Source organism: Streptomyces sp. DT224 (assembly GCF_049844595.1).
Taxonomy (GTDB): domain Bacteria; phylum Actinomycetota; class Actinomycetes; order Streptomycetales; family Streptomycetaceae; genus Streptomyces.
In genome coordinates this window covers 219,616-442,306 of record NZ_JBNCLI010000006.1, presented here as the reverse complement: position 1 = coordinate 442,306, position 222,691 = coordinate 219,616, and the positions used below count along the sequence as shown (strand labels likewise).

General features: G+C 72.1%; 202 protein-coding genes, 3 tRNA genes and 3 pseudogenes (2 of these 208 running past the window's edge). 112 read left to right on the top strand and 96 right to left on the bottom strand.

Annotated features, from left to right (window positions below):
- Both ACLQ2N_RS17850 and ACLQ2N_RS17845 read left to right on the top strand, forming a co-directional pair.
- A protein-coding gene (locus ACLQ2N_RS17850) for an ATP-binding cassette domain-containing protein (RefSeq protein ID WP_425814055.1) crosses the window boundary here: on the top strand, window positions 1-602 show its 3' portion. 379 nt of this gene lie to the left of the window's left edge; 602 of the gene's 981 nt are visible here — the last part of the coding sequence; its start codon lies beyond the left edge, outside the window; the stop codon is at window positions 600-602.
- A complete protein-coding gene (locus ACLQ2N_RS17845; RefSeq protein ID WP_425814053.1) occupies window positions 599-1,375 on the top strand; it encodes an ABC transporter permease in 777 nt (258 codons plus the stop codon). Before ACLQ2N_RS17850 ends, ACLQ2N_RS17845 begins: the two co-directional genes overlap by 4 nt.
- Before the next feature lie 32 nt (window positions 1,376-1,407).
- On the opposite strand, the gene ACLQ2N_RS17840 is transcribed toward ACLQ2N_RS17845, so the two are convergent.
- Genes ACLQ2N_RS17840 through ACLQ2N_RS17830 form a run of 3 tightly spaced genes read right to left on the bottom strand, consistent with a single transcriptional unit; the run spans window position 1,408 to window position 2,934 of the window.
- Window positions 1,408-1,890 (bottom strand): hypothetical protein, encoded by a 483-nt coding sequence (locus tag ACLQ2N_RS17840; protein ID WP_425814051.1) that lies wholly within the window; start codon window positions 1,888-1,890, stop codon window positions 1,408-1,410.
- Window positions 1,887-2,399, bottom strand: coding sequence for an RNA polymerase sigma factor (locus tag ACLQ2N_RS17835; RefSeq protein WP_425814049.1), 513 nt, complete (start codon window positions 2,397-2,399; stop codon window positions 1,887-1,889). The genes ACLQ2N_RS17840 and ACLQ2N_RS17835 overlap by 4 nt, the downstream gene beginning before the upstream one ends.
- A complete protein-coding gene (locus tag ACLQ2N_RS17830) occupies window positions 2,389-2,934 on the bottom strand; it encodes a DUF3995 domain-containing protein (protein ID WP_425814047.1) in 546 nt (181 codons plus the stop codon). The genes ACLQ2N_RS17835 and ACLQ2N_RS17830 overlap by 11 nt, the downstream gene beginning before the upstream one ends.
- A gap of 188 nt (window positions 2,935-3,122) precedes the next feature.
- Here ACLQ2N_RS17830 and ACLQ2N_RS17825 point away from each other — a divergent pair, with 188 nt between their 5' ends.
- The 4 genes from ACLQ2N_RS17825 (at window position 3,123) to ACLQ2N_RS17810 (ending at window position 6,918) form a co-directional block, all read left to right on the top strand.
- Window positions 3,123-4,406, top strand: coding sequence for an MFS transporter (locus tag ACLQ2N_RS17825; RefSeq protein WP_425814045.1), 1,284 nt, complete (start codon window positions 3,123-3,125; stop codon window positions 4,404-4,406).
- Between the two features lie 71 nt (window positions 4,407-4,477).
- Complete coding sequence (locus ACLQ2N_RS17820; RefSeq protein WP_425814043.1) at window positions 4,478-5,305, top strand: hypothetical protein; 828 nt, start codon at window positions 4,478-4,480, stop codon at window positions 5,303-5,305.
- 119 nt (window positions 5,306-5,424) lie between these two features.
- Complete coding sequence (locus tag ACLQ2N_RS17815; protein ID WP_425814041.1) at window positions 5,425-6,255, top strand: TIGR03619 family F420-dependent LLM class oxidoreductase; 831 nt, start codon at window positions 5,425-5,427, stop codon at window positions 6,253-6,255.
- A 66-nt stretch (window positions 6,256-6,321) separates the two neighbouring features.
- Window positions 6,322-6,918, top strand: coding sequence for a hypothetical protein (locus ACLQ2N_RS17810; protein WP_425814039.1), 597 nt, complete (start codon window positions 6,322-6,324; stop codon window positions 6,916-6,918).
- A gap of 11 nt (window positions 6,919-6,929) precedes the next feature.
- Here ACLQ2N_RS17810 and ACLQ2N_RS17805 read toward each other — a convergent pair whose 3' ends face one another.
- Both ACLQ2N_RS17805 and ACLQ2N_RS17800 read right to left on the bottom strand, forming a co-directional pair.
- Window positions 6,930-8,408 (bottom strand): hypothetical protein, encoded by a 1,479-nt coding sequence (locus ACLQ2N_RS17805; RefSeq protein ID WP_425814037.1) that lies wholly within the window; start codon window positions 8,406-8,408, stop codon window positions 6,930-6,932.
- 33 nt (window positions 8,409-8,441) lie between these two features.
- Window positions 8,442-9,167, bottom strand: coding sequence for a class I SAM-dependent methyltransferase (locus tag ACLQ2N_RS17800; protein ID WP_425814035.1), 726 nt, complete (start codon window positions 9,165-9,167; stop codon window positions 8,442-8,444).
- Between the two features lie 165 nt (window positions 9,168-9,332).
- Here ACLQ2N_RS17800 and ACLQ2N_RS17795 point away from each other — a divergent pair, with 165 nt between their 5' ends.
- The 3 genes from ACLQ2N_RS17795 to ACLQ2N_RS17785 all read left to right on the top strand — a co-directional run bounded on the left by ACLQ2N_RS17795 (window position 9,333) and on the right by ACLQ2N_RS17785 (window position 11,186).
- Window positions 9,333-9,788: a hypothetical protein gene (locus ACLQ2N_RS17795; protein ID WP_425814033.1), complete on the top strand. Its 456-nt coding sequence runs from the start codon at window positions 9,333-9,335 to the stop codon at window positions 9,786-9,788.
- 44 nt (window positions 9,789-9,832) lie between these two features.
- Window positions 9,833-10,456 carry an RraA family protein gene (locus ACLQ2N_RS17790; RefSeq protein ID WP_425814221.1) on the top strand — a complete coding sequence of 208 codons (624 nt, stop codon included), beginning with the start codon at window positions 9,833-9,835 and terminating at the stop codon, window positions 10,454-10,456.
- 103 nt (window positions 10,457-10,559) lie between these two features.
- Window positions 10,560-11,186: a DUF4333 domain-containing protein gene (locus ACLQ2N_RS17785; protein WP_425814219.1), complete on the top strand. Its 627-nt coding sequence runs from the start codon at window positions 10,560-10,562 to the stop codon at window positions 11,184-11,186.
- 15 nt (window positions 11,187-11,201) lie between these two features.
- On the opposite strand, the gene ACLQ2N_RS17780 is transcribed toward ACLQ2N_RS17785, so the two are convergent.
- From ACLQ2N_RS17780 to ACLQ2N_RS17765, 4 genes are all read right to left on the bottom strand, one after another.
- Window positions 11,202-11,366, bottom strand: a complete 165-nt coding sequence (locus tag ACLQ2N_RS17780; RefSeq protein WP_425814031.1) for a type II toxin-antitoxin system RelE family toxin — start codon at window positions 11,364-11,366, stop codon at window positions 11,202-11,204.
- A gap of 82 nt (window positions 11,367-11,448) precedes the next feature.
- Window positions 11,449-11,703: a type II toxin-antitoxin system Phd/YefM family antitoxin gene (locus ACLQ2N_RS17775; RefSeq protein ID WP_425814029.1), complete on the bottom strand. Its 255-nt coding sequence runs from the start codon at window positions 11,701-11,703 to the stop codon at window positions 11,449-11,451.
- Window positions 11,704-11,784: 81 nt separating this feature from the next.
- On the bottom strand, window positions 11,785-12,030 hold the full coding sequence (locus ACLQ2N_RS17770; RefSeq protein WP_425814027.1) for a DUF397 domain-containing protein: 246 nt from the start codon (window positions 12,028-12,030) through the stop codon (window positions 11,785-11,787).
- Window positions 12,027-12,893, bottom strand: a complete 867-nt coding sequence (locus ACLQ2N_RS17765; protein WP_425814025.1) for a helix-turn-helix domain-containing protein — start codon at window positions 12,891-12,893, stop codon at window positions 12,027-12,029. The genes ACLQ2N_RS17770 and ACLQ2N_RS17765 overlap by 4 nt, the downstream gene beginning before the upstream one ends.
- Window positions 12,894-13,026: 133 nt before the next feature.
- Here ACLQ2N_RS17765 and ACLQ2N_RS17760 point away from each other — a divergent pair, with 133 nt between their 5' ends.
- Window positions 13,027-13,446 carry an ATP-binding protein gene (locus ACLQ2N_RS17760; protein ID WP_425814023.1) on the top strand — a complete coding sequence of 140 codons (420 nt, stop codon included), beginning with the start codon at window positions 13,027-13,029 and terminating at the stop codon, window positions 13,444-13,446.
- Window positions 13,447-13,470: 24 nt separating this feature from the next.
- Here the strand turns inward: ACLQ2N_RS17760 and ACLQ2N_RS17755 are convergent, their stop codons facing one another.
- Both ACLQ2N_RS17755 and helR read right to left on the bottom strand, forming a co-directional pair.
- Window positions 13,471-14,895, bottom strand: a complete 1,425-nt coding sequence (locus ACLQ2N_RS17755; protein WP_425814021.1) for an ATP-binding protein — start codon at window positions 14,893-14,895, stop codon at window positions 13,471-13,473.
- 127 nt (window positions 14,896-15,022) lie between these two features.
- Window positions 15,023-17,221 carry an RNA polymerase recycling motor ATPase HelR gene (gene helR / locus ACLQ2N_RS17750; RefSeq protein WP_425814019.1) on the bottom strand — a complete coding sequence of 733 codons (2,199 nt, stop codon included), beginning with the start codon at window positions 17,219-17,221 and terminating at the stop codon, window positions 15,023-15,025.
- A gap of 249 nt (window positions 17,222-17,470) precedes the next feature.
- On the opposite strand from helR, the gene ACLQ2N_RS17745 reads away from it, so the two are divergent.
- The 4 genes from ACLQ2N_RS17745 (at window position 17,471) to ACLQ2N_RS17730 (ending at window position 24,112) form a co-directional block, all read left to right on the top strand.
- Window positions 17,471-18,904 (top strand): serine/threonine-protein kinase, encoded by a 1,434-nt coding sequence (locus tag ACLQ2N_RS17745; protein ID WP_425814017.1) that lies wholly within the window; start codon window positions 17,471-17,473, stop codon window positions 18,902-18,904.
- Window positions 18,905-18,940: 36 nt separating this feature from the next.
- Window positions 18,941-21,523, top strand: coding sequence for a bifunctional FO biosynthesis protein CofGH (locus ACLQ2N_RS17740; protein WP_425814015.1), 2,583 nt, complete (start codon window positions 18,941-18,943; stop codon window positions 21,521-21,523).
- Window positions 21,524-21,528: 5 nt separating this feature from the next.
- Window positions 21,529-22,803, top strand: coding sequence for a S8 family serine peptidase (locus ACLQ2N_RS17735; protein ID WP_425814013.1), 1,275 nt, complete (start codon window positions 21,529-21,531; stop codon window positions 22,801-22,803).
- Window positions 22,804-22,999: 196 nt separating this feature from the next.
- On the top strand, window positions 23,000-24,112 hold the full coding sequence (locus ACLQ2N_RS17730; protein WP_425814011.1) for an ADP-ribosylglycohydrolase family protein: 1,113 nt from the start codon (window positions 23,000-23,002) through the stop codon (window positions 24,110-24,112).
- Here the strand turns inward: ACLQ2N_RS17730 and ACLQ2N_RS17725 are convergent.
- The 4 genes from ACLQ2N_RS17725 to ACLQ2N_RS17710 all read right to left on the bottom strand — a co-directional run bounded on the left by ACLQ2N_RS17725 (window position 24,100) and on the right by ACLQ2N_RS17710 (window position 28,350).
- Window positions 24,100-25,695: a sodium:solute symporter family protein gene (locus ACLQ2N_RS17725; RefSeq protein WP_425814009.1), complete on the bottom strand. Its 1,596-nt coding sequence runs from the start codon at window positions 25,693-25,695 to the stop codon at window positions 24,100-24,102. The two genes, ACLQ2N_RS17730 and ACLQ2N_RS17725, sit on opposite strands and share 13 nt — an antisense overlap.
- Before the next feature lie 444 nt (window positions 25,696-26,139).
- On the bottom strand, window positions 26,140-26,340 hold the full coding sequence (locus ACLQ2N_RS17720; protein WP_425814007.1) for a DUF397 domain-containing protein: 201 nt from the start codon (window positions 26,338-26,340) through the stop codon (window positions 26,140-26,142).
- Between the two features lie 208 nt (window positions 26,341-26,548).
- The gene (locus ACLQ2N_RS17715; RefSeq protein WP_425814005.1) at window positions 26,549-27,406 is read right to left on the bottom strand and encodes a helix-turn-helix domain-containing protein; all 858 of its coding nucleotides are present in this window, start codon (window positions 27,404-27,406) and stop codon (window positions 26,549-26,551) included.
- A gap of 221 nt (window positions 27,407-27,627) precedes the next feature.
- Window positions 27,628-28,350, bottom strand: a complete 723-nt coding sequence (locus ACLQ2N_RS17710; protein ID WP_425814004.1) for a GOLPH3/VPS74 family protein — start codon at window positions 28,348-28,350, stop codon at window positions 27,628-27,630.
- A gap of 193 nt (window positions 28,351-28,543) precedes the next feature.
- On the opposite strand from ACLQ2N_RS17710, the gene ACLQ2N_RS17705 reads away from it, so the two are divergent.
- From ACLQ2N_RS17705 to ACLQ2N_RS17695, 3 genes are all read left to right on the top strand, one after another.
- Window positions 28,544-31,006 carry a serine hydrolase gene (locus tag ACLQ2N_RS17705; protein ID WP_425814003.1) on the top strand — a complete coding sequence of 821 codons (2,463 nt, stop codon included), beginning with the start codon at window positions 28,544-28,546 and terminating at the stop codon, window positions 31,004-31,006.
- A 196-nt stretch (window positions 31,007-31,202) separates the two neighbouring features.
- Window positions 31,203-33,029 (top strand): MFS transporter, encoded by a 1,827-nt coding sequence (locus ACLQ2N_RS17700; protein ID WP_425814002.1) that lies wholly within the window; start codon window positions 31,203-31,205, stop codon window positions 33,027-33,029.
- Window positions 33,026-33,625, top strand: coding sequence for an ATP-binding protein (locus ACLQ2N_RS17695; RefSeq protein WP_425814000.1), 600 nt, complete (start codon window positions 33,026-33,028; stop codon window positions 33,623-33,625). The genes ACLQ2N_RS17700 and ACLQ2N_RS17695 overlap by 4 nt, the downstream gene beginning before the upstream one ends.
- Here the strand turns inward: ACLQ2N_RS17695 and ACLQ2N_RS17690 are convergent.
- The 3 genes from ACLQ2N_RS17690 to ACLQ2N_RS17680 are packed head-to-tail and all read right to left on the bottom strand — an operon-like array spanning window position 33,603 to window position 37,122.
- Entirely contained in the window at window positions 33,603-34,088 is a 486-nt protein-coding gene (locus tag ACLQ2N_RS17690) for a flavoprotein (protein ID WP_425813998.1), read from the bottom strand. The two genes, ACLQ2N_RS17695 and ACLQ2N_RS17690, sit on opposite strands and share 23 nt — an antisense overlap.
- Window positions 34,081-34,953: a GNAT family N-acetyltransferase gene (locus tag ACLQ2N_RS17685; RefSeq protein ID WP_425813996.1), complete on the bottom strand. Its 873-nt coding sequence runs from the start codon at window positions 34,951-34,953 to the stop codon at window positions 34,081-34,083. Before ACLQ2N_RS17685 ends, ACLQ2N_RS17690 begins: the two co-directional genes overlap by 8 nt.
- A gap of 60 nt (window positions 34,954-35,013) precedes the next feature.
- Complete coding sequence (locus ACLQ2N_RS17680; protein ID WP_425813994.1) at window positions 35,014-37,122, bottom strand: restriction endonuclease; 2,109 nt, start codon at window positions 37,120-37,122, stop codon at window positions 35,014-35,016.
- Window positions 37,123-37,279: 157 nt separating this feature from the next.
- On the opposite strand from ACLQ2N_RS17680, the gene ACLQ2N_RS17675 reads away from it, so the two are divergent.
- Together ACLQ2N_RS17675 and ACLQ2N_RS17670 are read left to right on the top strand one after the other, a co-directional pair.
- On the top strand, window positions 37,280-37,729 hold the full coding sequence (locus tag ACLQ2N_RS17675) for a hypothetical protein (protein WP_425814217.1): 450 nt from the start codon (window positions 37,280-37,282) through the stop codon (window positions 37,727-37,729).
- 146 nt (window positions 37,730-37,875) lie between these two features.
- Window positions 37,876-39,624 carry a hypothetical protein gene (locus ACLQ2N_RS17670; protein WP_425813992.1) on the top strand — a complete coding sequence of 583 codons (1,749 nt, stop codon included), beginning with the start codon at window positions 37,876-37,878 and terminating at the stop codon, window positions 39,622-39,624.
- On the opposite strand, the pseudogene ACLQ2N_RS17665 reads toward ACLQ2N_RS17670, so the two are convergent.
- From ACLQ2N_RS17665 to ACLQ2N_RS17645, 5 genes and pseudogenes are all read right to left on the bottom strand, one after another.
- Window positions 39,613-39,860: pseudogene (locus ACLQ2N_RS17665) on the bottom strand (glycogen debranching N-terminal domain-containing protein); the annotation flags it as partial. The gene ACLQ2N_RS17670 and the pseudogene ACLQ2N_RS17665 overlap by 12 nt on opposite strands.
- Before the next feature lie 81 nt (window positions 39,861-39,941).
- The gene (locus tag ACLQ2N_RS17660) at window positions 39,942-40,703 is read right to left on the bottom strand and encodes a hypothetical protein (RefSeq protein WP_425813990.1); all 762 of its coding nucleotides are present in this window, start codon (window positions 40,701-40,703) and stop codon (window positions 39,942-39,944) included.
- Window positions 40,700-41,032 (bottom strand): hypothetical protein, encoded by a 333-nt coding sequence (locus ACLQ2N_RS17655; RefSeq protein ID WP_425813988.1) that lies wholly within the window; start codon window positions 41,030-41,032, stop codon window positions 40,700-40,702. The genes ACLQ2N_RS17660 and ACLQ2N_RS17655 overlap by 4 nt, the downstream gene beginning before the upstream one ends.
- Before the next feature lie 101 nt (window positions 41,033-41,133).
- Window positions 41,134-41,206: transfer RNA gene (locus ACLQ2N_RS17650), tRNA-Arg, on the bottom strand.
- Window positions 41,207-41,341: 135 nt separating this feature from the next.
- Window positions 41,342-42,622 carry a M6 family metalloprotease domain-containing protein gene (locus ACLQ2N_RS17645; protein ID WP_425813986.1) on the bottom strand — a complete coding sequence of 427 codons (1,281 nt, stop codon included), beginning with the start codon at window positions 42,620-42,622 and terminating at the stop codon, window positions 41,342-41,344.
- Window positions 42,623-42,893: 271 nt separating this feature from the next.
- Between ACLQ2N_RS17645 and ACLQ2N_RS17640 the strand changes: the two genes are divergently transcribed.
- Window positions 42,894-43,541, top strand: a complete 648-nt coding sequence (locus ACLQ2N_RS17640; protein WP_425813984.1) for a TetR/AcrR family transcriptional regulator — start codon at window positions 42,894-42,896, stop codon at window positions 43,539-43,541.
- A 162-nt stretch (window positions 43,542-43,703) separates the two neighbouring features.
- Window positions 43,704-45,236 (top strand): MFS transporter, encoded by a 1,533-nt coding sequence (locus ACLQ2N_RS17635; RefSeq protein ID WP_425813982.1) that lies wholly within the window; start codon window positions 43,704-43,706, stop codon window positions 45,234-45,236.
- A gap of 79 nt (window positions 45,237-45,315) precedes the next feature.
- Here ACLQ2N_RS17635 and ACLQ2N_RS17630 read toward each other — a convergent pair whose 3' ends face one another.
- Window positions 45,316-45,828 carry a MarR family winged helix-turn-helix transcriptional regulator gene (locus tag ACLQ2N_RS17630; protein ID WP_425813980.1) on the bottom strand — a complete coding sequence of 171 codons (513 nt, stop codon included), beginning with the start codon at window positions 45,826-45,828 and terminating at the stop codon, window positions 45,316-45,318.
- Between the two features lie 135 nt (window positions 45,829-45,963).
- Here ACLQ2N_RS17630 and ACLQ2N_RS17625 point away from each other — a divergent pair, with 135 nt between their 5' ends.
- Window positions 45,964-46,746: a dioxygenase gene (locus tag ACLQ2N_RS17625; RefSeq protein ID WP_425813978.1), complete on the top strand. Its 783-nt coding sequence runs from the start codon at window positions 45,964-45,966 to the stop codon at window positions 46,744-46,746.
- A gap of 49 nt (window positions 46,747-46,795) precedes the next feature.
- On the opposite strand, the gene ACLQ2N_RS17620 is transcribed toward ACLQ2N_RS17625, so the two are convergent.
- Window positions 46,796-47,842: a questin oxidase family protein gene (locus ACLQ2N_RS17620; protein WP_425813976.1), complete on the bottom strand. Its 1,047-nt coding sequence runs from the start codon at window positions 47,840-47,842 to the stop codon at window positions 46,796-46,798.
- Window positions 47,843-48,218: 376 nt separating this feature from the next.
- On the opposite strand from ACLQ2N_RS17620, the gene ACLQ2N_RS17615 reads away from it, so the two are divergent.
- Complete coding sequence (locus ACLQ2N_RS17615; protein WP_425813974.1) at window positions 48,219-49,217, top strand: sigma-70 family RNA polymerase sigma factor; 999 nt, start codon at window positions 48,219-48,221, stop codon at window positions 49,215-49,217.
- Between the two features lie 87 nt (window positions 49,218-49,304).
- Here the strand turns inward: ACLQ2N_RS17615 and ACLQ2N_RS17610 are convergent, their stop codons facing one another.
- Window positions 49,305-50,297 carry a helix-turn-helix transcriptional regulator gene (locus ACLQ2N_RS17610; protein WP_425813972.1) on the bottom strand — a complete coding sequence of 331 codons (993 nt, stop codon included), beginning with the start codon at window positions 50,295-50,297 and terminating at the stop codon, window positions 49,305-49,307.
- A gap of 62 nt (window positions 50,298-50,359) precedes the next feature.
- On the opposite strand from ACLQ2N_RS17610, the gene ACLQ2N_RS17605 reads away from it, so the two are divergent.
- Window positions 50,360-51,880 carry an MFS transporter gene (locus ACLQ2N_RS17605; RefSeq protein ID WP_425813970.1) on the top strand — a complete coding sequence of 507 codons (1,521 nt, stop codon included), beginning with the start codon at window positions 50,360-50,362 and terminating at the stop codon, window positions 51,878-51,880.
- Window positions 51,881-51,958: 78 nt separating this feature from the next.
- Here ACLQ2N_RS17605 and ACLQ2N_RS17600 read toward each other — a convergent pair whose 3' ends face one another.
- Window positions 51,959-52,714, bottom strand: coding sequence for a DUF6227 family protein (locus tag ACLQ2N_RS17600; RefSeq protein WP_425813968.1), 756 nt, complete (start codon window positions 52,712-52,714; stop codon window positions 51,959-51,961).
- A gap of 210 nt (window positions 52,715-52,924) precedes the next feature.
- Entirely contained in the window at window positions 52,925-53,971 is a 1,047-nt protein-coding gene (locus ACLQ2N_RS17595) for a P1 family peptidase (RefSeq protein ID WP_425813966.1), read from the bottom strand.
- Window positions 53,972-54,175: 204 nt separating this feature from the next.
- Here ACLQ2N_RS17595 and ACLQ2N_RS17590 point away from each other — a divergent pair, with 204 nt between their 5' ends.
- Genes ACLQ2N_RS17590 through ACLQ2N_RS17565 form a run of 6 tightly spaced genes read left to right on the top strand, consistent with a single transcriptional unit; the run spans window position 54,176 to window position 59,748 of the window.
- On the top strand, window positions 54,176-55,327 hold the full coding sequence (locus tag ACLQ2N_RS17590; protein ID WP_425813964.1) for an MFS transporter: 1,152 nt from the start codon (window positions 54,176-54,178) through the stop codon (window positions 55,325-55,327).
- The gene (locus ACLQ2N_RS17585; RefSeq protein WP_425813960.1) at window positions 55,324-57,648 is read left to right on the top strand and encodes a molybdopterin oxidoreductase family protein; all 2,325 of its coding nucleotides are present in this window, start codon (window positions 55,324-55,326) and stop codon (window positions 57,646-57,648) included. The genes ACLQ2N_RS17590 and ACLQ2N_RS17585 overlap by 4 nt, the downstream gene beginning before the upstream one ends.
- Before the next feature lie 7 nt (window positions 57,649-57,655).
- Complete coding sequence (locus tag ACLQ2N_RS17580) at window positions 57,656-58,258, top strand: 4Fe-4S dicluster domain-containing protein (RefSeq protein ID WP_018104243.1); 603 nt, start codon at window positions 57,656-57,658, stop codon at window positions 58,256-58,258.
- A complete protein-coding gene (locus tag ACLQ2N_RS17575) occupies window positions 58,255-59,064 on the top strand; it encodes a ubiquinol-cytochrome c reductase iron-sulfur subunit (RefSeq protein ID WP_425813958.1) in 810 nt (269 codons plus the stop codon). The genes ACLQ2N_RS17580 and ACLQ2N_RS17575 overlap by 4 nt, the downstream gene beginning before the upstream one ends.
- A complete protein-coding gene (locus ACLQ2N_RS17570; RefSeq protein ID WP_425813956.1) occupies window positions 59,061-59,501 on the top strand; it encodes a hypothetical protein in 441 nt (146 codons plus the stop codon). Before ACLQ2N_RS17575 ends, ACLQ2N_RS17570 begins: the two co-directional genes overlap by 4 nt.
- Window positions 59,502-59,538: 37 nt before the next feature.
- A complete protein-coding gene (locus ACLQ2N_RS17565) occupies window positions 59,539-59,748 on the top strand; it encodes a hypothetical protein (protein ID WP_425813954.1) in 210 nt (69 codons plus the stop codon).
- 55 nt (window positions 59,749-59,803) lie between these two features.
- On the opposite strand, the gene ACLQ2N_RS17560 is transcribed toward ACLQ2N_RS17565, so the two are convergent.
- From ACLQ2N_RS17560 to ACLQ2N_RS17540, 5 genes are all read right to left on the bottom strand, one after another.
- Window positions 59,804-60,382 carry a hypothetical protein gene (locus tag ACLQ2N_RS17560; RefSeq protein WP_425813952.1) on the bottom strand — a complete coding sequence of 193 codons (579 nt, stop codon included), beginning with the start codon at window positions 60,380-60,382 and terminating at the stop codon, window positions 59,804-59,806.
- Window positions 60,383-60,566: 184 nt separating this feature from the next.
- A complete protein-coding gene (locus ACLQ2N_RS17555; protein ID WP_425813950.1) occupies window positions 60,567-61,400 on the bottom strand; it encodes an S-methyl-5'-thioadenosine phosphorylase in 834 nt (277 codons plus the stop codon).
- Between the two features lie 109 nt (window positions 61,401-61,509).
- The gene (locus ACLQ2N_RS17550) at window positions 61,510-61,854 is read right to left on the bottom strand and encodes an FmdB family zinc ribbon protein (protein WP_425813948.1); all 345 of its coding nucleotides are present in this window, start codon (window positions 61,852-61,854) and stop codon (window positions 61,510-61,512) included.
- Between the two features lie 67 nt (window positions 61,855-61,921).
- Window positions 61,922-63,205 (bottom strand): MFS transporter, encoded by a 1,284-nt coding sequence (locus tag ACLQ2N_RS17545; protein WP_425813946.1) that lies wholly within the window; start codon window positions 63,203-63,205, stop codon window positions 61,922-61,924.
- Window positions 63,206-63,524: 319 nt separating this feature from the next.
- Window positions 63,525-65,033 carry a potassium/proton antiporter gene (locus ACLQ2N_RS17540; protein ID WP_425814215.1) on the bottom strand — a complete coding sequence of 503 codons (1,509 nt, stop codon included), beginning with the start codon at window positions 65,031-65,033 and terminating at the stop codon, window positions 63,525-63,527.
- Window positions 65,034-65,276: 243 nt separating this feature from the next.
- Between ACLQ2N_RS17540 and ACLQ2N_RS17535 the strand changes: the two genes are divergently transcribed.
- Window positions 65,277-68,030, top strand: a complete 2,754-nt coding sequence (locus ACLQ2N_RS17535) for a penicillin acylase family protein (RefSeq protein WP_425813944.1) — start codon at window positions 65,277-65,279, stop codon at window positions 68,028-68,030.
- A 32-nt stretch (window positions 68,031-68,062) separates the two neighbouring features.
- Here the strand turns inward: ACLQ2N_RS17535 and ACLQ2N_RS17530 are convergent, their stop codons facing one another.
- Window positions 68,063-68,647: a 5-formyltetrahydrofolate cyclo-ligase gene (locus ACLQ2N_RS17530; RefSeq protein ID WP_425813942.1), complete on the bottom strand. Its 585-nt coding sequence runs from the start codon at window positions 68,645-68,647 to the stop codon at window positions 68,063-68,065.
- Window positions 68,648-68,753: 106 nt separating this feature from the next.
- Between ACLQ2N_RS17530 and galU the strand changes: the two genes are divergently transcribed.
- The 8 genes from galU to ACLQ2N_RS17490 all read left to right on the top strand — a co-directional run bounded on the left by galU (window position 68,754) and on the right by ACLQ2N_RS17490 (window position 76,190).
- Window positions 68,754-69,656, top strand: a complete 903-nt coding sequence (gene galU, locus ACLQ2N_RS17525; protein WP_425813940.1) for a UTP--glucose-1-phosphate uridylyltransferase GalU — start codon at window positions 68,754-68,756, stop codon at window positions 69,654-69,656.
- A gap of 4 nt (window positions 69,657-69,660) precedes the next feature.
- Window positions 69,661-70,971 (top strand): gephyrin-like molybdotransferase Glp, encoded by a 1,311-nt coding sequence (glp, locus tag ACLQ2N_RS17520; protein WP_425813938.1) that lies wholly within the window; start codon window positions 69,661-69,663, stop codon window positions 70,969-70,971.
- A gap of 120 nt (window positions 70,972-71,091) precedes the next feature.
- Window positions 71,092-71,592, top strand: a complete 501-nt coding sequence (gene moaC / locus ACLQ2N_RS17515) for a cyclic pyranopterin monophosphate synthase MoaC (RefSeq protein WP_425813936.1) — start codon at window positions 71,092-71,094, stop codon at window positions 71,590-71,592.
- A complete protein-coding gene (locus ACLQ2N_RS17510; protein ID WP_425813934.1) occupies window positions 71,589-72,104 on the top strand; it encodes a MogA/MoaB family molybdenum cofactor biosynthesis protein in 516 nt (171 codons plus the stop codon). Before moaC ends, ACLQ2N_RS17510 begins: the two co-directional genes overlap by 4 nt.
- A gap of 17 nt (window positions 72,105-72,121) precedes the next feature.
- Window positions 72,122-72,745, top strand: a complete 624-nt coding sequence (locus ACLQ2N_RS17505; protein ID WP_425813932.1) for a GNAT family N-acetyltransferase — start codon at window positions 72,122-72,124, stop codon at window positions 72,743-72,745.
- A gap of 136 nt (window positions 72,746-72,881) precedes the next feature.
- Entirely contained in the window at window positions 72,882-73,997 is a 1,116-nt protein-coding gene (glpR, locus tag ACLQ2N_RS17500; protein ID WP_425813930.1) for a gephyrin-like molybdotransferase receptor GlpR, read from the top strand.
- Window positions 73,998-74,094: 97 nt separating this feature from the next.
- Window positions 74,095-74,168 (top strand) — tRNA-Ala (locus tag ACLQ2N_RS17495).
- 177 nt (window positions 74,169-74,345) lie between these two features.
- Entirely contained in the window at window positions 74,346-76,190 is a 1,845-nt protein-coding gene (locus tag ACLQ2N_RS17490) for a hypothetical protein (protein ID WP_425813928.1), read from the top strand.
- Between the two features lie 63 nt (window positions 76,191-76,253).
- On the opposite strand, the gene ACLQ2N_RS17485 is transcribed toward ACLQ2N_RS17490, so the two are convergent.
- A complete protein-coding gene (locus tag ACLQ2N_RS17485) occupies window positions 76,254-78,533 on the bottom strand; it encodes a hypothetical protein (protein WP_425813926.1) in 2,280 nt (759 codons plus the stop codon).
- A gap of 356 nt (window positions 78,534-78,889) precedes the next feature.
- Between ACLQ2N_RS17485 and ACLQ2N_RS17480 the strand changes: the two genes are divergently transcribed.
- Window positions 78,890-81,271 carry a hypothetical protein gene (locus ACLQ2N_RS17480; RefSeq protein ID WP_425813924.1) on the top strand — a complete coding sequence of 794 codons (2,382 nt, stop codon included), beginning with the start codon at window positions 78,890-78,892 and terminating at the stop codon, window positions 81,269-81,271.
- Window positions 81,272-81,343: 72 nt separating this feature from the next.
- Here the strand turns inward: ACLQ2N_RS17480 and ACLQ2N_RS17475 are convergent, their stop codons facing one another.
- From ACLQ2N_RS17475 to ACLQ2N_RS17405, 15 genes are all read right to left on the bottom strand, one after another.
- Window positions 81,344-84,580 carry a BTAD domain-containing putative transcriptional regulator gene (locus ACLQ2N_RS17475; protein WP_425813922.1) on the bottom strand — a complete coding sequence of 1,079 codons (3,237 nt, stop codon included), beginning with the start codon at window positions 84,578-84,580 and terminating at the stop codon, window positions 81,344-81,346.
- A complete protein-coding gene (locus ACLQ2N_RS17470; RefSeq protein ID WP_425813920.1) occupies window positions 84,580-85,029 on the bottom strand; it encodes a TadE/TadG family type IV pilus assembly protein in 450 nt (149 codons plus the stop codon). Before ACLQ2N_RS17470 ends, ACLQ2N_RS17475 begins: the two co-directional genes overlap by 1 nt.
- A complete protein-coding gene (locus tag ACLQ2N_RS17465; protein WP_425813918.1) occupies window positions 85,029-85,481 on the bottom strand; it encodes a TadE/TadG family type IV pilus assembly protein in 453 nt (150 codons plus the stop codon). The genes ACLQ2N_RS17470 and ACLQ2N_RS17465 overlap by 1 nt, the downstream gene beginning before the upstream one ends.
- Window positions 85,478-85,948, bottom strand: coding sequence for a TadE family protein (locus ACLQ2N_RS17460; RefSeq protein ID WP_425813916.1), 471 nt, complete (start codon window positions 85,946-85,948; stop codon window positions 85,478-85,480). The genes ACLQ2N_RS17465 and ACLQ2N_RS17460 overlap by 4 nt, the downstream gene beginning before the upstream one ends.
- Window positions 85,945-86,160, bottom strand: a complete 216-nt coding sequence (locus tag ACLQ2N_RS17455; protein ID WP_425813914.1) for a hypothetical protein — start codon at window positions 86,158-86,160, stop codon at window positions 85,945-85,947. Before ACLQ2N_RS17455 ends, ACLQ2N_RS17460 begins: the two co-directional genes overlap by 4 nt.
- Before the next feature lie 43 nt (window positions 86,161-86,203).
- Window positions 86,204-87,094 (bottom strand): type II secretion system F family protein, encoded by an 891-nt coding sequence (locus tag ACLQ2N_RS17450; RefSeq protein ID WP_425813912.1) that lies wholly within the window; start codon window positions 87,092-87,094, stop codon window positions 86,204-86,206.
- Entirely contained in the window at window positions 87,091-87,993 is a 903-nt protein-coding gene (locus ACLQ2N_RS17445; protein WP_425813910.1) for a type II secretion system F family protein, read from the bottom strand. Before ACLQ2N_RS17445 ends, ACLQ2N_RS17450 begins: the two co-directional genes overlap by 4 nt.
- Complete coding sequence (locus tag ACLQ2N_RS17440) at window positions 87,990-89,510, bottom strand: CpaF family protein (protein WP_425813908.1); 1,521 nt, start codon at window positions 89,508-89,510, stop codon at window positions 87,990-87,992. The genes ACLQ2N_RS17445 and ACLQ2N_RS17440 overlap by 4 nt, the downstream gene beginning before the upstream one ends.
- Window positions 89,500-90,312: a hypothetical protein gene (locus ACLQ2N_RS17435; protein ID WP_425813906.1), complete on the bottom strand. Its 813-nt coding sequence runs from the start codon at window positions 90,310-90,312 to the stop codon at window positions 89,500-89,502. The genes ACLQ2N_RS17440 and ACLQ2N_RS17435 overlap by 11 nt, the downstream gene beginning before the upstream one ends.
- Window positions 90,312-91,013, bottom strand: coding sequence for an SAF domain-containing protein (locus ACLQ2N_RS17430; RefSeq protein WP_425813904.1), 702 nt, complete (start codon window positions 91,011-91,013; stop codon window positions 90,312-90,314). Before ACLQ2N_RS17430 ends, ACLQ2N_RS17435 begins: the two co-directional genes overlap by 1 nt.
- 39 nt (window positions 91,014-91,052) lie before the next feature.
- Window positions 91,053-92,012: an ATP/GTP-binding protein gene (locus ACLQ2N_RS17425; RefSeq protein ID WP_425813902.1), complete on the bottom strand. Its 960-nt coding sequence runs from the start codon at window positions 92,010-92,012 to the stop codon at window positions 91,053-91,055.
- Window positions 92,006-92,632: a hypothetical protein gene (locus ACLQ2N_RS17420; protein WP_425813900.1), complete on the bottom strand. Its 627-nt coding sequence runs from the start codon at window positions 92,630-92,632 to the stop codon at window positions 92,006-92,008. Before ACLQ2N_RS17420 ends, ACLQ2N_RS17425 begins: the two co-directional genes overlap by 7 nt.
- Before the next feature lie 179 nt (window positions 92,633-92,811).
- Window positions 92,812-93,651, bottom strand: coding sequence for a hypothetical protein (locus ACLQ2N_RS17415; RefSeq protein ID WP_425813898.1), 840 nt, complete (start codon window positions 93,649-93,651; stop codon window positions 92,812-92,814).
- A 33-nt stretch (window positions 93,652-93,684) separates the two neighbouring features.
- Window positions 93,685-94,326 (bottom strand): hypothetical protein, encoded by a 642-nt coding sequence (locus tag ACLQ2N_RS17410; protein ID WP_425813896.1) that lies wholly within the window; start codon window positions 94,324-94,326, stop codon window positions 93,685-93,687.
- A 1-nt stretch (window position 94,327) separates the two neighbouring features.
- Entirely contained in the window at window positions 94,328-95,350 is a 1,023-nt protein-coding gene (locus ACLQ2N_RS17405) for a peptidoglycan DD-metalloendopeptidase family protein (protein ID WP_425813894.1), read from the bottom strand.
- Window positions 95,351-95,602: 252 nt separating this feature from the next.
- Between ACLQ2N_RS17405 and ACLQ2N_RS17400 the strand changes: the two genes are divergently transcribed.
- The 7 genes from ACLQ2N_RS17400 to ACLQ2N_RS17370 are packed head-to-tail and all read left to right on the top strand — an operon-like array spanning window position 95,603 to window position 103,168.
- Window positions 95,603-95,911, top strand: a complete 309-nt coding sequence (locus tag ACLQ2N_RS17400; RefSeq protein WP_425813892.1) for a hypothetical protein — start codon at window positions 95,603-95,605, stop codon at window positions 95,909-95,911.
- 51 nt (window positions 95,912-95,962) lie between these two features.
- Entirely contained in the window at window positions 95,963-96,769 is an 807-nt protein-coding gene (locus ACLQ2N_RS17395; protein ID WP_425813890.1) for a hypothetical protein, read from the top strand.
- A gap of 27 nt (window positions 96,770-96,796) precedes the next feature.
- The gene (locus ACLQ2N_RS17390; RefSeq protein ID WP_425813888.1) at window positions 96,797-97,999 is read left to right on the top strand and encodes a hypothetical protein; all 1,203 of its coding nucleotides are present in this window, start codon (window positions 96,797-96,799) and stop codon (window positions 97,997-97,999) included.
- Window positions 97,986-99,485, top strand: a complete 1,500-nt coding sequence (locus ACLQ2N_RS17385; RefSeq protein WP_425813886.1) for an SCO6880 family protein — start codon at window positions 97,986-97,988, stop codon at window positions 99,483-99,485. The genes ACLQ2N_RS17390 and ACLQ2N_RS17385 overlap by 14 nt, the downstream gene beginning before the upstream one ends.
- A gap of 40 nt (window positions 99,486-99,525) precedes the next feature.
- Entirely contained in the window at window positions 99,526-100,989 is a 1,464-nt protein-coding gene (locus ACLQ2N_RS17380; protein WP_425813884.1) for an ATP/GTP-binding protein, read from the top strand.
- Window positions 100,986-102,731 carry a type IV secretory system conjugative DNA transfer family protein gene (locus tag ACLQ2N_RS17375; RefSeq protein ID WP_425813882.1) on the top strand — a complete coding sequence of 582 codons (1,746 nt, stop codon included), beginning with the start codon at window positions 100,986-100,988 and terminating at the stop codon, window positions 102,729-102,731. Before ACLQ2N_RS17380 ends, ACLQ2N_RS17375 begins: the two co-directional genes overlap by 4 nt.
- Entirely contained in the window at window positions 102,728-103,168 is a 441-nt protein-coding gene (locus ACLQ2N_RS17370; protein WP_425813880.1) for a DUF4913 domain-containing protein, read from the top strand. The genes ACLQ2N_RS17375 and ACLQ2N_RS17370 overlap by 4 nt, the downstream gene beginning before the upstream one ends.
- Here the strand turns inward: ACLQ2N_RS17370 and ACLQ2N_RS17365 are convergent.
- Window positions 103,165-103,812: a LuxR C-terminal-related transcriptional regulator gene (locus ACLQ2N_RS17365; RefSeq protein WP_425813878.1), complete on the bottom strand. Its 648-nt coding sequence runs from the start codon at window positions 103,810-103,812 to the stop codon at window positions 103,165-103,167. The two genes, ACLQ2N_RS17370 and ACLQ2N_RS17365, sit on opposite strands and share 4 nt — an antisense overlap.
- Entirely contained in the window at window positions 103,797-105,044 is a 1,248-nt protein-coding gene (locus ACLQ2N_RS17360; RefSeq protein ID WP_425813876.1) for a sensor histidine kinase, read from the bottom strand. Before ACLQ2N_RS17360 ends, ACLQ2N_RS17365 begins: the two co-directional genes overlap by 16 nt.
- 155 nt (window positions 105,045-105,199) lie before the next feature.
- Here ACLQ2N_RS17360 and ACLQ2N_RS17355 point away from each other — a divergent pair, with 155 nt between their 5' ends.
- On the top strand, window positions 105,200-105,619 hold the full coding sequence (locus tag ACLQ2N_RS17355; protein ID WP_425813874.1) for a hypothetical protein: 420 nt from the start codon (window positions 105,200-105,202) through the stop codon (window positions 105,617-105,619).
- A 239-nt stretch (window positions 105,620-105,858) separates the two neighbouring features.
- Here the strand turns inward: ACLQ2N_RS17355 and ACLQ2N_RS17350 are convergent, their stop codons facing one another.
- Entirely contained in the window at window positions 105,859-106,683 is an 825-nt protein-coding gene (locus tag ACLQ2N_RS17350) for an SDR family oxidoreductase (RefSeq protein ID WP_425813872.1), read from the bottom strand.
- 114 nt (window positions 106,684-106,797) lie between these two features.
- On the opposite strand from ACLQ2N_RS17350, the gene ACLQ2N_RS17345 reads away from it, so the two are divergent.
- Window positions 106,798-107,403: a TetR/AcrR family transcriptional regulator gene (locus tag ACLQ2N_RS17345; protein WP_425813870.1), complete on the top strand. Its 606-nt coding sequence runs from the start codon at window positions 106,798-106,800 to the stop codon at window positions 107,401-107,403.
- A gap of 71 nt (window positions 107,404-107,474) precedes the next feature.
- Window positions 107,475-107,822, top strand: a complete 348-nt coding sequence (locus tag ACLQ2N_RS17340; protein ID WP_425814213.1) for an XRE family transcriptional regulator — start codon at window positions 107,475-107,477, stop codon at window positions 107,820-107,822.
- Between the two features lie 12 nt (window positions 107,823-107,834).
- On the opposite strand, the gene ACLQ2N_RS17335 is transcribed toward ACLQ2N_RS17340, so the two are convergent.
- On the bottom strand, window positions 107,835-108,329 hold the full coding sequence (locus ACLQ2N_RS17335) for a GNAT family N-acetyltransferase (protein ID WP_425813868.1): 495 nt from the start codon (window positions 108,327-108,329) through the stop codon (window positions 107,835-107,837).
- 49 nt (window positions 108,330-108,378) lie between these two features.
- On the opposite strand from ACLQ2N_RS17335, the gene ACLQ2N_RS17330 reads away from it, so the two are divergent.
- Window positions 108,379-109,194 carry an exodeoxyribonuclease III gene (locus ACLQ2N_RS17330; protein WP_425813866.1) on the top strand — a complete coding sequence of 272 codons (816 nt, stop codon included), beginning with the start codon at window positions 108,379-108,381 and terminating at the stop codon, window positions 109,192-109,194.
- Between the two features lie 43 nt (window positions 109,195-109,237).
- Here the strand turns inward: ACLQ2N_RS17330 and ACLQ2N_RS17325 are convergent, their stop codons facing one another.
- A complete protein-coding gene (locus tag ACLQ2N_RS17325) occupies window positions 109,238-109,879 on the bottom strand; it encodes a MerR family transcriptional regulator (RefSeq protein ID WP_425814211.1) in 642 nt (213 codons plus the stop codon).
- 204 nt (window positions 109,880-110,083) lie between these two features.
- Between ACLQ2N_RS17325 and ACLQ2N_RS17320 the strand changes: the two genes are divergently transcribed.
- From ACLQ2N_RS17320 to ACLQ2N_RS17300, 5 genes are all read left to right on the top strand, one after another.
- Window positions 110,084-111,610: a flavin-containing monooxygenase gene (locus tag ACLQ2N_RS17320; RefSeq protein ID WP_425813864.1), complete on the top strand. Its 1,527-nt coding sequence runs from the start codon at window positions 110,084-110,086 to the stop codon at window positions 111,608-111,610.
- A complete protein-coding gene (locus ACLQ2N_RS17315) occupies window positions 111,607-112,587 on the top strand; it encodes an alpha/beta fold hydrolase (protein ID WP_425813862.1) in 981 nt (326 codons plus the stop codon). Before ACLQ2N_RS17320 ends, ACLQ2N_RS17315 begins: the two co-directional genes overlap by 4 nt.
- On the top strand, window positions 112,584-113,477 hold the full coding sequence (locus ACLQ2N_RS17310) for an SDR family oxidoreductase (RefSeq protein ID WP_425813860.1): 894 nt from the start codon (window positions 112,584-112,586) through the stop codon (window positions 113,475-113,477). Before ACLQ2N_RS17315 ends, ACLQ2N_RS17310 begins: the two co-directional genes overlap by 4 nt.
- Before the next feature lie 87 nt (window positions 113,478-113,564).
- Window positions 113,565-113,750, top strand: coding sequence for a hypothetical protein (locus ACLQ2N_RS17305; RefSeq protein ID WP_425813858.1), 186 nt, complete (start codon window positions 113,565-113,567; stop codon window positions 113,748-113,750).
- 239 nt (window positions 113,751-113,989) lie between these two features.
- Entirely contained in the window at window positions 113,990-115,597 is a 1,608-nt protein-coding gene (locus ACLQ2N_RS17300; protein ID WP_425813856.1) for a DUF4157 domain-containing protein, read from the top strand.
- Window positions 115,598-115,734: 137 nt separating this feature from the next.
- On the opposite strand, the gene ACLQ2N_RS17295 is transcribed toward ACLQ2N_RS17300, so the two are convergent.
- Window positions 115,735-116,124, bottom strand: coding sequence for an SH3 domain-containing protein (locus ACLQ2N_RS17295; RefSeq protein ID WP_425813854.1), 390 nt, complete (start codon window positions 116,122-116,124; stop codon window positions 115,735-115,737).
- A 336-nt stretch (window positions 116,125-116,460) separates the two neighbouring features.
- Here ACLQ2N_RS17295 and ACLQ2N_RS17290 point away from each other — a divergent pair, with 336 nt between their 5' ends.
- Window positions 116,461-116,886: a hypothetical protein gene (locus tag ACLQ2N_RS17290; RefSeq protein ID WP_425813852.1), complete on the top strand. Its 426-nt coding sequence runs from the start codon at window positions 116,461-116,463 to the stop codon at window positions 116,884-116,886.
- Window positions 116,887-117,394: 508 nt separating this feature from the next.
- On the opposite strand, the gene ACLQ2N_RS17285 is transcribed toward ACLQ2N_RS17290, so the two are convergent.
- The 3 genes from ACLQ2N_RS17285 to ACLQ2N_RS17275 are packed head-to-tail and all read right to left on the bottom strand — an operon-like array spanning window position 117,395 to window position 118,727.
- Window positions 117,395-117,619 carry an RICIN domain-containing protein gene (locus ACLQ2N_RS17285; RefSeq protein ID WP_425813850.1) on the bottom strand — a complete coding sequence of 75 codons (225 nt, stop codon included), beginning with the start codon at window positions 117,617-117,619 and terminating at the stop codon, window positions 117,395-117,397.
- A gap of 9 nt (window positions 117,620-117,628) precedes the next feature.
- The gene (locus ACLQ2N_RS17280; protein ID WP_425813848.1) at window positions 117,629-117,901 is read right to left on the bottom strand and encodes a DUF397 domain-containing protein; all 273 of its coding nucleotides are present in this window, start codon (window positions 117,899-117,901) and stop codon (window positions 117,629-117,631) included.
- On the bottom strand, window positions 117,858-118,727 hold the full coding sequence (locus tag ACLQ2N_RS17275) for a helix-turn-helix domain-containing protein (RefSeq protein WP_425813846.1): 870 nt from the start codon (window positions 118,725-118,727) through the stop codon (window positions 117,858-117,860). Before ACLQ2N_RS17275 ends, ACLQ2N_RS17280 begins: the two co-directional genes overlap by 44 nt.
- 117 nt (window positions 118,728-118,844) lie before the next feature.
- On the opposite strand from ACLQ2N_RS17275, the gene ACLQ2N_RS17270 reads away from it, so the two are divergent.
- The 5 genes and pseudogenes from ACLQ2N_RS17270 to ACLQ2N_RS17250 all read left to right on the top strand — a co-directional run.
- Window positions 118,845-119,051: a hypothetical protein gene (locus ACLQ2N_RS17270; RefSeq protein WP_425813844.1), complete on the top strand. Its 207-nt coding sequence runs from the start codon at window positions 118,845-118,847 to the stop codon at window positions 119,049-119,051.
- Entirely contained in the window at window positions 119,048-119,491 is a 444-nt protein-coding gene (locus ACLQ2N_RS17265; protein WP_425813842.1) for an ATP-binding protein, read from the top strand. Before ACLQ2N_RS17270 ends, ACLQ2N_RS17265 begins: the two co-directional genes overlap by 4 nt.
- A gap of 424 nt (window positions 119,492-119,915) precedes the next feature.
- On the top strand, window positions 119,916-120,311 hold the full coding sequence (locus ACLQ2N_RS17260; protein ID WP_425813840.1) for a hypothetical protein: 396 nt from the start codon (window positions 119,916-119,918) through the stop codon (window positions 120,309-120,311).
- On the top strand, window positions 120,227-121,111 hold the full coding sequence (locus ACLQ2N_RS17255) for a protein kinase domain-containing protein (RefSeq protein WP_425813838.1): 885 nt from the start codon (window positions 120,227-120,229) through the stop codon (window positions 121,109-121,111). Before ACLQ2N_RS17260 ends, ACLQ2N_RS17255 begins: the two co-directional genes overlap by 85 nt.
- Window positions 121,051-121,455 (top strand): annotated as a pseudogene (locus ACLQ2N_RS17250) (GNAT family N-acetyltransferase); the annotation flags it as partial. The gene ACLQ2N_RS17255 and the pseudogene ACLQ2N_RS17250, both read left to right, overlap by 61 nt.
- 180 nt (window positions 121,456-121,635) lie before the next feature.
- Here the strand turns inward: ACLQ2N_RS17250 and ACLQ2N_RS17245 are convergent.
- From ACLQ2N_RS17245 to ACLQ2N_RS17235, 3 genes are all read right to left on the bottom strand, one after another.
- Window positions 121,636-122,406 carry a polysaccharide deacetylase family protein gene (locus tag ACLQ2N_RS17245; protein WP_425813836.1) on the bottom strand — a complete coding sequence of 257 codons (771 nt, stop codon included), beginning with the start codon at window positions 122,404-122,406 and terminating at the stop codon, window positions 121,636-121,638.
- Between the two features lie 176 nt (window positions 122,407-122,582).
- Complete coding sequence (locus ACLQ2N_RS17240; protein WP_425813834.1) at window positions 122,583-123,188, bottom strand: dihydrofolate reductase family protein; 606 nt, start codon at window positions 123,186-123,188, stop codon at window positions 122,583-122,585.
- A 45-nt stretch (window positions 123,189-123,233) separates the two neighbouring features.
- Window positions 123,234-123,806, bottom strand: coding sequence for a dihydrofolate reductase family protein (locus ACLQ2N_RS17235; RefSeq protein WP_425813832.1), 573 nt, complete (start codon window positions 123,804-123,806; stop codon window positions 123,234-123,236).
- A gap of 113 nt (window positions 123,807-123,919) precedes the next feature.
- On the opposite strand from ACLQ2N_RS17235, the gene ACLQ2N_RS17230 reads away from it, so the two are divergent.
- Entirely contained in the window at window positions 123,920-124,504 is a 585-nt protein-coding gene (locus ACLQ2N_RS17230; RefSeq protein WP_425813830.1) for a DinB family protein, read from the top strand.
- Between the two features lie 185 nt (window positions 124,505-124,689).
- Complete coding sequence (locus ACLQ2N_RS17225; RefSeq protein WP_425813828.1) at window positions 124,690-125,319, top strand: LysE family transporter; 630 nt, start codon at window positions 124,690-124,692, stop codon at window positions 125,317-125,319.
- Window positions 125,320-125,366: 47 nt separating this feature from the next.
- On the opposite strand, the pseudogene ACLQ2N_RS17220 reads toward ACLQ2N_RS17225, so the two are convergent.
- Window positions 125,367-125,568, bottom strand: a pseudogene (locus ACLQ2N_RS17220) (RNA polymerase subunit sigma-24); the annotation flags it as partial.
- Between the two features lie 66 nt (window positions 125,569-125,634).
- On the opposite strand from ACLQ2N_RS17220, the gene ACLQ2N_RS17215 reads away from it, so the two are divergent.
- Complete coding sequence (locus tag ACLQ2N_RS17215; protein ID WP_425813826.1) at window positions 125,635-127,338, top strand: sel1 repeat family protein; 1,704 nt, start codon at window positions 125,635-125,637, stop codon at window positions 127,336-127,338.
- Between the two features lie 9 nt (window positions 127,339-127,347).
- Here ACLQ2N_RS17215 and ACLQ2N_RS17210 read toward each other — a convergent pair whose 3' ends face one another.
- Window positions 127,348-130,632: a S41 family peptidase gene (locus ACLQ2N_RS17210; protein WP_425813824.1), complete on the bottom strand. Its 3,285-nt coding sequence runs from the start codon at window positions 130,630-130,632 to the stop codon at window positions 127,348-127,350.
- 162 nt (window positions 130,633-130,794) lie between these two features.
- Here ACLQ2N_RS17210 and ACLQ2N_RS17205 point away from each other — a divergent pair, with 162 nt between their 5' ends.
- Together ACLQ2N_RS17205 and ACLQ2N_RS17200 are read left to right on the top strand one after the other, a co-directional pair.
- A complete protein-coding gene (locus ACLQ2N_RS17205) occupies window positions 130,795-131,370 on the top strand; it encodes a TetR/AcrR family transcriptional regulator (protein WP_425813822.1) in 576 nt (191 codons plus the stop codon).
- A gap of 284 nt (window positions 131,371-131,654) precedes the next feature.
- Window positions 131,655-133,883 carry an MMPL family transporter gene (locus ACLQ2N_RS17200; protein WP_425813820.1) on the top strand — a complete coding sequence of 743 codons (2,229 nt, stop codon included), beginning with the start codon at window positions 131,655-131,657 and terminating at the stop codon, window positions 133,881-133,883.
- 175 nt (window positions 133,884-134,058) lie between these two features.
- Here ACLQ2N_RS17200 and ACLQ2N_RS17195 read toward each other — a convergent pair whose 3' ends face one another.
- Window positions 134,059-134,442 carry an SsgA family sporulation/cell division regulator gene (locus ACLQ2N_RS17195; protein ID WP_425813818.1) on the bottom strand — a complete coding sequence of 128 codons (384 nt, stop codon included), beginning with the start codon at window positions 134,440-134,442 and terminating at the stop codon, window positions 134,059-134,061.
- A 198-nt stretch (window positions 134,443-134,640) separates the two neighbouring features.
- Here ACLQ2N_RS17195 and ACLQ2N_RS17190 point away from each other — a divergent pair, with 198 nt between their 5' ends.
- The 7 genes from ACLQ2N_RS17190 to ACLQ2N_RS17160 all read left to right on the top strand — a co-directional run bounded on the left by ACLQ2N_RS17190 (window position 134,641) and on the right by ACLQ2N_RS17160 (window position 140,875).
- Window positions 134,641-135,687 (top strand): energy-coupling factor ABC transporter permease, encoded by a 1,047-nt coding sequence (locus ACLQ2N_RS17190; protein WP_425813816.1) that lies wholly within the window; start codon window positions 134,641-134,643, stop codon window positions 135,685-135,687.
- Between the two features lies 1 nt (window position 135,688).
- Window positions 135,689-136,450, top strand: coding sequence for a cobalt ECF transporter T component CbiQ (gene cbiQ / locus ACLQ2N_RS17185; RefSeq protein WP_425813814.1), 762 nt, complete (start codon window positions 135,689-135,691; stop codon window positions 136,448-136,450).
- The gene (locus tag ACLQ2N_RS17180) at window positions 136,447-137,220 is read left to right on the top strand and encodes an energy-coupling factor ABC transporter ATP-binding protein (RefSeq protein ID WP_425813812.1); all 774 of its coding nucleotides are present in this window, start codon (window positions 136,447-136,449) and stop codon (window positions 137,218-137,220) included. Before cbiQ ends, ACLQ2N_RS17180 begins: the two co-directional genes overlap by 4 nt.
- 66 nt (window positions 137,221-137,286) lie before the next feature.
- Window positions 137,287-138,447, top strand: coding sequence for a serine hydrolase domain-containing protein (locus ACLQ2N_RS17175; protein WP_425814209.1), 1,161 nt, complete (start codon window positions 137,287-137,289; stop codon window positions 138,445-138,447).
- A gap of 75 nt (window positions 138,448-138,522) precedes the next feature.
- Window positions 138,523-139,305: an SDR family NAD(P)-dependent oxidoreductase gene (locus ACLQ2N_RS17170; RefSeq protein WP_425813810.1), complete on the top strand. Its 783-nt coding sequence runs from the start codon at window positions 138,523-138,525 to the stop codon at window positions 139,303-139,305.
- Window positions 139,306-139,391: 86 nt separating this feature from the next.
- Window positions 139,392-139,955, top strand: a complete 564-nt coding sequence (locus tag ACLQ2N_RS17165; RefSeq protein ID WP_425813808.1) for an RNA polymerase sigma factor — start codon at window positions 139,392-139,394, stop codon at window positions 139,953-139,955.
- Window positions 139,952-140,875, top strand: coding sequence for a CU044_5270 family protein (locus tag ACLQ2N_RS17160; protein ID WP_425813806.1), 924 nt, complete (start codon window positions 139,952-139,954; stop codon window positions 140,873-140,875). Before ACLQ2N_RS17165 ends, ACLQ2N_RS17160 begins: the two co-directional genes overlap by 4 nt.
- A gap of 54 nt (window positions 140,876-140,929) precedes the next feature.
- Here the strand turns inward: ACLQ2N_RS17160 and ACLQ2N_RS17155 are convergent, their stop codons facing one another.
- Window positions 140,930-141,673 (bottom strand): SDR family oxidoreductase, encoded by a 744-nt coding sequence (locus ACLQ2N_RS17155; RefSeq protein WP_425813804.1) that lies wholly within the window; start codon window positions 141,671-141,673, stop codon window positions 140,930-140,932.
- A 104-nt stretch (window positions 141,674-141,777) separates the two neighbouring features.
- Between ACLQ2N_RS17155 and ACLQ2N_RS17150 the strand changes: the two genes are divergently transcribed.
- Both ACLQ2N_RS17150 and ACLQ2N_RS17145 read left to right on the top strand, forming a co-directional pair.
- Window positions 141,778-142,626: a LysR family transcriptional regulator gene (locus ACLQ2N_RS17150; RefSeq protein ID WP_425813802.1), complete on the top strand. Its 849-nt coding sequence runs from the start codon at window positions 141,778-141,780 to the stop codon at window positions 142,624-142,626.
- 84 nt (window positions 142,627-142,710) lie between these two features.
- Window positions 142,711-143,121, top strand: a complete 411-nt coding sequence (locus ACLQ2N_RS17145; RefSeq protein WP_425813800.1) for a VOC family protein — start codon at window positions 142,711-142,713, stop codon at window positions 143,119-143,121.
- A 61-nt stretch (window positions 143,122-143,182) separates the two neighbouring features.
- On the opposite strand, the gene ACLQ2N_RS17140 is transcribed toward ACLQ2N_RS17145, so the two are convergent.
- From ACLQ2N_RS17140 to ACLQ2N_RS17125, 4 genes are all read right to left on the bottom strand, one after another.
- Window positions 143,183-143,992 carry a class I SAM-dependent methyltransferase gene (locus tag ACLQ2N_RS17140; RefSeq protein WP_425813798.1) on the bottom strand — a complete coding sequence of 270 codons (810 nt, stop codon included), beginning with the start codon at window positions 143,990-143,992 and terminating at the stop codon, window positions 143,183-143,185.
- Window positions 143,993-144,326: 334 nt separating this feature from the next.
- Window positions 144,327-145,037 carry a class I SAM-dependent methyltransferase gene (locus tag ACLQ2N_RS17135; protein WP_425813796.1) on the bottom strand — a complete coding sequence of 237 codons (711 nt, stop codon included), beginning with the start codon at window positions 145,035-145,037 and terminating at the stop codon, window positions 144,327-144,329.
- Between the two features lie 26 nt (window positions 145,038-145,063).
- Window positions 145,064-146,416, bottom strand: coding sequence for an asparagine synthase-related protein (locus ACLQ2N_RS17130; RefSeq protein ID WP_425813794.1), 1,353 nt, complete (start codon window positions 146,414-146,416; stop codon window positions 145,064-145,066).
- Window positions 146,417-147,001: 585 nt separating this feature from the next.
- On the bottom strand, window positions 147,002-147,229 hold the full coding sequence (locus tag ACLQ2N_RS17125) for a hypothetical protein (RefSeq protein ID WP_425813792.1): 228 nt from the start codon (window positions 147,227-147,229) through the stop codon (window positions 147,002-147,004).
- A 150-nt stretch (window positions 147,230-147,379) separates the two neighbouring features.
- Here ACLQ2N_RS17125 and ACLQ2N_RS17120 point away from each other — a divergent pair, with 150 nt between their 5' ends.
- The 5 genes from ACLQ2N_RS17120 (at window position 147,380) to ACLQ2N_RS17100 (ending at window position 154,363) form a co-directional block, all read left to right on the top strand.
- Entirely contained in the window at window positions 147,380-148,720 is a 1,341-nt protein-coding gene (locus ACLQ2N_RS17120; protein WP_425813790.1) for a tetratricopeptide repeat protein, read from the top strand.
- A gap of 249 nt (window positions 148,721-148,969) precedes the next feature.
- Entirely contained in the window at window positions 148,970-150,208 is a 1,239-nt protein-coding gene (locus tag ACLQ2N_RS17115; RefSeq protein ID WP_425813788.1) for a sensor histidine kinase, read from the top strand.
- Complete coding sequence (locus tag ACLQ2N_RS17110; protein WP_425813786.1) at window positions 150,205-150,879, top strand: response regulator; 675 nt, start codon at window positions 150,205-150,207, stop codon at window positions 150,877-150,879. Before ACLQ2N_RS17115 ends, ACLQ2N_RS17110 begins: the two co-directional genes overlap by 4 nt.
- A gap of 140 nt (window positions 150,880-151,019) precedes the next feature.
- Window positions 151,020-151,865 (top strand): ABC transporter ATP-binding protein, encoded by an 846-nt coding sequence (locus ACLQ2N_RS17105; RefSeq protein ID WP_425813784.1) that lies wholly within the window; start codon window positions 151,020-151,022, stop codon window positions 151,863-151,865.
- A complete protein-coding gene (locus ACLQ2N_RS17100; RefSeq protein ID WP_425813782.1) occupies window positions 151,862-154,363 on the top strand; it encodes an ABC transporter permease in 2,502 nt (833 codons plus the stop codon). The genes ACLQ2N_RS17105 and ACLQ2N_RS17100 overlap by 4 nt, the downstream gene beginning before the upstream one ends.
- Window positions 154,364-154,532: 169 nt before the next feature.
- Here the strand turns inward: ACLQ2N_RS17100 and ACLQ2N_RS17095 are convergent, their stop codons facing one another.
- From ACLQ2N_RS17095 to ACLQ2N_RS17085, 3 genes are all read right to left on the bottom strand, one after another.
- Window positions 154,533-156,290, bottom strand: a complete 1,758-nt coding sequence (locus ACLQ2N_RS17095) for a discoidin domain-containing protein (RefSeq protein WP_425813780.1) — start codon at window positions 156,288-156,290, stop codon at window positions 154,533-154,535.
- 150 nt (window positions 156,291-156,440) lie between these two features.
- Complete coding sequence (locus ACLQ2N_RS17090) at window positions 156,441-157,541, bottom strand: DUF1996 domain-containing protein (protein WP_425813778.1); 1,101 nt, start codon at window positions 157,539-157,541, stop codon at window positions 156,441-156,443.
- A 153-nt stretch (window positions 157,542-157,694) separates the two neighbouring features.
- The gene (locus tag ACLQ2N_RS17085) at window positions 157,695-158,585 is read right to left on the bottom strand and encodes a LysR family transcriptional regulator (protein WP_425813776.1); all 891 of its coding nucleotides are present in this window, start codon (window positions 158,583-158,585) and stop codon (window positions 157,695-157,697) included.
- A 91-nt stretch (window positions 158,586-158,676) separates the two neighbouring features.
- On the opposite strand from ACLQ2N_RS17085, the gene ACLQ2N_RS17080 reads away from it, so the two are divergent.
- The gene (locus tag ACLQ2N_RS17080; RefSeq protein ID WP_425813774.1) at window positions 158,677-159,600 is read left to right on the top strand and encodes an EamA family transporter; all 924 of its coding nucleotides are present in this window, start codon (window positions 158,677-158,679) and stop codon (window positions 159,598-159,600) included.
- On the top strand, window positions 159,597-160,232 hold the full coding sequence (locus ACLQ2N_RS17075) for an NAD(P)-dependent oxidoreductase (protein ID WP_425813772.1): 636 nt from the start codon (window positions 159,597-159,599) through the stop codon (window positions 160,230-160,232). Before ACLQ2N_RS17080 ends, ACLQ2N_RS17075 begins: the two co-directional genes overlap by 4 nt.
- A gap of 7 nt (window positions 160,233-160,239) precedes the next feature.
- Here ACLQ2N_RS17075 and ACLQ2N_RS17070 read toward each other — a convergent pair whose 3' ends face one another.
- Both ACLQ2N_RS17070 and ACLQ2N_RS17065 read right to left on the bottom strand, forming a co-directional pair.
- Window positions 160,240-161,898 carry a penicillin-binding transpeptidase domain-containing protein gene (locus ACLQ2N_RS17070; RefSeq protein WP_425813770.1) on the bottom strand — a complete coding sequence of 553 codons (1,659 nt, stop codon included), beginning with the start codon at window positions 161,896-161,898 and terminating at the stop codon, window positions 160,240-160,242.
- A 147-nt stretch (window positions 161,899-162,045) separates the two neighbouring features.
- Window positions 162,046-163,824 (bottom strand): dolichyl-phosphate-mannose--protein mannosyltransferase, encoded by a 1,779-nt coding sequence (locus tag ACLQ2N_RS17065; protein ID WP_425813768.1) that lies wholly within the window; start codon window positions 163,822-163,824, stop codon window positions 162,046-162,048.
- A gap of 52 nt (window positions 163,825-163,876) precedes the next feature.
- Between ACLQ2N_RS17065 and rsmI the strand changes: the two genes are divergently transcribed.
- The 5 genes from rsmI to ACLQ2N_RS17040 all read left to right on the top strand — a co-directional run bounded on the left by rsmI (window position 163,877) and on the right by ACLQ2N_RS17040 (window position 168,075).
- Window positions 163,877-164,773, top strand: a complete 897-nt coding sequence (gene rsmI, locus ACLQ2N_RS17060; RefSeq protein ID WP_425813766.1) for a 16S rRNA (cytidine(1402)-2'-O)-methyltransferase — start codon at window positions 163,877-163,879, stop codon at window positions 164,771-164,773.
- A gap of 159 nt (window positions 164,774-164,932) precedes the next feature.
- Window positions 164,933-165,322, top strand: a complete 390-nt coding sequence (locus ACLQ2N_RS17055; RefSeq protein WP_425813764.1) for a hypothetical protein — start codon at window positions 164,933-164,935, stop codon at window positions 165,320-165,322.
- A 34-nt stretch (window positions 165,323-165,356) separates the two neighbouring features.
- Window positions 165,357-166,223 carry a TatD family hydrolase gene (locus ACLQ2N_RS17050; protein ID WP_425813762.1) on the top strand — a complete coding sequence of 289 codons (867 nt, stop codon included), beginning with the start codon at window positions 165,357-165,359 and terminating at the stop codon, window positions 166,221-166,223.
- Window positions 166,224-166,282: 59 nt separating this feature from the next.
- On the top strand, window positions 166,283-167,185 hold the full coding sequence (gene rsmA, locus ACLQ2N_RS17045; RefSeq protein ID WP_425813760.1) for a 16S rRNA (adenine(1518)-N(6)/adenine(1519)-N(6))-dimethyltransferase RsmA: 903 nt from the start codon (window positions 166,283-166,285) through the stop codon (window positions 167,183-167,185).
- A complete protein-coding gene (locus ACLQ2N_RS17040) occupies window positions 167,182-168,075 on the top strand; it encodes a 4-(cytidine 5'-diphospho)-2-C-methyl-D-erythritol kinase (protein ID WP_425813758.1) in 894 nt (297 codons plus the stop codon). The genes rsmA and ACLQ2N_RS17040 overlap by 4 nt, the downstream gene beginning before the upstream one ends.
- A 4-nt stretch (window positions 168,076-168,079) precedes the next feature.
- Here the strand turns inward: ACLQ2N_RS17040 and ACLQ2N_RS17035 are convergent, their stop codons facing one another.
- Complete coding sequence (locus ACLQ2N_RS17035; RefSeq protein WP_425813756.1) at window positions 168,080-168,715, bottom strand: lipoprotein; 636 nt, start codon at window positions 168,713-168,715, stop codon at window positions 168,080-168,082.
- Window positions 168,716-168,833: 118 nt separating this feature from the next.
- On the opposite strand from ACLQ2N_RS17035, the gene ACLQ2N_RS17030 reads away from it, so the two are divergent.
- The 5 genes from ACLQ2N_RS17030 (at window position 168,834) to ACLQ2N_RS17010 (ending at window position 177,239) form a co-directional block, all read left to right on the top strand.
- Window positions 168,834-170,648: an ABC-F family ATP-binding cassette domain-containing protein gene (locus ACLQ2N_RS17030; protein WP_425813754.1), complete on the top strand. Its 1,815-nt coding sequence runs from the start codon at window positions 168,834-168,836 to the stop codon at window positions 170,646-170,648.
- A 90-nt stretch (window positions 170,649-170,738) separates the two neighbouring features.
- Window positions 170,739-172,448 (top strand): PQQ-binding-like beta-propeller repeat protein, encoded by a 1,710-nt coding sequence (locus ACLQ2N_RS17025; RefSeq protein WP_425813752.1) that lies wholly within the window; start codon window positions 170,739-170,741, stop codon window positions 172,446-172,448.
- A gap of 242 nt (window positions 172,449-172,690) precedes the next feature.
- The gene (locus tag ACLQ2N_RS17020; RefSeq protein ID WP_425813750.1) at window positions 172,691-174,559 is read left to right on the top strand and encodes a PQQ-binding-like beta-propeller repeat protein; all 1,869 of its coding nucleotides are present in this window, start codon (window positions 172,691-172,693) and stop codon (window positions 174,557-174,559) included.
- Window positions 174,560-174,618: 59 nt separating this feature from the next.
- Entirely contained in the window at window positions 174,619-176,427 is a 1,809-nt protein-coding gene (locus ACLQ2N_RS17015; protein ID WP_425813748.1) for a PQQ-binding-like beta-propeller repeat protein, read from the top strand.
- A gap of 119 nt (window positions 176,428-176,546) precedes the next feature.
- Window positions 176,547-177,239, top strand: a complete 693-nt coding sequence (locus ACLQ2N_RS17010; RefSeq protein WP_425813746.1) for a helix-turn-helix transcriptional regulator — start codon at window positions 176,547-176,549, stop codon at window positions 177,237-177,239.
- Between the two features lie 93 nt (window positions 177,240-177,332).
- On the opposite strand, the gene ACLQ2N_RS17005 is transcribed toward ACLQ2N_RS17010, so the two are convergent.
- Both ACLQ2N_RS17005 and ACLQ2N_RS17000 read right to left on the bottom strand, forming a co-directional pair.
- The gene (locus tag ACLQ2N_RS17005) at window positions 177,333-177,623 is read right to left on the bottom strand and encodes a hypothetical protein (protein WP_425813744.1); all 291 of its coding nucleotides are present in this window, start codon (window positions 177,621-177,623) and stop codon (window positions 177,333-177,335) included.
- A 15-nt stretch (window positions 177,624-177,638) separates the two neighbouring features.
- The gene (locus ACLQ2N_RS17000; protein ID WP_425813742.1) at window positions 177,639-179,309 is read right to left on the bottom strand and encodes a sodium:solute symporter family protein; all 1,671 of its coding nucleotides are present in this window, start codon (window positions 179,307-179,309) and stop codon (window positions 177,639-177,641) included.
- 235 nt (window positions 179,310-179,544) lie between these two features.
- Here ACLQ2N_RS17000 and galT point away from each other — a divergent pair, with 235 nt between their 5' ends.
- The 3 genes from galT to galK are packed head-to-tail and all read left to right on the top strand — an operon-like array spanning window position 179,545 to window position 182,731.
- Complete coding sequence (gene galT / locus ACLQ2N_RS16995; protein ID WP_425813740.1) at window positions 179,545-180,588, top strand: galactose-1-phosphate uridylyltransferase; 1,044 nt, start codon at window positions 179,545-179,547, stop codon at window positions 180,586-180,588.
- Entirely contained in the window at window positions 180,585-181,565 is a 981-nt protein-coding gene (gene galE, locus ACLQ2N_RS16990; protein WP_425813738.1) for a UDP-glucose 4-epimerase GalE, read from the top strand. The genes galT and galE overlap by 4 nt, the downstream gene beginning before the upstream one ends.
- Entirely contained in the window at window positions 181,562-182,731 is a 1,170-nt protein-coding gene (galK, locus tag ACLQ2N_RS16985; RefSeq protein WP_425813736.1) for a galactokinase, read from the top strand. The genes galE and galK overlap by 4 nt, the downstream gene beginning before the upstream one ends.
- Before the next feature lie 6 nt (window positions 182,732-182,737).
- On the opposite strand, the gene ACLQ2N_RS16980 is transcribed toward galK, so the two are convergent.
- Entirely contained in the window at window positions 182,738-183,181 is a 444-nt protein-coding gene (locus ACLQ2N_RS16980; RefSeq protein ID WP_425813734.1) for a GNAT family N-acetyltransferase, read from the bottom strand.
- 195 nt (window positions 183,182-183,376) lie between these two features.
- Here ACLQ2N_RS16980 and ACLQ2N_RS16975 point away from each other — a divergent pair, with 195 nt between their 5' ends.
- Complete coding sequence (locus tag ACLQ2N_RS16975; RefSeq protein ID WP_425813732.1) at window positions 183,377-184,192, top strand: LuxR C-terminal-related transcriptional regulator; 816 nt, start codon at window positions 183,377-183,379, stop codon at window positions 184,190-184,192.
- Here the strand turns inward: ACLQ2N_RS16975 and ACLQ2N_RS16970 are convergent.
- Window positions 184,151-184,648, bottom strand: a complete 498-nt coding sequence (locus ACLQ2N_RS16970) for a MarR family winged helix-turn-helix transcriptional regulator (protein ID WP_425813730.1) — start codon at window positions 184,646-184,648, stop codon at window positions 184,151-184,153. The two genes, ACLQ2N_RS16975 and ACLQ2N_RS16970, sit on opposite strands and share 42 nt — an antisense overlap.
- 88 nt (window positions 184,649-184,736) lie before the next feature.
- On the opposite strand from ACLQ2N_RS16970, the gene ACLQ2N_RS16965 reads away from it, so the two are divergent.
- Together ACLQ2N_RS16965 and ACLQ2N_RS16960 are read left to right on the top strand one after the other, a co-directional pair.
- The gene (locus ACLQ2N_RS16965) at window positions 184,737-185,537 is read left to right on the top strand and encodes a trans-aconitate 2-methyltransferase (RefSeq protein WP_425813728.1); all 801 of its coding nucleotides are present in this window, start codon (window positions 184,737-184,739) and stop codon (window positions 185,535-185,537) included.
- Entirely contained in the window at window positions 185,534-185,899 is a 366-nt protein-coding gene (locus tag ACLQ2N_RS16960; protein WP_425813726.1) for a VOC family protein, read from the top strand. Before ACLQ2N_RS16965 ends, ACLQ2N_RS16960 begins: the two co-directional genes overlap by 4 nt.
- 67 nt (window positions 185,900-185,966) lie before the next feature.
- Here the strand turns inward: ACLQ2N_RS16960 and ACLQ2N_RS16955 are convergent, their stop codons facing one another.
- From ACLQ2N_RS16955 to ACLQ2N_RS16940, 4 genes are all read right to left on the bottom strand, one after another.
- A complete protein-coding gene (locus tag ACLQ2N_RS16955; protein ID WP_425814207.1) occupies window positions 185,967-187,727 on the bottom strand; it encodes an FG-GAP repeat domain-containing protein in 1,761 nt (586 codons plus the stop codon).
- 163 nt (window positions 187,728-187,890) lie between these two features.
- The gene (locus ACLQ2N_RS16950; RefSeq protein ID WP_425813724.1) at window positions 187,891-189,633 is read right to left on the bottom strand and encodes an FG-GAP repeat domain-containing protein; all 1,743 of its coding nucleotides are present in this window, start codon (window positions 189,631-189,633) and stop codon (window positions 187,891-187,893) included.
- A gap of 198 nt (window positions 189,634-189,831) precedes the next feature.
- Entirely contained in the window at window positions 189,832-190,518 is a 687-nt protein-coding gene (locus tag ACLQ2N_RS16945; protein ID WP_425813722.1) for a TetR/AcrR family transcriptional regulator, read from the bottom strand.
- Window positions 190,515-191,498, bottom strand: a complete 984-nt coding sequence (locus ACLQ2N_RS16940) for an acyl-CoA desaturase (RefSeq protein WP_425813720.1) — start codon at window positions 191,496-191,498, stop codon at window positions 190,515-190,517. The genes ACLQ2N_RS16945 and ACLQ2N_RS16940 overlap by 4 nt, the downstream gene beginning before the upstream one ends.
- Window positions 191,499-191,833: 335 nt before the next feature.
- Here ACLQ2N_RS16940 and ppc point away from each other — a divergent pair, with 335 nt between their 5' ends.
- On the top strand, window positions 191,834-194,563 hold the full coding sequence (gene ppc / locus ACLQ2N_RS16935) for a phosphoenolpyruvate carboxylase (RefSeq protein WP_425813718.1): 2,730 nt from the start codon (window positions 191,834-191,836) through the stop codon (window positions 194,561-194,563).
- 97 nt (window positions 194,564-194,660) lie between these two features.
- On the opposite strand, the gene pth is transcribed toward ppc, so the two are convergent.
- The 6 genes from pth to ACLQ2N_RS16905 all read right to left on the bottom strand — a co-directional run bounded on the left by pth (window position 194,661) and on the right by ACLQ2N_RS16905 (window position 199,758).
- Window positions 194,661-195,254 carry an aminoacyl-tRNA hydrolase gene (gene pth / locus ACLQ2N_RS16930; protein ID WP_425813716.1) on the bottom strand — a complete coding sequence of 198 codons (594 nt, stop codon included), beginning with the start codon at window positions 195,252-195,254 and terminating at the stop codon, window positions 194,661-194,663.
- A gap of 111 nt (window positions 195,255-195,365) precedes the next feature.
- Entirely contained in the window at window positions 195,366-195,953 is a 588-nt protein-coding gene (locus ACLQ2N_RS16925; RefSeq protein WP_425813714.1) for a 50S ribosomal protein L25/general stress protein Ctc, read from the bottom strand.
- Window positions 195,954-196,154: 201 nt separating this feature from the next.
- Complete coding sequence (locus ACLQ2N_RS16920) at window positions 196,155-197,129, bottom strand: ribose-phosphate diphosphokinase (RefSeq protein ID WP_018104112.1); 975 nt, start codon at window positions 197,127-197,129, stop codon at window positions 196,155-196,157.
- Window positions 197,130-197,249: 120 nt separating this feature from the next.
- On the bottom strand, window positions 197,250-198,698 hold the full coding sequence (gene glmU, locus ACLQ2N_RS16915; RefSeq protein ID WP_425813712.1) for a bifunctional UDP-N-acetylglucosamine diphosphorylase/glucosamine-1-phosphate N-acetyltransferase GlmU: 1,449 nt from the start codon (window positions 198,696-198,698) through the stop codon (window positions 197,250-197,252).
- Window positions 198,699-198,805: 107 nt separating this feature from the next.
- A tRNA-Gln gene (locus tag ACLQ2N_RS16910) sits at window positions 198,806-198,878 on the bottom strand.
- A 7-nt stretch (window positions 198,879-198,885) separates the two neighbouring features.
- Entirely contained in the window at window positions 198,886-199,758 is an 873-nt protein-coding gene (locus ACLQ2N_RS16905) for a hypothetical protein (protein ID WP_425813710.1), read from the bottom strand.
- A 155-nt stretch (window positions 199,759-199,913) separates the two neighbouring features.
- Between ACLQ2N_RS16905 and ACLQ2N_RS16900 the strand changes: the two genes are divergently transcribed.
- Window positions 199,914-201,230, top strand: coding sequence for a sensor histidine kinase (locus ACLQ2N_RS16900; protein ID WP_425813708.1), 1,317 nt, complete (start codon window positions 199,914-199,916; stop codon window positions 201,228-201,230).
- A 115-nt stretch (window positions 201,231-201,345) separates the two neighbouring features.
- Here ACLQ2N_RS16900 and ACLQ2N_RS16895 read toward each other — a convergent pair whose 3' ends face one another.
- Entirely contained in the window at window positions 201,346-201,870 is a 525-nt protein-coding gene (locus tag ACLQ2N_RS16895; protein WP_425813706.1) for an SUKH-3 domain-containing protein, read from the bottom strand.
- Window positions 201,871-201,878: 8 nt separating this feature from the next.
- Entirely contained in the window at window positions 201,879-202,412 is a 534-nt protein-coding gene (locus ACLQ2N_RS16890) for a YwqJ-related putative deaminase (RefSeq protein ID WP_425813704.1), read from the bottom strand.
- 304 nt (window positions 202,413-202,716) lie between these two features.
- Between ACLQ2N_RS16890 and ACLQ2N_RS16885 the strand changes: the two genes are divergently transcribed.
- The 3 genes from ACLQ2N_RS16885 to ACLQ2N_RS16875 all read left to right on the top strand — a co-directional run bounded on the left by ACLQ2N_RS16885 (window position 202,717) and on the right by ACLQ2N_RS16875 (window position 207,276).
- On the top strand, window positions 202,717-203,694 hold the full coding sequence (locus ACLQ2N_RS16885; RefSeq protein ID WP_425813702.1) for an SMI1/KNR4 family protein: 978 nt from the start codon (window positions 202,717-202,719) through the stop codon (window positions 203,692-203,694).
- Between the two features lie 5 nt (window positions 203,695-203,699).
- Window positions 203,700-206,123, top strand: a complete 2,424-nt coding sequence (locus ACLQ2N_RS16880) for an SUKH-4 family immunity protein (protein ID WP_425813700.1) — start codon at window positions 203,700-203,702, stop codon at window positions 206,121-206,123.
- Window positions 206,124-206,319: 196 nt separating this feature from the next.
- Window positions 206,320-207,276 carry a cellulose-binding protein gene (locus ACLQ2N_RS16875; protein ID WP_425813698.1) on the top strand — a complete coding sequence of 319 codons (957 nt, stop codon included), beginning with the start codon at window positions 206,320-206,322 and terminating at the stop codon, window positions 207,274-207,276.
- Window positions 207,277-207,283: 7 nt separating this feature from the next.
- Here ACLQ2N_RS16875 and ACLQ2N_RS16870 read toward each other — a convergent pair whose 3' ends face one another.
- Complete coding sequence (locus ACLQ2N_RS16870; RefSeq protein ID WP_425813696.1) at window positions 207,284-207,739, bottom strand: MarR family winged helix-turn-helix transcriptional regulator; 456 nt, start codon at window positions 207,737-207,739, stop codon at window positions 207,284-207,286.
- Between the two features lie 151 nt (window positions 207,740-207,890).
- Between ACLQ2N_RS16870 and ACLQ2N_RS16865 the strand changes: the two genes are divergently transcribed.
- On the top strand, window positions 207,891-209,348 hold the full coding sequence (locus ACLQ2N_RS16865) for an MFS transporter (protein WP_425813694.1): 1,458 nt from the start codon (window positions 207,891-207,893) through the stop codon (window positions 209,346-209,348).
- Window positions 209,349-209,444: 96 nt separating this feature from the next.
- Here ACLQ2N_RS16865 and ACLQ2N_RS16860 read toward each other — a convergent pair whose 3' ends face one another.
- On the bottom strand, window positions 209,445-210,137 hold the full coding sequence (locus tag ACLQ2N_RS16860) for an NAD(P)-dependent oxidoreductase (protein ID WP_425813692.1): 693 nt from the start codon (window positions 210,135-210,137) through the stop codon (window positions 209,445-209,447).
- Window positions 210,138-210,213: 76 nt separating this feature from the next.
- Between ACLQ2N_RS16860 and ACLQ2N_RS16855 the strand changes: the two genes are divergently transcribed.
- The 4 genes from ACLQ2N_RS16855 (at window position 210,214) to mfd (ending at window position 218,294) form a co-directional block, all read left to right on the top strand.
- Window positions 210,214-210,804, top strand: a complete 591-nt coding sequence (locus ACLQ2N_RS16855; RefSeq protein ID WP_425813690.1) for a TetR family transcriptional regulator — start codon at window positions 210,214-210,216, stop codon at window positions 210,802-210,804.
- A gap of 359 nt (window positions 210,805-211,163) precedes the next feature.
- Entirely contained in the window at window positions 211,164-211,952 is a 789-nt protein-coding gene (locus ACLQ2N_RS16850) for an ABC transporter ATP-binding protein (protein WP_143620803.1), read from the top strand.
- Window positions 211,949-214,528 carry an ABC transporter permease gene (locus ACLQ2N_RS16845; protein WP_425813688.1) on the top strand — a complete coding sequence of 860 codons (2,580 nt, stop codon included), beginning with the start codon at window positions 211,949-211,951 and terminating at the stop codon, window positions 214,526-214,528. The genes ACLQ2N_RS16850 and ACLQ2N_RS16845 overlap by 4 nt, the downstream gene beginning before the upstream one ends.
- A gap of 235 nt (window positions 214,529-214,763) precedes the next feature.
- Window positions 214,764-218,294, top strand: coding sequence for a transcription-repair coupling factor (mfd, locus tag ACLQ2N_RS16840; RefSeq protein WP_425813686.1), 3,531 nt, complete (start codon window positions 214,764-214,766; stop codon window positions 218,292-218,294).
- A 76-nt stretch (window positions 218,295-218,370) separates the two neighbouring features.
- On the opposite strand, the gene ACLQ2N_RS16835 is transcribed toward mfd, so the two are convergent.
- Entirely contained in the window at window positions 218,371-219,552 is a 1,182-nt protein-coding gene (locus ACLQ2N_RS16835) for a GDSL-type esterase/lipase family protein (RefSeq protein ID WP_425813684.1), read from the bottom strand.
- Between the two features lie 179 nt (window positions 219,553-219,731).
- On the opposite strand from ACLQ2N_RS16835, the gene ACLQ2N_RS16830 reads away from it, so the two are divergent.
- Window positions 219,732-220,337 (top strand): ArsR/SmtB family transcription factor, encoded by a 606-nt coding sequence (locus ACLQ2N_RS16830; protein ID WP_425813682.1) that lies wholly within the window; start codon window positions 219,732-219,734, stop codon window positions 220,335-220,337.
- Window positions 220,334-221,641: an MFS transporter gene (locus ACLQ2N_RS16825; RefSeq protein WP_425813680.1), complete on the top strand. Its 1,308-nt coding sequence runs from the start codon at window positions 220,334-220,336 to the stop codon at window positions 221,639-221,641. Before ACLQ2N_RS16830 ends, ACLQ2N_RS16825 begins: the two co-directional genes overlap by 4 nt.
- Before the next feature lie 13 nt (window positions 221,642-221,654).
- On the opposite strand, the gene ACLQ2N_RS16820 is transcribed toward ACLQ2N_RS16825, so the two are convergent.
- Window positions 221,655-222,059 (bottom strand): ATP-binding protein, encoded by a 405-nt coding sequence (locus ACLQ2N_RS16820; protein WP_425813678.1) that lies wholly within the window; start codon window positions 222,057-222,059, stop codon window positions 221,655-221,657.
- A gap of 158 nt (window positions 222,060-222,217) precedes the next feature.
- Between ACLQ2N_RS16820 and ACLQ2N_RS16815 the strand changes: the two genes are divergently transcribed.
- Window positions 222,218-222,691, top strand: partial view of a GntR family transcriptional regulator gene (locus tag ACLQ2N_RS16815; RefSeq protein ID WP_425813677.1) — the 5' portion only. Its footprint extends 69 nt past the window's final position; the window shows 474 of its 543 coding nt (coding positions 1-474); it begins with the start codon at window positions 222,218-222,220; the stop codon falls past the right edge of the window.

Here is a 222,691-nt window from a genome sequence, read left to right as displayed (position 1 = left end):
ACCTCACGGACGCGGCGAAGAAGCCCGCGTCCACCTACTCCGGCGGCATGAAGCGCCGCCTCGACATCGCGATGACCCTCGTCGGGGACCCGCGCGTCATCTTCCTGGACGAGCCGACCACCGGACTCGACCCGCGCAGCCGGCACGGCATGTGGCAGATGATCCGCGGCCTGGTCGGCAACGGTGTGACCGTCTTCCTCACCACCCAGTACCTGGAGGAGGCCGACGAACTCGCCGACCGCATCGCCGTCCTGCACAACGGGAAGCTGGTGGCCGAGGGCAGCGCCGAGGAGCTGAAGCGCATCGTCCCCGGCGGACACGTCCGGCTGCGCTTCACCGACCCGGCGGCCTACCGCGAGGCGGCCGCCGCGCTCGGCGGCGACACCACCCGCGACGACGAGGCGCTGGCCCTCCAGCTCCCCAGCGACGGCACCCAGCGCGACCTGCGCGCCGTCCTCGACCGGCTGGACGCCGCGGGCGTCGAGGCCGACGAACTCACCGTGCACACCCCCGACCTGGACGACGTCTTCTTCGCCCTGACCGAAACCGAAGCCGGCGCCGACGCCGTCATCCCCGCCCCGACCAAGGAGACCGTCCGATGAGCACCCTCTCCCTCGCCGCGCGCGACTCGGCCACGATGCTCCGCCGCAACCTCCTGCACGCCCGGCGCTACCCCTCGCTCACCCTCAACCTGCTGCTCACCCCGGTGATGCTGCTCCTGCTGTTCGTCTACATCTTCGGCGACACCATGAGCGGCGGCGCGGGCCGCGACGCGTACATCGCGTACATCGTGCCCGGCATCCTGCTCATGACGATCGGCTCGACCACCGTCGGCACGGCCGTGTCGGTCTCCATGGACATGAGCGAGGGCATCATCGCCCGCTTCCGCACCATGGCCATCCACCGGGGCTCGATCCTCTTCGGCCATGTGGTGGGCAGCCTCCTGCGGACGCTGATGAGCGTGGTCTTCGTCGGTGCGGTCGGGGTGGCCATGGGCTTCCGCTCCACCGACGCCACCGTCCTGGAATGGCTCGGAGCTCTCGGACTGCTCGCCCTCTTCACCCTGGCCTTCACCTGGATCGCTGTGGGGATGGGCCTGGGCAGCCCCAACGCGGAGGCCGCCAGCAACAACGCGACACCGCTGATCCTGCTGCCCCTGATCTCCAGCGCGTTCGTCCCGCTGGACTCGATGCCCGGCTGGTTCCAGCCGATCGCCGAGTACCAGCCCTTCACCCCGGCCATCGAGACCCTGCGCGGACTGCTGCTCGGTACGGAGATCGGCAACAGCGGGTGGATCGCGGTGGGCTGGTGCGTGGGCCTCGCGGTCCTCGGCTACTACTGGTCCCGGTCCCAGTTCGACCGGGAACCCAAGTAGGGACCCGCTCCCCCCCGGCCGGCCAGGGTCTTTCACCCCGGCCGGCCGAGGCGTGCGTCCAGGCGGTCCAGCACCTTGCGGCCCGCCCGGCCCACGCCGACCGGCACCAGGGCCGCCCGTCCCGGCACCCGCACCCCGCCCGTGAAGGCGACCAGGGTGTGCCCGGGGCGGGCGGCCGACGGCGTGGCCGCGATGCCGATGAGCACGAAGCGGCTCTGGAGCCACAGCCAGCCGGGCCGCCGCACCCCGTGGAAGCGGGCGTGCATCCCGAACCGGCTGCGGGCCACCGCCTCCACGCGGTCCCCGTCGGCGCGGGTCAGCCGCAGCCGCCGCATGTCGGGGACCAGGAGCGCCAGTTCGCCGTCGATGTCGGCGAGCAGGGGCTCCACCTCGGCGCAGGGCGCGGCGATCTCGCGGGTGGTGACGCGGGCGCCGGGCACCCCGGCCGCGAGCACGCGGAGGCGGCGGACCGGGTCCAGGGGGGCGGCGGCGGGCCACCGCGGGGTGTCGGTCATGACGTCCATGCCTTCCGGAAGGAGTCCCGGGCGCGGGACAGACGGGACTTGACGGTGCCCACGCGGAGTCCGAGCAGGGCGGCGGCGGCCCGCTCGTCCAGCCCTTCGACGTCACGCAGCACGAGCACGGCGCGGTGCTCGGGGCTCAGCCGGGCCAGCACGTCCCCGATGTCGGCGGCGAGCTCGGGATCGCCGCGCTGGGGCAGTGCCGTGAGGTCGGCGGGCACGGAGCGGGAGCCGCGCCGGGCGACCCGGACGGCCTCCCGGCAGGCGATGGCCCGCACCCACCCGTACAGCGCGGCCGGCTCCTTCAGCGAGCGCAGGCTCCGGAAGACGGCGACCAGGGTCTCCTGGACGGCGTCCGGCCCGTCGGCGAGCGCGATCGGGGCGCAGATGCGACCGGCGTACGGGGTGAGGACGTCCAGCAGCTCGTGCATGGCGAGCGTGTCGCCGCGCTGCGCGGCCGCCACCAGGCGTATCGCGCGGTCGCGGCCGGCGTCATCGGGCACGGGCTGCGGCTTCCTTCCCGGCCGCCGTGCGGGGTGCGGCGGCGGATTCCTTCCTGGCCGCCACCCCCTGAAGCGCGGCGGCGGCTTCCTTCCCGGCCGCCACCCGGAACGCGGCGGCGGCGAGCAGCAGGCAGAGCGGTGTGTACAGGACCCGGTTGAGCAGCTGGAAGGTGTCCCCGGCCGCCGCGTCGAGCCCGGTGTCCAACCCCACCGCCCAGCCGAGCCCGGCGAGCCCGCGCAGTGCGGTGCCGCAGGCGACGGCGAGCGTACCGGCCTGGAGGAGCCGCCCGAGCCGGTGGGTGCGCCCCAGCCGCGCGCGGGCGGTGACCAGGGCCGCGCCGCCGAACAGGACGGCGGCGAGCGGCAGTACGACGGGCGGGGTGAACGGGGCGTCGATGCCCAGCACGGCGTACGAGAGTGCCTGCGCGTCCCCGGCGGGCCAGGTGCTCCCGGTGGACCAGAGCACGTGCAGCAGTCCGTCGGCGGTGAGGACGCCGGCGACGGCGAGGGCGGCGGTGCGGGGGGAGATGGCCATGCTGACTCCTCGGTGAGAGGGGGCGGACGCCCGGATCACCCCACAGAGGAGCCGGGAGGCGGATTCGTTCCCCGGTCGCGCCGATCCATCTATCTCGTAATCAAGCATCTTGACATCAAGAGACTAACGGGGCAGGCTTCCGCGGGTCCGATGATCTCTTGACGTCAAGATATGTGGGGTGGGTGGCGGTGGCGCGCACAAGCGAGGGAAGCCGACAGGCGGGTCTGCTGGCCCAGTTGCGCAACCCGCCTGGCGGCAGGGACGCCCGGATCATGCTGCGCGCCCTGGCCGTCGACCGCACCGGCACCGGCCTGTGGGCGGCCTCCTCGGTCCTCTACCTCACCTTCGTCACCCACCTCAGCGCCCAGCAGATCGGCGTCCTGCTCGGCACGGCGGGCGTCGCCGGCATCGCGGGCTCACCCCTCGCCGGACGCCTCGCGGGCCGCTTCCCGGTGCGCCCGCTGCTCATCGGCTGCCATCTGCTGCGCCTCGTCACGCTCACGCTGGTGCTGCTCTGTACGCGCTTCGAGGCGCTGCTCGTCGTGGTCGCGGTGACCTACCTGGGTGACAGGGCGGCCAAGACCCTGGAGATGCTGTTCGCCACCCGCGCCGCGGGCGAACGGCGCGCCGCCTACCAGGCGTTGTCGCGCAGTGCCGCCAACGCGGGCTACGGGCTGGGCGCGGGCCTCGCCGCGATCGGCCTGGCGGCCGGAACGACGGACGCGTACCGCGCGCTGATCCTCGGCAACGCGCTCTCCTTCCTCGTCGCCGCCGCGCTGGTGTGGCGTACGGGGGAGCCGGGCGGGGCGGTGCAGGAGGCGCGATCCGAGGCGCGCCGCCCGCGCGCCAAGGGCCCCTGGCGGGACGCCGGTTACCTCCGCTTCGTGCTCCTCGACATCCCGATGAACCTGGACGACTCGGTGCTGGGCGTCGGCCTCCCCCTCTGGCTCGTCACCCGCACCTCCGCCCCGCACGCCCTCGTCCCGGCCTTCCTGGTCATCAACACCGCGCTGGTCGTCCTGCTCCAACTCGCCGTCTCCCGCAGGGCGGAGGGCCCGCGCAAGGCAGTGCGGGCGGTGGCGCTGTACGGGATCCTGCTCTTCGTCACCTGCGCCCTGCTGGCCGCGTCCACCGGGTGCGGCACCTGGACGGCGGCCGGGGTCCTGCTCGCGGCGGCGGTCCTGGTCACGATGGCGGAGCTGATGCGCTCGGTCAGCTCCTGGGAACTGGCCGTCCTGCTCGCCCCGCCGGACGAGCGGGCCGCCTACCTGGGGGTGGCCGGCATGTCCCAGTCGATCCAGAAGTCGGCGGGCCCGCCGCTGCTCACGGGAGTGGTGATGGCCGCGGGCCCGGCCGGCTGGCTGGCCCTGGGCGCGGCGGTGGCGGGGGCGGCGGCGTGGCAACGGCGGGGCTGTGAGAAGCGGTTGCGGGCGATGGGCGCCCTTGATCCGGTGGCCGAGCGCGTCGGCTGAGGTTCCCGGCTCTACGCTGTGCCGACGCGCCCGCCCCGGCAGCCGGGGGGTGCCGCGATGAGGAGGGGATCATGCGAAGACACGTGCTGTGGAGCACGGTGGCCGCGGTTGCGGCGATGACCGTGCTCGGCACGACGTCGGCCAACGCCGAGGGGCGGGGCGACACCCAGATCACCAAGGCCGTGACCAACAACGGCAAGAACGTGATCGTGGGCATCAGCAAGACGGTGACGTTCCCGGTCAAGGTGACGGTCAAGGACAACTCGGGGATCAGCGGGCTGTCCCGGCTCGATACGATCTCCTATTCCACCGGGGGCGGTGCGTCCGAGACAATCGGCAAGACGTGCAAGAAGCTGAGCGCCACCGTCTCGGAGTGCACGGCGACGGTCCGCCTCGTGCCGGCGTACTTCCCCGGCTACAGCGATTGGAACGCCAACGACGATGTCGGCCGTTGGTGCGCATACGGCGACGTGCAGGCAAACGACGGCGACTACTGGATCTTCGACTGCGTCGCCCCGTTCAACGTCAAGCGCGCCACGACCCTGACCACGGCCGCGACGGGCCCGGGTCCGCTCACGGGCGGCAAGCAGGTCAAGGTCACCGGCACGCTGAGCCGGGCGGACTGGGAGGCGTTGAAGTACCGGGGGTACGCCGGTCAGAGCGTCCAGCTCCAGTTCCGGAAGGCGGGCGCGAGCGCGTACAGGACCGTGAAGACGGTGAGGACGAACAGCTCGGGACGCCTCTCCGCGACCGTCACCGCGAGCGGTTCGGGCAGTTGGCGCTGGTTCTACCCGGGCACGTCCACCACCGCGCAGATCGCCTCGGCCGGTGACACCGTGACGCTGGGGCCGGCGACTATGCGCGGCCCGTACGTCATGCGCGCGGCCACTCGAGGCTGACGCGCCTCCAGGGCGGCCGGGTGACCACGTACCCGGCCGCCCCGCCCGTACGGTCTCGGCATCGCGCCCCGGACCGCATACGTTGGGCCTCCACGGGACAACGACGGAGGTGCCTTCGTATGCGGATCGCCACCACGATCTTCCTCACCGACGAGACGATCGCCCCGGTGCGGCTGGCGCACCAGCTCGAACAGCGCGGGTTCGCCGGGCTCTACCTGCCCGAACACACCCACATCCCGGTGAGCCGCGACACCCCCTACCCGGCGGGCGGCGAGCTGCCCCGCGAGTACGGCCGCACCCTCGACCCCTTCGTCGCGCTCGCCCAGGCCGCGGCGGTCACCGAGCGGCTGACCCTGGGCACGGGCATCACCCTGATCGCCCAGCACGACCCCATCGACCTCGCCAAGCAGGCCGCCACCCTCGACCACCTCTCCGCCGGCCGCTTCACCCTGGGCATCGGCTACGGCTGGAACGTCGAGGAGGCCGCCGACCACGGTGTCGAGTGGTCCACCCGCCGCCGGCTGGGCCGCGAGCGGCTCGAGCTGATGCGGGCGCTGTGGGCGCAGGAGCCCACGGCGTACGAGGGCGAGTTCGGCTCCGTCCGCGCCAGCCACGCGTACCCGAAGCCCTGCCGGCCGCAGGGCCCGCGCACCCTGATCGGCGGCGCGGCCGGTCCCAAGTTGTTCGACCAGATCGCGGAGTCGGCCGACGGCTGGCTGCCCATCGGCGGCCGGGGCCTCACGGAGTCCGTGCCCCGCCTCCGTACCGCCTGGGAGGCGGCCGGCCGCGACCCGAAGGACCTCCACGTCGTCCCGTACGCGGTCGTCCCGTCCCCGGGCAAGCTGGCCCGCTTCGCGGACCTGGGCATCGAGGAGGTCGTCGTCCAGCTGCCGCCGGCCCCGGAACCGGAGGTGCTGCGGACGCTGGACGCGTACGCGGCGTACCTGTAGGGCCCGGCTGTCCGACCCCGCTGCTACGTTGGCGCCCGCTCTTCCTTCGACCCCGGAGAGGGACCCGTGGACGCCACGTACGACGAACGGCTCGCCGCATTCTCCCGCGAGCGGCTGGACGGCCGCCCGGTCCCCGACGACCTGCGCGTGCTGCTGGTCGCGCAGTGGGAGGGCCGCACCGACCTCACCCACCTCCTGGGGCTCGAGTTCTTCGGGCCCGGCGAGCTCCACCCGTTCCTCGACACCGGCTACCTCAGCGAGAAGGAGCTGGCCGACCCGGAGATGCAGGCCATCAACGCCGGGGTCGCGCGGATGGCGGAGTACGTGAAGCTGGTGGCCCGGGGCGGCAAGGGCTGGGTCGGCTACTGGGTCCACCCGGACGAGCCGGCCCCGCGCCCGATCGAGCTGGACACCGAGTTCACCCTCTGGCCCATGTCCGGCTCCACCCTGTCCGAGGGCGCCGCCTGCGAACGGGCCCATCTCCTGGACGAGCCCGACGAGCGCGCCGCGTTCCGGCAGCTGGCGGAGGAACTGGCCGCGCTGGGGCTGCCGTTGGGCGCGGCGGAGTACGACGCCCTGGACGCCAGCGACTACGCGGTGGACCCCGAGCGGCTGTTGGAGAACGTGGTCGCGGCGGAGCGCGCCGCGCGCGGGCTGGGGTGAGGAGGCGGCGGTTACGCCAACAGCGCGTTCATCGTGGCGAGCGGCAGAGCCGGGTTCGCGGCGGCCCGGGGCGCGAGTTCGGCGTCGTCGAGCAGCGCGGTGAGCCGGGCCTGGGGGAGCCGGGGGTGGCGGGCCGCGTCCGCGCGGACCAGCGGGTCCGGGTCGCGGGTGAGCCGGTCCGCTGCCTCCGGGACGAGCCGGGGGTCGAGCAGGGCGAGGCGGCGGACGGCCGGCTCCTCGGCGTCGGCGAAGCGGGCGAGCCCCGCCCGGGGGAAGCCGGGACGGCGCGTGAGGTACCACCGGTGGGGGCCGGTGTACTCCAGGAAGGTGCGGAGCAGCAGCGCGGCCGGGACGTCCGGATGGTTCCGGCACAGCAGCACGCGTACCCCGAGGTCCGGATCGTCCGCGAGCTTCGCCATCAGGTCGGCCGGGAGCCCCGGTTCCCGGGCCGCCCGCCGCCGCAGGCAGGGGTGCCCGGACCGTGCGTCCCGGCGTAGCCGTGCGGGGTCCGGGTCCGCGTGCGCGAACGGAGGGTGCCGGTCGTCCTCGTCCTCGGGCACCTCGTAGTCGATCGCGGCGCGTTCCGCCTCGGTCAGCGCCGGGTGGACGGAGAGGGCCAGGCGTACGCCCGGATCGGGGTCCACCGCGAGCGCGCGCCGCAGCGCGGGGGCGAGGTCGGTCCGCTCAGCGACCCGTATCCGCACCCTTGGGTCGGCGTGCCCGGCGAGGAGGGCGACGGTCTCGGCCGGTGTGCTGGTGTTGCCCGCCACCGACCACGCGTCGTCCGTGTCCAGGGCGGCGGCCGCGACGTCCGGGGCCAGGGCGCCGTACATCAGCAGCCTCCAGCGCGCGTGGCAGGGGCCGTCGGGCAGGTCCTCCCGCACCGCGTCCGGGTCCCGGAGCCGCTCGTGCATCCGGTGGCTGCGGGCTGCCGCCTCCCTGACGCCCGGGTCCGGGTCGGCCAGCAGCGCGGCCCGCGCCCAGGGCGCCAGCACATCCCAGTGCACGCCGCCCCACTTCTTCCGGACCTTGGCCACGGGATGGGTCGCCGTGCCGCGCCGGAAGCCTGGGGACATCTGCCGCAGCAGCCCGATCCCGATCAGGTCGTCTTCGTACGTCTCGATGATGCGCACGATGGTCCGGTCCGGCAACGGCCTGACCGGGGCACCGTCCTTGTCCCGCAGGGTCTCGTCAGCGAGATGCGCCCGGACGAACCAGTCGGGGTCGTCCACCAGCCGGGCCCGCTGCTCGGGTTCGGCGTACGGGCTGCGGGCGAGGAAGCTCCGCGTGTACGCGTCCGGGTGCGCGACCACCGCGTCCACCACGGCGTCGGGCAGCACGCGGTCACGGCACAGCACCATGCGTACGGCGGCCGACTCGCCCGCGAGCAGCCGCAGCAGGACGTCGTCGGGGGCGGCTGGATTGAGCGCGAGGCCCGCGAGGCGTCGTTCGGCGGGGGTGGCGGACCGTTCAATGTCGTCGGGAGTCACTGCGGGATGATGCCACGGCCCCGGGAGGGCTGATCAGTGCCGGCGCGCGACGAAGACGTACTCCCGGCCCGGGCGGTCGGGCGCCTCGCGGACCTCCTCCAGGACGTACCCCTGCGCGTCCAGGTCCGCCTCGATCTCCTCCCGTTCCCGGAAGCGCAGCGTCGAGTCGGAGGTCAGCACCTGGCCGTCGGCCGCCAGCCGGTAGGTCCAGCGGAAGCTGACCAGGGGTCCGGTCACCTCGGTGACCTGCACCCACGTCTCCACCGCGCCGATCCCGTCGACTTCCGTCACGCTGTGGGACTGCTCCCGCGTCCACTCCTCCCAGGCCCGCCGGGCCGGCACCCGCGTCTCGAACGCCAGCCGCCCGCGGGGGCGCAGCGCCTCATGTGCTCCCCGCAGAGTGGCCTGCCAGTCCCCGGGGTCCGCGATGGCCTGGGCCACGTTCGCGGTCATCGTCACCAGGTCCACGCGTAGCGGCGGGAGGGCTGTGGCGTCGCCGCAGATCCACCGCACGCGCTCGCTGCCCGGCTTGGCCCGGGCCACGTCGATCGACGCCTGAGCGGGATCGACACCGACGACCTCCTTCCCGCGATCCGCCAGGAGCAGGGCGAAGACCCCGGTCCCGCAGCCGATGTCGAGTACCCGGCGGGCGCCGAACTCCTCCGTCATCCGCACATACGCGTCGAGGTCGCTGCGGTCCGGGTCGAGCGGGTCGTAGAGCGTGGCGAGGAGCGGGTGGGCGAAGCAGTCGTCAGCCATGCCGGCGAACGTTAGGCGGGGCGCGCCCGGAGGGCGAGCGGGTTTCGGCGGCCGACCACCGAATGTCCGGTGATCACAATATGATCACTGCGCCTTCGCAACTTCCCCACATCTCGTTCGGGGTAATACGGTCACCCCACTCGACGAGATGTATGGGGGGACTTCATGCCCAAGGGGCTGAGCCGGCGCAAGCAGATATGGATCGGCGGGATAGCCCTGATCGCCCTGGGGGCGGTCGGCTGTTCGGAGTCCGGGAAGGGGGACGCGGCGGCGAGCGCCAAGCCCGTGCCTGCGGTCACCGTGACCGCTACGGCCACCGCCACCGAGACCGCGACCCCCGCCCCGGCGCCCACGGTGACCAAGACGAAGACGGTGAAGGTGCCCGGGCCGACGGTCACCGTCACCAAGGCGGCGTCCTCCGGCTCCGGGGGAAGCGGCGGGACGTCCGGCGGCGGGTCCAAGGCCACCAGCACCTGTTCGATCCGCTCCAACGCGGGGAACTGCTACAGCGCGGGCCAGTTCTGCCGCAACAGCGACCACGGCGCCGTGACGACGAACGCGTCCGGTGCACGCATCAGGTGCAGCCAGAGCGGAAGCTCCTGGCGGTGGACGTACGCGTGAGGGCACGGGGGAACCATCCGTTGACCGTCGGGCGTTGGGCACGCATGGACAACGTCAACGGTTTCGGGGACATCTCGCCGACCACGCTTGCCGATGTGGTCGGGCGCGCGCAGGTCATGGACGCGAGCATTAGGCCGCTGTGGGCGCCCGTGCCGCGCGTCGCCGGCCCCGCGTTCACCGTGCGGTGCCCCGCCGGGGACAACCTCATGCTCCACGCCGCCATCCACCGCGCCGCGCCCGGTTCCGTCATCGTCATCGAGGCGGGCGACGCGGATTTCGCGCTGGCCGGGGGGAACGTGTGCGCCGTGGCGCAGCGGCGGGGGATCGCCGCGTTCGTCACCAACGGGGTCGTACGGGATCTGGCGGAGGTACGGGACATGGGCTTCCCGGTCTTCGCGACCGGGGTCGTCCCCTTCCCCGGTACGAAGAAGGCCGTCACGCCCCTCAATGAGTCCGTGCGATGCGGTGGGGTGGTCGTGGGCGCCGGTGACGTCGTCGTCGCCGACGAGGAGGGCATCGTCGTCGCGCCCGCCGTGAGCGCGGGCGAGGTGCTCGCCGCCGCCCGGGCCAAGGCCGCCAAGGAGGCTGCGGAGACCCTGGACGACTGGGAGGCCGCCCACCGCGCCCGTATCGACAAGATTCTCGCGGACCAGGGGTACGCGGGCTGATCCGGTCGGGTGTTCGGACCCCGGTGGTAGCTTGGCAGGCCAGTCGTTGGCGTGTGCATCGAGGCTAGGGGGACCCATGAGGCAGAAGTCCGTGCGGAGTCGGATGGTGGCCGCGGCGGCGGCCGGGACGCTGGCGCTGTTCTTCGTCTCGGGCTGTTCGTTCAGCTTCGGCGGCGACAAGGTCGTCAAGAAGGACGAGGTCGCCAAGCAGGCGTCCGCCGGGCTGAAGAAGGAGGTCGGCCGCGCCCCCGAGGACGTGACCTGCGAGGACGACCTCAAGGCCAAGGTCGGGGAGTCCGTGCGCTGCACGCTGACCGATGGTGGCAAGAAGCTCGGCATGACCGTCACCGTGAAGTCGGTCGACGGTGAAAAAGTGAACATGGACTACAAGGTGGACGACAGCGCGGGGGCCGGCTCCGGCGCCTCCGCCGACCCCCAGCCCAGCGACTCGGCCCAGCCGTCCGACGCGGCGGGCACCGACACCGGCGCGTCCGGGTCCGTCCCCAGGGCCGAGGTCGCCCGCCAGGGCAAGGCCGCCCTCGCCGCCCAGGTGGGCAAGCAGCCCGACGCCTTCTCCTGCCCCGAGGACCTGCCCGCCAAGGTCGGCGCCACGGTCCGCTGCCAACTGGCCGGCGGCGGCAAGCAGTACGGAGTGACGGTCACCGCGAAGTCGGTGGTCGGCGGCAAGGTGAGCATGGACTTCAAGGTGGACGAGACGCCGGGCGGCTAGAGGGGGCGTCTCTGGTCAGCCCACGCGGCCTACGTGGATCACGATGATGGTCACGTGGGCGTCCTCGATTTCGTAGAGCACCCGGTAGCGGCCGACGTGCATGCGGCGCAATGTCGGGGAGCCGTAGGGTGTCGCCCCCTCGGGAAGCGGGTTTTCGGCAAGCAGGCCGACGGCATCCATGAGCTGACGCAAGCCGTCGGGGTCGTCCTTGAGGAACCGGGCAACCTGGTCGATGGCGTGCTCGTCCCAGGTGATCAGTGGGTCAACGCTGCTCCAGGCCCAGCCGCGCGCGTACCTCGTCGTGAGGCACGGTCTCGACGGCTCCGGTGGCGCGGCGGGCTTGGTACCGGGCGAGAGCCAAGGCGTCTTCCAGTTCGGCGAGCTCCTGCGGGTTGATCAGTATGGCCGCCGGCTGGCCGTGGTCGGTGATGGTGACGCGCTCTCGGGCGTTCGAGGCTCGGCGGACGAGCGAACCGAAGCGGGCGCGGGCCTCAGTGATCGGCAAGATGTCACTCATGTAATCAAGCGTGCACTTTGTGCGCCTCTCGGCCAGTCTGGCGGACGGCGAGCGCCCGGGTGGGGCTCGCCGTCCGGCTGGTCAGCCCTGGCGCGCGTACGTGACGAACGCGGACCAGGCCGTCGGTGCCACGTCAAAGTGGGGGCCCGGGACGTTCTTCGAGTCGCGGACGTGGATCGCGGATGCGCAGGTCGCGACCTCGATGCAGTTGCCGCCCTCGCCGCCGCTGTAGCTGGACTTGCGCCAGTCGTAGGCGACCTCGATGCACGCGCCGCCCTCGCCGCCGCTGTAGCTGCTCTTGAACCAGTGCAGTTGCTCAGTGCTCATCGGTCTCTCCACATTTTTTCGATCAAGGTCAGGGACTCCCTCGGGGTGAGTGCCTGCGCCCGCATGATCCCATGGCGTTCGCTGACCACGCGGACTTCGTCAGGGTCGGTGATGAGGTGTGCGTGCCCCTGCACTTCGGTGTACGCGACTTGGTTGCGGCCCTTGGGCGTCAGCAGGGTGAACGCACCGTCCAGGTTCGGATGTTCCTCGGTGGCTGTGGGCAGCACCTGAAGTTCAACGTTGCGCATGCGGCCGATGTGCAGGAGCTTCTTCAGCTGGTCGGTGTGCACGGCGGGGCCACCGATCGGCCGCTGTAGCACGACCTCTTCGAGCACGAAGCTGAACGTTGGCAGTGGCCACTGCTCGAAGATGTGCTGGCGCGCCATGCGGTCGGTAACGCGCTTCTCGATCGTCTCCTCGTCCAGCAGCGGTCGCCGCCGAGCGAACAGCGCTCGCGCGTACCCCTCGGTCTGGAGCAGCCCGGGAACTGCCTGGTTGCTGTAGTCGTGGAGGGCAACAGCCTCCGCTTCCATGCGTGCATAGTCCCGGAACCATCCCGGGTGGCGTGTCCGAGACCGCGCCAGTGCCTCCCGTACCTCCTCCGCCGCTACCGACAGGAAACCTCCCGTCTCCAGGGCCCGGTCCGCCAGGGCCAGGAAGTCCACCTGGGGGGTCCGCACGCCCCGTTCGATCGCGGAGACCAGGTCCTCGCCGCAATGCACCAGCGAAGCCAGCTCTCTCTGGTTCATCCCCGCGCGTTCGCGCAAGAACTTCAGCTGGCGGCCCAGCGCCCTGAACAGGTGCGCGGTGCCGTCCGATTCGGCCGGGCGCTCCGGCCGTTCCTCACGTTGCGTGTTCGTCATCTGCCCCGTACCGCCTCTGTCCGTCCGGTCACGGCCGACGCCCCGTACAGCCGGTCGGGCAGGCCCGTACAGCTTTGTGGAGTCGTGTGGTCACTGCTGGTCAGCGTACGAGCAGGCGGACACGCTGGGTCACATGAACGCCGAAATCACTCTTGTGGGTACCGAGTTCGTCCAGCGCTTCAGCGCCACCCGGCGGGGCGCCCGCCTCGCCCGACGCCTCGCCGTGCAGCAACTCGACGCCTGGGGCGTGCCGTACGGGTGCGAGCTGTCCGACGACGTGGCGGTGGTCGTGGCCGAACTCGCCGCCAACGCGGTGCTGCACGGCCACGTCACCGGCCGGGACTTCGAGCTACGCGTAACCCCCGAGGCGGGCGGGTTCCGTATCGAGGTATCGGACGCACGGGGCGAGCGGCGTCCGGAGCTGTGCGCGGGCGGCCCCGGGGCCGAGGGCGGGCACGGGCTGCGCCTGGTCGCGGCGCTGGCGGCGGAGTGGGGCGTGGCTGAGCGGGTCGTCGGCAAGACGGTGTGGGCGCGGGTGACCCCGGGGAGGTGAGGCATGGCGCCGCCCGTCGCAGGTTCAGGCCCAGGCATCGCGGAGGTCCTCGGGCGTGAGAGTGGGGACGTCGGCTGTGCAGCCGCTGCGGGTGACGGCGAGCAGGGGGGTGGTGTCGTCGGCGCCGGGAAGCTGGGAGCGGTGGGTGACGAGGCGGGCGAGGTCGCGGTGGTCGAAAGGCTTCTTCTCCAGCCATTTGACCGAACCCACGAGGGTGATCTTCTTGGCGATGGGAGCACGGTCGGCGCCGACGATGTCGATCTCCGGGTCGTTGGTACGGGTCCAGTAGCCACCGATCGCATCGGTGCCCGCGGGCAACTGCCCGTCGTCGGAGCCGAGTCGCCACAGGGCTTCGCGGATCACGGGCTCGATGGCCCTGCCCCGCCAGGACGTCCAATGGGCGCGGATGGTGTCGAGGACGCGGTCGCCCCGGCCGCGTTCGATCGCGGGGATGCCCGGGCCGAGGAAGGAGAGCCAGAAGCGCAGGTACGGGTCGTCGATGCGATAGCGGGTCTCCCGGCTGGGTCTGGTGGAGAGCGGGAGCTCTGCGGCAACCATGCCGCGGGAGGAGAGGAGCTCCAGCGAGCGGGACACCGAGCCGGGGTTGAGGCCCCCGGCGGCTCTGCCGATCAGGGTGAAGGTGCGCTCGCCGTGACCGATGGCACCAAGGACGGTGCGAGCCTGCGCCTCGACGGGAAACTCCGCAGCCAAAGACCGCTCGCCGCTGACCAGCAGGGCAGACGTCGGTCTGCGGAGGGCCAGTTCGAGGTACTCCCACAGGCCGGCACCGGCCGGCCACTCCTCCAGGATGAGCGGGAGGCCACCGGACACCAGATAGGCGTCGAAGGCTTCGGCGGGCGGCAGACCGAGCATCGAGGCGACCTCGGCGGGATTCAACGGCGGCACGACCATTTCGGTCCCCCGTTGGTAGAAGGGCCGCCCGTAGGTGTTGAGCTGTTCCATCATCGCGATGTCGGAGCCGATGAGGACGAGCAGAACGGGCAGTTTCGACAGCGTCCGGTCGAATGCCTTCTGGAGCGCTCCCTCGAAGCTCGGGTCCTCGCGCACGAGGTAGGGCATTTCGTCGAGGACCACCACGCTCGGCGAGTCGGTGGGCAGCGCGGAGGCGAGCATGGTCAGTGCGGCGTCCCAGCTCAGGGGGGCGGCGAAATCGTTGAACCGGGCCACGTCAGGAAGCGGGGAAGAGGCCACCTCGGCGGCGAAACCTGCCAGGTCCTCCTCGCGGGAGCCACCGACGGCGGTAAAGAACACATGCGGCAGGCCCACCTGCTCCAGGAACTCCTCCACCAAGCGCGACTTTCCCACCCGGCGGCGCCCGCGAATCAGAACAGCCCGTCCCGGACGCCCGCTACGCCCGCCGTCCGTGACAGGGCGCAGCAGGTCTTCCAGAAGACTGAGTTCGGTGCGGCGTCCGATGAATCCGTTCACGGCAGTCCACCTCCATGACATGCGCCAGGATACTTGCATTCAGGATACTCTCATGAATGAAAGCAACAGGCCGCTACGGAGAGTGATCCAACCTGCGGCGAACGCGCCGAGGCGCCTGAGCGCCCCCTCACGCCCCCGCCAGCACCACCAGCTCCCGCGTCGCCCGGGTCATCGCCACGTACCGGTCCACCGCCCCGCCGACCCCCTCCCCGAAGCGCTCCGGCTCGACCAACACCACCAGGTCGAACTCCAGGCCCTTCGACAGCGTCGGCGTCAGCGCGCGGACGCGCGGCGACGGCGGGCGGAAGGCCGCCGGGGCGCCGATCACGCAGGCCGTGCCCTCCGGGTGGGTCGTCAGCCAGGTGTCGAGGACGGCGGGCAGGTCCGCCGCCGGGCCGTGGGCGACGGGGATGCCGCTGCTGCGGATGGACACCGGGACGTTGGCGTTCGGCAGGGCGGCCCGGATCACCGGTTCCGCGGCCGCCATGATCTCCTCCGGCGTGCGGTAGTTGACGGTCAGCGCGGACAGCGTGATCCGGTCGAAGCCCACCCGCTCCAGCCGTTCCCGCCACGACTCCGTGAAGCCGCGCCGGGCCTGCGCGCGGTCCCCGACGATCGTGAAGCTGCGCGAGGGGCACCGCTGGAGCAGCATCTGCCACTCCGCGTCGGTCAGCTCCTGCGCCTCGTCCACCACCACATGCGCGAACGGGCCCGCCAGCGCGTCCCGTTCGGCCGTGGACAGCGCGTCCGGGTCGAGCAGCGTGTCCTGGAGGTCCCGGCCGCGCAGCATCCCCACCGCGCCCTGGCTCTCGTCGATCTCCGCGTTCTCCAGGAGGCTGTCGATCGCCTCGGCCCGGCGCGCCCGCTCGGCGGCGGCCGTCGCCTCGTTGCGGCGTCGGCGGCGGGCCGCGTCGGGGTCGCCGAGCCGCTGCCGGGCCGCGTCCAGGACCGGCAGGTCGGCGACCGTCCACGCCTGGGGTTCGGAGCGCTGGAGCCGGGCCACCTCCTCGCGGGTGAGCCGGGGCGCGCAGGTGCGCAGGTAGGCCGGGACGGACCAGAGGTCGCCGACCAGGTCCGCCGCCTCCAGCAGGGGCCACGCCCGGTCGAAGGCCGTCATCAGCTCGCGGTCGCGCAGCAGCGCCTGGCGGACCAGGTGGTCCGGGACCTCCTCGTCCTGCCGGTCCGCGTGCTTGTCGGCCAGGATCGTCAGGACCTCCTCCAGGACCGCGTCGCGAGCCTCGTTGTGCGGGACGCCCGGCGCCGACTCGAACGCCACGGCCCACTCGGCGGCGGTCAGCCGGACGTCCGCCCAGGGGGTCGTCACGGTCAGGCCCTCGGACGGCGGCTCCTCGTAGAACGCGACCGCCGCCTCGACCGCCCGCACCAGTTCCGCCGACGCCTTCAGCCGGGCCACCTCCGGATCGGCCTCGGGCAGGGCCGCCGCGCCCTCCGGGACGAGGTCGCGCAGGGTGCACGTCCGCACCCCGTCCTCACCGAGGCTCGGCAGCACGTCGGCGACGTACCCCAGATACGGCTGGTGCGGGCCGACGAAGAGGACGCCGCCGCGCCGGTGCCCGAGGCGCGGGTCGGCGTGCAGGAGGTACGCGGCGCGGTGCAGGGCGACGACCGTCTTGCCGGTGCCCGGGCCGCCGTCCACGACCAGCGCCCCGCGCGAACCGGCCCGGATGATCGCGTCCTGGTCCGCCTGGATGGTGGAGAGCACGTCCCGCATCCGGGACGACCGGTTGGTGCCCAGGCTCGCGATGAACGCCGACTGGTCGTCCAGCGCGGCGTGCCCGGCGAAGGCGTCCGGGGTGAACACCTCGTCCCAGTAGTCGCTGACCCGGCCGCCGGACCACCGGTAGCGGCGGCGGCTCGCCAGGCCCATCGGGTTGCCGTGCGTGGCCCCGAAGAACGGCTCGGCGGCCGGGGAGCGCCAGTCGGTCAGCAGGCGTCGGCCCTCGCTGTCCGTGAGGCCGAGCCGCCCCACGTACACCGGCGCGGAGCCGTCCGCCCCGGCCATGTGGCCGAGGCACAGGTCCAGGCCGAAGCGGCGCAGGGTGCGCAGCCGGGCGGTCAGCCGGTGGATCTCCGCGTCCCGGTCCATCCCTTGCCGGCCGAGGCCGCCCGGGGCGCGGCGGGCGGTGTCGAGGGCGGCGGTCAGTTCGGCGACGGTCTCCTCCAGGCAGCGGGCGATCGCCGCGAAGTGCCGCTCGTCCCCGGCGATCAGGGCGGGGTCGGCCTTGGCTTCGGCACGGTCGCCGGTCAGCGCGAAGGCGCTGTTGGTGAGGGTGGGGGAGGGGGTGACAGGACTCGAATCGGGCACTACGCATAACTCCTGAATGCCGCAGATGGCTGGCTCGGACCAGCGATTGTGCGGGACGAGGGGGGCCTTGCGGCAAGGCCCCCCTTGCGCTATACGTTGAGAGTGGCCGGAGGTGGCTTTCTCCCCCCGCGCCGGCCGGTGAACACTCCCGGTCCCCCCGCACCGCCTCTGCCACCCCGCTCGCCTTGCCGCGCATTGGCAGGCACACGGCATACTGGGCCGCCGGATCACGGGGGGAGCGCCGAGCGCATGGCGTACGGAACGGACGGGGCGGGCCTGCCCGAGAGGGTCGGCGGGTACGCCGTGGAGCGGGAACTCGGCGCCGGCGGAATGGGCGTCGTCTATCTGGCGCGGTCCCGGGGCGGGCGCGCGGTCGCCGTGAAGGTGGCGCGCTCCGAGCTGGCCGCCGATCCGCACTTCCGCGAGCGGTTCCGGGCCGAGGTGGAGGCCGCCCGGAGCGTCGGCGGGTTCCACACGGCACCGGTGGTCGACGCGGACCCCGACGCGCCCGCGCCCTGGCTGGCGACGGCCTACATCCCCGGGCCCACGCTCGCCGCGCTCGTGGACGCCGAGGGGCCGATGGACGAGGCGCGGCTGCGGCAGCTGGGCGCCGCCCTCGCCGAGGCGCTGGCCGCCATCCACCGCTGCGGGCTCGTCCACCGGGACCTCAAGCCGGGCAACATCATCATGGCGGCGGACGGGCCGCGCGTCCTGGACTTCGGCATCGCCCGGGCCCTGGAGTCGACCCGGCTCACCGCGACCGGGGTCGCCTTCGGCACGCCGGGGTTCCTCGCCCCCGAGCAGGCGCAGGGCCTGGAAGTCGGTGCCCCGGCCGACGTGTTCGCCCTGGGCGCCGTGCTCGTCGCGGCGGCGGGCGGCAGCGCGTTCGGGGCCGGGACGCCCATGGGGCTGATGTACCGGTCGGTGCACGAGGCGCCGGATCTGGGCGCGGTTCCGGAGGGGGTGCGGGACGTCGTCGCGTCCTGCCTGGAGAAGGAACCCGCCCGGCGGCCCACCCCGGAGGCCCTGCTCGACCTGTTCGCGCCCGGGGGCCCGGCATACGTCCCGACCATGCCCGTGGCGCCGCACAGCCCGGCCGGCGCGACCCCGTCGAGCCCCGTCGGCCACCCCGCCGACGCGCCCCCGTCGAGCCCCGTAGGCCACCCCGCCGACGCGCCCCCGTCGCCGTACGCCTACCCGCCCCCCGGCGCGGCCCCCGCGCCGCCCGCGTATCCCCCCGCCTCCGCGAGCCCGTCCCCGTACCCGCCGATGGCCGCGGCCCCGTTCCCCTACGCCCCCTCCCCGTACACCCCCTCGCCCTACCCGCCCGCCGCCGCGATCCCCGACAATCCGTACGCGCGGGGGCCGGCCGAGGGCGGCCCGTGGCAGCAGGCGCCCGCCGAGCCCGTCACCGACATCGGGTTCGTCGGTGTCGGCACGGACAGTTCGCTGGTGATCGACGCGCTGGGGATCGAGTTCCAGGCGGCCAACGGCCTTGAGCTGCAGTTCGCCTGGGCCGAGATCGGCCGGGTCGATTACGCGGTGCAGGGGCCCAAGCTCCTCGTGGTCACCGTCCGGCTGCGCGCGGGGGCCGTCCACACCTGGACGCTGGCCGCCCGCAACCGCTCCCGCCTGCGGCAATGGACCCAGGACCTGCCGCTGATCCTGGAGTACTACGCGTAGCCGGGGCCACGGCCACCCGCTCGTATGCTCGGGGACATGACCGATCCTCAGAGCGGACCCCCCACCACCAACTCGATGCGGCGCGCGCTCAAGCGTGCGCGTGACGGTGTCGCCCTCGACCGGGCGGAGGCCGCCGTGCTGCTCCGGGCGCGCGGCGACGACCTGACGGATCTCGCCGCCTCCGCCGCCCGGGTGCGCGACGCCGGTCTGGACGCCGCGGGGCGGCCGGGGGTCATCACGTACTCCCGCAAGGTCTTCATCCCGCTGACCCGGCTCTGCCGGGACACGTGCCACTACTGCACGTTCGTCACCGTGCCCGGCAAGCTCCGCCGGGCCGGGCACGGCATGTTCCTGTCGCCCGACGAGGTGCTGGCCATCGCCCGCGAGGGCGCCGCGATGGGCTGCAAGGAGGCCCTGTTCACGCTCGGGGACCGGCCGGAGGACCGCTGGCCGGAGGCGCGCGAGTGGCTGGAGGCCGAGGGGTACGACGACACCCTCGCGTACGTGCGCGCCATGGCGATCCGGGTCCTGGAGGAGACGGGCCTGCTGCCGCACCTCAACCCCGGGGTCATGAGCTGGACGGACCTCCAGCGGCTCAAGCCGGTCGCGCCCTCCATGGGCATGATGCTGGAGACGACCGCGACCCGCCTGTGGTCCGAGCCCGGCGGCCCGCACCACGGCTCCCCGGACAAGGAACCGGCCGTGCGGCTGCGGGTGCTCGAGGACGCCGGGCGGTCCAACGTGCCGTTCACCACGGGCATCCTGATCGGCATCGGCGAGTCGTACGAGGAGCGCGCGGACTCCCTCTTCGAGCTGCGCCGGACCGCCCGCGCCTACCACGGCATCCAGGAGGTCATCGTCCAGAACTTCCGGGCCAAGCCCGAAACCGCGATGCGCGGGATGCCGGACGCGGAGCTGGAGGAGCTGGCCGCCGCGGTCGCCGTCGCCCGGCACATCCTCGGCCCGTCCGCCCGCATCCAGGCCCCGCCGAACCTGGTCGACGCGGAGTACGCGCTGCTCATCGGCGCCGGCATCGACGACTGGGGCGGGGTGTCGCCGCTGACCCCGGACCACGTGAACCCGGAACGCCCCTGGCCGCACATCGACGAACTCGCCGCCCGCACCGCCGAGTCCGGCTTCACCCTGCGCGAACGGCTCACCATCTACCCGGAGTTCATCCAGCGCGGCGAACCCTGGCTGGACCCGCGCCTCCTGCCCCACGTGCGCGCGCTCGCCGACCCGGAGACGGGGCTCGCCCGCGAGGGCGCGATCCCCCAGGGGCTGCCCTGGCAGGAGCCGGACGAGGGGTTCAACGCCTCCGGCCGCACCGACCTGCACCGCACCATCGACACGGAGGGCCGCACCGGCGACCGCCGCGACGACTTCGACGTCGTGTACGGGGACTGGGAGGCGCTGCGCGAGGCGGCCGCCCCCGGGATGGTGCCCTCCCGGATCGACGGGGACGTGCGCACGGCGCTGAGCCAGGCGGCGGACGACCCGACCCGGCTCACCGACGACCAGGCGCTCACCCTGCTCCACGCGGACGGCCCGGCCCTGGACGAGCTGTGCCGGATCGCGGACGCGCTGCGGCGCGACGTGGTCGGCGACGACGTCACGTACATCGTCACGCGCAACATCAACTTCACCAACGTCTGCTACACCGGCTGCCGCTTCTGCGCCTTCGCCCAGCGCCGCACCGACGCCGACGCGTACACCCTCTCGCTCGACCAGGTCGCGGACCGGGCCGCGCAGGCGTGGGACGTGGGCGCGGTCGAGGTCTGCATGCAGGGCGGCATCCACCCGGACCTGCCCGGCACGGCGTACTTCGACATCGCGCGGGCGGTGAAGGAGCGGGTGCCCGGCATCCACGTGCACGCGTTCTCGCCGATGGAGGTCGTCAACGGGGCCACCCGCACCGGCATGTCGATCCGGGACTGGCTGACCGCCGCCAAGGAGGCCGGTCTCGGCTCGATCCCCGGCACCGCCGCCGAGATCCTGGACGACGAGGTCCGCTGGGTCCTCACCAAGGGCAAGCTGCCCACCGCGACCTGGCTGGAAGTCGTCAGGACCGCCCACGAGGTGGGCCTGCGCTCCTCCTCGACCATGATGTACGGCCACGTCGACCAGCCCCGCCACTGGCTGGGCCACCTGCGCACCCTGGCCGCGCTCCAGCAGGAGACCGGCGGCTTCACCGAGTTCGTGACGCTCCCCTTCATCCACACCAACGCCCCGGTCTACCTCGCCGGGATCGCCCGCCCGGGCCCGACCGACCGCGACAACCGGGCCGTCACCGCGATGGCCCGCCTGCTGCTGCACCCGCACATCACCAACATCCAGACCAGCTGGGTCAAGCTGGGTACGGAGGGCGCGGCCGAGATGCTGCGCTCGGGCGCGAACGACCTGGGCGGCACGCTGATGGAGGAGACCATCTCCCGTATGGCAGGGTCGAGTTACGGCTCCTACCGCTCGGTCCGCGACCTGCAGGCCATCGCGGAGCTCGCCGGCCGCCCGGCGAAGCCGCGTACGACGCTGTACGGGGAGGTGCCCGAGGAGCGGGTCGCGGCGGCCGGCGCGTCGGACGGGCACCTGCCGGAGCTGCTGCCGGTGCTGGGGGACTGAGGGAAGTGGGGACAGTGGGACGGTGCGGGCGGGCGTCGGCGGTGCTCTCGGCGCTGGGAGCCCTGCTCCTGCTCGGCGGCACCGTCGCCCCGGCCGCGACGGCGGACACCATGCGCGAGCGGCAGTGGTATCTGGACCGGATGCAGGCCCCGGCGATGTGGAAGGTCAGCACCGGCGAGGGGATCACCGTCGCCGTGCTCGACACCGGGGTGATCCCCACCGTGCCGGAACTGACGGGAAGGGTGCTCAAGGGCAAGAACTTCATGGAGCCCGAGCGCGGCGCGGACCAGGACACGAACGGGCACGGCACCGCGATGGCGATGCTGATCGCGGGCAACGGGGCGAACGACCAGGGCGTCAAGGGCCTCGCGCCCGACGCGCGGATCCTCCCGCTGACCGTCTGGGGCACGACCAAGGAGGCGGGCTTCAGGCGCGTCGACGCACTGGTCGACGCCATTCGGTACGCCGCCGACAGTGAAGCCAGGATCATCGACATAGGGGTGTCCTTCCACACCTCCATCGACGACGACGAGCGGGACTCGATCAAGCAAGCCGTGGACTACGCCATCGGGCGCGGAAAGCTGCTCCTGACGGACACCGGCGACACGGGTGAGGACGGAAACGACGTCACCTACCCCTCCGCGATACCCGGCGTCGTGGGCGTGGGCGCCGTCGACACGACCAGCACGGTGACGAAGTTCTCCGCATACGGGCCCCAAGTGGCTCTCGCCGCGCCGGGCGTGGACATCCCGATCCGCTGCCTGGAGGGCAAGCCGGGCTACTGCCGCAGCCAGGGCACCGGCCAGGCCACCGCCCTCGCCTCCGCGTCCGCCGCCCTCATCTGGTCCCGGCACCCCGACTGGACCGGCAACCAGGTGCTGCGGATCCTGATGAACACGGCGGGGCGACCCACCGAGGACACCGTCCCCAGCCGCTACCTCGGCTACGGCACCATCCGCCCCCGCCTCGCCCTCCTCGAAGACCCCGGCGACCCGGGCCCGGCCGACGTGAACCCCCTCGTGGCGGCCCACGAGGCCACCACGCCCTCCGCGTCGCCGTCCACGCCCAGCCGGTCCGGGAGCCCGTCGCGGCGGCCGCTGCCGGACGCCACCCCGGTGGCGGTGGAAGGGGCCGACCGGGGCCAGGGAAGCACCGTCCGGATCGTCACCGGAGCGGTCGCGGCCGCGGTGGTGGCTCTCGGCGCCGTCCTCCTCGTGCGCCGGAGGAGACGCCCGCCCCAGATCACCGCGTACAGCGTCGACTACACGCGAGAGCGTTAGCCGGACGCCTCGTGCTCCCCCAGCACCGCCTCGACCACCCGGAGCTCGACGGCCGCCCGCGCCGGATCCTCGCCGGAATTCGATGCGCCTCGGAGCCGTACAAAGCCCTTGGTCCCTGCACCTGTTCGATTACAGTGCTGCGCAGTTACCGCACAGTCGCACAGGGGAACGAAACCACGGCAACGGGAGTGGCGCGGTGAGCACAGGGATGTTGGCCGTCTGGGGGCGGTTCGAGCAGCAGGACTTCCGCAGCCGGGTACGCGGCACCCTCCTCGGCGGTGCCCTCGGGGACGCGCTCGGCGCCGGCGTCGGCCCCCTCACCCTGGAGGAGATCCGCGCCGCCCACGGCCCCGACGCCGTTACCGGCTTCGTCCCCGCCCACGGCGCGCGCGGTACGGTCACCGCCGCCACCCAGCTCACCCTGTTCACCGTCGACGGACTGATCCGCGCCCAGGTCCGCCGCGACACCGGCGCCTGGCACCCGCCCACCGATGTGCACCGCGCCCACCTGCGCTGGGCCGCGACCCAGCACGACTGGGGGCCCGACGAGCGCCGCGCGGACAACGGCTGGCTCGCCGGGCAGGAGTGGCTCTACGCCCGCCGCGACCCCACCCGGGAATGCCTGGGCGGCTTCGGCGACGACATCATGGGGACCCTGGACCGGCCCAAGTACCCCGCCGCCCACGACGCCGCCGCGCTGACCCGGTCCGCGCCCTTCGGGCTGCTCGTCGGCTGGGAGCCGCAGCTCGTGTTCCAGCTCGCCGTCGAGTGCGCCGCGCACACCCACGGCCACCCCACCGCCCTGCTCTCCGCCGGTGCCTTCGCGGTCGTCGTGCACGGTCTCGCGCGCGGCGGGACCCTGGACGGCTCCGTGCAGCACGCGCTGGGCCTGCTCGCGGACCACCCGGGCCACGAGCCCGTCACCGAGGCGTTGCGCCGCGCCCTCGGCGCCGTACGCCAGGGCATCCCGGGGCCCGCGCTCATCGAGTCCCTGGGCGTCACGGACTCGGCCGAGGAGGTGCTGGCGGTCGCGGTGTACTGCGCGCTCGTCGGCGAGGACGTGCGGCACGGGCTGCGGCTGGCGGTGAACCACGGAGGGCCGTCCGCCGCGACCGGGGCGCTGTGCGGGGCGATGCTGGGCGCGATGCACGGGGAGACCGCGCTGCCCCCGGCCTGGCTCGCCGAGCTGGAGGGGCGGGCCACCCTCCTCGAACTCGCCGACGACTTCGCCATGGAGATGACCCAGGGGCCCGCCCTGCACAGCCCGGCCGGAGCCGCCCCGGGCTGGCTGGCCCGCTACCCGCGCTGACCGTCTCCCTTCGTGCCCTCGGTGGCGACCGCGACGTCCTTGGGACCGCCCTGCGCCGGGACGGCCGCCGCACCGGCTGCCGCCGGGCCGTCGCCGTCCGCGTTGATCCGCTCGATCAGCGCGTCGCGCTCCGGGGTGTCCTCGGGGCGCACGAAGCCGATCACGATGTACAGCACCAGCGAGATCGCCAGCGGCAGCGCGACCTGGTACTGGAGCGCCACCCCTTCCTTCACCGAGCCGTCCAGGTCGTAGTTGGTGAAGTAGAACGCCAGCAGCCCCGCCGCCCAGCTGGTGAGCGCCGCCGTCGGGCCCGACTTACGGAAGCGGCGCAGCAGGCCCAGCATGAACGGGATCGCGATCGGGCCCATGAGCCCGGCCACCCACTTGATGACGACGGAGATGATGTCCTTGAACGTGGGCGAGTTGATCTGCGTCGCCAGCGCCATCGACAGCCCCAGGAAGCCCAGCGTGGACAGGCGCGCGGCCAGGAGCCCGGCCCGGGCGTTCCAGTTGCGGGCGGCCTTGGAGAACACCGGGGCGATGTCCCGGGTGAAGACGGCCGCGATCGCGTTGGCGTCGGAGGAGCACATGGCCATCGTGTGCGAGAAGAACCCGACGATCACCAGGCCCAGCAGCCCGTGCGGCAGCAGCTGCTCGGTCATCAGTGCGTAGCTGTCGGAGGCGTCCGGCTTCTGCGCGTCCACCAGCAGCGGGGCGCACCACATCGGGAAGAAGAGGACGGTCGGCCAGACCAGCCACAGGATGGCGGAGAGCCGCGCCGAACGGGTCGCGGAGGCGGCGGAGTCCGTGGCCATGTAGCGCTGGGCCTGGTTCCACATGCCGCCGTTGTACTCGAAGGTCTTGATGAACAGGTACGCCAGCAGGAACGTCACGGTGTACGGGCCGGCCGTCGGGTCCGCGTGGCCCTCGGGCAGCTTGTCCCAGACGGTCCACAGGGTGCTGAAGCCGTCCAGCTCGTGCATCGCGGTGATGAGCATCGCGAGCCCGGCGAACAACTGGATGACGAACTGGCCCAGTTCGGTGAGCGCGTCCGCCCACAGGCCGCCGACCGTGCAGTAGACGGCCGTGATGAGGCCGGTGATGAAGATGCCCTGGGTGAGGGTGATCCCGGTGAAGACGGACAACAGGGTCGCGATGGCCGCCCACTTGGCGCCGACGTCCACGATCTTCAGCAGCAGCCCGGACCAGGCCAGCGCCTGCTGGGTCGGCACGTTGTAGCGGTTCTTGAGGTATTCGAGCGGGGACGCCACGTACAGCCGCGAGCGCAGCCGGTTGAGCCGGGGCGCGAACAGCTTCGCGCCGATACCGATGCCGATCGCGATCGGCAGCGACCAGGTGACGAACGAGGTGACGCCGTACTGGTAGGCGATGCCGGCGTAGCCCGTGAACATCACGGCGCTGTACCCCGACATGTGGTGCGAGATGCCGGACAGCCACCAGGGCATCCTGCCGCCCGCGGTGAAGAAGTCGCTGACGTTGTCGACACGCTTGTGGGACCAGATGCCGATCGCGATCATCACGCCGAAGTAGCCGATGAGCACGACCCAGTCGAGACTGTTCATATGTCCCCTCCCGGGGTCCGCCTTGTGAACGGGGTGCGCACTTCGCCAGTACGGCCGCTCAGCGGCGCCCCGTGCGGGAGCGGGGACTGGGGGGATTGAACCGTCTGCTCGGTACCCCGGTCAAGAACCCTTTCGGTCATAGATGTGAACGCAGATCAGCAAGAGGAACGATTTTACGTGTTCTTGACCCACGGAAGCGTTGTCGTGAACGTGACGGCGGCCACACGATGAGCGGGCGCTTCGCCAGGCTGTGAGCGCAGGGAAGCACGAAGAAGACCGCACGGGATGCGGGTCCCGTGCGGTCGAGAAGGAGGGGAACTGCCAGAGAATCCGGCCCGTGAATCCGGCCCGGAAACGGCGAAAGCCCTCTCGGCCAGGACGGCGGGCCGGTCGAGAGGGCCTGGTGCGGGCCGCGGCGCGAGCGCGCGGCCGGGTCGCGCGGTGTCAGAAGCCGGCGGTGCGCGAGACGTCCAGGACGAACGCCGACCAGGTCTTCGCGGAGAAGTCCAGGACTCCGCTGCTCACGCTCTTCGAGTCGCGGACCAGCAGGGCGTGCCCCTTCGCCGCCTTGACCTCCACACAATTCCCATTCGCGGAATAGGAGGACTTGGTCCACTCCGTCAGTGCGTTCTGCCGAATCGCCATAATGACTCCGATGGTTGTGCCGGTCGTTGGGCGGTGCGCCCAGCCGCTGCGCCCAGCGACTTGTGAGGACGCTACGCCGCAACATCATCGAGCGTCAGCGGCGTTCACTCGTTCGGATGACTTGCGCCTTGGTGGTCTTCCGGCACGACCTGGCAGAGGTGTATCTTCCGCGCCGCCCCGGGAATGCCCGTGGCGGGCGCGGAATTCGTCACGCTCCGCAGTTCTCCGCGGCCTGGAGAATGTACGCGCGGGACTGCTCGGCACTCAGCGCCTTCGCGCGCAGATGTTCGTACATCACGGCATAACTCTGAACGTCGGGCGCCTTTTCCAGGTACAGGTCGCTGGTGATGCCTTCCAGATAGACGACGCTCGCGTCCATGTCCTCCTGGAATTCGAGGATCGTGTAGCTCCCGTACATCCCCGGGTGCGCCCCGACGGTGTACGGCAGGACCTGGAGCGTCACGTGGGGCAGCTGGCTCAGCTCGGCCAGGTGCCTCAACTGGTCCGCCATGGTCTGCGGATCGCCCACGACACGGCGGAGCACGGCCTCGTCGATCACGGCCCAGAACCGCAGCGGTTCGACCGGATCGGTCAGGCGGTCCTGACGCTTTATGCGGATCTGGATGCGCTTGTCGATCTCGGTGGGCGTCGCCTCCGGCCACATCCCCTCGATCGCCGCCTGCGCGTACTCCCGCGTCTGCAGCAGGCCGGGGACGATCAGCGACTCGTACACCCGCAGGGACGCCGCGTCGGTCTCCAGGCCGATGTACACGCTGTACGGGATGTCCCCGAACGCGTGCCACCAGCCCTGCTGGCGGGAGTCCTTGGCCATCTGCATCAGCGAGTCGACCAGGCGGCGGTCCTCGACCTCGTACACCCCGCAGAGATCGCGGACGTCGCGCTGGCTGATGGAGCGGCGGCCGTTCTCCAGGCGGCTGATCTTCGACTGCGAGACCAGCAGCCGGTCCGCCACCTCCTCGGCGGTCATTCCCTTGACCTCGCGCAGTCGGCGCAATTCCTGTCCCAACCGGCGTCGCCTGACGGTGGGATTGACGTTGGACGGCACGGAAACGGCACCTCCGGCTATGTAGCTGTGCGTATCTACTGCTGAGCAGATTGCCACCCCCGGGCCCGGCCGCGCTGGGAAACGGCCACACACAGCGGCGCGGGGCAGTCGGTGATACCGACTGCCCCGCGCCTGGTGCGGCTCCCGGACCGGGTCTGGCTGACAACGGTGCGGCGATCTTCGGTTGTTGACGTGGTGGTACGGGTGGTGCGGTAGCGGTCCTAGTGGGCCGCGGTGTGCGCCATGCTGTCGCGCCGTGACGGCGACGGTACTTGCGGTTGCAACGGAACGCCGGCCGCCTGAGCGCGGCGCGGCTGTGCGACCGCCCCGTTCTGCACGTCCATCACGGCGTGCGCCACGAGGCCGCCCATCGGGTCGTGCCTGATCAGGTCCCGGAGCCGGGAGCGCGATGAACGCCCCTCGTTCCCGGGGTACAGGTGCTTGCCGAGTCCGACCGCGTGGGCCAGTGCGGCGAGCGCCGCGGTCCGCGGGTCCGGCGGTACGCCGGTGCGGATCGCACTGTCCAGCCTGGCCCTGATGTCCCGGCTGATCGCCGTGTCCGTCGCCTGGTAGCGAGTCGTCGGCAGCACTCCGCACATCTGGCCCGCGACGGCATGCACCATGCCGCACCGCTCCAGATGAGCGAGGTAAATCTGGCGGAGCCCCAGCCGGGGTCCGCCGATCCAGTGGACCGCCCGGACCGGACTGCCGCGCCTGCGCAGCAGTTCCAGTGCGGAGTCCAGGGTCGGATCTCCTGTCGGCCGTGGCATCACCACGGCGATACGATCCCCGTCTGGGGCTATCCGTCCTGCCAGGGCCAGCTCCACTAGCTGGGCCCCGGCGAGGCCGAGGTCGAGCGACTGCGGCTGCGCTGTGGTACCCGTGGTCGGGTCCAGAGCGAGCAGCAGAAGCTCCTCCGGAATTGTTCTGCGGCTCCTGCCCATCCATGCCTCCCCGCGTGGATGAATGACAGGGTGACCCCTCTCACATCCCTCTGTCGAGGGTGCCTGGTGGCTTTGTACGGGAACCAGTAGCTATGTCGTTCTCGTCTAGCAGCCCGGCCAAGGGTTCACACGGGACACTGGTAGATGGTTCGGACAGCGCGGGGGTTCCCCGCGCCGCATGGAGGAGGCATCGGTGGCGGGCGAGTCCCCCGACAAGTCGGAGCAGCAGCAGTCGTCGGGAACGACTCGGAACGAGCGCGATCCGCGGCTCGACGTCTTCCGTGAACGGACCGCTGGGGATTCCGGCCCGGAGGCCGGTGCGGACTCCGGTACGGACTCCGGTACGGCGGAGGAGCCGGCGACCGCCGATGCCGCCGGGGAGCCCGTCGCCGGCCCGGACGAGGACGAGGACGCGGGGGCGGCCCCGGAGGCCGCCGAGAGCGCTCCGAGGGCCGCTGAGACCCCGGAGGCGGCCACGGACGGCCCGGAGACGGCCGCCGAGGCCCCCGAGGCCGCGGAGGCCGAGGCGGAGGGCGCCGGGCCCGAGGAGGGCGACGCGCGCCTCCGGGCGGCGGTGGCTGCCTGGGTGTCGACGGCGGACGAGGGCGAGAAGGACACCGACGAGTCCGACGCCCCGGACGAGGAGCCCCGCGTACCCCGCTCCCGCGAGGAGGAGCCGGAGACCGGCGAGAAGCCGGAGACCGGGAAGAAGCCCGAGACCGACGAGAAGCCGGACACCGGGAAGAAGCCCGAGACCGGCGAGGAGCCGGACACCGGGAAGAGGCCGGAGACCGACGAGAAGCCCGAGACCGACGAGAAGCCCGAGACCGACGAGAAGCCGGAGAGCGGCGAGAAGCCGGACACCGGGAAGAAGCCCGAGCCCGTCACCGGCGCAGAGCCGGAGCCCGCCGCCGAAGCGACGAAGCCCGCCGCCGGCAAGGCGGCGGACGAGAAGCCGGCCGACGGCGACGCCGCCGACGGGAAGAAGCCCGCCGACGGCAAGGCGGCGGACGGCAAGCCCGCCGACGAGAAGCCCGCCGACGAGAAGCCCGCCGACGACGAGACCGCCGCGAAGAAGCCTGCCGCCGAGCCGCCCGTCGATCAGCCCACCGCCGTCTTCAAGGCCCCCCGCCTGCCCAAGGTCGACCAGCCGACCACCGCGCTGAAGATCAAGCGGTCGCCGTCGGGGGAGCCCGTCGCCGCCGAGGCCGAGTCGCTCACCGAGCGCACCAGCCAGTTCGTACCCCTGCGCTCCGACGACGTACGCCAGGCGCCGGCGCCGGCCCCGCGCCGGCCCGAGAGCCCCGTCACCGGGCAGCCCGCCGCCCTCAGCGGCGCCGAGCGGACCCGGCAGCAGCCGATGCCGCCGAAGCCGCCGCTCGACCTGCTCGCCGAGCTGACGAACACCCCGCCGCCGCCGGAGACCCCGGTCCGCACGGCGGTGCGCAGGGTCAAGATCTGGACACCGCTCGTCCTCCTCCTGCTCCTCGTGTTTGCGATCGTGCAGATGGTGCGCCCGCTGCCGGACCCGTCGCTCGCGATGACCGCGAAGGAGACGTACACCTTCGGCGGCGGCGAGGTGAAGCTCGACTGGCCGTCGCAGGGGCAGTCGGCGGTCACCGTGGACGGCGTCGGCTCGCTCGGTTCGTCCGGAGCGCAGAAGCCCGCGCCGATCGCCAGCGTCGCCAAGATCATGACGGCGTACGTGATCCTCCAGGGCCACCCGCTCACGGCCAAGGACGAGGGCGAGAAGATCACGGTGGACCAGCAGGCCGAGGACGAGTCCAAGGCCGAGGACGAGTCCACGGCGCCGATCAGCAAGGGACAGCAGTTCACCGAGAAGCAGATGCTGCAACTGCTGATGATCCCCTCGGGCAACAACGCGGCCCGTCTCTTCGCCCGCTGGGACTCCTCCTCCGAGGCCGCCTTCGTCGAGAAGATGAACGACGCGGCGAAGAAGCTCGGCATGACCCACACCACGTACACCGACCCGAGCGGTCTGAAGAAGACGACCGTCTCCACCGCCGACGACCAGCTAAAACTGGCGCGCGCCGTCATGAAGAACGAGGTGTTCCGCGAGATCGTCGACACCCCGCAGATCAAGATCGACGGCATCGACACGATGATCTACAACAACAACACCATCCTGCTGGAGCCCGGTGTGAGCGGCATCAAGACCGGTTCGTCCACTCCGGCCGGCGGCAACCTGATCTGGTCGGCCAACACCGTGGTGGACGGCAAGAAGCTGTGGATATACGGCGCGGTCATGGGGCAGCAGGCGGGAACGGGCCAGCCCTACGACAGCCTCGTGAGGGCGGTGAACAACAGCCTCAAGCTGATCAAGGGTGCCCAGGAAGCCGTGACCTCCGCCAAGGTGGTCCACAAGGGCGACGTCGTCGGGTACGTGGACGACGGGTTCGGCGGCCGCACGCCGGTGGTCGCGACCGCCGACCTGAAGGCGAAGGGGTGGCCGGGTCTGAAGGTGGAGCTCTCCGTCGAGGGCAACGGCAAGAAGATCTCCCGCAGCATGAAGGCGGGCACCGAGGTGGGTGTGGTGACCGTGGGCAGCGGCACCGGCAGGGTCAGTGCGCCGGTCGCCCTCGCACAGGACCTGTCCGATCCGACGTTCGGCCAGAAGCTGACCCGCGTCGGCTGAGGACCGCGGTGCGGGGCGCCCCCACGGCTGCCCCGCACCCCCTCCGGGCCGCACGCCCTTTCCGTACGCCGGAACGCGCCGCGTGTTAGCGTCCCGGGGGCAACGCGCGGACCCCGGAGCGCGTCTTTCGGCCATGAGACCCGAGCGGGAGAGCCGGCCGGAACCAGGCGTCCGGGAAGGGACGGGGAGAGACGCAGTGACCACTGCCGAGCCGACACGGGCGGACGCCCACACCGGCGTCACGGACCCCGCGCAGGCGAAGCGCCGCAGCGACGGCGAAGGGGCCCCTCGGGTCCCGGGCCGGTTCGACGGAGCGAAGCAGCGCGTCCTGCGCCACCCGGTCCTGCTGACGACCGCGGTCGCCGCGGTCGCCCACATCCTCTGGTTCCTCTTCTTCGCCAACAGCGGCGGCGACATCGCGGCCCAGGACGCCTGGGCCGAGTTCGTCGGCCGGCACCCCGGCACGGCGTACAACCTCGCCTGGTACGGGGGCATGCACCCCGTCTCCTACAGCGTCGTCTCGCCGTATCTGATGTCCCTGCTCGGCGTGCGTACGACGATGATGATCGCCGGTACGGTCTCGGCCGGGCTGACCTCGCTGATCCTGTACCGCGTCAAAGCGGTCCGCAATCCGCTGGCCTGCTCGATGGCGGGCGTCTTCGCGTACCTGTGCAACGCGCTGTCGGGCCGGGTGACGTTCGGTCTCGGCATGATGTTCGCGGTCGGCGCCGCCGCCGCCGTGTTCTGCTGGCCCTACCGGTGGCGCTACAGGCGGTGGGCGAAGGCGGCCGTCGCCGCGCCGCTCGCCGGGCTCGCGACGGCCGGCAGCCCGGTGGCGGGCCTCTTCCTCGGCGTCGTCGCGGCCGCGCTCTTCCTGAACAAGCGGCGCCCCGGCGCGTACGCGCTGGGCCTCGCGCCGGTCGCGGTGGTCGCGCTGTCCGCCTGGCTGTTCCCGTTCTCCGGCACCCAGCCGATGTCGGTCGCGACCCTGTCCGGTCCGTTCGTCTTCGCGTGGCTCGTCTTCTTCCTCGTACCGAGTGACTGGAAGACGGTCCGCACGGCCTCGGCCGTGTACGGGATCGGCACGCTGGCGACGTACGTGGTCGACTCGCAGATCGGCTCCAACGTCTCGCGGATGGCCATGCTGTACGCGGGCGTCGTCCTGCTGGCCGCGCTGCCGTTCACCGCGCCCCGCTCGCGACGGTGGTACGCGCTGGTCCTCGCGTTCGTCTCGCTGAACGCCTGGATCGGCTTCAAGGGCATCGACGACATCGTCAGGACCGCCCCCACCGCCTCCTGGACCCGCTCGCTGGCCCCCCTGGTCAACCAGCTCCAGAAGGTCGGTGCCGAACGCGGCCGGGTCGAGGTCGTCCCGCCGAGCAGCCACCGCGAGGCGTCCGCGCTCCCGCGCTCCGTCAACCTGGCCCGGGGCTGGAACCGCCAGGCCGACATGAAGCGGAACCCGCTCTTCTACGACGACACCCTGGACGCCGTCAACTACCGCCAGTGGCTCGACCGCTGGGCGGTGCACTACGTGGTGCTGCCGCAGGGCGACCCCGACTACAGCGGCGCCCGCAAGGAGGCCGAACTCGTCGGCAAGGGCCTCTCCTACCTGAAGCTGATCTGGTCCAACGAGGACTGGCGGCTCTTCGAGGTGGACAGCCCGGTCCCGCTGGCCGACCCCCCGGCCACGGTGGAGCGCGCGGGCGAGGGCGAGCTGACGATCCACGTCAAGAAGGCGGGCCGCGTCCTGATCCGCATCCCGTACTCGCGCTGGCTGGCCGTCGTGGACGAGGACGGCAGCGGCGTGGAACGCCCCCAGGAGACCGAGGCGTCCAAGCAACGGGCGGACGAGAGCACCCCGAGGACCTTCATCAACGAGAACGGCTGCCTGATCAAGGTGGACGAGGACGAGGACGGCGACGAGTGGACGGAACTTCTGGCCCCGCGCCCCGGCACATACCGCCTGGGCGCCCCCTACCAGCTCCCGCCGGGGACGCCTTGCCCGGACGAGCTGCGGTGACGGACGCCGTACGCGCCTCCTGGCGGAACACGACGCACGACTGGGCGGCCGAGGTGGACCATGCCCACCTGGAGGCGGTCCGCCGGGCCCCGGAGACGTACGCCCCCGGCGGGGTCCGCCACCTGATCCTGGAGGTCCTCGCCTACGCGGCGGACGAGGCGGAGGCCACCGGGACCGGCCGCGCCGTCGTCACGCTGCACCCGGACGGCTCGGTCTCCGTCACCGACGACGGCCGGGGCACCGACACCCGCCTCGACGCGGCGGGCCGCCCGGTGAAGAAGCCGGTCATGGCCACGAAGGACCTCCGCTTCTTCGACGCGCCCGACGCCCCCTCCCTGCCCGACGGCCACCCGCGCCGGGGCATGTCCGTCGTCGCCGCGCTCAGCGACCTGCTGATCCACACCAACCGCCGCGCCAACGGCTGCTGGGTCCAGCGCTACGAGCACGGCGTCCCCGTGACGGACCTGGACCCGCTCCCGGACGACGGCACCACGGGCACCCGGGTCCACTTCCGCCCGGCCGCCGGCCTGACCGGGGCGGCCGGGACCGGGCTGACCGACTGGCCGGACCACTTCACCGTCGAGGTCGAGCGCTGAGGAGCGCGTCCCGCACCGCCGCCCACGGGAACGGCTCCGCCTGAGCCGCGGCCAGGACGCGGACGCCCCACCCCCGCAGGGTCTCCACGGCGGGCGCGAACACCGGATGGGCGGCGAGCCTGTCGTTGGTCCACGGCACCACGATCACCGGGGCACCGCCGCCGATCGCGTCGGCGGCCACCGAGAGCGCCAGCGTGTCCGCGATGCCCGCGGCGAGCTTCACGACCGTGTTGTACGTGGCCGGCGCGACGACGACCGCGTCCGCCTGCGGCAGCTCCACCGGGGCGTCCGGATCGGACTCGCTGTGCACGGCCTGCCCGGCGTCCAGGAACCGGAGCCCCACAGGAGTGGGGACGAGGTACGGAGCCCACCCGAGGCTCCGCAGCTCCGCCGCGAAGGCGGGCAGATCCCCGGTGGGCCGCGAGCCGCAGCCCACGAGATGGACGACAGGCCGCTCAGCCATCAGCCGCTCCCGCCAGGTCGTACACCGCGAAGTCCGTCACGGGGCGGTAGCCGACGCGCTGGTACACCCCGTTGCTGGTGGGGTTGGCCAGGTCCGCGAAGAGCAGCACCTCCGCCGCCCCCTCGGCGAGCGCGGCCCGGGAGGCGTGGGCGGTCGCGGCGCCCCCGTAGCCCCGGCCCCGCAGCCCGGCCGGGGTGTAGACGTGGGCGACCCGGATCTGCCCGGCGACCGGCAGCGTCAGCGCCGCCATGGAGACGGGGACGCCGTCCGGGGTCTCCCAGAGGCTGACGCGGCGCTCGGCGATCCGCGCGTCGGCCCAGGCCCCGGGGTCCTGGGCGCCGCCCCCGCCGATGTCCCGCACGAACTCCGCGTACCACCGCGCGACCGGCCCCCGGTCCCGCGCCTCAGCGACCCGGGCGCGCCCCTCAGGCGCCGGATCGGGCCACCGGAGCTCCCCGAGCCGGTAGAGCCGCAGGCGCTCGTGAAGCCGGGGCTCTTCCCTCGTACGCGCCCGCCACGCTTCGGCGAACGCGGCGGCGGTCGCGTCGTCCGCGTTGACCCCGGGGACGGGGTCGCCCGCGGCCTCCAGGTGGGAGGCCAGCGCACCGGCCTCCTCGGGCGTGAGGGGCGTGACGATCAGCCGGTAGGGCGGCGTCCGGAAGTACGCGGCGCGCACCTCGCCGCCCCGCTCCAGCACCCCGAAGACGGGCGCCTCGTCCCCGTACGCCTGCGGCCCCCGCGCACGCAGCCCCTCGCACACGGTCAGGGGGACCGTGTGCAGAGCGGGCCGCGACCGCAGGAAGCCGCCGGCGCGGGCGAGGAAGGCGTGCACATCGGGCACGCGAAGCCAGGTTGAGGAGTCCATGGGCCATTCTCCCGTGAGGGGGGAGGGGAGCGCCCGTGCTTTTCGCGTCCCGCGGCGGGCCTACTCGACGTCGATCCCGAACTCCGTGACCAACTCCTCGAGACCGCCCCGGTATCCCTTGCCGCCGGTGACGAACTCCCAGTCCCCGTTGGCGCGCCGGCGGAACGAACCCAGGACGAGCGCGGTCTCGCCGGGCCGGCCGTCCGAGACGTCCAGCCGGTCGAGCGGGGTGCGCTCGGCGTCGAGGAGCCGGATGCCGGCGTCGGTGAAGCCGGAGAGGTCGGCCTCGGGGTTGGCGACGGGGTCGATCGCGGCGATGATCACCAGCCGGTCCGCACGCGCCGGGAGCGCGTCGAAGGCGACCCGGATCGCGGCCTTGTCGGGCGCCACGGGGATCAGCGCGCGGACCGAACCGTCCGGAGTGCGCGGGTTGTTGAAGAACACGAAGTGGTCGTCGTCCAGCACACGGCTGCCCCGGCAGACGAGCGCGCAGACGTCCAGGGCGACGGAGCCGGACCAGTACATGCCGAGCACGTTGTGGTCGCCGTCGCGGCTGTCGTCGTCGTAGGTGTCGGCATCGCGGCTTTCCGGCGCGGTCCGCTGGGCCGGTACCGGCCGCACCCCGCCGCCGCCCAGCCGCCCGCGCAGTCCGTGCCGGTGCAGCAGATCGACCAGCTCGGAGCCCGGGACCAGCTCCAGCGGCTTGCCGTTGGCGAAGGTGTGCGAGCCGGGGCCGAACGTGGAGGTGGTGACCAGCACGCCCTTGTTGGCGCCGGTGTCCTGGACCGTCCCGTACAGATCGCGGACGGCCGTGGGCGGCACGGTGTTGCGGTAGCGCTTCACCTGGACGACGATCTTGCCGCCGCGTATCGGCGTCGGGTCCAGCGCGTCGACGTCGACACCGCCGTCGTTGGAACGCTGCGTGGTGACGGCCTGCATGCCCATCGCCCGGAAGAGCTCGGCGACCAGCGCCTCGAAGGCGAGCGGGTCCATCTCGTACAGGTCGGGCTCCTCGTCGCCGCCATGGGTCACGACCCCGTTGCCGACGTCCTCGGGGACCCGGCCGGGCCGCACCGCGGCGTACTGGTCGGGACGCGTGGACAGCTGCCCGCGCAACCCGTCCACCAGGCAGTTCACCGCGTTCACCTGCTCCAGGTGCAGCTCGGCGAAGTCCGCCCGGGTCGCCATGACCGTGCCGAGGAACATGGGCATCCGCCGCCCGGTCGCCGGGTCGTGGTCGTCCACAAAGCCGTTCAGCGCGACCGAGTCCAGAGCCCCGAACTCGTCGGCGGCGAAGAGATCGCGCAGGACGAGCAGCAGGCACTGGGCGAGCACGTCCCGGTACAGGGCCCGGCGCTGCGTGACCGGCCGGGGCGACTCCTTCTCCTGGTCCGCGTTGACCATGTACCGCACGGACTTCGCCTCGGGGACCACGTCGTACCGGGGCAGCTCCCAGTTCAGCACCAGCTGCCGCGCGCCCGAGTCGTACGCCGCCGCGACCTGCCGGGGCAGCTCGTCGGGCCAGCCGGTGGAGGCGTAGAGCGCGGCGGAGAAGTACTCCACGGCCGCCTCGGCGTCCCCGGCACGCAGTCCGGCGGTCATCTCCGCGACTCCGGCGTTGTGGAGCCGGATCTCCGCCAGCCGCGCGTCCGCCCACGCCTGGTACTGCCGCTGGTACGCGGCGAACTGCGCCTGGCGGCGCGCCTCGGCCGCCTGCGCCGCCTGCCGGTCCCGCTCGAACCGGGCCCGCGCCTCCGCCTGCGCCTGAGCCCGCCGTGCCGCGGTCCACCCGCCGCCCTGCGCCTCGTACCGTGCCGGATCGGGCATGGGCACGGGCTGCGCCAACGGCCCCGGCGCGAACGGCTCGACCCGCTCCGCCCGGGTCAGCGCCGAGGCCCGGAACGCCGGCGCCCGGCACCCGGCCGCCAGCAGCCCCTGCAACGCCTCGACCCGGGCGTCCAACTCCCGCGTACGCCGCCGCGCCTCGGCCTCACGCTGCTCCCGGTAGGCCGCCTTCTGCTCCCGCTGACTCCGCGCGACCTCCCGCTGATACGCCCGCTGCGCCCGCTCCTGATCCCGCTGATACCGGGCTTGCGCCTCCTGCTGCCGCTGTTGCTGCCGTTGCGCCTCGGCCCATACGGCGACCAACCCATTGGAGCGACGACTCATCCCGCCCAGGCCCTCCCCACCGGGACGCGCCCGGCCCCCTCGCCAGCAGTGATGGCGCAACTTTAATGCGCAACGGACCGGGGGGCCCATGGACTTGGCAGGATCAAGGGGAGCATGCGGCGGCAATCTCCGCGTCCAGGACACCGAGGAGGCGTGGATGCCGCTCGCCCCGTTGCCGTACATCGACGAGCACGAGACGGTCATCAAGGCGTCGGCCGACGCCGTCTGGCGAGCCCTGAGCGAGACCCTGGACCGCTCCTTCGCGGGCCGAGGGGCGACCGCCTACGCCCGCCTGGTCGGCGCCACCGACCGTACGGCCACCGGCCCCCGCCCCCTGACCGTGGGCTCGACGCTCCCCGGCTTCCGGGTGACGGCCGCCGCCCGCCCGCACGAGCTGACCCTGGCGGGCCGGCACCGCTTCTCGACGTACACCCTGACCTTCCGCCTGGACGAGCTGTCCCCCACCCGGTCCCGCCTGCGCGCGGAAAGCCGGGCCGCCTTCCCGGGCCTGGCAGGCGGTGCCTATCGCCGCCTGGTCGTCACCACAGGCGGCCACGCCCTGGGCATGCGCCGCCTCCTGAGAGCAATCCGCCACTGCTCCGAGTAGCCCCGTCATCCGCAGGCACCGCTCACCCACCTCGGCGAACACCTGGCAGACGCCCGTCCCGCACCCGTTTTGGTTGTCCCTACAACCTTCCAGCCCTTCCAGAAGTCTGGAGGGGCTGATGAGATCTTGATTCCCTGGGGGAACACATGAGAAGACGCACCCTCTCGGCGCTGTGCGCACTCGGCGCATTCGGTGGCGTGCTCGCGGCTCCGACGGCGGCACAGGCGGCCGACCCGCACCCGTCGGGCCCCTCGGTCCGGACCGACGAGACCCGGATCTACGTGGACTTCGGTACATACACGCGGCCGAAGGACCTGAAGGTGCTCCTGCGTAAGCCGGGCACCGACACCCCCGTGGCGACCATCGATGAGTTCGAATTCCTGGAGGACACGGACCCCTGCTCGCCGTCCTGCCAGGACGACCCCGGTGAGACCACCGTCGGGACCACCCCGCTGCGCCTGGCGGACCTGGGCCAGTACGCGGTGGACGTCGAGTACGACGGCACCGAGGGTGAAACGATCCTCCACAAGGACGAGGCGGTCTTCGACTACCACCTGATCCCGCAGGTCAAGACGTTCGAGGTGAGCGGGAAACCGGACGTGGAGCACAGGACGGTGACTGTCAAGGCGGACGCGACGCTGCGCGACCCGCGCGACGGCGCCGAGACGCCGATGGCGAACGGCCGGCTGGTGCTGGAGACGACCGCGGCGAAGACGGGACTGACCACCGACGCCGCGGGCCATGTCGAGGGGCCCTTCACCTTCACGGGCACGGAGAAGCACGACCTGGAGACGTATGAGAACGACGTCAAGGTGGTCCTCCGGCCGGCCGGCGCGGACGCCGCGCACGGTCTGACCCGCCAGGTCGAGGTCGGCTACACCGTGACCGACATCACGCTGGACTCGTCCACGGTGCGGGGCGCGGACGGGACCGACGCCCCGTTGACCGGCCGGGCCACCTACCGGGACAACGACGGCGTCTCCAAGCCGGTCCCCGTCGGCACGCCGATGTCGGTGTACAACGTGCGGTCCTTCAAGACCGGGGAGGACGGTCGTTTCACCACCCAAGTCCCCGTCTACGGCACCCGACAGCAGAAGATCGCCCTCCACGGCACGCCATGGCTGTCCACCAGGTACGTGCCCGTCAGCCCCGACCCCACCACGAGCGCGGGCTTCCACAGGCTGCCCACGGTCACCGTCAGCCGGTACAAGAAGGTCACGGTGTCGAGCGTCTTCGACCGCTACGACCTCCCGGCTTCGACGACCCTGAAGGTGAACCTCCAGTTCAAGGCGCAGGGCACCACGACCTGGGTCACCAAGAAGACCATCGACAGCCCCGCCGTCGCGGGCGACAGCTCCCGCACCGTCAAGGCCGCGGACCTGCCCTACCAGGGCGTGGGCGTCTGGCGGTTCCAGTTCCCCGGCACCCAGCAGATCCCGGCCGGCCCCGCCCCGGAGTCGTACATCGTGTCCCGCCGAACGACGGCCTTCCCGGAGTTCAACGCGACCCCCGAGCCGGTCAAGGCGGGCGCCCCCCTCACGATCACCGGCAAGCTCAACACGGAGAACGAGGACAACGGGCAGTGGTCCGCGCTCGCCGGCGCGCGGATCGACATCTACTTCCGCGCGAAGGGCACGACCACCTGGCGCAAGGTCGGCGCCGCCGCGACGGGTGATGACGGCAGGTTCACGAAGACCTTCGTGGCGGCCAAGGACGGCGACTGGCAGGCCAAGTACGACGGCGACGACTGGAGTCACTTCTCCGGCGACAGCCGCCTGGACTTCGTGGACGTCCAGCTCGCGCCCCGGGGCTCGTCCGGGCCGCTGGCGGGCGGGGACGCCACGTGGCGAGGAAGCCACGGGGCCCCGACGCGACGCGCGGTGTCACGCGGCTGACAGCACCCTGGCGGCGCCCGGCGGCGTGAGCGGCGCCCGCGGCGCCGCGGCCGACCGGGTCTCCCGCACACACGGGTGCGGATACGGCACTGGCTGAGCGCGGGTGTCCCGCGCCCACCCCGCGAGAACCTCCGCCGGCCGCGCCCGCCGGCTGTCGCTGCGCCGGCCGGCGCCTCGGCGACCGCGCGGGCCTCGTCGCGCAGGCCGTAACGCGCCGGCCCGAGCGTGATGACCGCGCCCGGCGAAGCGGAGCGGAGCCGGCTTGAGCGGGCGGCACCAGGCGACGGAGGTGAACCGCGGCTCTGGTCGGGCCGCGGTCAGAACGGGGGATCCGCGTCTGCGGCGTCACCTGCCGCGAGGTTCCGTCCGGCCGACGAGGACGTGTTGCCTGGTGCGTCGCACACCTCGAACGCCTCCCGCCGGACGTCCAGGCCCGCAGTGTCCTCGCCCCATTCGGCGAGGGCTTCGATGGCTCGTTGCCGGTACTGCCACAGGGCGCTGACGGCCAGTGCCTCTCGCAGGACCGGGGCCACGGCTTTCCGGTGACGGTGCAGGCGAGGGTCGTCCAGCAGCGGGATGCAGGCGGCGAGCGCTGCCTCACGGACGTGCAGGTCGTGGTCGTCGAAGCAGGCGGAAACGGCGGAGAAGAGAAGCGGGCGGATCTCGGCGGTCCGGACGAACGGAGGGTAGTCCTCGGGCGGGAAGCCGAAGCGGCGCATCGTCGCCCCGGCCCGGTCGCCGGCGGCGTTGGCCACCGAGTCCAGCCACCCGAGGAGTTCGGCGCGCATCGGTCCCGGGAAGTCGCGGGGCCCCTTCTCGACGGGCAGGGCGGTGAGCGGGTCGAGGAGGATCGCGGCCACGTAGAGCGCGGCCGGGGCCGTCGCGACGTAGAGGGTGTTCTGGTGGTGCACCACATGGTGCAGGTGGTCCAGGGCCCGGGATCTCACACTCCGGTCGACGTCCAGCAGCGCGACGAGCTGTGTGGGGGTGTCCTCCGCTGTCCCGTAGGCGTGCTCCAGGCTCCCCCAGTCGGTCTCGGCCAGCACCACGGCAGGGTCGGGCAGGGGATCCAGGCTCACTGCTGCTCCTTCCAGGCTCGGTCCACGGCCGCGGCAGCCGCGTCGTGGGCGAGCTTCTCGATCTTCGCAGGCACCTTCCGCTCGTCGAGGACGAAGAGCCGGCCATCGACGAGTCCGGTCGTGGGCTTCCAGCCCAGACGGTGGCCCGCCTCACGGGCAGCCCGCCGGAGGTCCTTGAGCTCGCCCATCTCTGCGAGATCGTCGCCGTTCAGGATGAGTTGCCCGTAGCAGGCGTCGCACTGCGGCCTGAGGGTGGGCCGCATCAGCGACTCAAGCCGGTCGACCACGTTCTCGCACCGTCGCCGGGCGAGCTCGTCCTTCGCGGGCATCTCGCGCAGTCCCCACCTCTGCCCGCAGCCGCATGTGTGCTGCAAGCACGAAGGCCCTCCCGCCCGACGGACGGAAGGGCCTCTGACCTGGTGTTTCTCTGTGCCCCCGGCAGGATTCGAACCTGCGACACCCGCTTTAGGAGAGCGGTGCTCTATCCCCTGAGCTACGAAGGCCGGGCGCCCGCCGTCAAGCGGGGCCCCGGTCGGTCGTCCTGCCTCACGCCCGGCAGGCGCGCGCACAAGGTCGACTGACCGCTGACAGCCTAGCGGATCGGGGTTGGGGCGGGCGCCCCCGTTCAGGGTCGGCGCTCAGGGCCGCGTCACCTGCACCCGGTAGTCCCCCTCGTCGTCCTTCTCCAGCACCGAGATCCGTATCCCGTTCGCCCGGTCCGTGAAGGTGTCGCCCGGCTGGTACGGGGCGTCCGAGAGTTCGGCGTGGACGTTGGGGAGGCGGGTGCAGCCCGGGCTGTTCCTGGTGCTGTCGGCCACCGAGATCGGGCCCTGGCCCGTGTCCACGTCGGAGCTGACCTTGTAAATGAGGACGCCGGGGCGGCAGACCGCCTGGTCGTTGCCCGCCTGGGTGCGGACCTCCACCGCGTAGCCGGACTCCGCGGTCAGCGGGACGAAGGCCAGCTTCAGGCCGCCCCGGGTGGCCAGGGGTCGCAGGACGTGGTCCGTGGTGCCGGGGCGGGCGGCGCAGCTGACCTGGTCGTTGTCCAGCCAGCCGAGCTTCCACTTGTGCCAGCCGAGCAGGTCGTTGTTGGCGCCCCAGTCCTCGGACATGATGTCCCAGTGCCCGACGGAGCCGCCGCCCTCCATCGTGTAGAGGTCGGGCAGGCCGAAGACGTGGCCGTTCTCGTGGGGCAGGACCCGGTAGCCGGTCTGGGCGTACGAGCCGGATCCGTCGTCCTGGCGGCTGTAGACGAATGAGGTGTTGGACAGCGGCACCCCGTCCGCGATCGGGGCGTCGTCGTTGCCCGAGAAGGTCACCGAGAGCACGGTGTCCAGGGCGGAGGGCCCGGCGTTCGGGGTGACCAGGATGTTGACCAGGTCGTACTCGTCGAAATCCACCTTCGGGTCCGCGGCCGCCACGATGTCCTGGACCAGGTGGCGGTAGCCCGGCTCGTACGGGGAGCCCCGCTCGATTCCGTACTCCTCGAAGGGCAGCGGCATCCTCAGCCACGAGCGGATCGGCGCCTCGGGTATGTAGGTGAGGCGGCCGTAGGAGCTCGTCCGGAACCACTTCGTGGTCTGCGGGAAGAATTCGGCCAGCCGGTCCGTGGCCGGCTCGGTGCCCTCCGCGTCCGGGAAGTCGATCATGAGGTTCAGTGCGCGGACGCGGCCGGTGGAGCGGGCGTAGCCGGGCTGCGTCGGCATGCCCTCCGACATCTGTACGCCCATGGCCGACGCGATCCGGCAGGGGCCGAGCCCCGTGGCCAGGGGGGCCGTCGCGGCGGGGCCGGCCGACGCGGGGCTCTCGAGGGGCAGCGTGCTGCTCGCGGTCGCCAGGGCCGCTATGACCAGGGCCGTTGCAGCGCCGAGAGCGAGTGGGCGGCGGTGCTTGCGTATCCGGTGGCGGGGCTGCTGCATCGAGGCGCCTTCCGGTCCCGCGGCAGCCGGCCGACCCCGGCTGCGCTCTGTCGCCAGCCTCTTCCGGGTGATCGCGGGACGCTCGCTGGGTGCGCCGTTCGGCTGGTTTCCGGCGTCGGCGGTGTGCGTGACGCAGGTCACAAAGGGCGGGGAAATAAGCGGGGAGCCTTTCCCCGTTTGCATCGGTGTCCCCGCGAAACGGGGAGGCGGTCCCCGGTTGTTTCTCCGGCCGGGACCGTGACAGAAGCCCAGAAGGAAAAGGAGCGCCGCCGTGGCCGTCACCGCACCCGCGCAGCCCCGTACGCCCAAGCCGAGGGCCGACGCGCTGCGCAACCGGGAGCGGATCGTGGCGGCGGCGCGCGAGATGTTCGTCGAGTTCGGGCCCGACGTGCCCCTCGACGAGGTCGCCCGCCGCGCCGGTGTCGGCAACGCGACGCTCTACCGGAACTTCCCCGACCGGGCTGCCCTGGTCCACGAGGTCGTCCTCGCGGTCACCTCCCGTACCACCGACCGCGCCGAGGAGGCCGCCGCCGAAGAAGCGGACCCCTTCGCCGCGCTCACCCGCTTCGTCCACGCGGCGGCCGACGAACGCATCGGGGCCCTGTGCCCCATGCTCTCCGGCGGCTTCGACAAGGACCACCCCGAACTGCTCGCCGAGCGCCGGCGCCTCGAAGAGGCCGTCGAAGGGCTCGTCGCGCGCGCCATGACCGCGGGGCGCCTGCGCACCGACATCGCCGTCGGTGACGTACTGGTCGCCCTCTCCCAGCTCACCCGGCCGCTGCCGGGCATCGCCTGCCCGAACATCGACCGGTTCACCCATCGCCACATCCAACTGTTTCTGGACGGACTCGCGGCCCCGGCCCGGTCCGTACTCCCCGGAACGGCGGCGACCTTGGAGGACCTGCGGCGCCGCACGTGACGTGATCCGCGCCCGCCCCACTCCCTGCCCCCTTACCTGAAGCCTTCCTCTCACCCGAAGCCCGACGACTCCCGTCAGACCTGCCCTCAGCCGTGCCCGCGCCAGCGGAACGCACGGTTCGCGATCTCTCGCGCCCTCGCGCGCTCCTAGGTGGCTACTCCCATGTCAAAAACAGCTGATGTCCGACTCCCCGACCCCAGTCGCTGGAAGGCCCTCGCCTTCATCGCGCTCGCGCAGTTGATGGTGGTGCTCGACGCCACGATCGTGAACATCGCGCTGCCGCACGCCCAGACCGCCCTCGGCATCACCGACGCCAACAAGCAGTGGGTCATCACCGCCTACGCCCTCGCCTTCGGCGGGCTGCTGCTCTTCGGCGGACGCATCGCCGACCTCTGGGGCCGCAAGCGCACCTTCGTCGTCGGGCTGATCGGCTTCGCCCTGGCCTCCGCGCTCGGCGGCGCGGCGCAGAACCAGGGCATGCTGTTCGGTTCCCGCGCCCTCCAGGGCGTCTTCGGCGCGCTGCTCGCGCCGGCCGCGCTCTCGCTGCTCGCGGTGATGTTCACCGACGCCAAGGAGCGCGCCAAGGCGTTCGGCATCTACGGGGCGATCGCCGGTGGCGGTGGCGCCGTCGGCCTGATCCTCGGCGGCTTCCTCACCCAGACGCTGAACTGGCGCTGGACCTTCTTCGTCAACATCCCCTTCGCGATCGTGGCCGCCGCCGGTGCCTACTTCGTCATCCGCGAGCCCGCCGGCAGCCGCAACCGCTCGCCGCTCGACATCCCGGGCGTCGTCCTGTCCGCACTGGGTCTGGTCTCGCTGGTGTACGGGTTCACCCGCGCCGAGTCCGCGGGCTGGTCGGACGCGCTGACCGTCGGGTCGTTCGTCGCCGCCGGTGTCCTGCTGCTGTCCTTCGTCCTGACCGAGGCCAAGGTCAAGTCGCCGCTGCTCCCGCTGCGCGTCGTGATGGACCGCAACCGCGGTGGCGTCTACCTCTCGCTGGGCCTCGCCGTCATCGCGATGTTCGGCCTGTTCCTCTTCCTGACCTACTACCTCCAGGTCGTCAAGGGCTACTCGCCGATCAAGACCGGCTTCGCCTTCATGCCGATGATCGCGGGCATGATCACCGGTTCCACGCAGATCGGCGCCCGGCTGATGACCCGGGTCCCGGCCCGCACGCTGATGGGCCCCGGCTTCCTGACCGCCGCCGTCGGCATGCTGCTGCTCACCCGGCTGGACATCGACTCCTCGTACGCGGCGGTCATCCTGCCCGGCCAGCTGCTGCTGGGTCTGGGCATGGGCACGGCGTTCATGCCGGCGATGTCGCTGGCCACGCACGGTGTCGAAGCGCGTGACGCGGGCGTCGCCTCGGCGATGGTCAACACCTCGCAGCAGGTCGGCGGTGCGATCGGCACGGCCCTGCTGAACACGATCGCCGCCTCGGCCGCGACGGCGTACGCCACCTCGCACGCCGCGCTCGGCGCCAAGAACCCCGAGCTGCTGAAGCTCCAGTCGATGGTGCACGGCTTCACCGGGGCCATCTGGTGGGCCGTCGGCATCCTGGTGGTGGCCGCCGCGATCGCGCTGACCTTCGTCAACGCGGGCCGTCCGGTCTCCGCGGGGATCTCCGGAGGCTCCGCTTCCGGTGACGCGGAGGGTGCCGAGGACGGGATCAGGGTCCCGGTCGTCGCCCACTGACCCGTCGCCGCCTCTGTGGATACGTTTCTGCCCCGGTTCCCTCGTGCGGGAGGACCGGGGCAGAAGTGCGTCGGGGGGCTCAGCGGAGCCAGGGGAGGTCGGCGTCCCCGCCCTCCGGCTGGAGCCCGGCCGCCAGGACCTGCATGATCTCGCCCAGCGCGTGCACCTGCTCGGGCGTGAGGCGGTCGAACATCGCCTGGCGGACGGCCTTGACGTGGCCGGGGGCGGAGCGGCGCAGCATCGCGTGGCCCTCGTCGGTGAGGACGGCGTTCTGGCCGCGCTTGTCGGAGGGGCAGTCCTCGCGGCGCACCCAGCCGCTCTTCTCCAGCCGGGCGACCGCGTGGGAGAGGCGGGAGCGGGTGATCTTGGCGTTCCTGGCGAGTTCGGTCATCCGCATGCGGTGCCGGGGTGCCTGGGAGAGCTGGACGAGCAGGCCGTAGTAGATGTGCGGCATGCCGGCATCGGCCTGCAACTGGCGGTCGAGGTGATCCTCCAGCAGCGTGGTGGCGTGCAGATACGCGCGCCAGACGCATTGTTCTTCCTCGGTGAGCCAGAGCGGCGCACCCGTTGATGCCGTGGTCATGTACTCCACTGTACGACCTTTTCTTGAAAGTTGAACTAGATAGGGCTAAGGTCTCTCAAGGTAGGAGCTTGAAGATTAAAGAATCTTTCCTGCCGAAGCCCTCTACAGAAGAATTACCTTGAGTAGCCGCAGTTGGGGAGTGTCATGACCATCACCGCGGAGCGCATGCCCGCCCTCTACCTCTCCCACGGAGCCCCGCCGCTCGCCGACGACCCCGTCTGGCCCGGCGAGCTGGCCGCCTGGTCGGCGCAGCTGCCGCGACCCGCCGCCGTCCTCATGGTGTCCGCGCACTGGGAGGAGGCCCCGCTCGCGCTCGGCGCCACCGAGACGCTTCCCCTGGTGTACGACTTCTGGGGCTTCCCCGAGCACTACTACCAGGTGCGGTACGCCGCCCCCGGCGCCCCGAAGCTGGCCGAGAGCGTCCGCAAACTGCTGCGCGGCGCCGGTACGCCGGTCCAGGACATCCCGGACCGCGGCCTCGACCACGGCGCGTACGTACCGCTGGTCGAGATGTTCCCGGACGCCGGCGTCCCGGTGCTCCAGATCTCCCTGCCGACGCTCGACCCGCAGAAGCTGATGGACATCGGACGCAAGCTGGCACCGCTGCGCGACGAGGGCGTCCTGATCATCGGCAGCGGCTTCTTCACGCACAACCTCGCCGCCCTGCGCCACACCGGCGGCGGCGTCCCCGGTTGGTCGGCGGAGTTCGACGACTGGGGCGACCGCGCACTCCGGGCGCAGGACATCGACGCACTCCTGGACTTCGAGCACAAGTCCCCGGCGGGCCGCCTGGCGCACCCGCGCACCGAGCACTTCGCCCCGCTCTTCGTCACCCTCGGCGCCGCCGAGCAGGAACTCGGCCAGGGGCGCAGCGTGATCGACGGCTTCTGGATGGGACTGGCGAAGCGCTCGGTGCAGTACGGATAGGAGCGCTGTTACGGGGAAGTGCCGTCAACGGCGCCTACGAGGAGTGCCGTCACAGCGCCGGCGGGTTCAGCTCCACCGCGCGCAGCGCCGCCGCCAGAGCCGGCGCGCCCCCCACGTCCAGCGCGGTGTCCGCGAACTTGATGGTGTGGTCGTCGCCGTGCGCCGCCGCCCGCGCGAACACCTCCTCGGGCGTGAGCGACGCCCCGTGCCCGGCCGGGAGGACGGCGGCCTCGGCGGGGGAGTACGCGGCGGTCACCGCCGCGCTCGCCGCCCACGCGGCCCCCGTGCTCGGCGCCCACAGCTCGCGCGGCAGCGCCGGCAGCGTCCGCAGTACGGCGTTGGGCGCGGTCGCCGCGTGCACCAGCATGATCGGCGCACCGTGCCCGTAGCGCGCGTAGCGGTGGACGGCGGCCTCCACCAGCTCCTCCAGCCCGGCGCGCGCCTCGTCCGCCCCGGCGGCGGCCGCGCCCCGCCACTGCGGGAACGCCGTGATCCGGGCCAGCCGGGCCTGGATGCCGCCGGTCTGGTCGGACACCCGGGGCACGGCGTCCAGCGCGGCGCCGGCGGCCCGGACCGGGGTGAGCGGGGTGAGCGGGGGCAGCGGCTGGTGGCGGGCGGCCCAGTAGCCGAGCGCGTGGGCCAGCTCCCTGACGCGGGGGCCGGTCTCCTCGCTCGTCAGCAGGGTGCGCACGCTGTGGCCGACCCGGATCACCGGGTGCGTGGCGCCGCCCGCGATGCCCGGGAGCAGCCGGGGCCACCACTCGGCGAGCACGTCGCGCCAGGGGCGGGCGGCGGTCTCCCGCTCGAAGTACGCCGCCCAGTCGGCGATGCGGCGGGGGTCGCCCAGGGCCTCCTGCCAGTTCGCCGGGGTGACCTCGGCGAAACGGTCCGGCATGTCCTCCAGGTTCGCCCGGTAGTGGTCGAGCCAGCGGTGCACGGTGGCCGCCTGACCGTTGCGGACCAGGGCCTCCACGGCCATGGGCGCGTGGTTGGACAGCCAGCCGTCGCGCTCGGGGCCGGAGGAGTGCAACCGCTCCAGGGCCTCGTCGAGGGTGCCGGTGGTATCGGGGTCGGTGCGCTGCGTCGTCTCGTTCATGACATCGACGCTATGTGCCCCGTGTGCGCGCGGGAACGGACTGCGGTCCCAAGGTCCCGGGCATGGGGCCTAGGTCTGCGGACCGGGGCCGATGGACCGGCACCGGGGACAGAGGTCCGGGCAACCGGTGACCCGTACCCGGCGTCTTCCGGGGTACGGGGGGTGTCGAGGGCCCCGAAACGACCCGGGCACCCGGCCTGACCTGCACGGACGTACCTGGCCGCAGCACGGACCCGCTCCGGTGGCGGAACAGGGTACTGCATGATCGCGAAATTGAATGCCAGGCATGGGAATTCTGTCCGGATTCCAGTCGTTGTTTCCATCGGATGCAGGGCACCCGAGAGGGTGTCGCGACCTACTCAGCAAGGGAGCACGCATGGCAACCCGTGCCGTCGCCCGTCGTTCGTCCGCCACCGGCGGGACCAACCGGGCGAGCAGTGTTCGCGCCGTGGGCGGAGACATCGCCGATCGCGACCTGGTCGGCATGTACCTGGACGAGATAGCGCGTACGCCGCTGCTCGACGCCGCCAAGGAAGTCGATCTCTCCCAGGCGGTCGAGGCCGGTGTCTACGCGCGCCAGATCCTCGACGGCGAAGTGGAGAGCGACGCGGGCGGCGCCTCGCGCGAGGAGCTGGAGGCGCTGGTCGCCGAGGGCGAGCGCGCCAAGGACGTATTCATCCGCTCCAACCTCCGTCTGGTGGTCGCCGTCGCCCGCCGCTACCCGCGAGCCGGGCTCCCCCTGCTCGACCTGATCCAGGAGGGCAACGCGGGCCTGGTGCGCGCGGTCGAGAAGTTCGACTACGCCAAGGGCTTCAAGTTCTCCACGTACGCCACCTGGTGGATCCGCCAGGCCATCACGCGCTCCATAGCGGACCAGTCGCGCACGATCCGGCTCCCCGTCCACCTGGTGGAGGAGCTGGGCCGCATCCGCCGGGTGCAGCGCGAGTTCAACCGGGAGAACGGCCGCGACCCGGAGCACGCCGAGATCGCCGCCGAGCTGGGCTCCACCCCGGGGCGCGTCGGTGACGTCCTGGACTGGGCCCGCGATCCGGTCAGCCTCAACATGTCCGTGGACGACGAGGGCGACACGCAGTTCGGCGACCTCCTGGAGGACACCTCCGCCATCTCGCCCGAACAGTCCGTGCTCACGCTGCTGCGCAGCGAGGAGCTGGAGGAGCTGATCGGCAAGCTGGACAACCGGACCGCGTCGATCATCCGCATGCGGTACGGCATCGAGGACGGCCGCGAGCGCACGCTCACCGAGGTCGGCAAGGAACACGGCCTCACCCGCGAGCGCATCCGCCAGATCGAGAAGCACGCGCTCCTCGAATTGAAGCGAATGGCTCACGACACGGGTTTTGACGCTGCAGCCTGAGCCAGAGTCCAGTAACCTCCGAATTGGGCCGCTTCACCCGGCCCCCTGAAGCTGAGTCCCGGCGCCCACCCCCCCTGGCGCCGGGGCTCATTCATTTCCGGGCGGCGTTCTCCGCGCTCCGCCGGACCCCGCGCGGCTGAGCCGGCCGCCCAGATCCGCCAGGCACGCCACCAGCTGCGGCGGCTCGTGCACGGTGAACTCGCAGTCCACCATCGCCAGCCGCACCGCCACCCACTCCAGCTGATCCCGCAGCACGGTCCGCAGCCGGCAGCCGCCCTCGCCCTCCGGTTCCAGCGGGCCCATCCGGCCGCGCAGCCGCGACGCGACGAACTCCGGCGGCGCCGCGAAGCTCACCTCCACCTCGATCTCGGGCTGGCGGCGCGCCATCGAGCTCGACAGGAACTCCGCCGCGTCCCCCTCGGGCAACTCCCTCGGCGCGAACCGGGCCCCGGTCGGGAACGGCTCGCTGACCCGGTCCACCCGGAAAGTCCGCCACGCCTCGCGCCCCAGGTCGTACGCCACCAGATACCAGCGCCAGCCCGTGCTCACCAGCCGGTACGGCTCGACCTGCCGCCGCGACTCGGCGCCGTCGCCCGCCCGGTACGCGAAGCGCAGCCGCTCCCGGCCGGTGACCGCCGAGGCCATCACGGTCAGGGTCTGCGGGTCGATGGTCGAACCGTCGCCCCGGGCCAGCGGGACCGTCGCGTTCTGGAGGGTGGAGACCCGGTGGCGCAGCCGGGACGGCAGCACCTGCTCCAGCTTGGCCAGCGCCCGTACGGACGCCTCGTCCACGCCCTCGATGGCGTGGCCGGCGCCGGCCCGCAGCCCCACCGCGATGGCGACCGCCTCCTCGTCGTCCAGGAGCAGCGGCGGCATGGCGGTGCCCGCCACCAGCCGGTAGCCGCCCACCGAACCGCGCGACGCCTCGACCGGATAGCCCAGGTCGCGCAGGCGGTCGATGTCGCGGCGGATCGTGCGCGGGCTGACGGCCAGCCGCTCGGCGAGCTCGCTGCCCGGCCACTCGCGCGGTGTCTGGAGCAGGGACAGCAGATTCAGCAGTCGTGCCGGGGTATCGGTCATGCCACCCAGGATGCGCGCCCAATGGGTCACAAACTGTCCTATTGGCTGTTTAGGTTCTTCCCATGACTTCCTCCGCACCACTGCCGTCTCCCGCGGCACCTTCGGACCGCCGCCGGTGGTTCGCCCTGGCCATCGTGATGACCGCGGCCTTCATGGACCTGGTCGACGTCACGATCGTCAACATCGCCATCCCCAGCATCAAGCAGGACACCGGCGCCTCGTTCAGCTCGATCCAGTGGATCGTCGCCGGATACGCCCTGGCCTTCGCCGCCGGGCTCATCACCGGCGGCCGGCTCGGTGACATCTACGGCCGCAAGCGGCTCTTCCTGGTCGGCATAGGAGGCTTCACCCTCGCCTCCGCGCTCTGCGGCTTCGCCGCGAACCCGGAGATGCTCGTCGCCTCCCGCTTCCTCCAGGGTGCGACGGCCGCCCTGATGGTGCCCCAGGTGCTGTCGATCGTCCACGCCACCTTCCCCGCCCACGAGCGCGGCAAGGTCTTCGGCCTCTTCGGCGCGATCGTCGGCCTCGGCGCGGTCTCCGGACCCCTGCTGGGCGCGCTGCTGACCGAGTGGAACATCGCGGGTCTGCAATGGCGCCCGATCTTCCTGATCAACCTGCCCGTCGGCATCCTCGGCCTGGTCCTGGGCAGGAAGTTCATCACCGAGTCGAAGTCGCCCCGGGCGCTGCGCCTCGACCTGGTCGGCGTCCTGCTCGTCACGCTCGGCATGCTGATGCTGATCTACCCGCTGACGCGCGGCCGCGAGCTGGGCTGGCCGCTGTGGGGCTACCTGTCGATGGCCGGGAGCGTCCTCGTCTTCCTCGTCCTCGTGCTGTTCGAGCGCGCCAAGGCCGGCCGGGACGGGTCGCCGCTGATCGAGCTGTCGCTGTTCCGGGTCCGGAGCTTCGCCGCCGGGATCGCCGTGCAGCTGACCTTCGGCATCGGCCTCGGCATCTTCTTCCTGGTCTGGACCCTGTACATGCAGATGGGCCTCGGCTGGAGCGCGCTGCGGGCCGGCCTGACCGGAGTGCCGTTCTCCCTCTCCGTCTCGGTCGCCGCCGGCCTCTCCGTACAGAAGCTCGTGCCCCGCTTCGGCCGCAAGGTCCTCCAGACGGGCGCGCTCCTGATGGCAGCCGGCCTGCTGCTCTACATCTGGGAGTCGGACCACTACGGCATGGACATCACGTCCTGGCAGATGGCACTGCCACTCGTGGTGATGGGCGTCGGCATGGGCCTGATCGTCGCGCCGCTGGCCGACGCGGTGCTGTCCGAGGTGCCCAAGGAGCACTCCGGTTCCGCCTCCGGCCTCTTCAACACCGTGCAGCAGATGGGCAACGCGCTCGGCCTCGGGCTCGTCTCCGTCGTCTTCTACGGGGCGATCGGCGACCGGCTCACCCCGGAGCAGGTCGGCCCGGCGTTCGCGGACGCCTTCGAGCAGTCGCTGTGGTGGGTGGCCGGTGTGCTGGTCCTGATCTTCGGGGTGATGTTCGCCCTGCCGGCCAGGCCGAAGCAGCACGTCGAGGGCGCGGCGGAGGACGAGCCCGTCGCGGCCGAGCCCGCCAAGGAGCCGGTGCTCACGCACTGATCCGACGGCGTACGCGGCAGGGACACCGGCGCCCGCACCCCTCCGAGGGACGCGGGCGACGGCGTGCGGCGGGGCGGGTCAGCAGATGCGCGTACGCGCTTCCATCGCGCAGCGCGCCGTCTCCTCGTCCCCGTACACCTCGCACATGTGGCGGCCGTCCGGCGTCGCCGTGTGCTCGACCTCCCACAGGCTCGTCTCGCTGCCGTCGAGGAGCAGGAACGCGTGCTCGTACAGCGTGAAGCCTGCGTCCCGGCCCTCCACCCGGCACTGGCGGCCGAAGACCTGCGTGATGTGGTGCGCGAAGGCGGCACGCAGCAGCCGGGCGGTCTCCTCACCGGGCACGTCGCCGTTCTCCGCGCGGCGCAGTACGCGGCGGGCGTGGTCCGCCGAGTTGTCCGGCGCGTACATCCGGGGGAGCGGGGCGGGGGGAGCGGCCAGCAGCGCCGACATGAGCTCCAGGTCGGCCTGGGCACCCTCCTCGTCGCCGAAGTCGGGAACGTCCCACAGGCTGCCGGTCAGCCGGGCGGCGGCGATGTGGGCGTCGGCCTCGTCGTCGTACAGCTCGTGCTGCCGGCTGTCGGGACGGCCGTCCCCGCGCGGACCGCTGTGCACCAGCTCCCACAGGGTCAGCGCGGAGCCGTCGCTCAGCAGGTACGTGTGGCGGTAGGTCTCGCGGTGCAGGGTGGCGCTGTGGTGCGAGGAGTACAGGGAGCTGCTGTGGGCCAGCGCGGACCCCAGCCGCTCCACCGTGCTGTCGGGGAGGTCGAACGAATTGAGAGCCCGACGCAGGATTCGCTCGAGGTGCTGCTCGGTCGTCTCATACGGATCGCTCAAGGTGCTGTCTCCAGGCCGTCGCCGCGTGTGACTTGGTGCGTGCATAACGTAGCCCCTGGGGCTGACATCGGGACCGGGGTTCAGAAAAACGCACGGGGCGCACGGAAGGTTCCGCGCACCCGTCCCGGACTTCCGCACGCGGGCCGGGCTTCCGTGCGCCGGCCGGGCTTCCTCACGCGGGCCGGGCTTCCGTGCGCCGGCCGGGCTTCCTCACATGGGCGGCGGGCCGTAGAGGTCCCGGTACGAGGGGAAGGTGTGCCCGCCGTCGCGGCCCCGGACGCCCTTCGCCGCCCGGACCGCCTTCACGATGGCCCGGGTCACCGCCTCCGCGCCCGCCGCGAGCAGCGGGTTGAGCGCGACGGGGTCCTCCGCGTCCAGGTCCCGCCGGCCGGTGGCGAGGGCGAACACGGTGTCCCCGTCGGTCATCAGGTGCACGGGCCGGATGGCGCGCGCCAAGCCGTCGTGCGCGGTGCCCGCCAGCTTCTGCGCCTGCGCGCGGGTCAGCCCGGCGTCCGTGGCGACGACGGCGAGCGTGGTGTTGAGCGGGGGGCGCGCGGCGGTGCCGTACGCCTGCGCCAGGCGCCGTCGCGCCGCCTCGTGGACGCCGGCGGGCGGGGCGACGGCCGGCTCCTCGCCGCCGTACTCCCCGAACAGCGTCCCCGTACGGGGATCGAGCACCGAGCCCGCCGCGTTGACCACGACGAGCGCGCCGACGGTGAGCCCGGACGGCAGGAGGACGCTCGCGGTCCCCACCCCGCCCTTGAGCTGCCCGGCGACCGCCCCCGTGCCCGCGCCGACGCACCCCTCGGCGACCGCCGCGCCCTCCTCGGCCCGGGCGGCCTCCTCCACGGCCGCCCGGCCCGTCGCCGCGTCCGGCCTGGCCCGCCAGTCGCCGCCCCGCCCCAGGTCGAAGACGCAGGCCGCCGGGACCACGGGGACCACCTGGGCCGGATCGGCGCCCACCCGCACCCCGCGCCCCCGCTCCTCCAGCCAGGCCATCACCCCGGACGCCGCGTCGAGCCCGTACGCGCTGCCGCCGGTGAGCACGACCGCGTCGATGCGCTGGACCAGGTTGCGCGGATCCAGCGCGTCCGTCTCCCGCGTGCCCGGCCCGCCCCCGCGCACATCGACGGCGGCGACCACCCCGCCCTCGGGCGCGAGCACCACGGTGGTCCCGGTGAGGGCGCCCTTCCCGGGGACCTGGGCGTGGCCGACGCGCAGCCCGTGCACATCGGTGAGGGAGTCCTGACGGGACATCCGGTGCTCCTTCGCGGGGCGGGAGTGGAGGGGCGAGCGGTCAAGGTACCGCCGAAGACCCCTTACGCCCTGGGGGGCTCCCCCCCCCCGCCCCCCCGCCCCCCGCCCCCACCCCACCCACGCCCCCATCCCACCCGCGACTCGCCCACCCTCTTGGGCTCACAAAACAGGACCAAACGTCCCACACCGCCCTACCGTGGCACCGTGACAGAGCCACCTGAAGCCGCAGGCGCAGCCGCGCAGCCCGCCCCCGGGGGCCGTACCGGAGCCGTCGACGGTGCGGGCGGCGCGCCGGCACCGCGTGGGTCCGGGCGGGCCGGGGGGCTCGTTCCCAGGTCCGTCACCGCGCGGGCGACCGCGGCCGGCGTCATCGTCTCCCTTCTGCTCGTCGTGGCCATCGTGCTCGGCAGCCGGTTCCTGGAGCACTTCGACTCCGCACTGCTGCCGTACGCCGTGGCCACGGTGTTCCTGGCCTTCGGCGTCGCGTACCGGTACACGGTCTGGGTCTCCGCCCCCGGCGCCAAGCGGCTGTTCAAGAAGGGCTGGGGGAGCCTCTTCTCGATGGCCAACTTCCGCCGCGCGCCCACCGCGCTGCCGAAGATGATCGCCACCTACCTCGGCTTCCAGAAGTTCCTCGGCGCCCGCTCGCACGCCCGCTGGGCCGCCCACCAGCTGATCTTCTGGGGCTGTGTCCTCGCCGCGCTGATCACCTTCCCGCTGACCTGGGGCTGGTTCACCTTCACCTCGGGCACCGGCTCCGGACCCGGCTACGAGATGCGTATCTGGGGCTTCAAGATCATCGGGTTCGACTCCCTCGACTTCCTCGGCTGGCTGATGTTCCACGGCCTGGACATCGCCGCCGTCCTCGTCATCCCCGGCGCCTCCTACTTCCTGTGGCGGCGGATGAAGGACCGGGCGGCCGTCACGGGTCAGCGGTTCGCCTACGACCTGGTGCCGCTGATCGCGCTCATCGTCATCTCCGTGACCGGCCTGCTGCTCACCTTCTCCTCGATCTTCCTGCACGGCGGCGGCTACGAGTTCCTGGCGATCCTCCACATGGTCGCGGTGGTCTTCACCCTCATCTACATCCCGTTCGGGAAGTTCTTCCACATCGTCCAGCGCCCCGCCGCCGTCGGCATGCAGCTGTTCAAGTACACCGGCCGGCAGGACGAGGAGGTCTTCGCCTGCCGCCGCTGCGAGGAACCCATCGACACCACCCCGTACGTCGACAACCTCCGCGGCACCATGCGCGATCTCAGCCTCGGGTTCGACGAGTGGGCCGAATACTGCCCGCGCTGCAAGAGGGTGCTGCGAGGCAGCGCCTATCTCTCCCAGGTGAAGAAGGGCTTCAAATGACCGCGGACTCGCGCACACCCGAACCGCATGCGGTCGTCCCCATCGATCCCTCCCTCGCCCCGCCGGGCACCCGCGCCTTCCGCGACGCGGGCGGCATCCCCGCCGACCGCTGGCACGCCGACCAGAACGGCGAGACCCTCGTCCCCACCCACTGCTGCTTCTGCGGCGTCCAGTGCGGCATGTATCTGCGCGTCGACCGCGGCGGCAAGGTCTTCGGCGTCGAGCCCCGCAACCACGACATCAACCGCATGCGCCTGTGTCCCAAGGGCATCAACGCCTACCAGCAGATCAACCACCCCGACCGGCTCACCGCCCCCCTCATGCGCCGCTCCCGCGACGAGGACTTCCGCGAGGTCTCCTGGGACGAGGCGCTCGACTTCACCGTCGCCGAGATCCGGCGCATCCAGCAGACGTACGGGAACGACGCCTTCGGGCTGCTGGGCGGAGCGAGCCTGTTCTCCGAGAAGACCTACCTGGTCGGCAAGTTCGCCCGGGTCGCCCTCAAGACCCGGCACGTCGACTACAACGGCCGGCTCTGCATGGTCAGCGCGGCCGGCGCCAACAAACTCGCCTTCAACATCGACCGGGCTGGCAACCCCTTCTCCGACATCCTCCTCGCCGACTGCCTGCTCATCGCCGGCTCCAACGTCGGTGAGTGCTTTCCCGTCATGACCCAGTACGTGTGGGGCGCCCGGGACCGGGGCGCCAGCCTCATCGTGGTCGACCCCCGCGAGACCGCCATCGCCCGGACCGCCGACATCCACGTCGCCCTCAAGCCCGGCACCGACTCGGCGTTCTTCAACTCCGTACTGAACGTCGTCATCGAAGAGGGCCTCACCGACGAGGCGTACCTCGCCGCCCACGCCACCGGCTGGGAGGAGGTCAAGGCCAAGGTCGCCGAGTACCCGCCGTCCCGCGCCGCCGAGATCTGCGGCATCCCCGCCGAACAGATCGTCCAGGTCGCCCGCACCTTCGCCCGCGCCCCCAAGGCCATGGCCTGGCACGCCCGGGGCATCGAACACCACTCGCAGGGCGTCGAGAACTGCCTCACCGTGATCAACCTCTGCACCGCCACCGGACACATCGGCAAGCCCGGCGCCGGCTACGGCACCATCACCGGCCAGGGCAACGGGCAAGGCGGCCGCGAGCACGGCCAGAAGTCCGACCTCCTCCCCGGCGGACGCTCCATCAGCAACGCGGAGCACCGCCGGCAGATCTGCGAGATCTGGGGCATCGAGGAGTCCGAACTCCCGCCCGCCGGTACCTCGATGATGGAAATGGTCTGGCAGATGCAGCGCCGCGAGATCCGCGGCCTGATCGGCATCTGCAACAACCCCTTCGTCTCCCTGCCCAACTACCGGGTGGTCAAGGAGGGGTACGACGCCACCGAGTTCCACGCCCAATTCGACTTCTTCCTTTCCGAGACCGCCGCCAACGCGCACGTCGTCTTCCCCGTCACCACCTGGGCCGAGGACGACGGCGTCATGGCCAACGCCGAGGCCCGGGTGGTCAAGCACAACAAGGCCCAGGACCCGCCCCCGGGCGTCCGCACGGACACCTGGGTCATGTGTGAGCTCGCCCGCCGGCTCGGCGCCGGCGACAAGTTCGCCTTCGACAACTCGCGCCAGGTCTTCGACGAGCTGCGGATCGCCTCCGCCGGCACCGTCAACGACTACTACGGCATCACCTACGAACGGCTGGAGGAGACCGGCGGCATCTCCTGGCCCTGCCCGTCCACCGACCACCCCGGAACCCCCCGGCTCTTCGAGGACGGCAAGACCTACCACCCCGACGGCAAGATCCACCTCCAAGTGGTCGAGTGGCACCCGCCGATGGACCCGTACGACGACGAGCACCCCATGACGCTCACCACCGGACGCACCGTCGCCCACTTCCTCTCCGGCAACCAGACCCGCAGGCTCGGCGGCCTGGTCGAACAGACCCCCCGCCCCTGGGCCGAGGTCCACCCCTCCCACGGCTTCCGCAACGGCGAACCCGTCCGCGTCGTCACCCGGCGCGGCAGCGAGGTCTTCCCCGCCCTGGTCACCGAGGCGATCCGCCCCGACACCGTCTTCATCCCGTACCACTGGCCGGTCCCCACCGCCGCCAACGCGCTCACCATCGACGCCCTCGACCCCCGCTCCAAGATCCCCGAGTACAAGGTGTGCGCCTGCCGCATCGAGCACGCCGAGCGGATCGACGAGGTCCCCGCGCCCCCGGTCGCCCCCGGGCATGTCGCCTATCCGGAGGCCCAGGTCTCCCGCACCGACCCGCTGCCGCCCACGTCCCCGCAGGGCCGCGGCACCTCGGAGAGGAGCTGATGCCCGCATGATGGGACGAACGATCTTCATCGACCCGGGCCGTTGCATCGGCTGCCAGGCGTGCGTCTCCGCCTGCCGCGAATGCGACTCGCACCGCGGCAAGTCCATGATCCACCTCGACTACACCGACGAGGGCCAGTCCGTCGCCTCCCTTCCGACCGTCTGCATGCATTGCGAGGACCCCGTCGCCCCGTGCGCCGAGGTGTGCCCCGCCGACGCGATCCTGGTGACCGCCGACGGCGTCGTGCAGCAGGCCGACACCACCCGCTGCATCGGCTGCGCCAACTGCGTCAACGCCTGCCCCTTCGGCGTACCGAAGATCGACCTCCAGGCGAAGCTGCAGATGAAGTGCAACCTCTGCTACGACCGCACCGCCTACGGTCTCGCCCCCATGTGCGCCACCGTCTGCCCGACCGGAGCGCTCTTCTACGGCACGGCCGAGGAACTCCAGGCCGAACGCCCCGGTGTCCAGGTCGCCGACTCCTTCGTCTTCGGCGAGAGCGAGGTACGCACCGGGGTCGCGATGGTCGTGCCCGCCGACCGGGTCCAGTGGCCGGTCCCCGGCGGCCTGCCCGTCGTGGAGATCAACGGGAAGGACGTCCGACGGTGACCGAGACCGGCTACCCGCCCCCCGGCGACCCGAAGCAGCCCCCGCCCCGCGACTCCGGCAGCACACCCCCCGCCGCCCCCGGACAGCCGGCCTCCGGCGACCCCCGCGAGGCCCTGCACGACCGGATCGCCGCCGACGCCCTCACCACCCGGCGCGACTACCTGCGCATCGTCGCCACCGTGTCCGGCGGGCTCGCCATCGGCGGCCTCGGCGTCGCCGGCGGCATCCTGCCCCGCCACGGCGACCCCGACGACGGCAAGGCCCCCGCCCCCAAGAAGATCGCCGCCCAGCTCCTTCCCGGCGAGTCCATCGCCTTCGACTACCCCGACGAGGAGGACCGCGCGGTCGCCGTCCGGCTCAACGACGGCACCCTCGTCGGCTACTCCGCCATCTGCACCCACCTCGCCTGCGGCGTGCTCTGGCGCAAGGACCGGGGCACCGAGGGCGAGCTGTACTGCCCCTGCCACGAAGGCGTCTTCGACGCCCGCAGTGGCGAGGTCACCGCCGGGCCGCCGCCCCGGGGGCTGCCCAAGGTCGTGCTCACCGAGGAGTCCGACGGCAGCGTCTGGGCCGTAGGCACCACCCGCTCCGGCGAGAGCATCGAGCACGGGCTGTGCCGCCAGTTCGGCGAGGAACGCCCCGACCTGGCCTCCCGCCTCGGCTGCCCCGGCGTCCGCGACGGTGCCGAGGCGCCTGCCGCCCCCGGCGGAACCGCCCGCACCGTGGCCCCCGGACCGGTCGCCCCCGGCCCGTCCCGCACGCGTACCGGAACCGGCGCGTCCGACACCACCGGGAGCCCGTCATGAGCGACGACGACCGCCGGCCCCCCGGGACCCCGGGCCCGCAGCCCGCCCCCGACCCGCAGACCCCAGGCCCTCCGAGGCACCCCGGCCCGCACTACCCCGCCTACCACCCCGGCAGCGCGCGGGCCGAGCTCAACCGGCCCGTCCGCGAGCGCTATCCGCAGATCCGGCCCACCAGCGGCTACGGCGACCCCCGCGTCCGTCACACCGGGCCCGGGCCCGGTGCCGGCACCGACCAGGAACCCGAGCGGTCCTCCAAGCTCACCGCCCGCCTCGTGCTGGCCATGTCCGTCGTCATCGGGCAGCTGTGGGGCCTGACGGTCATCGTGGACGAGTGGATGGAGGGCAACTCCGGCACCGCGTGGTGGGGCGCCGGCTTCCTCTGCCTGTCGTTCCTCGTCGTCCTCGGGCTCTGGCTGCTCGACCCCAAGGACCGCTGACCGGCCGGCCGGGGCGGGGCGGCCGTACCCTGGAAGCATGAGTACCGCCCCCGCCCCCGGACCGCGCGACGCGGAGCCCACCACGCCGGACCGGCCCAGGCCCACGCCGGCGCTGATCTTCGACGATCCGCTGGACCAGCAGTCCGCGGACGACACGGACCGGGGGTGGGGCGAGCGGGCCCCGTCCGGCGGCAGTGCCGCGGACCTGGCGCGCTTCCTCGACGAGAAGCCCCCGCACCACATCTGACGCCACACCTCGCGCGGGGCGGTCAGCCGGCACCGTACGGTCAGGGCCGCACGCCTCAGCACAGGACCACCGCGAAACCGCCGGAGATCCCCGCCCCGGCGAGCCCGGCCGCCGTCGCCCTGGGCACCGCCAGCACGACCAGCGCCCCTTCGCCCGGCAGGCCCCCGGCGTCCGCCCGCGGCACCCGCTCCACGCGCGCACCCCTGGCCACCACCCGGGCCTCCGCCGCCCCGGGGCCTCCCGACGCGACGACGTCCACCCGGTCGCCCGGCCGCAGCAGCCGCACCGTCTCCGCGTCCGCGATCCGCACCGGCGCCGACACCAGGCGTACCGGAGGCGAAGCCCGCTCCCGGGACGCGGCCCGCGCCGTATCAGCGCCCTGCCCGCCGGCGCCGCCCCCGGCCAGTCCGGAGACGGCCAGCGCGGCCGCCGTCAGCGCCAGGCCCGCCGCCATCGACCGGCGCTGCCGCCACACCGCACGGCGCAGCCGCTGACCGGCACTCCCACGCACCCGCAGCGGCGGGAACGCGGGCACCCCGCACGGCGGCGGCGCGGGCAACGGCCCCGGCGGCGCGCCCGTGTACGGGGCGGCGGAAGCGGCCTGGGGGGAGGGGTGGGAACCGGACGAGCGCATTGCGAACACCGCCTGCGTCAGGGGCCGATGGGTCGGGTCCGGCCGCCGGAACCCCGAGGTCCCGGCGCCGGACGATCCCCACGATCCACCAGCTCCCCGATTCCCGCCGGAGCCTGTGGACCGTCAACCGCATGGGGAAAACTCCGTCACCCGCAGGCGGGAACGAAGGCAGCCGGAACCCCGCCTACGGCAGCGCGATCCCCGTCTCGAACCCGTCCAGCGCATGCCCGCACGGGCAGTCCCGGTCCTCCGTCACCGGCAGCGCCGCCACCGCGTCGAAGAGGACCGAGCGCAGCCGGTCCACATTGGCGGCGAAGACCTTCAGCACCTCCTCGTGGGAGACGCCCTCACCGGCCTCCGCGCCCGCGTCCAGGTCCGTGACCAGGGTCATCGTGGTGTAGCAGAGGCCCAGTTCGCGGGCGAGCACCGCCTCGGGGTGGCCGGTCATGCCGACCACGGACCAGCCCATCGCCGCGTGCCAGCGAGATTCGGCGCGGGTCGAGAAGCGCGGCCCCTCGACCACCACCAGCGTGCCGCCGTCCACCGCCTCCCAGTCCCGGCCCCGCGCGGCGGCCAGCGCCACCTTGCGGCCCTCGGGGCAGTACGGGTCGGCGAAGCCCAGGTGCACCACGTTCGGCAGGACCCCGTCGGCCCGGGTCTCACCGTCGTAATAGGTCTGCACACGGGTCTTCGTCCGGTCCACCAGCTGGTCCGGCACGATCAGGGTGCCCGGCCCGTACTCCGGGCGCAGCCCGCCCACCGCGCACGGGGCGAGCACCTGGCGCACGCCGACCGAGCGCAGCGCCCACAGGTTGGCGCGGTAGTTGATGCGGTGCGGGGGCACGTGGTGGCCCCGGCCGTGCCGGGGGAGGAAGGCGACCCGGCGGCCGCCGGTCTCGCCGATGAAGACGGAGTCGCTGGGGTCTCCGTAAGGGGTTTCCACGCGGACCTCGGTGACGTCCTCCAGGAAGGAGTACAGCCCCGAGCCGCCGATCACGCCGATCTCTGCGTTCGCCATGCGGTCACCCTAGGCCGTGTCCGCGAAGCGCCGTCCGGCGGGCGCGGGCGCGCGAAGACCCCGCCGAACGGGTCGGCGGGGTCTTCGCGAAAGCTGTGGAGCCGGCTGCTCAGGCGGCCGATGAACCGCTCGTCGATGAAGCGGACGAGGAGGCCGACGACGTGGACGCCGGGGCGGTCGAGGACTTCGAGTCCGAGGACGTCGAAGGGGCGGAGGACGACGATCCGGAGCCGGAGGTCTTCGCGGCGGAGGAAGCCGGCGTGCTGCTCGACGAGGAGCCGCGGCTGTCGTTCCGGTAGAAGCCGGAGCCCTTGAAGACGATGCCGACCGCCGAGAACACCTTCTTCAGGCGTCCGTCGCAGTTCGGGCACACCGTGAGGGCGTCATCGGTGAACTTCTGCACCGCTTCGAGGCCCTCGCCACACTCGGTGCACTGGTACTGGTAGGTCGGCACTTTGTTCCTCCTGGCACTCTGACTCGATGAGTGCTAACGACGCTCCATAGTGACGTATTCCGCTGGATCAGTCCACCGTGACCGGCCCGCGGTGACCGATACCACGCGCGACGGTCCGCCCCGCACCGACCGGCAGAAGCCTCGAACGCAGCGTCAGCAGGGTCGCCAGGGCGAGCACCGTACCCACCAGCGGGACCAGGAAACCGGCGCTCGCGCCGTGTCCGTCCGCGAGCCGGCCGGCCACCGTCACCGCCGCCGCCTGGCCCAGCGCGACCGCGCCCGTCAGCCAGGTGAACGCCTCCGTCCGCGCCGAGCCCGGCACCAGCGCCTCGACCAGCGTGTAGCCGTTGATCAGGGCGGGAGCGATGCAGAGCCCGACCAGCAGGCCGAGCCCGGCGAGCAGCGGCGCGGAGTGCACCGCCCACAGGCCCGACGCGGTCAGCGCCAGCGCCGTGTAGCCGACGAGCAGGCGGCGGCGGGGACCGGACTTCCAGGCGACGGCTCCGCAGGCGATCCCGGCGAGCATGTTGCCGGCGGCGAAGATCCCGTACAGCACGCCGTTGGCGCCCGGGTTGCCGATCTCCTCGGCGAACGCGGTCAACGAGACCTGCATGCCGCCGAAGACCGAGCCGATGCCGAGGAAGGCCACCGCCAGCACGCGTACGCCGGGGATGGACAGGGCCGAGGCGTGCCGCTCGGCGCCGGGCAGGGCGCGGTCGCGGACCGGCGGCTGCGTGGCGCGCCGCGCGGCGAAGAGCAGACCGCCGACCAGGGTGAGCGCGGCCTCCGCGATCAGGCCGGCCGCCGGGTGCACGCCCGTGCAGAGCGCGGTGGCGATGACCGGTCCGATGACGAAGGTGAACTCGTCCGTCACCGACTCGAACGCGGCGGCCGTCGCCAGCAGCGGGGACGCCTCGCGGCCCGGTGCCGCGCCGAGCATCGCCGCCCAGCGGGCCCGCACCATGGGGCCGATCTGCGGGACGGACGCGCCGGTCGGGGCGGCCGCGGCGAACAGGGCCCACAGGGGCGCGTCCGCCAGGGCCAGCGTCACCAGGACCGAGACGGAGGCGGCGTGGACCAGAACGCCGGGCAGCAGCACGGCCCGCTGGCCGAACCGGTCGGCGAGCTTGCCCGTCTGCGGGGCGAACAGGGCCATGGAGACCCCGGTGACGGCCGCGACGGCGCCGGCGCTGCCGTACGAGCCGGTGGTGTGCTGGACCAGCAGCACGATGCCGATGGTCAGCATCGCGAAGGGCTGCCGTGCGGCGAAGCCGGGAAGGAGGAAGGTCCACGCCCCGGGGGTGCGCAGCAGCTGCCCGTATCCGGGGCGTTCGGAGACCGTGGACGCCACGGTCCTTGCCTTTCTGCCGCCTGGTGGCCGTGCCCCCGGGGCGGCCGGCACAGGAGTGCGGGCCCGGGCGGGGCTGCCGAGAGCTGTCCTCTTCGCGCGGAACTGCGGTAGATGCCGGGCGCTCGCGGCCGGTGTGCGGGGCACAGCCGGTACGGAGGACGCCACGACCGCCATACGGTCGCGCCAGCTCTGCGTCAGGCAGAGTTGGTCGATCAATCGGTGGTTCTAGGTTTCCTTCATGCTACAGGCAGGAAGGGCGGAGGCCCTGTGATTGTGGGCGCTCCACCCCTCGCCGCCTGTGAACGCGGTGCGTGGGCGCTCAGTGATGTGCCCTCGCGTTGCGCTTGTGCCCTTCCTGTTCGGCGGTGCCCTGCTTGAGCCAGCCGGCCAGCTTGCCGCCCTCGGCGACCGCGCGCAGCCGTGCCTCGGCCGCGTCGCGCACCGGGTCGGTGGCCACGACGAGCAGTTCGTCGCCGCGCCTGAGCACCGTGGACGGGGCGGGTACGAAGCTCTTGTCGTCGCGCACCACGAGGGTGACCGCGGCGCCCGCGGGCATGCGGAGCTCCCCGACCTCGACGCCGTGCATCTTCGACTTCGCGGGGATGGCCACGGACAGCAGGTGACCGCGCAGCCGTTCCAGGGGCGCCGATTCGATGCCCAGGTCGGAAGCCTCGGACGGGTCGTCCTTGATGTCGAGGGCCTTGGCGAGCCAGGGGAGGGTGGGGCCCTGGATGAGGGTGTAGACGATGACCAGGACGAAGACGATGTTGAAGACCCGGGTGGAGCCCTCGATTCCGGACACCATGGGAATGGTCGCCAGGATGATGGGTACGGCGCCGCGCAGCCCGGCCCACGACATGAGGGCCTTCTCCTGCCAGGGCAACCGGAACGGCACCAGCGAGATGAAGACCTCCAGCGGCCGTGCCACCACGGTCAGCACCAGGCCCACGACGACGGCGGGCCAGAAGTCGTCCAGCAGGTCGTGCGGGGTGACCAGCAGGCCGAGCAGGACGAACATGCCGATCTGGGCCAGCCAGCCGAGCCCGTCCGCGAAGCCCCGGGTCGCCGGCCAGTGCGGCAGCTTGGCGTTGCCGAGGATCATCGATGCCAGGTAGACGGCGAGGAACCCGCTGCCGTGGAGCATGGCGCCGGCCGCGTACGCGGACACCGCGATGGCCATGACGGCGATCGGGTAGAGGCCGGAGGCGGGGAGCGCCACATGGCGCAGCCCGTACGAGCCGAGCCAGCCCACGGCGATGCCGACGGCGGCGCCGATGGCCAGCTCCAGGGCTATCTCGCCGATCAGTACGTACCAGCTGTCGACCTCGCCGATGGTCGAGAAGGCGACGACGAGGATGACCACGGGGGCGTCGTTGAAGCCGGACTCGGCTTCCAGGACGCCGGTGACGCGGGCGGGCAGCGGGACCTTGCGCAGCACGGAGAAGACCGCCGCGGCGTCCGTCGAGGAGACGACCGCGCCGATGATGAGCGCCTGCCGCCACTCCAGGCCGACCAGGTAGTGCGCCCCGGCCGCGGTCACGCCCACGCTGATCGCCACCCCGACCAGCGACAGCATCGCGGCCGCCGGGAGCGCGGGTCTGACCTCTTTCCACTTCGTGCCGAGGCCGCCCTCGGCGAGGATCACGACGAGCGCCGCGTAGCCGATGACCTGCGTCAGTTCCGCGTTGTCGAACTTGACGTCGAAGAAGCCGTCCTGGCCCAGGGCGATGCCGATGCCCAGGTACAGGAGCAGGCTGGGGAGCCCGCTGCGGGACGAGAGGCGTACCGCCACGACGGCGACGAGCAGGACGAGCGAGCAGGCGAGCAGGAGTTCGTTGAGCGAGTGGACAGTCAGTGGCCGGTCCTTTCCCTGCGTACGCCTGCCGGATCGTCTTCCGGCGGCCGGTACTTCGTTACCTTACCTAATCTTTAACGTTTTCTTGATGCGTTCGAGTATTCGTACGATCGCTACGCAATTCGAGCCATCCTGATACCGCGTCCGAGTGGGTGACGCGCTGCGCCTATGGTTGCTCCTGCACTCCCAGGACCGCCCTGCCCTCGAAGGACAGCGATGCCCGCCACAACAACCGCCTCTTCCGGATCCACCGGTACCGCCGGTGGCGGGCCGCGCAAGAAGAAGAAGGGGCGCCGCGCCCGCCTGCTCGTGATCGTCCTGGTGCTGGCGCTGGTCGCGGGCATCGGTTACGGGACGTACTGGTCCGTGTCCACCGTGCGCGCCTCCTACCCGCAGACCAGCGGGACCGTCCACCTCGACGGCCTCTCCGGCAACGTCGACGTCAAGCGCGACGGCTACGGGATCCCGCAGATCTACGCGGACTCGGACGCCGACCTGTTCCGCGCCCAGGGCTTCGTGCAGGCGCAGGACCGCTTCTGGGAAATGGACGTACGCCGCCACCTGACGGCCGGCCGGCTCTCCGAGATGTTCGGCTCCGGGCAGGTCGAGACGGACTCCTTCCTGCGGACGCTGGGCTGGCGCAAGGTCGCGCAGGAGGAGTACGACACCGTCCTGTCCGACGAGACCAAGAAGAACCTCCAGGCGTACGCGGACGGCGTGAACGCCTACCTGAAGGGGCGCGACGGCAAGGACATCTCCGTCGAGTACGCCGCGCTCGGCCTCACCAACGACTACAAGCCGACGGAGTGGACCCCGGTCGACTCGGTCGCCTGGCTCAAGGCCATGGCCTGGGACCTGCGCGGCAACATGCAGGACGAGATCGACCGCTCGCTGATGACGAGCCGGCTCGACGCCGACGAGATCGAGCAGCTCTACCCGGAGTACCCGTACGACAAGCACGAGCCGATCGTCACCGAGGGCGGCGTCTCCTCGGTCACCGGCACGTTCGACCCGAAGGCCACGGACTCCGAGGGCAGCGGCACCGGCACCGTGGCGGGCGCGGCCCAGGGCCTGAACACGCAGCTCGGCGCGCTCTCCGACACCCTGGACGAGATCCCCGCCCTGCTCGGCCCGAACGGCACCGGCATCGGCTCGAACTCCTGGGTGGTCTCGGGCAAGTACACGACGACCAACAAGCCGCTGCTCGCCAACGATCCGCACCTCGCGCCGATGCTGCCGTCCCTCTGGTACCAGATGGGCCTTCACTGCCGGCAGGTCTCCGAAACCTGCAAGTACGACACCGCCGGCTACACCTTCTCCGGCATGCCCGGTGTGATCATCGGCCACAACCAGGACATCGCCTGGGGCTTCACCAACCTCGGCGCCGACGTCACCGACCTCTTCCTGGAGAAGGTCACCTCCGACGGCTACCTGTACGACGGCAGGACCAAGCCCTTCACCACCCGCGAGGAGACCATCAAGGTCGCGGGCGGCAAGGACCGGCACATCACGGTCCGCGAGACCAACAACGGCCCGCTGGTCTCCGACCGCAGCAGCGAGCTGGAGAAGGTCGGCCAGAAGGCCCCCGTCACCAACTCCGCGCCGGACCGCGCCGACGGTTACGCCGTCGCGCTGAAGTGGACCGCGCTGGAGCCCGGCCACTCCATGGACGCCGTGTTCGAGCTGAACCGCGCCAAGGACTTCGCCGGCTTCCGCAAGGCGTCCGAGCACTTCGAGGTTCCCTCGCAGAACCTGATCTACGCCGACACCAAGGGCAACATCGGCTACCAGGCCCCCGGCAGGATCCCGGTCCGCAAGCAGGGCGACGGCACGACGCCCAGCCCCGGCTGGTCCTCGGCGTACGGCTGGAAGAAGGACCCGATCCCGTTCGCCGAGCTGCCCTACGAGTACAACCCGAAGCGCGGCTACATCGTCACGGCCAACCAGGCCGTGATCGACGAGGACACGTACCCGTACCTGCTCACCAAGGACTGGGGCTACGGCAGCCGCAGCCAGCGGATCAACGACCTCATCCAGTCGAAGATCAAGGGTGGCGGCAAGATCTCGACCGAAGACATGCAGAAGATGCAGATGGACAACACCAGCGAGATCGCCGCGCTGCTGGTGCCCGAACTGCTGAAGATCAACATCGCCGACAAGGACGTCCGCCAGGCGCAGAAGCTCCTGGAGGGCTGGGACTACACCCAGGAGGCCGACTCGGCCGCCGCCGCGTACTTCAACGGCGTCTGGCGCAACATCCTCAAGCTCGCCTTCGGCGACAAGCTGCCCAAGGAGATGCGCGTCGAGGGCGAGTGCCTGAACGTGCCGCCGCCGAAGAACTCGGGCCCGGCCGACGAGCAGGACCGGCTGGTACGCGAGTGCGGCCAGCGCTCCCCGGACTCCGCGCAGCCGGACGGCGGCGACCGCTGGTACCAGGTCGTCGCGAACCTCATGGACAAGCCGGACAGCAAGTGGTGGAAGTCGCCCAAGAGCCGCAAGGACAAGGCGACCGCGACCCGCGACGAGCTGTTCGCCCGCGCCATGGAGGACGCCCGCTGGGAGCTGACGGCCAAGCTGGGCAAGGACATCACCACCTGGAACTGGGGCCGGCTCCACCAGCTGACCCTCAAGAACCAGACCCTGGGCACCGAGGGCCCCGGACTCCTCCAGCGGCTCCTGAACCGGGGCCCCTGGAACCTCGGCGGCGGCGAGGCCGCCGTGGACGCCACCGGCTGGAACGCGGCCGGCGGCTACGAGGTGGTCTGGGTGCCGTCGATGCGGATGGTCGTCAACGTGGCCGACTGGGACAAGTCCCGCTGGATCAACCTCACCGGCGCCTCCGGGCACGCGTTCAGCGCGCACTACACCGACCAGACCGACAAGTGGGTCAACGGGGAACTGCTGCCCTGGGCCTACGGCACGAACGCCGTGGCCGGGACGACGACGGACACGCTGACCCTGAAGCCGTAAGCGCGTGAGCGCCCCTCGGGGCCCCCGGTGACTCAGCTCGCGCTGAAGCGCCGGGGGCCTTCGGGTGTGACCACCGCGTTCACGGGGAAGTCGTGCGGCTCCGCCGGCACCTGTGCGGTCACCTCGTTCGCGTACAGCAGGACGATGAGCGCGGGCACGGCCCCGGCGGCCGTCAGGCGGGCCAGCACCCGGTCGTAGCTGCCGCCGCCGCGCCCCAGGCGCATGCCGCGCGCGTCCACCGCGAGCCCGGGCAGCAGTACCGCGTCCGCCTCCAGGACGGCGTCGGGGCCCAGCCGCTCGCCGGTGGGTTCGAGCAGCCCGCGCCCCGCCCTCGCGAGCCCTTCCGCGCCCTCGTACGCCGCCCAGTCCAGGTCGTTGTCGGGGAGGAGCACCGGCAGCAGCACCCGTACGCCCCGCGCGCGCAGCGCGTCCAGCAGCGCGCGGGTGCCCGGCTCGCGCCCCACCGAGACGTACGCGGCGACGGTACGGGCCCCGGCCAGCTCCGGCAGTCCGAGCGCGTGGCGGGCGAGAACCGAGGCGGCCCGTCCGACGTCCTGGTCCGTCAGGAGGCGCCGCGCGGCGAGCAGATCGCGCCGCAGTACGGCCTTTGCGGACATGTCGGTGTTCAACGGACACCCACCGGCCTCTCGGACAGGTCCATATGAGGACAAAGTTAACCGGAGCCTCATCTACCGCCCATGTGGCCCCGTTAAAGTTCAGCGCATGACCCAGTCGAGCTCCAGGATCAGCAAGGCCGTCATCCCGGCGGCGGGCCTCGGGACCCGCTTCCTTCCGGCTACGAAGGCCACTCCCAAGGAGATGCTGCCTGTCGTCGACAAGCCTGCCATCCAGTACGTCGTCGAGGAAGCGGTGGCCGCCGGACTGCACGACGTGCTGATGGTCACCGGCCGCAACAAGCGTCCCCTGGAGGACCACTTCGACCGGAACTACGAGCTGGAGGGCGCCCTGACCCGCAAGGGCGACGCCGACCGGCTGCGCAAGGTCCGCGAGTCCACCGACCTCGCCACCATGCACTACGTCCGCCAGGGCGACCCCCGCGGGCTGGGCCACGCCGTCCTGTGCGCCGCGCCGCACGTCGGCGACGAGCCGTTCGCGGTGCTCCTGGGCGACGACCTGATCGACCCCCGCGACCCGCTGCTGTCCCGGATGACCGAGATCCAGGAGCGCGAGGGCGGCAGCGTCATCGCGCTCATGGAGGTCCCGCCCGAGTTGATCCACCAGTACGGCTGCGCGGCCGTGGAGCCCACCGCCGAGACGGACGTCGTACGCGTCACCGGCCTGGTCGAGAAGCCGGAACCCGCCGACGCGCCCAGCAACCTCGCGATCATCGGCCGCTATGTCCTGGACCCCGCCGTGTTCGGGATACTGCGCCGCACCGAGCCGGGCCGGGGCAACGAGATCCAGCTGACCGACGCCCTGCAACTGCTCGCCGAGGACGAGAAGGCCGGCGGGCCCGTGCACGGCGTCGTCTTCAAGGGCCGGCGCTACGACACCGGCGACCGCAGCGACTATCTGCGTGCCATTGTCAGACTCGCGTGCGAACGTGAGGATCTGGGGCCGGAGTTCCGCAGCTGGCTCCGCCGGTACGTCACCGAGGAGATGTAGCACGTTGAGCAGCACGATCTGGTCGGTGGACGAGCACCTGGAAGACATCCTCGCCGCGGTGAAGCCGCTCGAACCCATCGAGCTGCAACTGCCCGATGCCCAGGGCTGCGTCCTGGTCGAGGACGTCGTGGTGGAGGTCGCCCTGCCGCCCTTCGACAACAGCTCGATGGACGGTTACGCGGTCCGCGTCGCCGATGTCGAGGGTGCCACCGAGGAGTTCCCCGCCGTCCTCACCGTCATCGGGGACGTCGCGGCCGGTGACGACGGACTCGGCCCCGGCCGGCGCGTCGGCGCGGGTGAGGCCGCCCGCATCATGACCGGCGCCCCGCTCCCGGAGGGCGCCGAGGCCGTCGTCCCCGTCGAGTGGACCGACGGCGGTACGGGCGAGGGCCCCGCCGCGGCGATGCGCGCCCACAGCGACGCCCCGGAGGGCGCCGGCGGAGAGGTCCGCGTCCACCGCCCCGCCGAGGCCCGCGCCCATGTCCGGGAGCGGGGCAGCGATGTGCGCCCCGGCGACCTCGCGCTCAAGGCGGGCACGGTGATCGGGCCGCCCCAGATCGGCCTGCTCGCCGCGATCGGCCGCTCCACCGTCACGGTGCGGCCCCGCCCCCGCGTCGTCGTCCTGTCCACCGGCAGCGAACTCGTGCAGCCCGGCGGCGAGCTGACCGGCGGGCAGATCTACGACTCCAACAGCTTCGCGCTCACCGCCGCCGCCCGGGACGCCGGGGCCATCGCCTACCGCGTCGGTGCGGTCGCCGACGACGCCGAGACCCTGCGCGCCGCCATCGAGGACCAGCTGATCCGCGCCGACCTCGTCGTCACCACGGGCGGCGTCAGCGTCGGCGCGTACGACGTGGTGAAGGAGGCCCTGTCCTCCGTCGGCGACGAGGACGGGCCGGGCGGCGGCGTGGACTTCCGCAAGCTCGCCATGCAGCCGGGCAAACCGCAGGGCTTCGGCGCCATCGGCCCCGAGCACACCCCCCTGCTCGCCCTCCCCGGGAACCCGGTCTCCAGCTACGTCTCCTTCGAGCTGTTCGTCCGCCCCGCGATCCGCGCCCTGATGGGCCTGCCCGCGGTGGACCGCCCGACGGCGCGGGCCGTGCTCGTCGCGGACAAGGCCCTGTCCTCACCCGCCGGGAAGCGCCAGTTCCTGCGCGGGACGTACGACGCCGAGGCCGGCACCGTCACGCCCGTCGGCGGCTCCGGCTCGCATCTGATCGCCGCGCTCGCCCAGGCCGACGCCCTGATCGTGCTCCGCGAGGACGTCACCTCCGCCGAGCCCGGCTCCGACACCGAGGTGATCCTGCTCCGCTGACCGCGCCCCGGTGGCGGTACGGTATCTGGCGCTGTGCCGTCCGGGGGACACCCCCCGGCCCCCGGACCGCGCCCCGGTGCGGCCCGGGGAATCCGGCGCCCTACCGCTAGGCGGAGTGAGTTGAGTACGCAGAACAGGCTGACGCACATCGACGAGGCGGGTGCCGCCCGCATGGTCGACGTCTCCGGGAAGGACGTCACCGCGCGCGTCGCCCGCGCCAGCGGCCGGGTCCTCGTGTCGCCGCGTGTGATCGAACTGCTCCGGGGTGAGGGGGTCCCCAAGGGCGACGCCCTCGCCACCGCGAGGATCGCCGGGATCATGGGCGCCAAGCGCACCCCGGACCTGATCCCCCTCTGCCACCCGCTGGCCGTCTCCGGGGTGGGCGTCGAGCTGAGCGTGGCCGACGACGCCGTGGAGATCACCGCCACGGTGAAGACCACCGACCGCACGGGCGTCGAGATGGAGGCCCTGACCGCCGTGTCGGTCGCCGCGCTCACCGTCGTGGACATGGTCAAGGCGGTCGACAAGGCCGCGGTCATCACGGACATCCGGGTCGAGGCGAAGTCGGGCGGCAAGTCCGGCGACTACGTACGCGCCCAGGCACCCGGGACCGGCGCGTGAGCGCCCCCGGCGCCCCGGCCCCCTACCGCGCCCTCGTCGTGACCGCGTCGAACCGCGCGTCCGCCGGGGTCTACGCGGACAAGGGCGGGCCGCTGATCGCCGAGGCGCTGGCGGGGCTCGGCTTCACCGTCGACGGCCCGGAGGTCGTGCCCGACGGCGACCCGGTCGAGCGGGCGCTGCGGACCGCGGTGGCCGCCGCGTACGACGTGGTCGTCACCACCGGCGGCACGGGCATCTCGCCCACCGACCGCACCCCCGAGGCGACCCGCCGCGTCCTGGACCACGAGGTGCCCGGCATCCCCGAGGCGATCCGGGCCGAGGGCCGCGACAAGGTCCCCACCGCCGCGCTCTCACGCGGCCTGGCGGGCGTGGCCGGCCGCACCCTGATCGTCAACCTCCCCGGCTCGACCGGCGGGGTGCGCGACGGGCTTGCCGTCCTCGAACGGCTCCTGGTGCACGCCGTGGACCAGCTGCGCGGCGGCGACCACCCCCGACCCGGGAGCCCGAGCTGAACGTCCCGACCTGGCCGGTGATCCTGGTGGACGGCGATGTCGCCCTCCGGCCCATCAAGCTGCGCGACCAGCGCGACTGGCGCGAGGTCAACCGGCGCAACCGGGACTGGCTGCGCCCGTGGGAGGCGACGGTCCCGCCGCCCGCGCCCGGCGGACCGGTCGCCCAGCGGCCCACGTACCGCCAGATGATCCGCCACCTGCGCTCCGAGGCGAACGCCGGCCGGATGCTGCCGTTCGCCATCGAGTACCGGGGCCGGCTGGTCGGGCAGCTGACCGTCGCCGGGATCACCTGGGGCTCGATGTGCTCGGGGCACGTCGGCTACTGGGTGGACCGGGAGGTGGCCGGGCGCGGGGTGATGCCCACCGCCGTCGCGCTCGCCGTCGACCACTGCTTCCAGGTGGTGGGACTCCACCGCATCGAGGTGTGCATCCGGCCCGAGAACGGGCCCAGCCGGCGGGTCGTGGAGAAACTCGGATTCCGCGAGGAGGGGCTGCGTCCGCGATATCTGCACATCGACGGGGCGTGGCGCGACCACCTGATCTACGCGCTCACGGCGGAGGAAGTGCCGGACGGGCTGCTGCGGAGGTGGCACCGCTCGCGGCCCGTTCCCCGTACGGATCAGCCGGAGCCTCCCGCATAAATAAAAAATATGTTCGAATTGCTCTCGATCGGCTGATCCGGACCCTCGTGAAGAAGTCCGTGATATCGGCCGGATCGTGCGACACACCGCGCCAATTGGCGGATGCCTCCGCGCAAACCCCTCTACGGTGTGAGATGTGAGCAGCAGCGGCCTCATCTACGCAGTCATCGTCGGGGCCTGGGCCGCCTACTTGGTGCCGATGTGGCTCCGCAGGCAGGACGAACTGAACGAAGAGCGTCCGACGGAGCGCTTCAGCACCGCCATCCGGCTGCTGTCCGGCCGGGCGGCGATGGAGCGCCGGTATGCCAAGGGGCTCCAGGAACGCACCGGGGACGAGGCGGCACCCGACGCCGACCCGGACGTGAGCACGGACCGAATGGACTCCGTCGACGTCCGGGCCTTCGCCGCGCCCCCGGCGCACACCGAGGCCCGGATGCACGACCCGGCCGGTACGCCGGAGCGCGCCCCCCGCAAGCGGCGCGGTGCCGAGCCCGCCGCCGCCCGGCGCGCGCGCCCCGGCGGCATCGACGCGGAACGCGCCCGGCGCGCGCAGCGCCACCAGGTCCTCGCGCGCCGCCGGCGCACCACCGTGATCCTCTTCCTCGCCTTCACGCTCGGCGCGATCGTCGCCGCGGTCGGCGGCCTGCGCTTCCTGTGGGCGCCCGCGGTCCCGGCGGTGCTCCTCAGCGCGTACATCGCCCACCTGAGGGCGCACGAGCGGCGCCGGTTCGCCTTCACCATGGACCAGCAGCGCGCCGAGGTGGCGGCCCAGCGGCTCCGCGAGAACCGCCCCCGCCGCCACCAGCCCGCCGCCACGGCGCCGGCCGAGGCCGACGAGGACTCCGAGCCGCGCCACCCGGTCCCCGAGCCGACGCCCACGGTCTCCCCGCAGGAGGCCGGCCGCCGCGCCCTGGTCGAGCAGACGGACCACGCGGAGTGGGTGGACCAGCAGCGCGAGCGCGGCCGGGTCCAGGGCGACAGCTGGGAGCCGGTCCCGGTGCCCCTGCCCACCTACGTCACCGCCCCGGTCGCCCCGCGCGCCACGGGCGGGGTCGAGGTCGGGGACCCGGAGACCTGGAGCGCGGCGCGCTCCAGCGCCGCCGAGCCCGCCCAGCCGGACCCCGCGGCGCACCCGGTCGACCCGGCGCCGCGCCGGCGCTCCCCGCAGTCCCGCCGCTCCCGCGACCGGGGCCGCACACCGCTCTTCGACCAGTACGAGGACGGCGACCGCCCCCGCGCGGCCAACGAGTGACACCGCGCCGGACGGCCGTGAGCCACGCCACGGCTGACCAGCGCGGAACGGATTTCCGAGCACCCCCTGGAGGGTGCTAGAGTTTCACACGTCGCAAGGGCCTGTGGCGCAGTCTGGTAGCGCACCTCGTTCGCATCGAGGGGGTCTGGGGTTCAAATCCCCACAGGTCCACTGCACAAGGAAATCCCGTCCAGCCTCTGGCTGGACGGGATTTCGTCGTTCCGGGCCCGCTGCCGCCGGGTGGCCCGGCGCCGTTGCGCGGAGTGGTCCGATTTGCTGCCTGCTGCCGGCCGGGGCGTGGGACGATCGCGGCCACAGGCTCTGTCGGCTGGATGATCGGGGATCACGGTGTTCGCTCCGGGGGAGATGGACGGGCAGGAGAACGAGCGCACCACGAACGAGATCACCGGCGCCGCGGGCGATCTGTGGTCCGAGGGCGTCCGGGTGGCCCTGACCATCGCGGAGATCGTCGCGGTGGAGGTCTCGCGGCACCGGCAGCGGACGTGGGAGCGCGAGAGGCAGGAGGCGGCCCGGTCGGTCTGGGAGGACCGGCAGCGGGCCGAGCCCGTGCTGAGGGGCGCCTGGGACGAGGACTTCTGGAAAGACCCCCAGCCCCGTGACATCGGGCGTGCCTGGCAAGCTGCCCATGAGTGGGCGCCCTCGGACCCCGCCGCGGCCGCGACCCTGGAGCACCTGCGCCGGCAGCTCGACGAGCGCTACGGGCTGAGGCCGGCGGACGTGCGGCTGAGCGTGCCCGACCTGTCCAAGGCGCTCGCCCTCGGCTCGCCCGGCCTGCGGGAGGAGGCCGGCACGGCGCGCGAGGACGCCGAGCGCTGGGGCGAGACCTCCACCCTGTACGTCATCCGTGACCCGGCCGATCCCGAGCACATCATGCACCGGGGCGAGTTGCGTACGGCGCCCGGGGAGCAGACGGAGGCCGCCGCCGCGCGCGAACTGCGGCAGTGGTGCGACGGCCAGGGGCGGACGCCCGACGGCGGCATCGTGATCGAGACCGTCGCCAACGACGGGAGCCCCGCGGGGGGTGACGCGACGGCCAGGGTCACCGGTGACCGGGCGGACGCGGTGATCGACGCGGAGACGCGCCGACAGCGGCGCCTCGTCTCGGGGGCGGAAGCGGGGAGCCTCGAAGAGGTCCATCACGCGGTTCTCGCGGAGATGATCCGTACGGAGGAGGCGGGCCGGCTGCTCGCGGACGGCGGCGACGAGCGAGCCGGGCTGCGCGAGACGTGGAAGAGGCTGAACGTACAGGCTCAGGCCGTTACGGCCGAGATGCGCGGCGAGGATCCCCGCCGCGTGTACCAGGGAGCCGAACTCCGGGCCAGGCTGAGCACGGAGGAGTGGTGGGCCACGGCGAGCGCCTCCGAGGTCGCGGGGGTGTGGGACCAGGTGGACAGGTGGCCGCCCAGTCCGGCCAAGCAGCGGACCTCCGGGGCCCTGCGGGACGAGCTGTTCGCCAGGCACGGCCTCGACCTGGAGCACGACACGTCGGCGGAGACGGTGGCCGAACTGCTGGGCGGCGCCGAGTCCGTCGCCCCTGCCGCGACGTACTCGGAGCAGGCGGCCAGGGCGCTCCAGGAGGCCCGCCGTCATTACGAGCACGCCTTCGACGCCGCGACCGAGTCCGCCCGGCTCAAGAGGCTCGCCGACGAACGGGACGAGCTGCCCGGCGCGGATCCCGCCCAGGCCGAACGCTGGCGCAATGAAGCCCTGGTCCTCGACGGGCGGGCGGACCTGCACCACACGATGGCCGCGGCGGCCGGCCGGGGGGCCGGGCAGCTGGAGGAGCGGGCGGACGCGCAGGCGGAGGAGCTGGGCATCCGGCCCGTGCCCGAAGGACTGCGGGAGGCATACGCCGAGCGGTGGGGGGACGCTCCCGCCTCCCTCACCGATGCACGCCTCGGCGAACTGGCGGCGGGCTCGTCCCCCGGCACGGAAGCCGAGCCTCCTTCGCCCGCCGCGTCCCCGGCGGTGAGCCGTCCGGCGCCGGGAAGGCCGAGCGCGGGGCCCTCCGCGACCGTGGACGCGGAGGCCGCCGAGGCGGTCGCGGTCGCCGGGGCGACACGCCTTTCCCCCGCGGTGGCGCGCAGGCGGAGCCGGGTGCGCGCGGGCGAGATCCCGCGCCCGCTGCCCGCTGTGGACCGCGGCCGGAGCGCCGGCGCCGACATCGGCTGACCTCGTATCGAGCGGGCAGGTGGCGGTGGACCGAAGGACCACCGCCACCTGCCCCCGGACGGCTCAGCCCGCCCCGTGCCCCACGACCTCCGCGGTGAAGGGGACGGTGGTGAGGCCGTCGACTCCCGCGACGAGCAGGGTCTCGGGCGGGGCGAAGGAGAGGGCCAGCGGGATCAGGGTCACGTCCGCCGCGCCCATGTCGGCACCGTCCGGGAGCCGCCGGGTGCGGACCTCGCCGTCCCGCGTACCGATCAGGAGCACGGTGATCTCGTCGAACGCGCGGACGGCGAGCACAGTGACTTCGCTGCCGTCGTGGTCGACCGCCACCAGTTCCTCGCCCGACGCCGGCTCCCAGACCCGGACCGGACCGTCGTGCTCCGCGCCCACCAGGATGTCCACGCCGTCGACCGTGCCGAAGGTGAGAGCGGTCAACGGCCGGGCGGTGCGGAGGTCGAGGAGGCGCCGGCCGGAGAGCGCGTCCCACACCAGGAGGGCCCCGTCCTCGTCGGCGGAGGCGAGCACGGGGTCCGGTCCCGCCTGCCCGGCCGCCAGCAGGGTCACGGGCGCCTCGTGGCCGCGCAGGCGCAGCCGCGGAGTTCCGGTGGCCGCCTCCCAGGTGCGTACGGTCCTGTCGGCTCCGGCGGAGGCCACGAGACCACCGGCCACCGGGAGGAAGGCAAGGGCGGCCACGGTGTCGGTGTGGGGTGTCGGTACGAGGTGGAGCGCGCCGTCGTCCGTTCCGTGGACGCGCACCGTCCCTCGCGAGGTCCCGCAGACGACCCTGTCGGCCGTAGGGCTGAAGCAGACCGAGGTGAGGGGGCCGTCGTCCGGGGCGAGTACCCGGCGTACGGAACCGGTGGAGACGTCCCAGAGGCCGAGGGAGCCGTCGAGGCTTCCGACGGCCGCCAGCGGTACTCCGTCGGTCACGGCCAGCGCGAGCGCCTGGACGGGGCCGTGGTCCGTCGCCAGCGCGCGCACCTCCGTGCCGTTCGCGTCCCAGACGCGTACGGTGCCGGTCGCGCCGCCGGACAGGAGGAGCGGTCCACCGGGTGAAGGCGCCGCCGCCAGGGCGGCCGGCCAGGCGTCCTGCGCGGGCCATGTGCCCAGAGCGTCTCCGGTTTCCGCGTCCCAGGTCCGGATGGTGCCGTCGTACGCGCACGAGGCGAGCACCGCACGGCCCTCGACGTCGAGGAAGGCGAGCCCGGTGACCGCCGCGGTGTGGCCGCTCAGCCGCTTGGTCGGTTTGTCGGCCGCCAGGTCCCACACCCTGATCGCATGGTCGGAGCCGGCGGCCGCGACCAGGCCCCGTCCCTCCGAACCGGTGAACGCCACGGCGTTGATCCACTCGGCTCCGGGCGTGATCGATCCCATCGACCCACCGGTGGCGGTGTCCCGGACGCGGACCGTCCCGTCGTCGCCGCCGGAAACGAGGAGGTCGAGGCCCTCCACCCGGGCGCCGGCGAGTGCGTTGACCGTGTGCTCGTGGCCGGTCAGCGCGCCTACCTCCTTGCCGTCCTCGGAGCCCCACGCCCAGACATTGCCGTCCGCGCCGGCCGAGTAGACCAGTTCGCCCTTCGGGTCCGCCGGGAAGGCCACGGCCCCGACGGGCCCGCTGTGGCCCACTCGGGCGTGCACCAGGCCGTCGGAGCCCGTGAGGTCCCAGGCCCACAGGGCGTTGTCCTGGCCGCTGGTCACCAAGAGGTCCCGTGTCCCGTCCGACCCCAGCACCAGGGCCCGGTGCAGCTGCCCCTGGTCGGCGGTCTCCGCGAGTCGCTTCAGGGGGTCGACCGCGTACAGGCCGAAGCCGCCGCCGGGTCGCGCGATCGCGAACGCGGCCTGTCCGCCGACCTGTCCGAAGACGGCAGTGGGTTCGTGGCCGCGCGGATCGTCGGCCGGTTCGCCGGTGAGCCGGTGGACCAGCGGGGGAAGGGTGTTGGCGACGAGATCCGAATCCGGACCGCTTATCTGGGCGACGAGCGAGTCCAGGAGCGCGGCGGCCCGCAGAGAAGCGGTCCTTCCGTCCCATGCCACCGTCCGCGTCTGCGACGCGTCGAGGATCTGAAGGCGGCGGTGGACCGGTTCCCCGGCGGAAGGCTCCTGGGCGGGGCCGCCGGCCGGCATGTCCTCGACGGCCTTCAGCAGGCGTGTCCACACGACGGCCTCCGTACGCGCGGACCATGACCGCCGGACGGGGCCGTGTTCCTGGTCGAGCCGGGCGTGGCCCTCGGCGGACAGGTCGAGGACGAAGCGCTCCGGGTGTCCCTCCGCCGGCTGTCGCCCGACGACCTCGTACCGGATACTGCGGGCTGATGCGTGGGACGAGGCAGCTGGAATGGGCGGCATGCTTCGGTCTTCCTTCCGTCAGCGAGGGGCTGGCAATCACGACGGGCGAGTCCTCCGACCCGTCGGGCCGGAGCCGAAGAGGCGGGCGGCGACGTGCCGTCCAGGCAGGATATAGGCGGCTCACGGCGGCGGGACGGCTGGTTCGCCATCCGGGAGGCCGCCCCTTTCTCTTTCCTGACGTTCCGCGTCAACGATACATCGGTCAGGTGTACGATGCGTCAAGTTGCCTGACCCATAAGCAGGTTCGGTTATCTGTCCGGTAACCAGGCATCAAACTACGCAAGTTGACCGGTATCTTTACGCGCTCGCGGTGGCGGCACGGCCCGGTGGGGCGCGGAGTGGGGGAGTGCGACGCCATGGCGAACGACCAGTCCTCGGGTGAGCCGGTGACTCCCCGGGGTTTACGCGATGACGCCACTCTCTTCACGGAGCTGCCGGTCTCCGAAATCGCCGCGTCCGGACGAGGCATTCCTTCGCCGTACCTGGCCTCGGCGGAGAGGATCGCCGAGTGGGACGCCCTGGAGCGGACGTTCGAGGATTTCTCCCGCCGCACTCGGGAGCAGGTGGTCGCCGATCCGCAGGGCGCTCTGACGCGTTTGCGGGAGCAGGTGTTCCGCGGGGCGGCGTACGAGCCGTCGTACGTGGGCGGGGAACTGGACCGCAAGAACCTCCGCATGTACGAGTGGCAGCGGGGGGAGCTGTACATCCACTCCGCGGCCCTCATCCTGGACTCCGAGACCACCCTCGAAGTGACGTACGAGCCCGAAGGGCGGGTCAAGCGCCTGCTGTTGGAAGCGGAGGACCAGAGCATCACGTATCTGGGCGTGCTTCCGGAGGGGGTGACGCGGGACCAGGGAAACGCCGTGGCCGTGTGGCGCTCTCAGCGCGGGAAGAGCCCGGTGGCGGAGAACGACACCGAATTCCTGCACGATCTTTCCGATGTGTACGTGGACTCGCTGCGTGAGGCTCTGGCGACGCGGCGCCGGTTCATCAACGAATACAGTATCGAGCCGCACAGGATCCGCCTCTCCTACGACGACCAGCCGTACGAGGTGAATTACCGGCAGACGAAATTCAGACGTTCGCACATCCACGCGCTCCCCGTCATCCGCGAGTCTCCGCTCGACGCGCGGGAGTCCATCGTCGCCAGTACGAGGGGAACGGGCGAGTTCGGTGCGCGGCGCGAAGCGCGGGCGCGGGCCGTGGCGGAGCGGGTCATGTCGGGAGACGGATTCGAGCCCGCTTCGGGGGCTGCGCCGAAATACGCTCTGCTGTGGGTGCGGGACAACCGCGACAACGCCGCCTTCATGGACACGAAGCCTGAGATCCTCAAGCAGGCCATCGAAACGCTGCGCGCCACGGAACCGGACCGGAAGATCCTTCTCATCGGCGACAACCTCTTCAAGGGGCGGCCGGAGCTCCTTGCCGCCTTCGAGCGGGAAGGGGTGCTCGACGGTGTCGACACCGAGTCCCTGATCCGTTTCTGGGCCGCGGACAAGAACGGCGGTACAGCGCTCACACATGGTGAGCAGGCGCTCTTTCTTCATTACCTCAACACGGATGCCGACGTCGTCCAGGTGGGGATCGAGAGCGGGGCGCTCGAGAGCGCGATCTGCCTCGGGGTGCCGACGGTCTATTTCCAGGCGCAGGAACACGTCGCGGACAAGGGGACGCGCTGGCAGCTCTACTGGGCGAAGTGGTCGTTCGGTGAGAGCCGTGTCGCCGAAGAGGCGGACGGCGGCCGGAAGTTCTATGAGTCCGGGCGTTCCGTCAAGCTGTTCGAACGGTCGGGGGAGGTGTACGCCCCGCCGCTGCCGACCGTGCGCCGCGTCGAGTTCGGCCCTGCCCTGGCCGAACCGGAGGACGTGGAAGCGGAGCCGGTCACCGTCTACTACCCGGGATACATCTCGGTGGGCATCGACCGGATCGGCACGCTCGTCGAGAGCGGCGAGCTGACCGGTATGTCCCGGGCGTTCGACCCGGCCTGGAGCGAGGAAGCCTGGCGCACCAGCGAGTACTACGCGGACCAGATCAACCGGTGGGCCGACGTCGAGACGACCGACTGGGAGCTCGCGTCGCGAAGGTACGGGGCGATCACCCATGCGCTCAACGGCCTGGTCCACCCCACGGACGGCGAAGTCCGGCGTACGTACGAGAGCGCGGGATACGACCTCCCCCCGCCGCCGGACCGGGCGGCGGACGGGATGGTCGCGCGGGGTGACATCTCCGCCGCATACGGAACTGCCCCCGAGGACAGGGGGAAAGCGGTCACCGAGGTTGTCGGTCAGATTCTCGGGGCCGAGGGCTTCAAGGCGCGCGGTGTGCACGACCTGAGACTGGTGCGGCTGACGGCCGAGGAGCAGGGGAAGCTGGCCGCGTCCATCAAGGAAGTGACAGCGGCCAACGAGGTCCTCCGCAGGATGGGCAGCGTCGCTCCGGACGGTTCGCCCACCACGAGCAGGCACGTGGCCCAAGCCCTGGCGGGAAGGCTCCCCGTCCAGCAGAACCGCTCGCAGGGTGCGGTACGGAGCGACGGCGAGGGCGTGGACGCGATCCGGCAGGCCATGGCGGGGCGGAGGCGGGGTCCGTCGGCCGCCGGGACCGCGCTCCGCGGTCCCGCCGTCGGTGACACGGCCGGCGCGACATCACCCGGGACGGCGGACGCGGCGGTGCCGCACCCGCCCACGCGGCCGGGCGCGGGGCCGTCCGGCCGGGACGGCGGGGAAGGCCGCGGGTAGCCGCACCGCCCCGGGCGTTCCGGTGGCGCGGGGGAACCCGCGGTGCCGGAACGCCCGGGCCCGGTAGCGGTGCTACCCCCGGGAGGGGCGCAGGGCCACCCGGTCGAGGAGCTCGGCCGTCTCCGGCTGCATCGCGGTGCCGAGCCGGTCGGTCAGTTCGTCGATGCGGCGGGCGTACCGCTCCACGGCCTCGCCGTCGCCGGCGAGGTCCGCCGCCCGGATCGCGAGGCGGTGAAGCCGCTCCGCCGCCGGCTCGACGAGCAAACCCTTGTCGGCCGCCTCCCGTGCGGCCACGTGCTCCCCGGCCGAGAGGAGGAGCTCGGCGAGGAGCGCCGCGGTGTCCACCACGGCGGTGATCATGTCCTGGCGCAGATACTCGGCCCAGACGTAACGGCGTGGCGGAATCCCGTCGAAGGGACGGCCCCGTACGAGGTCCAGCGCCGCGCCCAGGTCGCCGGCCCCGTCCGCGCCCTTGAGCCGTCCCCGCAGGGCGAGCGCCTGGAAGCGCTGCCAGTCCGTCCCGGTGTCCGCGCCGAACCGGTAGACGTCGCCGCTCTGGAAGTCGGTACCGAGCCAGCGGCGGAGGGCGGACAGCTGGGCGGTCCGGAAGGCCGCCGACACCCCGCCGGGCCAGATGTCCTCCGTGAGCGCGGTGGTGTCGGCGCCGGGGTGGAGGGCGATCCAGGCGGCGATCTCCGTGAGACGGCCGGCCGCGGTGGGGGCGATCTCCTGCCGCACCCCGGTCACCGCGGGGGAGCCCAGGAGATCGACGCCCACGGTGTACGGCCCGGGGACCTCCACGTCCGCCGCGTCGTCCGGGGCCGGGGCCTGGTCCGGCACCTGCGCCGGAACCTGGACCGTCGCGGTGTGCGGGGACGGGGCCGCCAGCTCGTAGTCCCGGACCGGTTCCGGGTCCGGCGGCGGAGGCGGGGCGGTGGCGGGAGCCGCGGCGATCCCGAAGATCCTGAGCAACGCGTCGTAGTCGGCGTCGCCGATGTGCTGGGGGACCAGGCGCACGGGGCGGCCGGCGAGCCGCACGGTGCCCCCGTCGGGGCCGGGCAGCACGGTGGCCCCGGGCAGCGCGGCCGCGTCGGCGGCCGTGATCAGCGCGGCACAGGCCGGGGCGTCGAGCAGGTCCCGGGCGGCTTCGAGCACCTCGGCCGGCAGAGGCCCCGCGCAGAGCGCGATGCGAGGGGTCCACGCCTCCGCGCCGGTGGGGCGGCTGCGGGCCACGCGGACCGATTCGGCCCCGGTGTCGGCCAGGGCGGTGCGCACGGTCCGCCCCCAGGCGCTCACTTCGCTGACCGCGGCCGCCGGATCGTCCGTCTCGGTGAGCCGGCCGAGCCCTTCCTCGATGGCCAGGAGCCCGGACCCGAGGCCACTCAGCAGGACGCCGAGGTCATCGCTCCAGGACGCGGTGGCCAGCTCGATCGCCAGGGCACGAAGGACGGGCCGGGACGCCTCGGGGTCGGACGGGAGGAGCAGGACACCGAGGGCTTCCAGGTCCGCGAGGATCAGCGCGTCGTCCTCGTCGCGGCCGAGCGTCACGAGTGCGGGGTAGGGGGCGCACACCTCGCGGCAGGCGTCCGCGGTGAGCAGGCCGGAGCCGTCCGCCGCCAGGGTCCAGTGGGCCGGGCCGGTGGCGGTGAACGGGGGCAGGGGCGGTGAGGGGGCGTTCAGCCAGAGTTCGAGGGTGGCCGGCGTCAGGCGCACGGCGGCCAGGTCCGGCAGACCGCGCCCCTCGGCCGTCGCGTGGTGGGCGAGGGTGCGCAGGGCGCGGTCGATCAGATCGACGCCCTCGGGCGCTTCGGTGGCACGCATGCGGCGCTCCACCTCGGCGAGGCGCAGGAGCAGGGGATCCTGCCCCGCGTCCGCTCGCGGGTCCGGGAACGAGGACGCGGTCCGGGGCAGCGCTATCCGCTCACCGCCGCGTCGCTTGCGCTGCTGGAGCAGGCGCTTGACGGTGAGCGCGGAGATGAGTCCGGCCGCGAGCAGTCCGCCCCAGGTCGCGAGTGCCGCCACGTCGACGGAGGAGGACGCGGACGCGGTCTGTGCGGCGGAGCCGGCCGCGGAGGGCTGCGCGTCCCGGCTCGGGGTGGGGCTTTCCGGGACCGCGGGAGAAGAGGGAGTCGCGGACGCTCTCGGCGAGGGCGACTCGGCCGCACCGGACGCCTCCCCCGTGGGCTTGGCCTCCGGGGTCGGAGTGGTGGTCTCGTGCGTGGGCTTGGTCTCGGGGGCCGGTGTGGTGGTCTCGTGCGTGGGCTTGGTCTCGGGGGCCGGTGTGGTGGTCTCGTGCGTGGGCTTGGCTTCGGGCCTGTCGTCGCCGTGACCGCCCGCGTCCCGGTCCTCCTGCGGTGTGGGCTCGGCCGGGGCCGAGTCGGCGGGCCCGGCGCCGGCCGGAGGCGTGGCGCGCTGGGCGGGAAGGGCGACCTTCCAGCCGGGCAGGATCAGGTCCGGGTCGGTGAGCCGGTGCCCCGCCTCGTCCATCGCGCGCCCGGTGTTCGCCCTGACGATCTCGGCGTACCGCTCCGCGTCCCCCAGCTGCTCCTCGGCGATCCGCGACAGCGTGTCCCCCGGGTGCACGGTGACGTTCTTTCCGGCCGCCCGGGCGGAACCGCCGCCCTTGCCCGGGAGGTTGAGGACCCAGCCCGGCTGGATGGGGTCGGCGGCACGGAACGTACGGCCGTCCGTCATGGTGCGGCCCTCGTTGAGCGCGGCGATCTCCGTCCAGCGCTCACCGTCGCCCAGCCGCTCCTGGGCGATGCTCCACAGGCTGTCGGCCGGGCGGGTGTCGCGCACGGTGTACGTCGGGTGGGAGGTCTTCGCTTCCGTACGCGTCACCGCCGCCTGCGTGCTCCGCTGGCCGCCGGGGACGGACGAGGCGCTCACGGACGTCGACGCCACGGTGCCGGGCGCCGCCTGGGCGGCCATCGCGCCGCCGGCGGTGGGCAGCAGGACGAGCACCCCACCGACCAGCGCTCCCGCCATCCGCTGGCTCATCCGCAGCCCCCGGAGACGGGGTGCCGAGCGGCCGCGCAGCTGCGCGGGGACTTCGAGCACGACGGCGACGGCGAAGCTCGCCCACCCCGCCCACCCGATGCCGGTCAGGACGAGCAGCGCCACACCGCCGGTGTCCTGACGGGAGAGCAGGTCCGCGGGGGAGGCGAGGCCGTCCAGGCCGAGCGGGACGAGCTGTCGTCCGGCGACGTACAGGACGAGGGGAAGCCCGGCCAGCAGGACGAGGAGGCCGACGAGGCTGAGCAGCGAGCGCAGCAGGTCGGCCGGAAGCGAGGTACGACGGGCGGTCATCAGCCCTCCGGGGCTTGGACGCCGTGGACGAGGACGGCGGAGGCGTGCCCGGTCACGGGCATCTCGGTGACGCCGAGCACGGGCAGGAAGCGGGTGCGGTAGGCGCCGGTGACGGTGACGGTGAGCTTCTTGCCGTCTTCGGAGACGGCGACCGAGCCGCGTGCGCCGGCGGCGGCGAGATAGTCGAGGGCCGCCGCCCGCGCGGCACCGGCATCGGCGACGACGGCCTCACCGGTGATGGCCCGCCCGGCGTCGATCTCCTGACCGCCGGTGCGGGCGGCTTCCTGGGCGATGGCGTCGGCACGTTCGGTGGCCCGCATCTTGCCGCCGCCGTCGACCGCGATGCCGATCATGACGAGCATGCCGACGACGACGATGGCGGCGTAGAGCGAGACGCTGCCGGTGTCCCGGCGCAGCCGCGCGAGCACGCGGTGACGGCTGTGGTTCATCAGCGCTCCACGTAACGGTTCACGGCACTGGTGAAGCTGGAGGTCATGGTGCGGGTGCCCGGCACCCCGGGCAGGGCGAGGTCGGCCAGGTCCACGCGGCAGGTCACCGTCGCCGTCACGGTGCCCGCCTCTCCGGTCCCGGCGCCCAGGCCGGAGGTGTCCAGTCCGACGTGCGTGGACGAGCAGTGCAGGCCCTGGCCGGTGAGCGTGGCCCGGGCGGCGGACAGCGCGCTCTCACGCGCCTCACCCGGAACCCGGGAGATCGACGCCTGGCGGGCCGCGTCCTCCGCGGCGGCGTCGACGACCTGACCCGCCATCACGATGCGCCCGGCGGCGATGGCCAGGAGCAGGAAGAGGATCAGCGGCGGAGTGATGAGGGCCGCCTCGATCGCGGTGCTGCCCCGGTCGTCGCGGCAGACACGCCGGACGTGGCGCGCCCGGTGGCCGGTCATGGTTTCACCGTCCAGCGTTCGCGCGGGGCCGAGGCGCTCTGGGTGATCCGGATGCCGTCGAATCCGGGCAGCACGGACGGCGCCCGGCCCGTGACGGTGACCGTCGCGCGCTCCCGCGTACTGCCCGCGGTCGAGACACGGGGGCCGAGCAGCGAATCGCCGGCCACCCGGGTCAGGACGTCCCGTGCGCGTCCGGCCCCCGCCGCGTCGGTGGACTCGTACGCGGTGGCGGCCTGGACCCCTTCGCGGGCGGCCGTGAGCGCGATCTGCTTGGCGTAGTACGCCACGCACGCCTGCACGATCATCATCGTGAGCAGGATGACGACCGGCAGGATGATCGACATCTCGATGGAGGCATCGCCCCGGTCCCGCTGCCGCGCGGCGAGGGGCCCGCGGTTCGCCCATGACCTGAAGCGGCTTCCCGGCGCCGGGAAGCCGCTCGCCGGGCCGGCGGTTCCCTGGCTCACAGTCCCGAGAGCTTGGCCGAGTACTTGTTGTACAGCGTGACGCCGATGATGGTGGCGATCCCGGCCGCGACCCCGATGACGGCGACCCAGATGATGATGGTGGAGATGCTGACGTCACCCCGGTCGGAACGTTCGCGCGCCTCCTTCAGCCGTGCGGCCAGCACATCGAACACCACCAACAGGGGGATGCTCTCGCGGACTCGTATCTTCATGTCTTCTCCCGTTTCTCTGGACTTCGGTGCGACGGCCGGGTGCTCAGCCGGTCAGGATGCGGATGACGGCGGGGAACCCGATGAGCAGCATCAGCAGGACGGCGAGCAGCGCACCGGGCGCGGTCATCTGCTCGCTGGCGGTGTTCGCCTCCTCCGCGTCCTTGCTCATCAGCTCGGTCCGCAGGGACTTCGCCCTGGCCCGCAGGGTGGTGTAGACGGCGGCCCCGTCGTGTGCGGACAGGCGCATGATGTCGGCGACATCCTCGAGTACCGGGAGTTGGAGTTCCGCACTGAGCGACTTGAGGGTGTCCCACGGGGCGACCTTGTCGATACGGGCCTGCAACAGGGCGTCCTGAAGGCGCCGGAACGCCCAGCCGCGCCCGATCGCCGCCGCCCTCTCCAGCGCCTCGCTCGGCCCGGCGTCCCCGGCCCGCTCCAGCGCGACGAGATCCAGGTAGGCCGCGACCGCCTGCCGGAACTCGTCCCTGGCCCGCCGGGCGGTGTCCCGCAGGGCCAGGTCGGGGGCGAACCACAGCAGCGCGGCCAGCCCCAGGCACACCACGCCGGGAACGAGAAGGGGCGGGGTGAGCCCCAGCACCGCCCAGACCGTGAAGAAGAAGGCGGGCAGCAACAGCCCGGTCAGCGCGAGCGCGGTCTTGGTGAGCAGGAACCTGGCCGGGCTCTGGCCGACGAGGGCGAGGTCGGCGTACGGGACGCGTACGCCCGGTACCCGCAGCAGGTTCTGATGCAGCCAGGCGCCCCAGCGCTCGTCCTGCGTCAGCGTCTCGCGGTCCTCGGGCAGCGGCCCCGCCTCGTGGAGCCGCTGAAGGGTGCCGGCGAGGTCGGGCTGGGGCCGGGCCACGGCCCGCACGAACAGGGCCAGACCACCGCCGACGGCGGCCCCGCTGATGACGGCGAGGGGGGAGATGTTCATCGCGCCTCCGGCAGGGGAACCCGGCTGCGCCGGTCGGCTTCGAGGAAGCGGGGGGTGGGCCGGTAGGAGGCCAGGGAACGCATCCAGGCGAGCGTGCCGCCGAATCCGAGCAGCAGCAGCGTCAGGACCAGCTGGCCGAGGAAGGTGCCGTAAGGGGCCACGTAGTCGGTGCTGAAGGCGCCCGCACCCGCAACTCCGAGCGTCATGAACGTCATCCAGCGCACCGTCGTCCGGGGCTTGGCCCGGTCCGCCTCGATCTGCCTGCGCTGGCGGACCTCTTCGCGTACGGAGTCGGCGAGGTCGGTGAGCGAGGCGGCCAGGCCGGGGCCCCGCTCCGAGCTGCGGAGGATCAGGGCGGCGGCGATCTTGTCGGCGGTCGCGTCGCCGAGCGCGTCGGCGAAGGCGCGCAAGGCGTCCTCGGGACGCCAGCCCGACAGCATCCGGGCGGACAGTTCGGCGATCTCGTCCTTCAGCACGGCCGGTGCCGTCTTACGGCTGGTGATGATGGCCTGCTCCAGACCCGTTCCCAGGAGCAGTACGTCGGAGAGCCTGCGGGTCCACTCCGCCAGCGCGTCCAGCTGCTCGATACGGATCTGGGTCGCCTTGGCCGGCGAGAGCAGCCAGGGCAGGCCCACCACGAGGGCCACCGTGAGGGGCCAGAGCGCGAACCAGCCCGTGACGATCCACAGCACCAGGCCGAGGGCGGCGGACACCACCGCCCTGGCCCGGGCGCGGGCGCGGAGTCGCGCCTCCGCCTGGTTGCTGTTCGCGGCGGCCCGCCACCGGCCGAGGGGGCCGGGCGTCCGGGGAGCGGTGGTGCCGATGAGCCCGGCGGTCAGGGCCACCAGGCCACCACTGAGGGCGAGGCCCGCGAACAGGCCGATCAGCAGGTTCGTCATACCGCCATCACCTTCAGTTCCAGCGGCGTCTGCCACGAACCGAGCGGCAGGTCGAGGAGATGGCCCGGGAAACCGACACGCATCAGGTCGGGCAGGCAGCTCGGGTGCATGAGCGGCACGGCACGGGGTTCGCCCATCTCCGGCCGGGGGCCGAAGACCGTGTTGGTGGCGGGCCGGCCGTTCTCACCGGTGCCCGTGACCTCCTGGACATGGGAGACGAACCGGTGGCGCCGGCCGCCGATCGCCGTCTCGTCGACCATCTTCACGAAGACGATGAAGTTGATCCCGTTGGCGGCCTGCTTGTAGGCGAGCGACTCGGTCATGTTGCCGCCGTACTCCATGTACAGCTCGGCGATCCGGTCGAAGACCATGTGCGGTTCGCGCGCGTGCAGCGTGCACAGGGAGCCGCCCTCACCGTTGGTCATCACCCGCAGCATGGGGACGACTTCGGGGCCGCGGACCTCTCCGACGACCATCCGGGACAGGGTCATGCGCAGGGCGGGGTAGATCAGGTCGCCGACGGTGATCTCGCCGACGCTGTGCCCGTCGACCCGCTCGCCGTTCCCCTCGCGGGACTCCATCGGGACGATCTGCCGGTGGTGCCCGTTCTCGTGGAGGAAGAGCTCGAACTCCGTCTCCATGGTGCCGATGCGCTCGTCCGGCGGGATCTCCCGGGCCATCGCCCGCAGCAGGCTGGTCTTCCCCACGCCCTGGGTACCGACGATCATCACGTTCTTCTTGGCGCGGATCAGCGCGCCGAGGAACGCCGCGAGGGTGGTGTCGATGGAGCCGAGCTCGACCAGCCCCATCAGGTCGATGTCGCGGACGCGGTGGCGCCGCACGGTGACGTACGTACGCGGCGTGACCTCGGTGATCGCCTGGAGGCGCGATCCGTCCTCCAGCCGCAGGGCCAGGAACGGGTTCGACGTGGACAGGGTCCGCTCGCTCTGCCCGTTCCGGCGGGCGAGGTCGCGCAGCAGCTCGCGCAGGTCCTCGTCGGACTCGGCCACCGGGGGCACGGCGACCCGCTGGGCGTCGCCGTAGTCGACCCACACCTCGTCGTGCCCGTTGACCAGGATGTTCTCGATCCTGGGGTCGTCCAGGTACTTCTGCAGACGTCCCGCACGGAACAGCAGGTCGTACACGGCCTCGGCGAGCCTGCGGTCCTCGGCGGGGCTGGTGGCGATGCCCCGCTCGACGGCCGTGGCGTCGGACCAGACCGCCACCGTCTCGTTGATGAGCGCTCGCCCGCGCTGCTGCTGGGCGGCGACGCTCATGCCGGGGGAGCGCTTGATCTCCTCGGTCAGCCGGTCGGCGACCGTCTTCTTCAGGCGCGTGGCCACCGCGTAGTCGACGTTCTCCCGCGCCACGGGCTCCGGCGTTCCCGGAACCGGCACGCCGTGCCGCTGCCCCGGGGTCTGCGGCGGCCCGACCTGACGGGGCGGTGTTCCGGCCGTGGCGACCGCGTGGTCCTGGGTCCGGACCGACGGGTCGGGATGAAGCGGTCTACCGTACATCGCTGTGCTCCCCCGGCATCAGGCGGGCACGCCGCCCGGCGACCAGCTCCCGTATCCGCTCCGCCCCGCCGCGCGCGGACCGCAGCAGGTCGGACCGGGCGAAACGGCGCCCTCCGTCGCGTCCGTCGGACAGTACGGCGGCGGCCTGCGGGGAGTGCGGCAGCGACATCACCACGGGCGAGCCGAGTTGCCTGGACACCTCGTGCGCGGTGTAGGGGCCGGAATCGACGAGGACGACGCCGAGCGCGTCGGCCCCCGTTCCCGACTCCTGCAGATCGTTGCGCAGCGCTGTGATCCGCGGCAGCGCCGCGTGGACGCCGCGCAGGGTGGGGCGTACGACCATGAGGACCGCGTCCGCCTTGCGGGCGAGGACGGCTGAGGGGCCGAACGCGCCGTTGCGGCCGAGGTCGACGACGACGTCGTGCGAGATCGAGCTCTGCTCGATGCCGGCGAACATCGCGGCGAGACGGTCCCAGGTGTAGGCGAGGCTGGGAGCCTGCGCCGGATCCGTGAGGCCGGGCAGCAGCAGGCGGTCCGTGCCCTTGTCGGACAGGTCGATCAGCTGCCGCCAGAACATCTCGCCGAGCTGTCCCTGGCGGTCGGCCACGGCGATGTTGCGCAGTCCGTACGGTCCCGGGGTGCGTCCGGCCAGTGCTCCGGCCAGTACCGCCCCGCCGTCGGGGTCGCACTCGGCGAGGATGACCCGCCGCCCCTGTTCGAGCGGCCAGGTCAGCAGCAGGGCGAGTGCCGTGGTGGTGGCGCCGGGTGCCCCGGGGCACCCGGCTATCGCGACGACCGCCATCAGTCGGATGCCTTCTTCGGCTGGACGACGACGGCGATGTCCCCGGAGGCGGCCCGGGCGGCCAGCACCGCGCCGTCGGTCGCCGCGACGGCGACATCCACGGTCAGGTTGCCGTTGGTGTCCGGCTCACCGACCCGGATGACCTGGGCGGGCAGGGTCTTCGGTATCTCGTCCTCCTTCTTTCCGTCCGGGTCCGCGTTCGCGGCGGCGTCCGGGGTGGAGACGACGAGGACACTGCGGCCGGGCGAGAGCGGGGAGCTGGGGAGCTGCCCGGGCTTCAGGCGGAGCCCCACCAGCTGCTGGTTCTCGGTGAGCAGGGGTTTGTCGGTGACGGACCCGCCGGTCACGAGGGAGCCCGCCATCAGGTCGGTGGCGGCCCGTTTGCCGACGATCTCGTCCCGGTCGGCGGCCTTGACCGGCTTGAGCGCCGGGTCGAGTCCGACGGAGACGACGGTCAGGTCCCCCTCGGTGACGACCGTGCCGTAGGGAACTGCCTTGGCGACCATGAGTACGGGCGTGCGCTCGCCGCTGTTGAGCACGGTGAACGCGCCCGCGAGACCGCCGGCCGCGATCAGCGCGACGGACAGTCCGATCAGGGCCGGCCTGCGACGCCGGGTCGCCAGCGTGCGTGGCGGCGTCGGGGGGGTGGGGCCCGACGACGCCCCTTGGGCGGCGGCCGGTGCGGTCCCGGTGGTGCTCACGTGGATATGTCCTTCCCCAAAGTGCGAGGGCCCGCGAGGTCAGTCGCCAACGACCTGGACCTCGCCGATCCGCGCGGTGGTCCGAGAGCTCCGGGTGGCGGTGAGATCGCCGGACTGGCCTCCGCCCTCCCAGTGCACGTTCCATGTGGTGGTTGCGGTGACGGCGAACTTCTGGCCGCTCTGCCGTGCGCTGGTGGTGCGGTACGTGTGACCGCAGTCCGGCGACTTCTTCCTGCCGTACGCCTTCGTGTACGGGGTCCCCGCCGAGGTGCACGTCACGCTCGTGCCGTCGCCCATGTTCCAGACGACCTTCTCGGCACGGGCGGTGGCGGTGACGGTGAGCCCGGGCACGGAGGCGCTGGCCCTGTTCGGCCCCCAGGTCTCCGCGCCGACCTCGGTCCACATCCATACGGGCATGCCGACGACTCCGGTGCTGCCCGGTTCGGGCGCCATGCCGATGTCGGGGCCGCGCAGGGTCATCCGGTCCATGGCCTGCTGGGCGAGGACCGCGGGGTCCACCTGGTCGCCCGGCGCGTCCTCCATCCACACCAGTCCCTGGAGGATGGGGCCCGCGGCGCCGTTGGCGATGCCCGAGGGCGGGCACGACTTCATGTAGATGGCGCCGTCACCCGGCTTGTGGCCGTCCCAGTACTCGGAGCCGGCCTCGGGCTGGGGGTCCGCCAGCTTGTAGTAGCAGCCTCCCGAGAACGTGCCCCACGCGGGGTGCTTGCACGGGACTTCCTGGCCGCCGATCTCGCAGGTGGGCTTCTTGCCGCCGTGGGAGCCCCCTGTGGTCCCGCCGCCGCCTTCGTGGCCGCCGCCGGTGCCGGTTCCGGTTCCCGCGCCTACGCAGATGTCCAGGTCAGGAGCGCAGTTCTGGACGCCGCCGGTCGGCCGCGGGGCGGGAGTGGGATCGGCGGCAGCCGGTCCGGCGATGACGAGCATGCCGCTGAACGCCGTGCCGCACAGCAGAAGTGCCAGACGTGATCGATTCAGCATGACCGCCCCTTGTCTCTGCTCAGGTCCGTGACCATCCACTGCGCCTTCTTGCCGAAGATCTCGACCCGGTACGTCATGACGTACCGCCGGGGCTGTCCCTTCGTGGACACGTCCTTGCCGGTGCTCTTCTTCACGGGCTTCCACGTCGTGGTGTCGAGGCACTCCTCCACTGTGGCGCTCTTGGGCTTGCCCGCCAGGTTGACCGCCGTCACGGTGAAGGAGCTCTCGGGGCTTCCCTTGAGGACCAGGCCGAGCTGCTCGTACTGGAAGAGCTGGTTGTTGATGCTGGCGAGGGCCTTGTCCGTGGCGTAGTCCGTCAGCTTCGTGTCGGTGACCTTGCCCGGGTCGGCGTGGGCCTTCGTCTCCTCCTCGCGCATGCGCCGGACCACCTCGGTGACCTGCTTTCGTGCCTGGTCCTCGGCGGAGGCGGAGGGTGAAGCGGACGTGTGCACCGGGGACTTCGTGGCCGGCCCGGCCTCCTCCGCGGAGTCGCCGGAGCCGGAGCACGCCGTCAGGCCGGCGCCCAGCAGTCCCACGACCGCCGCCGCGACGGCGGCGAGGCTGGTCCGGCCCGGTCGCCCGCCGCGGTGTGCGGCACGTGCGACTCGTTGCTCATGCACAGAAACCCCCGATCCTGAACACTTCTTGACCGTCCGTCATCAGCCTAGGACGCCTACTGGCCTGGATGGTTCCCATTTTTCGAACATCGCTCGCGGCAACGTACCTTTCGCCCGGTATCACGCTCAATCGTTAAGCGTGAACAAGCCTTTTCCGTACGGCCGTCCGCGTCGTCGCGCCCTCACCCGGCCCCCCGTCCGCCGCCCGCGCGGCGGGCGTGGAGTCCGAGCAGGTGACGGCGAGCGCGTCCCGCCGCCTGGCCGTCCGGGCCCGGTACGCGGGTCCGCAGGGCGAAGATGTCGTCGCCGAGACGGGCGGCCCGGTCGGGGGCCAGCCCGGCCCACTGCCCCTGGGCGGCCTCGGCAGCCGCCGCGGTGTCCGGGTGCGTCGGGCCGAGGGCGGCGAGGCGCAGGTCGGCCAGGTCGCGGAAGCGGGCGTACGCGGTCTCGCGGTCGCCGGAGAGCCCGGTGATCCGCGCCTGTATCTCCAGGGCCGAGTCGGCCGTCACCGGTGTCGCCGCGTGCACGAGTTCGGCGCACAGCCGCAACGCCTCGGGCCAGTTCAGCGCGTCGACGGCCGCGGTGATGCGGCTCCGGATGTCCGCCGGCCCGGTGGCGGGCGTTACGACGGTGGGCGGGGCGGTGGGCGTTACGGCGGTGGGCGGGGCGGTGGCCGTCCCGGTGGCGCGGGGTGTGCCGCGGGCCGCCCGGGGCCCGGCCTTCGCCCGCCGCTTCTCCTTGCGCGACCGGGGCCTCTGCTGCGGAGCGGTGAGGACCGCCTCGGTGCCGTCGGGGGAGACCGCGAGGAGCCACTCGGCGCCGTCGGCGTCCGTCAGTCGGGTGCGGACGGGGCGGCCGAGGCGGGCCGCGGTCTCGGCCGCCCGGGTGAGAGCCGCGGCGCGCGGGTCCTGCCCGGCCGGAACGGGTACGGCGGCGCCGTTGACGGCCGCCGTCCCCTCCGGGGCGAGCAGGACGTCGACCAGCGGCCAGCCGGGGATCTGCCGTGGGTCCGTGTCGGGCACGGGAACTCCTTCTCGGTCGGTCTCGGACGGGCGTCAGGGCTGGTTCGACGGCGGGGCGACGGCATCGACGACAGTGGTTTCCCGGATGCGCCAAGGCGCCTCCCGGCCGGTCCGGGTCAGCGTGAGGTAGGCGTGCAGACGCGGACCCGTGCCCTCCCAGCCGTCGCGTCCGCGCGCCGTGCCGTCGACGGAGACGACGCGGTACGCGCGGGTGCCGGTGTCCGGTTCCGCGTCCTCGTCCGCATCGGCCAGGGCGGCGTGCGCCTCGGTCCAGGCGCGGTGGGAGGCCCAGGCGTTCCACTGGGCGCCCGGGCCCGAGGTGGGGGAGTACGACTTCGCCAGGGCCGCCTTCTCCGGAGTCAGGTACCGGGCGGCGCGCAGTCGCGCGGCATGCGGGTGCGCGTCGTACGCGGTGTCGTATCCGTAGGAGAGCTCGGCCCAGGCCAGGGCCACGGCGCTCGCGTCCCGCTCGTCGATCCGCCGGACGCGGGGGACGTGGGCGTCCGCGTCGAGCGGTCGCGAGGAGGCGGCGGGGACCTTCGCGGCGGGTGCCGAAGAGCCGGCCGACGACGTGGGGGCCGGGGCGTCGTCCTCGCCGGAGGCGCATCCCGCGAGCGTCAGGGCCAGCGTCCCGGCGAAGGCGAGGGCGACGGCGGTCGTGCGGAGTCGGGGCATGTCAGTCCAGTCCGATCCAGGGGCCGGGGTCGGTGAATTCTCCGCCGTACTTCACCTCGAAGTGCAGGTGCGGTCCGGTGGAGTTGCCGGTGCTTCCCGATGCCGCGATCACCTGGCCCACGCTCACGGTGTCGCCCTTGGCGACCTTCAGCGTGAACAGGTGGTTGTAGGTGGTCTCCACGGTCTTGCCGCCCCGCTTCGCGTGCTGGATGACGATCCTGTTGCCGTAGGCGGAGTTCCAGCCGGCGAAGGTCACCGTGCCGTCGCCCGCGGCGTGGATGGGGGTCCCCAGCCCGACGCCGAAGTCGATCCCGGTGTGGTAGCCGTAGGCGCTGCTCGGCCGCTTCCCTCCGTACGGGGAGGTGATCAGGGCCTTCTCCCGCAGCGGCGAGGCCAGACGCTGCCCCGCGGGTACGGTCCCGCCGTCCTTCAGGGCCTTGGTGTACTTGGCGATCAACGCGGTGATGACGTCGACGTAGTGCGGGGTCTCCCCGTTGTCCGGTACTCCTCCGGCGTCCAGTACCGCCCCCGCCCCGGCGTTGTACGCGGCGAGGACCAGCTCGATCAACGGCCCCTTGACCAGGCCCTTCTTCAGGTAACCGGCCATCAGTTTCGCGTGTGAGCAGTCGTATCGCCCCTGCGCCATGATCGCGTCGCCCGCGTCGAAGGGGTCGGCCTCGCCGTTCTTGTCGTCGTCCCGTCCCCAGGAGGGCCAGGTGCCGGGCATGAACTGGGAGATGCCCTGGGCTCCCGCGGGGCTCACCGCGTCGGGGTTCCAGCCCGACTCCTGCTCGATCTGAGCGGCTATCAGCGGGGCGGGGATCTCCTTGCACATGTCACCCGCCTTGAGTACCCAGGGGAGGTAAAGGGCGGGCACCGCACCGGTGTTGAGGTCTGCGGGCGGCGCCTGGTCCTCCGGGTTCCCGCCCCCGAACACGATGACGGGCAGCAGGAAGAACGACCCGAGCAGGCACGCCACGAATCCCGCCAGGCACCCGATGCCCGTACTTGCCGACGACCGCATGCGAACCGACGCCCCCGTACGTCCGAACTACCTGATCACCGAGTGCACCGCGGTGGATCCCCGGCCTTCGCGGATCGCTCCCCAGCACATTCCCGATGGCAACGCCGCGCGGGTGCAGCCTAGTTCATGAATGTTCTTTGTTCGGAAGACATGTTTTCGATTCGCATCTATGATCGGCCGCGGCGGAGTGATGCGCTCTGCCACATGCGCCTCGGCGATGTCATCCGCGGAGGCTGGAAACCGGGGGCTCTCATGCTGCATGACGTCTTGATCGCGGCGGGAGACGCGGTGAACGCCGCTCCCGCCCACCTTGTCGAAGTGGTCAACCCTGGCCAGGGAGCGGAGCCTCCCGGCGCGAGCAAGCTCAAGTCCATCCTCGGCTGGGTGGCCTGGATCGTCCTGGGACTGTGCGTCATGGGAGTCCTCGTCGTCGCGGGCCGGATGGCGATCTCCCACCAGCGCGGACAGGGCGGCGAGCATGCCACGGGCCTCGCCTACGTCCTGGGCGCGTGCATCCTGGTCGGCGCCGCGTCCGCCCTGGTCAACGCCTTGGTGGTCTGAGGCCCCGCGGCCTCGCGCGCATGTGATCAACAGGACCAGGGGGGAAGAGGCGTGGGCAGTTCCGAGCAGGCGGGCGACGAGACACCGGAGAGGGAGCGGAGCCCATTCGCGAAGCCGGGCTTCATCGCCTCGGCCGTGGGCATCGGCCTGATCGTGGTGCTCGGCGTCGTCGTCGTGCTGACCAGCGCACCGGACGGGAAGACCGAGGACGACGCACGTCCGGCGGCCACCGCGTCCGGCGCGCCCGCGTCCCCGGCCTCCCCCGCCCCGAAGGCCACCGCCTCCTCCGCCGCGTCGTCCTGTCCCGCGCTGAAGGACACCGACACCTCGGAGGGCGGCATCGCCGACCTGCGCTCGATCGGCCTGAGCTGGAAGAAGCTCGGCCCGCTCAATCTCCCCCTCTCGCAGCAGTCGGGGCCGGCCGTCACCGACGGCCAGGTCGCCCGTTGCTTCGCCCACACCCCGCGCGGAGCACTGCTCGCACTCGCGAACATCTCCGTCCGCTCGGCCAACGGCCCCGGCTGGCGGGACGTCGTCGAGCAGCAGGTGTACCCGGACGAGACCAAGGCGGTGTACGAGCAGTCGGTGGCGGCGAACCGCAGCGACTGGACCTCCGACTACCCGCCCGAGTTCGGCCTGCCCCAGCTGTCCGGCTACAAGCTGGTCTCCTACTCGGCGGACACGGCCGTCGTGGATCTCGCCTTCCAGACACCGGGCGGCAAGGTCCTGTCGATGCCTCTGACCGCGCGCTGGCACCAAGGGGACTGGAAGCAGAAGATGGCGCCGGACGGCGGGCAGACGGAACTCGCCGCCCCCAAGGACACCATCGACGGCTACCTGCTGTTTCCCCGGGGGTGAGGGCTCGTGGGTAGCTGCTGGAACCCCATGAACTGGGGCGACTGCGCCGCCGACAAGGCGTCCGACGTCGGTGCGAGCGCGTTCACGGGCATCGTCAACTGGCTCACCGAGGGGCTCGGGAAGCTCGTCGGGACCGTGATGACGTGGTGGGTGCACATCCCCACGCCCAGCCTCGAAGGCAACGGGAACGGGGTCAAGGGCGATCCGGTCGGATGGATCTGGCTCCATACGGGGTGGATCACGACATGGATAGCCGTTCTGTGCCTGCTCGTCGCCGCGGGAAGGATGGCCGTCACCCGGCGTGGTGACGCCGCCGTCGAAGCGGCCAAGGGGATGCTGACCCTGACCGTCGTCACAGCGGCGAGCGTGGGCGGGTTCAATCTCCTCGCCCAGGCTTCGGACTCCTTCTCCACCTGGATCATCACGGAGGCGTACGGCGGCAAGGAGTTCGGCGAGGCCGTCGTCGGATGGCTCGGTCTCTCCATGATGGTGGGCTTCAACGGCCCCGTCATCGCGTTGATCCTCGCGTTGATCGCCACCCTGGCCTGCGTGGCCCAGGTCGGCCTCATGATGGTGCGTACGGCCATGCTGGTGCTGCTCGTCGGCACGTTGCCGCTGAGCGCCGCCGCGTCGTCGACCCCTGCCGGGCAGGCGTGGTTCCGCAAGTCGCTGGGCTGGCTGATCGCCTTCATCCTCTACAAGCCCGCGGCGGCGATCGTGTACGCGACCGCGATCCGGATGACGGCCATCGTCGGCGACGGTGAGGCCGACTCCGGCACCATGCTGATGTCGATCTGCGGCATCATGCTGATGATCCTGGCCCTTGTCGCCCTGCCCGCCCTGATGCGCTTCACGACCCCGCTGGTACAGGCGGCCGGCTCCGGTGGTTCCGGGGGCGGGGCCGCGGCCGGCATGGGCCGGGCCGTGGCCGGCGGCGCCAAGCGGGTCGGACAGATGCGCAATTCCTCCTCCGGCCCTCCGCCTCCGAGCGGCCCGCAGGCGCCCATGGGCGCCCGGACCGCGCCGGGCATGTCCGGCAACCTCGCCAAGACCGGCTCCATGACCACGACAGCGAAGGCGACGGGCGGGGTCGCCATGAAGGCATCCGCCGCGGGAGGCCCCGTCGGCATCGCGGTCGCGGTCACCGCGGCCGCGGCCAAGAGCGCGAAGGGAGCGGCCGACAAGGCCGTGGAAAACTCAGCGAACAGAGGCCCCGATGGCAGCAAGTGAGATCAGCGGACCGCGTACCTACGGGAACTGGCGCAAGCCCACCTCGCCCGGCATCCACGGCCTCGGCATGGCGGGGACCATGGTGCTGCTCGGCGGAATGATCATGGTCGTCCTGGCCATGCTCATCTCGGTCTGGCTCGCCGTCGGCCTCGGGGTGGTCGTCGTGCTGTCCCTGGCGCCCCTGCTGCTGCGCGACCGGCACGGTCGCAATGGACTGCAGCGGGTCACCGCACGGTTCGCGTTCGCGCGCGGAAAGTCGTCGGGGAAGAACATCTACCGCTCGGGGCCGCTGGGCCGCACCGCCTACGGAACGTGCCAACTCCCCGGCCTCGCGGCCACGTCCACCCTCACCGAAAGCGTCGACGCCCACGGGAACCCCTTCGCCCTGTTGAGCGTGCCCCTGACCAACCACCACACCGCCGTACTGCAGTGCGACGCCGACGGCGCCTCCCTCGTGGACGAGGAGCAGGTCGACACCTGGGTGGCGCACTGGGGCCAATGGCTGGCTTCCCTCGCGTACGAACCCGGGCTCGTCGCCTGCTCGGTGACGATCGAGGCCGCCCCCGACCCGGGCACCCGCCTCGAACGCGAGATCACGGAGAACATGGACCCGGCCGCGCCCGAACTCGCGCAGCAGGTCCTGCACGAGGTCATGCGCACGTACCCGGCGGGCTCGGCGACCCTGTCCACCCGCATCGCCCTCACCTACTCCGGCGCGGCCCGCCCCGGACAGAAGCGGCGCGACGCGGCCGGGATGGCCGAGGTCATCGGCCTGCGCCTGCCCGGGCTGGCCGCCAACCTCGCGATGACCGGGGCGGGACCGGCACGCCCGATGAGCGCCGCCGACCTCACCGACGCGGTCCGGGTGGCGTACGACCCCTCGGTCGCCGTCCTGGTCGAGGAGGCGCGCGGCAACGGGGGCACCGGCATCACCTGGAACGACGCGGGGCCCATCGGCGCGGAGGAGTCCTGGGACCACTACCGGCACGACGGCGCCCACTCCATCACCTGGTCGATGAGCGAGGCCCCGCGGGGCGAGGTCTTCTCCTCCGTACTGACCTCGCTGCTGCTGCCCCACCCCGACATCAGCCGGAAGCGCGTCACCCTCCTCTACCGCCCGCACGACCCGGCCACCGCCGCCCGGGTCGTCGAACGCGACCACAAGGACGCCTTGTTCAAGGCCCAGCAGGCCAAGGTCGAGAACGCCAGGGACTCCGTCGGTGTCCGCGCCGCCGAGCAGGCGGCCCGGGAGGAGGCGACCGGCGCCGGCGTCGTGCGGTTCGGGATGCTGGTCACCGCGACCGTCCTGGACCGGGAGGACCTGGAGCGCGCGGCGGCAGCCGTCGACAACCTGTCCGCGCCCGCCAGGGTCGCGCTGCGCCGGGTGCACGGTTCACAGGCATCCGCGTTCGCGGCGGCCCTGCCCATCGGCATCGTGGTGCCGCACCACCTGCGCGTACCCCAAGCCGTACGCGACGCCATGTAGCCGTAAGCCGTAAGCCGTAAGCCGCAAGGGGAGAAGAACGTTGGCGAAGAAGAAGACCCCGGCCGCGCCACGGCCTCCGGGCCCCGGCTCGCGCGGCTGGCCGGGCAGGGGCGGGGGGAGCGCCGCGTATGTGGAGGCCGCCCCCGAGTGGCGGGGCACCACGGTGCAGGTGTGCGGCATGTGGCCGTTCGCGGCCGGTTCGGGGACCCCCATGGTCGGCGTGCCCCTGGGGCGCGACCTGATCTCCGGCGCGGCCGTGTGCTGCGATCCGATCTCCTGGTTCCAGCGCGCCAATCTGCTGCTCAACCCGTCCGCGTTCGTGCTCGGGAAGCCGGGACTGGGCAAGTCGACGGTGGTACGCCGCATGGCGCTCGGCCTTGCCGGGTACGGCACCTACCCCATGGTCTTCGGCGACCTCAAGCCCGACTACGCGGACCTGGTCGACGCGCTCGGCGGGCAGGTCATCACGCTGGGCCGCGGCCGGGGCTACCTCAACCCGCTCGACACCTCGATCGCCGCGGACGCCGCCGCCCGGCTGACCGGTGAGGCGAAGCGCGCGCTCATCGCCGACGCGCACGGGCGCCGGCTGAACGCCGTGTCCGCGCTGCTGACGATCTCCCGTGGCGAACCGCCGAGCGACCGGGAGGAGACGATCATCGCCGCCGCCCTGACGGTCCTCGACGACAGGCACGGTGGCACCCCCGTCATGGCCGACCTGCTGCGCGTCGTGCACGAGGCGCCGGAACTCGTCAGGTCCGTCGCCCTGGACCGGGGGAGCCTCGGCCGTTACCGGGACATCACGGAGTCGCTGGAGTCCTCTCTGACGGGTCTCCTCGGACAGGGGCGCCTCGGCGACATGTTCGCGCACCCCACCTCGGTCCCCATGCACACGGACCGGCCCGTGTGCTTCGACGTCTCCTCCATCGACGACTCCGAAGTCCTGCTTCAGGCTGCGGCGTTGCTGTCCTGCTGGACGTACGGGTTCAGTGCCGTGGCGGCTTCCCAGGCGCTCGCCGACGCCGGTCTCGAACCCCAGCGCCACTACTTCGTCATCCTCGACGAGCTGTGGCGGGTGCTGCGGGCCGGCCGAGGCCTGGTCGACCGGGTCGACGCGTTGACCCGCCTCAACCGACAGCGCGGCGTCGGCATGGCGATGATCACCCACACCATGTCCGACCTGCTCGCACTGTCCGCGGAGGAGGACCGGATGAAGGCCAAGGGCTTCGTGGAACGCGCCGGCATGGTGATCTGCGGAGGGCTTCCCGGGGCCGAGATGCCCCAGCTGAACCAGGTGGTCGCCATGTCGGGCGTCGAACAGGAAATGATCAGCGGATGGTCGACGCCACCCGCCTGGGACGCGGGCGCCGGCCGTGAGGCGCCCCCGCCGGGGCGGGGCAAGTTCCTCATCAAGGTCGGTGGCCGGCCGGGCATCCCGCTCCAGGTGGAGCTGACCCGTGCCGAACTCGCCGTCAACGACACGAACCGCAGGTGGGCCTCCACATGACGGCCACCGAGGGCAAGCGGGGGGCCGGCTCGGAGGCGGGCCCCTTCCTCTTCCTGGGGCTGGTGTTCACCGCCGCCCTCGCCGTGCTGGGCTGTTGGGGCGCCGCCCAGGCGGGGGCCGCGCTCGACGGCGGGCCCGCGCCCGCCGCCAACCCGTTCGTCTACGTCATCGGGCTGCCCGGCGGCACGTCGTCATGGCCCGGGACGTCGGCCACGATCGTCGCGGTGGGCGAGGGCATCGCGGTCCTCGCGGCCGCCGCGCTCGTCGTCCGAGCCCGCCTGAGGAGCGACTCCCGGCCCGCCATCGACCGCGCGGCCCGCCATCTGGCCCGGGGGAAGGACCTCGACAAGCTCAGCGCGAAGGGTGCCGCGGCCACCGCGGCCCGCCTGGGAACGAAGTCCGCGACACCCGGTGTGTTCATCGGGAGGACCGTGAACGGCGCACGCCCGCTGTACGGGTCCTTCGAGGACATGCACATCGACATCTGGGGTCCCCGCACCGGCAAGACCACCCGGCGGGCGATCCCCGCGATCCTCGACGCGCCCGGCTCCGTACTCGTCACCTCCAACAAGCGCGACGTCGTCGACGCCACCCGCGGACCCCGGGGCGCGAGGGGCGAGGTCTGGGTGTTCGACCCGCAGGGCCGGGCGGGGGAGCCCCCCTCGTGGTGGTGGAACCCCTTGGGGTACGTCACGGACGTCTCGCGCGCCCGGAAGCTGGCCGGCCACTTCGCGCTGGGCTCGCGCGAGCAGGGGGCCAGCACCGACGCGTTCTTCGAACCGGCCGGACAGGACCTCCTGGCGAACCTGCTCCTGGCAGCCGCCGAGTCCAAGGCCCCCATCACCCAGGTCTATCAGTGGCTGACCAAGCCGAAGGACGACACCCCCGTCCGGATCCTGCGTACACACGGCCACGAACTGCCCGCCGATTCCGTCGAAGGCGTCGTGACCGCGCCGGAGAAGCAGCGCGGCGGTATCTACGGCACCGCCATGCAGATGGCCTCCTGCCTGGTGAACCCCGCCGTCCATCCCTGGATCACGCAGGGCCGGTCCATGTCCAAACGCCGTGAGTTCGTGCCGGCGGACTTCATCGCCGAGGGCACCGGCACCCTGTACTCCCTCTCCCGGGAGGGCAAGGACTCCGCGGGTCCCCTGGTGACCGCCCTGACCGTCGCCGTCGTGGAGGCGGCCGAGGAAGCCGCGACGGTGCAGCCCGGTGGCCGGCTGACCGTCCCCCTGCTCGGCGTGCTGGACGAGGCGGCCAACGTCTGCCGATGGGCGGACCTGCCCGACCTGTACTCCCACTACGGCTCACGCGGCATCATCCTCATGACGATCCTGCAGTCCTGGGCCCAGGGGATCGAGGTCTGGGGCGAGAAGGGCATGGAGAAGCTCTGGTCGGCGGCGAACATCCGGCTCTACGGGGGCGGTGTCTCCGACACCCGCTTCCTCGGCGACCTCTCACAGCTGGCCGGGGAGTTCGAAGCCGAGACCGTGGCGGTCTCCTACCAGCCCGCGCAGTCCGGCACCGGGCTGTTCTCCAACCGCTCGACCAACCACTCCCCGCGCCGGGAACGCGTTCTGGACGTGGCCGATCTCGGCGCCATGCCGCCCGGCCGCGCCCTGGTGCTGGCCTCCGGCGCACCACCCGTCCTGGTCGCGACCATCCCGTGGTGGGAGGGCCAGTACGCCCAGGACGTACGCGCCTCGCTCAAGGAATACGACCCCGGAGCCCGCCCGTGACCGACATCTGGATGGACGCCGACGTGGCGGAGAGCGAGGAGCCGGACGGCGAGGAGCCCGTCTTCGCCTCCCTCGACGCATTCGTCACCGACCACCTCGCGCAGATGATCCGCCGCCGCATCAACGGCACCACACTGACCTGGTGCCCCGCCTGGTGGAAACACGCGGAGGCGATCTCGCGCCTGGACGCCGTGTGGCGGGCCTGGGAGCACCTGCGACTGGACGAGAACCTCGGCATGTCGACCTGGTGGCTCTACCACTGCGACCCGCACCTCAGCGCCCTGCTCGACGCGGACACCGGCCCCTTCTCCGCCTGCTCCCCCACCGACGGCCATACCGCCTACCCTCACCCCCCGCTGCCCCTGGAGCCGTCGGACCCGGCGATGTGGACCGGAACCGCGTTCCTGGCGCGCGAGGAGGGGCCGGACAGACCTTAGGTCCTGTGCAGAAACGCCAGCACCGCCAGTACGCGGCGGTTGTTCGAGCCGTCGTCCGTGATGCCCAGTTTGCCGAACAGGGACGTCGTGTATGTGCTGATCGCGCTGTCGCTGAGGAACAGGCGGGCCGCGATGGCCTGGTTGGAGAGGCCCTCGGCCATCAGGGCCAGGACCGCGTGCTCGCGTTCGGTGAGTCCGTCCAGGCGGCGGTGCGAGGAGCCGCTGGACAGGAGCTTCGCGATGACCGCCGGGTCCATGGCCGTGCCGCCGGCCGCGACCCGTTCCAGCGCGTCGATGAACTGGTCCGCGTCGAACACGCTCTCCTTCAGGAAGTAGCCGACGCCGCCCGACCCGTCGGCCAGCAGCTCGCGGGCGTACAGCTGCTCCACGTACTGGGACAGGATCAGCACCGGAAGCGCCGGCATCTCGGCGCGGGCGGCGAGGGCCGCGCGCAGGCCCTCGTCGGTTTGCGTCGGCGGCATGCGGACGTCCACCACGGCCACGTCCGGGCGGAACTCGCGCAGGGCGGCCAGCGTCTCCGGCCCGGTCGTGGCCGTACCCACCACCTCGTGGCCGTACGCCTCGATGAGACGGACCATGCCGTCCCGCAGGAGATACAGGTCCTCGGCTACAACGATGCGCATGGCACCATGATCCTCGCACGGGTCGGCCCGCCGGCCGGACTGGTGATCTCCAGGCTTGCGTCGAACACCGCGAGGCGCCGCCGCAGCCCCGCGAGCCCGCCGCCGTCCCGGACGGCCGCGCCGCCGCGCCCGTCGTCCTCCGCCTCCACGACCAGGCCCGTCTCGTCCTGGGCGAGGGTGATCCGCATCCGCGTCGCACGGGCGTGCTTGACCGCGTTCGTCAGCAGCTCGGCGATGCCGAAGTAGACGGCCGACTCGACGGGCGCGTCCGGCCGCCTCGGCACGTCCGCGACGACCTCCGTTTCGAGAGGGCTGTCCAGGGCGAGAGCGCGTACGGCGTCGACGAGGCCCCGGTCGTTGAGCACGGGCGGGTTGATCCCGTGCACCAGGTCGCGCAGCTCGGCCAGCGAGGCGGTGGCGCCCGCCCGCGCCTCGCGCATCAGCGCCCTGGCCTTGTCCGGGTCGGTCTCCAGCAGCTTCTCCACCGTCGCCAGGGACATCCCGAGCGCGACGAGCCGGGCCTGCGCCCCGTCGTGCAGATCCCGTTCGATCCGGCGGATCTCGGCGGCCTGGGCCACCGTCGCATCGGCCCGCTGCCCGGTGAGTTCGTCCACCCGGTCCGCGAGCGCCATCCGGGCGGACGGCCGCAGGAAACGGACCGCTGCCGGGGTGAGTGCCCGCCAGGCGTACGGGGAAGAGGCGACGGCCACGAGGAGGCCGAGGAGCCCGGCCGGCCTGCCCGTACCCAGACCGACGGCGCCCCACACGGCCCCCGCGGGCGGGACGCACGCCACGAGCCCCGCCGTGAACGGGGCGATCACCGTGAACCGCAGGTCGCGCCAGTTGGCCGGGTCCTTCCAGCGCAGCCGCCACCGCTGGTCCATGAGGGCGTCCCGCCGGGTGCGGTGGTAGTCGAAGCCGTTCCACCAGAAGCCCGTGGCCATGCGCGTCACCGGCGGGGCGTTCCGGTAGCCGGACGGGATCTCGGTCCTGGACCAGCGGGCGACCAGCACGCGGACCGCCCGGCACACGGGCCGCGCCAGGGCGAGCGTGCCCACGCACACCAGCACCAACGGCCCCACCCACGACCAGGGGTTCGACGCGCCCCACCCCACGCCCCATGCCACCGCGCCCGCCCACACGGCCGGGACCAGCAGTGTGACGGCGGCGACGGCGCACGCCCGTACGAACCCGATCCCTACCCCGGCCGCCCACGACCCCAGCACTCTCATCGCCCGCTGCCTCTCCGCGTCCTCCCTGATGCCCCCCACTCTGCACCGCGCGGGGGGCGCCGAGGCCGGGTCCGGGCGAGGAGTGGGTCTGGACCCACCCCGTTGTGCGCCCAGACGCATACCGCGCCGGATCGGTGATTCGTAGCGTCGTCACCATGACCACGAACACGAACCTTCAGCCCGAGGCCCTGCGCGCCCTCGCATCGGCGCGCCGGAGTGTCACGCTCTACGGCGCACTCACCGCCACCGCCCTCGGAGCGGTCGTCGTGGTGGCCGCCACCGGCCACACGGTGAACACCTTCATGTGGGTCCGCGCGGTCCTGCTGCCGGTGATCGCGTACGTACTCCTCCGCATCACGGCCGCGGCCGCCGGCGGTTCCCGCCGCGCCTTCGAGCGCGTGCGCACCTTGGCGGTGATCATGCCCATCGCCATCATCGGCGTCGACCTGATCCCGGGCGTGTGCCCGCCCTGGTACGCGGTGACGCAGACGTTGTGCATGCTGCCGGTGATCCGCGTCGCGTTCCTCACCCGAAGGACGGCCCTGGTAGGCGAACGCCCCCGAAGGCGTGGTTGACGGAAAACGACACGCCCGGTGCGGGTGACGGCCTCGCGGTCGGGCGTGCGCATGTCGGTGCTCATGCCCCGGTGATCGTCCGGTCTACGCCGATCCGGTGTCCCAGGACGGCGTCCTGTGCGAGGTGCCGACCCGGCCGGGGAGGGGAGCGGCCTGTTTCTCGCCCCACGCGTTGGTGCTTCGGTAGACGGACACGGGCCGCTTGAGGGTGAACTCGTGAAACCGCGGCGACCTGTGCTTCAAGCCCCGGCGCCCATGGCGAGGTTCGCGCCGCCCGTGCAGTCGAGGACGACGCCGGTGATGAAACCGTTCGTCGCGAGGGAGTGGATGGCCTGCGCCACATCGGCCGCGCGGCCGACCCGGCCCGCCGGGGTCGTCCTCGCGAGGCCGTCGAAGAGTTCGGCGCGCTGCGCGGCCGGGACGCGGTCCCACCACGGGGTGTCGATCACGCCGGGGGAGACGGCGTTGACGCGGAGCGGGGCCAGTTCCACCGCGAGCGGCGGGATCATCGCCTCCAGAGCGCCGTTGATCGCGGCGAGGCCGGACGTGCCCGGGAAGGCGGCGCGGGCAGAGGCGGCCGTGATCAGAGTGACGGAGCCGTGCGGGCGGTCGAGGCGGGGGAGCGCGGCCTGCAGGATGCGGACCTGGGGCCAGAACTTGGCGTCGAAGCCGGTGGCGAGGTCCGTGAGGTCCAGCTCGGTGAAGGGGCCGCTGCCCGCGGCGCCGCTGACGGCGATGACCAGGTGGTTGATGGGGCCGGACGAGGCGAAGAAGGCCGCGATGTCCTCCTGGGAGGTGGCGTCCATCCGGTGGGTGGCCGTCTTGCCGCCTATACGGGCGGCGGCCTCGTCCAGGCGGCTCTGCGAGCGCCCCGTGATGGTCACCTCCGCCCCCGTCGCGGCGAAGAGCGCGGCCGTGGCCTCGCCGATGCCGGAGCTGCCGCCCATGACGACGATGCGGGACGGAGTCTCGACGGTGCCCTCGGTGGTGGTTGCGGCGGCGGGGGTGTGGTCCGTGGTCATGGCGGTGGTCCTCCATAAGCGCTGGGCGCGGTCGTCGTTCATGTGTGGCCTTCTGTACGTGTTGACGAGACTGCCGGTCTCGATAAAGTAAGTGTTGTCGAGACTCTCGGTCTCGTCAAGTGGCTTCGGCTCAGGAACTGGGAAAGGATGTGCGCCATGGCGGACACGGAATCCGGACCGGACACGGACGCGGGCGGTGCTCGGCCCCACACGGGGCGGCGGCGCAACGAGGCGGCGCGGCGGGCGATTCTCGACGCCTCGCTGCGGCTGCTGGGGGAGGCGAAAGGTGCCCCCGTCACCGTGGAGACCATCGCGCGGGAGGCCGGTGTGGGAAAGCAGACGCTCTACCGGTGGTGGCCTTCGAAGGGGGCCGTGCTCCTGGAGGCTCTCGCGGAGCAGGCCCAGCGGGCGGTGCCCGCGCCGGACCGCGGTGGCCTGCGCGACGACCTCCGGGCCGTCGTCGCCGCAACCTTCGCGGGGGCCCAGAAGCCCCCCGTCGGACCGGCGCTGCGGACGCTGGTCAGGGAGGCGGCCCGCGACCCCCAGCTCGCCGTCCTCATGCGGGAATTCACGGAGACCCGCCGCGCCGCCCTGCGCGCGGTGCTGGAAGGCGGGCAGGAGCGCGGCGAGCTGGAGGCCGGACGCGACCTCGATCTGATGGTCGACCAGGTCTACGGCGTCTTCTGGTACCGCTTCCTGCTCGGCCACGCGCCCCTGGACGAGGAGACGGCCACGGCCCTCGCGGACTCGCTGCTCGCCTGAAGGCCGCTCGCAAGCTGTTCAGGTAAGGCGGCACGGCCGGCGCCCGGCGGTTGTCCGGGCCGTCGTCCGTGATGCCCGGCTTGCCGATGTCGGGGCGCGTACCAGAGCCGGGAACAGTACATCTTCGGAGACACCGTCAGGCTGGGCGCCTGGTCCATCGAGACCGGCGCCTTCCGTCGCTACGGGAAGGCCGGCGACGCGTGGGACTCGCTGAGCCGAGGGAGCGTGCCGGCCTGGCGCAGGCCGAGGTGGCGGCGCGTATGGGGACGGCGCGGCCCAACGTATCCCGCTTGGAGGGTCTGCCGGTACGGGAGGTCGGTCAGCGGCAGCTCCGCCGCTACCTGAGTGCGCTGGGCGCCGACCTCGTCCTGGTGGTCACGGCGTCCGCCGGGGACGAGATCGCCCTCACCGCTCCTTGAGCGCGCGCCGCGTCAGGCAGCGCCGTCCTCGCGCAGCGGCTTCGCGAAGCAGCGGCTGCTGTCGTACGTGCGGTAGTGGCCGAACTTCTCGCACGGGGCGTAGCCGCTGGAGAGGTAGAGGGCGATGGCCTCCGGCTGGCGGTCGCCGGTCTCCAGGACCATGCGGGTGCGGCCCGCGGCGCGGGCGTCCGCCTCCAGGGCGGCCAGGATGCGGCGGGCGAGGCCCTGGCCGCGGCCCTCCGGTATGACGTACATCCGCTTCAGCTCGGCGTCGCCGTCCGAGTAACCCTCGTCGTTGCGTTCCTGGGAGCGCCAGCCGCCCGTGGCGACGGGCTGGTCCGACGCGTCGTACGCGATCAGGTACAGGCCGTGGGGTGGGTCGAACATCGTGGGGTCCAGGGGTGTGACATCGCCCTCGTCGCCGTAGAGCTCGGCGTACTCGAGCTGCACGCGGTCGTTGAGTTTGACGGCATCGGGGTGATCGAAGGCCCGGACGTGGATATCCATGCGAGGCATCGTACATGTATGCGGCATCGTTGGCCGGTATCGTGCCGGAATGCTCACCGTGACCTCCGTGAATGTAAACGGACTCCGCGCCGCCGCCAAGAAGGGCTTCGTCGAGTGGCTGGCGCAGACCGACGCCGACGTGATCTGTCTCCAGGAGGTGCGCGCCGAGCCCGAGCAGCTGCCCGCGGACGTGCGCGACCCCGAGGGCTGGCACACCGTCCACGCGCCGGCCGCCGCCAAGGGCCGGGCCGGGGTCTCCCTCTACTCCCGGCGCGCCCCCGAGCGGGTGCAGATCGGTTTCGGCGGTCACGGGCCCGCCGGGTGCGAGGAGTTCGACACGAGCGGGCGGTACGTCGAGATCGACCTGCCCGGCGTCACGGTCGCGAGCCTCTACCTGCCCTCCGGCGAGGTCGGCACCGAGCGCCAGGACGAGAAGGAGCGCTTCATGGCCGCCTTCCTGCCCTACCTCGTCGGACTGAAGGCGCGAGCCGCCGCCGAGGGCCGCGAGGTCGTCGTCTGCGGCGACTGGAACATCGCCCACCAGGAGGCCGACCTCAAGAACTGGCGCGCCAACCGCAAGAGTTCCGGCTTCCTCCCCGAGGAGCGCGCGTGGCTGACCCGGGTCTTCGCGGAGGCGGCGTACGTCGACGTCGTGCGCGCCCTGCACCCGGACGTCGAAGGCCCGTACTCGTGGTGGTCGTACCGGGGGCGCGCGTTCGACAACGACACCGGCTGGCGCATCGACTACCAGGTCGCGACCCCCGGCCTCGCCGGCCGCGCGGTGAAGGCGTGGGTCGAGCGGGCGGCCACGCACGGCGAACGGTGGAGCGACCACGCGCCGGTGACGGTGGTGTACGAGCAGTAGGGGCGGGGCGCGGCGACCCCGGCCATGATCCGCCGGACAGGCCCTAAGCCTCCGGCGCCTCCGGCTTCCGCCGCAGCCGCCGGTCCAGCGCCATCGACAGTTCCGCGTCCACCACCGCGCGGGCCAGCGGCCGGAGTTGGGGCGGTTCCGGGTCCGTCTCCGCGCCGTACTCCTGGAGCACCGACACGAACAGGTCCGCCAGCGCCTCCGCGTGCGCGCGGACGTGGCGGCCCGTCGAGAGCACCGTGGCGAGCGGCACGCCTTCCCGTACCAGCTCCGCCGAGACGTCCAGCAGGCGGCGGCTGATGTGGACGATCTCCTCGCCGTCCGTCCCCAGGTAGCCCAGCTCCATCGCCAGCGCCAGGTTCTCCGGCGTGGACTCGCCCTCGAAGTAGTCCGCCAGCTGTTCGGGCGTCAGGCGGACCGGGGTCTCCTCGGACGGTTCGCCCAGGCCCAGCACCTCCGCGACATCACGGCCGCTCTCGAACGTACGGGCGAGATCGGCGATGCCGGTCAGCGTGTGGCCGCGCTCCAGGAGGCCCGTGATCGTGCGCAGGCGGGCCAGGTGGTGGTCGTCGTACCAGGCGATGCGGCCCTCGCGGCGGGGCGGCGAGATCAGGCCGCGCTCACGGTAGAAGCGCACGGTCCGCACGGGTATGCCGGCCTCCTTGGCCAGCTCCTCCATGCGGTACTCGCGACGCTCGCGTCCTTCTGCCACCCCCGCACCTTATCCGCCTCCCTGGCGAGAAAAACGCGTCCGAGCCGCAAGTTGTACCGCCGGTAACTTTCCCCGTACACCCCCTACCCATCGGTACTCCGCTGCTCTACCCTCCCAACCATGCCAGTGATTGCTGGCAGAGTCGTGTGACGTACCGCGGGAGGCGGCAGCATGGCCCAGCACGAGCATGTACGCGTGGCGGTGATCGGATCCGGATTCGGGGGCCTCGGCGCCGCGGTCCGGCTGCGACGCGAAGGCATCACCGATTTCGTGATCCTGGAGCGCGCCGGTTCCGTCGGCGGCACCTGGCGCGACAACAGCTACCCCGGCTGCGCCTGCGACGTACCGTCCCACCTCTACTCCTTCTCCTTCGCCCCCAACCCCGAGTGGCCGCGCACCTTCTCCGGGCAGGAGCACATCCGCGCCTACCTGGAGCACGTCGCCGACACCTTCGGGCTCCGCGCCCACCTGCGCCTCGACCACGAGGTGAAGCAGATGCGCTGGGACAACGACGAGCTGCACTGGGTCATCGACAGCGCCAACGGGACCACCCTCGTGGCCGACGTCGTCGTCTCCGCGACCGGACCGCTCTCCGACCCGAAGATGCCCGACATCCCGGGGCTCGCCGACTTCCCCGGCAAGGTCTTCCACTCCGCCCGCTGGGACCACGACGCCGACCTCACCGGCAAGCGCGTCGCGATGATCGGCACCGGCGCCTCCGCCATCCAGATCGTGCCCGCGATCCAGCCGAAGGTCGGCAGGCTCACCCTCTTCCAGCGCACCCCGCCCTGGGTCATGCCCCGCATGGACCGGAAGATCAGCGGCATCGAGCGCACGCTCCACCGCGCCCTGCCCGCCACCGGCACCGCCCGCCGCGGACTCCTCTGGGGCATCCGGGAGTTGCAGGTCAGCGCCTTCACCAAGCACCCCGACCAGCTCGGCCTGGTCGAGCGCATAGCGAAGTCCAACATGGCCCGTGCCATCAAGGACCCGGCCCTGCGCGCCAAGCTGACCCCCTCGTACCGCATCGGCTGCAAACGCATCCTGCTGTCGAGCACGTACTACCCCGCTCTGGCCCAGCCCAATGTCGACGTCGTCGCCTCCGGCCTCGCCGAGGTCCGCGGCAGCACGGTCGTCGCGTCCGACGGCACGGAGGCCGAGGTCGACGCGATCATCTTCGGCACCGGCTTCCACGTCACCGACATGCCGATCGCCGAACGCGTCGTCGGCGCCGAGGGGATCACACTCACCGAGTCCTGGAAGGACGGCATGCAGGCCCTGCGCGGCGCCAGCGCGGCCGGCTTCCCCAACTGGATGACGATCATCGGCCCCAACACCGGGCTCGGGAACTCCTCGATGATCCTCATGATCGAGTCCCAGCTGAACTACATGGCCGACTACCTGCGCCAGCTGGACCTCCTCGGCGGCAAGGCGGCCCTCGACGCCCGCCCCTCCGCCGTCAACACCTGGAACCGCCGCGTCCAGGACCGCATGAAGCGCACCGTCTGGAACACCGGCGGCTGCAACAGCTGGTACCTGGACGCCAACGGCCGCAACACCACCGTCTGGCCCGGCACCACCGCCGAGTTCCGCAAGGCCACCCGGACCGTCTACCTGGCCGAGTACCAGGTCCTGCGCCCGTCCGTCCCCGCCCAGCGCACCTCCGGCGACACCGTCTCCGAGGAGGCCGTCCGATGAGCCGCCCCCTGCCCGCCGCCGGCCGCCGCCCCCGGGCCGCCCGCGAACTCCTCGCCGTCTCCGCCGACGGCTCCCGGATCCACGTCGAGATCCACGGCCCGCAGGGCGCGCCCGCCGTCGTCCTCTCCCACGGCTGGACCTGCAACACCAGCTTCTGGGACGCCCAGATACGGGACCTGGCCGTCGACCACCGCGTCATCGCCTACGACCAGCGCGGCCACGGCACCTCGCCCGCCGCCGCCCGCGACGGCTACACCACCGACGCCCTCGCCGACGACCTCGAAGCGGTCCTCGCCGCGACCCTCGCCCCCGGTGAGAAGGCCGTCCTCGCCGGGCACTCCATGGGCGGTATGACCATCATGTCCGCCTCCCGCCGTCCCAAGCTGCGCGAGCACGCCGTCGCCGTCCTGCTGTGCAGCACCGGCAGCTCCCGGCTCCTCGCGGAGTCGCTCGTCGTGCCGATGCGCGCCGGAGCCGTACGCACCCGCCTCACCCGGGCCATCCTCGGCGCGCGCGCCCCGCTCGGACCGGTCACACCGGTGTCGCGACGGATACTGAAGTACGGGACGATGGGCGCCGGTTCGGCCCCCGACCGGGTCGACACCTGCGCCCGCATCGTGCACGCCTGCCCCCGCATCCCCCGGGTCGCCTGGGGGCACGTCCTCGCGGACCTCGATCTCGACGAGGGCGTACGGGAGTTGCGCGTGCCCACCGCGATCATCGCGGGCACGGAGGACCGGCTCACGCCGCCCGTCCACGCCCGCGCCCTCGCGGCGGCCCTGCCCGACTGCCTCGGCCTCACCGAGCTGACGGGCATGGGGCACATGACGCCCGTGGAGGCGCCGGAGGTGGTCACGGCGAAGATACGGGAACTGGTGACCGCCTACCTCCCCGCGCTGCCGGACCGGAACACACGGGGTACGACAGACGTCGGACACGTGGAGGAGAAGACCCAGGGCAAGGAGGAGGTCGCATGAGCGGCACGGGAAATCTCGAAGGACAGGTCGTCGTCGTCACCGGCGCGGCACGCGGCGTCGGCGAACTCCTCGCCCGCAAGCTCTCCGCGCGGGGCGCGATCCTCGCCCTCGTCGGCCTCGAACCCGACGAGCTGAAGAAGGTCTCCGCACGCCTCCACGGCGAGAGCGACCACTGGCACGCCGACGTCACCGACCACGAGGCCATGGCCCGCGTCGCGAGGGACGTCAAGGCGCGCTTCGGCAAGGTCGACATCGTCGTCGCCAACGCGGGCGTCGCCACCGGCGGCCCCCTCGTGGACTCCGACCCCGTCGCCTGGCGCCGGGTCATCGAGGTCAACCTCATCGGCGGCGCGGTGACCGCTCGCGCCTTCCTGCCCGTCCTCATGGAGAGCCGGGGCTACTTCCTCCAGATCGCGTCCCTCGCCGCGATGACCCCGGCCCCGATGATGAGCGCCTACTGCGCGTCCAAGTCGGGCGTCGAGGCGTTCGCGCACAGCCTGCGCGCCGAAGTCGGCTACAAGGGCGTGAAGGTCGGCGTCGGCTACCTCTCCTGGACCGACACCGACATGGTGCGCGGCGCCGACGAGGACGACGTCATGCGCGACCTCCGCAAGCGGCTCCCGTGGCCCACGAACCGCACCTACCCCCTCGGCCCCGCCGTCGACCGCATCGTCGCCGGCATCGAGCGCCGCTCCGCCCACGTCTACGCCCAGTGGTGGCTGCGCGGCATGCAGTCCGTACGCGGCTACCTGCCGACCCTCATCGGCGTCGTCGGCCAGCGCGAGATGCGCCGCTTCGGCCCGCTCATGGAGGGCCGGAGCAGGGGCCTCGTGGGCGCCGGAGGCGCCGCCGACCAGGACGAACGGGCGGCGCGTACGCAGCGTGAGTGATCGACATGCGGAGCGTGGCCGGCCGTGTGAATCTGGTCGAGGCCCCACCGGGGCCGAACCCCCACGCATCACATAGGAGTGAACAGCATGGCGATCGCCGACCAGTTCAAGGACAAGGCCAAGAACCTCGCCGGCCAGGCGCAGGACCAGGCGAAGGACCGCAAGGGCCAGGGCCAGGGCCGGGCCAAGGACGCGACCCAGCAGGGCCGCGACCGCGCGAAGGGCACCGCCCAGCGCGCCCAGGACGAGGCGAGCGAGCGCTTCGACCGCTAACGGTCGTGCGGTGACGCCGCGGGGCGCGCCCGGATTCTTCCGGGCGCGCCCCTTCTGCTGCCCGGGAGGCCGCCCGGCGGCCCTGACGGCCGTCCTCGCCGCAGCCTCAGCCGGCGAGGGACGTCGCCCCCGCGAACCTCTCCCGGGTCACCCCGCTTTGCCCTCGTGGGCCTGGAATCCGGCGCTGCCGGCCGTGTATCCAGGAAGAGTCGCCATTCTCAGCTGCTACGGAGCGGGCCTTGAGTGATCACGAGAACCTGGAGAAGTCCACCGGCTCCCGCCGGGCACCCGCCGCGAAGCAGGCGGGCGCCCCGCAGGCGCAGCAGGAGGGACTGTGGGCCCTGCAGGCCACGGCCGGAAACGCCGCCATCGTCCAGATGCTCCGAGAGGCCGGCCATCCCTGGGTCCAGCCGCGGCCCGAGCGACACCAGCACGGTCCCGGCTGCGGCCACCAGGCCGCTCGGCAGGCCGGAACCACGGAAACGGCGCCCGTGCAGCGGTCCACCGTTCACGAGGTGCTCCGCACCCCCGGCAGGGCCATGGACGACGCGACCCGCACCGACATGGAGGCCCGGCTGGGCGCGGACTTCTCGGACGTGCGCATCCACGACGGTTCCGCGGCCGCGGCCTCGGCGGCCGAGGTCGGTGCCCGCGCCTACACGTCCGGCAACCATGTCGTCATCGGCGCCGGCGGCACCGACAGGCACACCCTCGCCCACGAGTTGACCCACGTCATCCAGCAACGCCAGGGGCCCGTCGCCGGCACCGACAACGGCTCCGGGCTCAGGGTCTCCGACCCGGCGGACCGTTTCGAGCGCGAGGCGGAAGCCAACGCGAAGCGCGCCCTTGCCCGGACGCCTCGGGCCCACGCCCCCGAAAGCATGCCGGCGACGTCCGCTCAGGACGCGTCCCCGGTTCACGGCCGGCCCCACCTGCAACGAGTCAAGACGAAGGAAGTGCCGGCCGCGGCGACGAAGCGGGCCATGAACAAGATGACGTCGGACTGGACGCAGACGCCCTACGCCGGCGGGAAATGGCCCGACACCGTCGAGAACAGCGCCAAGCGCCGCATGGACACCGATGAGCAGGCTCTGCGCCACGTCGCGCGGCAGTTCTTCAACAGCGGAAGGGCCTACATCGAGGACGACGGGAACCAGGAGACCCAGGTCATGTGGGTCGGCGGCGGGATTCTCGTCGCCTGCAACGACAACAGCACGGCTGCCCAGATCCTGAGCACCCTCGAGACGAGAACGCTCGCCGATGTCATGCGGGACTCGCACGGGACAGGAGGCGACGCAAGAGCCCAGAGGTCGGCGGACTACATGACCAACCTCGGTGAGGGGAACGGCCGGGACGGCGCGGTCAACGCCTTCATGGCCGCTGCCATGGCCGTGCAGGACGGCGTACTGGCCGCTCAGACGGCGACGGAGGCCGCGGCGACGATCGGGGCCGGGCACATGGACGGGAAGATCGTCTTCATCCGTTCCGGCTTCGAAGAACTCCACGCGGAGCAGAAGCTGGTGCTGGCCCTGCTTCAGTCCGGCTCGACCGGTGCGGCGATGATCGCCGGCAAGAAGAGGCCGTGCACCTCGTGCTTCCTCTCCTTGTCGATCGCGAAGGACAAGAAGCTCCCCCAGCTGACCTTCCAGACGAAGCCCGGCGGCTACTGGGCAACCGCGAACGCCGGACTCACGAAAATCGCCAACGCGGCAGGGGTGAAGGACGAGCAGGAGCTCGACGAGCTGATCCAGAAGTACGGGCCGGCGACTGTTCGCCGCACCGGCCCGGAAGGGAGCCAGCAGTACGGATCCGACTCCGAGGAGTCCGACGTCGAGATGGCCGGGTAGGCACTGCTTCTCGGATCATGTCCGGAGCCGGATGACGAGTGCCGCGAGCGTGACGGTGCCGAGGTGGATACAGCCCTACCTCAACACCCGTCCCACGTCAGGAGATCCGGGAAACAGGGCCTACAACCCCGGGCGGGTCAGCACCTCTTCGTCGATCCGATGCCGTCGAGGTTCCCCTCGTAGATCCAACCGCTGATCTCGTCGCCGGTGAACCGGTTGTAGGCCCGGACGTGGTCCCAGATGTTCGCGGCGCTGTTGATGGTGTAGCAGTGCAGGTAGACGTCGTAGTTCCAGTCGGCCCTGCCCACCACGCCGCAGCCCTCATTCGGGCCCGTCCTGATCGGCGCTCCGTCGAGCAGCTCGTAGCGGACCTGGTCGACACCCGCGTCTTTGTTGGACCAGCTCGGGTGCGTACAGGTGTCCGCGCCCTGGGCGCCCGCCGTCGCGGCGGGCGCGGTGACGATTCCCATACCCATGAACAGAACGGACAGACCGGCCGCGGCAAGCCGGCGCGAAGTCGCACTCATTCCAAACTCCTCAAAGTTCCCTGTCGGTGGTTTTCTCGCAGTCGAGGACGAATCGCCCGAACCCGACGGGCGCACCTTTGTCGACTCGTCGGAGTACGCTGCCATCAACAGGCTTTCAAGAGAATCGACTTGAGGAAGATCTGAGCTTCGGCACTGCATTCGCAAATAGTTGCTGCAAAGGGTATTGACACTTCTCCGGCCGGTGATGCTTGATGTGACGCACGCGGCGGCCGGCAGTACGGCAACTGTCGTGCTCATAAGCGGAGTTGCACTCTCCGCCCGTCATGGCCGACCGTCGTTCCGCACACCTCTGTATACAACCCCCTGGAGGTCCACATGCGCCTTTCCGGAAAGGCACTGTTCGCCGCGGGTGCCGCATCGGCATTGATGCTGCTGACCCCGTCCGTCGCATCCGCCGCCTACTACGGCTCGGAAACGGACTACGCGAGCAGCTCGTACCCCGCGGATGTCGACCAGCACTGGGAGTACCAGGACATCACCGGGGCCGCCGTCTCCTTCACGGGTCTGGGCGACTGGTTCAAGGTGCACGACACGAAGGCGGACGGCTACGCCGCGGTCGTGGAGTGGCGTGACGTCGACGGATCGCGAACCGGGGCCTGCGTCAGCAAGCTCGGCGCGGGGACTTCAGGGGGGTGCAACAAGAACTTCACCGAAGGCCACGAAATCCAGTTCCGTGCCGCGTTGTACGACAGCGGGAACTTTGTCCGGGCTTCATCCGCGTGGTCACACAGCTTCGCCTGACACGCTCCGCCCGAATACGGGACGGCTTGCCTGCCGCCATCATGACAGTCGAACGGGTGGGATGATTCCGGCCCTTCCGACTTGTCGCACGTAGCGTTTCAGCAATCACACATCTCGGAGAAAGCGACTCGCACCGAAATTTCTGGGTGCGAAGCGAGTTGTCGGACTCTATTCATGCCCGCGGTGGGAACGTTCCTGACCTCGTGGTGGGATTGGGTAGCAGTCCGGCATTCGCCACCGACCAGTCCGTCTTCTTCTGGAAGGGCGACTACGTCGTTGGCGGGCTGAAGGGCATCGACAACGAAGGCCGTCGAGCTCACTCAGCCCGGCCGGGAGAGGGGACTGATGCAGTCGGTGGCCTTCCTCGCCGCGCACGACGTGATCGGGCGCCTCGGCAGAACCCATCTCGTTTCGTCCGTAGCGGCCCTGAGGGCGCTCGTCCGCCGTGCGGCCCGGTCAGCAACCCTGCGGGCCCACACACCGGGCCTCAGCAGTGCTCACGTGGCGGTCAGGCGGCGTGCCGGCGCTGGTTGTCACGTCCGTTGCACTCCCAGAGCACGATCCGGGAACCGCTCGCGCCCCCGAAGAGATCCAGGCACTTGCCGGTGGACGCGGACACCAGCTCCTTGCCGGAAAGGCCGATGCGCTGCGCCGAGGACCGGTCGCAGCCGGCCAGGACGACCGGAGTGCGGTCCCCGGTCCCGGTGACGGCCGCGCAGAATCCCCCCGGCATGAGCCTGCGTCAGGCGCCCTTGACCGCCTCGATGAACGGCGCCCAGGCGGTGGCGTTGACGACGAGGGCGGGCCCGTCGGGGCGCTTGGAGTCGCGGACGGGGACGAGGCCGGGGTGGCCGTCGGCGACTTCGAGGCAGTCGCCGCCGCTGCTGTTGCTGTAGCTGCTCTTGCGCCACAGGGCGTACCCCTCGGCGACTTCGAGGCAGTCGCCGCCGCTCGTGTTGCTGTAGCTGCTCTTACGCCAGGTTGCGGCGGTCAAGTCGTACTGGTTGCGCACCATTTCGGTATTCCTCTGCCGCAGCCTCGATCGTGGCCAGGGACGCCCCCAGCGGCTCGGCGGCGGCCCTCAGGAGATCGTACGATCTCCGGTACTGCTTCACGAGGCCCGGATCGTCGACCGTTTGGCCGTGGTGCTGGCCCTCCATGTACACGAGCGGCGGCGCGTCCGCGAAGTCCAGTACCAGGATGTTGCTCTGCATGAGGGTGTGCGGGCCCGAATTCCACGGAATGATCTGGACAAAGATCCGGCCGCGCTTGATGAGAGCGGTGATGTGGTCGAGTTGTTCGGCCATCTTTTCCGGCGGGAGGATGGCGTTCCACAGCAGAGCCTCGGGAAGAATCACCCAGTACTCGGGGGTGTGGGGGTTGTCCTCGAAGATCTGTGCCCGTGCCAGCCGTGCTTTGACCTTCTCGTCGGTCTCCTCCGGGAGCTCCCGCAACCGTTCGACGCCGATCACAGTGCGCGCGTACGCCTCCGTCTGGAGCAGCCCGGGAATGACGGTGGGCGACCACTGCTCGATCGTCAGCGCCTGCTTCTCCGCCTCCAGCACGCGCGCGAAGTACTCCGCGTGGCCTCTGCGTCGAGCCTCCTGCACGTCTTCACAACGCCGAACGAAAAAGTCCGTACCCAGCTTGCGGTCCACATGCGCCGCGAGGTCCAGGGGCATGCCCCGGCCGCCGTGCTCGATCGCGCTGAGCAGGGCGATTCCGTAGTAGCTGCCCTCCGCCAGCTTTTCCAGGGTCAGGCCCGCCGCCTCTCTGCGGTAACGCAGCTCCTTCCCGTAGAACTGCGGTACCCCCGCCGAACCGTCAATGTCCTTCGCCACCGCCGACCGCCTTTCACACCTCGCTCTGTGGAGCGGAATCGGCTTCCACGGTAGAGGTCCATGCGGCAGCGTGTGAGGCGTTCGTCACAGCAAGCAACCGAAAGGTGGACGGCCCTCATGGACCACGCCCCGTACGACATCGGCCCGGAGATCGACGCATTGCGCACGGCGCTCAAGGCCAACGGCATCACCCTGCCGTCATTGGGAGTTGACCCGCTGACGCTCGCATGGGCGAGCCGGCCGCCGCTCGTCGCGCTGGGTAACTGCAACACGGAGACGGCCCGCCGGCTGGTCGAGGTGCTGCAGAGGGCGGCCGGCGGATGAACGGCCTGCCGCTGACATGGGAGTTCCTGGCGGTCCCGCAGGCCGTGCCTGAGGTGCGTCGGATACTGCGGGAGCGGTTCGACGGCGAGGACGCGGGCGATCTCCTGCTGTGCGCCTGCGAGTTGCTGGCGAACGTCATCACGCATGTGGGGGAGCGCACGCCGGTGTCGCTCCGGGTGAGCGCGACGCCCTCGGGGCGCGTACGGGTAGCGGTGAGCGACCCCGCAGCGGCGGTGTGGCCGGTGCTCCAGGAGACCGGCCCGGAGGGCACGTCGGGCCGGGGCCTCCACCTGCTGGACGCGCTCGCCCTGCGGTGGGGCGTCGAGCAGGCCCCGTACCGGAAGACGGTGTGGTGCGAACTGCGGGCGCCGGGAAGCCGGGCGGGCCTTCGGCCCGGCGGGGCGGGGGCAGCGTCGTCACTGGCGGGAGGACGCCCGTGAGGCAGGTCATGGCCCTGCTGAGCACAGTGACGAGCGGACCGGCGAGGAGAGCCGATGAAACACTCCGAGTGGAGGACCCGCAGGACCAGGAGACTCCTGGGGGAGACGGTCGAGGAGTCCTTCGCCTACACCGAAGCCGGGTATGCCTTCGCCCTCGGCCAAGCCGTTTACGACCGGCGCAGGGCACTCGGCATCTCGCAGGCGGAACTGGCACGTCGTGCCGAAATGACCCAGCCGCAGACCTCCGACATCGAGGGTGGGGACTCGGTGCCGACCGCGACCGTGACCGGCTCCGAGGCGTCGCCGGGCTCGCGCATCAGTCCGTTGGCTGCGCAGCCCTGGTCCAGCGGGCGCCCAGGCAGCGGAGCGGCTGCGGCCCTTGCTGAACCGGCCCCACGGCCTTCTGCGGTGCGAGAACATCGTCTTGCTTGGGGAGGTGCCCGGCGCCGGGCACCGCGACCTGCTGGCCTGGCCGCACTGGGTGCTGAAGAACCTCTACGGACCGGTCGGGGTGATGTTCGGCAAGTTCTACGCGGGAGAAGTGGAAGTCACCGACGCCGGACACCGCATCCCGGCCGCCCCCGCCTCGTTCCTCCCCGTGAGGGCAGCCGTTCGCCGCCGCGACCCCCGCTTCCTGAGCGCGACACCCGATCTCGCCACCGCACTCGCCGGGGCCGACGACGACGGACGCGACGTGTTCGCGCACCTCCCCACCCAGCGGAAGGACATCCGCACATGGGCCAGGATCCACTTCCCCCCACGGAAGCCGTCGCCCTCCTCACCGGACACACCGGCGACCCCACCGCGATCCAGCTCCTGAGCGACCGGCGCGGCTCCCGGGCCTGGAAGGTCCAGGGCCCCGGAGGAGCGGTCGCTGTGAAGGCCAACAACCCCGACGCCGACAACGCCCACGAGAAGGCCGCAGAGATGGCCCAGGAGGACGACCACCTGCTCCGACTCACAGCTGCAGGGGCCCTCAGCCCTGACTACCGGGTGGACGCCGGGACGTGGGAGGGCGGCCGGTGGCTGGCCGTCAACTGGATCGACGGCGCACCCCTGTGGCGAGCCCTCGTCCCGGCCCGCAGCACGGAAGGAGACCGCGCCACGGTCCGGCCGTGGCTCACGGGCATCGCCCGCAGCTGGACGGAGCACCTCTCCCGGATGCACGCCGCCGGATGGACTCACGCCGACGTCCAGCCCACCAACACCCTCGTCACGAACGGCGGCCAGGCGACGGTCATCGACTACGCCCTCGCCTGCGGCCCCGAGGACCGCCGCTCCGTTCCGTACCGGGGAGCCCTCACCCACACCACCGCCCCGGAGATCGCCACCGCGATCCTCTCCACCCCCGCCGACACCCATATCCAGGCACACCCGGCCGCTGACATCTGGAGCCTGGGCGCCTCCCTGTTCTGGTGCTGGACCGGCCATCGACCCGTCCTCTACGACGAAACCACCGACCGCCCGGAGAAGCTGGCCGCCATCGCCAAGGGCACCACCACCGCACTGCGCGATGTCCGCCCCTGGCCATTCCCCGCGTTCGAGGACACGATCACCGCGTGCCTGGCCCCCGACCCGTCCGACCGGCCCACCGCGAAGCAACTGACCACCGCGTGGTGACCTTGCGCGCCCTGCGCCCCGACGACGCGCGTGCCCTCACCCGCGTCTACAGCGGCGCCTCCATCCGGCACACCACCGGCAAACCTCTTACGCTCGACCAGGCCCACGAGAAGATCCGCGCCGCCCTTGCCCGAGCCGTCGAGAACCCGCGCGCACAGTGGAGCTGGGGCATCCTCACCGCAGACGAGGTGATCGGCCTGATCTCGCTGCGGCGACGAACCCCCACCTTGGGCACCATCAGTTACATCCTCCGCGATGACACCTGGGGCCGCGGCTATGCCACCCAGGCCGTGCACCAGGTCGTCTCCGTCGCCTTCACCGCTGCCGGCCTCAACCGGCTGGAGGCCATGCACCACCCCGACAACCCCGCCTCCGGCCGCGTCCTGGCCAAAGCCGGGTTCGTCCGCATCGGCACGTCCGACCGGCAGACCGACAACGGATCCGTCCCCTACGAGCTGTACGCCTTGGAGCCGCCCGATCCGCTGCCCCACGGTGCCTGGAACATGAGCTGTGCTCCCCCGGACTCACCGCACCGGGAAGCCGTACGTGTACCCCTGCTCCCGCAGCCACGGCAGGATCCGGCCCAGTGCGGCCAGGGTCTGGGAGCGGTCACCGCCCGCGTCGTGGAAGAGGACGGTCGGGCCGTTGGCGATCTCGCTCTTGACGGTCGCGACGACGGCGTCCACGCCGGGGTGTTCGAAGTCCTTGGTGTCGACGTTCCAGCCCAGCGGCCGCATCCCGTGCGAGGCGGCGAGCTTCCGGCTGTACGGGGTGAACGCGCCGCCCGGGGCGCGGTAGTACTGCGGGTGGACGCCGCCCGACGCCTTGGTGATCATCCGCTCGGCGTCCAGGATCTCCTTGGCCTGGTACGCCTCGGACTTCTTGTCCATGGTGACGTCGTGCGAGACAGTGTGATTGCACAGGCGGTGACCGGCGGCCACGACGTCCTTGACCAGGTCGGGGTAGGCCTGGGCCTGCGTGCCCACCATGCAGAACGTGGCCTTGACTCCGTTCTCCTTGAGGAGCCGCAGCACCTGGGGCGTCCAGGTGGGGTCCGGGCCGTCGTCGATGGTGATGTTGACGCCCTGGGGGCCCTTGTCCGACGCGTGGGCGATGTCCTCCGCGACCTTCTCGGCCACGGGCCGGCCATGGTGCGACGCGACGGCCACCGGCCGCTGTCCGTCGGTGGTGCCGGCCTGCGCGGTCCACATCGAGGTGGCCGCGGCCAGTGCCGTGACCCCGAGAGCCGCCGCGATGAGCCGGCTGTGCCACGTCCTCTCTCTGTGCTTCGCCATCGTCCGCCCCGCCCCTTTGTCCGCCGCCGCTTTGATTTCCGTACCGTGCCCGTACTGCTCCCAGCAGGACAGGCGAAGGGGCCCCCGAGGATGCCTCTGTTACGGAGCGCGGACAAAACTGCGGGAGAGCGACGGCAAACGGGGCCGGAAGCCCCCGATCCGCTGCCCTGCGGTGCCTAGAAGCTGTCGTACGCAGGCCGTCCCACAGGCCGGTAGACCGCGAGGACCGTGCCGCCCTTCGTGCCCGTGACCGTGACCGGCTCCAGGGCCGTCGGGATCGCGCCGTCCGCGAACAGGCGCTTGCCGGTGCCGAGGATCACCGGGTGGATGGTGAGGCGGTACTCGTCCACCAGGTCCTCGCGCATGAGGGTCTGGGCGAGGTCTCCGCTGCCGACGACGTTGATGTTGCGGCCCTCGGTCGCCTTGAGGCGGCGTACGGCGTCGGCGGTGTCGCCCTCCAGGAGGGTGGAGTTCTGCCAGTCGACGGAGGACAGGGTGCGGGACGCCACGTACTTGTGCATGGAGTTCATGCGCTCCGTGAACGGGTTGTCCGGGTCGGCGGTCGGCCAGTACGAGGCGAAGATGTCGTACGTCTTGCGGCCGAGGAGCATCGCGTCGGAGTCCTCGTACCAGCCGGCGATCGCCTCGCCGACGCCCTCGTCGAACGTGGGCTTCTGCCAGCCGCCGTGCGGGAAGCCGCTCTCGGGGTCCTCGTCGGGGCCGCCGGGGGCCTGCATGACGCCGTCGAGGGTCAGGAACGTGGTGACGATGATCTTGCGCATGGTGTGTGTTCCTCTCGCGGTGGAGTAGCGCGGCCCCCGTCGGCCTCAGCGGACCACGTCGAAGACGTTCTTCTGGATGCCGTTCGGAAACGCCTCGTGCTCCACGAGCTTCAGGTGCTGGGTGTCCTTGTCCGCCGCGCTGAACAGGCGCTTGCCCGCGCCGAGGAGCAGCGGGAAGACGAGCAGGTGATAGCGGTCGATCAGGCCGGCGTCGGAGAGCGCGTGGTTGAGGGTGGCGCTCCCGTGGACGATGACCGGGCCGCCGTCGGTCTCCTTCAGCGCGGCGACGTCGTCCATGGACCGGAGGATGTGGGTCTCGCCCCAGGTGTCCACGAGGCCGTCCTCGGTGAGCGTGGTGGACACGACGTACTTGGGCATCGCCTTGTAGCCGGCGAACTCCTCCATGCCCGGCCACACGGGGCTGAACGCCTCGTAGCTGACCCGCCCCATCATGAGCGCCCCGGCCTCCGCCTGTTCCCGGCCCTTGATCTCGTACGCCTCGGGCAGGAAGTCGATGCCCTTGAAGGTCCAGCCGGAGTTCCGGTAGCCGGGCTCGCCGCCCGGGGCCTCCATCACACCGTCGAGGGAGACGAAGGCGGTGCTGATGAGTATGCGCATGATGTCCTCGGGGTGTGGGTGGTCGGCTTTACATGGGTTCAGACTGCGCGGTGCGGGAAAAGTCATCGGTCCGGCGTTCCGGACGGGTCCCCCGGATGGCAGAGTCGGTACGCATGATCGATGACGCAGCGAAAGACCGTCTCCACTACGTCCTGCGCAACGCGCGCGAAGCCGTGGTCTGGAAGCTCGAAGGGCTCGGGGAGTACGACATCCGGCGGCCGTTGACCTGGACCGGCACCAATCTGCTGGGGCTCGTCAAGCATCTGTCGTTCTGGGAGGCCCGGTACTTCGGGGACGTCTTCGGGCGGCCGTTCCCCGAGCCTCTTCCCCGGTGGGACGACAACGAACCGGGCAGCCGGGACATGTGGGCCGCCGAAGGGGAGACACGGGACGAGATCGTCGGCCTGTACCGCCGGGTGTGGGCGCACACGGACGCGACGATCGCCGCGCTGCCGCTCGACGCGCCCGGCCGGGTGGAGTGGTGGCGGCAGCCGGAGGTGCGGCTGTTCGACGTCATGGTCCACATGCACGGCGAGACCGCCCGCCACGCGGGCCACGCCGACATCCTCCGCGAACAACTCGACCACGCGACGGGCACGGTGGCCCAGTACGCGCAACCGCAGGAGGACGCGGCGTACTGGGAGGCGCACCGCGCGAAGGTCGAACGCGCGGCGAAGGCCGCCGCCGAGGGCGCGTAACGGGGCAGCACGGACCCGAGGGACTGCGGCGGCCTCGTAATCGGGTTGTGCGGCCGACTCGGCGCCGCCGAGGATCTGTCCATGACCACGACCACTGTTCCCGTGCTGCCGACGCCCTTCTCCGCCGCCGCGGGGCGGGGCCGGCAGCAGCCCGGCCGTCCGCGGAGGCCGACTCAGCACCGCGCGTGAGCGCGGCCCTGTTCGCGGGGCTCCTGGCCGGCTATGGCATCGCCATGCCCGTGGGAGCGGTCGCGACGTATCTCGTGGCCCTCACCGCACGGACGTCGTTGCGGGTCGGGACGTGTGCCGCGCTGGGTGTCGCGACCGCTGACGGCCTGTACGCGCTCGTCGCCGTGATCGGAGGCTCGGCGCTCGCGCCCGCCATCCAGCCGATCACGCTGCCTCTGCACTGGGCCTCGGCCGTGGTGCTCGTCGCGCTGGCGGGCCGGAGTGCCGTGACGGCCGTCGTCCAGTACCGCAGGCGGGAGGCCACCGACAGGGATGGCCGGAGGCCGATGAGTCCAGTGCGGGCCTATGCGGAGCTGCTGGGCGTCACGATGATGAACCCGATCACCGTGATCTACTTCGCGGCGCTGGTCCTCGCCGGCCAGGGGACCACCGCGCCCGACTACTGGAGCCAGGCCGTGTTCGTCCTGGCGGCCTTCGCGGCCTCCGCCAGTTGGCAACTGCTGCTCGCCGCGGGCGGAGCCCTGCTCGGCCGGGTGCTGACGGGCCCTCGCGGCCGTCTGGTCACCTCCCTGGTGTCCTGCGCCGTGATCGTCGGACTCGCCGCCCACCTGCTGGTCGCCCGGTGATGGCCGGCGGGCGCCCGGGTGCCGAGGTCGGGCCGAGCCGCGCGGCCTCACTCCGCACGGGAGGTCCGCCTGCGCAGCGCCTTCACCTCGCGGTCCGCCGCCCATGCGTCCGCCACCGGGCCCAGGTGGCCGAGCTTGTCCGGGTTGATCACCGAGCGGACCGTCTGGATACGGCCGGTCCAGCACGTCGAGGGACAGGATGTGGAGCACGCCGCCGTCGCGCACCCGGAACAGCGCGCCCGGCCGGCCGCACGATGTGTGAAGGCCGTGGGGCCCGGGCGGAGCTTCCGCCAACTCACCTGACACCATGCGCCCATGACCACCCAGGACATACAGACCCGGGGCGAGGCGCTGGTCGCCGCCGCTCTGGCCAAGGATGTGAAGGCCGCCCTCCGGCACACGGACTTCTTCGTGTTCGGCAGGCACATCGACGAGGGCATCCCCTACTGGGAGCGGGCCGTCGAGGCCGGGGACATCTGGTCGCACTACACGCTGGCCCGGTACCGGAAGATCCGCGGCGACCGGGCTGCGGCGGACGCGCTCTACCGGGAGTGGGCGGAGTTCGACGGGGGGTGCGCGTACGGGCTCGGGGTGCTGTTGCGGGAGGACGGGAGGACCGAGGAGGCCGCCGAGTGGCTGCGGAAGGGGTGGGAGAACGCACGGCACCTCGACTGCAAGATCGAGCTGGGCAAGCTCATGGCCGCCGAGGGGCGGTGCGCGGAGGCGTCCGCGTTCCTGATGAGCGAGGTGGAGCTGGGCGACATCGCCGTCTACCGCTGGTCCCGGCTCTTCGACTCGTTCGAGGAGGTCTTCGACCGGGTCGCCGCCGCCCTGGACATCGCCGAGGCCGACGAGGACGGTGCGGCCGCCCTGGCGGCGGTGCGCGAACTCTTCGAGCTGGACAAGCACTTCGCGGACTACCCGGGGCTCGCGCCGCGCGCCGACGCGCTCTACCGCCGGGGCTCCGCGCTCAGCGCCGAGGCGGGGATGTACTACGCGATGTTCCTCACCGAGACCGGCGAGGAGGGCTGGCCGGACGCCGTCGAGCTGCTGCTCCGGGCCCGCGAGGCGGAGGTCCCGCAGGCCGCCGCGCTGCTCGGCAACAAGTGCGAGCAGCGCGGGGAGATGGCGGAGGCCGAGCGCGCCCACCTGCTCGCCGTCGAGGCGGGCGAGGAGGCGCCGAAGTGGAACCTCGGGATGCTGTGCATGCGGCTCGGCCGGTACGACGAGGCCGAGCGCTGGTTCGCCGAGTTCGGCGAGGACGACAAGGACGCCGTCCAGCAGCTCGCCCGGATCGCCGTACTCCGCGAGGGCGGCCCCCGCGCGGCCGACGAGCCCGACTACCGGCAGCTGCCCGTACTGCGTGAGCGGGCCGAGGCCGGGGACGTACGGGCCGGGTACGAGTACGCCGACATGCTCAACGACTGGGGCGGCAAGAACGCCCGCTACCTGATCCCCTGGATGGAGCCCGCCGCCCGGGCCGGGGACCCGGACGCGGCGTACGACGTGGCGCAGCTGTGCGCGAAGCTGCGCCGCTTCACCGAGCGCGACAGGTGGCACCGGGTGGCCGCCGAGAAGGGCGACCGCCACTCCTGTCACCACATGGGCTGGCTCTCCGACTACCACCGCGACTACCAGGAGTCCGAGCGCTGGTACGTCCGCGCGGCCGGTCTCGGGTCCCGCCTCGACTCCATGATCGCGGGCAAGCTGATGGTCCAGCGCGGGGCGTACGCGGAGGCCGAACCGTACCTCCGCCGAGCCTGGGAGGAGGGCGACGACAACGACACGTTCCGTACGGAGACCGCCGGTTACTACGGAGTCGCCCTGCGCCACCTGGGGCGCCCGGAGGACGCCGTGGACCTCCTCGAACTCGCCGCCGACCGTTGGAATGAGGACGTGCTTCCGCACTACGACCGGGACGACCTGGACCTCCGCGCCCGGATGATCCGGCCGGAGGAGGAGCTGGAGGCGCTGGACAAGCAGTTGGAGGAGGACCCGGAGGAGGACGACCAGGAGTGACCCCGCCCCCTACCTCGGCGGCAGCGGCGGCCGCCTCAGGTCCGGGGCCGTGTCGTACGTCGGCGGCGTCGCCGGAGGGTGCGCCGCCAGCAGGTCCAGGGCCGTGCGGACCGCGTCGTCCAGGACCGCGTAGCGGCCCTCGGCCCAGTCCAGCGGGGTGCGCAGCGCCTCCAGGTCCGGTTCGACGCCGTGGTTCTCGACGGACCAGCCGTACGTGTCGAACCAGGCGGCGTTCATCGGCACCGTGATCACCGTGCCGTCGCCGAGGCGGTGGCGGCCGGTCATGCCGACGACGCCGCCCCAGGTGCGCTGGCCGACGACCGGGCCCAGCTTCAGCAGCCGGAACGCGGCCGTGATCATGTCGCCGTCGGACGAGGTCGCCTCGTCGGCCAGGGCGACCACGGGGCCCCGGGGGGCGTTGGAGGCGTACGAGACGGGCTGGGCGTTGCGGGTCAGGTCCCAGCCCAGGATCGTACGGGTGAGCTTCTCCACGACCAGCTCGCTGATGTGGCCGCCGGCGTTGCCGCGTACGTCCACGATCAGCGCGGGGCGGGACACCTCCATGCGCAGATCGCGGTTGAACTGGGCCCAGCCGGAACCGCCCATGTCGGGGATGTGGAGGTAGCCGCACCGCCCCCCGCTCAGCTCCCGGACCACCTCGCGCCGCTTGGCGACCCAGTCCTGGTAGCGCAGGGGGCGTTCGTCGACGAGGGGCACGACCGCGATGCGGCGCGGGCGGCCCCCGCCCTCCGCCGGGCGGAAGGTCAGCTCGACCGTCGTACCGCCCGCCGCCGCCAGCAGGGGGTACGGCCCGGCGACCGGGTCCACCGGGCGGCCGTCCACATGGGTCAGCACCGCGCCCTCGCGGAGGCCCGTACCGGCCAGCGGGGAACGCGCCTTGGAGTCCGACGAGTCGCCGGGCAGGATGCGCAGCAGGGTCCAGTCCCCGTCCCGGCACGCGAAGTTGGCGCCGAGCAGGCCGATCGCGCGCTGGTAGTGCGGCGGGCCCTCGTTGCGGCGCGCGGGCGACACGTACGCGTGCGAGGTGCCCAGCTCGCCCAGCACCTCGCGCAGCAGGTCCGCGAACTCGTCGGGCGTGGCGACGCGTTCGACCAGGGGGCGGTACTGGTCCAGGACCGCCTGCCAGTCGATGCCGCACATGTCCGGCTCCCAGAAGTACGAGCGGGTGATGCGGCCCGCCTCGTCGTACGCCTGGCGCCACTCCGCCGCCGGGTCCACCTCGTGCAGGATGCGGCGCAGGTCCAGATAGACGGTCGAGTCGTTGTCGCCGGGCTCCGTGGCGGGGACCGCGCGCAGCTCGCCGTCGTCCATCACGACCAGCCGGGAGGCGTCGCCGCTGACCTCGAACCAGTCGAGGTGGGCCACGAGTTCGGTCTTCTTCGCCTTGGCGATGTTGAAGTGTTCCAGGGTCGGCCGGCCCGACATGTCCGCCGGGTTGGCGAAGGTCTCGCCGAGCGCCCCGGAGATCGGCCAGCGCAGCCACACCAGCCCGCCGCCGCTGACCGGCGCCAGCGCGGAGTACTTGGAGGCGGAGACCGGGAAGGGTGTGACCCGGCTCTCCAGGCCCTCGAACTCGACCGTGACCGTGGACCCCTCCGTCATCCCCGCCTCGGCCGAGTCGACCGGGTCCAGGCCGCCCGCCGCCGGCCGCCCGTCGGGGAGCAGGGCGAAGGGGGACGGGGTCGCCGAGGAGAGCGGGACCAGGTAGGGGCGGCAGCCGAGCGGGAAGGACAGGTCGCCGGTGTGGACGTCGTACACGGGGTCGAAGCCGCGCCAGGACAGGAACGCCAGATAGCGGCCGTCGCCCGTGAAGACCGGGTTCTCGTCCTCGAAGCGGCCGTTGGTGACGTCCACGATCACCGGCTCGCCGGGGCCGCCGATCCGGGCCAGCTTGATCTTGCGCAGCGAGCGGCCGATGCCCGGGTGCGACCAGGTCAGCCAGGCGCCGTCGGGGGAGAACGCCAGGTCGCGGACGGGCCCGTTGACGGACCGGATCAGCTCGGCCGGCTCGCCCGAGGACGTCTCCTCGTCGGTGTCCAGGAGCAGCAGGCGGCCGTCGTGCGAGGCGATGGCGAGGCGTTCGCCGTCCGGGTCGGAGACCATCTCCTGGACCCGGCCGATCCGGCCCCAGGCCAGGCGGCGTGTGGGGCGGTCGCCGCTGGCGCGCGGCAGCTGGGCGATCTCGACCGCGTCCTCGCCCTCCGCGTCGGTGACGTAGGCGACCTGCCCCCCGCTGCCCAGCATCTCCGGCAGCCGCACCCGTACGCCCGGGGTGTCCGAGATGGTGCGGGCGGGCCCGTCGCGGTGCGTGAGCCAGTACAGGCTGCCGCGTACCGACACGGCGCTCGCCCGGCCCGTCTCGTCCACGGACACCGCGTCCACATGGCTGGACGCGGGCACCTGGTACGTACGGCGGCCGGCGCGCGGGCCGCCGAGCCGGACCTCCAGCTTCCGGGGCGCGGCGTCGGGTGTCTCCAGTTCGTCCACGAGCCACAGCTCGCCCGCGCACTGGTAGACCACGCGCCGCCCGTCGCTCGCCGCGTGCCGGGCGTAGAAGGCGTCGTGGTCGGTGTGGCGGCGCAGGTCCGTGCCGTCGGGGCGGCAGGAGTAGAGGTTGCCGACGCCCTCGTGGTCGGAGAGGAACGCGATCCGGCCGCCCACGAACATCGGGGTGTCGAGGTGCCCGCCGATGTCCGGCAGCAGCCGCTCGCCGTGCAGCCACAGCCGGCCCATGGCCCCGCCCCGGTAGCGCTTCCAGGCCGCCGGTTCGTGCGGTGGGGTGCCGGTGAGCAGCAGGGTGCGGCGCTCGTCCTCGATGTCGGCGATCGCGATGTCGGTGACCGGGCCCCAGGGGAGCTTGCCGCCGGGGCTGCCGTCGGTGGGGACGCTGTAGGCCCAGGAGAAGTAGGAGAACGGCTGGTTGTGCGAGGAGACGGCGAGGATCTGCGCCGCGTCGCCGGGGTCGGGCGTCCAGCCGCAGACCCGGGTGTCGGTGGAGCCCCAGTAGGTGAGCCGGCGGGACGGTCCGCCGGCGACCGGGGCGAGGTGGATCTCCGGGTCGAGGCTGCGCCACGACGTGTACGCGATCCGGGTCCCGTCGGGCGAGAACCGCGGATGGCCGACTCTGGTGCGGTCGACGGTGACCCGCCAGGCCCGTCCGGGGCGCTCCCCCTCGGCGGCGAGCGGGGCGACCCAGAGATCGTCCTCGGCCGCGAAGCAGAGCAGATCCTCGTGGAGGTGCGGGAACCGGAGATACGAGACGTCGTCACTCACCCCCCAATGCTTTCCGCGCGAGGGGGGTGCGGCAACTCAGGGAGACCCGCTTTTTGTGGTGCGAGCCACAAACGAAACCGTTCCGTTTCGCTCGGCGCGCGAGGTACCGTTCTGCTGTACGAAACGGTTTCGTTCGATGACTCATCGGACAGGAGGTCGACCATGGCACGCACACGGCTCACGCCCGAGCGTGAGAGCGAGCTGTACGCCGCCGTGCTCGACCTGCTCCGCGAGGTCGGCTACGACGCCCTCACGATGGACGCCGTCGCCGCCCGTACGCATTCCAGCAAGGCCACCCTCTACCGCCAGTGGGGGAGCAAGCCGGCGCTCGTCGTCACGGCCCTGCGGCACAACAAACCCGGCACCCTCGGCGAGGTCGACACCGGCTCGCTGCGCGGTGACTTCCACGCCGTACTCAACCGCAGTGACGACTGTCAGATGGAGAAGGACGCCGCGCTGATGCGGGGTCTGAGCCATGCCGTCCACGACAACCCCGACCTCCTGCAGGCCCTGCGCGAACTGCTGATCGAACCGGAGATGACCGGTCTCGACACGCTGCTGCGCCGGGCCGTGGACCGGGGAGAGGTGAGCCCGGAGAACCCGGCGCTCAGATACGTACCGCACATGCTGGTGGGCGCCGTCGCCACCCGGCAGCTGGTCGAGGACCGCCCCGTCGACCAGGCATTCCTCCTCGACTACGTCGACTCCGTGATCCTCCCCGCTCTCGGAGCGGGCTGAGGATCACGGCCGGGGTCGCGGCGTCTGGCACGCACATCTGCGGCGTTGCCGAAACGCCCTGGTAGCTCCGCTACGAGGACGCTTCGGCGCCTTGCAGCTGTACGCACCAGACGCCGCTCCCTGGTCCGGCCGGGATCCCCAGCCCGCTCCGGCGTCTGACGTCTCGGTCCCCGCGCTCTTCCGCACGGCCCCCTCCCCAAGCCCCACCTGACACGCCGCTCTCGTCGTCGGGCTGGTTCCTCACGCCCATTTCCACTCAACGACCTGACCGGGAGTACGCCCTCGTGGCCACATTCCTCTACAAGCTCGGACGGCTCGCCTTCCGGCGCCGCCGCTATGTCGCCCTGATCTGGGTGGCACTGCTGGCGCTCGCCGGGTTCGGCGCGTCCTCCGCAGCCACCGCGACCTCCAGCTCGTTCTCCATCCCCGGTACGGAGGCCCAGAAGGCTTTCGACCTGCTGGAACAGCGCTTCCCTGCCGCCAGCGCCGACGGCGCCACCGCGCGCATCGTCTTCAAGGCCCCCGAGCACGAGAAGATGACGGACGCGGCCAACAAGGCCGAGGTCGACAAGATCACCCGGGAGCTGAAGGAAGGCTCCGACCAGATCGCCTCGGTCACCGACCCGTACACCGGCAACGCCGTCTCCAAGAACGGCTCCACCGCGTACATCTCGGTCGCGTACAAGGTCAACTCGATGGAGCTGACCGACGCGACCCGGGACGCGCTGGAGGACGCCGGCACCCACGCCCAGAAGAGCGGGATGACCGTGGAGATCGGCGGTGACGCGCTCCAGGTGATGCCGGAGACCGGCGCCACCGAGGTCATCGGCATCGCGCTGGCCGCCGTGGTGCTCGTCATCACCTTCGGCTCGCTCATCGCGGCCGGGCTGCCGCTGCTCACCGCCCTGATCGGGGTCGGCATCGGCGTCTCCACGATCACCGCCCTGGCCAACGTGCTCGACCTGGGCAGCACCACCTCCACGCTCGCGATGATGATCGGCCTCGCCGTCGGCATCGACTACGCGCTGTTCATCGTCTCCCGCTACCGCGCCGAGCTGGCCGAGGGCCGGGAACGCGAGGAGGCGGCGGGCCGGGCGGTCGGCACGGCCGGGTCCGCGGTCGTCTTCGCCGGGCTCACCGTGGTCATCGCGCTGGTCGGCCTGGCCGTCGTCAACATCCCGATGCTGTCCAAGATGGGCTTCGCCGCGGCCGGCACGGTCGCCATCGCCGTCCTCATCGCCCTCACCCTCGTCCCGGCCCTGCTGGGCTTCGTGGGCAAGCGCGTCGTGGGCCGCAAGGCGCGCAAGGCCGCCGAGGCGGAGAACAAGCCCGAGGCCAAGCCGAACACGGGCACCCGCTGGGCCCGCTTCGTGCTGCGCAAGCCGGTCTGGGTGCTGCTCGTCGGCGTCCTGGGCCTCGGCGCCATCGCCGTACCGGCCGCCTCGCTGGAGATGGGTCTGCCGGACGACGGCTCCCAGCCCACCAGCACCACCCAGCGCCGCGCCTACGACCTGCTCTCCGACGGCTTCGGCCCCGGCTTCAACGGGCCGCTGCTCGTCGTCGTGGACACCGAGCACAGCGCGGACGGCAAGGCCGCGGCCAAGCAGGTCGGCGACGAGATCGCCGGGATCAAGGGCGTCGTCGCCGTCACCCCGGCCTCGTTCAACAAGGCCGGCGACGCGGCGATGATCACCGTCGTCCCGAAGGACCGCCCGAGCTCCGTCGAGACGGAGAACGTGGTCCACGCGATCCGCGACGCGGGCAAGGACATCACGTCCGACACCGGCGCCGAGGTGCTGGTCACCGGCTCCACCGCGATGAACATCGACTTCTCGCAGAAGATGAACGACGCGCTGCTGCCCTACCTGGCGCTCGTGGTCGGCCTCGCCTTCCTGCTGCTGATGGTGGTCTTCCGGTCGGTGCTGGTGCCGCTGAAGGCGGCGCTCGGCTTCCTGCTCTCGGTCGTCGCGGCCCTGGGCGCGGTCGTCGCGGTCTTCCAGTGGGGCTGGCTCGGCTCGCTCTTCGGGGTCGAGCAGACCGGTCCGATCATGTCGATGATGCCGATCTTCATGGTGGGCGTGGTCTTCGGCCTCGCGATGGACTACGAGGTCTTCCTCGTCACGCGGATGCGTGAGGCGTACGTCCACGGCGAGAAGCCCGGCCAGGCCATCGTCACCGGCTTCAAGCACGGGGCGCGGGTCGTCACGGCCGCCGCCGTGATCATGATCGCGGTGTTCTCCGGCTTCATCGGCTCCAGCGAGCAGATGATCAAGATGATCGGCTTCTCGCTGGCGATCGCCGTCTTCTTCGACGCGTTCATCGTGCGCATGGCGATCGTGCCCGCCGTCCTGGCGCTGCTCGGCAAGCGTGCCTGGTGGCTGCCGCGCTGGCTGGACCGCGCGCTGCCCAACGTGGACGTCGAGGGCGAGGGTCTGCGCAAGGAACTGGACGTGCCGGCCGCCGGCGACGGCGGTCCGGAGTCCGGCGGCGAGCGCGAGCTGATCCGCGTGTGAGTCCGATGCGCGTGTGAACCCGATCCGCGTGTGAGCCGCGCGGACTGAACTCCGGGGCCGCCTCCGAGCGGTGCGCGGCCCCGGGAGCCCGGTTACCTGTGGGGACGGGGGACCGGGGCGGCGAGAGCCCCCGTGCACGGTGTGCGCGGGGGCTCTCGGCGTGCCAGGAGGGTCGTCAGGCGCGAGCGGTCTCCGGCTTCGGAGCCTCGTGGTGCGGCGCGTCGTGGTGCGGCGCCTCCTGATGCGTACGCCGCAGGAAGCGGACCAGCGGGGCGCAGTCGAACTGGACGACCTCGACGCCGGCCGTGTCGTGCCGTTCCACGACCACCTGGACCCTGCCGCACGGCCATATCCGCCAGTCGTCCTGCTCGACCGGGTAGCGCAGCCCGCGCTCCAGGAGCTCGCGCTCGACGGACCACTCCGTGCCGCCCGGGTAGGCGATGCGGACCGTCGCGGGGGACTGCGTGCTGTCGAACCGCAGCTCGACCGGGACGACGGGCAGGTCGCGGGCGTCGGTGACGAGCCGGGCACGGGCATGGTCATGGATCACGGGGGGCATCGGCCGGCTCTCCTCCTATATGGACATCTTTGTCATCCAATGTCCCATATTTTACGCAAAGAGCACTATGGGAGTCCTGTGCAGTTGTGGGGGACGCGCTCTTGCGAACGTTTCGCAACAAGGTCCTATCATTGAGTGGTTCACGACCCCGCGCACCCGGCGCAGCGACGCGAAAACGCAGGAAGCGGAGCCTCCCCCATGCATGTACCCGACGGATTCATCAACGCACCCGTCTCCGCCGTCGCGGGCGTCGTCGCCGCCGGGGCCGTCGCCGTCAGCCTGAAGGGGGCCCGGCGCGAACTCGATGAGCGCACCGCGCCGCTGGCCGGACTCGTCGCCGCCTTCATCTTCGCCGTGCAGATGCTGAACTTCCCCGTCGCGGCCGGCACCAGCGGCCACCTGCTCGGCGGGGCGCTCGCCGCGATACTCGTCGGACCGTATACGGGCGTGCTCTGCATATCCGTCGTCCTGCTGATGCAGGGCATCCTCTTCGCCGACGGCGGCCTCACCGCGCTCGGGGTCAACATCCTCGACATGGGCGTCGTCACCACCGTCGTCGCGTACGCCCTCTTCCGCGGTCTGCTCGGGGTGCTGCCGCGCACCCGGCGCTCCGTGACCGCCGCCTCGTTCGTCGCCGCGCTGGTCTCCGTACCGGCCGCCGCCTGCGCCTTCACGCTGATGTACTGGATCGGCGGGACCACCGACATCCCGATCGGCAAGGTCTTCACCGCCATGGCCGGCGTCCACGTCCTCATCGGCATCGGCGAGGCCGTGATCACCGCGCTCACCGTCGGCGCCGTCGTCGCCGTCCGCCCCGACCTGGTCCACGGCGCCAAGGGCCTCGCCGCCCCGCTCAAGCTCCGCGTCGACGGCGAACTGGTCGACGCCCCGGCCCCCGCCCCGGCCGCGCACCGCCCGACCCGCGGCCTGTGGGCCACCGGCCTGGTCACCGCCCTCGTGCTGGCCGGATTCGTCTCCTTCTACGCCTCCGCCGATCCGGACGGCCTGGAGAAGGTCGCCGCCGACCAGGGCATCGACAAGGAGGCCGAAGAGCACGCCACCGCGGACTCCCCGCTCGCCGACTACGGCGTCAAGGACGTCTCCGACACCCGGCTCTCCGGCGGCCTCGCCGGCGTGATCGGCGTCGGCGCCACCCTCGTCGCGGGCAGCGGCGCCTTCTACGTGGTCGCGCGCCGGCGCCGTACGCAGGGCGAGGCCGGCATCCGTACCGAAGAGAAGGTCTGACATGGGCGCGGGCCACGCCCACAAGCTCTACCGGCACGGGCACTCACCGGTCCACGACCTGCCGCCGCACTGCAAGCTCGCCGCCGTGTTCTGCTTCGTCGTGGTCGTCGTCTCCACCCCGCGCGAGGCCGTCTGGGCCTTCGGGCTCTACGCCCTGCTCATCGCGGGCGTCACCGCGCTCGCCCGCGTCCCGGCCGGGTTCCTGCTCAAGCGGCTGCTGATCGAGGTGCCGTTCGTCGCGTTCGCCCTGCTCATGCCGTTCGTCGTGCCCGGCGAGCAGACCCACGTCCTCGGCCTGTCCGTCAGCGTCCCCGGCCTCTGGGGCGCCTGGAACGTGCTGGCCAAGGGCACGCTCGGGGTCGCCGCGTCCGTGCTGCTCGCCTCCACCACCGAGCTGCGCGCGCTGCTGCTCGGCCTCCAGCGCCTCAAGCTGCCGCCGCTGCTCGTCCAGATCGCGTCGTTCATGATCCGGTACGGCGACGTGATCACCGACGAGATGCGCCGCATGTCCATCGCCCGCCGCTCACGCGGCTTCGAGGCGCGCGGCGTACGGCACTGGGGCGTCCTCGCCAAGTCGGCCGGGGCCCTGTTCATCCGCTCCTACGAGCGCGGCGAACGCGTCCACCTCGCGATGGTCAGCCGGGGCTACGCGGGCACCATGCCCGTCATCGACGAGGTGACCGCCTCGCGCGCCCAGTGGGCGTACGCCTCGGCCCTCCCGCTGCTCGCCCTCGCGGTGTGTCTGGTGGGATGGACCGCATGAGCCCCGACCCCGCCCCCGTACCGCCCTCCCTGGAGGTCAGCGGCCTCGCGTACGCGTACCCCGACGGCCACCAGGCGCTCTTCGGCGTCGACCTGACCGTCGGGCGCGGTGAACGCGTCGCACTCCTCGGCCCGAACGGCGCCGGCAAGACGACCCTGGTCCTCCACCTCAACGGCATCCTGGAGGCGGGCGCCGGGTCGGTGCGCGTCGCCGGGCTGCCGGTGGACAAGCGGAACATGGCCGAGATCCGCCGCCGCGTCGGCATCGTCTTCCAGGACCCCGACGACCAGCTCTTCATGCCCACCGTCCGCGAGGACGTCGCCTTCGGACCCGCCGCCGGGGGACTGCGCGGCGCGGAGCTGGAGGAGCGGGTCACGGAGGCGCTGAAACAGGTCGGCATGGAGGAGTACGCGGGCCGGCCGCCGCACCACCTCTCCTTCGGGCAGCGCCGCCGCGTCGCCGTCGCCACGGTCCTCGCCATGCGCCCGGAGATCCTGGTCCTGGACGAGCCCTCCTCCAACCTGGACCCTGCGTCGCGGCGCGAACTCGCCGACATCCTGCGCTCCCTGGACGTCACCGTCCTGATGGTCACGCACGACCTGCCGTACGCCCTGGAGCTGTGCCCCCGCGCGGTGATCCTCAGCGACGGGGTCATCGCCGCCGACGACCGCACCCAGGACCTGCTCTGCGACGAGCCCCTGATGCGCGCCCACCGCCTGGAGCTCCCCTTCGGCTTCGACCCGCGTTCCGTGACGGTGCATTCGGGGTGACCCGCCCCACCTCCCACCTGCGGTGCCGTGCACCATGGGGGGATGAGCGGGAGTGCGGCAGCAGGGGTGGACGTACGCGGCACGGCGGCGCCCGGATTCGAAGCGGTCCGGGATGCCTTCGTCCGTAACTTCGAGCAGCGCGGGGACCGGGGGGCGGCGGTCGCCGTCTACCGGCACGGGCGCAAGGTGGTCGACCTGTGGGCCGGCACCAGAGACGTGGACGGCGCCGAACCCTGGGCCGTCGACACCGTCCAGGTCGTCCGCTCCGCCGGCAAGGGCATCGCCGCGGCCGTTCCGCTGCTGCTCCACCAGCGCGGCCAGATCGACCTGCACGCCCCGGTCTCCACGTACTGGCCGGAGTTCAAGGCGAACGGCAAGGAACGCGTCCTCGTCCGCCACCTCCTCGCCCACCGGGCCGGCGTCCCGGCCCTGGACCGGCCGCTGACCCCGGAGGAGGCCGCGGACGGGGTGAGCGGGGCGCACGCCGTCGCCGCGCAGGCCCCGGCCTGGGAGCCCGGCGCGGCGCACGGCTACCACGCGCAGACCTTCAGCTGGCTCATCGGCGAACTCGTGCGGCGCGTCACCGGGCGCACCGTCGGCCGCTGGGTCGCCGAGGAGATCGCCCGCCCGCTCGGCCTCGACTTCTGGTTCGGCATCCCCGACGACGAGGCCCACCGGGTCGGCCGGATCGGGCCCGTCGAACCACCGGCCACCGAGAACACCGGGGCGCTGCGGATGCGCCCGAAGCGGTCCGTCGTGGACGCCTACCGCGACCCGGAGTCCCTGACCCGGCGGGCGTTCGGCGCGATCGACCCGCTGCCCGACGAGAACGACGGGGGATACCGGGCCGCGGAACTCCCCGCGTCCAACGGCACCGCGACCGCGCGCGGCCTGGCCCGCTGCTACGCCGCGATGATCGGCCCGGTCGACGGCCAGCGGCTGTTCGCCCCGGCGACCCTGACGCTCGCCCGCACCGAGGAGTCGGCGGGCCCGGACCAGGTCCTCGTCGTCAACACCCGCTTCGGCCTCGGCTACATGCTCCACGGCCCGGCGAGCCCGCTCCTCGCGCCCGGCTCCTTCGGGCACCCCGGCCGGGGCGGCTCGCTGGGCTTCGCGGACCCCGAGTCGGGGATCGCCTTCGGGTACGTGACGAACGGCCTCCAGAAGGGGGTCACGGCGGACCCGAGGGCGCAGGCGCTGGTGCGGGCGGTGCGGTCGGCTCTGTGACTGCCGGGCGTTCCGGGGGAGTTGCCGCCGGCCGCCCCGGGCCCGGGTCCCGGTTCGCGCGGTACGGTCGGCGCCATGACTCCTGCGCGCTTCGACGGATACGGCGTCCTCATCACCGGCGCGGGCCGGGGCATCGGCGCCGCCACCGCCCGCCTGATGGCCGCGGAGGGCGCCCGCGTCCTCGTCACCGACCTGGACGGGGAGCGGGCGCAGTCGGTGGCGGCGGAGATCCGGGCGGACGGCTTCGCGGCCGAGGCGCGGGCCTGCGATGTGGCGGACCGGGCGGCGATCGAGGCGGCGGTGGCGTACGCCGTGGAGACCTTCGGCGGGCTCGACGTCCTCGTCAACAACGCGTACTCGTGCAACGTCGACAGCACGCTCTTCGAGGACGAGCAGGACGAGACCTGGAACCGCGACCTGGACGTCAGCCTGGGCGGCGCGTACCGCTGCGCGCGCGCCGCGATGCCGCACCTCGCCGCGTCCGGGCGGGGCGCGATCGTGTCCATCGGCTCCGTCAACGGCATGCAGGACTTCGGCAACCACGCCTACAGCGCCGCGAAGGCGGGCCTCGCGAGCCTCACCCGCACCCTCGCCGGCCACGCGGGCCCGCGCGGGGTCCGGGCCAACCTCGTCGTCCCCGGCACGATCCGCACCGACGCCTGGGCGGGCCGTGAGGCGGAGCTGGACCGGGTCACCCCGCTCTACCCGCTGGGCCGGGTCGGCGAACCGGAGGACATCGCGAAGGCGGTGGCGTTCCTGGCGTCGTCGGACGCGGAGTGGATCACGGGCACGTCGCTGTGCGTGGACGGCGGGCTGACGGCGGTCAACACCGGCTTCCGGGCAGCGATCTCGGAGTAGCCGGGCGCCGCCCGCGAACGCTTGAGGTCCTCCTGTGCAAGTACGGGGTGAGACCGCCGCCCCGGCGGTCCGGGACAGGAGACTTCATGGACCCGGACGAGGACCTGCTCGCCCGTTCCGCACGGGAACCCACGGCCTTCGAGCCCCTGGTGGCCCGGCACTCGCCGGCCCTGCACGGCTACCTCGTACGCCGCGCCCCGGCCGCCGCCGACGACCTGCTCTCCGAGGTGTGGCTCCAGGCGTACGCCCACCGCGCGACGTTCGACGCCGCGCGCGGCTCCGCCCGGGGCTGGCTGTTCGGCGTCGCCCGCACCGTGCTGTCCCGCCACCGGCAGACCACGGCGCGCGCGGCGGCCCGCAGTGGGCAGCAGCCCGACGCGGCGACGGCCGACCCGTGGCAGGCGGTCGACCAGCGGCTCGACGCGGCCTCGGTCGCCCCGGAGCTGCGCCGCAGACTCGCCGAACTCCCGGCCTCGGAGCGCGAGGTGCTGCTGCTCGTGGCCTGGGAGCAGCTGACCCCCGCCGAGGCGGCCGCCGCCGTCGGCATCCCCGCCGGAACCGCCCGTTCCCGCCTGCACCGGGCCCGCGCCCGGCTGCGCGACGGACTGGCCGGCCCCGCCCGTACGACCCTGACGGGAGACTTCGCATGACGCACGAGAACCGCCCCACGGACCTGCTCGACTTCCCCGGCGCCGCCGCCCTGGAGCGCGCCGGCCGCACCGAACCCCTCGACCCGGCGGTCCAGGCCCGCGCGCACGCGCTGATCCTGGACGCCATCGCGGCGGACGCCGCGCCCGCTCCCGCTGCCGCTGCCGTGCCGCGTTTCGGCCGCCGCCGGGTGCTCGCCCTCGCGGCGGCGGTCGCGGCGGTGGCGGTGGGGGCTGCGGTCCTCCCGGTCACCGACGTCGGGGGCGACGGACCGGCGGCGAGCGCGTCCGCGTCGGAGGTGTTCACGAGCATGGCGGACCGGGTGGCGGGGGAACCGGCTTCCTCCGCCCCGTACTGGAAGACGACCGTCCGGTCGTGGGCCGAGGGGAAGCGGGCCCACACCGATGACGTCTACCTGGCCCGTGACAGGGTCGTGATCAAGCCGGAGAACGGCTCCACGATCACTAAGAAGAGCCTGAATATAGCCACTTGGCGCGTCGGCACCGCGCGGCTCCGCTGGGACGACCTGGACGCCCTCCCCACCCGCCCCGACGCACTTCGCAGCGCACTCTCGGCCGGTGCGAAGGGCTCCGCCGCCGAACAGACCGTCCTCCAGGCCGGCGACCTGCTGACCGACGCCCCCATTTCGCCGAAGCTGAGGGCAGCGCTCTACCGCGTCCTGGCGGACACGCAGGACGCGGTGGTGACGGAGGGCGTCAAGGATGCTACGGGCCGCACTGGCACCCGTATCTCCTGGAAGTGGAAGGAGAAGCCCGGCTACAAGATCTACAACCCGAGCTGGATCGTGCAGCCGTCCACCGGCCGCCTCCTGGAACGCAACTACACCCCCGTCGGCAAGGACGGCCACATCACCGATCGCGACACCTACCTGTACGCGGGCCCGGCGAAGACCACGGGCTGAGCGGGGCCGCTCGCCAACGGGCATCAGAATTGCTCGGCGCGGCCCGGAGACGCGTCACCAGGGGATCTCTCCCTCCTCGCTGAAGAAGCGGCCGGTCGGGCCGTCGTCCTCCACGGTGGCCAACTGGATGGCGGCGGTCGCGCCCTGCTGCGGGGTGCGCGTCCCCCGGAAGCCGTTGAGGTCGGTCGCGGTGAAGCCGGGGCAGACGGCGTTGATCAGGATGTGCGTGTCGGCCAGTGCCTTGGCGTACTGCACGGTGACGGCGTTGAGGAAGGTCTTGGACGGCGCGTAGGCGATGGAGATCGGGCCGGTCTCGGCGCCCGGGGTGGTCTGGAGCGTGAGGGAGCCGACGCTGCTGGACACGTTCACGATCCGCGGCGACGGTGAGCGGTGCAGCAGCGGGAGCAGGGCGTTGGTGACGCGGATGACGCCGATCACGTTGGTCTCGACGGCCGCCCGCACCCGGTCCACGTCGACCCCGGTGGGCTCCTGGGGGTGGCCGCCGGTGATCGCCGCGTTGTTGACGAGCGCGTCGAGCCGCCCGGCCCGCTCCTCCACCAGCCGGGCCGCCGCGGTCACGCTCGCGTCGTCGGTCACGTCCAGCGGTACGCCGAAGGCGTCGACCCCGGCGGCGCGCAGCTTGTCCACGGCGGCCTCGCGCCGCTCCTCGTCCCGCGCGCCGACGCCGACCGTCCAGCCGAGCGCGCCGAGCCCGGCGGCGATCTCGTATCCGATGCCCTTGTTGGCCCCGGTCACCAGCGCGACCTCGGGGTGGTTCACATTCTTCGTCTCAGTCATGTCTCCGATGGTTCTCCCCACCGGGGCGGGGCGTCCAAGACCGACCGGGTGGGCGGCGATACCGTCCGGGTATCGCTCCTGATGGGACTCGCTACGCTGGCGGGGTGGAGACACGTGAACTGCGGTACTTCGTCGCGGTCGCCGAGGAGTTGCACTTCGGCCGGGCCGCACAACGGCTCGGGATCGCCCAGCCCCCGCTCTCGCGGGCGATCGGCGGCCTCGAACGGCGGCTGGGCGCGCTCCTCCTGGAGCGCAGCAGCCGGGGCGTCACCCTGACCACGGCCGGGGCGGTGCTGTTGCGGGAGGCGCGGGCGGTGCTGGACGCGGTCGAGGCCGCCGAGCGCCGTACCCGCCGCGCCGCTCTCAGCGCGGCCGGTCACCCCACCGTGATCCTCGCCGCGAAGGCGGGCGCCTCCGGCGAACTGCTGGCCAAGCTCCTCGATGCCTACGCCGCCGAGCCCGGTGCCGTCGCCGTGGACGTCATGCTGTGCGGGCCGGGCGAGCAGGCGGGGGTGCTGCGCGACGGCCGGGCCGATGTGGCCCTGCTGCACCGGCCGTTCGACGACCTGGCCGGCTTCGACACCGAGGACCTGCACACCGAGGGCCAGGTCGCGGTCCTCCCGGCCGGCCACCCCCTCGCCCTCCGCCCCCACCTGAGCCTCGCCGAGGTCACCGCGCTCCCCGACCTCCCCCTCCCGCGCTGGCCACGCCCCGACGGCACCTTCCCGGACGGCCCCGGCCCCAAGGTGCGCGACCACACCCAACTCACCCAGCTCATCGCCCTGGGCCGCGCCTGCGCGATCGTCCCGGAAACGATCCGCCCCAGCCTCCACGAGGGCCTCGTCGCCGTCCCCGTCCCCGACAGCCCCCGCGTCACCACGGTCATCGCCTGGCCCCCGCACAGCCGCTCGACGGCGGTGGCGGGGTTGGTCCGCGCGGCCACGGCCCTGTGACGGGGCCCGTACCTCGAACGCCGAGCGCCCCCTGGGGGCCTCCTGCTCTCGAAGCCAGGTGTGAGCGTGTGCCAAGGTCGCGGGATGCTGCGACTCACCGATTTCATCATCGACTGCCCGGACACGATGAAGCTGGCGGCCTTCTACTCCGAGGTCACGGGCCGTCCGGTGAAGGAAGGCAGCTCCGAGGACTGGGCCGGCATCCAGTTCGGCGAGTTCGAGCTGGCGTTCATCCGGGTGGCCGACTACCGCGCTCCGCAGTGGCCCGACAGCGAGCATCCCAAGCAGTTCCACCTCGACTTCGAAGTGGACGAGTTCGAGCCGGAGCAGCGCCGCGTCCTCGACCTCGGCGCGACGCTCAGGCAGGACTTCATCGGCCCCAACGGCTACGGCTGGCAGGTCTACACCGACCCGATCGGCCACCCCTTCTGCCTGTGCCGCAACAAGGGCGTCACCTGGACCGACCAGGGGCCGGTCTGGCCCGAGCGCGGCTAGCTCTTCGGCGCTCCATGGCCGGGCTGCTCTACGTACTCGTGGACGAGGCGATCCGCTGCCCTCACCGGCAGACGAGCATGCCGCCCAGGCAGGTGACGCGGAAAGCGCCCGCTGTCCGGATGGTCTCGTTGACTCGGTCCCTGGCGCGTTCGATCGTCTCCCGGAACGGAACGCCCATCTCGTCGGCCCAGGCTTCGTAGGAGGCCAGGTGCGCGATGATCGGTGCGGCGTCGGTCACCTCGATCACCCCAGGTAGGGGGATAGTGCGGATCTCGCCGAACACCGAACCGAGGATCGTCGGTGCGTCCTCCAGGGTGAATCGAGCGGACAACTGCACACGGGCCGGGCCCTCTTGCACGCCCAGCACATCGCCTGCGGCCTGGCGCCAGAGGTGTTCCAGCTCCAGCTTGTCGGTCCGGCTGTTCGTGGAGACGATCGCGATGCCGCCGGGTGCCAGGACACGCCCCAACTCTCTTATAGCTCGGACTTGGTCCTCGACGTGGTAAAGCATGTGCAGCGCGAAAACCGCACCGAGGGATCCGTTCGAAACAGGCAACTGCTGGACGTCCGCGACGACCGCTCCAGAGACGGCCCCGACGATGCCGTGGGAGACGTCCATGGGCAGCACGTCCAGGTCAGGACGGTCGTTTCGCACCCGGGCGACGAACTTCCCGTTGCCGCAACCCACGTCGGCGACGACGCCGCGCACGTCGGCCAGTTCGTCAACGACGATGCCCGGAAGGTCGTGGCTCGGCGTCTGCCATCGGTAAAGGGACTGCCGCGCGGCCAGGTGCTGACCTGTTCCGTATGCCTTGGTGGCGAGAAGGCTGCGATCGGTCACCAGACGATCATGCGGGGGTTGGGAGGTCATCGTGGCTCCGTAGGATTGCCGGCGAGAGCGGGCCGGACGGTCGCCTCGCGAATGTGCGCGCGAAGATCGACTGCCGACCGTGCGCCACGGTACGGCTCGCTTCCGAGGAGCGCGGCCAGATTACGAAGCCTAATGGTGATGCTCGCCGTGTATGTCTCGGCGCCGAACAACTCAGCGAGCTGAGTTGGCCGCCGTACGACCCATGGCGCGCAGCAGATCTTCTGGGTCCATGCTCACAGCCTCACGCTCCTCGCGCGGGGCGTGGGGCCTTATCTCATCAGGAGGCCGTACATGCGGCGGGATGAACGTCGATCGTGCCACCAACACCTGACTGTCAGGTGTACCGGGCCACCGTGTACGCGGTCGGACCGGCAAGGGTGCCTCCGGAGCTGTCGGTCATGTTCAGGATCTCGAAGCCGACGCCCTCCGCGTACTGTTCGAGCTCGCGCGGGAAGAGGACGCGTCTGCGGATCTCGTCCTGGGCTTCGTCCCCTGAGGGGAGTGCCCAGTGCCGGTGCATGGTGTTGATCTGGGTCCGCAGGTCCCACTCGTGGCGGACCGTGACAGTCGCCGGGCCGCTCGGGGTGTCGACCATGGCGGTCATCGGTTCGGTACTCGTGATGGGTGCGACGGGGGAGCACAGGATGAGCAGGCTGCCCCTCTGGGCGTGGGCCGCGAACGTGGCGAAGGCCTGGGTGATCTCGTTGTTGCCGTGGACGTAGGCGAGGCTGTTACCCATGCAGGTCACGACGTCCGTGCGCTGCCGGAGTCGCGCGGTGCGCATGTCTCCGATGCGGATGTCCAGCTCCGGCCGGGCCCGGTGGGCGTAGTCGACCATGCCGGGCTGGAGGTCCAGGCCGGTGCACTCGAAGCGCTTGGCCAGGATCTCCAGGTCTCTGCCGGTGCCGCATCCGAAGTCGAGCAGCGTCCGGGCGTCCGGCCGGTACGTCTCGATCAGGGACTGACACATCCCGGCGCCGGTGCTGTCGGACTGGATCACGTCGTACAGGGCCGGGTCCCGGTAGAGGAGGTTCGTCGCTTCCACTGGTTCCGCTCCCGTGTCGTGGTCGGTCACATGAGGCTCCGCAGTCCGACCTCAAGGGTGAGGACATCGCACAGCAGATCAGGGACGGCCAAAGCGGCATCGGCGTCCCTACGGGCCTGAGCGAGTGCCTTGCCGTCAACGTAGCCGAGATCGACCAGGACGGATTCCTTGAGCATGTCGTCCAGTACAGGCAAGCCGTAGGAGCGCAGCCCTTTCTGCAGGACGGCCAGGAAGTTCTCCGGTTCGGCCGGCGACGCCACCGACTCCGGCAGTCCTGCCCGCCTGATCCGCTCACGGAACAGTGTCTTGCCTCGCTTGTACTCGTGAGGCAGCTGCTCCATGAACCGGACGATCCGCGGGTGTACGAGCGGGCTCACCGGCCAGACGCCGACTCGCAGGAAGCCGGGATTGTGCATGCCGAACGCCATCAGGGTCGGCACGGGCAGGACGGGAATGGGCGCCAAGTGCTCGTTCACCTCGCCCAGGGCGTGGACCGCCTTCGGACCGAGCCACGGAACGGCTTCCGGCGCCGGCAGTTCCGCGGCCGTCCTTGAGTGGTGGGCGTTGACCTCGTCCCCTCCGCTGCCGGTGAACATGACCTCGCACCGTCGGGTGGCCGCCTGCTCGCGTACGACGTCGAAGGCTTCCTGGTAGAACGCCCCCGCCGGATCATGCGGGCGGTGCAGAGCACGTACGCCGCCGGGGTAGAACGGCGGGTACTGCAAGGCGGGAATGGCCACGTCTCGGAAGCCGCAGCGCTCGGCGTACACGCTGCGGCGCTCGCTCTGCTGTCTGCCGATGCTTCCCCCGACCAGTAAGCCGAAGCTGTGCACCTGCGGAATGCGCGCCGCCTTCACGGCCAGGGCTACGTTCCCGGAGTCCGCGCCCCCCGACAGCTCGATGCCCACACACCCCGTAGCGTTGGGCGCTTCGCGGATTACGTCGGTCAGCAACTCGTCGAGCATGGCGAGTGGATCGACACCGGGCCGCAGCGCGCGGGGCTCCAGGACGTGTTCGGCAGGTTCCGGGTAGCGGATGCCGAGTCCGGCAGCGGTGAACGTGGCCGATGCCCGCTCCGTCAGACGGTGGATGCCCTCGAACAACGTCTCGGATGTGTAGCGATGCTGCCTGGTCAGTGTCCGCGCCACGACGCGCGGCGCCAAGCGGTCAGCCGACAGGTACGGCCGCAGTGCTGCCACATCCCATGATGCGTGCAGTTCGCCGGCCTTCTCCAGCAGGTACAGCGGGGCTGTCCCGAAGACGCCCGCCGTGAGTCGGGCTTCGCCGGGCGTCATGACGACCTCGACGAAGTCGGCCTCGCCCCTCTTGCATTCCTTCACCCTCATCCGCACACATGGCGCCTGGTCGTCGACCTCCATGACCAGCGTGGACACGTTCGCGGGCTCGATCCAGCTCTCGCCGTTGACCCAGCGTCCTCCTTCCGGCCTCCATCGGGGCTCCTGGAGATCGGCCAGGCGCAGACACATCGACAGCATGTTGTCCCTCTCCGGCGTCATACGGCGGGGCGGGGCCGCGAACGACCCCGCCCCGCCTGGCTCAGCCCTGGGCTACTTGGAGCAGTGGTCGCCGTTGTTGTCGCCACCGCCGGGCATCTTGTCGAGCAGCGTGGCCTCGACGGCCGGGACGCCGGTGATCAGGTCCCCGGTGAACAGATCGTCCACGTTCATCGTGTTCTCCTCTTACGGTTGAAACGGACCCCGCGGCTGATGCTGCGGAGTTGAGCCCGTCCGGCTGCCGGCCTTTACGAAGAAGGCGGCCGGACGGGTGCCCACCCCTTCCGGCAGTGGGCCCTCCGTCGCCACAGGTGGCACTGAACGTGTGGCGAGGGAGGAGTCAGGTGGGGGTGGAGGCAGATGTCATGCCTGGGACGAAGCCGATCGACGCGGAGACGGTGTTGATCAGCAGCGCTCCGGCGTGACGGCCGACGACTGCGGATAGCCGCCTCACAGCCGCTCGCCGCGACTGCGCTCGTTCGCCTCGCGCACCGCGATGCTCAGCCCAGCCGCAGCATCCTGAGGATCGGCACGGCTGTGCTGCGGGCACTCACACGGCGGGAACAGGTTCGAGCCCGGCGGCGGGTCCGCACCCTCGTAGGTGCCGATCCTCAGCGCTCCGTCCACTCCACGCTCTTCGATCAACTGGGCCAGTCGGGCCCGCGCTTCGCTCTTCATCCTTCAGTCCCTCAGACGATGGTTGTAGGCGAGGTCTCGCCGTCCCCTGCTGTCTCTACGCAACCGTGTGGCCACGCACAGCGGTACCGTTACGGCAACGCCGGGACTTGAAAGCCTTGAAAGTTCGCAAGGGCACGGGGAGTTGAGGACATGGCCAAGCGTGAACCGAACGGGGCGCTCGGGCGCCTGCTCACCGAGAGCCGTTGGACTTACCGCCAGTTCGCTCGGGCGGTGAACCGTGTGGGAACGGAGATGGGCACGCCCCTGCGTTACGACGAGTCGGCAGTGAGCCATTGGCTGGGCGGCACCGTGCCTCGCGGGGTCGTGCGGATGTGCGTCCTGGAAGCCTTCTCTCGGCATCTGGGGCGGCCCGTAACGCACGCTGAGGCCGGTCTGCCCGTTCCCCGCGATCACTCCCCGACAGCCGCGGATACCGTGGAGGGGCTGATCGACCTCGGGAGGCAAGACATGGACCCATCGCGCCGCAGCGTCCTGGGGGCTGGCCTGTTCTCCGTCGCCCTCACGATTCCCGGGTGGCCGGATGTCGTCGGCCGCGCCGAAGCGGTCCAGTCCGGCCGCGCCCGCCGGATCGGCATGAACGAAGTGGACATGGTCATCGCCATGACCGAGCGCGTCTCGGAACTCGACGACCAGTTCGGGGGTCGCCACGCACGCCCCATGGCCGCCTCGTTCATGGTGAACACGGTGGCGCCCTATGTGCGCGCCGACGCCCCCGACAACGTACGAAAGGCCATGCTGTCCGCGGCTTCGGACCTGCTGTACCTGACCGGCTACATGGCCGTGGACGAGGGGCTGCACGGCCTTGCGCAGCACTACTACGTCAAAGCGCTGGAACTGGCGGGCACCGCCGAGGACCACCTGACCTACTGCACCACTCTGCGCGGCATGAGCGTCCAGGCCATCGACCTCCGCCACGGCGGCAAGGCCATGGAACTGGCAGACGCCGCAGCAGCCGCCTCCCCCAAAGCAGGACCTCGCATGCTGGCCTTCCTCGCCGGCCAGCAAGCACACGCCGCCGCACAGACCGGCGACCGGAATCGGGCGCTGCGGTACATCCGGGAGGCCGAGACCGCCATGGACCGTGCCGAGTCGCGCGGCAAGGCGTTCGGCTCGTACGACCCTGCGTCGCTCAACTACCACATCAGCCAGGTGCGTTATGAACTCGGCGATGTCTCTGGCGCCATCGAAGCCATGCAGCAGTCCGACAAGGTGCGCTACAGCGTCTATCGCCGTGCCCGCGTCCGCCACCGCGCCATGCTGGCCGAACGGCAGCTGGAGGTCGGCCACCTCGAAGCGGCCTGCAACACCTGGCATCAGGCGCTCGACGACTACCCCATGGTGCAGTCCGGCCGAGCCGACGACCGGGTCAGAACCATGTTCGGACTTCTCCGGCCGCATCTGAAGAACGCCACCGCACGGGACCTCTACGACCGCGCACGAACGATCGCGCCGCCTTCCCTGGTCAGCTGACCCGTGCCGTTGGCGACCTCGGCCACGCTTCAGCCGTGCGTCGCGGATGGGTTCCTAGGGAGGGCCGCGGGTTCGTCGCCGTCGGATGGGGAGCAGGGCCGCCGGTTGGTGGACGTCGAAGTACGCGAAGGCCGTGAACGAGATCGACACTGCCGCCCCGATCCCTGGACCCGGCGCCTCGCGGCTGCCGCCGCCTGGCAGGCGCACCGTCCGGGCCGGTGACAGCGCGGTGCGCCTACGCTGGTGCCCATGACCTCAGTGGAGGAGAAGCGCCCGCGCGCGCTGCTCGCGGGCGCTTCGCGGCGGTGGGTGCGGGCGCTGCCGTGGGCCGTGGCGTTCGTGCTGTGCGTCGCTCTGCTGCCCACCACCATCAAGGTCCTCACCGCCGACTACGGCCTGAACGGGGGCGTCGCCGGCGCACTGGCCGTCGCCCAGGCCGCCCCGCTCCTGCTCGCCGTCGTACGGCCGCTGCACGCCTGGTACGTGATCTTCGCCGCGGACGTGGCGGGGGCGCTCGCGCTGCTCGGCGTCGACTTCGAGGAGCGGCTGCTGTGGCCGTTCCCGCCCATGCAGATCGTCGGGTACGTCGGGCTCTGCCTCGCCCTGGGCCTGCGCGAGCGGCGCCGGACGCTGACGCGGGTGTGGCTGGTCACGGCGGGGGCGAACGTGGCCCTGGGGTTCGCCGCACCCCACGGCTTCGGCGCCGGCGGCCTGCTGTTCACCATCCTCGGAGGCATCGCGCTCCTGCTGGGCGGCGCGCTCCGCGAGCGGTCCGACGCGCAGCGCCGACTGGCCGAGCAGGAGACGATCAGCGAGGCCGAGCGCGGCCGGCGCACGCTGCTGGAGGAGCGCGCCCGGATCGCCCGCGAACTGCACGACGTGGTGGCCCACCACATGTCCGTCATCACGGTGCAGGCCGACACCGCGGAGTACCGCCACGACGGGCTGCCGCCACCGCTGCGGGAAGAGTTCACGTCCATCGCGGCCACCGCGCGCCAGTCGCTCGGCGAGATGCGCAGGCTCCTCGGCGTACTGCGCAACGAGGACGCGCACGGTGAGCTCGTGCCCCAGCCGGGCCTCGCGCAGATCGGGCCCCTGGTGGAGGCGGCGGAGAGAGCGAGCGGGCCGGTGGACTTCACCCCCTGCGACGTCGAGGTGCCCGAGGCGGTGGGCCTGTCCGCCTACCGGATCGTCCAGGAGGCCCTGGCGAACGTGGTGCGGCACGCGCCGGGAGCACCCACGCGGGTGGCGCTGTCCGTGTCGGAACCCGGTCCGCCGGCCGCCCCGCAGCTCACCGTCCTCGTCGTCAACGGCCCGCCGCCCGGGGCGTCCGGAGGGCCGCTCGAAGCGAGCGGCACCGGGCACGGTCTCGTCGGCATGCGCGAGCGGGTCCGGATCATCGGCGGCACCCTCGACGCGGGGCCGCTCCCGGACGGCGGCTTCCGGGTCGCCGCCCTCCTCCCCCTCACCGGAACGGACCTCACGTGATGACACGCGTCCTCATCGTCGACGACCAGGCCATGGTGCGGGCGGGCTTCGCCGCGCTGCTGGCCGCCCAGAGCGACATCGACGTGGTGGGCGAGGCCCCCGACGGCGAGCGGGGCGTCGAGCTGAGCCGGCAGACCCGCCCCGACGTCGTGCTGATGGACGTCCGGATGCCCGGGATGAACGGCCTGGCGGCCGCACGCGAGCTCCTGCACCCGCCGTCGGGCGTGACCCACCGGCCGCGCGTCCTGATGCTCACCACCTTCGACGTCGACGACTACGTCTACGAGGCGCTGCGGGCGGGCGCGAGCGGCTTCCTCCTCAAGGACGCGCCGCCGGCCGACCTGATCGCGGCGGTCCGCGTCGTGGCCTCGGGCGACGCGCTCCTCGCCCCCTCCGTGACCCGCCGCCTCATCGCGGACTTCGTCAAGCAGCGGCCCGCCGCCCGGGGCAGGCCCGCGCAGCGGCTGGGCGGCCTCACGGAGCGCGAGACCGAGGTCCTCTCCCTGGTGGCCCGCGGCCTGTCGAACGCGGAGATCGCGCAGACCCTGGTGCTGGCCGAGCAGACGGTGAAGACCCACGTCAGCCGCGTCCTCACCAAACTCGGCCTGCGCGACCGCGCCCAGGCGGTGGTCTTCGCCTACGAGTCGGGGCTGGTGGCCCCGGGCGAGTAGGCGGTCCGCGCACGCCCGCTCTCCTCCACCCCCTACGGCCGTAGCATCGCCATCTTGGCTCCCGGGTATGACGCCCCGCGCACAGCCTTCCCCGCACTCTTCACCCGTAGGCGAAACGGACGTGTGAGGGAGACCGGAGAATGAGGCTACGAAGCGCCAAGCGGGGGAAGGCGGGCGACCGGCCGGAGGCGGACAACCGGCCCGGGGGCCCGGCCGCCACGCCCGGCCTCGCCGTCGAACTGCGTGACGTCCGGCGGCACTACGGCCGCGGTGCGGGCACGGTGCACGCCCTCGTGGGTATCGACCTGGCCCTGCCCAGCGGCACGTTCACCGCGGTCATGGGCCCGTCCGGGTCCGGCAAGTCCACGTTCCTCCAGTGTGCCGCCGGGCTCGACCGGCCGTCGGCGGGCTCGGTCCGGGTCGGCGGTACGGAGATCACCGGCATGGGCGAGAACGAGCTCACCGAGCTGCGCCGCAGCCGCCTCGGCTTCGTCTTCCAGGCGTTCAACCTGCTGCCGTCGCTGACCGTGGAGCAGAACGTGCTGCTGCCCATGCGCCTGGCCGGGCAGCACCAGGACCGGCACCGGGCGCAGGCGGTGCTCGCCCAGGTCGGGCTCGCGGACAAGGCACGGCGCCGGCCCGCGGAGCTCTCCGGCGGCCAGCAGCAGCGCGTGGCCGTGGCCCGCGCCCTGGCCACCCGCCCCGACGTGATCTTCGCTGACGAACCCACCGGCGCGCTCGACACCGGCACCGCCGCCGAGGTCCTCGGCCTCCTGCGTCACGCGGTGGACTCGCTCGGGGCCACCGTCGTCATGGTCACCCACGACCCCGCGGCGGCCGCCTGGGCGGACCGGGTGCTGTTCCTCGCCGACGGCGCCTTCGCCGACCACGTCGAGCGCGGCTCGGCCGAGCAGATCGCCGCCAGGATGGCGGCCCTCACCGCACGGTCCGCCCGCGCCGGCGCGACGGCCGGGGTGGCGGCATGAGGCGCCCCAACGGACTCGCACGAAAGGCCATCCGCTTCAAGCCCGCGTCCTTCGCGGGCACCTTCCTCGCGCTGCTGATGTCCGCGCTGATCGTCTCGGCCTGCGGAATCCTGCTGGAGACCGGCCTGCGCGCCTCCGTGCCGGCGGAGCGGTACGCGGCCGCGCCGGTCGTCGTGGCGGCCGACCAGAACGAGTACGTCGTCACCGGCAGTGGCGAGGACCTGGAGAAGGAGGCGACGCCGCTGCCGGACACCGCCCGGATGGACGCCGGGCTGGCGGCGAAGGCCGCCGGGGCACCGGGCGCGGCCACGGCCGTCGCGGACTTCACCTTCCCGGTGCACGCGCGGGGCGGCGCGCTCACCGCGCACGGCTGGGGCTCGCACGCCTTCACCGGCGCCTCCCTGACCGCCGGCTCCGCACCCCGCGCCGGCGAGGTCGTGCTCGACGCGGGCGCGGCCCGCGCCGCGCGGGCCTCCGTGGGCGACACCGTCGCGCTGGAGACCGCCGCCGGGCAGCGGGACTTCCGCGTGGCCGGTCTCGCCGAGGCGGGTCCCGCCGAGGCCGCCCGGGACTCCGGCGGCGCGGGCGGCACGACCTGGTTCGCCGACGCCCAGGCCGCCGTCCTCGCCGGGCACCCCGGCAGGGCCGACGCCGTCGTCGTACTGGCGGAGAAGGGCACCGGCGCCGACGCGCTCGGCGACGCCGTGCGGCAGGCCCTGGCCGGCTCCGGTGTGCAGGTCCACACCGGTGACGACCGCGGGGCCGTCGAGGAACCGGGCCTCGCGTCCGCCAAGGTGACGCTCTTCGGGATCGGCGGCTCCTTCGGGGGCATCGCCGCCATCGTCGCCGTCTTCACCGCGGCCGGGACCGTGGCGCTCTCGGTCGGCCAGCGGGCCCGGTCCTTCGCCCTGCTGCGCGCCATCGGCGCCACCCCCCGACAGGTGCGCCGTGCGGTCGCCTCCGAAGCGCTGCTCGTCGCACCGCTCGCCGGGATCGCCGGCTGCCTGCCCGGCATCGGGCTCGCGCACTGGTGGTTCGGGCAGCTCCAGGACCGTGGCGCCGTCCCGCACGCCGTGGACCTGCACGTCTCCATGCTCCCGCTGCTCGCCGCCGTCGTCCTGGGCCTGCTCACCGCGCTCGGCGCGGGCTGGACCGCCGGGCGCCGGCCGGCCCGGATCGCGCCGGGGCAGGCGCTGTCGGAGGCTTCGGTGGAGCGGCTGCGGCCCGGCCTGATCCGCACCTTCCTGGGCGTCGCCGCCCTCGTCGGAGGCGCGATCCTCACGGGCGTGTCCGCCCGCTCCGCGGGTGACGACGCGGCCGGTGCCGCCCTCGGCGTCGTCATGCTCTTCATGCTCGCCGTCGGGCTGCTCGGCCCGCTGGTGGCGCGGCTGTGCGCGGGACTGTTCGGCCTGCCGCTGCGCGGCGGGGGGCCGGCGGCCGGGCTCGCGGCCGCCAACTCCCGCGCCAACGCCCGCCGCCTCGCCTCCGCGATCACGCCGATCGTGCTCGCCGTGGCGTTCTCCTCGACCCTCGTGTTCATGCACACGAGCGAGAACCACGCCGCCGACAAGCAGGTGCGCGCGGGTATCACCGCGGACCACGTGGTCACGGACCCGGCCGGGCTCCCGGTGGACGCGGTCGCCCGCGCGGCGCGCGCGCCGGGTGCGGAGGCGGCCGTCGGGCTGCTGAACACCCAGGTGCTGGTGCCGACCGGCTCGGGCGAGTTCGCGTCGTTGCAGGGTGCGGCCACCCAGGGCGTCACCGGCTCCGGCGCCGCCCTCGCGAAGGTGCAGGACCTGGACGTACGTGACGGCAGCCTCGGCCGGCTCGGCCCGGGCCGCATCGCCATCGACCGGGCCCTGGCGGCCTCGGCGGACGCGGGTGTGGGCGACCGGCTCCCGCTCTACCTCCCGGACGGGACCGAGGCCGCTCCCGAGATCGTCGCGGTCTACGGCCGCGGCCTCGGCCTGGCCACGGTGACCATGGACCGGGCGTCCCTGACCGGGCACGTCACCTCGGCCTTCGACAGCACCCTGCTGGTACGGGGCGGCTCGGCGCAGTCGCTCAGCGCCCTGGGCGAGGTCACCGACGCCTCCGGCTACGCCACCGCGCGGAATGCCGAGGCGGAGCTGGGCGCCTGGATGAACACCACCATGGCCGCGGTCCTCGGCGGTTTCGCGGCCGTCGCCGCCGTCAACACCCTGGTGATGACGGTCCGGGACCGCCGTCCCGAACTGGGCGCGCTGCGCCTCGTCGGCGCCACCCGGCGGCAGGTGATGACGATGCTGCGCTGGGAGGCCCTGCTGGTCTCCGCGGCGGGCCTCGTCCTCGGCTCCGCGATCGCCGCCGCCACGCTGATCCCGATGATGAACGGCGTGACCGGCGACGCGCCGTACGTGCCCCCCTTGATGTACGGGGCCCTCGCGGCGGCTGTGGGCGGCCTCGCCCTGCTCGCGGTCGCGCTGCCGGCCAGGGCCGGGCTGCGCCGCTGGGCGTAGGGCGGCGAACAGAGGCGGGAGTCCGGTGAGACCGGCTCCCGCCTCTGTTCGCTGTCGGGCCGCGTGGCCCGGGTCGCCCGCCGTCTCCCCGGGGGCAGTCCCGGGGAGACGGCGGCGGCGTGGCCGTTCCCTCAAACGGAACGCCGACGTGGTGGTGTGCCCGCGCAGGTCAGCTGTAGACGCCGAACTCGTAGAGCGAGTAGCCCCAGCCCGTGCCGCGCGCGGTGCCGTTGACGCGGACGTAGCGGCCGGTGCCGGAGACGTCGAGGTCGTCGATGTCACCGTTGCCGTCGGTCACGGTCTTGACCGTCGTCCAGTTCTGGCCGTCCTCGGACGTCTGGATCTCGTAGCCCTTGGCGTACGCCGGGTCCCACGCCAGCTGCACGTGCGTGATGGCCGTGGAGGCGCCCAGATCGACCTGGAGCCACTGCGGGTCGCTCCAGTCGCTGGCCCAGCGGGTGTCGGACTTGCCGTCCACCGCGTTCTCCGCGCCGCACGGGCAGCCGCCGGTCGGGTCCGTCTGGAAGGAGGAGGCCGTGGCCGGCTTGCCCTGCGAGACGTTGGTGCCGTCCACCTTCGGCGGGATCACCTTGAGCGACTTGGTCTCGATGCCCACGTTGCCGTGGCCGTCCCTGGCCTTCACGTAGACCTTGTAGACGCCCGTCCTGCTCGGCGCCTTCGCGGTCAGGGTGCCGTCGCCGTTGTCCTTGGTCTCGGCGGGGACGAGCGCCTTGTTCTGGTCGATGTAGTTGCTGCTGAAGAGGACCTGGTAGGTGATCGCGTCACCGTCCGGGTCCGTGGTGTGCGTGCTGACGCGCACGTCGGAGCCGGTGGGGACGCCCGCAGTGGCGTTGTCGACGGTCATGTCGGAGATCACCGGCGGGGTGTTGTCCCCGGAGGTGTCGGCGCCGTACGCCTTCTTCACCGCGTAGTACGAGAGCCGCTTCTCGCCGCCCGGGAGGAGGTTGAACCAGACGCCGCCGAAGTCGTCCTCGGTGCCGTAGTGGAACATCGTGGCGCCCAGGGCCACCCCCGTGTGCCCCGTGACGCAGCCCCACGCCTTGGTGTAGCCCTCGGCCTTCGCGGTGTCGGTGGGCTCGTCCGGTACGCCGTTGGCGTCGTCGTCCACCTCCCACTCGCCGGCCGGACCGGTCTCCGTGACGATGTACGGCTTGTCGTAGCCGCCCTGCTCCCAGTCCGACTTGACATTGCAGACCGCGTCGTAGGCGTTGACCGCGTACAGGTCCAGGTCGGGGGCGTTCTTCTTGTAGTACGGCCAGGCGCCGGTCCACGCGTCGGTGGAGGTGACCGGGTGGTTCGGGTCCACCTCGTGGATCTTCTTCGCGATGTCGTTGACGAAGGAGGTGTAGGCGTTGCGCTGGGCCTCCAGTTCGTCGCCGCCGTAGCAGTTCTGCAGGCCGAGGGTGGATTCGTTGCCCACGTTCCACATCAGCACGCCGGGGTTGTCCTTGTAGGTGTCGACCCACTTCGGGAACTCGGCGAGCATGTCGTTCTTGTACTGCGTGTCCGTCAGGTAGTTGACGCAGCCGCCGCTGCCCGGGCCGCCGCCGGGCTGGAGCCAGAAGCCGGCGATCACCTTGACGCCGTTGGCCGCCGCCGTGTCGAACAGCGGCTTGCTGGTGGCGTCCGTGCCCCAGGTGCGGATCGTGTTGACGCCCATCGACGCCAGGTCCGGCAGGTACTTCCCGGCGTCCGCGACCGACGGGCCCCAGGTGAGGCCCTTGACCGTATACGGCGAACCGTCCACGGTCAGCTGCCAGTCGCCCGGCGAACCGGTGACCTTCACGACGTTGCCGGCCGCCTGCGCCGCCGGTGCCTGGAGGGCGAGCAGTCCGCCGCCGAGGAGGGCGGCCGCCGCGAGGGGCGCGATCAAGCGACGGGTCGTGCGGGTGGGGGGATGGTGCATGTGTCTCTCTCCTTGCGTGTGGGGGGAGTTGGGGGGATGAGGAGTGGTCCTTGCGCGCATGGTCCGGGGCCTCCGCGATCTTGGAGAGCGCTCTCCGGAATGGGCCGAAAAAAAGGCCCCGGACCTGTGGGGGTACGCGCGCGTGGCCGGCTACGGCAGCTCGTAGTTCCCGTCGAGCACCGCGCCCTTCTCGGGGTGGTTCTCGTCGTAGCCGTGCGGGTCGCACTGGAGGCCGCCCTTGATGCAGTGGGTGACCATCGCGTCCAGCGTGGCGGTGTCCCAGGCGTTCATGAAGTCGTAGTGGAACGAGTAGCCCGCCCCGCTCGCCAGCCTCACCTGCGACATGTCGCCGTTGACCGGCCACGCCATCTTGAACTCGATCATCGGCAGCGCGACCGGGTGGTCCGCCGGGCAGGAGTTGTAGTTGGCGCCGCCCGCCACCGGGTACGCCATGTGGCTCTTGTGGTCCGGTGTGTCCAGATGGACGCCGTCCCAGCAACTCGGCGCCTGGAGGCGCAGGTTGAGCTGGACGTCCCGGCGGTCGGGGCAGGTGGCGGGGAAGTCGTAGTTCTTGAAGGAGTCACCGCACTCCCAGCCCTCCACGGTGCCCTTGAGGTTCTGGAACTCCTCCTTGCTCTGCATCGGGCTGCCGACGACGAACCGCAGGCCCTTGGGGAAGGGGCGGACGCTGCGGTAGTCGGTGACGCCCGACTTGTAGTAGATGGTCTGGACGCCGTCGGGGAGGACCTTCTGGTCCCCCTTGAACAGGCTCGGCATCCAGTACGCCGACTTGTCGCCGGGCGCCAGGCACGTGGTGTCGCCGGTCTCCAGCGAGGCGGCCGTGGTGCCGGCGTTGGTCGTGGTGTTGCCCATGAACGTGTGGTCGTGGGACTTGCCGGGCTGGCCCGGATAGACGATCGGGTCGTCCGGCGCGGTGTGCGTGGGGGCGCACTTGGCCTGGAACTCGTGGAAGTACGCGGTCGGCGGGACGTCCGTCGAGGGGGTGACCCCGGTGACCGGCGGGTCGGCCATGATGTAGCCGTCCCCGTCCGGGTCGTCGCCGGACGCCCGGGTGGACGCCGGCATGCCGGGCATCCCCGGCATCGAGTAGGCCGCGTGCTCGGTGTGCGCTGCGGCGCTCGTCTCGGGTGCCGCGTTCGCCGTCGCCGCGATCCCGGCGATCCCGGCCGCGGTCAGGCTCAACGAGGTGAACAAGAGCAGTCCGGTGAGGGTTCTGGACCTCCGTGGCATGGAGAGACCTCCTGCGCGTCGTGGGGGAGTGCGGGGGTGGAGGAGAGCGCCCGGCCGGGAGGACGGAAGCGCTGTGGGGATTGCTGGAGAGCGCTCTCCCGTTGGGAGTGTTCCGTCCCTGACAAGAGCGTGTCAATACTTCGTGTCGTCCCTTCACGAGCCGTCGCCGTCCGTTACGGGGATGCCGAGCGCCCCCAGGAACGCCGTTGTGGCAGGGGTACGGCCGAAGCGGCTCCAGGTCGCGTGCTGGACGCGGACCGGTGCGTCGGAGACCTCGATCGCGACGATGCCGGGGAGCCGGTCGGCGTACGCCGGGGGCAGCATCGCCACCGCCAGGCCGGGGGCGACGAGGCTCGCGATGTAGTCCGCGGTGGTGACCTCGAAGGCGACGTCCCGGGTGAGTCCGGCGTTGGCGAACGCCTGGTCGGTCTGGGCGCGTCCGGCCGTGCCCGCCGGGAAGTCCACGAACACCTCGGAGGCGAGTCTCCGCAGGTCCACGGAGGTCGCCCCGGCCAGCGGATGGTCCGGGGCGACCACGGCGACGAGCCGGTCCCGGGCCAGTTCGTGGCGGCCGACGCCCCGGAGGACGGCGGTCGCGGGCAGCCCCAGGAAGGCCACGTCGAGGGTGCCCTCGCGGACCTGCTCGGCCAGCTCGTCGCTGGCGCCCACGCGCAGGCTGACGCGGACGTGGGGGTGACGCCGCCGGAAGTCGCCCAGGGCGGCCGGGATGTCGACGGCGGTGACGGTCGGGATCAGGCCCACCGCGAGCCGCCCGCGCACCTCGCCGACCGCCGCCGCGACCTCGGCGGCGGCACGGTCTGCGGCCTCCAGGCACTGGCGGGCGGCCGGGAGGAACGCCTCGCCGGCCGGGGTGAGCCGCACCCGGCGGGTGGTCCGCTCGAAGAGCCGCCCGCCCAGCTCCCGCTCCAGGCGGGCGACCTGATGGCTCAGGGCCGACTGGACGACGAGGCACCGCTCGGCGGCCCGGGTGAAGCTGCCGGTCTCGGCCACGGCGATCACGTAACGCATCTGTTGGAGTTCCACGGGTGCATCGTCCATTCATCGTGGATCGAGATCAATGCGGTGACGGACATGTGTTGGACTCATCAATGGGCCTGGGCCGAGACTTCGGGACATGACAAGCCGACCCACGCGGGGGGCTGCCGGGGCGCTGCCCCGTACCGCCCTGACCGCACTCGCCCCGGCGGTGTGGGGCACGACCTACATCGTCACCACGGAGTTCCTGCCGGCCGGGCACCCGCTGTTCGCCGGTCTCCTGCGCGCCCTGCCCGCCGGTCTCATCGCCCTCGCCCTCACCCGCACGCTGCCGCGCGGCGTCTGGTGGGGGAAGGCGGCGGTGCTCGGCGTGCTCAACATCGGGCTCTTCCTGCCGCTCCTGTTCATCGCGGCGGAGAGGCTGCCGGGCGGGGCGGCCGCCACCCTCGGCGCCGCGCAGCCACTCGTCGTCGCCGTCCTCGCGGTGGCCGTCCTGCGCCGGCCCCTGTCCGCCCGGCCCCTGCTGTGGGGCGCTACGGGGGTGCTGGGCGTCGGCCTCGTGGTCATCGGGCCCGGGGCGGGGCTGGACGCCGCCGGGGTGGCCGCGGGCCTCGCCGGGGCGGCGACGATGGGGCTCGGGGTGACGCTCACCAAGCGGTGGGGGCGGCCCGAGGGCGTCGGCCCGCTCGCCTTCACGGGCTGGCAGCTCACCGCCGGGGGCCTCTTCCTGGCGCCGGTCACCTTCCTGGCCGAGGGCGCGCCGCCCGCGATCGACGGCCGCGCCGCGCTCGGCTACCTCTGGCTGGGCCTGATCGGCGGGCTGCTGACGTACGCCCTGTGGTTCCGGGGGATCGGCGCCCTGCCGGTGACCTCGGTCGCCGTCCTCGGCCTGCTCTCGCCGCTGGTCGCGGCCGGCCTCGGCGCGCTCGTCCTCGGCCAGACCCTCGGCCCGGTCCAGCTGGCGGGCTTCGCGCTCGCCCTCGCCTCGATCGTCGGGGGCCAGCTCCCCGGGCGCGCCCCTGTCGTCCCCCCAACTCCCGTACCGGAAGGGACCCCTCGATGAGGATCGCCGTTCTCGGAGCCGCAGGCATGGCCGGCTCCCGCGTCGTCACCGAAGCCGCGCACCGGGGCCACGCGCTCCTCGCGGTGTACCGCTCCACCCGCCCGGACACCCTGCCGCCCGGCGTCACCCCGGTGGCGGGCGACGCGGACGACCCCGACGCGATGGGCGCCCTGTTCGAGGGGGCCGACGCGGTGGTGGCCGCGACCCGCCCGCCCGTGGGGCGCGAGCACACGATCGCGGCGACGACGGCCGCCCTGCTCGACGCGGCGGCGAAGACCGGGACGCGCATCCTGGTCATCGGCGGCGCGGGCCCGCTGGAGGTCCCCGGGCACCCCGGGCGACTGGTGCTGGACGACCCCGCGTACGTACCGCCGCAGTGGCGCACGGTCGCCTCAGCCAGCTCCGCCCAGCTCGCCGCCTGCCGGGCGCACCCGGCCGCCGACTGGACCTACCTCAGCCCGCCGGCCGTCCTGGAGCCGGGGCCGCGCACGGGTGCGTACCGCCGGGGCACGACGACCCTGCTCACCGCGGAGGACGGCGCGTCCCGCATCGCGGCGGAGGACCTGGCGGTGGCGGTCCTGGACGAGCTGGAACAGCCGCGCGGGGAGCGGCACTTCACGGTGGGCTACTGACCCGGGCTCACGGTCCCGCCCGCAGGACCTCCGCGACGACCGGGCCCGCCGCGTCGCCGCCGTGGCCGCCGGACTGGACGAGGGCGGCGGCCGCCAGGTCGTTGCTGAAGCCGGTGAACCAGCTGTCGGAGGTGGCGTGGCCGTCGATCTCCGCCGAGCCGGTCTTGGCGCCCTTGGTGCCGCCCACGTTCGCCATGGCCTGGGTGGCGGTGCCCTCGGGGGCGGTCGCGGTGTAGCGCAGCATCTCCGTGAGCTGGGTGGAGACGCCGGGCGGCAGCGGGGTCGCGGTGGCGAAGGTCCGGTTGTCCAGGGACTGCGGCACGACGAAGGGCTGCCGGAAGCGGCCGTTGACGGCGGTGGCGGTGACCGACGCCATGTTGAGCGGGTTCATCTGGACCTTGCCCTGGCCGATGAACGAGGCGGCGGTCTCCGCATCCTGGGATTCGGGAACGCTCCCGTCCGTGGTTGCGATCCCGGTCTTCCAATTGTCGCCGCCGAGCCCGAAGTACTGGGCTGCCTCGGTGTGGAGGGCGGAGTCCCGCTTCGTCTCCCCCAGGGGGTCGATGGGCTTGATGAACGCCGTGTTGCAGGACCTCGCGAAGGCCCGCTTCAGTGTGGGGTTGTCCGTCATCGCGAAGTTGTTCAGGTTGTGGAAGGGCACACCCTTCCAGGTCACCCGGGCCGGACACTCGACGGCCCCCTCGGCGCTGCCCAGGCCGTTCTGGATGATCATCGCGGCGGTGATGATCTTCATCGTGGAGCCGGGGGCGACCTTGCCCTTCCGGGCCGCGTCGAAGCCGTCGGCCCGGTTGTTCGCGATGGCCCGGATCGCCCCCGTCGACGGCTCGACCGCCGCGACCGACGCCTCCGCGAACTTCTTCACGCCCCGCTCGGCCGCCGCCTGGATCTTCGCGTCGATCGTCGTCTGCAGCTTGCCCGGCTTGCCCTTGACCAGGGTCAGCAGCGTCCGGTCCGCGTCGTCGGCGTTCGCGCTGTTGATCCAGGTCTCGATGCCCGTCGTGCCGCCGGCCTTCTCGCCGTACTTCTTGCGCAGCTCGTCCAGGATGCCGCCGAGCGACGGGTACTTCTCCTTGGTGAGCACCTGCCCGCTGCGGTCGAGTGCCTCGATCGACGCGGTGGAGGACTCGCCGGTCTCCAGCGACTCGCCCTTGGCGAGGTCCGGGTGGATGACGGAGGGCTCCCAGTCGACCAGCGGGCGGCCGGTGGTCAGTCCGCGTACGACGGTGAGCTTCGAGGCGTACGACCAGGACTTCGTCGTGCCCTGGTACGAGACGGTCGCCTTCACGGTGTACGGGACGGTCGAGCCCGTTGCCGTGCCCGGGGTGATCACCGCCTTGGTGACGTGCGCCGTGTCGCTGTAACCGGTCAACGCGGTCTCCGCGTCGGCCTTGTTGTTGGTGAGCGCCGCCGCGACCGCCGCGTCGCCCTCCGCCCACGCGGCGAGGAACTTCTTCGACGTGTCGGCGATCTCCTCCCCGGTGACCGGGCCCGACCTCACCTCGGAGGAGTCGGCGGCCGTGCTCGTGTTGCCGCCGACACCGCTGTCCCCGAGCCCGTCCAGGATGTTGTACGCCCCGTACCCCACCCCGCCCAGGACGAGCGCGAACACCCCGCCGACTATGCCTACCTTCGCTCCACTGCGCATTTTCTGCTGTCCCCATCCCCCGGAGCTTGCTTCTTGAACGCGTTCAAGAAGGCTGTACGGGGCACCTTACGGGACCGTAGTGACGGGAGTACCGGTTGTTATCGGAATGCGACCGGACACGGCGTGAAGGGTGGGATGGATGTCCGTTCAGATCCAGGTGTCCAGCCACATCCGGTCCCGCCACGAGTCCTCCGGGATCGGCGTCCCCGTGAACAGCGGCCAGAAGTAGATGAAGTTCCAGATGATCAGCAGCACCAGCACACCCGCCGCCACCGCCCCCAGCGTCCGCCGCCGCTCGCCCGAGGGGTCGGGCCTGGCGAGCCCGAGTTCGTACCGGGGTCCCGTCTCCGCCGCGGGCCCCAGCATCGCGCCGATCATCATCGACACCGCCAGGCACAGGAACGGCACGAACACGACCGCGTAGAACAGGAAGATCGTGCGCTCCTGGTACAGGAACCACGGCACCCACCCCGCCGCCACCCCGCACGCGATCGCGCCGGCGCGCCAGTCGCGGCGGAACACCCAGCGCCACAGCACGTACACCAGGGCGAAGCAGGCCGCCCACCACAGCAGCGGCGTCCCGATCGCCAGCACCTCGCGGGAGCACTTCCCGGTCACCGACTCCGCGCAGCCGTTCTGCTCCTCGTAGAAGTACGAGACGGGCCGGCCCAGCACGATCCAGCTCCACGGGTTGGACTGGTACGTGTGCCCGGACGTCAGGTGCACATGGAAGTCGTACACCTGGTGCTCGTAGTGCCACAGGCTGCGCAGCCAGTCCGGCAGCCAGGTCCAGTTGCCGCCCTTGCCGTCCGTCGTCGCCCAGTCCCGGAAGTAGCCGTGCCGGTCCGGCGAGTTCCGGACGATCCAGCCCGTCCAGGACGCGAGGTACGTGACCAGCGCGACCGGGACCACCGAGACGAACGCCGGGAGCACGTCCCGCAGCAGCACCGCCGTGTACGGGCGCACGGCCCCGGCGGTGCGGCGCGCGCCCACGTCCCACAGGACGGTCATCAGGCCGAACGCGACCATGATGTACAGGCCGTTCCACTTCGTGGCGGCGGCCAGGCCCAGCGAGACACCGGCGGCGATCCGCCACGGCCGCCACCCCAGGCGCAGGGTCTCCGCGATCCCCGCGTCCGGGCGCAGCACGCCCTCCTCGTCCACCGAAAGCGCGGCCGCGAGCCGGCGCCTGGCCCAGTCGCGGTCGATGAGCAGGCAGCCGAACGCGGCCAGCACGAAGAACATCAGCACCAGGTCGAGCAGCGCGGTGCGGCTCATCACAAAGTGCAGCCCGTCCACCGCGAGCAGCACGCCCGCCAGGCAGCCGAGGAACGTCGAGCGGAACAGCCGGCGGCCGATCCGGCACAGCATCAGCACCGACAGCGTGCCGAGCACGGCGACCATGAACCGCCAGCCGAAGGGCGTGAACCCGAACATCTGCTCGCCGAGGCCGATGATCCACTTGCCCACGGGCGGGTGCACCACGTACCCGGGGTCGGTCGGCACCGGCACCTGCGAGGGGTCGTTCAGGATCAGCTTGTCGACGTCCTTGGGCCACGCGCCCTCGTACCCCTGGTTGATCAGCGCCCAGGAGTCCTTCGCGTAGTACGTCTCGTCGAATATCACCGCGTGCGGGCTGCCCAGCTTCCAGAAGCGCAGCACCCCCGCGACCGCCGCGACCAGCAGCGGACCGCCCCACGCCGACCAGCGCACCAGCCGCTCCGCGAGCAGCGGCGGCACGCCGAGCACCGCCCACAGCTGGTTCCCGGGCCGGGTGTACGGCGGGATCAGCCGCTCCCGCAGCCCGATTCCCGGGCGCGGGGAATGGCCGAAGCGGCGCAGCCGCCGCTGCCAGGAGGTCGTCTCCGGGCCGTGCTGTTCCCCGGCGTCTTCGCCCTGCCGGGCTTCGGGCGCAGTACTCGTCACCGCGCCATCGTAGGGAACACGTCTGTGGGAGCGGTGTTCCCCGTGCGGGAGGATGGGGCTTGTGACTGGAACGACTGGAACGCTCGTGCTCGCAGGGACCCCCATCGGCGACCTGGCGGACGCCCCGCCCCGCCTCGCCGCCGAACTGGAGGCGGCCGACGTCATCGCGGCGGAGGACACCCGCAGGCTGCGCCGGCTGACCCAGGGGCTCGGCGTCCACACCACGGGACGCGTCGTCTCGTACTTCGAGGGCAACGAGTCCGCCCGTACGCCCGAACTCGTGGAGGCGCTGGCCGGCGGGGCCCGGGTGCTGCTGGTCACGGACGCCGGAATGCCGTCCGTCTCCGACCCGGGCTACCGGCTGGTCGCCGCCGCCGTGGAGCAGGACATCAAGGTCACCGCCGTGCCCGGCCCGTCCGCCGTGCTCACCGCGCTCGCCCTGTCCGCGCTGCCGGTGGACCGGTTCTGCTTCGAGGGGTTCCTGCCGCGCAAGGGCGGCGAACGCCTCTCCAAGCTCCGCGAGGTCGCCCGCGAACCCCGCACGATGGTCTTCTTCGAGGCCCCGCACCGCCTGGACGACACCCTCGCCGCGATGGCCGAGGTCTTCGGCGCCGAGCGGCGGGGCGCGGTGTGCCGCGAGCTGACCAAGACGTACGAGGAGGTCAAGCGCGGCCCGCTGGGCGAGCTGGCCGCCTGGTCGGCCGCCGAGCAGGTCCGCGGTGAGATCACCGTCGTGGTCGAGGGCGCGCCCTCCGGCGGGGAGGACCTGGACGCCGACGAGCTGGTGCGCAGGGTGCGGGTGCGCGAGGAGGCGGGGGAGAGGCGCAAGGAGGCGATCGCCGCCGTCGCCGCCGAGGCGGGCCTGCCCAAGCGCGAGGTGTTCGACGCCGTCGTCGCGGCAAAGAACGCTGCTCGGACCGGCCACGCGGACGGCAAGGGACTATCGTGAAAAGCAAAGCGAGAGCCGCGTACCGGCCCCTTTGACCACGAGAAGGCCAAAACCGCTCCAACACTCGACAGGGCCGGTGCGCTCCCGCCGGAGAAGGCGTCCACTGGAAGGCAGGGCGCATTCCCCGGAGTGCTTGTCCGACGGACAAGAGGAGCAGGCATGAGCGACACCACAGCAGCCACCGCGCACGAGGCATACGCATTCGCCTGCATGAGGTGCGGACACGGGTGGGAGCAGGCGTACGAGATAGAACACCACGTCGACGCGTCCGGCCACGCCTACGTGACCTACAAGGCGGACGGCGAGCGGGTGCCCTCGCCCCTCTCCACCCCCACCTGCGCCAACTGCGGCGGGCACGTCGTGCGGATCATGCGGGCCGGCCGGGTCTCGACCGTCCAGCAGCTCATGTACAACCAGAACCGTTCCCAGCCCGCCGCCGGGCCGCTGATCCCCGAGGAGCCCGCCGAGGAGCCCGTGGCCGCCACCGCCGTTCCGGCCTCCGGCCACCACTGGCACCTCTCCGACCTCCTGCACCCGTTCCGGAAGTAGGGCGAACGGCCGCGGTCCTCGTACGATCGTGGCCATGAGCCGCACCGAAGCCCCGCCCCTTCCGGAACCCCTCCGGGTGCCGGTCGCCGATTCGCACACCCACCTGGACATGCAGGACGGCACCGTCGAGGAGGGCCTGGCCAGGGCCGCCGCGGTGAACGTGACGACCGTGGTCCAGGTGGGCTGCGACGTGAAGGGGTCCCGCTGGGCCGCCGAGACCGCCGCCGCGCACGCGAACGTGCACGCGGCGGTGGCCCTGCACCCCAACGAGGCGCCGCGCATCGTGCACGGGGATCCCGATGGCTGGTCGCGGCAGGGCGCGCGCGAGGCGGGCGGCACCGCCGCGCTGCACGAGGCCCTCACCGAGATCGACGCGCTGGCCGCGCTGCCGCACGTACGCGGGGTCGGCGAGACCGGACTCGATCACTTCCGGACCGGCCCCGAGGGCATGGCGGCCCAGGAGGAGTCCTTCCGGGCCCACATCGAGATCGCCAAGCGCCACGGCAAGGCCCTCGTCATCCACGACCGCGAGGCCCACGCGGACGTCCTGCGCGTCCTCGCGGACGCGGGGGCGCCCGAGCGGACCGTCTTCCACTGCTACTCCGGCGACGCGGACATGGCCCGGGTCTGCGCGGAGGCCGGCTACTTCATGTCCTTCGCCGGGAACATGACCTTCAAGAACGCCCAGCCGCTGCGCGACGCGCTGGCGGTGGCCCCGCTGGAACTGGTCCTGGTCGAGACGGACGCCCCGTTCCTGACGCCGGCCCCGTACCGGGGGCGGCCCAACGCGCCGTACCTGATCCCGGTGACGCTGCGGGCGATGGCGGCGGTGAAGGGGCTGGACGAGGACACCCTCGCCGAGGCGATCGCGGAGAACACGGCCCGGGCGTTCGACTACTGAGCGGGTGCCGAGCTCCGTGAGTCGACTTGCGGAGCTCGCGGGCCCCGTACGCTTTACAGGTGAGCACCACTGAGCCCGACGCCCTCCTGGGCCCCGCAGACATCCGCGAACTCGCCGACACCCTCGGCGTACGCCCCACCAAGCAGCGCGGGCAGAACTTCGTCATCGACGCCAACACGGTCCGCCGGATCGTGCGGACGGCGGAGGTCCGGCCGGACGACGTGGTGGTCGAGATCGGCCCCGGCCTCGGCTCGCTGACCCTCGCGCTGCTGGAGGTCGCCGACCGGGTCGTCGCCGTCGAGATCGACGACGTACTCGCGGCGGCCCTGCCCGCCACCGTCGCCGCCCGGATGCCCGCCCGCGCCGACCGCTTCGCGCTGGTGCACTCGGACGCCATGCTCGTACGCGAGCTGCCGGGCCCGCCGCCCACGGCGCTGGTCGCCAACCTCCCGTACAACGTCGCCGTGCCGGTGCTGCTCACCGTGCTCGACCGCTTCCCCAGCATCGAGCGCACGCTGGTCATGGTGCAGGCCGAGGTCGCGGACCGGCTGGCGGCCCGGCCGGGCAACAAGGTCTACGGCGTGCCGTCGGTGAAGGCGAACTGGTACACGGACGTCAAGCGCGCCGGGTCCATCGGCCGCAAGGTCTTCTGGCCCGCGCCGAACGTGGACTCCGGGCTCGTCTCGCTGGTGCGCCGCCGCGAACCCGTGGCGACGACCGCGAGCAAGGCGGAGGTCTTCGCGGTGGTGGACGCGGCGTTCGCGCAGCGCCGCAAGACGCTGCGCGCGGCACTCGCGGGCTGGGCCGGTTCCGCACCGGCCGCCGAGGCCGCCCTGGTCGCGGCGGGTGTCTCGCCGCAGGCGCGCGGCGAGTCCCTGACGATCGAGGAGTTCGCGGCGGTCGCCGAGAACAAGCCCGCCGGCCCGAACGCGCCGGCCGCCGAGACCGGGAGCGCGCAGTGAGCGTCACCGTACGGGTCCCCGCCAAGGTCAACGTCCAGCTCGCGGTCGGTGCCGCGCGCCCGGACGGCTTCCACGACCTGGCCAACGTCTTCCTCGCCGTCGGCCTGTACGACGAGGTCACCGTCACCCCCGCCGACAGCCTGCGCATCACCTGCTCCGGGCCGGACGCGGCCCAGGTCCCGCTGGACGCGTCGAACCTGGCCGCGCGGGCGGCGTCCGCGCTGGCCGCGCGCCACGGCGTCGCGCCGGACGTGCACATCCACATCGACAAGGACATCCCCGTCGCCGGCGGCATGGCGGGCGGCAGCGCGGACGGGGCCGGCGCGCTGCTGGCCTGCGACGCGCTGTGGGGGACCGGCACGCCGCGCGAGGACCTGCTCGCCCTCTGCGCCGAGCTGGGCAGCGATGTGCCGTTCAGCCTGGCCGGCGGCGCCGCGCTCGGCACCGGCCGGGGCGAGCTGCTGACCCCGGTCGAGGTGGGCGGCACCTTCCACTGGGTGTTCGCGGTGGCCGACGGCGGGCTCTCCACCCCGGCGGTGTACCGCGAGTTCGACCGGCTGACCGAGGGCACCCGCGTCCCCGAGCCCGTGGCCTCGGACGCCCTCCTCGACGCGCTGCGGTCGGGCGACCCGAAGGCCCTGGCCGCCACCCTGGGCAACGACCTCCAGGCCCCCGCGCTGGCCCTGCGCCCCTCCCTCGCCGCGACCCTGGCGGCGGGCACGGAGGCGGGCGCGCTGGCGGCCCTGGTCTCCGGCTCGGGCCCGACGACCGCGTTCCTCGCGGAGGACGAAGCGACGGCCCACGCGGTGGCCGCCGCCCTCACCGTCTCGGGGACCTGCCGCACGGCGCGGACGGCGGTGTCCCCGGCGCCGGGGGCGACGGTCCTGTAGGCGGTCAGCCCACCCGTACCGACGCCTTCGCCAGCTCGTACGCCGGCAGCATGCCCCCGTGCTCGTCCGCGTCCAGGCCGCCCAGATGCACGACGACCGGGCCCTCGGGGGTCGAGAGGGCGAAGGCGCGGGCGGGGCGGTCCTCGTCCATGAGCGCGCTGTGGAGCGTGTAGGTCACCTCGGTCAGCGACCGGCCGCCGCTCGTGACCTCCCTGTACGTCGCCTCGGAGGCGTTCTCGTCCGCTCCGACGAAGCCCTTCAGCGCCTCGCGCGGGGTGAGGGCCGCGGCCTTCGCCCGCCACACCCGCAGGAAGCCGATCTGCCCGGCCGGCTTGGCGTCGATCTCGCAGGCCATGGTGACCGGGCCCTGCTCGGCGAGCTCGGCGAACTCCGAGTCCGGGTCGGCCTCGACGGCCTTCGGCTTCCAGTCCTCCGCCAGGTCGAACGTCACCGGCAGTTCGCAGCCGGAGCCGGCGCCGCCGACCGTGCCGCCCCTGGCCGCGGTCTTCACCGCGGGCGCCGCGGACTTCTCCGCCTTCGCGCCGTCGTCGGATTCCGTGTCCGACGAGCAGCCGGTCAGCGCGGCGGCGGCCAGCAGTACGGGCAGCAGCCCGCGAACCGTACGACGTGTCATGACCATCCCCGCCCCCTGATCGTTTGCGCGCAAGGTACACCGGGGCGGGCAGGCGCTCGTACGGAGGTCCGTGCGGCGGCGACTACGCTGGAAGGCCGGAGTCTTCCTCGTAGCTGGAGCGTTCGTGGCCGTCAACCTCATCAATGTCGAGCAGGTCAGCAAGGTCTACGGCACCCGTGCCCTGCTCGACGGTGTCTCCCTCGGCGTCTCGGAGGGCGACCGGATCGGTGTCGTCGGCCGCAACGGCGACGGCAAGACGACCCTGATCCGGATGCTCGCCCGGCTGGAGGAGGCCGACACCGGCCGCGTCACGCACAGCGGCGGGCTGCGCCTGGGCGTCCTCACCCAGCACGACTCGCTCGACCCCGAGGCGACCATCCGCCACGAGGTCATCGGCGACCTCGCCGACCACGAGTGGGCGGGCAGCGCCAAGATCCGCGATGTGCTCACCGGCCTCTTCGGCGGGCTCGACCTGCCGGGCTTCGAGAACGGCCTGGACACCGTCATCGCCCCGCTCTCCGGCGGTGAGCGGCGCCGGATCGCGCTCGCCAAGCTGCTCATCGCCGAACAGGACCTGATCGTCCTGGACGAGCCGACCAACCACCTCGACGTCGAGGGCATCTCCTGGCTCGCCGGCCATCTGCGCGCCCGCCGCTCCGCGCTGGTCTGCGTCACCCACGACCGCTGGTTCCTGGACCAGGTCTGCACCCGCATGTGGGACGTGCAGCGCGGCACGGTCCACGAGTACGAGGGCGGCTACAGCGACTACGTGTTCGCCCGCGCCGAACGGGAGCGGATCGCCGCGACCGAGGAGACCAAGCGGCAGAACCTCATGCGCAAGGAGCTGGCCTGGCTGCGGCGCGGCGCCCCCGCCCGCACCGCCAAGCCCCGCTACCGCATCGAGGCCGCCAACGAGCTGATCGCGGATGTGCCGCCGCCGCGCGACACCAGCGAGCTGATGAAGTTCGCCAACGCCCGGCTCGGCAAGACCGTGTTCGACCTGGAGGACGTCACCGTCCAGGCCGGCCCCAAGACCCTGCTCCAGCACCTCACCTGGCAGCTCGGCCCCGGCGACCGCATCGGCCTGGTCGGGGTCAACGGCGCCGGCAAGACCTCGCTGCTGCGGGCGCTCGCCGAGGCAGCCCGCAGCGAGGGCGAGGTCCAGCCCGCCGCCGGGAAGATCGTCGTCGGCAAGACCGTCCGGCTCGCCTACCTCTCCCAGGAGGTCCACGAGCTGGACCCGAACCTGCGCGTCCTGGAGGCCGTCCAGCAGGTGCGGGACCGGGTGGACCTCGGCAAGGGGCGCGAGATGACCGCCGGGCAGCTCTGCGAGCAGTTCGGCTTCGCCAAGGAGAAGCAGTGGACGCCCGTCGGCGACCTCTCCGGCGGTGAGCGGCGCCGGCTCCAGATCCTGCGCCTGCTGATGGACGAGCCCAACGTGCTCTTCCTGGACGAGCCGACCAACGACCTCGACATCGAGACCCTGACGCAGCTGGAGGACCTGCTCGACGGCTGGCCCGGCTCCATGATCGTGATCTCCCACGACCGATTCTTCATCGAGCGCACCACGGACCGGGTCATGGCCCTCCTCGGCGACCAGGCGCTGCGGATGCTGCCGCGCGGCATCGACGAGTACCTGGAGCGCAGGCAGCGCCAGGCCGCGACGTCCGCCCCCGCGGCCGCCCCGGCCGCCGCGCGGACCGCCGCCCCGGCGCCCGCGGTCTCCGCGCAGGCGGCCCGCGCGGCCAAGAAGGAGCTCCAGAAGGTCGAGCGGCAGCTGGAGAAGATGTCGACCCGCGAGACGACCCTGCACGCCCAGATCGCCGAGAACGCCACGGACTTCGAGAAGGTGGCGAAGTTGGACGCGGAGCTGCGCGAACTGGTCGCGGAACGCGACGTGCTGGAGATGCGCTGGCTGGAACTGGCCGAGGACGCCTGACCGTCGTCACGCGTGGGGCGGGTGGTACAAAGAAGCCTCGCCCGGTGCGGGCCAGGACCGTGCCGCTTTCACCCCAGGGGGACGGGTCCGATGAGCCAGCCGCCCGGACAGCAGCCGCCGCAGGGCGGGTTCGGCGCACCGTACGAACCGGCGGCTGGCCCGTACACCCAGCCGCCCACCCAGCCCGGCTACGGCTACCCGCCGCAGGGCTACGGGCAGCCCGGGCCGAACCCGTACACGCAGCCCGGCCCGTACACGCAGCCCGGGCCGTACACGCAGCCCGGGCTGCACCAGATGCCCACCCAGCAGCAGTACGCCGCCCCCGCGCCCGGCGGGCCGCAGGGCCGGGGCGGGCCGTTCCGGGGCCGGGCCGCGAAGATCGTCGGGGCCGTGGTCGCCGTGGCGCTCCTCGCGGGCGGCGGGATCTGGTTCGCTTCCGGAGGCGACGGGGGCAACGACAAGCCCCTGGCCGGGCCGACCCACTCCGCCAAGCCCACCGTGGCGCCGTCGCCGACCAAGGGCGGGGCCACCGGGGAGCCGGTGGCCAGCCCGGAGGAGGAGGCCCGGACCATCAACGCCGGGGCCAAACCCGGCGAGGCGAAGGTCGCCTGGATCCAGAAGGGCGGCATCGACCTGCCGCGCAACGGCGAGGACCAGTTCGGCCCGTGGTTCGCCGGGGACGTCGTCGTCCGGGCGCTGTTCCACACGGTCTCCGGCTACTCGGTCTCCGACGGCACCCTGCGGTGGAACCTCCGGCTGCCGGCCAAGATGTGCTCGGCGCCCTCGCAGCCCACCGCCGACGGCAGGATCGTCCTCGGGATCAGGCACGACTCCGCCGCCGACGCCGACTGCGACACGCTCCAGATGGTCGACCTGAAGACGGGCAAGGCCGGCTGGCGCACGTCGTACGTCCGCAAGGGGGTCTGGGACGGGCTCTCCGACCTCGCGATGTCCATCAACGGTGACACCGTGACCGTCGGCCGTACCGGCCGGACCGAGGGCTTCCGGGTCAGCGACGGCAAGCAGCTCTTCGGCGAACGGCCCGGGAGGTGCCAGCCGTTCGGCCTCGCCAGCGGCCCGGTGGCCATCGCGGCGGTGAGCTGCCACACCGCCGACGACCAGTACAAGGACCAGCAGCTCCAGCGGATCGACCCCGCCACCGGCAAGGCGCTGTGGACCTACAAGCTGAAGAAGGACTGGGAGGTCGCCCAGATCCTCTCCGCCAGCCCGCTGGTCGTCTCCCTGAAGCGCCCGGAGAAGTGGGCGATCCTCGTCCTCAACGCCGACGGCACCTACCGCTCCCAGCTCTCCGGCGGCCCCGGCGACTATCAGCTCAAGTGCGAGCGGGACATGATGTCGCTCGGCCGGAACCTGGACAACTGCGTGGGCGTCGCCGCCGACGCGAACACCTTCTACATGAGCACCAAGTACGGCGAGTTCGGCGAGCTCCACGCCAACAAGGTCGTGGCGTTCGACCTGGACACCGGCACGTTCCGCTGGTCGGCCGACGCACCCGGGGGCCAGGCCGTCACCCCGCTGCGCACCGAGGGCGGCAAGCTGCTGATGTACGTCCACGCCGCCAAGGGCAAGGGCGGCGGGATCGCCACCCTCCCCTCGACCGGCGGCACGCCGCGGTTCGTGCGGCGCCACCCGGCGTCCGGCGCCGACCTGGAGCGCGGCATCTACGAACCGCGCATCGTGTACACCGGGGGCCGCACCGTGCTGTTGGCGTCACGTCTCAGCGGCATCAGCGGCGACGACGAGGTGGACATGCGCTCCATGGTGGCCTTCGGCGGCTGACGGTCCGAAGCATCACGACGGCATCACGGCCCGGTCCTCCCTTGGGAACAGGGGCGGACCGAACCGGAAGGCCCTCTCGGGCGGGTGGTACAAAGAAGTCCCGCTCGACTGACGTGACACTGCGGGATCCATGCCCGATTCGCTCCATTTCGCCGTGGTCCAGGGGATCTTGCCCCGAGGCGCCGGTGAGATCGCGGGGGAGTCCGGAACGGGCACCGGACCGCACGAAGGGGGACGCGCTGATGACCCAGCCGCCCGGACAGCAACCGCCGCAGGGAGGCTTCGGCGCTCCGCAGGAGCCGCCGCACGGGGTACCGCAGCCGCCCCAGGGCCCGCCGCAGACTCCGCCGCCCGCCGCGCCGCCCCAGGCCCCCGCCGCGCCGCCGACCCCACCGCCCACGCAGCCGGGCTACGGCTACCCGCAGCAGCCGGGCCCGTACGGCCAGCCGCAGCAGCAGCCCGGTCCCTACGGCCAGCCGCAGCAGCCCGGTCCCTACGGGCAGCAGCAGCCCGGCCCGTACGGCCAGCAGCCCGGCCCCTACGGGCAGCAGCAGCCGGGTCCGTACGGCCAGCAGCCGCAGGCCGGGTACGGCTTCCCGCCGCAGCAGCACCCCGGCGCGCCCGTGCCGCCCGGCCCGAACGGCCCCGGCGGCGGCAGCCCGTTCAAGCGCAAGCCCGCCCTGATCATCGGCGCCGCGGTCGTCGCGCTCCTGGTCATCGGCGGCGGCGTGTACTTCGCGACGAGCGGCGGCGACGGCGACGACGACAAGCCGGTCGCCAAGAAGACCGAGCAGGTCGCGAAGCCGTCCGGGTCGCCCTCCGTCGACCAGGGCGACGGCAACGGCACCGGCCGGAAGGACGACGACCTCAACAGCGGCCGCAAGGACGGCGAGGCCAAGGTCCTCTGGCTCCAGAAGAACGACGTCGACCTCCCGCGCAACGGCGCGACCGTCTACGGTCCCTGGATCGTCGGCGACACCATCGTCAAGGGCATGTACCGCACGGTCTCCGGTTACTCGGTCGCCGACGGCAAGCAGACGTGGACGCTCAAGCTGCCCGCCGACATCTGTTCCGCGCCCGAGCAGACCACCGCCGACGGCAAGATCGTCATCGCGATCAAGAACGGCACCACCGACAAGGCCGACTGCTCCGCCCTCCAGCAGATCGACCTCGACACGGGCAAGGCCGGATGGAAGAAGGAGGTCAAGAAGAGCGGCCTCTTCGACATGATGTCCGACCTCTCCATGGCCATCAGCGGCGACACCGTCACGGCCGGCCGCACCGGCACGTCCAACGCCTACCGGGTCAGCGACGGCAAGGAGGTCTTCGGCAAGCGGGGCGGCAACTGCGAGCCGTTCGCCTTCGCCGGCGGCCCCAAGCTCATCGCCGCGGTCAACTGCCGCACGGACGACATCGAGAACCCGCAGCAGGAGATCGAGGAGCTCGACCCGAACACCGGCACGGCGAAGTGGACCTACAAGGCCGCGCGCGGCTGGGAGGTCGACAAGGTCTACTCGGTGAGCCCGCTCATCGTCTCCTTCACCAAGGGCGACAGCGACGACAAGAAGTGGACCGTTGTCGCGCTCCGCGAGAACGGCACGCTGCGCTCCCAGCTGAAGAGTGACAAGGGCGACAAGTTCGCCCCGGAGTGCGGCGGCGGCTTCTCCATCTTCGGCCAGCAGCTCCAGGACTGCACCGGCGTCGCGGCCGACGCCAACACCTTCTACATGTCCACGGCGGACGACTCCAGCGGCTCCGCCCGCACCAACAAGGTCGTCGCGTTCGACCTGAACACCGGCAAGACGAAGTGGAAGGCGAACGCCCCCGCCGAGGAGACCATGAAGCCGCTCGGCATGGAGGGCGGCAACGTCCTGCTCTACGTCGAAGGCGGCTACGGCAAGGGCGGCGGCATCGCGACCCTCTCCCCGGCCGGCGGCAGCCCGAAGACGGTGCTCAAGCACCCGGACTCCACCTCGGAGATCGAGCGCTCCTTCTACAACCCGAAGATCCGGTACGCGGACGGGCGTTCGTTCATCGCGAGCGGGCGGGTCAGCGCGAGCAACGACAAGGAAGAGATGGAGACGAAGACCATGATGGCCTTCGGCAACTGACGGCTCACCCCACCCGGACGAACCCGACCGACCCCCCCTTCCCCGAGGTACGCAACGCCATGACCCAGCCGCCCCAGCAGCCGCCCAACGACCCGCCCCAGGGCGGCTTCGGCGCGCCGCAGGACCCGCCGCCCGGCGGATTCGGCGCGCCGCAGGATCCGCCCGCCGGTGGCTTCGGCGCCCCGACCCCGCCGCCCCCCGGCCCGCCCCAGCAGCAGCCGGGCTACGGCTACCCGCAGCCGCCCACCCAGCCCGGCTACGGCTTCCCGCAGGGCCAGCCGCCGCAGCCGCCCACCCAGCCCGGCTACGGCTTCCCGCAGGGCCAGCAGCAGCCGTACGGCTACCCGACCGCACCGATGCAGCCGGCCTACCAGCCGCCGCAACAGGGCGGGAGCGGGAAGAAGTTCTCCACCCAGGCGCAGATCATCGTCGCCGCCGTGGTCGCGGTCGCCCTGATCGTCGGCGGCGGCATCTGGTACGCCTCCAGCGGCGGCGACGACAAGAAGGACGAGGCGGGCTCCTCCGCCGGCACCTCCGGCGAGAACAAGGGAGGCAAGGGCGACGACGGCGGGAAGGGCGGCTCCACCGGCGGCAAGGAGAAGGCCCCGGCGAACGTCGACTCGACCGTCGGCTTCCAGCTCCCGCAGCCCAAGGTCACCGACGTCACCACCGTCGACGGCTCGTGGATCACCGACAAGGCGTACGTGAAGACGGGCGTCAACGAGATCGTCGGCTACGACCTGGACAAGGGCACCAAGCTCTGGTCGATCCCGCTGGACGGCCAGGTCTGCGCCGCCTCCCGGCACATGAGCAAGGACTACAAGACCGCCATCCTCTTCGAGGAGGCCAAGCGGACGAAGGCCAAGAACTACCAGCAATGCAACAAGGTCGGCGGCCTCGACCTGGCCACCGGCAAGCTGCTGTGGAGCAAGTCGGTCACTGCCTCCACCAGCGGTGACCGGCCGGTCCGCTTCGACGAGGTCACCCTCAGCGGCACCACGGTCGCCGCCGGCGGCTCCGGCGGCGGCGCCGCCTTCAAGCTGGACACCGGCGCCGAGCTCTGGAAGCCGAAGGCCAGCACCGACGGCTGCTACGACCAGGGCTACGGCGGCGGCGAGGCCCTGGCCGTCGTCCGCAAGTGCGGTACGTACGACGACCCCCAGCTCATCATCCAGGCGCTGAACCCGACGACGGGCGCCCCGCTCTCCTCGTACAAGATGCCGGCCGGCGTCGACTACGCGAGCATCGTCTCCACCAAGCCGCTCGTCGTCGCCGCCGACGTCGGCGACACCGCCGGCGACGGCAGCAGCATCTCGGACTTCTTCTCGATCGACGAGGCCACCGGCAAGCTGAAGATCCGCATCTCCGCCGACGCCGAGAAGTACGCGGCCCGGTGCGGCTCCACCGAGGTCGAGCAGTGCCAGCACCTCGCCGTCGGCAACAACCGCCTCTACCTGCCGACCGAGGAGCACGAGGGCACCGGCGAGAGCTTCAGCCGGACGAACGAGATCGTCTCCTTCGACCTCACCACCGGCAAGCAGACCGGCGACCGGGCCGACGCGGGCGAGAAGTTCACCATGTTCCCGCTGCGCATGGACGGCAAGAACATCATTGCGTACCGGGAACCCCCGTACGACAAGGGCGGTGAGATCGTCTCCATCGACGGCAGCACCTTCGAGCAGACGGTCCTGATGCGCAACCCGTCCGACGACGCCGTCCGGGACGCGGAGACCAGCTTCACCGCGGACTACGCGGAGTTCCGCTACGAGCAGGGACGCTTCTTCATCTCCGAGACGATGATCAGCGCCCCGCGCAAGAGCTCGCTGGACGACAAGGAGTACCTGGTGGTGTCCTTCCACACCAGCTGAGCACGCCTCACATGGGGGGTGGAACCGGCCGGTTCCACCCCCACACGCGTACCCGGCCGTGTAACTTGCAGGCCCTGGAGGGCCGGGGGGCCCGTGCCGTGGTGACGGGGGGATGGGCGATGGGTGTCCGGCTGATGGTGGTGGACGACCACCGACTGCTCGCCGAGGCCCTGGCCTCGGCGCTGAAGCTGCGCGGCCACCGGGTGGTGGCCGCCGCCGCGCCCACCGCCGGGGCGGCGGACCTGGTCGTCGGACGGGCCCCGGAGGTCTGCCTGTTCGGCACCGCGTCGCCCGCCGTGCCCGGCACGTTCGACCCCGTCGTCCGGATCCGGCGCGAGCGCCCGCAGACCGCGGTGGTCGTGCTCGGCCCGGTCCCCAGCCCGCGCGGGATCGCCGCCGCCTTCGCGGCCGGGGCCGCCGGGTACGTCCGGCACGACGAGCGGATCGAGGGCGTGGAGCGCGCCATGGTCAAGGCCAGGGCCGGGGAGGCGGCCATCGCGCCCCAGCTCCTCCAGGGGGCCTTCGCCGAACTGCTCGACCCGGTGGCCCAGCCGGACGACGAGGGCCGCCGGCTGCTGCGGCTGCTCACCCCGCGCGAGGTCGAGGTGCTGGTCCGGGTCGCGGAGGGCGACGACACCCGGCTGATCGCGGCCGGGATGCGGATCGCGCCGAGCACCGCCCGTACGCACGTCCAGCGCGTCCTGATGAAGCTCGGCGTGGGCTCCCGGCTGGAGGCCGCCGCACTGGCCGCCCGGACCGGGCTGCTGGACCGGGCGGCGGTGACACGCCAGGGGCCGGACCCCGTCGGCTGACGGTGTCCGGCCCCTCGGGGGTGTCCTGGCGGTCAGGGCCGGGTCCGTCTGACCGGCCCGACCGCCAGGACACCCCCTGTCACGTAGGACGTACTAGCCGGCCGGGGTGTCCTCCGGCGCGGGCTCAGGGGCCTGGGCCGGGCGCAGCTTCATCCAGACCAGGAAGAACAGGCCGAGCACCAGCATGGCGAGGCCGGTCCAGAGGTTGATGTGGACGCCCTGGGCCTTCTTCAGGTCCTCGTCGGACGGGCTGATCCCGGCGATCGTCACGATGATCCCGTAGACCACGAAGAGGCCGCCGATGATCCGCCGGATGTCGAAGAGGCGGGCCGCCGTGGCGGACTTCTGCTCCAGGTCGGAGACTTCCTTGTGCAGGTCGGACATGGTGGGTTGCTCCGATCAGAACGAGTAGGGGACGTAGCACAGGGCGGCGAGCACGATGGCTCCCCAGCCCAGGAGTGCGGGCCTGCGGTACCAGGCGCTGTCGCCCTCCTCGGGCACCTCGGGGGCCCCCGGGGACTCGGTTCCGTAGACGAGGCCGGCGAGTTCGGCCTCGGGCTTGGGAGCGGTGAAGAGCGTGACCGCGATCATGACGACCGCGCCGGCGACGAAGCCGACGATGGCGGAGACGAAGTTGGCGCCCTGGTCGCTCGGGATGTCGATGACGCCCTGCTTGTAGATGACGAAGTAGTTGACCATCGCGGCCGTGGTGCCCGCGAGCAGGCCCCAGACACCGGACTTCATGGAGGCGCGCTTCCAGAACATGCCGATGATGAAGACCACGAAGAGCGGGACGTTGAAGAACGAGAAGAGCGTCTGGAGGTAGCTCATGATGTTCGAGAAGCTGGCGGCGATGAACGCGGTGCCGATGGAGGCCAGCACGCCGAGCGCCGTGATCAGCCGGCCGAAGCGCAGGTAGTACGCGTCCGACTGGTCCTTCTTCACGTACCGCGCCCAGATGTCCGTGGTGAACACGGTGTTGAACGAGGAGACGTTGGCGGCCATGCCCGCCATGAACGCGGCCAGCAGACCGGTCACCGCGATGCCGAGCACACCGTTCGGCAGCAGCTCGCGCATCAGCAGCGGGATCGCGTCGTTGTACGTGGTGCCGGAGCCGTCGGTGCCGATGTTCGGCACGACCACGGCGGCGACCAGGCCCGGGATCATCACGACGAAGACGATGAACATCTTCGGGAAGGCCGCGATCAGCGGGGTGCGCTGGGCGGCCGAGAGGTTCTTCGCGGACAGGGCGCGCTGCACCTCGGCGAAGTTCGTCGTCCAGTAGCCGAAGGAGAGCACGAAGCCGAGGCCGAGGACGATCGTCAGCCAGTTGGCGCCGAGCGGGTTGGCGTCACCGATGCCGGTACCGCCCCAGGCCGACATGAAGTTCGAGCCGTGCTTCGACGTCAGCGAGTCGCTCAGCCCGTCCCAGCCGCCGACGCGCTTGAGGCCCAGCAGGGTCAGCGGGATCAGCGCGGCGAGGATGACGAAGAACTGGAGCACCTCGTTGTAGATCGCGGAGGAGAGTCCGCCGATCGTGATGTAGACGAGGACGAAGAGGCCCGCGACGACGATCGCGACCCACTGCGGCCAGCCGAGCAACGCCTCCACGACGATCGACAGGGCGTACAGGTTGACGCCCGCGATCAGGATCGCCGAGAAGGCGAAGAGTATGGAGCTCAGCAGGTGCGCGGACTTGTCGAAGCGCTGGAGCAGGAACTCCGGCACCGAGCGCACCTTCGAGCGGTAGTAGAACGGCATCATCACGAGGCCGAGGAAGACCATCGCGGGGATGGCGCCGATCCAGTACCAGTGCACCACCGCGACGCCGTACTGCGCGCCCGTCGCCGCCATGCCGAGGATCTCGGTGGCGCCGAGATTCGCCGCCACGAAGGCCAGACCGGTCACCCATGCGGGCAGTGACCGTCCGGAGAGGAAGAAGTCGAGGCTGGTCTTGACACTCGCCCGGGCGGCGAAGCCGATGCCGAGCACCACGACGAAGTAGATCGCCAGGATCGTGTAGTCGAGCCCGTTCGTGGGGAGCCGGAGCTCTGCTGCCAGATAGTGCATGTGGGGGTCTCGCTTCGTTTCGCGAACTGAACTCGAAGGAAACTACGCTCTTGTGTTCGGAAAGTGAACACTTCCCTAGAGGTTCTTTGTTTGTTTGTGATCGTATTGCCGGAATCCCCGGCTTCAAGCGGCCGTGTCGCCCTCGCTCGGCTCGCCTGCCCCCGCCGTCGACTCATTGACGCATCTGTTGACTTGTGGTTCATTGTGTTGGGTTATGTTTGGTGGGAGGAGTCTGGTGAAGAAGACGGTTACGACGCTCGCCGACGGCCGGGAGCTGATCTACTACGACAGCCGTGACGACCTCGTGCGCGAGGCCGTTGACACGCGCCCCCTCGACGCCGTCTCCACCTCGTCCGAGATCCGGCGCGACCCCCTCCTCGGTGACAGCGTGGCCATCGCCTCGCACCGCCAGGGCCGCACCTACCACCCGCCCGCCGACGAGTGCCCGCTGTGCCCCTCGCGCGAGGGCCGCCAGAGCGAGATCCCGGAGCCCGACTACGACGTCGCCGTCTTCGAGAACCGCTTCCCCTCGCTCGCCGGCGACTCCGGCCGCTGCGAGGTCGTCTGCTTCACCTCCGACCACGACGCCTCGTTCGCCGACCTCACCGAGGAGCAGGCGGGGCTCGTCCTGGACGCCTGGACCGACCGCACCGCGGCCCTGGCCCGGCTCCCGCAGGTCAAGCAGGTGTTCTGCTTCGAGAACCGGGGCGCCGAGATCGGCGTCACGCTCGGCCACCCGCACGGCCAGATCTACGGCTACCCCTTCGTCACCCCGCGCACCGAGCTGATGCTCCGCTCGATGGCCGCCCACCACGCGAAGACCGGCAGCAACCTCTTCGACGACGTGATCGCCCGCGAGGAGGAGGACGGCTCCCGGATCGTGCTCGCCACCGCGCACTGGATCGCCTTCGTCCCGTACGCGGCCCACTGGCCGTACGAGGTCCACCTCCACCCGCGCCGCCGCGTCGCCGACCTGCGCGAGCTGGACGAGGAGGCGCGCACGGAGTTCCCACAGGTCTATCTGGAACTGTTGAGGCGATTCGACCGGATCTTCGGACCCGGGGAGCCGCCGACCCCGTACATCTCCGCCTGGCACCAGGCGCCGTTCGGGGTCCCCGGGCGTGAGGACTTCGGGCTCCACCTCGAGCTTTTCACCATCCGACGGACCTCCGGCAAGCTGAAGTTCCTCGCGGGTTCCGAATCCGGCATGAGCGTGTTCATCAACGACGTGCCGCCGGAGACCGCGGCCCAGCGACTGCGAGAGGTAGCGAGCCAGTGAGCAAGACCCCGAAGAAGTACCTGGTCACCGGCGGTGCCGGCTACGTGGGCAGTGTCGTCGCCCAGCACCTCCTGGAGGCCGGCCACACCGTCACCGTCCTCGACGACCTCTCCACCGGCTTCCGCGAGGGCGTCCCGGCCGGGGCCGACTTCATCGAGGGCCGGATCCAGGACGCCGCGAAGTGGCTCGACGCCTCCTACGACGGGGTCCTCCACTTCGCCGCGTACTCCCAGGTCGGCGAGTCCGTCACCGACCCCGAGAAGTACTGGCTCAACAACGTCGGCGGCTCCACCGCCCTGCTCGCCGCGATGCGCGACGCCGGGGTGCGCACCCTGGTCTTCTCCTCCACCGCCGCGACCTACGGCGAGCCGGTGTCCAGCCCCCTCACGGAGACCGACCCCACCGCCCCGACCAGCCCGTACGGCGCGACCAAGCTCGCCGTCGACCACATGATCACCGGGGAGGCCGCCGCCCACGGCCTGGCCGCCGTCTCGCTGCGCTACTTCAACGTGGCCGGGGCGTACGGCGACTGCGGCGAGCGGCACAGCCCCGAGTCCCATCTCATCCCGCTGGTGCTCCAGGTCGCCCTCGGACAGCGCGAGTCGATCTCCGTCTACGGCGACGACTACCCGACCCCGGACGGCACCTGCGTCCGCGACTACATCCACGTCGCGGACCTGGCCGAGGCGCACCTCCTGGCCCTCGACGCCGCCGTCCCGGGCGAGCACCTGATCTGCAACCTCGGCAACGGCAACGGCTTCTCGGTCCGCGAGGTCATCGAGACGGTCCGCGAGGTCACCGGCCACCCCGTCCCCGAGACCGCGGCCCCGCGCCGCGCCGGCGACCCGGCCGTCCTCGTCGCCTCCGCCGCCACCGCCAGGGAGCGGCTCGGCTGGCAGCCGTCCCGCGCCGACCTGGCCGGAATCGTCTCCGACGCCTGGACGTTCGCCCGCCGAGAGGAGCCCACCGCACCATGACCGAGGACCACGCAGAGCTCACCGCCTCCTTCACCGCGCTGTACGGAAGCGAGCCCGAGGGGATCTGGGCCGCACCCGGCCGGGTCAACCTGATCGGCGAGTACACCGACTTCAACGACGGCTTCGTCATGCCGCTCGCCCTCCCGCACACCGCGCGCGCCGCGGTCGCCCGCCGCACCGACGGCGAGCTGCGGCTGCACTCCACCGATGTGCCCGGCGGAGTCGTCCGGCTGCGCGTGGACGGGCTGACCCCCAACGAGGGCCACGGCTGGGCCGCCTACCCGGCCGGCGTCGTCTGGGCGCTGCGCGAGGCGGGCCACGAGGTCACCGGCGCCGACATCCAGCTGACCTCCACCGTCCCCACGGGCGCCGGGCTCTCCTCGTCCGCCGCCCTCGAAGTGGTCACCGCCCTCGCCCTCAACGACCTCTTCGGCCTCGGGCTCGACGCGGCGGAGCTCGCGGTCCTCGCCCAGCGCGCGGAGAACGCGTTCGTCGGCGTCCCCTGCGGGGTCATGGACCAGATGGCGTCCGCCTGCTGCACCGAGGGCCACGCCCTGCACCTGGACACCCGGGACCTCGGCCGCCGCCAGGTGCCCTTCGACCTGGCCGCGCGCGGGCTGCGGCTCCTCGTGGTCGACACCCGCGTCAAGCACGCGCTCGGCGACGGGGCGTACGCGGAGCGCCGGACCGGCTGCGAGGAGGGCGCCCGCCTGCTCGGCATACCCACCCTGCGCGACCTGCCGTACGAGGAGCTGGGCGCGGCCCTGGACCGGCTCGCGGAGCTGGGCGCGGACGAGTCCGTCGTGCGGTACGTGCGCCATGTGGTCGGCGACAACCAGCGCGTCGAGCAGGTCATCGCGCTGCTCGACGCGGGCGACGTGCGCGCGGCGGGCCCGGTCCTCACGGCGGGGCACGTCTCGCTCCGCGACGACCTGCGGGTCTCCTGCGTGGAGCTCGACCTCGTGGTCGAGGCGGCCAACGCGGCCGGGGCGCTCGGCGCGCGGATGACCGGGGGCGGCTTCGGCGGCTCGGCGGTCGTGCTGGTCGAGGAGGAGCGGGCGGACACGGTCACCAAGTCCGTCCTGGAAGCGTTCACCGCGGCCGGCTACGGCACCCCGGGCATCTTCCCCGCGGTGCCGTCGGCGGGGGCGCGCCGGCTGGTCTGACCGGGGTCAGCCGAGTTCCTTGGTGAGGGTGTACTCCGTGACGCCCGGCGGGAAGTCCTCGACCTGGCCGCGCACCTCGTACCCCTGCTTCCGGTAGAAGCCGGGGGCCTGGAAGTCCCAGGTCTCCACCCGGGAGCGGGCGCAGGACCGGTCCGCCCGCGCCACCCGTTCCGCCTCGGCGAGCAGCCGCGCGCCGAGGCCGGAGCCCCGGTGCGCGGTATCGACCCACAGCAGCTCCAGGTGGAGCCAGCGTGCCCAGGTGTGGGCCGCGAGACCGCCCGCGAGGCGCCCCTCGGCATCCAGCGCCCAGACGTGCAGCGGCTCCTCGTGCGCGTCGGGTGCGCCGCGCAGGGCGGCCATGTGCGGTGAGCGCGCGGTGTTGTCGTCCCGCAGCCGCCGGTGCAGCTGCGCACGTCGTTCCTTGTCCACTTCCGTCTCAAGATGGAACATGCGCCCCAGCCTAGGGCGCACCCCTGGACAAGTTCCGCCAATTCCCCTCCTCCCAGGCCCCCCGCCCGTACCCTGATGCTCAGCGTCGGCGGGGGGCCTGCGCCGTATTCAGGGGTACGAGACAGCCGGGCGCAGCACCCGCGGGTCCGGCCCCGCCGGGGGACGCACGCCTGGGGCGGCCCGTCATTTCACAGCATGGGGGTGCCTGTGGCCCGTATCCGGGTTCTCGTGGTGGACGACCACCGGATCTTCGCCGAGTCGCTGGCCGCCGCGCTCGCGGCCGAGCCGGACGTCGAGGTGGCCGCGGCCGGCAGCGGCCCGGCGGCGCTGCGCTGTCTGGAGCGCGCGGCGGCCGAGGGCCGGGGCTACGACGTGCTGCTGGCCGACGCGGAACTGGGCTCCGCCGCCGCGCCCGCCCGCACCGGCGCGGGCCCGCTCACGGTGCCCGCCCCGCGCTCCGGACCGGGCCGGGCCGGTCCGCCCGACGGGATCGCCCTGGTCGGCGCGGTCCGCGTGGCGCGTCCCTCGGTGCGTACGGTGGTGCTCGCCGAGAAGGACGACCCGGCCCGGGCCGCGCTCGCCCTCCAGGCCGGGGCCTGCGGCTGGGTCGCCAAGGACAGCTCGCTGCAACGGCTGCTCGCGGTGATCCGGGGGGTGCTGCGCGACGAGACGCATCTGCCCGCCGCCCTGCTGACGGGGGTGCTGCGCGAGCTGCTGGCCGACCGCAAGCACCGCACCGAGAGCGAGAAGCTGGTCGAGTCGCTGACCCCGCGCGAGCGCGAGGTGCTGCGGTGCATGGTGGCCGGCCTGGGCCGCAAGGCGGTCGCGGAGCGGCTGTTCCTCTCCCCGCACACCGTGCGGACGCACATGCAGAACGTGCTGGGGAAGCTGGGCGTGCACTCGACCCTGGCCGCCGTGGCGCTGGCCCGACGCGCGGGCGTCGGCCCCGTCGACCTGGAGGAGCCGGCGCTATCCGGGGATGTTGTCGAACGGGGCGGTCAACCGGCGTAGCAGCCCGGCCAGTTCGGCGCGCTGCTGGCCGGAGAGCTCGCCGAGGATGGCGCGCTCCTGGGCGAGGAGGCCCGCCAGGGACTGGTCGGCCTTGTCGCGGCCCTCGGCGGTGAGCCGGACCAGGACGCCGCGCCGGTCGCTGGGGTCGGGCAGCCGCTCGACCAGGTTCTTCTTGGTGAGGCGGTCGATGCGGTTGGTCATCGTGCCCGAGGTGACCAGGGTCTGGGTGAGCAGCTGGCCGGGGGAGAGCTGGTAGGGGGCGCCGGCCCGGCGCAGCGACGTGAGGACGTCGAACTCCCACGGTTCGAGCTGGTGCTCGGCGAAGGCGATGCGGCGGGCCCGGTCGAGGTGCCGGGCCAGGCGGGAGACGCGGCTGAGGACCTCGAGCGGTTCCACGTCGAGGTCGGGGCGCTCGCGGCGCCATGCAGCGACCAGACGGTCGACCTCGTCCTCCATGTGGATCAGTGTAGAGGGTCTGTCGACATGAAGTCTCTTGAATTCGAGTGTCTTGACATCAAGATAGTCCCTGTCGATCCTGGGACCCATGACCGCACCCCTCTGGGACCCGCAGCAGTACCTGCGCCACGCGGACCATCGCACCCGCCCCTTCCACGACCTCCTGGCCCGCGTCCCCGACCCGCCCGGCACGCCCGCGCCCCGCATCGCCGACCTCGGCTGCGGCGCCGGCAACGTCACCGCCCTGCTCGCCCGGCGCTGGCCGCACGCCCGGATCACCGGCTACGACAACTCCCCGCAGATGCTGGAGCGGGCCCGCGCCCACACCACGGAGCTGCTGGACTTCGCCGAGGCCGACGCGGCCACCTGGACGCCCTCAGAACCGTACGGCCTGATGGTCTCCAACGCCCTGCTCCAGTGGGTCCCCGGCCACGCCGCCCGCCTGCCGCTCTGGCTGGACGCCCTGCTCCCCGGCGGCACCCTCGCCCTCCAGGTCCCCGGCAACTTCGACCAGCCCTCGCACGTCCTGATGCGCGAACTCGCCCAGTCCCCGCGCTGGCGCCCCCGCCTCGGCGGCCTGCTGCGCCACGCGGACGCCGTGCTGAGCCCCGCCGGCTACCTGGACGCGCTGACCGGACCCGGCACCACCGCCGACGTCTGGGAGACCACCTACCTCCACCTGCTCCCGGGCGAGGACCCCGTCCTGGACTGGGTCAAGGGCACCGGGCTGCGCCCCGTCCTCACCGCGCTCGCCGGTGACGAGGAGGCCCGGGACGCGTTCCTCGCCGACTACCGCGACCGGCTGCGCACGGCCTACCCGAAGGGCCCGCACGGCACGGTCTTCCCCTTCCGCCGCATCTTCGCCGTCGCCCACCGGGAGAACCGATGATCGCCTCCCTCGACCACGTCCAGCTCGCCGCCCCGGCCGGCAGCGAGGACGCGCTGCGCGCGTACTACGCGGACGTCCTCGGCATGACGGAGATCCCGAAGCCGCCGGTGCTCGCGGCCCGGGGCGGCTGCTGGTTCGCCGCCGGTCCTGTCCAGCTGCACCTGGGCATCGAGGCGGACTTCCGCCCCGCCCGCAAGGCCCACCCGGGCCTGCGCGTCACGGACATCGAGGCGTACGCGGCCAGGCTGGCCGCGCGCGGCGCCGAGGTGGTCTGGGACGGCAGCCTGCCGGGCCACCGCCGCTTCTACAGCCACGACCCGGTGGGCAACCGGCTGGAGTTCCTGGAGCCGGTGACCGGCTGAGCCCCGGCACACGGCGGCGCCCCGCCCCCGCGCGTGCGGGGACGGGGCGCCGAGGGTGACGCGGGCCCTAGTACAGGCCGTTGTAGATGTCCCAGCCGTAACCGATCTTGGCGCGCTTCTTGATCTCGCCGGTGCCGGTGGACGAGTAGCGGTACACGTCGCCCGCGCCGTCGACGCCGATCAGGTCGGCCTTGCCGTCACCGTCGAGGTCGCCCGGAGCGGCGAAATGCGTGTAGATGTTGTAGCCGGTGCCTATCTCGGTGCGGGCCGAGAGCGGCTTGGCGGCGTCGCCGGTGCCCTTGTACAGGTAGAGCGTGCCGTCCTTGGCGCGGGCCACGACGTCCGCGAGGCCGTCGCCGCTGAGGTCACCGGCGCCGACGATCTTGTTGTACGTGTCGTAGCCGTAGCCGACCTTGACCTTGGCCGCGAACTTCGTGCCGAGCCCGTTGCCCTGGTACAGGTACAGATCGCCGTTGGTGTCGCGGGCCAGGACGTCGCCCTTGCCGTCACCGCTCAGGTCGCCCGGGCCGGTCAGGCTGTTGTAGACCTGCCAGCCGGTGCCGATCTCCTCGGCGCCGACGTAGAGCGTGCCGTTGTAGACCTGGAGGAGGTCGCCCCAGCCGTCGTTGTCCAGCGAGGAGGCCAGCGACAGGCTCACCTGGTTCCAGCCGGTGTCCGAGCTGTCCAGCTGACGCGGGAAGAAGTTCTCGTTGTTCCGGCTCTGGTACCAGTACAGGCTGCCGCCCTCGGTCCGCGCCTCCAGCTCCTGCTTGCCCCAGTGCGGGTTGCCGCCCGCGCCGGCGAAGAGCGCCGCCGCGTTCCAGCCCGTGCCGCCCTCGACGCGCGCCGCGAAGGTGCCGTCGCCCTTGGAGAGGTACGTGTACAGCGCGCCACCCGGCTTACGGGCGACGATGTCGCCCAGGCCGTCGCCGTCGAGGTCATCGAAGCTGATCAGCTGGTTGTAGATGTCCCAGCCGTAGCCGGCCTTCACGCGCGCCTTGAACGGCTTCGCCGCGTCCCCGGTGCCGGCGTAGAAGTACACGTCACCCGCCGGCGTACGGGCGATGATGTCGCCCAGGCCGTCGCCGTTGACATCGTTGGCGCCCACGATCTGGTCGTAGACGTTCCAGCCGTAGCCCACCTTGACGCCGGCCTCGAAGGGCGCGCCGGTCACGTCACCGGTGGAGATGTAGACGTAGACGTCGCCGGAGGGCGTACGCGCGAGCAGGTCGCCGCGGCCGTCGCCGTCCAGGTCACCGGGGGCGGAGACCTTGTTGTACTTCTGCCAGCCGTTGCCCGACCAGGTGACGCGGCCGGTGCCGTCCGCACCCCCGCTCGGGTGGAGCGAGAGTGTGCCCGACGCCGACAGCGTCAGGACCTCGGCCTTGCCGTCGCCGTCGAGGTCGCCCGGCGTGATGATGTCCTTGGGCGTCTCGTACGGGTCGTCGCTGTCGATCGTGTACGGGTGCGAGTCCGAAGTGGCCGTGACGGCGTACGTGCCGCCGTCCAGGCCCCGGTACAGCATGTCACCGGCGCCGTCGCCGTCCAGGTCGCCGCGCGGCTCGGCCGGGACGACGGAGGACGGCGACTGGGCACCCGCCACGCCCGACGCGCCGGACTTCTTCTTCGCCGCGCGCTTCGGCAGGCTGAGCGTCGGCTGCCCGCCGAGTTCGGCGGTGGACTGCGCGGCGGCGCCGGCCGGGGCGGGCGCCGGGGCATCGGCCGAGGCGGGAGCCGCCAGCAGCATGCCGGCGGAGAGAACGAGTGCGGTGCAGGCCGCGATCCGGCTCGCGCGCTTCGAGCGCGCGACGGAACTGCCGGGTTCCACAGAAGTCAAAGCCCCCCCAGGGGTACGTGGTGGAACCGGGAGAACGTCTTCACGGGTGCATGGGATGCAGGGTGAAGCGGTCCCGGGATGCTTGCAGACTGTACAACGCCCCGCCCCCGCGATTGCGGGGAACGGGGCGTCTCGGGGCGCTGCCGGGTTTTGCCTAGTACAGGTTGCTGTAGATGTCCCAGCCGTAGCCGATCTTGGCTCGCTTACTGATCTTGCCGGTGCCGGTGGACGTGTAGCGGTACACGTCGCCCTTGCCGTCGACGCCGATCAGGTCGGCCTTGCCGTCACCGTTGATGTCGCCCGGCGCGACGAACTGCTTGTAGGTGTTGTAGCCGGTGCCGATCTTGACGCGGCCCTTGAGCGGCTTCGAGGCGACACCCGTGCCCTTGTACAGGTAGAGCGTGCCGTCCTTGGCACGGGCCACGACGTCCGCGAGGCCGTCGCCGCTGAGGTCACCGGCGCCGACGATCTTGTTGTACGCGTTGAAGCCGTAGCCGACCTTGATCCGGGACGCGAGCTTGGTGCCGAGCCCGTTGCCCTTGAACAGGTACAGGTCGCCGGACGTGGTGCGGCCGAGCAGGTCGCCCTTGCCGTCACCGCTCAGGTCGCCCGGGCCCACGATGGCGTTGTAGCCGCTCCAGCCGCCGCCGAGGGTCGAACCCCCGTTGTACAGCGTGCCCTTGTACGTCTCCATCAGGTCGGCCATGCCGTCGTTGTCGAGCGACGACGGGAAGCTGATGTTCGCACCGGCCCAGCCGCCGCTGTCGCTCGCCTTGATGCGGGCGCTCAGCTTGCCGTTGTTCTTCGCGTAGTACCAGTAGAGGGTGCCGCCCTTGGTGCGGGCCATCACCTCGTTCTTGCCGAAGTCGGGGTTGCCGCCCTGGCCCACGAAGAGGGAGGAGGCGTTCCAGCCGGTACCGCCGGCCGTCCGCTGGAGGAAGGTGCCGTAGCCGGTGGACTCGTAGAAGTACAGCGTGCCGCCGGGCGTACGGGCCATCAGGTCGCTGAGGCCGTCGCCGGTGGCGTCGTCCGTGGCGATGATCTGGTTGTACGTGTCGTACCCGTAGCCGGCCTTGACGCGGGCCTTGTACGGCGACGCGGCCTTCCCGGTGCCCGCGTAGTAGTACAGGTCACCGGCCGGCGTCCGGGTGTAGAGGTCGCCGATCCCGTCGCCGTTGACGTCGTTCGCGCCGACGATCTGGTCGTACGAGCCCCAGCCGTAGCCCACCTTGACGCCGGCCTTGAAGGGGGCGCCGTAGACGCTGCCGGTGGCGGCGTACAGGTAGATGTCGCCGGACGGCGTACGGGCGAGCACGTCGCCGCGGCCGTCGCCGGTCAGGTCACCGGCGGCGACGACCTTGTTGTACTTCTGCCAGCCGGTGCCGGACCAGTCGGCGTAGCCGGCGGTGCTGGTGCCCAGGACCTGGTGGATCGAGAGCGTGCCGGTCGCCGACAGGGTGAGCAGCTCGGGCGAGCCGTCGCCGTTCAGGTCGCCCGGCGTGATGACGTCCTTGAGCCGCTCCTCGTAGTCACCGGCGTTCACGGTGAACTCGTACGAGTCCGCCCCGTTCGCCGGAATGAGGTAGTAGTGACCGTCGATACCGCGGTACAGGGTGTCGCTGTAGCCGTCGCCGTCCACGTCGAAACGCGGCAGGGCGGGAACGACCGCGGCCTGCGCGCCTTCCACGCCCGCCGCCCGCGACTTCTTCTTCGCGGTGGGCGCGGGCAGGGTCAGCGTGGGCTGCGGGTCGGCGGCGGGGACGCGGGGCTGGGTGTTGCTGTGCGGCGCGGGCGCCGCGTCATCGGCCGAGGCCGGGGCGGCCAGCAGCATGCCGGCCGAGAGAACGAGTGCGGTGCAGGCAGCGAGCCGACGCGCGCGCTTGGTGCGCGCGGGCATGGCGCGGCCGGGTTCCACAGAAGTCAAAGCCCCCCCAGGGGTACGTGGTGGAACCGGGAGAAACGTCTTCACAGGTGCATTACATGCAGGGCGAAGCTTTCCCGGGATGCCCACAGACTCTACAACTGTGACCACGGGGACTGAAGTGGTTTACCGATTAATCATTGACCGACCCGCCGTGCCACGGACACCCGCCCGTCAGCTCTTCCGGTGCCCTATCAGCCGCGGCTTCGACTCCAGGTTCTCCAAGCCGTGCCAGGCCAGGTTCACCAGATGGGCCGCGACCTCGGACTTCTTCGGCTTGCGCGCGTTCACCCACCACTGGCCGGTCAGCGCCACCATGCCCACCAGCGCCTGCGCGTACAGCGGGGCCAGCTTCGGGTCGAAACCCCGGGCCTTGAACTCCAGGCCCAGGATGTCCTCCACCTGGGTCGCGATGTCGCTGATCAGGGACGCGAAGGTGCCCGTCGACTGGGCGACCGGAGAGTCCCGGACCAGGATGCGGAACCCGTCGGTGTACGTCTCGATGTAATCCAGCAGCGCGAACGCCGCCTGCTCCAGGAGCTCCCGCGGATGGCCCGCGGTCAGCGCACCGGTCACCATGTCCAGGAGCTGGCGCATCTCCCGGTCCACCACGACCGCGTACAGCCCCTCCTTGCCGCCGAAGTGCTCGTAGACGACCGGCTTCGAGACGCCCGCCCGGGCCGCGATCTCCTCGACCGACGTGCCCTCGAAGCCCTTGTCGGCGAACAGGGTGCGACCGATGTCCAGCAGCTGCTCGCGGCGTTCCTTCCCGGTCATCCGCACCCGGCGGGCCCGCCGGGACGAAGGTGCACGGGTGTTCTCACTGCTTGCGCTGGAGTCGGTCGCCACATCGTCCATCATGCCGCGTCGGCCGCCGCGCGGTTGCGCCGGGACTCGATACGGGCGTCGTCCGGCCAGCGCACGTCGTACGCCCAGCCGGCCTGCTCGAACCAGCGGATGAGGCGCGCGCTCGAGTCGATCTGACCGCGCATCACGCCGTGCCGCGCGCTCGTCGGGTCCGCGTGGTGCAGGTTGTGCCAGGACTCGCCGCACGACAGCACCGCCAGCCACCACACGTTGCCCGACTTGTCCCGGGACTTGAAGGGGCGCTTGCCGACCGCGTGGCAGATCGAGTTGATCGACCACGTCACGTGGTGCAGCAGCGCCACCCGTACCAGCGAGCCCCAGAAGAACGCCGTCGCCGCACCCCACCACGACATCGTCACCAGGCCGCCGACCAGCGGGGGGATCGCCAGCGAGATGATCGTGAAGGTCATGAAGTGACGCGAGATCCGGCGGATCGCCGGGTCCTTGATCAGGTCCGGAGCGTACTTCTGCTGCGGCGTCTGCTCCTCGTCGAACATCCACGCGATGTGGGCCCACCACAGGCCCTTCAGCAGCGCCGGCAGCGTCTCGCCGAACCGCCACGGCGAGTGCGGGTCGCCGTCCGCGTCCGAGAACCGGTGGTGCTTGCGATGATCGGCCACCCAGCGCACCAGGGGGCCCTCGACGGCCAGTGAACCGGCCACCGCCAGGGCGATGCGGAGCGGGCGCTTCGCCTTGAACGAGCCATGCGTGAAGTACCGGTGGAAGCCGATCGTGATGCCGTGGCAGCCGATGTAGTACATCGCCACCATCAGACCCAGATCGAGCCAGCTCACACCGCGGCCCCAGGCCAGCGGCACCGCCGCCACCAGAGCCACGAACGGCACGACGATGAACAGCAGGAGCGCGATCTGCTCGATCGACCGCTTGTTGTCCCCGCCGAGCGTGGCGGGGGGAAGAGCCTGATCACCGGCCGCCGGGTCGGCGGCCTCGATCACATCGGGGCTGGTCTTCATGGGGAGTCCCCTGAGGGTGAGAACGGGACGGACAACCGTGGTTACGCACCCGTAACCTACGGCCTCGTAAGTATGGCAGCGCGGAGGCCCGCCCACGAGAGGGCGAAACACCGCGCACAGACGCACGAATACCGGGTAGACACACACCGCGTACCCCGTCCGGACCCCCCGTCCACACGGAAGCCCGCACGGGGCGCGAACAGCACCGAAAGCACGGACACCTATCCTGGAGAGGTCGGACAGCGCGGTCCGCACCCTGCATTCCGGGGTGGCGTCGGCATCCGCCGACCGCGGTCCCGGGTCCCGTGCACAACCACTGCAAGGAGCCGCACACTGTGAGCAGTGCCGACCAGACCCACGCCGCCAGCCCCGAGCTGCGCGCCGACATCCGCCGCCTCGGCGACCTGCTGGGCGAGACCCTGGTACGCCAGGAGGGTCAGGAACTCCTCGACCTCGTCGAACGCGTACGCGCCCTGACCCGCACCGACGGCGAGGCCGCGGCCGAACTCCTCGGCGACACCGGCCTGGAGACCGCCGCCAAGCTCGTCCGCGCCTTCTCCACCTACTTCCACCTGGCCAACGTCACCGAGCAGGTCCACCGCGCCCACGAGATGCGCGACCGCCGCTCCGCCGAGGGCGGCCTCCTCGCCCGCACCGCCGACCGGCTCAAGGACGCCGACCCCGAGCACCTGCGCGCCACCGTCAAGAACCTCAACGTGCGCCCCGTCTTCACCGCGCACCCCACCGAGGCCGCCCGGCGCTCCGTCCTCAACAAGCTCCGCCGCATCGCCGCCCTCCTGGAAACCCCGGTCATCGAGGCCGACCGCCGCCGCCAGGACCTCAGACTCGCCGAGAACATCGACCTCATCTGGCAGACCGACGAGCTCCGCGTCGTACGCCCCGAGCCCACCGACGAGGCCCGGAACGCCATCTACTACCTCGACGAGCTGCACGCCAACGCCGTCGGCGACGTCCTGGAGGACCTGGCCGCCGAACTGGAACGCGTCGGCGTCGAACTCCCCGCCGGCACCCGCCCCCTCACCTTCGGCACCTGGATCGGCGGCGACCGCGACGGCAACCCCAACGTGACCCCCGAAGTCACCTGGGACGTCCTCATCCTCCAGCACGAACACGGCATCACCGACGCCCTCGAACTGGTCGACCAGCTCCGCGGACTGCTCTCCAACTCCATCCGCTACACCGGCGCCACCGACGAACTCCTCGCCTCACTCCAGGCCGACCTGGACCTCCTCCCCGAGATCAGCCCCCGCTACAAGCGGCTGAACGCCGAGGAGCCCTACCGGCTCAAGGCCACCTGCATCCGCCAGAAGCTCGTCAACACCCGCGAACGCCTCGCCAGCGGCCGCCCCCACCGCCCCGGCTGCGACTACCTCGGCACCGCGGAGCTGGTCAGCGACCTCGCCCTCATCCAGGACTCCCTGCGCCGCCACAAGGCCGGCATCGTCGCCGACGGCCGCATGGACCGCACCATCCGCACGCTCTCCGCGTTCGGCCTCCAGCTCGCCACCATGGACGTCCGCGAACACGCCGACGCCCACCACCACGCCCTCGGCCAGCTCTTCGACCGGCTCGGCGAGGAATCCTGGCGCTACGCCGACATGCCCCGCGACTACCGGCAGAAGCTCCTCGCCAAGGAACTCCGCTCCCGCCGCCCCCTCGCACCCACCCCGGCCCCGCTCGACGCCGCCGGCGAGAAGACCCTCGGCGTCTTCCACACCATCAAGGAAGCGTTCGAACGCTTCGGCCCCGAGGTCATCGAGTCCTACATCATCTCGATGTGCCAGGGCGCCGACGACGTCTTCGCCGCCGCCGTCCTCGCCCGCGAGGCCGGCCTCGTCGACCTGCACGCCGGCTGGGCCAAGATCGGCATCGTGCCCCTCCTGGAGACCACCGACGAGCTCCGCGCCGCCGACGTCATCCTGGACGAAATGCTCGCCGACCCCTCCTACCGGCGCCTCGTCTCCCTGCGCGGCGACGTCCAGGAGGTCATGCTCGGCTACTCCGACTCCTCCAAGTTCGGCGGCATCACCACCTCCCAGTGGGAGATCCACCGCGCCCAGCGCCGCCTGCGCGACGTCGCCCACCGCTACGGCGTACGGCTGCGCCTCTTCCACGGCCGCGGCGGCACCGTCGGCCGCGGCGGCGGCCCCTCGCACGACGCGATCCTCGCCCAGCCCTGGGGCACCCTGGAGGGCGAGATCAAGGTCACCGAGCAGGGCGAGGTCATCTCCGACAAGTACCTCATCCCCGCGCTCGCCCGGGAGAACCTGGAGCTGACCGTCGCGGCCACCCTCCAGGCATCCGCCCTGCACACCGCGCCCCGCCAGTCCGACGAGGCCCTGGCCCGCTGGGACGCGGCCATGGACACCGTCTCCGACGCCGCCCACGCCGCCTACCGCAAGCTCGTCGAGGACCCCGACCTGCCGTCGTACTTCCTCGCCTCCACCCCCGTGGACCAGCTCGCCAACCTCCACCTGGGCTCGCGGCCCTCCCGCCGCCCCGGCTCCGGCGTCTCCCTCGACGGACTCCGCGCCATCCCGTGGGTCTTCGGCTGGACCCAGTCCCGCCAGATCGTCCCCGGCTGGTTCGGCGTCGGCTCCGGCCTCAAGGCCCTGCGCGAGGCCGGCCTCGACACGGTCCTGGAAGAGATGCACGAACAGTGGCACTTCTTCCGCAACTTCCTCTCCAACGTCGAGATGACCCTCGCCAAGACCGACCTGCGCATCGCCCGCCACTACGTCGACACCCTCGTGCCCGACGAGCTCAAGCACGTCTTCGACGTCATCGAGGCCGAACACGCCCTCACCGTGCAGGAGGTCCTGCGCATCACCGGCGGCGAGAAGCTGCTCGACACCAACCCGGTGCTCCAGCAGACCTTCGCCATCCGCGACGCCTACCTCGACCCGATCTCCTACCTCCAGGTCTCCCTGCTCGCCCGCCAGCGCCAGGCCGCCGAACGCGGCGAGGAGGAGGACCCGCTCCTCGCCCGCGCCCTGCTGCTCACCGTCAACGGTGTCGCCGCGGGCCTCCGCAACACCGGCTGACCCGGCACCGCACGCAGACGGGGCGCGGGGAACACCTCCCCGCGCCCCGTCGCACGTCCGGCGCCGCCCCACAGCGCGACGGCCGCGTCCGCACCCCTCAGGAGTTGTACGCCGACTGCGCCCGCTCCAGCCCCTCCGCCAGCAGGCACTCCACCGCGTCCGCCGCCCGGTCCACCTCGAACGCCAGCTCCTTGCGCTCCGTGGACGAGAAGTCCTTCAGCACGAAGTCCGCCACCTGCATCCGCCCCGGCGGCCGGCCGATCCCGAACCGCACCCGGTGATAGTCCGCACCCATCGCCTTCGTCATCGACTTCAGCCCGTTGTGCCCGTTGTCCCCGCCACCCAGCTTCAGCCGCAGCGCCCCGTAATCGACGTCCAGCTCGTCGTGCACCGCCACCACATGGTCCAGCGGCACCTTGTAGAAGTCCCGCAGCGCCGCCACCGGACCCCCGGACAGATTCATGTACGACATCGGCTTCGCGACCACCACCCGGCGGCTCAGCGGACCGGGCGGACCGATCCGGCCCTCCAGCACCTGCGCCTGCGCCTTCGGGGCCCGCTTGAACCTGCCGCCGATCCGCTCGGCGAGCAGATCGGCGACCATGAAACCGACGTTGTGCCGGTTCGCCGCGTACTCGGGGCCGGGATTGCCCAGCCCCACGATCAGCCAGGGGTCGGTGGCGTCGGACATCGCGCGAAGTCTCCTCGTTCGTCCGCGTACAGCGGCGTGGACAGGAAAACGGGGCGGCGGCTCCCGGAAAGGGAGACCACCGCCCCGTCAGTCAAGCAGGCGGGACGGGACTCAGCCCTCCGCGCCCTCACCCTCGGCGGACTCGGCGGCCGGCTCCTCGGCCTGCGCGGCGACGACCTGGAGCACGATGGCGTCCTCGTCACCGGCGAGCACGGAGCCCTTGGGCAGCGGGATGTCCTTGGCGAGGATCGACGCACCGGCGTCGAGGCCCTGCACGGAGACCGTGACGGACTCGGGGATGTGGGTGGCCTCGGCCTCGACGAGGAGGGTGTTCTGGACGTACTCGAGCAGGTTGCCACCGGGGGCCAGGTCGCCCTCGACGTGCACCGCGATCTCGACGTTGACCTTCTCGCCGCGCTTCACGGTCAGCAGGTCGACGTGCTCGATGTCGCCCTTGAGCGGGTTGCGCTGGACCGCCTTGGGGATGACCAGGGCGTCCTTGCCGTCGAGCTCGATGCCGATCAGGACGTTGGCGGTACGGAGCGCGAGCTGCAGCTCGTGGGCCGGAAGCGTGATGTGGACGGACTCGGCGCCGTGGCCGTAGACGACCGCGGGGACCTGCTGGGCACGGCGCGCGCGGCGGGCGGCACCCTTGCCGAACTCGGTACGGACCTGGGCGGCGAGCTTGATCTCGGCCATGGCGGCACTCCTCGTGAGGTGACGGAAATACGGACGGTCACCCGGCCATCAACTGGCCTGCTACGAAGAGCGCGCCGATAACGGATCGCCGTACATGAGTACGGCCTCCCTCGCCGAGCAACTCGCTGAGTCTACCCGGCCGGGAGGCCGCACCCCAAAGTGGATCAATGGCGGCACACTCGCCGCCCGGTCCTGCTGCTCCTACTGCTCCTCGAAGAGGCTCGTGACCGAGCCGTCCTCGAAGACCTCGCGCACCGCGCGGGCGATCGTCGGGGCGATCGAGAGCACCTTGATCTTGTCGAGCTCCAGCTCACCCGGCGTCGGCAGGGTGTCCGTGAACACGAACTCGCTGACCTTCGAGTTCTTCAGACGGTCCGCGGCGGGGCCCGAGAGCACACCGTGGGTCGCCGTCACGATGACGTCCTCGGCGCCGTGCGCGAACAGGGCGTCGGCGGCGGCGCAGATCGTGCCGCCCGTGTCGATCATGTCGTCGACCAGGACACAGACCCGGCCCTTCACATTGCCGACGACCTCGTGCACGGTCACCTGGTTGGCGACGTCCTTGTCACGGCGCTTGTGCACGATCGCCAGCGGGGCGTCGAGCCGGTCGCACCAGCGGTCGGCGACACGCACCCGGCCGGCGTCCGGCGAGACGATCGTCAGCTTGGAACGGTCCACCTTGGCGCCCACGTAGTCCGCCAGGATCGGCAGCGCGAACAGGTGGTCCACCGGGCCGTCGAAGAAGCCCTGGATCTGGTCCGTGTGCAGGTCGACCGTCAGTATCCGGTCCGCACCCGCCGTCTTCATCAGGTCCGCGACCAGACGGGCCGAGATCGGCTCGCGGCCGCGGTGCTTCTTGTCCTGGCGGGCGTAGCCGTAGAACGGCACGATCACCGTGATCGAACGGGCCGAGGCGCGCTTCAGCGCGTCCAGCATGATCAGCTGCTCCATGATCCACTTGTTGATCGGAGCCGTGTGGCTCTGGATCAGGAAGCAGTCCGCGCCGCGCGCCGACTCCTGGAAGCGGACGTAGATCTCACCGTTGGCGAAATCGAAAGCCTTCGTCGGCACGAGGCCCACACCCAGCTGGTGCGCGACCTCCTCGGCCAGCTCGGGGTGGGCGCGGCCGGAGAAGAGCATCAGTTTCTTCTCGCCGGTCGTCTTGATCCCGGTCACAGCACAGTCTCCTCAGACGTGTTCCTGGCGCCGCACGCAGATGTCCCGATGTGCAACGAGCCAGCCGAAATGGGGTGAGCATCTATCACGGTACGCGGTGCTGGACGCACCTGTTTCCGGTCAGCTTTCGCCGGCCGGCCTCTCCTCCGCCGCCTGAGCCGCCTGCGCGGCAGCGCTCCCGGGACGCTTGCGCGCCACCCAACCCTCGATATTCCTTTGCTGGCCCCGGGCCACGGCCAGCGAACCGGACGGCACGTCCTTCGTGATGACCGAACCGGCGGCGGTGTACACCCCGTCCCCGACCGTGACAGGCGCCACAAACATATTGTCCGACCCGGTGCGGCAGTGCGACCCGATCGTCGTGTGGTGCTTGGCCACTCCGTCGTAGTTCACGAACACGCTCGCGGCACCGATGTTGGTGTGGTCGCCGATGGTCGCGTCGCCCACGTACGACAGGTGCGGGACCTTGGTCCCCTCGCCGATCGTCGCGTTCTTCATCTCGACGTACGTCCCGGCCTTGGCCTTCGGCCCCAGCTTCGTGCCCGGCCGCAGATAGGCGTACGGACCCACCAGCGCGCCCGGGCCCACCTCGGCGCCGTCCGCCACCGTGTTGTCCACCCGCGCGCCCGCGTGCACGACGGTGTCCGTCAGCCGCGAGTTCGGGCCGACCTCGGCGTCCTCCGCGAGGTGCGTGGCGCCCAGCAGCTGCGTCCCCGGGTGCACGATCGCGTCCCGCTCGAACGTCACCGTGACGTCGATCAGCGTCGAGCCGGGGTCGACCACGGTCACACCGGCCGTCATGGCGCGCTCCAGCAGCCGCTGGTTCAGCAGCCGGCGGGCCTCCGCCAGCTGGACGCGGTTGTTGATGCCCAGGATCTCCCGGTGGTCGCCCGCCACACAGGCGCCGACCCGGTGCCCGGCCTCCCGCAGGATCGACAGCACGTCGGTGAGGTACTCCTCGCCCTGGCTGTTGTCCGTCCGCACCTGCCCCAGCGCCTCGGCGAGCAGCTTCCCGTCGAACGCGAACACCCCGGAGTTGATCTCCCGGATCGCCCGCTGCTCGTCGCTCGCGTCCTTGTGCTCCACGATCTCGGTGACCGCGCCGCTCGCGGCGTCGCGCACGATCCGCCCGTAGCCGGTGGAGTCGGGGACCTCGGCGCTGAGCACGGTGACCGCGTTGCCGTCGGCGGTGTGCGTGGCGGCGAGCGCGGCCAGCGTCTCCCCGGACAGCAGCGGGGTGTCCCCGCACACGACGACGACGGTGCCCTCGACGGCCCCGCCCAGCTCGTCGAGCGCGACCCGCACCGCGTTCCCGGTGCCCTTCTGCTCGGCCTGGTAGGCGGTACGCACCTGCGCGTCGGCGCCGGTGAGGTGGGCGGTGACCTGCTCGTGCGCGTGGCCCACGACCACGACGAGGTGCTGGGGGTCCAGCTCGCGGGAGGCGGCGACGACGTGACCGACGAGCGAGCGCCCGGAGATCTCGTGCAGAACCTTGGGGGTCTTCGACTTCATGCGGGTGCCCTCACCCGCTGCGAGGACGACGACGGCTGCCGGGCGTACGGAGCTCACGGATAGGCCCTTCGGCTTCGGGTGGTGGACATCCGCAGGATACCGGGGGGTGTGGGGCCGGACATGGGCGCGGGCCCCGACCTAGGTGGTCGGGGCCCGTGGTGTTGCTCCGCCGCTAGGACTCGAACCTAGACCGAACATCTCCAAAGGATGCCGTGCTGCCAATTACACTACGGCGGAACACGCGTCAGTTGGGCAAGGAATGGCCCTGCACCAAAACGCTGCCGCCTACTATGCCGCACCACCAGCCCTCGATGCGACGGTAGAGCTCGGCGCTCTGGCGAACTTGGATCACGAGGCAGCCTCGGTAGTTCTCTCCGACGTTCTTGCGGTTGGTCTTGGGGTTGTGCTTCTTCAGTGTTGTCTTGCCGAACTTGGAGACGTCAGTGCAAGTGAGGTCGGCCCAGTAGTTCTCGGCGGCGACGACGTCGGCCGATTCGTGGATCATCAAGTGGAACCGAAGGTTGTCGGGGCTGACGCCGACCAGGGCAAGCCACGCCAGGAAGATCTGGATCATGGCGGGATCGCTGTTCACGAAGGTAACCCGTTCGCGGCGCGCGTGGGGCTTGTCCTTGGTTCCCTCCGCCCAGTACAGTCCGACGCCCAGCAGGAACAGCTCGCGCTCGGTGAGGGCGCCGATCTCGTGCTCTGCGGCACGCTTTGTTTCCTGTCGTTCCCGTTCGCGCCGCTGAAGCACGATCTCCCAGCCTCGCTTGGAGATGGCTGAGGCTTCCTCTCTGGTTCGTGGTGCGGGCTTCGGCAGATCCCGGACCCACAACGAGATCGAACCCTTCGAGCACCCCAGCTCCAGCTGGATCTGGTCGTAGGTCTTCCCTTCCATCCGCAGCTCCCGCGCCCTGGCCCGCAGGTCGTCCTTGGCGTTGGGGCGCTTCGTCCACTCGGGCGGCGGCTCGCCCTCCAGCAAGCGGTTGAGGATGTCGTTGTTGTCGACGTGCAGCCGGTCCCGGATCTGGCGGCGGCTCAAGCCCTCCCGCCGTAACGCCACCGCCCGCTCGCGCAGGCCCTCGAAATCCGCGTACTTGCTCGTGATCTCCGTCATGTGCCAAGCGTTGTCCGGAATCCGGACGTCCGGGTCGAATGGGCGGTCGATTCAATATTTCGGGCGGTTGTTCTCCAAACGGCCTCCGGTCGAACGTACGACGTGCTGTGCAGGTCCCCCGAAAATGGGATGCGGCCGCCCGTACGCTGGATGCCATGACCGCAACGGGGGAAGACCGGGAAGCGGCGGGTCCGAGCCCCCGTGGCTACTGGTGGTGGGAACGGCGACGGAGTGTCGCGCTGGATGTGGGGCTCGCGCTCGGTTCGGCGGTGGAGTGCGGGTTCGAAGGGGTGGCCTTCGCGGCGGACACCGGGCTTCCGGTGTCCTTCGGGGTGGTGTTCGGGGTGGTCGCGGGGGCCGTGCTGCTGGTGCGGCGGCGGTGGCCGATCGCCGTGGTGCTGGTCTCGATCGCGACGACGCCCGCCGAGATGGGCTTCCTGATGGGGCTCGTCGGCCTGTACACGCTGGCCGCGTCTGAGGTGCCCCGGCGGATCACCGCGGTGCTGATGAGCATGTCCCTGGTGGGGACGTTCATCGTGACGTACGTACGGCTGCGCCAGGGCGTCGACGAGAACGCGGACTTCGGGCCCGGCGACTGGTACGTGCCCATGCTGTCCCTCTTCATGGCCGTCGGGCTGACCGCCCCGCCCGTGCTGTTCGGGCTGTACACAGGGGCCCGGCGCCGGCTGATGGAGAGCCTGCGGGAGCGCGCGGACTCGCTGGAGCGGGAGCTGTCCCTGCTCGCGGACCGGGCCGAGGAGCGGGCCGAGTGGGCCCGTACGGAGGAGCGGACCCGGATCGCCCGCGAGATGCACGACGTGGTCGCCCACCGGGTGAGCCTGATGGTCGTGCACGCGGCGGCGCTCCAGGCCGTGGCGCCCAAGGACCCCGCGAAGGCCGTGCGCAACGCGGCCCTGGTCGGCGACATGGGGCGCCAGGCGCTCACCGAGTTGCGCGAGATGCTGGGCGTCCTGCGGACCGGCGAGCCGATGCGGGTCCCGGTGGACAGGGTGCCGCTGGCCTCCGTGGGCCGGGCGGCGCAGGCCGCGGCGGAGGACGGGCCGCGGCTGGACGAGGTGGAGGCGCTGGTCGGCCAGTCGCGGGCGGCGGGCATGACCGTGGAGCTGTCGGTCGAGGGGCCCGCCCGCGCGTACGCGCCCGAGGTCGAGCAGACGGCGTACCGGGTGGTGCAGGAGGCCCTGACCAACGTCCACAAGCACGCGGCGGGCGCGAAGACCTGGGTGCGGCTGGCGCACCGGGGCGCCGAGGTCGCCATGCAGGTGGAGAACGGCCCGACGGACGCGGCGACGGCCGACGCGGGCCTGCCGAGCGGCGGCAACGGCCTGGTCGGCATGCGCGAACGGGTCCTCGGCCTGGGGGGCGTCTTCGTCTCGGGTCCCACGGACGCGGGCGGCTTCCGGGTGTCGGCGGTTCTGCCGGACGAGGGGGAGCCCAGCCCGTCCGGCGGTTGAGGACGGAACCCTCGCGGTGGTGACCGCGCGCCCGGCGTGAGGCGGCGGCCCGGTGGAGCCCGCGGCGACCGCGCACCGCGCGTCCGGCGTGGAACCGCGCGCCGGAGACCCCGGCTCAGCCCGAGACGAGCCGCTCCGGCTGCAGCCCCGTCACCAGCGTCGCCAGGGCCGTGTCGATGTCCTGGCCGAGGTACCAGTCCCCGGTGTGGTCGATGGAGTACACCCGCCCGGTCAGGTCGATCGCGAGGACGGCCTGGCCGTCCCCCTCCTCGCCGAGCGGCGCGACCTCGGTCGCCAGTGCGCGGCCGAGGTCGCCCAGGGTGCGGGCCAGGTGCAGGCCGCTCAGCGGGTCGATGCGGACGGCCGGCGGCGCGATCTGGCGGCCCGGCGCCGTGGCGGTGATCCGGAGGCCGCCGAACTCGGCCCACGCCTCGACCGCGGCCGGGAAGACGGCGTGCTGGTGTCCGGCGGGCGAGGCGTGCGCGCGCAGGGCGTCGGCCCACTCCTCGGCCTGGCGGATGTCCCAGCGGCCGGGCGTCCAGCCGGCGGCGCGCAGGGCGGCGTCGACGGCGACGGGGAAGCGGGTGGCGGACTGGCGGTCGGGGCCGGTCTGCCGGGGCAGGTCGGTGCGGTCGTGCATGGGCGCGGTCAGCTCTTCTCTGCGGTGGTGGCCGCGCCGGTCGCGGTGAGGTCGACCGGGCGTACGCCGAAGTGGGCGAGCATGACGGCGCAGGAGCGGCAGGGTGCCGCGTAGCTGCCGTGCAGGGGGTCGCCGTCCTCGCGGATGCGGCGGGCGGTGAGCCGGGCGTGCTTGAGGGCGCGGCGGGCCTCGCCGTTGGTGAGGGGCTTGCGCTGGGCGCGCTTGGAGCGCCCGGCTTCGGCGGCGGTGAGGTGCCGGGAGAGGAGTATGGCCTCGGGGCAGCGGCCGGTGAACCGTTCGCGCTGGGCGCTGGGGAGGGTGTCCAGGAAGTCCTGGACGAGGTGGTGGAGTACCGGTGGCTGGTCGCCCTTGCCGGCGGTGCAGGTGAGTGTCTCGCCGCGGACGGACAGGGCGGCGGCGACGGCGGGCAGGATGCCGTCGCGGCGTTGGCCGAGCCGGGGCGCGGGGCTCTTGTCGGTGCTGCTCCAGCTGAGTCGTGGGTCCCCGGTGGTGACGGTCTGTGCAGAGTGTGCGGTGTGCATGGTGCTGTGTCCCTCCCGTGCCCGCAGCGGCCGCTGCCTTCTGTGCACGCCCCCGTGTTTGCCGGTGACAGCCTGCCAAATGTGTCGGGTCCTGTGAAAGCTGGGTCGGTGAAACGTGTCTGCGTGTCGCGGATCGGTGGCGCCGCCGTCGCTCGTCCGTCACGTGGCTGTGACGTTTGGTGACGGTTGTGGCCAGGGGATGGCGGGGCCGGTTCCCGTACGGGTGTCACCGCTTAGGCTGTGCCTGGACCGCCTCCTGGGCAGGTCGGTCCTCATCAGCCAGACGCAGCAGGGGGCAACCGCCATGACGACAGGTCGGCTCGGGCAGCAAGCCGCGCCACCGAACGCGGCCTACGCCGGGCAGCTCGTGCACTTCCCGGACCCGGTCCGGGCGTCCCGCCACCCCAGAGGGGTGCGGATGGACGAGAACGGCTGTCCGGACTTCTCGCCGTACGCGCGTGCGGCGGCGGAGATCGCGGAGCCTCCGCAGGGTTTCGGGGTGGACGAGTTGCGGCTCACGGACTACGTGTCGGCGAACGCGGCGCTGGCCGAGGCCGGGCACGAGCTGTGGGACACGATCCCGCCGGTGGCGACGCCGCACGGCTGGACCTGGCACCACGTGCCGGGCGGCCGCCGGATGGAGCTGGTCCCGGTGGAGGTGAAGGCGCTGCTGCGCCACCACGGCGGGCTGGCGTCCACGGAGGTGGACCAGGACAAGCGGGGGACGCGCCCGCTCCAGGAGACGCGCCCCGCGCATTTCCGGCTGCCCAAGGGTGCCGTTGCGGTGAGCGAGCAGCAGATCCTGGGTGTGGAGGAGGATCTCGGTTACCGGCTGCCGGGGGCGTACCGCTCGTTCCTGAAGGCGGCGGGCGGTTCGGCCCCGGTGGGCACGGCGCTCGACGCGGAGCTGGGTCTGCTGATCGACCAGCCGTTCTTCACGGTGCGCGAGGAGGCCGCCGTGAACGACCTGGTGTACGTCAACAAGTGCCTGCGCGACCATCTGACGAAGGACTATCTCGGCGTCGCGTTCGTGCAGGGCGGTCTGCTCGCGGTGAAGGTGCGCGGCGAGCGTCTGGGTTCGGTGTGGTTCTGCGCGTACGACGATGCCCGGGACCGTGACGGCTGGACGGTGCAGGAGCGGGTGGACCGGCTGCTGCTGCCGTGCGGTGAGGACTTCGACGCGTTCCTGCAGCGTCTGGCGGGCAGCCCGCCGGAGCTGGAGACGGTGGCGAACCTGATGGTGGACGGCGGCTTCGCGCAGGCCGTCCCGGTGGAGGGGTGAGCGCGATGGTGACCTTCGCTCAGGCGCAGGAGCGCGCGGACGAGTGGGTGAACGGCGACGTTCCGGCGTATCAGCATCGCGAGGTGCGCGTCCGTGAATTCGAACTCGGATTCGTGGTGTGGGCCGAGGACCGTGCGGACGGACCGGTCTCCGACGGTGGCCGGCAGCGGCTGGTGATCGCGCGGGACAGCGGTGAGGCGACGCTGTGGCCCGGGCTGCCGGTGGGTGAGGTGATCCGGCGGTACGAGGAGGAGTACGGCTCGCAGGAGGCGGAGCGGGCCGCTCCGGCGCCGGCGCCCGAGCGGGTGGACCTGAATCAGACGTCGTTCCTGCTGAGCCCGCCCGAGTGGCTGCAGGAGGCGGCGGACAAGCTGGGTATCCCGGACCGGCGTGCGGACCGGGACGACACTCCGCCGCCCGCACCGCCGGCCCCGTCGTCCTTCCCGCCGCCCGCCCCGATCCCGTCGCCCTCGATGTCCTCGCAGGGCGGTTCGGTGGCGTACGAGCCGACCGCGTCGGACGGCGTTCCGGCGTCCTCGCTCCAGCCCCCCGTCGGGGCCACGCCGTGGGCGGGGACCGATGTGAACGCGGATGCGGACGACGCGGGGGTGGCGCTTCCGGCGACGGTGTTCGCGCCGCCGCTGTCGGGCGCCGACGACGAGGAGGAGCTGCCCCCGGTCGTCCCGGCGGACGCGCCGACGGCGCTGATGTCGGGGGGCAGCCAGTTGCCGAAGACCGCGATCGCGCCGAGCCTGGGCGGCGAGCGCCCGCCGGTGCCGGGTCCGCCGGTGCCGGGTCCGCCGGTTCCCGGGACGAGCGTGCCGGGTCCGCCCGTGCCCGGGCAGCACACCCCGCCGCCCGCCCGGCACACCCCGCCGCCCGGTCCGCCCGGCGGCCCCGGGGACATCGCCGACGCCGCGACGAGCAAGGCGGCCATCGCGCCGCGCGCCCAGCGCGGGGGCACGACTCCGCCGCCGCCGGGTGCCCCCGGCACCCCGGGAGCGCGGCCGGGTGCGCCGGTGCCGCCTCCCTCGGGTCCGGGTGCGCCCGGCGCGCCCGCGGGCGGCTATGTGCCGACGCAGCTCGTCTCCCAGCTGGGTCCGCCCGGGGCCCCGCAGCCGCCCGGTCCGCCGGCTCCGCCGCCCGTCGGCGGGGTGCACCAGGCGGCCACGATGTTCGCCGACCCGAACGCGTCGTCCGGTGCGGGTGTCCCGAGGCCGCCCGGCCCGCCGGGTGTTCCGGGCGCGCCCCAGCCGCCCGGTCCGCCGGGAGCGCCCGGCGGGCATCAGCCGCCTCCGCCGCCGGGGGCGACGCCGCCGCCCGGCCCGGGCGGGGTGCACCACGCGGCGACGATGCTCGCGGGGCCGGCGCAGGCCGGTCCGGGGGCGCCGCAGCCGCCGGGTCCGCCGATGGGCGCGCCGCCCGCGTACGGCTATCCGCAGGCGCCGCCCGGTCAGCCGACTGTCGGTCCGGGTTATCAGGCCGTGCTGCGGTTCCGGGCGCCGGACGGCAGTGAGCAGCAGCTGATCCGCCGTTCGGCGCCGGGTACGCCGCACCCGGAGTGGCAGATGCTGCACGAGCTGCGGGCGATGAACGTGCCGCCGCAGCAGGTGATCGAGCTGCACACGGAGCTGGAGTCCTGTGAGCTGCCCGGTGGTTACTGCGCCCGGATGATCCGGGAGACCTGGCCGCAGGTGCGGATCACGTCCGTCGCCCCCTACGGCACGGACCACGCGAGCCGGCAGCAGGGCATGCAGCATCTGCTGACGCACCAGGGTGAGCTGCACCAGGTGGCGGACGGTCCCGCGCGGCCCGCGCCGGTGCGGGCTCCGCTGCCGCAGATGCAGCCCGCGCCGCCGGTGCCGCCGGAGGCGCTGGCCGAGGAGATGATGCAGACCTTCGGTCCGCAGGGCGTGCTCCGCTTCGATCAGCGCGCGGTGTCGCGTCAGGGCGTGCCGGAGATCGTGGCGCGGACGCTGGTGTGGGCGGGTCTGCCCGCCGACTTCGGGCCGTTCTTCTGGGCGCAGCCGGGTCAGCCTGTGGTGCCGACGCTGGCGGAGCTGGCGGCCCAGCGGCAGGTGCAGCCCGCGTCGGACGCGGGGTCGTACCTGGTGATGGGGTCGGACTTCGGCCGGGCGGTCTGCGTCCAGTACGGGACCGCGCACATCGTGGCGGTGCCGGTGGAGGCGGGTCCGGGCGGTGCGCCGGTGCCGCCGCAGTTCGTGAACACGGGGCTGCCGGAGTTCGTGCGCTGCATGGCGTTGCTGGGCCGGATGTGGCGGCTGCGGTACGGGCTGAATCCGGAGCAGGCGGGCCGCTGGACGGTGGACTTCCAGGCGCAGCTGGTGGCGCTGGACGCGGCGGCGCTGGCGTCGCCGGAGAGCTGGTGGTCGGTGCTGCTGGAGCAGATGTGGGACGGCCTCATCTGACGCTCGTGTACGCGAGGCGGGGTGCCCGGTCCCTTTCGGGGGGCCGGGCATCCCGCCTTTTCCGTGTGTGATGCCGGTCGCTTCCGTCCGGAAAGCGCCGCATCGATTCAGACTTCCCGACCAATTGCCGCATCCTTGACCTATCGCTCGTTGGCCGGAGCGTCGGAGTCGGGAAGATCGGAAAGAGGCGTCAGGGATGAGTTCTGCACCGGTGTCCGCGTTCGGGTTCGTCGGTGTGCGGGGCCGTGGGTACCGCCCGGAGCAGGTGGACCGTGCGGTGGCGGCCCTGTCCGCGGAGCGTGACGAGGCCGGGGCGCGGGTGGCCCGGCTGACGGAGCTGGCGCAGGAGCTGGCGGCGGAGTCGGCCCGGCTGGACGAGGCCGTGGCGCGGCTGGCCCCGCCGGACTACGCGTCGCTGGGGGAGCGGGCGCAGCGGATCCTGGCGCTGGCGGAGGAGGAGGCCGCAGAGCTCCTGGGTGCGGCCCGGGAGGAGGCGCAGGCGCTCCGGGACGAGGCGGACGCGACGGCCCGGGCCCTGCGGGAGGCGGCGCGCGCGGAAGCGGAGGCGGTCCGGGCGGCGGCGGAGAGCGCGGCCGGTGAGCTGGTGGCGGCGGCCGAGGCGGCGGCCGGTGAGGCGCTGGAGGCGGCGCGTACGGAAGCGGCCGGGGTGCGTGCGGAGGCGGAGTCCGCGATGGCGGCGACCCGCAGCCGTACGGCGAGCGTGCTGGCGCACCAGGAGCAGGAGCACGCCGAGCGGTACAAGGCGGCGGAGCGGGAGCTCGCGGACGCCGAGGCGTCGCAGGCCGCGGAGCACGCCGGGCTGATGGAGCGCGCGGAGGCGGAGCTCGCGGCCGCGCGCCGGGCCCGCGCGGAGGCGGAGGAGGCGGCGCGGCACGGTCAGGAGGACGCGGAGGCGCGGGCGGCGGAGCTCATCGCGCGGGCGCGGGTGCGCGAGGAGCGGGTGGCGCGGGAGACCGAGCGCATTCTGCGGGTGCACGAGGAGGGCCGCGAGGAGGTCCAGGCCCACATGGCCCACGTACGCAGTTCGCTCGCGGCGCTGACGGGGCGGGTGTCCCCGGCCGCGGAGCCGGCGCGGGAGGAATCGGCGGAGGCCGCGGCGCGGGTGCCCGCGCAGGAGCGGGCGCGCGGCTGACGGTTCCTCAGGGGCGGGGCCAGGGGCGGTGCGAGAGCTGTTCGATGCCGCTGTTGAAGCGTTTGAGGTAGCCGGCGAAGGCGGCGATGTCCTCGTCGGGCCAGTCGTGCATGACCTGGTCCAGGGAGCGCACGACGCGTTCGCGCTCCGCGTCCAGGAGCCGCGCGCCCTCGTCGGTGATGCGGAACTTGCGGGCCATGCCGCCGTCGGGGTCCGGGATGCGTTCGGCGAGTCCGGCGCGGGTGACGGCGGCGGTCTGGCGGTTGAGGGTGGACGCGTCGAGGCCGAAGGCGTCGCTGAGTTCGCCGTTGGACATGGGGCCCTGGACGCGCAGCCGGCTCAGCAGGATGTACGCGCTCCGGTCCAGGAGGGCGTACTTGTGGCGTCCGCCGCGGTGGTCGGCGAGGCTGTGGCGGCCGAGCAGCATCTGCTCGTACTCCACCTCTTCCGTGGGCCTGGGCATGGGGGCGGCCTCCTGCTTCTGCTGCTTGTGGGCGGCGGCTCATTCTCGCATGGAGTGTGTACGCAGCACATAATGTGTATGACACATTGGGCATGTACGATGCATGCTGCTGTCCCGGAAGGCGGGACCACGCCCCAAGGAGTCCCCCTCAATGGATGCCCCCCAGCCGTCGGCGAGGACAGGCGCCGTCGTCGCCACCCTGGCCTTCGCCGGCACCGTGGCAGCGGTCATGCAGACGCTGGTCACGCCGCTCATCGCGGAACTGCCCAAGATCCTCGGCACCTCGTCGTCCAACGCGGCCTGGGTCATCACCGTGACCCTGCTGGTGTCCGCGGTGTGCGTGCCGGTCTCCGGCCGCCTCGGCGACCTGCTGGGCAAGCGGCGGATGCTGCTCGCCTGCTCGGTGCCCCTGATCGCGGGCTCGGTGGTCTGCGCGCTCTCGTCCTCCGTCGTGCCGATGATCGTCGGGCGCGGTCTCCAGGGCATGGGCATGGGCATGGTCCCGCTCGGGATCGCCCTGCTGCGCGACGTGGTGCCGCCGGAGAAGATGAGCTCGTCCATCGCGCTGGTCAGCGCCTCGCTCGGCATCGGCGGCGCGCTCGGTCTGCCGATCGCCTCGGCGGTCGCCCAGTACGCCAGCTGGCGCGTGCTGTTCTGGGGCTCGGCCGTGCTGGCCGCCGCGATCTGCGCGCTGATCTGGTTCCTGATCCCGGACGTCCCGGCGGGTGCCAAGGGGCAGCGCTTCGACGTGCCCGGCGCGCTCGGCCTCGCGGCCGGCCTGGTCTGCCTGCTCCTCGCCGTCTCCAAGGGTGCCGACTGGGGCTGGACCTCCACGACGACCATCGGCCTGTTCGCCGCCGCCGTCGTGATCCTCCTCGTCTGGGGCTTCTGGGAGCTGCGCACCGCGGACCCGCTGGTGGACCTGCGCACCACGGCCCGGCCCCGGGTGCTCGTCACCAACATCGCGTCGCTCTTCGTCGGCTTCGGCATGTACGCGGGCATGCTGATCGCGCCGCAACTGCTCCAGTTCCCCGAGGCCACCGGCTACGGGCTCGGCCAGACGATGCTCCAGGCCGGCCTGTGGATGGCCCCCGGCGGCATCATGATGATGGTCGTCTCCCCGTTCGGCGGGAAGCTCACCGACGCCCGCGGCCCGAAGTTCACCCTGATCTGCGGTGTCCTCGTCATCGCCGGCGCCTACGGCCTGGGCGTCCTGCTGATGGGCTCCGCCTGGGGCCTGATGCTGTTCCTCATGGTCAGCAGCAGCGGCGTCGGCCTCGCGTACGGGGCGATGCCCGCCCTCATCATGAGCGCGGTCCCGGCCTCCGAGACCGCCGCCGCGAACGGCTTCAACACGCTCATGCGCGCCCTCGGCACCTCGGTCGGCGCCGCCGTGATCGGCGCGGTCCTCGCCCAGATGACCACCGAGACGGCCGGCTACACCTTCACCTCGGAGTCCGGCTTCCGCACGGGCCTGCTCCTCGGCTGCGGCGTCGCCCTGATCGCGGTCGCGGTCTCCGCCTTCATCCCGGCCGTACGGGCTTCCGCCGCGTCCTCCGGCACGACGGACACCCCGGCCGCCCCGGAGACGGCGACGGCCAAGGGCTGAGCCCGCGCACCCCGGACGCCCGGCTCGCCGCCCCGCACGGGGCGCCGAGTCGGGCGTCCGGCATTCGTGGCGGCGGGTGAGCCCGGCCGGTCCGGCTCACTTCTTCCGCACGCCCTCGTTCCAGATCAGCTTGGCGATGTTCGGCTGCACCGCGGTGGTGACGACGCCCATGGCCGTACGCACATGGCGTCGTTCCTCCATCTCTCGCAGCATGCTCGCGGCGAGGTCGGAGCGGGCCGTGTAGACGCCGTCGGCGCTGGACGGGGCGGTGAGGTAGTCGGTGACGGCGGGGTGCTCGAAGAGGCCCGAAGGGCGTACCACGGTCCAGTCGAGGGCCGTGCGGCCGATGACGTCCTCCATGCGGCGCATGTCCGCGTGCAGGGTGCGGCCCAGGCGCCGGTTCACCAGCGGGTCGAGCACATGGTTGAAGAAGTGCGCCCCGGTGGGCCGCCACGCGGGGTCGGCGATGCTGGAGCTGACGACCAGCAGCCGCCCCACGCCGTGCCGGCTCATGGCCCGGGTGATGGCGGCGGCGCTCTGTGAGTACAGGGTGACGGGCTCCTTGCTGAAGCGGGCGCCGAGCGCGGACAGGACCGCGTCCGCCCCCTCGACCGCCGCGTCCACGGCCGCCGGGTCGGTGGCGTCGGCGACGGTCGTGGTGACCCCGGGGCGGGCCGGCAGCGAACCGGGGCGGCGGACGACGGCGGTGACCTCATGACCGGCGGCGACGGCCTGCTCGGTGAGCCGGCGTCCGGTCGGGCCGGTGGCGCCGAAGAGCGTGATGCGCATGATGTGGGCTGCTTCCTGCGGGGTGCGGTGGGGACCCCCTTGACTGTGCGGATGGCGCCCCGCACGCTCAACGCTGATGAATAACGCCGTGGACGCCCCCGCCCGGCCCCGTGGCCGTCCCCGGGGCAATCCGCCGACCCGTGCGTCGCTCGTCGTGGCGGCGCGGGCGCTGTTCCTGGAGCGCGGCTACCGGGCCACCACGCTGCGCGCCGTGGCCGCGTCCGCCGGGGTGGACCCGGCTCTGATCTCGTACCACTTCGGTTCCAAGAAGGGCCTGTTCGCCGAGGTGATGCAGGTCGGGTGCGCCGAGGCGCTGGCGGTGGACGAGGTGCTGGGCGGTGACCCGGCCACCCTGCCCGGACGGCTCATCGACGCGGTGACGGGCCTGTGGGAGGACGCCGAATTCCGTCGGCTCGCCACCTGGGGCGAGGCAGCCGACGAGGCCGTCCGCGACTACCTGGAACAGGAGTTGCTGGAGCGGCTCGTTGAATTTCTCGGGGGGCCGGACGCGACCGCCCGCGCCACCGCCGTGGTGACCGTGCTCGGCGGGATCATCTACACCCGCTATCTGAACCCGCTCCCCACCCCGGCCGCCCTCACCCCGGCCGAGACCCGCGCCGCCCTCACCCCGGCCGTCCGCGCGGCACTCGCCCCCCGGCGGCGGTAGCGCCTGTTCTGGAGGTCCTCGTCTCCACCCCGGGGCGTGGACCCCTGGGTGCAGTCCCCGAGACCGGGGTCCACCCGGGGGCCCAGACCCCTAGGGGGAGCTCCGCACAGCGGGCCAGGGGCCGTTCCTCCCGGTGGAGGACGTGCGGGGGCGGGGTCCCTCCGTAGCGTGTTCGTCGTACCGAAGACGTACGGCACAAGCACCGCAGACGCGCCGCCGAAGGGCGGACCGCAGGGGACGGGGTGGGGAAAACCCCACCGGAAGACTGCGCTGGGCACCAGCGCGCCGGACCCCCTCCGCACAGCAGACTTCACAGCAGACAGCGACAACCCGCCGCTGGCCGACATAGGAGAAAAACCGTGACAACGGCTGTAACCATTCCCAGGCACGGGGGCACTGGAGGGCGTACGGCCGTGGCTGCGCGGGCGCGGCAGGTCGTCAAGGCGTACGGGTCCGGAGAGACCCGGGTCGTCGCACTCGACCACGTCGACGTGGACATCGCCCGCGGGCAGTTCACGGCGATCATGGGCCCGTCCGGCTCCGGCAAATCGACGCTGATGCACTGCCTGGCCGGCCTGGACACCGTGACGTCCGGCCAGATCCACGTCGCCGACACCGAGATCACCGGGCTCAAGGACAAGAAGCTCACCCAGCTCCGGCGCGACCGCATCGGGTTCATCTTCCAGGCGTTCAACCTGCTGCCGACGCTGAACGCGCTGGAGAACATCACGCTGCCGATGGACATCGCCGGGCGCAAGCCCGACTCCGCCTGGCTCGACCAGGTCGTGGAGACCGTCGGCCTGGCCGGCCGCCTCAAGCACCGGCCGACCCAGCTCTCCGGCGGCCAGCAGCAGCGCGTCGCGGTGGCGCGGGCCCTCGCCGCCAAGCCGGAGATCATCTTCGGTGACGAGCCGACCGGGAACCTGGACTCCCGGGCCGGCGCCGAGGTCCTGAGCTTCCTGCGCCGGTCCGTGGACGAGCTGGGCCAGACCATCGTCATGGTCACCCACGACCCGGTCGCCGCCTCCTACGCGGACCGGGTGCTCTACCTCGCCGACGGACGCATCGTGGACGAGATGCACAACCCCACCGCCGACCAGGTGCTGGACCGCATGAAGGACTTCGACGCGCGCGGACGGACGTCATGACCGTCTGGAAGACCTCGATGCGCAACTTCCTCGCGCACAAGGGACGCATGGCGCTCTCCGCCGTCGCCGTCCTGCTCTCGGTGGCGTTCGTCTGCGGCACGCTCGTCTTCACCGACACCATGAACACCACGTTCGACAAGCTCTTCGCCGCCACCTCCGCCGACGTCACCGTCAGCCCGAAGAAGGCCAAGGTGGACGACATCCCGGAGAACGGGAAGCCGGAGTCGCTTCCGGCTTCCGTCCTCGCGAAGGCCGGCAAGGCCGACGGGGTGGAGAAGGCCGAGGGAGGCGTCTCCAGCTCGGCCGTCACCGTGGTCGACAGCCACAACGAGAACATGGGCTCCGAGACCGGCGCCCCGACCATCGCCGGCAACTGGACGCGGAACGACCTGCGGTCCATGGAGATCACCTCCGGCCACGCCCCGCGCGGCCCGACCGAGGTCATGGTCGACGCCGACACCGCCGAGAAGCACCACCTGAAGATCGGCGACGAGCTGCGCACCATCGCGGCCACCGGCGACATCAAGGGGAAGATCAGCGGCATCGTCGCCTTCAAGGTGACCAACCCGGGCGCGGCCATCGTCTACCTCGACACCGCCACCGCCCAGCGCGCGCTGCTCGGCGCCCCCGGCCGCTTCTCGCACATCTCCGTCACCGCAGCGTCCGGCGTCAGCGACGCCCAGCTGAAGCGGAACGTGGCCCAGGCGCTCGACGGCTCCGCCGCGTACAAGATCCAGACGCAGGACGAGGCCGCCGCCGAGAACAAGGACTCCATGGGGTCGTTCCTCGACGTCATGAAGTACGCGATGCTCGGCTTCGCCGGGATCGCCCTCCTCGTCGGCATCTTCCTCATCGTCAACACCTTCTCGATGCTGGTCGCCCAGCGCACCCGCGAGATCGGCCTGATGCGGGCCATCGGCTCCAGCCGCAAGCAGATCAACCGCTCCGTGCTGCTGGAGGCGGTGCTCCTGGGCATCTTCGGCTCCGTTCTCGGCGTCGGCGCCGGCGTCGGGCTCGCCGTCGGGCTGATGAAGGTCATGGGCGCCGTCGGCATGGAGCTGTCCACCGAGGACCTGACCATCGCCTGGACGACCCCGGTCGTCGGGCTCGCGCTCGGCGTCATCGTCACCGTCCTCGCCGCCTACATCCCGGCCCGCCGGGCCGGCAAGGTCTCCCCGATGGCCGCCCTGCGCGACGCCGGCACCCCGGCGGACGCCAGGTCGGGCTGGGTCCGGGCAGGCATCGGCCTCGTGGTCACCGGCGCCGGCGCCGCCGCGCTGTGGGCGACGACGCGGGTGGACGAGGCGAGCGACGGCTCGGGCCTCCTCGGCCTGGGCGTCCTGCTCACCCTCGTCGGCTTCGTCGTGATCGGCCCGCTGCTCGCCGGGGTCGTCGTACGGGGGCTGAGCGCCGTACTGCTCCGGTTCTTCGGTCCCGTCGGCCGGCTCGCCGAGCGCAACGCCCTGCGCAACCCGCGCCGCACCGGCGCCACCGGCGCCGCCCTGATGATCGGCCTCGCCCTGGTCGCCTGCCTGTCCGTGGTCGGCTCGTCCATGGTCGCCTCGGCCACCGACGAACTCGACAAGTCGGTGGGCGCGGACTTCATCGTCCAGGCGGCCGACGGCCGGCCGATCGTCCCGCAGGCCGCCGATGCCCTGGCCTCCGCCCCGGGCATCGACCACCTCACGCACTACAAGGTCCTGGGCGCGAAGCTGACCGGCCCGGACGGCAAGGCGTCCGACGAGGACGTCACGGCGGCCGACCCGACGTACGCCGAGGACGTGCGCCGCGAGGTCCTGTCCGGTGACCTGGACAAGGCGTACGGCAAGGACGCCATGTCGGTCGGTGAGGAGTACGCCACCGCGCACGGCGTCGAGGTCGGCGACACGATCACCGTCGCGTTCGGGGCGGGCGGCACGGCGAAGCTGAAGGTCGCCGCGATCACCTCGGACGAGACCGCCCTCGACCAGGGCGCGATGTACCTGAACACCTCGACCGCGAAGCGGTACGTCCCCGCCGACAAGATGCCCCAGAACATGATCATGTTCGCCAAGGCGAAGGACGGCCAGGCGGACGCGGCGTACGCGGCGCTGAAGAGCGCGGTCGCGAAGTACCCGCAGTACAAGGTGCAGAATCAGGCCGACTTCAAGAAGGACCTGAAGGACCAGATCGGCCAGCTCCTGAACGTCGTCTACGGCCTGCTCGCCCTGGCGATCATCGTCGCGGTGCTCGGTGTGGTGAACACCCTGGCCCTGTCGGTGGTGGAGCGGACCCGCGAGATCGGCCTGATGCGCGCCATCGGCCTCTCCCGCCGGCAGCTGCGCCGCATGATCCGGCTGGAATCCGTGGTCATCGCCCTCTTCGGCGCCCTGCTCGGCCTCGGCCTGGGCATGGGCTGGGGCACCTCGGCCCAGAAGCTGCTGGCCCTGGAGGGCCTGGGCGTCCTGGAGATCCCGTGGCCGACCATCATCACGGTGTTCGTCGCCTCCGCCTTCGTCGGACTGTTCGCCGCCCTCGTCCCGGCCTTCCGGGCGGGCCGGATGAACGTCCTGAACGCGATCGCCACGGACGGGTGAGACGGACGGCCGTGGACTGATGCGGATCCGGCCCCGGTGCGCTCCTCGGAGCGCACCGGGGCCGGTGCGCGTGTGGCCTGCGGGACCCTGTCGCGCAGCGGCTGCCTCCCCCGAGTCGTACGCTGGAACCCCCGGCTCGTACCACGTGTCGGGCCCTTCGCGTTGCCCCCGGGGCAGCGCGCCCTGGCGGCAGCCGGCCGTCAGGCCCTTCTCCTCACCCGGACGGAAGCCCTTCATGAGCCTGAACGGTCTGCTGGATGTCGTCGTGCGTGATCCGGCGCTCGACGAAGCGGTGAAGGCCGCCGGTGACGGCCACCGGATGCACATCGACCTGGTGGGCCCGCCCGCCGCGCGGCCCTTCGCCGTCGCCGCGCTGGCCCGGGACGCCGGGCGGACGGTCCTCGCGGTCACCGCGACCGGCCGGGAGGCGGAGGACCTGGCGGCCGCGCTGCGCACCATGCTGCCGCCGGACACGATCGCGGAGTTCCCGTCCTGGGAGACCCTGCCGCACGAGCGCCTGTCGCCGCGCTCCGACACCGTGGGCCGCCGGCTCGCCGTGCTGCGGCGCCTCGCGCACCCGCGCGCCGACGACCCGGAGACCGGGCCGGTCTCGGTCGTCGTCGCACCGATCCGTTCCGTGCTCCAGCCGCAGGTCAAGGGGCTCGCGGACCTGGAGCCCGTCTCGCTGCGCACCGGGCAGAGCGCCGACCTCGGCGCGACCGTGGAGGCGCTGGCGGCAGCCGCGTACGCCCGGGTCGAACTGGTCGAGAAGCGCGGCGAGTTCGCGGTGCGCGGCGGCATCCTGGACGTGTTCCCGCCCACCGAGGAGCACCCGCTCCGGGTGGAGTTCTGGGGCGACGACGTCGAGGAGATCCGCTACTTCAAGATCGCCGACCAGCGGTCCCTTGAGGTCGCCGAGCACGGCCTGTGGGCGCCGCCCTGCCGGGAGCTCCTGCTGACGGACGAGGTGCGGGAGCGGGCCGCCGCGCTCGCCGAGGCCCACCCGGAACTGGGCGAACTCCTGGGCAAGATCGCCGAGGGCATCGCGGTGGAGGGCATGGAGTCCCTGGCGCCCGTCCTCGTGGACGACATGGAGCTGCTGCTCGACGTGCTGCCCAAGGGCGCGATGGCCGTCGTCTGCGACCCCGAGCGGGTCCGGACCCGGGCCGCGGACCTGGTCGCGACCAGCCAGGAGTTCCTCCAGGCGTCCTGGGCGGCGTCGGCGGGCGGCGGCGAGGCCCCGATCGACGTCGGCGCGGCCTCGCTGCGGGGCATCGCGGACGTCCGCGAGCGGGCCCGTGAGCTGGACATGATGTGGTGGTCGGTCTCCCCGTTCGCCGCCGACGCGGAGCTGGACGCGGACACCCTGGCGCTGGGCATGCAGGCCCCGGAGATGTACCGGGGGGACACCGCGCGGGCGTTCGCCGACACCAAGGGCCGGCTGGCCGACGGCTGGCGCACGGTGTACGTCACGGAGGGCCAGGGGCTCGCGTCCCGTACGGTCGAGATGCTGGGCGGCGAGGGGATCGCGGCCCGGCTCGACCCGGACCTGGACGAGATCACCCCGTCCGTCGTGCACGTCTCGTGCGGGGCCATCGACCACGGCTTCGTCCACGCCGGCCTCAAGCTCGCCGTGCTCACGGAGACCGACCTCACCGGGCAGCGCACCGCCACCAAGGACCTCGGCCGCATGCCGGTGCGGCGGCGCAAGACGATCGACCCGCTGACGCTGGAGACCGGCGACTACATCGTGCACGAGCAGCACGGCGTGGGCCGCTACATCGAGATGGTGCAGCGCACGGTGCAGGGGGCGACGCGCGAATACCTGCTCGTCGAGTACGCCCCCGCCAAGCGCGGGCAGCCCGGCGACCGGCTGTACATCCCGACCGACCAGCTGGAGCAGGTCACCAAGTACGTCGGCGGCGAGGCCCCGACCCTGCACCGGCTCGGCGGCGCGGACTGGACGAAGACGAAGGCGCGCGCCAAGAAGGCCGTCAAGGAGATCGCCGCCGACCTGATCAAGCTGTACTCGGCCCGGATGGCGGCCCCCGGCCACACCTTCGGCCCGGACACCCCCTGGCAGCGCGAGCTGGAGGACGCGTTCCCGTACGCGGAGACGCCCGACCAGCTGACGACGATCGCCGAGGTCAAGGAGGACATGGAGAAGTCGGTCCCGATGGACCGGTTGATCTGCGGCGACGTGGGGTACGGCAAGACGGAGATCGCGGTCCGCGCCGCGTTCAAGGCGGTGCAGGACGGGAAGCAGGTCGCCGTCCTCGTCCCCACCACGCTGCTCGTGCAGCAGCACTACGGCACGTTCACCGAGCGCTATTCCCAGTTCCCCGTCAACGTACGCGCGCTGAGCCGCTTCCAGTCCGAGACCGAGTCCAAGGCGACGCTCGCCGGGCTGAAGGACGGGTCCGTCGACCTGGTCATCGGCACCCACCGCCTGTTCTCCTCGGAGACGAAGTTCAAGGACCTGGGCCTCGTCATCGTGGACGAGGAGCAGCGGTTCGGCGTCGAGCACAAGGAGCAGCTGAAGAAGCTCCGGGCCAACGTGGACGTGCTGACCATGTCCGCGACGCCCATCCCCCGTACGCTCGAAATGGCGGTCACCGGCATCCGCGAGATGTCGACCATCACCACCCCGCCCGAGGAGCGCCACCCCGTGCTGACCTTCGTCGGGCCGTACGAGGAGAAGCAGATCGGCGCCGCGATCCGGCGTGAACTGCTGCGCGAGGGCCAGGCGTTCTACATCCACAACCGGGTCGAGTCGATCGACCGGGCGGCGGCGCGGCTGCGCGAGATCGTGCCCGAGGCGCGGATCGCCACGGCGCACGGCCAGATGTCCGAACAGGCTCTGGAACAGGTCGTGGTGGACTTCTGGGAGAAGAAGTTCGACGTGCTGGTCTCCACGACGATCGTGGAGTCCGGCATCGACATCTCCAACGCGAACACCCTGATCGTGGAGCGCGGCGACAACTTCGGCCTCTCGCAGCTGCACCAGCTGCGCGGCCGGGTCGGCCGTGGCCGCGACCGGGGTTACGCGTACTTCCTCTACCCCCCGGAGAAGCCCCTGACGGAGACCGCCCACGAACGCCTGGCCACGATCGCCCAGCACACCGAGATGGGCGCGGGCATGTACGTGGCCATGAAGGACCTGGAGATCCGCGGCGCGGGCAACCTGCTGGGCGGCGAGCAGTCCGGCCACATCGCGGGCGTCGGCTTCGACCTGTACGTACGCATGGTGGGCGAGGCGGTCGCGGACTACCGGGCGTCCCTGGAGGGCGGCGTCGAGGAGGAGCCGCCGCTGGAGGTCAAGATCGAGCTTCCGGTCGACGCGCACGTCCCGCACGACTACGCCCCCGGCGAGCGGCTGCGCCTCCAGGCGTACCGCTCGATCGCCTCGGCGTCCTCGGAGGACGACATCAAGGCGGTCCGCGAGGAGCTGACCGACCGCTACGGCAAGCTGCCGGAGCCGGTCGAGAACCTGCTCCTGGTGGCCGGCCTGCGCATGCTGGCCCGCGCCTGCGGGGTCGGCGACATCGTGCTCCAGGGCCCGAACATCCGCTTCTCGCCGGTGGAGCTGCGCGAGTCGCAGGAGCTGCGGCTGAAGCGGCTGTATCCGAAGACGGTCATCAAGCCGGCCGTCCACCAGATCCTGGTGCCGCGCCCGACGACGGGCAAGATCGGCGGCAAGCCGGTGGTGGGACGCGAACTGCTGGCGTGGACGGGGGAGTTCCTGACGACGATCCTGGGGTCGTGAGGGCCTGGGCGCGGGGACGGGAACGGGTGCGGCACGCCGTCGGCGTACCGCACCCGTTCCCGTGCGGGGGAAGGCGTCAGCCGATGGCCCGCAGCCGCATGGCGGCGGGGCCCTGGCCGGCGGTGTTGGTGCAGCGGCGGTCGCCCGACGGCTGTTGCAGCTGAAGGGTCAGGCAGGTGCCGAGGGCCTGCTGACCGTAGCGGTTGGGGTGCAGGGACTCCTGCTTCTGGCCCTGCCCGAGGCCGGAGGTCACGAAGCGGACCCATTCGCTGGTGTCACCGGAGGGGGCGTGGGTGGCGTCGGCGTGCCGGGTGGAGGTCGAGCACACCTCGCGGCCCTCGAACGACCGGGACAGGTCCAGGAACTCCGCGCCGCCCTCGTCGGCCGCGTCCGCCAGGACGGAGCTGATCTCCGGGACCAGCTCGTCGTGCGCCCAGGTGAGGTCCTTGTCGAAGAAGGGGCAGCCGCCGGACTTGAGCCGGTCGTACTTCTCGCCGGGGTAGCGGATGCGGCCGGCGTCCGGGAGCGGGGAGGGGTAGGACTGGAGGATCAGCCGGTAGGAGCCGGCCGGGTGGCCGGCCCGGCCGAGCGCGGTCCGCACGTCGGCGAGGGTGTTCACGGCCGCCTGCCGCACGCCGGGCAGCCGCTCGGCGACCTGCCCGGCCGCGTCCGGTGCGCACGGTTCGCCGCCGAAGGGCTTGACGAACTCGGTCGCGCAGCCGGTGATGATGTCGGAGAAGCCGAGGTCGTTGCCGCCGATCGACACGACGACCGCGCGCACCGGCCGGCCGGCCGTCACGTCCTCCAGCTCCCCGGCCTGTGAGCGCTCGCCCTTGAACGGCGCGCCGCCGTTCTCCGGGAGGAGCACCGCCTTCGAGGTCGCCCCCGAACAGGCGAGGTTGAGACGGCTGACGTCGAGCGTGACGGACTGGACCTCGGCCACGTCGGAGCGGTTGCAGCCGTTGTCGTACGACGACCCGTAGACCCGGTACGGGTCGCTCCTGCCGGTCTCCGGGTCCCAGGCCCGGTCGGTGCCGGAGTGGCCGTTCGCGCTCCGGTTGCTGTTGCCGGCCCAGCGTCCCGCCTCGCCGGAGATGAAGCTGTCGCCCACGGACACCAGGAGCGGTGCCTCGGCGGGGGCCGACTCCGCACGGGAGGCGGAGGCGGAGGCGGGCAGTGCGCCCGAGACCGTGAGCGCACACACGGTGGCGGCTGCGGCGGCGAGGGCCTTGGAGCGTCGTGAGGGAGAAATGATCATGCTGTGGTTGTCGGCAGCCGGGCGGTGGGGAGTGAGGCAGGGGACGGCCTTTGCAGTCGAATGGATGAGTTGAGCAAGGGAGTTGGAGCCGAAAACGACAGAAGAGATCAGGATCGGCTGCGCCTCCGGCACAACGTGAGAGTTGACTCTCATAAAATATGAGAGCACTCTCTCGCACCATGGACTCCGTCAATCGCATGGGTGACCTCGAAATCACCGACCCGCAGACGATGCGCGCCCTGGCGCACCCCGTGCGCCTCGCGATCCTCGAACGGCTGGGCCGGGACGGACCGGCGACCGCCACCGAATTGGCGCCGGCCGTGGGGGCGACCCCCTCGGTGACCAGCTGGCACCTGCGTCACCTCGCGACGTTCGGGCTGGTACGCGACAGCGCCCCCGGCCCCGACCGCCGCAGCCGCCGCTGGGAGGCCGTGGCGCGCGGCTTCCGCTTCGACGCGCCGCAGGACCCGGCGGACGGCGAGGGCCAGTCGGCCGCACGGGAGCTCTCGCACCAGATGTTCCTGCGCACCGCGGGCCTCCCCGCCCGCTGGGCCGCCGAGGTCGAGCCCGGCCTCGACCCGAAGTGGCGGGGCGCCGCCGGACTGGCCCACACCCGGATCACGGTGACCGCCGAGGAACTCGCCGCGATCGAGGACGCGATCGAGCAGGTGCTCGCCCCGTATGTCACCCGAGACGCGGCGGACCGTCCCGAGGGAAGCCGGGGGGTGGCGCTGCTGCGGTACGCGCTGCCGGAGGGCGAGGGCGGGGGCTGGCCGGCGTCGTGACCACCGAATCGGGCGCGGCCTCCGGCGCATCCTCGCAGGCGAAGGCGCCGTCGCTATGGCGGGACCGGCGGTTCACCCGCTTCTGGGCGGGGAACACCGTCTCCCAGTTCGGCGACCGGATCACCGAACTGGCCCTGCCGCTGATCGCCGTCAGCACCCTGGGGGCCTCCGCCAACCAGGTCGCCTGGCTGACCGCCCTCGTCTGGGCGCCCAACCTGCTCGGGGTGTTCGTGGGCGCGTGGGTGGACCGGCGCGCCCGCAAGCGACGCCTGATGGTCCTCGCCGACATCCTGCGCGCGGCGGTCCTGCTGAGCCTGCCGGCCGCGTACGTCCTGGGGTCGGTGACGCTGACCCAGCTGTACGTGGTGGCGATCCTGGCGGGCGCGGGCGAGTTGCTGTTCAACACCGCGTACCCGCCGTTCTTCGTACAGCTCGTACCGAGGGCTTCCTACGTGGACGCCAACAGCAGGATCAGCACCAGCCGTTCCGCCTCCTACGTGGCCGGCCCCGCGGTCGGCGGCGCGCTGGTCCAGGCGCTGACCGCACCCGTCGCGATCGTGGTGGACGCGCTGTCGTTCCTGGCGTCGGCGGCGCTGATCGGCCGCATCCCGGTCGACGAGCCGCCCGCCACCGGCCCGGCGGCGCCCCCGCTGCTGCGCAGCGCCCGCGAGGGCCTGGCGTTCGTGGTGCGCCACCCGGTGCTGCGGGCCTCGCTGGGCTGCGCGACGACGGTCAACTTCTTCACCTTCGTCGGTGGCAGCGGCCTGCTCGTCCTGTTCGCGACGCGCGACCTCGGCCTGTCCGCCGGCGCGATCGGTCTCGCCCTGGGCATCGGCGCGACCGGCGCCCTGCTCGGCGCGGTGTGCGCCCCGGCGATCTCCCGCCGCCTGGGCGTGGGCCGGGGCATCCTCGTGGGCGCGGTCCTCTTCCCTGCCCCGATCGCCCTCGCCGCCGCCGCGAACGGCCCGCTCTGGCTCCGCGCCGCCGCCCTGGCCGGTGCGGAGTTTCTCTCGGGCTTCGGCGTCATGCTGTTCGACGTCAACCTCAACTCCCTCCAGGCAGCGGTGATCCCGGACGGAATGCGCAGCCGCGTGGCGGGCGCGTTCGGCACGGTCAATTACGGCGTACGCCCGGTGGGCGCGGTAACCGGAGGCGCCCTGGCCACCCTCCTCGGCCTGCGCCCCACCCTCCTGACGGCGGCAGTGGGCGGCTGCCTCTCCCTGCTGTGGCTCCTGCCGTCACCGATCCCGCGCATCCGGGATTTGGAGTCGGGCACAGTGGCATACCGGGCGGTGGAGGAATGAGCGGTGGGCTGCGTCAGGAGATCGCTGCGGTGGTGGGTGATGTCTTGAAGATCAGCCACACGGTCTTGCCGACGACATGGTCATCGACTCCGAAGTCGTCGGCGAGTTCACGGACGAGGTGCAAGCCGCGTCCGGAGCAGGCGTCGTCGGCGGCCCGCTGGACGTGCGGCTGCCCCGGCCCGCTGTCGCGGACCTCCAGGCGTACCAGGTCCTCGGCCCGGTGGAGGCCGACGCTGAACTCCCAGCCGGGCGGCACACCGTGCAGCAACGCATTGGTGGCGAGTTCCGAGACGCACAGCCTTATGTCCTCGATCAAGGTGTGGAGCTGCCACTCAGTGAGGACGCCGGTGACGAAATCGCGGGAGGCACCGACAGAGGTGCGCCTGCGGGTGAAGCGTCGTTGCTGCACCAGGGACACAGTGGTTCACCGCCTTGCTTGCGGGTTGTAGCCTGGCGATGACACTACTGCTATTCGCGAAAAGCGGCAAGGTGCCCACGATGGGTGCGGCTGAGCCTTCCGTCGAGGCATGAGGCACGCTGGGTGTCGTGCCGGCGGGAGCTGCGGAGGAGAAGGACATGGGCGGTAATGAATGGGTCAGTGCGTCGATCCCCTACCTCGCTGCCTCCTCCGGCGCTCCGGGTGACGCCTGGGCTGCCGAGGCTGCGGCGGAGGGGCGCCGGGGGAGCCAGCGCATCGTCCAGGCGGGCGAGGTGAAGGCCCCGGAAGCGGTCGCGGAGCTGCTCGGGGCGGCGGCCGGGGGGAACGTCGTCGCCCGGCGCAGGATCATGTACCTCGACGGCGAGCCCTGTGAGTTGACGGACACCTACTACCCGCTGGGCATCGCGGGCGGCACCGGCCTCGCCGGTACGGCCAAGATCCCGGGTGGGGCGGTCAGGCTTCTGGCGGAGCTGGGCCACGTCGGCGTACGCGTACGTGAAGAGGTGACCGCGCGACGGGCGAGCGGGCCCGAGGTCGAGCAGTTGGGGATGGTGGAGGGGGACCCGGTCCTCCAACTGACGCGGCTCACCCTGGACGAGGCGGACCGGCCC

What these genes read in the sequence shown, in the direction of transcription:
- ACLQ2N_RS17670 (WP_425813992.1), top strand. Translation starts at nt 37,876, where the DNA reads ATGAGAAGACGCACCCTCTCGGCGCTGTGCGCACTCGGCGCATTCGGT.
- ACLQ2N_RS17105 (WP_425813784.1), top strand. Translation starts at nt 151,020, where the DNA reads ATGAGGCTACGAAGCGCCAAGCGGGGGAAGGCGGGCGACCGGCCGGAG.
- ACLQ2N_RS17390 (WP_425813888.1), top strand. Translation starts at nt 96,797, where the DNA reads ATGAACTGGGGCGACTGCGCCGCCGACAAGGCGTCCGACGTCGGTGCG.
- ACLQ2N_RS17725 (WP_425814009.1), bottom strand. Translation starts at nt 25,695, where the DNA reads ATGAACAGTCTCGACTGGGTCGTGCTCATCGGCTACTTCGGCGTGATG.
- ACLQ2N_RS16845 (WP_425813688.1), top strand. Translation starts at nt 211,949, where the DNA reads ATGACCGTCTGGAAGACCTCGATGCGCAACTTCCTCGCGCACAAGGGA.
- ACLQ2N_RS17000 (WP_425813742.1), bottom strand. Translation starts at nt 179,309, where the DNA reads ATGCACTATCTGGCAGCAGAGCTCCGGCTCCCCACGAACGGGCTCGAC.
- ACLQ2N_RS17325 (WP_425814211.1), bottom strand. Translation starts at nt 109,879, where the DNA reads ATGGAGGAGCTGGCCAAGGAGGCCGGCATACCCGTGCGGACCGTGCGC.
- ACLQ2N_RS17345 (WP_425813870.1), top strand. Translation starts at nt 106,798, where the DNA reads ATGGCGGACACGGAATCCGGACCGGACACGGACGCGGGCGGTGCTCGG.
- ACLQ2N_RS17800 (WP_425814035.1), bottom strand. Translation starts at nt 9,167, where the DNA reads ATGGCTGACGACTGCTTCGCCCACCCGCTCCTCGCCACGCTCTACGAC.
- ACLQ2N_RS17285 (WP_425813850.1), bottom strand. Translation starts at nt 117,619, where the DNA reads ATGCCGGGGGGATTCTGCGCGGCCGTCACCGGGACCGGGGACCGCACT.
- ACLQ2N_RS17315 (WP_425813862.1), top strand. Translation starts at nt 111,607, where the DNA reads ATGAGCCGCCCCCTGCCCGCCGCCGGCCGCCGCCCCCGGGCCGCCCGC.
- ACLQ2N_RS17100 (WP_425813782.1), top strand. Translation starts at nt 151,862, where the DNA reads ATGAGGCGCCCCAACGGACTCGCACGAAAGGCCATCCGCTTCAAGCCC.
- ACLQ2N_RS16925 (WP_425813714.1), bottom strand. Translation starts at nt 195,953, where the DNA reads ATGGCCGAGATCAAGCTCGCCGCCCAGGTCCGTACCGAGTTCGGCAAG.
- ACLQ2N_RS17005 (WP_425813744.1), bottom strand. Translation starts at nt 177,623, where the DNA reads ATGTCCGACCTGCACAAGGAAGTCTCCGACCTGGAGCAGAAGTCCGCC.
- ACLQ2N_RS17690 (WP_425813998.1), bottom strand. Translation starts at nt 34,088, where the DNA reads ATGGCTGAGCGGCCTGTCGTCCATCTCGTGGGCTGCGGCTCGCGGCCC.
- ACLQ2N_RS17010 (WP_425813746.1), top strand. Translation starts at nt 176,547, where the DNA reads ATGGGTGTCCGGCTGATGGTGGTGGACGACCACCGACTGCTCGCCGAG.
- ACLQ2N_RS17170 (WP_425813810.1), top strand. Translation starts at nt 138,523, where the DNA reads ATGACTCCTGCGCGCTTCGACGGATACGGCGTCCTCATCACCGGCGCG.
- ACLQ2N_RS17435 (WP_425813906.1), bottom strand. Translation starts at nt 90,312, where the DNA reads ATGGCGGTCGTCGCGATAGCCGGGTGCCCCGGGGCACCCGGCGCCACC.
- ACLQ2N_RS17375 (WP_425813882.1), top strand. Translation starts at nt 100,986, where the DNA reads ATGACGGCCACCGAGGGCAAGCGGGGGGCCGGCTCGGAGGCGGGCCCC.
- ACLQ2N_RS17450 (WP_425813912.1), bottom strand. Translation starts at nt 87,094, where the DNA reads ATGAACATCTCCCCCCTCGCCGTCATCAGCGGGGCCGCCGTCGGCGGT.
- ACLQ2N_RS17720 (WP_425814007.1), bottom strand. Translation starts at nt 26,340, where the DNA reads ATGGCGATTCGGCAGAACGCACTGACGGAGTGGACCAAGTCCTCCTAT.
- ACLQ2N_RS17360 (WP_425813876.1), bottom strand. Translation starts at nt 105,044, where the DNA reads ATGAGAGTGCTGGGGTCGTGGGCGGCCGGGGTAGGGATCGGGTTCGTA.
- ACLQ2N_RS17270 (WP_425813844.1), top strand. Translation starts at nt 118,845, where the DNA reads ATGGACCACGCCCCGTACGACATCGGCCCGGAGATCGACGCATTGCGC.
- ACLQ2N_RS17845 (WP_425814053.1), top strand. Translation starts at nt 599, where the DNA reads ATGAGCACCCTCTCCCTCGCCGCGCGCGACTCGGCCACGATGCTCCGC.
- ACLQ2N_RS17025 (WP_425813752.1), top strand. Translation starts at nt 170,739, where the DNA reads ATGAGCCAGCCGCCCGGACAGCAGCCGCCGCAGGGCGGGTTCGGCGCA.
- ACLQ2N_RS17815 (WP_425814041.1), top strand. Translation starts at nt 5,425, where the DNA reads ATGCGGATCGCCACCACGATCTTCCTCACCGACGAGACGATCGCCCCG.
- ACLQ2N_RS17530 (WP_425813942.1), bottom strand. Translation starts at nt 68,647, where the DNA reads ATGTCCGCAAAGGCCGTACTGCGGCGCGATCTGCTCGCCGCGCGGCGC.
- ACLQ2N_RS17075 (WP_425813772.1), top strand. Translation starts at nt 159,597, where the DNA reads ATGAGGATCGCCGTTCTCGGAGCCGCAGGCATGGCCGGCTCCCGCGTC.
- ACLQ2N_RS17615 (WP_425813974.1), top strand. Translation starts at nt 48,219, where the DNA reads ATGGCAACCCGTGCCGTCGCCCGTCGTTCGTCCGCCACCGGCGGGACC.
- ACLQ2N_RS17205 (WP_425813822.1), top strand. Translation starts at nt 130,795, where the DNA reads ATGGCACGCACACGGCTCACGCCCGAGCGTGAGAGCGAGCTGTACGCC.
- ACLQ2N_RS17405 (WP_425813894.1), bottom strand. Translation starts at nt 95,350, where the DNA reads ATGCGGTCGTCGGCAAGTACGGGCATCGGGTGCCTGGCGGGATTCGTG.
- ACLQ2N_RS17120 (WP_425813790.1), top strand. Translation starts at nt 147,380, where the DNA reads ATGGCCAAGCGTGAACCGAACGGGGCGCTCGGGCGCCTGCTCACCGAG.
- ACLQ2N_RS17780 (WP_425814031.1), bottom strand. Translation starts at nt 11,366, where the DNA reads ATGGATGCCGTCGGCCTGCTTGCCGAAAACCCGCTTCCCGAGGGGGCG.
- cbiQ (WP_425813814.1), top strand. Translation starts at nt 135,689, where the DNA reads ATGGGCGCGGGCCACGCCCACAAGCTCTACCGGCACGGGCACTCACCG.
- ACLQ2N_RS17365 (WP_425813878.1), bottom strand. Translation starts at nt 103,812, where the DNA reads ATGCGCATCGTTGTAGCCGAGGACCTGTATCTCCTGCGGGACGGCATG.
- ACLQ2N_RS17160 (WP_425813806.1), top strand. Translation starts at nt 139,952, where the DNA reads ATGACGCACGAGAACCGCCCCACGGACCTGCTCGACTTCCCCGGCGCC.
- ACLQ2N_RS17745 (WP_425814017.1), top strand. Translation starts at nt 17,471, where the DNA reads ATGGCGTACGGAACGGACGGGGCGGGCCTGCCCGAGAGGGTCGGCGGG.
- ACLQ2N_RS17320 (WP_425813864.1), top strand. Translation starts at nt 110,084, where the DNA reads ATGGCCCAGCACGAGCATGTACGCGTGGCGGTGATCGGATCCGGATTC.
- ACLQ2N_RS17455 (WP_425813914.1), bottom strand. Translation starts at nt 86,160, where the DNA reads ATGAAGATACGAGTCCGCGAGAGCATCCCCCTGTTGGTGGTGTTCGAT.
- ACLQ2N_RS17425 (WP_425813902.1), bottom strand. Translation starts at nt 92,012, where the DNA reads ATGCTGAATCGATCACGTCTGGCACTTCTGCTGTGCGGCACGGCGTTC.
- ACLQ2N_RS17760 (WP_425814023.1), top strand. Translation starts at nt 13,027, where the DNA reads ATGAACGCCGAAATCACTCTTGTGGGTACCGAGTTCGTCCAGCGCTTC.
- ACLQ2N_RS17610 (WP_425813972.1), bottom strand. Translation starts at nt 50,297, where the DNA reads ATGACCGATACCCCGGCACGACTGCTGAATCTGCTGTCCCTGCTCCAG.
- ACLQ2N_RS17555 (WP_425813950.1), bottom strand. Translation starts at nt 61,400, where the DNA reads ATGGCGAACGCAGAGATCGGCGTGATCGGCGGCTCGGGGCTGTACTCC.
- ACLQ2N_RS17570 (WP_425813956.1), top strand. Translation starts at nt 59,061, where the DNA reads ATGAGCGACGACGACCGCCGGCCCCCCGGGACCCCGGGCCCGCAGCCC.
- ACLQ2N_RS17625 (WP_425813978.1), top strand. Translation starts at nt 45,964, where the DNA reads ATGACCATCACCGCGGAGCGCATGCCCGCCCTCTACCTCTCCCACGGA.
- ACLQ2N_RS16940 (WP_425813720.1), bottom strand. Translation starts at nt 191,498, where the DNA reads ATGAAGACCAGCCCCGATGTGATCGAGGCCGCCGACCCGGCGGCCGGT.
- ACLQ2N_RS17240 (WP_425813834.1), bottom strand. Translation starts at nt 123,188, where the DNA reads ATGCGCAAGATCATCGTCACCACGTTCCTGACCCTCGACGGCGTCATG.
- ACLQ2N_RS17790 (WP_425814221.1), top strand. Translation starts at nt 9,833, where the DNA reads ATGGACAACGTCAACGGTTTCGGGGACATCTCGCCGACCACGCTTGCC.
- ACLQ2N_RS17050 (WP_425813762.1), top strand. Translation starts at nt 165,357, where the DNA reads ATGAGCCGCACCGAAGCCCCGCCCCTTCCGGAACCCCTCCGGGTGCCG.
- ACLQ2N_RS17070 (WP_425813770.1), bottom strand. Translation starts at nt 161,898, where the DNA reads ATGCGCAGTGGAGCGAAGGTAGGCATAGTCGGCGGGGTGTTCGCGCTC.
- ACLQ2N_RS17035 (WP_425813756.1), bottom strand. Translation starts at nt 168,715, where the DNA reads ATGGTCATGACACGTCGTACGGTTCGCGGGCTGCTGCCCGTACTGCTG.
- ACLQ2N_RS17190 (WP_425813816.1), top strand. Translation starts at nt 134,641, where the DNA reads ATGCATGTACCCGACGGATTCATCAACGCACCCGTCTCCGCCGTCGCG.
- ACLQ2N_RS17675 (WP_425814217.1), top strand. Translation starts at nt 37,280, where the DNA reads ATGCCGCTCGCCCCGTTGCCGTACATCGACGAGCACGAGACGGTCATC.
- ACLQ2N_RS17125 (WP_425813792.1), bottom strand. Translation starts at nt 147,229, where the DNA reads ATGAAGAGCGAAGCGCGGGCCCGACTGGCCCAGTTGATCGAAGAGCGT.
- ACLQ2N_RS16975 (WP_425813732.1), top strand. Translation starts at nt 183,377, where the DNA reads ATGGGGGTGCCTGTGGCCCGTATCCGGGTTCTCGTGGTGGACGACCAC.
- ACLQ2N_RS16860 (WP_425813692.1), bottom strand. Translation starts at nt 210,137, where the DNA reads ATGCGCATCACGCTCTTCGGCGCCACCGGCCCGACCGGACGCCGGCTC.
- ACLQ2N_RS16855 (WP_425813690.1), top strand. Translation starts at nt 210,214, where the DNA reads ATGAATAACGCCGTGGACGCCCCCGCCCGGCCCCGTGGCCGTCCCCGG.
- ACLQ2N_RS17015 (WP_425813748.1), top strand. Translation starts at nt 174,619, where the DNA reads ATGACCCAGCCGCCCCAGCAGCCGCCCAACGACCCGCCCCAGGGCGGC.
- ACLQ2N_RS17155 (WP_425813804.1), bottom strand. Translation starts at nt 141,673, where the DNA reads ATGACTGAGACGAAGAATGTGAACCACCCCGAGGTCGCGCTGGTGACC.
- ACLQ2N_RS17775 (WP_425814029.1), bottom strand. Translation starts at nt 11,703, where the DNA reads ATGAGTGACATCTTGCCGATCACTGAGGCCCGCGCCCGCTTCGGTTCG.
- ACLQ2N_RS17215 (WP_425813826.1), top strand. Translation starts at nt 125,635, where the DNA reads ATGACCACCCAGGACATACAGACCCGGGGCGAGGCGCTGGTCGCCGCC.
- ACLQ2N_RS17440 (WP_425813908.1), bottom strand. Translation starts at nt 89,510, where the DNA reads ATGTACGGTAGACCGCTTCATCCCGACCCGTCGGTCCGGACCCAGGAC.
- ACLQ2N_RS17130 (WP_425813794.1), bottom strand. Translation starts at nt 146,416, where the DNA reads ATGGAGGTCGACGACCAGGCGCCATGTGTGCGGATGAGGGTGAAGGAA.
- ACLQ2N_RS17655 (WP_425813988.1), bottom strand. Translation starts at nt 41,032, where the DNA reads ATGCCCGCGAAGGACGAGCTCGCCCGGCGACGGTGCGAGAACGTGGTC.
- ACLQ2N_RS17055 (WP_425813764.1), top strand. Translation starts at nt 164,933, where the DNA reads ATGAGCGACACCACAGCAGCCACCGCGCACGAGGCATACGCATTCGCC.
- ACLQ2N_RS17480 (WP_425813924.1), top strand. Translation starts at nt 78,890, where the DNA reads ATGGCGAACGACCAGTCCTCGGGTGAGCCGGTGACTCCCCGGGGTTTA.
- ACLQ2N_RS17330 (WP_425813866.1), top strand. Translation starts at nt 108,379, where the DNA reads ATGCTCACCGTGACCTCCGTGAATGTAAACGGACTCCGCGCCGCCGCC.
- ACLQ2N_RS17295 (WP_425813854.1), bottom strand. Translation starts at nt 116,124, where the DNA reads ATGAGTGCGACTTCGCGCCGGCTTGCCGCGGCCGGTCTGTCCGTTCTG.
- ACLQ2N_RS17090 (WP_425813778.1), bottom strand. Translation starts at nt 157,541, where the DNA reads ATGCCACGGAGGTCCAGAACCCTCACCGGACTGCTCTTGTTCACCTCG.
- mfd (WP_425813686.1), top strand. Translation starts at nt 214,764, where the DNA reads ATGAGCCTGAACGGTCTGCTGGATGTCGTCGTGCGTGATCCGGCGCTC.
- ACLQ2N_RS17770 (WP_425814027.1), bottom strand. Translation starts at nt 12,030, where the DNA reads ATGAGCACTGAGCAACTGCACTGGTTCAAGAGCAGCTACAGCGGCGGC.
- ACLQ2N_RS17310 (WP_425813860.1), top strand. Translation starts at nt 112,584, where the DNA reads ATGAGCGGCACGGGAAATCTCGAAGGACAGGTCGTCGTCGTCACCGGC.
- ACLQ2N_RS17180 (WP_425813812.1), top strand. Translation starts at nt 136,447, where the DNA reads ATGAGCCCCGACCCCGCCCCCGTACCGCCCTCCCTGGAGGTCAGCGGC.
- ACLQ2N_RS17335 (WP_425813868.1), bottom strand. Translation starts at nt 108,329, where the DNA reads ATGGATATCCACGTCCGGGCCTTCGATCACCCCGATGCCGTCAAACTC.
- ACLQ2N_RS17685 (WP_425813996.1), bottom strand. Translation starts at nt 34,953, where the DNA reads ATGGACTCCTCAACCTGGCTTCGCGTGCCCGATGTGCACGCCTTCCTC.
- ACLQ2N_RS17635 (WP_425813982.1), top strand. Translation starts at nt 43,704, where the DNA reads ATGTCAAAAACAGCTGATGTCCGACTCCCCGACCCCAGTCGCTGGAAG.
- ACLQ2N_RS17765 (WP_425814025.1), bottom strand. Translation starts at nt 12,893, where the DNA reads ATGACGAACACGCAACGTGAGGAACGGCCGGAGCGCCCGGCCGAATCG.
- ACLQ2N_RS16865 (WP_425813694.1), top strand. Translation starts at nt 207,891, where the DNA reads ATGGATGCCCCCCAGCCGTCGGCGAGGACAGGCGCCGTCGTCGCCACC.
- ACLQ2N_RS16835 (WP_425813684.1), bottom strand. Translation starts at nt 219,552, where the DNA reads ATGATCATTTCTCCCTCACGACGCTCCAAGGCCCTCGCCGCCGCAGCC.
- ACLQ2N_RS17410 (WP_425813896.1), bottom strand. Translation starts at nt 94,326, where the DNA reads ATGCCCCGACTCCGCACGACCGCCGTCGCCCTCGCCTTCGCCGGGACG.
- ACLQ2N_RS17840 (WP_425814051.1), bottom strand. Translation starts at nt 1,890, where the DNA reads ATGACCGACACCCCGCGGTGGCCCGCCGCCGCCCCCCTGGACCCGGTC.
- ACLQ2N_RS17080 (WP_425813774.1), top strand. Translation starts at nt 158,677, where the DNA reads ATGACAAGCCGACCCACGCGGGGGGCTGCCGGGGCGCTGCCCCGTACC.
- ACLQ2N_RS17145 (WP_425813800.1), top strand. Translation starts at nt 142,711, where the DNA reads ATGCTGCGACTCACCGATTTCATCATCGACTGCCCGGACACGATGAAG.
- ACLQ2N_RS17020 (WP_425813750.1), top strand. Translation starts at nt 172,691, where the DNA reads ATGACCCAGCCGCCCGGACAGCAACCGCCGCAGGGAGGCTTCGGCGCT.
- ACLQ2N_RS17165 (WP_425813808.1), top strand. Translation starts at nt 139,392, where the DNA reads ATGGACCCGGACGAGGACCTGCTCGCCCGTTCCGCACGGGAACCCACG.
- ACLQ2N_RS17355 (WP_425813874.1), top strand. Translation starts at nt 105,200, where the DNA reads ATGACCACGAACACGAACCTTCAGCCCGAGGCCCTGCGCGCCCTCGCA.
- ACLQ2N_RS16965 (WP_425813728.1), top strand. Translation starts at nt 184,737, where the DNA reads ATGACCGCACCCCTCTGGGACCCGCAGCAGTACCTGCGCCACGCGGAC.
- ACLQ2N_RS17095 (WP_425813780.1), bottom strand. Translation starts at nt 156,290, where the DNA reads ATGCACCATCCCCCCACCCGCACGACCCGTCGCTTGATCGCGCCCCTC.
- ACLQ2N_RS17195 (WP_425813818.1), bottom strand. Translation starts at nt 134,442, where the DNA reads ATGCCCCCCGTGATCCATGACCATGCCCGTGCCCGGCTCGTCACCGAC.
- ACLQ2N_RS17565 (WP_425813954.1), top strand. Translation starts at nt 59,539, where the DNA reads ATGAGTACCGCCCCCGCCCCCGGACCGCGCGACGCGGAGCCCACCACG.
- ACLQ2N_RS17385 (WP_425813886.1), top strand. Translation starts at nt 97,986, where the DNA reads ATGGCAGCAAGTGAGATCAGCGGACCGCGTACCTACGGGAACTGGCGC.
- ACLQ2N_RS17140 (WP_425813798.1), bottom strand. Translation starts at nt 143,992, where the DNA reads ATGACCTCCCAACCCCCGCATGATCGTCTGGTGACCGATCGCAGCCTT.
- ACLQ2N_RS17350 (WP_425813872.1), bottom strand. Translation starts at nt 106,683, where the DNA reads ATGAACGACGACCGCGCCCAGCGCTTATGGAGGACCACCGCCATGACC.
- ACLQ2N_RS17465 (WP_425813918.1), bottom strand. Translation starts at nt 85,481, where the DNA reads ATGACCGGCCACCGGGCGCGCCACGTCCGGCGTGTCTGCCGCGACGAC.
- ACLQ2N_RS17445 (WP_425813910.1), bottom strand. Translation starts at nt 87,993, where the DNA reads ATGACGAACCTGCTGATCGGCCTGTTCGCGGGCCTCGCCCTCAGTGGT.
- ACLQ2N_RS16870 (WP_425813696.1), bottom strand. Translation starts at nt 207,739, where the DNA reads ATGCCCAGGCCCACGGAAGAGGTGGAGTACGAGCAGATGCTGCTCGGC.
- ACLQ2N_RS17645 (WP_425813986.1), bottom strand. Translation starts at nt 42,622, where the DNA reads ATGCAGCAGCCCCGCCACCGGATACGCAAGCACCGCCGCCCACTCGCT.
- galK (WP_425813736.1), top strand. Translation starts at nt 181,562, where the DNA reads ATGACCGAGGACCACGCAGAGCTCACCGCCTCCTTCACCGCGCTGTAC.
- galU (WP_425813940.1), top strand. Translation starts at nt 68,754, where the DNA reads ATGACCCAGTCGAGCTCCAGGATCAGCAAGGCCGTCATCCCGGCGGCG.
- ACLQ2N_RS17290 (WP_425813852.1), top strand. Translation starts at nt 116,461, where the DNA reads ATGCGCCTTTCCGGAAAGGCACTGTTCGCCGCGGGTGCCGCATCGGCA.
- ACLQ2N_RS16890 (WP_425813704.1), bottom strand. Translation starts at nt 202,412, where the DNA reads ATGCACACCGCACACTCTGCACAGACCGTCACCACCGGGGACCCACGA.
- ACLQ2N_RS17620 (WP_425813976.1), bottom strand. Translation starts at nt 47,842, where the DNA reads ATGAACGAGACGACGCAGCGCACCGACCCCGATACCACCGGCACCCTC.
- pth (WP_425813716.1), bottom strand. Translation starts at nt 195,254, where the DNA reads ATGTCCGACGCCACCGACCCCTGGCTGATCGTGGGGCTGGGCAATCCC.
- ACLQ2N_RS16950 (WP_425813724.1), bottom strand. Translation starts at nt 189,633, where the DNA reads ATGCCCGCGCGCACCAAGCGCGCGCGTCGGCTCGCTGCCTGCACCGCA.
- ACLQ2N_RS17230 (WP_425813830.1), top strand. Translation starts at nt 123,920, where the DNA reads ATGATCGATGACGCAGCGAAAGACCGTCTCCACTACGTCCTGCGCAAC.
- ACLQ2N_RS17795 (WP_425814033.1), top strand. Translation starts at nt 9,333, where the DNA reads ATGCCCAAGGGGCTGAGCCGGCGCAAGCAGATATGGATCGGCGGGATA.
- ACLQ2N_RS17115 (WP_425813788.1), top strand. Translation starts at nt 148,970, where the DNA reads ATGACCTCAGTGGAGGAGAAGCGCCCGCGCGCGCTGCTCGCGGGCGCT.
- ACLQ2N_RS17280 (WP_425813848.1), bottom strand. Translation starts at nt 117,901, where the DNA reads ATGGTGCGCAACCAGTACGACTTGACCGCCGCAACCTGGCGTAAGAGC.
- ACLQ2N_RS17830 (WP_425814047.1), bottom strand. Translation starts at nt 2,934, where the DNA reads ATGGCCATCTCCCCCCGCACCGCCGCCCTCGCCGTCGCCGGCGTCCTC.
- ACLQ2N_RS16970 (WP_425813730.1), bottom strand. Translation starts at nt 184,648, where the DNA reads ATGGAGGACGAGGTCGACCGTCTGGTCGCTGCATGGCGCCGCGAGCGC.
- ACLQ2N_RS16905 (WP_425813710.1), bottom strand. Translation starts at nt 199,758, where the DNA reads ATGACGGAGATCACGAGCAAGTACGCGGATTTCGAGGGCCTGCGCGAG.
- ACLQ2N_RS16830 (WP_425813682.1), top strand. Translation starts at nt 219,732, where the DNA reads ATGGACTCCGTCAATCGCATGGGTGACCTCGAAATCACCGACCCGCAG.
- ACLQ2N_RS17740 (WP_425814015.1), top strand. Translation starts at nt 18,941, where the DNA reads ATGACCGATCCTCAGAGCGGACCCCCCACCACCAACTCGATGCGGCGC.
- rsmI (WP_425813766.1), top strand. Translation starts at nt 163,877, where the DNA reads ATGGGGCTTGTGACTGGAACGACTGGAACGCTCGTGCTCGCAGGGACC.
- ACLQ2N_RS17305 (WP_425813858.1), top strand. Translation starts at nt 113,565, where the DNA reads ATGGCGATCGCCGACCAGTTCAAGGACAAGGCCAAGAACCTCGCCGGC.
- ACLQ2N_RS17235 (WP_425813832.1), bottom strand. Translation starts at nt 123,806, where the DNA reads ATGCGCATACTCATCAGCACCGCCTTCGTCTCCCTCGACGGTGTGATG.
- ACLQ2N_RS17585 (WP_425813960.1), top strand. Translation starts at nt 55,324, where the DNA reads ATGACCGCGGACTCGCGCACACCCGAACCGCATGCGGTCGTCCCCATC.
- ACLQ2N_RS17245 (WP_425813836.1), bottom strand. Translation starts at nt 122,406, where the DNA reads ATGGCGAAGCACAGAGAGAGGACGTGGCACAGCCGGCTCATCGCGGCG.
- ACLQ2N_RS17265 (WP_425813842.1), top strand. Translation starts at nt 119,048, where the DNA reads ATGAACGGCCTGCCGCTGACATGGGAGTTCCTGGCGGTCCCGCAGGCC.
- ACLQ2N_RS17580 (WP_018104243.1), top strand. Translation starts at nt 57,656, where the DNA reads ATGATGGGACGAACGATCTTCATCGACCCGGGCCGTTGCATCGGCTGC.
- ACLQ2N_RS17680 (WP_425813994.1), bottom strand. Translation starts at nt 37,122, where the DNA reads ATGAGTCGTCGCTCCAATGGGTTGGTCGCCGTATGGGCCGAGGCGCAA.
- ACLQ2N_RS17605 (WP_425813970.1), top strand. Translation starts at nt 50,360, where the DNA reads ATGACTTCCTCCGCACCACTGCCGTCTCCCGCGGCACCTTCGGACCGC.
- ACLQ2N_RS17785 (WP_425814219.1), top strand. Translation starts at nt 10,560, where the DNA reads ATGGTGGCCGCGGCGGCGGCCGGGACGCTGGCGCTGTTCTTCGTCTCG.
- ACLQ2N_RS17485 (WP_425813926.1), bottom strand. Translation starts at nt 78,533, where the DNA reads ATGCCGCCCATTCCAGCTGCCTCGTCCCACGCATCAGCCCGCAGTATC.
- ACLQ2N_RS17535 (WP_425813944.1), top strand. Translation starts at nt 65,277, where the DNA reads ATGCCCGCCACAACAACCGCCTCTTCCGGATCCACCGGTACCGCCGGT.
- ACLQ2N_RS17470 (WP_425813920.1), bottom strand. Translation starts at nt 85,029, where the DNA reads ATGAACCACAGCCGTCACCGCGTGCTCGCGCGGCTGCGCCGGGACACC.
- ACLQ2N_RS17400 (WP_425813892.1), top strand. Translation starts at nt 95,603, where the DNA reads ATGCTGCATGACGTCTTGATCGCGGCGGGAGACGCGGTGAACGCCGCT.
- ACLQ2N_RS17560 (WP_425813952.1), bottom strand. Translation starts at nt 60,382, where the DNA reads ATGCGCTCGTCCGGTTCCCACCCCTCCCCCCAGGCCGCTTCCGCCGCC.
- ACLQ2N_RS16880 (WP_425813700.1), top strand. Translation starts at nt 203,700, where the DNA reads ATGGTGACCTTCGCTCAGGCGCAGGAGCGCGCGGACGAGTGGGTGAAC.
- ACLQ2N_RS16900 (WP_425813708.1), top strand. Translation starts at nt 199,914, where the DNA reads ATGACCGCAACGGGGGAAGACCGGGAAGCGGCGGGTCCGAGCCCCCGT.
- ACLQ2N_RS16945 (WP_425813722.1), bottom strand. Translation starts at nt 190,518, where the DNA reads ATGATGGACGATGTGGCGACCGACTCCAGCGCAAGCAGTGAGAACACC.
- ACLQ2N_RS17340 (WP_425814213.1), top strand. Translation starts at nt 107,475, where the DNA reads ATGCCCGGCTTGCCGATGTCGGGGCGCGTACCAGAGCCGGGAACAGTA.
- ACLQ2N_RS17595 (WP_425813966.1), bottom strand. Translation starts at nt 53,971, where the DNA reads ATGTCCCGTCAGGACTCCCTCACCGATGTGCACGGGCTGCGCGTCGGC.
- ACLQ2N_RS16960 (WP_425813726.1), top strand. Translation starts at nt 185,534, where the DNA reads ATGATCGCCTCCCTCGACCACGTCCAGCTCGCCGCCCCGGCCGGCAGC.
- ACLQ2N_RS16980 (WP_425813734.1), bottom strand. Translation starts at nt 183,181, where the DNA reads ATGTTCCATCTTGAGACGGAAGTGGACAAGGAACGACGTGCGCAGCTG.
- ACLQ2N_RS17710 (WP_425814004.1), bottom strand. Translation starts at nt 28,350, where the DNA reads ATGGGCAGGAGCCGCAGAACAATTCCGGAGGAGCTTCTGCTGCTCGCT.
- ACLQ2N_RS16885 (WP_425813702.1), top strand. Translation starts at nt 202,717, where the DNA reads ATGACGACAGGTCGGCTCGGGCAGCAAGCCGCGCCACCGAACGCGGCC.
- ACLQ2N_RS17475 (WP_425813922.1), bottom strand. Translation starts at nt 84,580, where the DNA reads ATGACCGCCCGTCGTACCTCGCTTCCGGCCGACCTGCTGCGCTCGCTG.
- ACLQ2N_RS16875 (WP_425813698.1), top strand. Translation starts at nt 206,320, where the DNA reads ATGAGTTCTGCACCGGTGTCCGCGTTCGGGTTCGTCGGTGTGCGGGGC.
- ACLQ2N_RS16895 (WP_425813706.1), bottom strand. Translation starts at nt 201,870, where the DNA reads ATGCACGACCGCACCGACCTGCCCCGGCAGACCGGCCCCGACCGCCAG.
- ACLQ2N_RS17255 (WP_425813838.1), top strand. Translation starts at nt 120,227, where the DNA reads ATGGGCCAGGATCCACTTCCCCCCACGGAAGCCGTCGCCCTCCTCACC.
- ACLQ2N_RS17820 (WP_425814043.1), top strand. Translation starts at nt 4,478, where the DNA reads ATGCGAAGACACGTGCTGTGGAGCACGGTGGCCGCGGTTGCGGCGATG.